Source organism: Pseudomonas sp. COW5 (genome assembly GCF_026240005.1).
Taxonomy (GTDB): domain Bacteria; phylum Pseudomonadota; class Gammaproteobacteria; order Pseudomonadales; family Pseudomonadaceae; genus Aquipseudomonas; species Aquipseudomonas kribbensis.
Map to the genome: position 1 here is coordinate 5632805 of NZ_JAPHVP010000001.1, position 226949 is coordinate 5859753.

210 protein-coding genes, 1 tRNA gene, 4 pseudogenes and 1 riboswitch (2 of these 216 running past the window's edge) are annotated in these 226949 nt (G+C 59.5%); of the genes and pseudogenes, 125 read left to right on the forward strand and 90 right to left on the reverse strand.

The window, feature by feature from the left end; all coding sequences use genetic code 11:
* Window positions 1-911 (reverse strand): annotated as a pseudogene (gene ilvA / locus OQ248_RS25645) (threonine ammonia-lyase, biosynthetic) (its annotated part extends 79 nt beyond the left edge of the window); the annotation flags it as partial.
* A gap of 251 nt (window positions 912-1162) precedes the next feature.
* Here ilvA and OQ248_RS25650 point away from each other — a divergent pair.
* Window positions 1163-1501, forward strand: a complete 339-nt coding sequence (locus tag OQ248_RS25650) for a DUF2834 domain-containing protein (RefSeq protein ID WP_265814510.1) — start codon at window positions 1163-1165, stop codon at window positions 1499-1501.
* Here the strand turns inward: OQ248_RS25650 and OQ248_RS25655 are convergent.
* Both OQ248_RS25655 and OQ248_RS25660 read right to left on the reverse strand, forming a co-directional pair.
* Window positions 1482-2405, reverse strand: a complete 924-nt coding sequence (locus OQ248_RS25655; protein ID WP_119426398.1) for a magnesium transporter CorA family protein — start codon at window positions 2403-2405, stop codon at window positions 1482-1484. The two genes, OQ248_RS25650 and OQ248_RS25655, sit on opposite strands and share 20 nt — an antisense overlap.
* Before the next feature lie 7 nt (window positions 2406-2412).
* Window positions 2413-3987, reverse strand: a complete 1575-nt coding sequence (locus OQ248_RS25660) for a RimK family protein (RefSeq protein ID WP_265814511.1) — start codon at window positions 3985-3987, stop codon at window positions 2413-2415.
* A gap of 92 nt (window positions 3988-4079) precedes the next feature.
* Between OQ248_RS25660 and rimI the strand changes: the two genes are divergently transcribed.
* The gene (rimI, locus tag OQ248_RS25665; RefSeq protein ID WP_265814512.1) at window positions 4080-5183 is read left to right on the forward strand and encodes a ribosomal protein S18-alanine N-acetyltransferase; all 1104 of its coding nucleotides are present in this window, start codon (window positions 4080-4082) and stop codon (window positions 5181-5183) included.
* Window positions 5184-5188: 5 nt separating this feature from the next.
* Here rimI and OQ248_RS25670 read toward each other — a convergent pair whose 3' ends face one another.
* On the reverse strand, window positions 5189-6334 hold the full coding sequence (locus OQ248_RS25670) for a PQQ-dependent sugar dehydrogenase (RefSeq protein WP_265814513.1): 1146 nt from the start codon (window positions 6332-6334) through the stop codon (window positions 5189-5191).
* 49 nt (window positions 6335-6383) lie between these two features.
* Entirely contained in the window at window positions 6384-6707 is a 324-nt protein-coding gene (locus OQ248_RS25675; protein WP_265814514.1) for a hypothetical protein, read from the reverse strand.
* 185 nt (window positions 6708-6892) lie between these two features.
* Here OQ248_RS25675 and OQ248_RS25680 point away from each other — a divergent pair, with 185 nt between their 5' ends.
* Complete coding sequence (locus OQ248_RS25680; protein WP_265814515.1) at window positions 6893-7753, forward strand: Ku protein; 861 nt, start codon at window positions 6893-6895, stop codon at window positions 7751-7753.
* Window positions 7754-7807: 54 nt separating this feature from the next.
* On the opposite strand, the gene lpxO is transcribed toward OQ248_RS25680, so the two are convergent.
* The 3 genes from lpxO to OQ248_RS25695 all read right to left on the reverse strand — a co-directional run bounded on the left by lpxO (window position 7808) and on the right by OQ248_RS25695 (window position 10396).
* Entirely contained in the window at window positions 7808-8707 is a 900-nt protein-coding gene (gene lpxO / locus OQ248_RS25685) for a lipid A hydroxylase LpxO (protein WP_085708729.1), read from the reverse strand.
* A gap of 572 nt (window positions 8708-9279) precedes the next feature.
* Window positions 9280-9756 carry a hypothetical protein gene (locus OQ248_RS25690; protein WP_265814516.1) on the reverse strand — a complete coding sequence of 159 codons (477 nt, stop codon included), beginning with the start codon at window positions 9754-9756 and terminating at the stop codon, window positions 9280-9282.
* Window positions 9757-9934: 178 nt separating this feature from the next.
* Window positions 9935-10396 (reverse strand): anti-virulence regulator CigR family protein, encoded by a 462-nt coding sequence (locus OQ248_RS25695; protein WP_265814517.1) that lies wholly within the window; start codon window positions 10394-10396, stop codon window positions 9935-9937.
* 103 nt (window positions 10397-10499) lie between these two features.
* Between OQ248_RS25695 and OQ248_RS25700 the strand changes: the two are divergent.
* The 3 genes and pseudogenes from OQ248_RS25700 to OQ248_RS25710 form a co-directional block, all read left to right on the forward strand.
* Window positions 10500-10763, forward strand: a pseudogene (locus OQ248_RS25700) (hypothetical protein); the annotation flags it as partial.
* Entirely contained in the window at window positions 10747-12333 is a 1587-nt protein-coding gene (locus tag OQ248_RS25705) for an ABC-F family ATPase (RefSeq protein WP_085731070.1), read from the forward strand. The pseudogene OQ248_RS25700 and the gene OQ248_RS25705, both read left to right, overlap by 17 nt.
* Before the next feature lie 139 nt (window positions 12334-12472).
* Window positions 12473-13660: an MFS transporter gene (locus tag OQ248_RS25710; protein WP_265814518.1), complete on the forward strand. Its 1188-nt coding sequence runs from the start codon at window positions 12473-12475 to the stop codon at window positions 13658-13660.
* 3 nt (window positions 13661-13663) lie between these two features.
* Here OQ248_RS25710 and OQ248_RS25715 read toward each other — a convergent pair whose 3' ends face one another.
* Complete coding sequence (locus OQ248_RS25715; protein ID WP_085708151.1) at window positions 13664-14701, reverse strand: dienelactone hydrolase; 1038 nt, start codon at window positions 14699-14701, stop codon at window positions 13664-13666.
* A 235-nt stretch (window positions 14702-14936) separates the two neighbouring features.
* The gene (locus OQ248_RS25720; protein WP_265814519.1) at window positions 14937-15548 is read right to left on the reverse strand and encodes an FMN-dependent NADH-azoreductase; all 612 of its coding nucleotides are present in this window, start codon (window positions 15546-15548) and stop codon (window positions 14937-14939) included.
* Between the two features lie 128 nt (window positions 15549-15676).
* On the opposite strand from OQ248_RS25720, the gene OQ248_RS25725 reads away from it, so the two are divergent.
* Entirely contained in the window at window positions 15677-16585 is a 909-nt protein-coding gene (locus OQ248_RS25725) for a LysR substrate-binding domain-containing protein (RefSeq protein ID WP_265814520.1), read from the forward strand.
* Window positions 16582-16941 carry an MmcQ/YjbR family DNA-binding protein gene (locus OQ248_RS25730; RefSeq protein WP_085708154.1) on the forward strand — a complete coding sequence of 120 codons (360 nt, stop codon included), beginning with the start codon at window positions 16582-16584 and terminating at the stop codon, window positions 16939-16941. Before OQ248_RS25725 ends, OQ248_RS25730 begins: the two co-directional genes overlap by 4 nt.
* A gap of 2 nt (window positions 16942-16943) precedes the next feature.
* Here OQ248_RS25730 and OQ248_RS25735 read toward each other — a convergent pair whose 3' ends face one another.
* Together OQ248_RS25735 and OQ248_RS25740 are read right to left on the reverse strand one after the other, a co-directional pair.
* Window positions 16944-17372 carry a DUF1294 domain-containing protein gene (locus tag OQ248_RS25735; protein WP_265814521.1) on the reverse strand — a complete coding sequence of 143 codons (429 nt, stop codon included), beginning with the start codon at window positions 17370-17372 and terminating at the stop codon, window positions 16944-16946.
* Window positions 17369-18199 (reverse strand): undecaprenyl-diphosphate phosphatase, encoded by an 831-nt coding sequence (locus OQ248_RS25740; RefSeq protein ID WP_114882802.1) that lies wholly within the window; start codon window positions 18197-18199, stop codon window positions 17369-17371. Before OQ248_RS25740 ends, OQ248_RS25735 begins: the two co-directional genes overlap by 4 nt.
* Before the next feature lie 304 nt (window positions 18200-18503).
* On the opposite strand from OQ248_RS25740, the gene OQ248_RS25745 reads away from it, so the two are divergent.
* The 9 genes from OQ248_RS25745 (at window position 18504) to OQ248_RS25785 (ending at window position 26632) form a co-directional block, all read left to right on the forward strand.
* Window positions 18504-20138: a methyl-accepting chemotaxis protein gene (locus OQ248_RS25745; RefSeq protein WP_265814522.1), complete on the forward strand. Its 1635-nt coding sequence runs from the start codon at window positions 18504-18506 to the stop codon at window positions 20136-20138.
* Between the two features lie 81 nt (window positions 20139-20219).
* Window positions 20220-20783, forward strand: a complete 564-nt coding sequence (pnuC, locus tag OQ248_RS25750) for a nicotinamide riboside transporter PnuC (RefSeq protein ID WP_265814523.1) — start codon at window positions 20220-20222, stop codon at window positions 20781-20783.
* On the forward strand, window positions 20780-21304 hold the full coding sequence (locus tag OQ248_RS25755; RefSeq protein ID WP_265814524.1) for an AAA family ATPase: 525 nt from the start codon (window positions 20780-20782) through the stop codon (window positions 21302-21304). Before pnuC ends, OQ248_RS25755 begins: the two co-directional genes overlap by 4 nt.
* A gap of 357 nt (window positions 21305-21661) precedes the next feature.
* Entirely contained in the window at window positions 21662-22111 is a 450-nt protein-coding gene (locus OQ248_RS25760) for a hypothetical protein (RefSeq protein WP_119426168.1), read from the forward strand.
* A gap of 1 nt (window position 22112) precedes the next feature.
* Window positions 22113-22682, forward strand: a complete 570-nt coding sequence (locus OQ248_RS25765; protein ID WP_119426169.1) for an adhesin — start codon at window positions 22113-22115, stop codon at window positions 22680-22682.
* Between the two features lie 68 nt (window positions 22683-22750).
* Window positions 22751-23743, forward strand: a complete 993-nt coding sequence (locus OQ248_RS25770) for a heme utilization protein (protein WP_265814525.1) — start codon at window positions 22751-22753, stop codon at window positions 23741-23743.
* A gap of 63 nt (window positions 23744-23806) precedes the next feature.
* The gene (locus OQ248_RS25775) at window positions 23807-24487 is read left to right on the forward strand and encodes a C39 family peptidase (RefSeq protein WP_119426171.1); all 681 of its coding nucleotides are present in this window, start codon (window positions 23807-23809) and stop codon (window positions 24485-24487) included.
* Window positions 24488-24531: 44 nt separating this feature from the next.
* Window positions 24532-25278 (forward strand): hypothetical protein, encoded by a 747-nt coding sequence (locus tag OQ248_RS25780; protein ID WP_265814526.1) that lies wholly within the window; start codon window positions 24532-24534, stop codon window positions 25276-25278.
* A gap of 46 nt (window positions 25279-25324) precedes the next feature.
* Entirely contained in the window at window positions 25325-26632 is a 1308-nt protein-coding gene (locus OQ248_RS25785) for a hypothetical protein (protein WP_265814527.1), read from the forward strand.
* A 96-nt stretch (window positions 26633-26728) separates the two neighbouring features.
* On the opposite strand, the gene OQ248_RS25790 is transcribed toward OQ248_RS25785, so the two are convergent.
* On the reverse strand, window positions 26729-28054 hold the full coding sequence (locus tag OQ248_RS25790) for a sigma-54 dependent transcriptional regulator (RefSeq protein ID WP_114882782.1): 1326 nt from the start codon (window positions 28052-28054) through the stop codon (window positions 26729-26731).
* Between the two features lie 344 nt (window positions 28055-28398).
* Between OQ248_RS25790 and OQ248_RS25795 the strand changes: the two genes are divergently transcribed.
* The 3 genes from OQ248_RS25795 to nhaB all read left to right on the forward strand — a co-directional run bounded on the left by OQ248_RS25795 (window position 28399) and on the right by nhaB (window position 31814).
* On the forward strand, window positions 28399-28665 hold the full coding sequence (locus OQ248_RS25795; protein ID WP_085708167.1) for a hypothetical protein: 267 nt from the start codon (window positions 28399-28401) through the stop codon (window positions 28663-28665).
* 282 nt (window positions 28666-28947) lie between these two features.
* The gene (locus tag OQ248_RS25800) at window positions 28948-30237 is read left to right on the forward strand and encodes a hypothetical protein (RefSeq protein ID WP_265814528.1); all 1290 of its coding nucleotides are present in this window, start codon (window positions 28948-28950) and stop codon (window positions 30235-30237) included.
* 74 nt (window positions 30238-30311) lie between these two features.
* Window positions 30312-31814 carry a sodium/proton antiporter NhaB gene (gene nhaB, locus OQ248_RS25805; protein WP_085708169.1) on the forward strand — a complete coding sequence of 501 codons (1503 nt, stop codon included), beginning with the start codon at window positions 30312-30314 and terminating at the stop codon, window positions 31812-31814.
* A gap of 45 nt (window positions 31815-31859) precedes the next feature.
* Here nhaB and OQ248_RS25810 read toward each other — a convergent pair whose 3' ends face one another.
* Genes OQ248_RS25810 through gnd form a run of 3 tightly spaced genes read right to left on the reverse strand, consistent with a single transcriptional unit; the run spans window position 31860 to window position 35166 of the window.
* Complete coding sequence (locus OQ248_RS25810) at window positions 31860-32669, reverse strand: HAD family hydrolase (RefSeq protein ID WP_265814529.1); 810 nt, start codon at window positions 32667-32669, stop codon at window positions 31860-31862.
* Window positions 32666-34189, reverse strand: coding sequence for a glucose-6-phosphate dehydrogenase (gene zwf, locus OQ248_RS25815; protein WP_085708171.1), 1524 nt, complete (start codon window positions 34187-34189; stop codon window positions 32666-32668). Before zwf ends, OQ248_RS25810 begins: the two co-directional genes overlap by 4 nt.
* Window positions 34186-35166: a phosphogluconate dehydrogenase (NAD(+)-dependent, decarboxylating) gene (gnd, locus tag OQ248_RS25820; RefSeq protein WP_085708172.1), complete on the reverse strand. Its 981-nt coding sequence runs from the start codon at window positions 35164-35166 to the stop codon at window positions 34186-34188. The genes zwf and gnd overlap by 4 nt, the downstream gene beginning before the upstream one ends.
* A gap of 272 nt (window positions 35167-35438) precedes the next feature.
* On the opposite strand from gnd, the gene OQ248_RS25825 reads away from it, so the two are divergent.
* From OQ248_RS25825 to OQ248_RS25840, 4 genes are all read left to right on the forward strand, one after another.
* Complete coding sequence (locus OQ248_RS25825; RefSeq protein WP_085708173.1) at window positions 35439-35621, forward strand: DUF6026 family protein; 183 nt, start codon at window positions 35439-35441, stop codon at window positions 35619-35621.
* 214 nt (window positions 35622-35835) lie between these two features.
* On the forward strand, window positions 35836-37584 hold the full coding sequence (locus OQ248_RS25830) for a phosphoethanolamine transferase CptA (RefSeq protein ID WP_265814530.1): 1749 nt from the start codon (window positions 35836-35838) through the stop codon (window positions 37582-37584).
* Between the two features lie 146 nt (window positions 37585-37730).
* A complete protein-coding gene (locus OQ248_RS25835) occupies window positions 37731-39977 on the forward strand; it encodes a TonB-dependent siderophore receptor (RefSeq protein WP_265814531.1) in 2247 nt (748 codons plus the stop codon).
* Between the two features lie 185 nt (window positions 39978-40162).
* Entirely contained in the window at window positions 40163-40369 is a 207-nt protein-coding gene (locus tag OQ248_RS25840) for a hypothetical protein (protein WP_265814532.1), read from the forward strand.
* 83 nt (window positions 40370-40452) lie between these two features.
* On the opposite strand, the gene OQ248_RS25845 is transcribed toward OQ248_RS25840, so the two are convergent.
* From OQ248_RS25845 to OQ248_RS25875, 7 genes are all read right to left on the reverse strand, one after another.
* A complete protein-coding gene (locus OQ248_RS25845) occupies window positions 40453-40950 on the reverse strand; it encodes a GNAT family N-acetyltransferase (protein ID WP_265814533.1) in 498 nt (165 codons plus the stop codon).
* A gap of 97 nt (window positions 40951-41047) precedes the next feature.
* The gene (locus OQ248_RS25850) at window positions 41048-41629 is read right to left on the reverse strand and encodes a DinB family protein (protein WP_265814534.1); all 582 of its coding nucleotides are present in this window, start codon (window positions 41627-41629) and stop codon (window positions 41048-41050) included.
* 17 nt (window positions 41630-41646) lie between these two features.
* On the reverse strand, window positions 41647-42765 hold the full coding sequence (zapE, locus tag OQ248_RS25855) for a cell division protein ZapE (RefSeq protein ID WP_265814535.1): 1119 nt from the start codon (window positions 42763-42765) through the stop codon (window positions 41647-41649).
* Between the two features lie 22 nt (window positions 42766-42787).
* Entirely contained in the window at window positions 42788-43129 is a 342-nt protein-coding gene (locus tag OQ248_RS25860; protein ID WP_085708179.1) for a nuclear transport factor 2 family protein, read from the reverse strand.
* 51 nt (window positions 43130-43180) lie between these two features.
* Window positions 43181-43897: a YafY family protein gene (locus tag OQ248_RS25865; protein ID WP_114882765.1), complete on the reverse strand. Its 717-nt coding sequence runs from the start codon at window positions 43895-43897 to the stop codon at window positions 43181-43183.
* Window positions 43898-43985: 88 nt separating this feature from the next.
* The gene (speB, locus tag OQ248_RS25870) at window positions 43986-44945 is read right to left on the reverse strand and encodes an agmatinase (protein WP_265814536.1); all 960 of its coding nucleotides are present in this window, start codon (window positions 44943-44945) and stop codon (window positions 43986-43988) included.
* 29 nt (window positions 44946-44974) lie between these two features.
* Window positions 44975-46066, reverse strand: a complete 1092-nt coding sequence (locus OQ248_RS25875) for a polyamine ABC transporter substrate-binding protein (protein WP_265814537.1) — start codon at window positions 46064-46066, stop codon at window positions 44975-44977.
* A 99-nt stretch (window positions 46067-46165) separates the two neighbouring features.
* Between OQ248_RS25875 and OQ248_RS25880 the strand changes: the two genes are divergently transcribed.
* From OQ248_RS25880 to OQ248_RS25895, 4 genes are all read left to right on the forward strand, one after another.
* Window positions 46166-47065: a LysR family transcriptional regulator gene (locus OQ248_RS25880; RefSeq protein WP_265814538.1), complete on the forward strand. Its 900-nt coding sequence runs from the start codon at window positions 46166-46168 to the stop codon at window positions 47063-47065.
* 99 nt (window positions 47066-47164) lie between these two features.
* Entirely contained in the window at window positions 47165-48631 is a 1467-nt protein-coding gene (locus tag OQ248_RS25885; RefSeq protein ID WP_265814539.1) for a nucleobase:cation symporter-2 family protein, read from the forward strand.
* 70 nt (window positions 48632-48701) lie between these two features.
* The gene (locus tag OQ248_RS25890; RefSeq protein ID WP_265814540.1) at window positions 48702-49175 is read left to right on the forward strand and encodes an LEA type 2 family protein; all 474 of its coding nucleotides are present in this window, start codon (window positions 48702-48704) and stop codon (window positions 49173-49175) included.
* Between the two features lie 53 nt (window positions 49176-49228).
* Entirely contained in the window at window positions 49229-49783 is a 555-nt protein-coding gene (locus OQ248_RS25895) for a GNAT family N-acetyltransferase (protein ID WP_265814541.1), read from the forward strand.
* Here OQ248_RS25895 and OQ248_RS25900 read toward each other — a convergent pair.
* Window positions 49773-50696, reverse strand: a complete 924-nt coding sequence (locus tag OQ248_RS25900) for a carbon-nitrogen hydrolase family protein (RefSeq protein ID WP_265814542.1) — start codon at window positions 50694-50696, stop codon at window positions 49773-49775. The two genes, OQ248_RS25895 and OQ248_RS25900, sit on opposite strands and share 11 nt — an antisense overlap.
* A gap of 84 nt (window positions 50697-50780) precedes the next feature.
* On the opposite strand from OQ248_RS25900, the gene OQ248_RS25905 reads away from it, so the two are divergent.
* Window positions 50781-51695 carry a LysR family transcriptional regulator gene (locus OQ248_RS25905; RefSeq protein WP_265814543.1) on the forward strand — a complete coding sequence of 305 codons (915 nt, stop codon included), beginning with the start codon at window positions 50781-50783 and terminating at the stop codon, window positions 51693-51695.
* Here the strand turns inward: OQ248_RS25905 and OQ248_RS25910 are convergent, their stop codons facing one another.
* Entirely contained in the window at window positions 51696-51950 is a 255-nt protein-coding gene (locus tag OQ248_RS25910; protein WP_007957535.1) for a hypothetical protein, read from the reverse strand.
* Between the two features lie 153 nt (window positions 51951-52103).
* Between OQ248_RS25910 and OQ248_RS25915 the strand changes: the two genes are divergently transcribed.
* Window positions 52104-52421, forward strand: a complete 318-nt coding sequence (locus OQ248_RS25915) for a DUF883 family protein (RefSeq protein WP_016982860.1) — start codon at window positions 52104-52106, stop codon at window positions 52419-52421.
* A 55-nt stretch (window positions 52422-52476) separates the two neighbouring features.
* Here OQ248_RS25915 and OQ248_RS25920 read toward each other — a convergent pair whose 3' ends face one another.
* On the reverse strand, window positions 52477-53508 hold the full coding sequence (locus OQ248_RS25920; RefSeq protein WP_265814544.1) for an Ldh family oxidoreductase: 1032 nt from the start codon (window positions 53506-53508) through the stop codon (window positions 52477-52479).
* A 209-nt stretch (window positions 53509-53717) separates the two neighbouring features.
* Between OQ248_RS25920 and OQ248_RS25925 the strand changes: the two genes are divergently transcribed.
* Window positions 53718-58496 (forward strand): DUF6543 domain-containing protein, encoded by a 4779-nt coding sequence (locus tag OQ248_RS25925; RefSeq protein ID WP_265814545.1) that lies wholly within the window; start codon window positions 53718-53720, stop codon window positions 58494-58496.
* A gap of 236 nt (window positions 58497-58732) precedes the next feature.
* On the forward strand, window positions 58733-59734 hold the full coding sequence (locus OQ248_RS25930; RefSeq protein WP_265814546.1) for a FecR family protein: 1002 nt from the start codon (window positions 58733-58735) through the stop codon (window positions 59732-59734).
* Between the two features lie 57 nt (window positions 59735-59791).
* Here OQ248_RS25930 and OQ248_RS25935 read toward each other — a convergent pair whose 3' ends face one another.
* Window positions 59792-62134: an acylase gene (locus tag OQ248_RS25935; protein ID WP_265814547.1), complete on the reverse strand. Its 2343-nt coding sequence runs from the start codon at window positions 62132-62134 to the stop codon at window positions 59792-59794.
* A 419-nt stretch (window positions 62135-62553) separates the two neighbouring features.
* On the opposite strand from OQ248_RS25935, the gene OQ248_RS25940 reads away from it, so the two are divergent.
* From OQ248_RS25940 to OQ248_RS25950, 3 genes are all read left to right on the forward strand, one after another.
* On the forward strand, window positions 62554-64704 hold the full coding sequence (locus OQ248_RS25940; protein ID WP_265814548.1) for an S-type pyocin domain-containing protein: 2151 nt from the start codon (window positions 62554-62556) through the stop codon (window positions 64702-64704).
* A complete protein-coding gene (locus OQ248_RS25945; RefSeq protein ID WP_265814549.1) occupies window positions 64701-64961 on the forward strand; it encodes a bacteriocin immunity protein in 261 nt (86 codons plus the stop codon). Before OQ248_RS25940 ends, OQ248_RS25945 begins: the two co-directional genes overlap by 4 nt.
* Before the next feature lie 302 nt (window positions 64962-65263).
* A complete protein-coding gene (locus tag OQ248_RS25950; protein ID WP_119426197.1) occupies window positions 65264-65641 on the forward strand; it encodes a fe2+ zn2+ uptake regulation protein in 378 nt (125 codons plus the stop codon).
* Window positions 65642-65659: 18 nt separating this feature from the next.
* Here OQ248_RS25950 and OQ248_RS25955 read toward each other — a convergent pair whose 3' ends face one another.
* Window positions 65660-65848, reverse strand: coding sequence for a hypothetical protein (locus tag OQ248_RS25955; RefSeq protein ID WP_119426198.1), 189 nt, complete (start codon window positions 65846-65848; stop codon window positions 65660-65662).
* 157 nt (window positions 65849-66005) lie between these two features.
* Here OQ248_RS25955 and OQ248_RS25960 point away from each other — a divergent pair, with 157 nt between their 5' ends.
* The 6 genes from OQ248_RS25960 (at window position 66006) to OQ248_RS25985 (ending at window position 73431) form a co-directional block, all read left to right on the forward strand.
* The gene (locus tag OQ248_RS25960; protein ID WP_167443772.1) at window positions 66006-66143 is read left to right on the forward strand and encodes a hypothetical protein; all 138 of its coding nucleotides are present in this window, start codon (window positions 66006-66008) and stop codon (window positions 66141-66143) included.
* Window positions 66144-66407: 264 nt separating this feature from the next.
* Complete coding sequence (locus tag OQ248_RS25965) at window positions 66408-67661, forward strand: MFS transporter (RefSeq protein ID WP_265814550.1); 1254 nt, start codon at window positions 66408-66410, stop codon at window positions 67659-67661.
* A gap of 12 nt (window positions 67662-67673) precedes the next feature.
* A complete protein-coding gene (locus OQ248_RS25970) occupies window positions 67674-68804 on the forward strand; it encodes an acyl-protein synthase (RefSeq protein WP_265814551.1) in 1131 nt (376 codons plus the stop codon).
* Between the two features lies 1 nt (window position 68805).
* A complete protein-coding gene (locus OQ248_RS25975) occupies window positions 68806-71256 on the forward strand; it encodes an acyl-CoA reductase (protein WP_265814552.1) in 2451 nt (816 codons plus the stop codon).
* Window positions 71240-72529 carry a phenylacetate--CoA ligase family protein gene (locus OQ248_RS25980; protein ID WP_265814553.1) on the forward strand — a complete coding sequence of 430 codons (1290 nt, stop codon included), beginning with the start codon at window positions 71240-71242 and terminating at the stop codon, window positions 72527-72529. The genes OQ248_RS25975 and OQ248_RS25980 overlap by 17 nt, the downstream gene beginning before the upstream one ends.
* Complete coding sequence (locus OQ248_RS25985) at window positions 72529-73431, forward strand: GNAT family N-acetyltransferase (RefSeq protein ID WP_265814554.1); 903 nt, start codon at window positions 72529-72531, stop codon at window positions 73429-73431. The genes OQ248_RS25980 and OQ248_RS25985 overlap by 1 nt, the downstream gene beginning before the upstream one ends.
* 54 nt (window positions 73432-73485) lie before the next feature.
* Here the strand turns inward: OQ248_RS25985 and OQ248_RS25990 are convergent, their stop codons facing one another.
* Window positions 73486-74019, reverse strand: coding sequence for a hypothetical protein (locus OQ248_RS25990; protein ID WP_265814555.1), 534 nt, complete (start codon window positions 74017-74019; stop codon window positions 73486-73488).
* Between the two features lie 380 nt (window positions 74020-74399).
* Here OQ248_RS25990 and OQ248_RS25995 point away from each other — a divergent pair, with 380 nt between their 5' ends.
* The 18 genes from OQ248_RS25995 to OQ248_RS26080 all read left to right on the forward strand — a co-directional run bounded on the left by OQ248_RS25995 (window position 74400) and on the right by OQ248_RS26080 (window position 97216).
* Window positions 74400-76391, forward strand: a complete 1992-nt coding sequence (locus tag OQ248_RS25995; RefSeq protein WP_265814556.1) for a methyl-accepting chemotaxis protein — start codon at window positions 74400-74402, stop codon at window positions 76389-76391.
* A 157-nt stretch (window positions 76392-76548) separates the two neighbouring features.
* Window positions 76549-76995: a DUF411 domain-containing protein gene (locus OQ248_RS26000; RefSeq protein WP_169430265.1), complete on the forward strand. Its 447-nt coding sequence runs from the start codon at window positions 76549-76551 to the stop codon at window positions 76993-76995.
* Window positions 76995-77429, forward strand: coding sequence for a YqaA family protein (locus tag OQ248_RS26005; protein WP_265814557.1), 435 nt, complete (start codon window positions 76995-76997; stop codon window positions 77427-77429). Before OQ248_RS26000 ends, OQ248_RS26005 begins: the two co-directional genes overlap by 1 nt.
* Before the next feature lie 85 nt (window positions 77430-77514).
* The gene (locus tag OQ248_RS26010) at window positions 77515-78540 is read left to right on the forward strand and encodes an alpha/beta hydrolase (RefSeq protein ID WP_265814558.1); all 1026 of its coding nucleotides are present in this window, start codon (window positions 77515-77517) and stop codon (window positions 78538-78540) included.
* Window positions 78541-78553: 13 nt separating this feature from the next.
* Window positions 78554-79507, forward strand: a complete 954-nt coding sequence (locus tag OQ248_RS26015; RefSeq protein WP_265814559.1) for a D-2-hydroxyacid dehydrogenase family protein — start codon at window positions 78554-78556, stop codon at window positions 79505-79507.
* Between the two features lie 528 nt (window positions 79508-80035).
* Window positions 80036-81622, forward strand: a complete 1587-nt coding sequence (glgA, locus tag OQ248_RS26020) for a glycogen synthase GlgA (RefSeq protein ID WP_085708204.1) — start codon at window positions 80036-80038, stop codon at window positions 81620-81622.
* Window positions 81623-81640: 18 nt separating this feature from the next.
* Complete coding sequence (gene treZ, locus OQ248_RS26025) at window positions 81641-83443, forward strand: malto-oligosyltrehalose trehalohydrolase (RefSeq protein WP_265814560.1); 1803 nt, start codon at window positions 81641-81643, stop codon at window positions 83441-83443.
* Window positions 83440-85518: a 4-alpha-glucanotransferase gene (malQ, locus tag OQ248_RS26030; RefSeq protein WP_265814561.1), complete on the forward strand. Its 2079-nt coding sequence runs from the start codon at window positions 83440-83442 to the stop codon at window positions 85516-85518. The genes treZ and malQ overlap by 4 nt, the downstream gene beginning before the upstream one ends.
* Window positions 85515-88289: a malto-oligosyltrehalose synthase gene (locus OQ248_RS26035; protein ID WP_265814562.1), complete on the forward strand. Its 2775-nt coding sequence runs from the start codon at window positions 85515-85517 to the stop codon at window positions 88287-88289. The genes malQ and OQ248_RS26035 overlap by 4 nt, the downstream gene beginning before the upstream one ends.
* Before the next feature lie 29 nt (window positions 88290-88318).
* On the forward strand, window positions 88319-88639 hold the full coding sequence (locus OQ248_RS26040) for a DUF2934 domain-containing protein (protein WP_265814563.1): 321 nt from the start codon (window positions 88319-88321) through the stop codon (window positions 88637-88639).
* A 103-nt stretch (window positions 88640-88742) separates the two neighbouring features.
* Window positions 88743-90902: a glycogen debranching protein GlgX gene (glgX, locus tag OQ248_RS26045; protein WP_265814564.1), complete on the forward strand. Its 2160-nt coding sequence runs from the start codon at window positions 88743-88745 to the stop codon at window positions 90900-90902.
* A gap of 1 nt (window position 90903) precedes the next feature.
* Entirely contained in the window at window positions 90904-91902 is a 999-nt protein-coding gene (locus OQ248_RS26050; protein ID WP_265814565.1) for an acyl-CoA dehydrogenase family protein, read from the forward strand.
* On the forward strand, window positions 91899-92657 hold the full coding sequence (locus tag OQ248_RS26055) for a PIG-L family deacetylase (RefSeq protein ID WP_265815147.1): 759 nt from the start codon (window positions 91899-91901) through the stop codon (window positions 92655-92657). The genes OQ248_RS26050 and OQ248_RS26055 overlap by 4 nt, the downstream gene beginning before the upstream one ends.
* Window positions 92654-93253, forward strand: coding sequence for an SAM-dependent methyltransferase (locus OQ248_RS26060; protein ID WP_265814566.1), 600 nt, complete (start codon window positions 92654-92656; stop codon window positions 93251-93253). Before OQ248_RS26055 ends, OQ248_RS26060 begins: the two co-directional genes overlap by 4 nt.
* Window positions 93250-93909 (forward strand): glycosyltransferase, encoded by a 660-nt coding sequence (locus OQ248_RS26065; protein ID WP_265814567.1) that lies wholly within the window; start codon window positions 93250-93252, stop codon window positions 93907-93909. Before OQ248_RS26060 ends, OQ248_RS26065 begins: the two co-directional genes overlap by 4 nt.
* 174 nt (window positions 93910-94083) lie before the next feature.
* Window positions 94084-94845, forward strand: a complete 762-nt coding sequence (locus tag OQ248_RS26070; protein WP_265814568.1) for a PIG-L family deacetylase — start codon at window positions 94084-94086, stop codon at window positions 94843-94845.
* An 87-nt stretch (window positions 94846-94932) separates the two neighbouring features.
* A complete protein-coding gene (locus OQ248_RS26075; protein ID WP_114882679.1) occupies window positions 94933-95715 on the forward strand; it encodes an endonuclease/exonuclease/phosphatase family protein in 783 nt (260 codons plus the stop codon).
* A gap of 430 nt (window positions 95716-96145) precedes the next feature.
* Window positions 96146-97216 carry an autotransporter outer membrane beta-barrel domain-containing protein gene (locus OQ248_RS26080; protein WP_265814569.1) on the forward strand — a complete coding sequence of 357 codons (1071 nt, stop codon included), beginning with the start codon at window positions 96146-96148 and terminating at the stop codon, window positions 97214-97216.
* Window positions 97217-97306: 90 nt separating this feature from the next.
* On the opposite strand, the gene glgB is transcribed toward OQ248_RS26080, so the two are convergent.
* Genes glgB through OQ248_RS26095 form a run of 3 tightly spaced genes read right to left on the reverse strand, consistent with a single transcriptional unit; the run spans window position 97307 to window position 104919 of the window.
* Window positions 97307-99538: a 1,4-alpha-glucan branching protein GlgB gene (glgB, locus tag OQ248_RS26085; RefSeq protein WP_265814570.1), complete on the reverse strand. Its 2232-nt coding sequence runs from the start codon at window positions 99536-99538 to the stop codon at window positions 97307-97309.
* Window positions 99539-99540: 2 nt separating this feature from the next.
* Entirely contained in the window at window positions 99541-102882 is a 3342-nt protein-coding gene (gene treS, locus OQ248_RS26090) for a maltose alpha-D-glucosyltransferase (RefSeq protein ID WP_265814571.1), read from the reverse strand.
* Between the two features lie 39 nt (window positions 102883-102921).
* The gene (locus tag OQ248_RS26095; RefSeq protein WP_265814572.1) at window positions 102922-104919 is read right to left on the reverse strand and encodes an alpha-1,4-glucan--maltose-1-phosphate maltosyltransferase; all 1998 of its coding nucleotides are present in this window, start codon (window positions 104917-104919) and stop codon (window positions 102922-102924) included.
* Window positions 104920-105137: 218 nt separating this feature from the next.
* Between OQ248_RS26095 and OQ248_RS26100 the strand changes: the two genes are divergently transcribed.
* From OQ248_RS26100 to mapR, 4 genes are all read left to right on the forward strand, one after another.
* The gene (locus OQ248_RS26100; protein WP_167443771.1) at window positions 105138-105296 is read left to right on the forward strand and encodes a hypothetical protein; all 159 of its coding nucleotides are present in this window, start codon (window positions 105138-105140) and stop codon (window positions 105294-105296) included.
* Window positions 105297-105386: 90 nt separating this feature from the next.
* Complete coding sequence (locus tag OQ248_RS26105) at window positions 105387-105620, forward strand: DUF3203 family protein (RefSeq protein WP_085708222.1); 234 nt, start codon at window positions 105387-105389, stop codon at window positions 105618-105620.
* Window positions 105621-105815: 195 nt separating this feature from the next.
* The gene (gene ccoG / locus OQ248_RS26110; protein ID WP_265814573.1) at window positions 105816-107246 is read left to right on the forward strand and encodes a cytochrome c oxidase accessory protein CcoG; all 1431 of its coding nucleotides are present in this window, start codon (window positions 105816-105818) and stop codon (window positions 107244-107246) included.
* A 271-nt stretch (window positions 107247-107517) separates the two neighbouring features.
* Complete coding sequence (mapR, locus tag OQ248_RS26115) at window positions 107518-108927, forward strand: GntR family transcriptional regulator MpaR (RefSeq protein ID WP_085708224.1); 1410 nt, start codon at window positions 107518-107520, stop codon at window positions 108925-108927.
* Between the two features lie 148 nt (window positions 108928-109075).
* On the opposite strand, the gene OQ248_RS26120 is transcribed toward mapR, so the two are convergent.
* From OQ248_RS26120 to OQ248_RS26155, 8 genes are all read right to left on the reverse strand, one after another.
* The gene (locus tag OQ248_RS26120; RefSeq protein ID WP_085708225.1) at window positions 109076-109822 is read right to left on the reverse strand and encodes an SDR family oxidoreductase; all 747 of its coding nucleotides are present in this window, start codon (window positions 109820-109822) and stop codon (window positions 109076-109078) included.
* Between the two features lie 83 nt (window positions 109823-109905).
* Window positions 109906-111987: an EAL domain-containing protein gene (locus tag OQ248_RS26125; RefSeq protein ID WP_085708226.1), complete on the reverse strand. Its 2082-nt coding sequence runs from the start codon at window positions 111985-111987 to the stop codon at window positions 109906-109908.
* A gap of 205 nt (window positions 111988-112192) precedes the next feature.
* On the reverse strand, window positions 112193-113662 hold the full coding sequence (locus OQ248_RS26130; RefSeq protein WP_265814574.1) for an efflux transporter outer membrane subunit: 1470 nt from the start codon (window positions 113660-113662) through the stop codon (window positions 112193-112195).
* On the reverse strand, window positions 113659-116766 hold the full coding sequence (locus OQ248_RS26135; protein ID WP_085708228.1) for an efflux RND transporter permease subunit: 3108 nt from the start codon (window positions 116764-116766) through the stop codon (window positions 113659-113661). Before OQ248_RS26135 ends, OQ248_RS26130 begins: the two co-directional genes overlap by 4 nt.
* Window positions 116763-119867 (reverse strand): MdtB/MuxB family multidrug efflux RND transporter permease subunit, encoded by a 3105-nt coding sequence (locus OQ248_RS26140; RefSeq protein WP_265814575.1) that lies wholly within the window; start codon window positions 119865-119867, stop codon window positions 116763-116765. The genes OQ248_RS26135 and OQ248_RS26140 overlap by 4 nt, the downstream gene beginning before the upstream one ends.
* Window positions 119864-121171 carry an MdtA/MuxA family multidrug efflux RND transporter periplasmic adaptor subunit gene (locus OQ248_RS26145; RefSeq protein ID WP_265814576.1) on the reverse strand — a complete coding sequence of 436 codons (1308 nt, stop codon included), beginning with the start codon at window positions 121169-121171 and terminating at the stop codon, window positions 119864-119866. The genes OQ248_RS26140 and OQ248_RS26145 overlap by 4 nt, the downstream gene beginning before the upstream one ends.
* A gap of 175 nt (window positions 121172-121346) precedes the next feature.
* The gene (gene tpx / locus OQ248_RS26150) at window positions 121347-121847 is read right to left on the reverse strand and encodes a thiol peroxidase (protein ID WP_085731150.1); all 501 of its coding nucleotides are present in this window, start codon (window positions 121845-121847) and stop codon (window positions 121347-121349) included.
* Window positions 121848-121979: 132 nt separating this feature from the next.
* Window positions 121980-122423: an SRPBCC family protein gene (locus OQ248_RS26155; protein ID WP_265814577.1), complete on the reverse strand. Its 444-nt coding sequence runs from the start codon at window positions 122421-122423 to the stop codon at window positions 121980-121982.
* 131 nt (window positions 122424-122554) lie between these two features.
* Here OQ248_RS26155 and OQ248_RS26160 point away from each other — a divergent pair, with 131 nt between their 5' ends.
* Window positions 122555-122980, forward strand: coding sequence for a YciI family protein (locus OQ248_RS26160; RefSeq protein ID WP_085708233.1), 426 nt, complete (start codon window positions 122555-122557; stop codon window positions 122978-122980).
* Window positions 122981-123040: 60 nt separating this feature from the next.
* Here OQ248_RS26160 and OQ248_RS26165 read toward each other — a convergent pair whose 3' ends face one another.
* The 4 genes from OQ248_RS26165 to OQ248_RS26180 all read right to left on the reverse strand — a co-directional run bounded on the left by OQ248_RS26165 (window position 123041) and on the right by OQ248_RS26180 (window position 127107).
* Window positions 123041-123712 carry a DUF3313 domain-containing protein gene (locus OQ248_RS26165; RefSeq protein WP_248739542.1) on the reverse strand — a complete coding sequence of 224 codons (672 nt, stop codon included), beginning with the start codon at window positions 123710-123712 and terminating at the stop codon, window positions 123041-123043.
* 141 nt (window positions 123713-123853) lie between these two features.
* Entirely contained in the window at window positions 123854-124828 is a 975-nt protein-coding gene (locus OQ248_RS26170; protein WP_085708235.1) for a hypothetical protein, read from the reverse strand.
* A gap of 129 nt (window positions 124829-124957) precedes the next feature.
* Window positions 124958-125437 (reverse strand): DUF934 domain-containing protein, encoded by a 480-nt coding sequence (locus OQ248_RS26175; protein WP_265814578.1) that lies wholly within the window; start codon window positions 125435-125437, stop codon window positions 124958-124960.
* Window positions 125434-127107: a nitrite/sulfite reductase gene (locus OQ248_RS26180; protein ID WP_265814579.1), complete on the reverse strand. Its 1674-nt coding sequence runs from the start codon at window positions 127105-127107 to the stop codon at window positions 125434-125436. The genes OQ248_RS26175 and OQ248_RS26180 overlap by 4 nt, the downstream gene beginning before the upstream one ends.
* Before the next feature lie 330 nt (window positions 127108-127437).
* Here OQ248_RS26180 and ccoN point away from each other — a divergent pair, with 330 nt between their 5' ends.
* The 5 genes from ccoN (at window position 127438) to OQ248_RS26205 (ending at window position 132129) form a co-directional block, all read left to right on the forward strand.
* Entirely contained in the window at window positions 127438-128865 is a 1428-nt protein-coding gene (gene ccoN, locus OQ248_RS26185) for a cytochrome-c oxidase, cbb3-type subunit I (RefSeq protein ID WP_134826679.1), read from the forward strand.
* 15 nt (window positions 128866-128880) lie between these two features.
* Window positions 128881-129102 carry a CcoQ/FixQ family Cbb3-type cytochrome c oxidase assembly chaperone gene (locus OQ248_RS26190; protein WP_085708239.1) on the forward strand — a complete coding sequence of 74 codons (222 nt, stop codon included), beginning with the start codon at window positions 128881-128883 and terminating at the stop codon, window positions 129100-129102.
* A 214-nt stretch (window positions 129103-129316) separates the two neighbouring features.
* Complete coding sequence (locus OQ248_RS26195) at window positions 129317-130690, forward strand: hypothetical protein (protein ID WP_265814580.1); 1374 nt, start codon at window positions 129317-129319, stop codon at window positions 130688-130690.
* 12 nt (window positions 130691-130702) lie between these two features.
* Window positions 130703-131149 (forward strand): DUF2599 domain-containing protein, encoded by a 447-nt coding sequence (locus OQ248_RS26200; protein ID WP_265814581.1) that lies wholly within the window; start codon window positions 130703-130705, stop codon window positions 131147-131149.
* A 20-nt stretch (window positions 131150-131169) separates the two neighbouring features.
* On the forward strand, window positions 131170-132129 hold the full coding sequence (locus OQ248_RS26205; protein ID WP_265814582.1) for a halovibrin HvnC: 960 nt from the start codon (window positions 131170-131172) through the stop codon (window positions 132127-132129).
* Here the strand turns inward: OQ248_RS26205 and OQ248_RS26210 are convergent.
* Entirely contained in the window at window positions 132119-132634 is a 516-nt protein-coding gene (locus tag OQ248_RS26210) for a GNAT family N-acetyltransferase (protein ID WP_265814583.1), read from the reverse strand. The two genes, OQ248_RS26205 and OQ248_RS26210, sit on opposite strands and share 11 nt — an antisense overlap.
* A gap of 388 nt (window positions 132635-133022) precedes the next feature.
* Here OQ248_RS26210 and OQ248_RS26215 point away from each other — a divergent pair, with 388 nt between their 5' ends.
* Entirely contained in the window at window positions 133023-133394 is a 372-nt protein-coding gene (locus tag OQ248_RS26215; RefSeq protein ID WP_265814584.1) for a hypothetical protein, read from the forward strand.
* A gap of 53 nt (window positions 133395-133447) precedes the next feature.
* Here OQ248_RS26215 and OQ248_RS26220 read toward each other — a convergent pair whose 3' ends face one another.
* The 14 genes from OQ248_RS26220 to OQ248_RS26285 all read right to left on the reverse strand — a co-directional run bounded on the left by OQ248_RS26220 (window position 133448) and on the right by OQ248_RS26285 (window position 147479).
* Window positions 133448-134425 (reverse strand): LysR family transcriptional regulator, encoded by a 978-nt coding sequence (locus OQ248_RS26220; RefSeq protein ID WP_265814585.1) that lies wholly within the window; start codon window positions 134423-134425, stop codon window positions 133448-133450.
* Window positions 134426-134586: 161 nt separating this feature from the next.
* Window positions 134587-135534 (reverse strand): peptidylprolyl isomerase, encoded by a 948-nt coding sequence (locus tag OQ248_RS26225; protein WP_265814586.1) that lies wholly within the window; start codon window positions 135532-135534, stop codon window positions 134587-134589.
* Window positions 135531-135998 carry a YbjN domain-containing protein gene (locus tag OQ248_RS26230; RefSeq protein ID WP_265814587.1) on the reverse strand — a complete coding sequence of 156 codons (468 nt, stop codon included), beginning with the start codon at window positions 135996-135998 and terminating at the stop codon, window positions 135531-135533. Before OQ248_RS26230 ends, OQ248_RS26225 begins: the two co-directional genes overlap by 4 nt.
* A 29-nt stretch (window positions 135999-136027) precedes the next feature.
* Window positions 136028-136657 (reverse strand): DNA repair protein, encoded by a 630-nt coding sequence (locus OQ248_RS26235; protein WP_114882639.1) that lies wholly within the window; start codon window positions 136655-136657, stop codon window positions 136028-136030.
* 17 nt (window positions 136658-136674) lie between these two features.
* Complete coding sequence (locus tag OQ248_RS26240; protein WP_265814588.1) at window positions 136675-138372, reverse strand: putative porin; 1698 nt, start codon at window positions 138370-138372, stop codon at window positions 136675-136677.
* A gap of 39 nt (window positions 138373-138411) precedes the next feature.
* On the reverse strand, window positions 138412-139116 hold the full coding sequence (locus OQ248_RS26245; protein WP_119426244.1) for an energy transducer TonB: 705 nt from the start codon (window positions 139114-139116) through the stop codon (window positions 138412-138414).
* A 3-nt stretch (window positions 139117-139119) separates the two neighbouring features.
* On the reverse strand, window positions 139120-139545 hold the full coding sequence (locus tag OQ248_RS26250; protein WP_007955109.1) for a biopolymer transporter ExbD: 426 nt from the start codon (window positions 139543-139545) through the stop codon (window positions 139120-139122).
* A gap of 11 nt (window positions 139546-139556) precedes the next feature.
* A complete protein-coding gene (locus tag OQ248_RS26255; protein WP_265814589.1) occupies window positions 139557-141356 on the reverse strand; it encodes a MotA/TolQ/ExbB proton channel family protein in 1800 nt (599 codons plus the stop codon).
* Between the two features lie 14 nt (window positions 141357-141370).
* Window positions 141371-142966 (reverse strand): ShlB/FhaC/HecB family hemolysin secretion/activation protein, encoded by a 1596-nt coding sequence (locus OQ248_RS26260; protein WP_265814590.1) that lies wholly within the window; start codon window positions 142964-142966, stop codon window positions 141371-141373.
* A gap of 73 nt (window positions 142967-143039) precedes the next feature.
* Window positions 143040-143651, reverse strand: coding sequence for a transposase (locus OQ248_RS26265; protein WP_265814591.1), 612 nt, complete (start codon window positions 143649-143651; stop codon window positions 143040-143042).
* 212 nt (window positions 143652-143863) lie between these two features.
* Window positions 143864-144265, reverse strand: a complete 402-nt coding sequence (locus tag OQ248_RS26270) for a hypothetical protein (protein WP_265814592.1) — start codon at window positions 144263-144265, stop codon at window positions 143864-143866.
* A 172-nt stretch (window positions 144266-144437) separates the two neighbouring features.
* A complete protein-coding gene (locus OQ248_RS26275) occupies window positions 144438-145646 on the reverse strand; it encodes a DSD1 family PLP-dependent enzyme (RefSeq protein WP_265815148.1) in 1209 nt (402 codons plus the stop codon).
* 74 nt (window positions 145647-145720) lie between these two features.
* Window positions 145721-147049, reverse strand: a complete 1329-nt coding sequence (locus tag OQ248_RS26280) for a D-arabinono-1,4-lactone oxidase (RefSeq protein ID WP_265815150.1) — start codon at window positions 147047-147049, stop codon at window positions 145721-145723.
* A 76-nt stretch (window positions 147050-147125) separates the two neighbouring features.
* Window positions 147126-147479: a c-type cytochrome gene (locus tag OQ248_RS26285; protein WP_265814593.1), complete on the reverse strand. Its 354-nt coding sequence runs from the start codon at window positions 147477-147479 to the stop codon at window positions 147126-147128.
* A 266-nt stretch (window positions 147480-147745) separates the two neighbouring features.
* On the opposite strand from OQ248_RS26285, the gene OQ248_RS26290 reads away from it, so the two are divergent.
* Window positions 147746-149371, forward strand: a complete 1626-nt coding sequence (locus tag OQ248_RS26290; RefSeq protein ID WP_134826661.1) for an NADP-dependent glyceraldehyde-3-phosphate dehydrogenase — start codon at window positions 147746-147748, stop codon at window positions 149369-149371.
* Between the two features lie 46 nt (window positions 149372-149417).
* The gene (locus tag OQ248_RS26295) at window positions 149418-150458 is read left to right on the forward strand and encodes an FUSC family protein (protein ID WP_178083429.1); all 1041 of its coding nucleotides are present in this window, start codon (window positions 149418-149420) and stop codon (window positions 150456-150458) included.
* 3 nt (window positions 150459-150461) lie between these two features.
* Here the strand turns inward: OQ248_RS26295 and OQ248_RS26300 are convergent, their stop codons facing one another.
* The gene (locus OQ248_RS26300; RefSeq protein ID WP_265814594.1) at window positions 150462-151355 is read right to left on the reverse strand and encodes a DMT family transporter; all 894 of its coding nucleotides are present in this window, start codon (window positions 151353-151355) and stop codon (window positions 150462-150464) included.
* Between the two features lie 139 nt (window positions 151356-151494).
* Here OQ248_RS26300 and OQ248_RS26305 point away from each other — a divergent pair, with 139 nt between their 5' ends.
* Together OQ248_RS26305 and OQ248_RS26310 are read left to right on the forward strand one after the other, a co-directional pair.
* Entirely contained in the window at window positions 151495-151932 is a 438-nt protein-coding gene (locus OQ248_RS26305; protein ID WP_064381847.1) for an Lrp/AsnC family transcriptional regulator, read from the forward strand.
* A gap of 40 nt (window positions 151933-151972) precedes the next feature.
* Complete coding sequence (locus tag OQ248_RS26310; RefSeq protein WP_265814595.1) at window positions 151973-152299, forward strand: YceK/YidQ family lipoprotein; 327 nt, start codon at window positions 151973-151975, stop codon at window positions 152297-152299.
* A 64-nt stretch (window positions 152300-152363) separates the two neighbouring features.
* On the opposite strand, the gene OQ248_RS26315 is transcribed toward OQ248_RS26310, so the two are convergent.
* On the reverse strand, window positions 152364-153035 hold the full coding sequence (locus OQ248_RS26315) for a Bax inhibitor-1/YccA family protein (protein ID WP_027613775.1): 672 nt from the start codon (window positions 153033-153035) through the stop codon (window positions 152364-152366).
* Window positions 153036-153157: 122 nt separating this feature from the next.
* Here OQ248_RS26315 and OQ248_RS26320 point away from each other — a divergent pair.
* Together OQ248_RS26320 and OQ248_RS26325 are read left to right on the forward strand one after the other, a co-directional pair.
* A tRNA-Ser gene (locus tag OQ248_RS26320) sits at window positions 153158-153245 on the forward strand.
* Window positions 153246-153978: 733 nt separating this feature from the next.
* The gene (locus tag OQ248_RS26325; protein WP_265814596.1) at window positions 153979-154437 is read left to right on the forward strand and encodes a hypothetical protein; all 459 of its coding nucleotides are present in this window, start codon (window positions 153979-153981) and stop codon (window positions 154435-154437) included.
* 496 nt (window positions 154438-154933) lie between these two features.
* On the opposite strand, the gene OQ248_RS26330 is transcribed toward OQ248_RS26325, so the two are convergent.
* Window positions 154934-155329 carry a hypothetical protein gene (locus tag OQ248_RS26330; RefSeq protein WP_265814597.1) on the reverse strand — a complete coding sequence of 132 codons (396 nt, stop codon included), beginning with the start codon at window positions 155327-155329 and terminating at the stop codon, window positions 154934-154936.
* Window positions 155330-155504: 175 nt separating this feature from the next.
* Between OQ248_RS26330 and OQ248_RS26335 the strand changes: the two genes are divergently transcribed.
* The 3 genes and pseudogenes from OQ248_RS26335 (at window position 155505) to OQ248_RS26345 (ending at window position 156832) form a co-directional block, all read left to right on the forward strand.
* Window positions 155505-155786, forward strand: a complete 282-nt coding sequence (locus OQ248_RS26335; protein ID WP_265814598.1) for a hypothetical protein — start codon at window positions 155505-155507, stop codon at window positions 155784-155786.
* A gap of 169 nt (window positions 155787-155955) precedes the next feature.
* Window positions 155956-156170 (forward strand): annotated as a pseudogene (locus OQ248_RS26340) (hypothetical protein); the annotation flags it as partial.
* A gap of 116 nt (window positions 156171-156286) precedes the next feature.
* Complete coding sequence (locus OQ248_RS26345; protein WP_265814599.1) at window positions 156287-156832, forward strand: NADAR family protein; 546 nt, start codon at window positions 156287-156289, stop codon at window positions 156830-156832.
* 60 nt (window positions 156833-156892) lie between these two features.
* Here OQ248_RS26345 and OQ248_RS26350 read toward each other — a convergent pair whose 3' ends face one another.
* The gene (locus tag OQ248_RS26350) at window positions 156893-157333 is read right to left on the reverse strand and encodes a hypothetical protein (RefSeq protein WP_265814600.1); all 441 of its coding nucleotides are present in this window, start codon (window positions 157331-157333) and stop codon (window positions 156893-156895) included.
* Window positions 157334-157630: 297 nt separating this feature from the next.
* Between OQ248_RS26350 and OQ248_RS26355 the strand changes: the two genes are divergently transcribed.
* Window positions 157631-159490, forward strand: a complete 1860-nt coding sequence (locus OQ248_RS26355) for an ABC transporter ATP-binding protein (protein WP_265814601.1) — start codon at window positions 157631-157633, stop codon at window positions 159488-159490.
* Window positions 159491-159627: 137 nt separating this feature from the next.
* Here the strand turns inward: OQ248_RS26355 and OQ248_RS26360 are convergent, their stop codons facing one another.
* The 3 genes from OQ248_RS26360 to OQ248_RS26370 all read right to left on the reverse strand — a co-directional run bounded on the left by OQ248_RS26360 (window position 159628) and on the right by OQ248_RS26370 (window position 163204).
* Window positions 159628-161025, reverse strand: coding sequence for a hypothetical protein (locus tag OQ248_RS26360; protein ID WP_265814602.1), 1398 nt, complete (start codon window positions 161023-161025; stop codon window positions 159628-159630).
* A 278-nt stretch (window positions 161026-161303) separates the two neighbouring features.
* Complete coding sequence (locus tag OQ248_RS26365; protein WP_085731757.1) at window positions 161304-162053, reverse strand: class I SAM-dependent methyltransferase; 750 nt, start codon at window positions 162051-162053, stop codon at window positions 161304-161306.
* Entirely contained in the window at window positions 162050-163204 is a 1155-nt protein-coding gene (locus tag OQ248_RS26370) for an MBL fold metallo-hydrolase (protein ID WP_265814603.1), read from the reverse strand. The genes OQ248_RS26365 and OQ248_RS26370 overlap by 4 nt, the downstream gene beginning before the upstream one ends.
* A gap of 293 nt (window positions 163205-163497) precedes the next feature.
* Between OQ248_RS26370 and OQ248_RS26375 the strand changes: the two genes are divergently transcribed.
* Window positions 163498-164559, forward strand: coding sequence for a WD40 repeat domain-containing protein (locus OQ248_RS26375; protein ID WP_265814604.1), 1062 nt, complete (start codon window positions 163498-163500; stop codon window positions 164557-164559).
* Window positions 164560-164562: 3 nt separating this feature from the next.
* Here OQ248_RS26375 and OQ248_RS26380 read toward each other — a convergent pair whose 3' ends face one another.
* The 4 genes from OQ248_RS26380 to OQ248_RS26395 all read right to left on the reverse strand — a co-directional run bounded on the left by OQ248_RS26380 (window position 164563) and on the right by OQ248_RS26395 (window position 171012).
* Entirely contained in the window at window positions 164563-167640 is a 3078-nt protein-coding gene (locus OQ248_RS26380) for an efflux RND transporter permease subunit (RefSeq protein WP_265814605.1), read from the reverse strand.
* Window positions 167637-168803 carry an efflux RND transporter periplasmic adaptor subunit gene (locus OQ248_RS26385; RefSeq protein WP_265814606.1) on the reverse strand — a complete coding sequence of 389 codons (1167 nt, stop codon included), beginning with the start codon at window positions 168801-168803 and terminating at the stop codon, window positions 167637-167639. The genes OQ248_RS26380 and OQ248_RS26385 overlap by 4 nt, the downstream gene beginning before the upstream one ends.
* Window positions 168800-170218 carry an efflux transporter outer membrane subunit gene (locus OQ248_RS26390; RefSeq protein WP_265814607.1) on the reverse strand — a complete coding sequence of 473 codons (1419 nt, stop codon included), beginning with the start codon at window positions 170216-170218 and terminating at the stop codon, window positions 168800-168802. The genes OQ248_RS26385 and OQ248_RS26390 overlap by 4 nt, the downstream gene beginning before the upstream one ends.
* A gap of 104 nt (window positions 170219-170322) precedes the next feature.
* Window positions 170323-171012, reverse strand: coding sequence for a response regulator transcription factor (locus tag OQ248_RS26395; protein WP_265814608.1), 690 nt, complete (start codon window positions 171010-171012; stop codon window positions 170323-170325).
* Window positions 171013-171129: 117 nt separating this feature from the next.
* Here OQ248_RS26395 and OQ248_RS26400 point away from each other — a divergent pair, with 117 nt between their 5' ends.
* Together OQ248_RS26400 and OQ248_RS26405 are read left to right on the forward strand one after the other, a co-directional pair.
* Complete coding sequence (locus OQ248_RS26400; RefSeq protein ID WP_134826845.1) at window positions 171130-171822, forward strand: response regulator transcription factor; 693 nt, start codon at window positions 171130-171132, stop codon at window positions 171820-171822.
* Window positions 171800-173173 carry a HAMP domain-containing sensor histidine kinase gene (locus OQ248_RS26405; protein ID WP_265814609.1) on the forward strand — a complete coding sequence of 458 codons (1374 nt, stop codon included), beginning with the start codon at window positions 171800-171802 and terminating at the stop codon, window positions 173171-173173. The genes OQ248_RS26400 and OQ248_RS26405 overlap by 23 nt, the downstream gene beginning before the upstream one ends.
* Before the next feature lie 13 nt (window positions 173174-173186).
* On the opposite strand, the gene OQ248_RS26410 is transcribed toward OQ248_RS26405, so the two are convergent.
* Entirely contained in the window at window positions 173187-174104 is a 918-nt protein-coding gene (locus OQ248_RS26410; protein ID WP_265814610.1) for a LysR family transcriptional regulator, read from the reverse strand.
* A 66-nt stretch (window positions 174105-174170) separates the two neighbouring features.
* Here OQ248_RS26410 and OQ248_RS26415 point away from each other — a divergent pair, with 66 nt between their 5' ends.
* Both OQ248_RS26415 and OQ248_RS26420 read left to right on the forward strand, forming a co-directional pair.
* Window positions 174171-174788 (forward strand): LysE family transporter, encoded by a 618-nt coding sequence (locus OQ248_RS26415; RefSeq protein ID WP_265814611.1) that lies wholly within the window; start codon window positions 174171-174173, stop codon window positions 174786-174788.
* 125 nt (window positions 174789-174913) lie between these two features.
* The gene (locus tag OQ248_RS26420; RefSeq protein WP_085709867.1) at window positions 174914-175333 is read left to right on the forward strand and encodes an organic hydroperoxide resistance protein; all 420 of its coding nucleotides are present in this window, start codon (window positions 174914-174916) and stop codon (window positions 175331-175333) included.
* 13 nt (window positions 175334-175346) lie between these two features.
* On the opposite strand, the gene OQ248_RS26425 is transcribed toward OQ248_RS26420, so the two are convergent.
* Together OQ248_RS26425 and OQ248_RS26430 are read right to left on the reverse strand one after the other, a co-directional pair.
* Window positions 175347-176777, reverse strand: coding sequence for an amino acid permease (locus OQ248_RS26425; RefSeq protein ID WP_265814612.1), 1431 nt, complete (start codon window positions 176775-176777; stop codon window positions 175347-175349).
* Between the two features lie 108 nt (window positions 176778-176885).
* The gene (locus OQ248_RS26430) at window positions 176886-177344 is read right to left on the reverse strand and encodes a GNAT family N-acetyltransferase (protein WP_265814613.1); all 459 of its coding nucleotides are present in this window, start codon (window positions 177342-177344) and stop codon (window positions 176886-176888) included.
* Between the two features lie 185 nt (window positions 177345-177529).
* On the opposite strand from OQ248_RS26430, the gene OQ248_RS26435 reads away from it, so the two are divergent.
* Window positions 177530-177691 (forward strand): hypothetical protein, encoded by a 162-nt coding sequence (locus OQ248_RS26435; protein ID WP_265814614.1) that lies wholly within the window; start codon window positions 177530-177532, stop codon window positions 177689-177691.
* Window positions 177692-177787: 96 nt separating this feature from the next.
* On the opposite strand, the gene OQ248_RS26440 is transcribed toward OQ248_RS26435, so the two are convergent.
* Together OQ248_RS26440 and OQ248_RS26445 are read right to left on the reverse strand one after the other, a co-directional pair.
* Window positions 177788-178213 (reverse strand): cupin domain-containing protein, encoded by a 426-nt coding sequence (locus OQ248_RS26440; RefSeq protein WP_134826836.1) that lies wholly within the window; start codon window positions 178211-178213, stop codon window positions 177788-177790.
* Window positions 178214-178335: 122 nt separating this feature from the next.
* On the reverse strand, window positions 178336-179232 hold the full coding sequence (locus OQ248_RS26445; RefSeq protein ID WP_265814615.1) for a transcriptional regulator GcvA: 897 nt from the start codon (window positions 179230-179232) through the stop codon (window positions 178336-178338).
* Between the two features lie 107 nt (window positions 179233-179339).
* Here OQ248_RS26445 and gstA point away from each other — a divergent pair, with 107 nt between their 5' ends.
* Window positions 179340-179951: a glutathione transferase GstA gene (gstA, locus tag OQ248_RS26450; RefSeq protein ID WP_265814616.1), complete on the forward strand. Its 612-nt coding sequence runs from the start codon at window positions 179340-179342 to the stop codon at window positions 179949-179951.
* 23 nt (window positions 179952-179974) lie between these two features.
* Here gstA and OQ248_RS26455 read toward each other — a convergent pair whose 3' ends face one another.
* Window positions 179975-180661 carry an alpha/beta hydrolase gene (locus tag OQ248_RS26455; RefSeq protein WP_265814617.1) on the reverse strand — a complete coding sequence of 229 codons (687 nt, stop codon included), beginning with the start codon at window positions 180659-180661 and terminating at the stop codon, window positions 179975-179977.
* A gap of 166 nt (window positions 180662-180827) precedes the next feature.
* Here OQ248_RS26455 and OQ248_RS26460 point away from each other — a divergent pair, with 166 nt between their 5' ends.
* Both OQ248_RS26460 and OQ248_RS26465 read left to right on the forward strand, forming a co-directional pair.
* Window positions 180828-181424, forward strand: coding sequence for a paraquat-inducible protein A (locus OQ248_RS26460; RefSeq protein WP_114882977.1), 597 nt, complete (start codon window positions 180828-180830; stop codon window positions 181422-181424).
* Window positions 181421-182092, forward strand: coding sequence for a paraquat-inducible protein A (locus tag OQ248_RS26465; RefSeq protein WP_265814618.1), 672 nt, complete (start codon window positions 181421-181423; stop codon window positions 182090-182092). The genes OQ248_RS26460 and OQ248_RS26465 overlap by 4 nt, the downstream gene beginning before the upstream one ends.
* A gap of 10 nt (window positions 182093-182102) precedes the next feature.
* On the opposite strand, the gene OQ248_RS26470 is transcribed toward OQ248_RS26465, so the two are convergent.
* A complete protein-coding gene (locus tag OQ248_RS26470) occupies window positions 182103-182852 on the reverse strand; it encodes a glucose 1-dehydrogenase (protein ID WP_265814619.1) in 750 nt (249 codons plus the stop codon).
* A gap of 165 nt (window positions 182853-183017) precedes the next feature.
* On the opposite strand from OQ248_RS26470, the gene OQ248_RS26475 reads away from it, so the two are divergent.
* The 9 genes from OQ248_RS26475 to OQ248_RS26515 all read left to right on the forward strand — a co-directional run bounded on the left by OQ248_RS26475 (window position 183018) and on the right by OQ248_RS26515 (window position 191890).
* On the forward strand, window positions 183018-183914 hold the full coding sequence (locus OQ248_RS26475; protein WP_265814620.1) for a LysR family transcriptional regulator: 897 nt from the start codon (window positions 183018-183020) through the stop codon (window positions 183912-183914).
* A 100-nt stretch (window positions 183915-184014) separates the two neighbouring features.
* On the forward strand, window positions 184015-184875 hold the full coding sequence (locus OQ248_RS26480; RefSeq protein WP_085709856.1) for a putative selenate ABC transporter substrate-binding protein: 861 nt from the start codon (window positions 184015-184017) through the stop codon (window positions 184873-184875).
* Entirely contained in the window at window positions 184872-185669 is a 798-nt protein-coding gene (locus OQ248_RS26485; RefSeq protein ID WP_265814621.1) for an ATP-binding cassette domain-containing protein, read from the forward strand. Before OQ248_RS26480 ends, OQ248_RS26485 begins: the two co-directional genes overlap by 4 nt.
* Window positions 185663-186490, forward strand: a complete 828-nt coding sequence (locus tag OQ248_RS26490; RefSeq protein ID WP_265814622.1) for an ABC transporter permease — start codon at window positions 185663-185665, stop codon at window positions 186488-186490. Before OQ248_RS26485 ends, OQ248_RS26490 begins: the two co-directional genes overlap by 7 nt.
* Window positions 186487-187254, forward strand: a complete 768-nt coding sequence (gene phnE / locus OQ248_RS26495; RefSeq protein ID WP_265814623.1) for a phosphonate ABC transporter, permease protein PhnE — start codon at window positions 186487-186489, stop codon at window positions 187252-187254. The genes OQ248_RS26490 and phnE overlap by 4 nt, the downstream gene beginning before the upstream one ends.
* A 387-nt stretch (window positions 187255-187641) precedes the next feature.
* Window positions 187642-188349 (forward strand): hypothetical protein, encoded by a 708-nt coding sequence (locus OQ248_RS26500; protein WP_265814624.1) that lies wholly within the window; start codon window positions 187642-187644, stop codon window positions 188347-188349.
* Window positions 188339-190648, forward strand: a complete 2310-nt coding sequence (locus tag OQ248_RS26505; protein ID WP_265814625.1) for a DEAD/DEAH box helicase — start codon at window positions 188339-188341, stop codon at window positions 190646-190648. Before OQ248_RS26500 ends, OQ248_RS26505 begins: the two co-directional genes overlap by 11 nt.
* Before the next feature lie 169 nt (window positions 190649-190817).
* A complete protein-coding gene (locus OQ248_RS26510; protein WP_265814626.1) occupies window positions 190818-191174 on the forward strand; it encodes a hypothetical protein in 357 nt (118 codons plus the stop codon).
* Window positions 191175-191530: 356 nt separating this feature from the next.
* The gene (locus tag OQ248_RS26515) at window positions 191531-191890 is read left to right on the forward strand and encodes a hypothetical protein (protein WP_114882967.1); all 360 of its coding nucleotides are present in this window, start codon (window positions 191531-191533) and stop codon (window positions 191888-191890) included.
* Window positions 191891-191937: 47 nt separating this feature from the next.
* Here the strand turns inward: OQ248_RS26515 and OQ248_RS26520 are convergent, their stop codons facing one another.
* Window positions 191938-193248 (reverse strand): glycosyltransferase family 39 protein, encoded by a 1311-nt coding sequence (locus OQ248_RS26520; protein WP_347710553.1) that lies wholly within the window; start codon window positions 193246-193248, stop codon window positions 191938-191940.
* Window positions 193249-193582: 334 nt separating this feature from the next.
* On the reverse strand, window positions 193583-194104 hold the full coding sequence (locus tag OQ248_RS26525) for an AidA/PixA family protein (RefSeq protein WP_265814628.1): 522 nt from the start codon (window positions 194102-194104) through the stop codon (window positions 193583-193585).
* Between the two features lie 384 nt (window positions 194105-194488).
* Here OQ248_RS26525 and OQ248_RS26530 point away from each other — a divergent pair, with 384 nt between their 5' ends.
* Together OQ248_RS26530 and OQ248_RS26535 are read left to right on the forward strand one after the other, a co-directional pair.
* Window positions 194489-194848: a hypothetical protein gene (locus OQ248_RS26530; RefSeq protein WP_265814629.1), complete on the forward strand. Its 360-nt coding sequence runs from the start codon at window positions 194489-194491 to the stop codon at window positions 194846-194848.
* Window positions 194845-195225, forward strand: a complete 381-nt coding sequence (locus tag OQ248_RS26535) for a cytochrome c (RefSeq protein ID WP_265814630.1) — start codon at window positions 194845-194847, stop codon at window positions 195223-195225. The genes OQ248_RS26530 and OQ248_RS26535 overlap by 4 nt, the downstream gene beginning before the upstream one ends.
* Window positions 195226-195243: 18 nt before the next feature.
* On the opposite strand, the gene OQ248_RS26540 is transcribed toward OQ248_RS26535, so the two are convergent.
* The gene (locus OQ248_RS26540; protein ID WP_265814631.1) at window positions 195244-195747 is read right to left on the reverse strand and encodes a hypothetical protein; all 504 of its coding nucleotides are present in this window, start codon (window positions 195745-195747) and stop codon (window positions 195244-195246) included.
* 136 nt (window positions 195748-195883) lie between these two features.
* The gene (locus tag OQ248_RS26545) at window positions 195884-196540 is read right to left on the reverse strand and encodes a class I SAM-dependent methyltransferase (RefSeq protein WP_085731814.1); all 657 of its coding nucleotides are present in this window, start codon (window positions 196538-196540) and stop codon (window positions 195884-195886) included.
* A 111-nt stretch (window positions 196541-196651) separates the two neighbouring features.
* On the opposite strand from OQ248_RS26545, the gene OQ248_RS26550 reads away from it, so the two are divergent.
* Complete coding sequence (locus OQ248_RS26550) at window positions 196652-197284, forward strand: TetR family transcriptional regulator (RefSeq protein ID WP_265814632.1); 633 nt, start codon at window positions 196652-196654, stop codon at window positions 197282-197284.
* Here the strand turns inward: OQ248_RS26550 and mug are convergent.
* Entirely contained in the window at window positions 197257-197763 is a 507-nt protein-coding gene (mug, locus tag OQ248_RS26555) for a G/U mismatch-specific DNA glycosylase (protein WP_265814633.1), read from the reverse strand. The two genes, OQ248_RS26550 and mug, sit on opposite strands and share 28 nt — an antisense overlap.
* A 363-nt stretch (window positions 197764-198126) precedes the next feature.
* Between mug and OQ248_RS26560 the strand changes: the two genes are divergently transcribed.
* Window positions 198127-198822 (forward strand): NYN domain-containing protein, encoded by a 696-nt coding sequence (locus OQ248_RS26560; RefSeq protein ID WP_085731817.1) that lies wholly within the window; start codon window positions 198127-198129, stop codon window positions 198820-198822.
* Window positions 198823-198903: 81 nt separating this feature from the next.
* On the opposite strand, the gene OQ248_RS26565 is transcribed toward OQ248_RS26560, so the two are convergent.
* From OQ248_RS26565 to OQ248_RS26575, 3 genes are all read right to left on the reverse strand, one after another.
* Window positions 198904-199803 carry a pirin family protein gene (locus OQ248_RS26565; RefSeq protein WP_265814634.1) on the reverse strand — a complete coding sequence of 300 codons (900 nt, stop codon included), beginning with the start codon at window positions 199801-199803 and terminating at the stop codon, window positions 198904-198906.
* A gap of 83 nt (window positions 199804-199886) precedes the next feature.
* Window positions 199887-200324 (reverse strand): DoxX family protein, encoded by a 438-nt coding sequence (locus OQ248_RS26570; RefSeq protein WP_265814635.1) that lies wholly within the window; start codon window positions 200322-200324, stop codon window positions 199887-199889.
* A gap of 132 nt (window positions 200325-200456) precedes the next feature.
* Window positions 200457-201980: a hypothetical protein gene (locus OQ248_RS26575; RefSeq protein WP_265814636.1), complete on the reverse strand. Its 1524-nt coding sequence runs from the start codon at window positions 201978-201980 to the stop codon at window positions 200457-200459.
* A 244-nt stretch (window positions 201981-202224) separates the two neighbouring features.
* Here OQ248_RS26575 and OQ248_RS26580 point away from each other — a divergent pair, with 244 nt between their 5' ends.
* The 9 genes from OQ248_RS26580 to OQ248_RS26620 all read left to right on the forward strand — a co-directional run bounded on the left by OQ248_RS26580 (window position 202225) and on the right by OQ248_RS26620 (window position 210540).
* Window positions 202225-203142 (forward strand): LysR family transcriptional regulator, encoded by a 918-nt coding sequence (locus OQ248_RS26580; RefSeq protein WP_265814637.1) that lies wholly within the window; start codon window positions 202225-202227, stop codon window positions 203140-203142.
* 48 nt (window positions 203143-203190) lie between these two features.
* The gene (locus tag OQ248_RS26585; RefSeq protein WP_265814638.1) at window positions 203191-204102 is read left to right on the forward strand and encodes a hypothetical protein; all 912 of its coding nucleotides are present in this window, start codon (window positions 203191-203193) and stop codon (window positions 204100-204102) included.
* Between the two features lie 109 nt (window positions 204103-204211).
* Window positions 204212-204418, forward strand: a riboswitch (cobalamin riboswitch).
* A gap of 91 nt (window positions 204419-204509) precedes the next feature.
* A complete protein-coding gene (locus tag OQ248_RS26590; protein ID WP_265814639.1) occupies window positions 204510-206447 on the forward strand; it encodes a TonB-dependent receptor in 1938 nt (645 codons plus the stop codon).
* Window positions 206447-206806: a (2Fe-2S) ferredoxin domain-containing protein gene (locus OQ248_RS26595; protein ID WP_265814640.1), complete on the forward strand. Its 360-nt coding sequence runs from the start codon at window positions 206447-206449 to the stop codon at window positions 206804-206806. Before OQ248_RS26590 ends, OQ248_RS26595 begins: the two co-directional genes overlap by 1 nt.
* A complete protein-coding gene (locus OQ248_RS26600; protein ID WP_265814641.1) occupies window positions 206803-207714 on the forward strand; it encodes an ABC transporter substrate-binding protein in 912 nt (303 codons plus the stop codon). The genes OQ248_RS26595 and OQ248_RS26600 overlap by 4 nt, the downstream gene beginning before the upstream one ends.
* A gap of 113 nt (window positions 207715-207827) precedes the next feature.
* Window positions 207828-208301: a hypothetical protein gene (locus tag OQ248_RS26605; protein WP_265814642.1), complete on the forward strand. Its 474-nt coding sequence runs from the start codon at window positions 207828-207830 to the stop codon at window positions 208299-208301.
* A 148-nt stretch (window positions 208302-208449) separates the two neighbouring features.
* A complete protein-coding gene (locus OQ248_RS26610; protein ID WP_265814643.1) occupies window positions 208450-209487 on the forward strand; it encodes an alpha/beta fold hydrolase in 1038 nt (345 codons plus the stop codon).
* Window positions 209488-209552: 65 nt separating this feature from the next.
* Window positions 209553-209876: a gamma-glutamylcyclotransferase gene (locus OQ248_RS26615; protein WP_265814644.1), complete on the forward strand. Its 324-nt coding sequence runs from the start codon at window positions 209553-209555 to the stop codon at window positions 209874-209876.
* On the forward strand, window positions 209851-210540 hold the full coding sequence (locus OQ248_RS26620) for a phytanoyl-CoA dioxygenase family protein (protein ID WP_265814645.1): 690 nt from the start codon (window positions 209851-209853) through the stop codon (window positions 210538-210540). The genes OQ248_RS26615 and OQ248_RS26620 overlap by 26 nt, the downstream gene beginning before the upstream one ends.
* A gap of 1 nt (window position 210541) precedes the next feature.
* On the opposite strand, the gene OQ248_RS26625 is transcribed toward OQ248_RS26620, so the two are convergent.
* A complete protein-coding gene (locus OQ248_RS26625; protein WP_265814646.1) occupies window positions 210542-211051 on the reverse strand; it encodes a hypothetical protein in 510 nt (169 codons plus the stop codon).
* Window positions 211052-211116: 65 nt separating this feature from the next.
* On the opposite strand from OQ248_RS26625, the gene OQ248_RS26630 reads away from it, so the two are divergent.
* The gene (locus tag OQ248_RS26630; RefSeq protein WP_265814647.1) at window positions 211117-212040 is read left to right on the forward strand and encodes a helix-turn-helix domain-containing GNAT family N-acetyltransferase; all 924 of its coding nucleotides are present in this window, start codon (window positions 211117-211119) and stop codon (window positions 212038-212040) included.
* Window positions 212041-212206: 166 nt separating this feature from the next.
* On the forward strand, window positions 212207-212671 hold the full coding sequence (locus OQ248_RS26635) for a hypothetical protein (RefSeq protein WP_265814648.1): 465 nt from the start codon (window positions 212207-212209) through the stop codon (window positions 212669-212671).
* Window positions 212672-213837: 1166 nt separating this feature from the next.
* Here OQ248_RS26635 and OQ248_RS26640 read toward each other — a convergent pair.
* Window positions 213838-214569: an NAD(P)-dependent oxidoreductase gene (locus OQ248_RS26640; protein WP_265814649.1), complete on the reverse strand. Its 732-nt coding sequence runs from the start codon at window positions 214567-214569 to the stop codon at window positions 213838-213840.
* A gap of 15 nt (window positions 214570-214584) precedes the next feature.
* Between OQ248_RS26640 and OQ248_RS26645 the strand changes: the two genes are divergently transcribed.
* The 6 genes from OQ248_RS26645 to OQ248_RS26670 all read left to right on the forward strand — a co-directional run bounded on the left by OQ248_RS26645 (window position 214585) and on the right by OQ248_RS26670 (window position 219663).
* Window positions 214585-216078 carry a DUF935 family protein gene (locus OQ248_RS26645; RefSeq protein ID WP_265814650.1) on the forward strand — a complete coding sequence of 498 codons (1494 nt, stop codon included), beginning with the start codon at window positions 214585-214587 and terminating at the stop codon, window positions 216076-216078.
* Window position 216079: 1 nt separating this feature from the next.
* A complete protein-coding gene (locus tag OQ248_RS26650) occupies window positions 216080-216826 on the forward strand; it encodes a phage minor head protein (RefSeq protein WP_265814651.1) in 747 nt (248 codons plus the stop codon).
* Window positions 216827-216914: 88 nt separating this feature from the next.
* The gene (locus tag OQ248_RS26655; protein WP_265814652.1) at window positions 216915-217391 is read left to right on the forward strand and encodes a phage virion morphogenesis protein; all 477 of its coding nucleotides are present in this window, start codon (window positions 216915-216917) and stop codon (window positions 217389-217391) included.
* Window positions 217392-217739: 348 nt separating this feature from the next.
* On the forward strand, window positions 217740-218036 hold the full coding sequence (locus OQ248_RS26660) for a DUF1778 domain-containing protein (RefSeq protein WP_221399029.1): 297 nt from the start codon (window positions 217740-217742) through the stop codon (window positions 218034-218036).
* Entirely contained in the window at window positions 217994-218506 is a 513-nt protein-coding gene (locus OQ248_RS26665) for a GNAT family N-acetyltransferase (protein ID WP_260329044.1), read from the forward strand. The genes OQ248_RS26660 and OQ248_RS26665 overlap by 43 nt, the downstream gene beginning before the upstream one ends.
* A 140-nt stretch (window positions 218507-218646) precedes the next feature.
* Complete coding sequence (locus OQ248_RS26670) at window positions 218647-219663, forward strand: hypothetical protein (protein ID WP_265814653.1); 1017 nt, start codon at window positions 218647-218649, stop codon at window positions 219661-219663.
* 46 nt (window positions 219664-219709) lie between these two features.
* Here the strand turns inward: OQ248_RS26670 and OQ248_RS26675 are convergent, their stop codons facing one another.
* Window positions 219710-220723, reverse strand: coding sequence for a hypothetical protein (locus tag OQ248_RS26675; RefSeq protein WP_265814654.1), 1014 nt, complete (start codon window positions 220721-220723; stop codon window positions 219710-219712).
* Between the two features lie 203 nt (window positions 220724-220926).
* On the opposite strand from OQ248_RS26675, the gene OQ248_RS26680 reads away from it, so the two are divergent.
* The 3 genes and pseudogenes from OQ248_RS26680 (at window position 220927) to OQ248_RS26690 (ending at window position 223056) form a co-directional block, all read left to right on the forward strand.
* Window positions 220927-222126 carry an S-type pyocin domain-containing protein gene (locus OQ248_RS26680; RefSeq protein ID WP_265814655.1) on the forward strand — a complete coding sequence of 400 codons (1200 nt, stop codon included), beginning with the start codon at window positions 220927-220929 and terminating at the stop codon, window positions 222124-222126.
* Between the two features lie 10 nt (window positions 222127-222136).
* The gene (locus OQ248_RS26685; protein WP_265814656.1) at window positions 222137-222490 is read left to right on the forward strand and encodes a DUF6572 domain-containing protein; all 354 of its coding nucleotides are present in this window, start codon (window positions 222137-222139) and stop codon (window positions 222488-222490) included.
* Between the two features lie 228 nt (window positions 222491-222718).
* Window positions 222719-223056 (forward strand): annotated as a pseudogene (locus tag OQ248_RS26690) (DUF6572 domain-containing protein).
* Window positions 223057-223164: 108 nt separating this feature from the next.
* Here OQ248_RS26690 and OQ248_RS26695 read toward each other — a convergent pair.
* On the reverse strand, window positions 223165-223986 hold the full coding sequence (locus OQ248_RS26695; protein WP_265814657.1) for a hypothetical protein: 822 nt from the start codon (window positions 223984-223986) through the stop codon (window positions 223165-223167).
* Window positions 223986-224660, reverse strand: a complete 675-nt coding sequence (locus tag OQ248_RS26700; protein ID WP_265814658.1) for a hypothetical protein — start codon at window positions 224658-224660, stop codon at window positions 223986-223988. The genes OQ248_RS26695 and OQ248_RS26700 overlap by 1 nt, the downstream gene beginning before the upstream one ends.
* Before the next feature lie 281 nt (window positions 224661-224941).
* Between OQ248_RS26700 and OQ248_RS26705 the strand changes: the two genes are divergently transcribed.
* The 3 genes in view from OQ248_RS26705 to OQ248_RS26715 are tightly spaced (at most 11 nt apart) and all read left to right on the forward strand, a layout consistent with a single transcriptional unit that may run on beyond the window.
* Entirely contained in the window at window positions 224942-225817 is an 876-nt protein-coding gene (locus OQ248_RS26705; RefSeq protein WP_265814659.1) for a peptidase, read from the forward strand.
* Window positions 225818-225819: 2 nt separating this feature from the next.
* Window positions 225820-226188, forward strand: coding sequence for a head decoration protein (locus OQ248_RS26710; protein WP_265814660.1), 369 nt, complete (start codon window positions 225820-225822; stop codon window positions 226186-226188).
* Between the two features lie 11 nt (window positions 226189-226199).
* Window positions 226200-226949, forward strand: the 5' portion of a protein-coding gene (locus tag OQ248_RS26715; RefSeq protein WP_265814661.1) for a major capsid protein. 231 nt of this gene lie beyond the right edge of the window; the window shows 750 of its 981 coding nt (coding positions 1-750); it begins with the start codon at window positions 226200-226202; its stop codon lies beyond the right edge, outside the window.

Sequence of the window (226949 nt, forward strand, 5' to 3'; positions counted from 1 at the left end):
GCGCCGGTCTGCGCCACGTACTTTTTGATGCCCGCGACCGCCAATGCGCCGGAAGGCTCGGTGATCGAGCGGGTATCGTCGTAGATGTTCTTGATCGCCGCGCAGAGCTCGTCGTTGCTGACGGTGATCACTTCATCCACGCAGAAGCGGCAGACCTCAAAGCCATAGGCGCCGATCTGCGCCACTGCCACGCCATCGGCGAAGGTGCCGACGCTGGGCAACACCACTCGCGCATCCGCTTGCAAAGCAGCCTTCAGACAGGCCGAGTGCTCCGACTCCACGCCGATGATCCGCACCTCCGGCCGCAGGTATTTCACATACGCTGCGATACCGGCGATCAACCCGCCGCCGCCCACCGGGACGAAAATGGCGTCCAGAGCGCCCTGATGCTCGCGCAGAATCTCCATTGCAACCGTGCCCTGGCCGGCGATCACATCGGGATCGTCGAACGGCGAGACGAACGTTCGCCCGGTCTGCTGCGCCAGTTGCAGCGCATGGGCCAGGGCAAACGGAAAGCTTTCGCCATGCAACAACGCCTCGGCCCCACGACTGCTGACACCCAGCACTTTCAGCTCAGGTGTTGTTGCCGGCATGACGATGGTCGCAGCAATGCCCAATTCACGCGCCGCCAGCGCTACGCCTTGAGCGTGATTGCCCGCCGATGCCGTGATGACCCCGCGCGCCTTCTGCTCGTCGCTCAGTTGCACCAGTTTGTTGTAGGCACCGCGAATCTTGAAGGAGAACGTCGGTTGCAGATCTTCGCGCTTGAGCAGAATCCGGTTGCCCAGCGCCTCGGACAAGGCCGGCGCGGATTGCAGCGGCGTGCGCACCGCCAGTTCATACACCGGCGCGGCGAGGATCTTTTTCACGTTTTGCTCAAGCAAGGCTTGCTGGTCGGGGCTGTGGCGCATGGTCGTCTCCTGACTTTTTATTCAGAACCCCGGAGACAGAAAGTAAAAACCCGCCTCTAGGGCGGGTTGGGTGCTGCAGTCGTGAGCTAGCCCGCCAAATGAGGAATGGCGGTAATAATGCTTGGCTGGCAGCGCAGTACGGTGGAAGTCATGGCCCCGAAATTAGCTCGGGCGCTGCTGGCAAGTCAATGGCGATTTTTGCGTTGGGTCTGTAGGCTGGTCTTTCGCTCATCTGACCAAGGAAGGAATACATGATGTCCATCGCCCTGCCCCTCACTGCTTTGATCGCCTTCAGTGGCTACACCGTTTCCGTGATGCTGCAAGCCGAACAGTCGCTGATCGACTTCGGTATCAGTCTGATGTCGCGGCCAGACACTGCGCAGGTGGTGATCGATCTTTATCTGTTGGCGACGCTGGCCGGCATCTGGATGTACAAGGATGCGCGCAAGCGCGGGCAGTCGAGTTGGTCGGTGGTGCCGTATCTGTTGCTGACGGCGGTGTTTGTTTCGGTCGGGCCGCTGTTGTACCTGGTGGTCCGGGGCCTGCAGGATCGCAAACGCCCGGCCGCCGTCATTTCGCCAGACGCCTGAGCCCGAACAACATCCCGCCCGCCCCCAACAGCATCGCCGCCAGGAACAATGGGTACGACACCCACCACGGTGTCCCGGCGGTCATCATGCTGAACTCCGACATGCCGCCAATGCTCGCAATCAGGTTGAGCGGCAGAAACACCACGTTGATCAGCGTCAGCTTGCGCAGCAGATTGTTCATGCTGTTGTTCATCAGGTTGCCCCGGGCGTCGATCAGCCCGGAAAACACCGTGGAGTAGATTTCCGCCTGCTTGTAGCACTGGTTGTTTTCGATGATCAGGTCGTCGATCAGGCCAATCGCTTCGCTGCCAAAATGCTGCTTCTCGGCGTGGTTGCGCAGGCGTGTCAGTACCGCGCCGTTGCTGTGCAGGGCGTTGATGTAATAGATCAGGCTTTCGCTGAGGTTGAACATCTGCACCAGATGCTGGTTCTGCATCGAGGCGTTGAATTTTTGCTGTAACTCCCGGGCAACCAGTTTGATCACCTTCAGGTGCCCGAGGTAGTGATGGATGTTGTTGAACAGCAGGTCCAACAACACATCCAGCGGCGTATTGAGCGGCCGGCCCGTGCCGAGACCGTGCAGCGGCGTGTCGTCGGTGGCGATCACCAGCAACTGGCCCGGCGAAAACAGCAAACCGCAGGACGACACCTCGAACGCCAGGCTGCCGCCGCCGGAGTAGTTCTCGGGACGCTTCCAGATCAGAAACAGGTGATCCGGATGAAACTCGATCCGTGACACCTCGTCCGGGTCCAGCGCTGAGGCCAGAGCATGCTCATCCAGTTTGAAGTGACTGTGGAGCAGGTCGCGTTCTGCCGCGTCGGGATCGCTGAACAACATCACCTCGGCATCCAGCCGTTCGACCCGCTGCAGTGCGCCGTGGCTCAGTGCAAAGCTGTTGATCATCGGCCGGTCACCAGGCCTGGCCACGACGTTTGAGTTCCAGGCGCCTCACGAACTCCTCCAGCACCAGCGAATACAGATCGTCTTGCAGGTAAGCGTCTTCGATGCCGGCGTCAAGGTTCGGGTTGTCGTTGACTTCGATGACCACCACCTTGTCGCCGGCCTGTTTCAGGTCGACGCCGTACAAGCCGTCGCCGATCAGGTTGGCGGTCTTTACTGCCAGCTCCACCACCGCACGCGGCGCTTCGTGGATCGCCAGCGTGCGGCATTCGCCGTTGACGTCCTGGCCCTTGGCCTTGTGGTTGTAGATCTGCCAATGGCCCTTGGACATGAAGTACTGGCAGGCAAAGATCGGTTTGCGGTTGAGCACGCCGATGCGCCAGTCGTACTCGGTGTAGAAAAACTCCTGGGCCAGCAACAGCACCGAATGCTCGAACAGTTCGGCGGTGGCTTCGAGCAAGGCCTGTTGGCTCTCGACCTTGATCACGCCACGGGAGAAGCAGCCGTCAGGGATTTTCAGCACTAGCGGGAACCCCAGGCGTTCGCCGACCCGCTCGAAGTCTTCCGGTCGTTCCTTGTAGAGAATTTCCGTGGCGGGCATGCCCAGTTGATGGCTGTTGAGCAAATCAGTGAGATAGACCTTGTTGGTGCAACGCAGGATCGACGTCGGGTCGTCCATCACCACCAGCCCTTCGCTTTCGGCTTTCTTGGCGAAACGGTAAGTGTGATTGTCGACGCTGGTGGTCTCGCGGATCAGCAAGCCGTCGTACTCGGCCAGCCTTGCGTAGTCCTTGCGCTCGATAAGCTCGACATCGATGCCCATGCCCTTGCCGACCCTCACGAAATTCTCCAGCGCCCGGGGGTTGGACGGCGGCAGCGCTTCCTGCGGATCGTGCAGGATGGCCAGGTCATAACGTGCCACTTGCGGCGAACGCGGTACACGCCAGATCTTGCGGCTGAAGCCGTCCAGGGCATTGGCAAACTGGTCTTCCTGATCGTCGCGCAACTTGTGCAGGGCACCGGACTTGATGCCTTCGATGTGCCAACCGTTAGTTCGACGGAATTCAACTAACAGGATCGGGCACGGAAACACTTCAAACAATTGCCGGGCCAGATCCTGCAACGGCTCGATGTGCGTTCTGCCGAAATAAAGTGTCAGCGTAAAACCTTCGGTATCACTGTAGAGGTGATGACTGAGGGCTTTTTCCAGGGTTTTATCCAGGTCATCCAGCGCCAGACCGTAAAGGGATTTGCGGGTCAGTTCACTGATGGTGCGCACCGACGGAATCACCTTGTGCCCCCGGGCTTCGGCCAGCAGCGAGCAGTAATAGCCGTGGCCCAGATACTTGTAGCTGCGGCACAGGTTGATCACCTGAACGCGTTTTCCCGGCTCGCTGTCGGGCGGTTGTTCGAGGTATTCCTGAGCCGTCAGGATGTCTTCGCTGGGAAAGTACGAGGCCCAGTCTTCCTTGCGTTCGACGATGATCAACACTTGACTGGAAGTTCTGATTTGCGGTTTTAAATAAGTTGCCGGTGGCAAACTTTGACTGGATACTTCGCGCCAATGACCCTGTACCGCTGACATAGAAATTGATCCGTTGGAGAACAAGACCTTTTCTATTAAGCACGAACTTTTTCGAAAGTCCCGTTTCGTTACGCAACTTTTACGGCGGTCATATGAACACTGTTTTTCGCTTGGCGACAGTTGATGATTTACCGGCGCTGCTGGCACTGGAAATGCACTGTTTCACCACGGACCGGCTCACTCGCCGCAGCTTCCAATGGATGATTACCCGGGCCCACGGCCAGTTGCTGGTGGCCGAGCGCGAGGGTCATCTGCTGGGTTATGCGCTGGTGCTGTTCCATCGCGGCACGTCGCTTGCGCGGTTGTATTCCATCGCCATTTCCCCCGAAGCCCGGGGCGGTGGCCTGGGCAAGCAGTTGCTGCAGCGCATCGAAGCCTGCGCCCTTGAGCATGACTGCGCTTACCTGCGGCTGGAGGTGCGTACTGACAACCCTGCCGCCATCGCGTTGTACGAACGCAGTGGCTATCGGCGCTTTGCGCTGATTCACGACTACTACGAAGACCACGCGGACGCGTTGCGTCTGGAAAAACGCATCCTGCAACACCACGATTCGCGCAGCATCAAGGTGCCCTATTACCGGCAGACCACCGATTTCACCTGCGGGCCGGCGTGCCTGCTGATGGCCATGGGTGCCTTGCAGGCTGAACGACCGCTGGAACGTCGCGAAGAACTTCAGCTCTGGCGCGAAGCGACCACCGTGTTCATGACCGCCGGCCATGGCGGTTGCAGCCCTCAAGGCCTGGCGTTGGCCGCATGGCGCCGGGGGTTTCGCGTGCGTTTGCAACTGAGCATGACCGGGCCGCTGTTTCTCGACGGCGTGCGCGACGCGCATAAAAAAGACGTCATGCGTCTGGTGCACGACGAGTTCATGGCACAGCTGAACGACACCGACGTTGATCAGATCATCGGCACGACACTGGATTTGCCCCGCCTGCTAAACGCTGGCGGGCAGCCTTTGGTGCTGATCAGCAGTTATCGACTGACCCGCTCCAAATCCCCGCACTGGGTGATCGTCACCGATTGCGACGAGGATTTCGTCTACCTGCACGACCCGGACGTGGATCACAGCCAGCATCGCCAGCCCATGGACTGCCAGCATGTGCCGGTCAGCCATGGGGAGTTCGAGAAGATGTGCCGGTTTGGGCGCGGCAAGTTGCGGGCTGCGGTGGTGCTTTACGCCCGCTCACCCGCATGAAGCATTTATTTGAGTCCGACCTTGTACAGCGAGCCGTCGGACTCGTCCGTCAACAGATACAGATAGCCGTCCGGCCCTTGGCGCACATCACGGATCCGTTGCTTCAGATCTCCCAACAAGCGTTCTTCATGCACCACCTTGTCACCGTCGAACTGCAGACGAATCAGTTCCTGAGTGACCAGCGCCCCGATGAACACGTTGTGCTGCCAGGGCTTGAAACGGTCGCCATCGTAGAACGCCATGCCGGTGACACCCGGTGATTTTTCCCAGACATGGTGCGGGGCGACGGTGCCTTCGACGGTTTTACCCTGGGCTTCAGGAATGGGCTGCATCGAGTAGTTGATGCCGTGGGTTGCCAGCGGCCAGCCGTAGTTCTTGCCGCGCTCGATGATGTTCACCTCGTCGCCGCCACGCGGGCCGTGCTCGTTTTCCCACAATGTGCCGGTCCATGGATTGAGTGCTGCGCCCTGCGGGTTGCGATGACCGTAGGACCAGATTTCCGGACGGACACCGGACTGACCGACAAACGGGTTGTCATCCGGCACCTTGCCGTCGGGGTAGATTCGCACGACCTTGCCTTGCAGCTTGTCCAGATCCTGCGCGGTCGGGCGGTCGTTGTTTTCGCCGAGGGTGATGAACAGGTAGCCGTCACGGTCGAATACCAGCCGCGAGCCGAAGTGATTGCCGACCGACAGCTTCGGTTCCTGACGGAAGATCACGTTGAAGTCCTTCAGGGTTTTCAGGTCGTCCGACAGCCTCCCGCGCCCTACCGCCGTCCCGGCCTTGTCACCGGCACCACCACCCTCGGCGTAGGACAGGTACACCAGCCGATCCTGTTTGAAGTCCGGCGACAGGACCACATCCAGCAACCCACCCTGCCCCTTGGCCCAGACCTTGGGAACGCCATCGATCGGCGCCGACAACGTGCCGTCAGCCCCCACCACCCGCAGATTGCCCGGACGCTCGGTCACCAGCATGCCCTGACGATCCGGCAGGAACGCCAGCGCCCACGGGTGCGCAAGCCCCTGGGTAATCGTCGTGACTTCAAGGGTGCCCTGCTCGCTTTGCAATTCCTTGGGGGCAGCGGCGAATGCCGGGCTGCAGATAACAGCGCCGGCACACAGGCCGGCTAAAAGGGTTTTACGCAACATGCACGATTCCTTTTGTTCGTTTGAAGGGCTGACAGAGCGGTTCTGCCATTCAACGGTTGCTGTCGCCGTCACGGGCGGGTGGGGTGGGAATGAATTTCGGCGGCGTGCTCGGTACCGAACGCAGGGGCTGGCCATTGCCGATGCCGCCGTTCTCGACGGTGGGCTGGCGAGGCGCTGGCACCGTACTCGGCCCGCGGATCACCGGATTGGCGGGCTGCGTGCCCTGCATGCTGTTGGGATTGGCCCGGTGAATCGGGCTGTTGTAGGGGTTGCTGCTGTTGCCGGTCGGACTTTGCGCCAGCAACAGGACATCGGCGTGAACCAGCCCGCAACTGAGGGCCAGCAATGCGATGCCAAGCAGAAAACGGTTCATGGACGGCCTCTCTCGATGCACGTGGAATAGAGCCTTCGAGTCCACGCTACGCCGAGGGTTCGGATTTGTTAACCCGTCATCGCTAAACAAGGTGTAACACCGTTTGACCAGTTACCCATCGGCTGGCAACGGAAACTTTTGCGGCGGGCCACGGGTCACCCGAACATCACTCGGAGAACGGCACCATGGCTCGGGCAATCTGGAAAGGCGCAATCAGTTTCGGTCTGGTGCACATCCCCGTGGCGCTGGTCTCGGCCACCTCGTCCCAGGGCGTGGACTTCGACTGGCTGGACAGCCGCAGCATGGACCCGGTCGGCTATAAACGGGTCAACAAGGTCACCGGAAAGGAAGTCACCAAGGAGCACATCGTCAAAGGTGTGCAGTTCGAAAAAGGCCGGTATGTGGTGCTCAGCGAGGAGGAAATCCGTTCGGCCCACCCGGTCTCGACCCAGACCATCGACATCTTTGCCTTCGTCGACAGCGAGCAGATTCCACTGCAGAACATCGACACGCCCTACTACCTGGCCCCGGACAAACGCGGTGGCAAGGTCTATGCCTTGTTGCGTGAGACCCTGAGCAAAACCAAAAAAGTCGCCCTCGCCCGCGTGGTGTTACACACGCGCCAGTACCTGGCGGCGCTGATGCCGCTGGAGTCGGCGCTGGTGCTGGTCAAACTGCGCTGGCCGCAGGAAGTACGCCGCCTCGATGAACTGGCGCTGGGCAGCGAAGTGACCCAGCCGCAACTGGCGAAAGCCGAACTGGACATGGCCAAACGGCTTGTTGAAGACATGAGTGCTGACTGGAAGCCGGAAGATTACACCGACGAATTTGAAGACAAGATCATGGCCCTGGTGGACAAGAAGGCCCATGAAGGCAAAATCGAGGACGTTGAGACCGTTGATGGCGAAGAAGAACGCAAGTCGGCGGATGTGATCGATCTGACGGAACTGCTCAAGCGCAGTCTTGGCGGGAAATCACCGGCCAAACCGGCGAAGAAGGCCGCGAGCAAGGCCACCCCGGCGAAAAAGACCAAAAAAGCGTCGTGAAAATGAAATCGGGCGACTGTCTTTCAACAGTCGCCCGATTTATCACATCAGTTATCAGATCAGAATGAAGATCGCCAGCAGGCCGCCAAAGATCGCCCACTTTTCCAGGTAGTAGCGCGCACGATTGCGCTTTTTCAGCTCTTTTCCACGCAGGCGGATCTTGTAGATTTTGGTAAACAAACGGTTGATACCGCCGGTGCGGTCGCCCGCATCGTTCGGCGCACCGGCCGCCGACATCACGGTACGGCTGAACCAGCCGTTGAACGCGGCTGCCCAGCGATACTTCATCGGGCGTTCGACGTCGCAGAACAGAATGATGCGGTTCTTGTCGGTGGTGTTTTCGGCGTAGTGAATGTAGGTCTCGTCGAACATCACCGCTTCACCGTCGCGCCAGTGATAGTTCTCGCCATCGACGTTGATGTAGCAACCGGCATCATTCGGCGTTTCCAGGCCCAGGTGATAACGGTAGGAACCGGCATACGGGTCACGGTGACGCACCAGTTTCGAGCCTGGTGGCAGTTCGGCGAACATCGCCGCCTTGATCGAGCCGATGCTCTGCACCAGTTCAGTGGTGCGCGGGCACAGTTGCAGCGCCGACGGGTGGCTGTCGCCGTACCATTTCAGATAAAAGCGTTTCCAGCCGGTCTTGAAGAACGAGTTGAAACCGACGTCGTCGTACTGGTCCGAGCGCTTGATCGCACCGGCACGCAGTAGATTCTGACCCTCCTCGCGGATTTCTTCCCAATGGGCCTGCAACGGGCTCAGATCGGGAAAGTCCTTCGGATCGAGGTAGGGTTTGTTCGGTTTCTTCGAAAACAGGTAAAGGAAGCAGTTGATCGGCGCAAGAAACGTCGAGTGATCGCTCAACTGACGGCCCAGTTTGTGACGCACACGACCACGCAGGTGAACGTATGCAATGGAAATGACATAAATAGCAGCAATGATGAGTTTCACGGAAATCGTCACACGTCAAAAGTGAACAAACTGCGCGCCTGCCAGCCGTTGGCCCAGGGTCTGATGCAGTGGCATGAATACAAATACTGTCCCGGTGGCACTTCCTTGAGCCCTTGCCGTTAGCGGCTATTGGGTGATCGGATGGCATTTTAGCCATACTTTGTAACCAATGGTGAACCTCATCTGTGAAAAACTGTCCGCTGAATCGGCCAAACGGCAGCCGTTGCGATCTCGCGCGCGCCAGCCATACCAGTGACATCAGCGTTACGGCAGATTGAGTTCGACGAAAAGAGTTGGCGGCATTGGGTCAGACGTGGTGCTGACGGCAGCATGAGGCGTTGATTTCCTGGAACCAAACCGAAGCATTCACAAGAGGACTGCAGAGTTTGCCTCTGAATGTTCGTGTGCCTGGCAGGACGATTCAGGATCGGAGCAGATAGGAACCCGGCCACAACAAATGACTGGCCCGGGGGACTGAAGCAGAGTGCGGCAAATGCTGAAGCAAGATACGGATGATCCGCCAGGCCAGAGGTTCAATGAACCCAATCGACCTGACGAATCGTGAACCGCGTTTATTTGGAGGTGGAAAGGCTGGCCTTGCTCAATCCCTTGGTATTGTGATCGCCTGGCGTTGTAGCCGAGATCGCCGTCGCCTTCGACAAGCCCCGTGTCGCTTTAGAATGTGCAACACCTGAAGTCGCTGTACCGTGTCCACGGTCAGCGTTGTGGTCACGTCCCGTGTGCTGACCACTCACACCGTGATCCCGAACGGCCCTGCCTTCATGATCCGCCTCCTGGCCTTCGGCACGACCATTACTGGAAGCGCTGGCCGAATGCCCGGCGCTATCGCCGCTATGCCCGGCACCGCCGACACCACCACCGTGACTGCCGCCACCGCCACCCGCGCCACCGTTACCACCACCATGACCACCGCCATCCTTGGCATAGGCGGAGCCCATGACGGACAGTCCGGCAGGCAGTAACGGCGCCGCAGCAAACATCATTACGCACGACATGACGGCAACGAGGTTTTTACTTTTGAAACGCATGATGGCATCCACAAGGGTTGATTTTACTGCCATCTAGGACGCACTCGGGGACATCGAGTTCAACCCCGAGCGATAAGACAAGGCAGCAATACCTCACATATAAAGTGGGTGAGAACATGTCGCTATTGCTACCCGCGAATCGGTCAGGAAACATCCGAACCCGGCGCTACAAAACGGGCTAATCGAATGCTCCATTCAAGACTTCGTAGATAATCCCACTGGCGATAGCCACCAGAATCAGGTCCGTTCCAGCCTGCTGCCACTCATATCCGTCGTACTGAGGCAACCGGCCGACCAGCCGGCCATCCAGTTTTTTGGCAATACCCGGTGGCAAGGGTTTGCCGCGCGCCAGTTTTTTCTGAATGCCCGGTGGTAGCGCAGGGCCCGGGCTCCAGTAATCCCTGTAACCGTTGAGCACACCCAGGACGCCGCCTCGATCGACAACCGGTGCATTGTCCCAGTCTCCTGAGTTCGCGCCTTTGTTTTTCCCGTCCTGGTTGCCGTGGACCTGGCTGTTCTGCTGTCCGTCCTTTCCATTCCCTTTGCCATGGTCATTTCCCGGGTCAGCCAACGCCGTCACCGAACTTGCCGCCAGGGCCAGGCTGGTAAGAGATGCGACAAGTAAGCGTGCTTTAAACATGGCTGTTCCTCAGTGAAAAAAAATCCCTTGTTGAAACCTAGACGAAATTGCAGGTTTTAGCGCCTGTGCGGAGTGACCGAAGGACGCGCCGTCACCGGCCGGGCTGCAGGTTCGTTATCGTCCGCCATACAACTGCCGCATTACTTATGCGACAATGCGCGCAATGTCTGGCATGAATCCCGCCTTTATTGCCCAACAGCTTGGACGCTGCGTCCAGAGGCTGCTCTCGCCCCACGCCCGCTGGCTCGACGCTGACGGTGACCGTGCCCGGGAAGAAAAAGCTCCAAAATGCCCCAGAAGTGGCCCAAGCGCCAAGTGTGCGGCTCGCAACCCATTGATAGGTAAAGCAATTGATCTCCACAGCTAATATCACGATGCAGTTCGGCGCAAAGCCGTTGTTCGAAAACGTTTCGGTGAAATTCAACAACGGCAACCGTTATGGCTTGATCGGCGCCAATGGTTGCGGCAAGTCGACGTTCATGAAAATCCTCGGTGGCGACCTGGAGCCGTCCGCCGGCCAGGTGATGCTCGAGCCGAACGTGCGCCTCGGTAAACTGCGTCAGGATCAGTTCGCCTACGAAGAATTCACCGTGATCGACACCGTGATCATGGGTCACGAGGAGCTGTGGAAGGTCAAGGCCGAGCGCGATCGCATCTATTCGCTGCCGGAAATGAGCGAAGAAGACGGCATGGCCGTGGCCGAGCTGGAAACCGAGTTCGCCGAGATGGACGGCTACACCGCCGAATCCCGCGCCGGTGAACTGCTGCTGGGCCTGGGCATTCCGCTGGAACAGCATTTCGGCCCGATGACCGAAGTCGCGCCAGGCTGGAAACTGCGTGTCCTGCTGGCTCAGGCCCTGTTCTCCGATCCGGAAGTGCTGTTGCTCGACGAACCGACCAACCACCTGGACATCAACACCATTCGCTGGCTGGAAACGATTTTGACGGCGCGTAACAGCACCATGATCATCATTTCCCACGACCGTCACTTCCTGAACAGCGTCTGCACCCACATGGCCGACCTGGACTACGGCGAGCTGCGTCTGTTCCCGGGCAACTACGACGAGTACATGACCGCGGCGACCCAGTCCCGCGAGCAACTGCTGTCGGACAACGCCAAGAAGAAAGCCCAGATTGCCGAGCTGCAGACGTTCGTCAGCCGCTTCTCGGCCAACGCCTCGAAAGCCAAGCAGGCCACTTCCCGCGCCAAGCAGATCGACAAGATCCAGCTGGCCGAGGTCAAGCCATCGAGCCGCGTGAGCCCGTTCATCCGTTTCGAACAGACCAAGAAGCTGCACCGCCAGGCCGTGACCATCGAGCAGATGTCCAAGGGCTTCGACGGCAAGACCCTGTTCAAGAACTTCAGCTTCACCGTTGAAGCCGGCGAGCGCGTGGCGATTATCGGCCCGAACGGTATCGGCAAGACCACCCTGCTGCGCACCCTGATGGGCGAACTGACCCCGGACGCCGGCACCGTGAAGTGGACCGAAAGCGCGGAGCTGGGCTACTACGCTCAGGACCACGCCCACGACTTCGAAGACGACGTGAGCCTGTTCGACTGGATGGGTCAGTGGACTCAGGGCGAGCAAGTGATTCGTGGCACCCTGGGCCGCATGCTGTTCTCCAACGACGAGATCCTGAAATCGGTGAAGGTCATCTCCGGTGGTGAGCAAGGTCGCATGCTGTTCGGCAAGCTGATCCTGCAAAAGCCGAACGTACTGGTGATGGACGAACCGACCAACCACCTGGACATGGAATCGATCGAGGCGCTGAACCTGGCGCTGGAAAACTACCCGGGCACGCTGATTTTCGTCAGCCACGACCGTGAGTTCGTATCGTCCCTGGCCACGCGCATCATCGAACTAAGCCCGAACGGCGTGACCGACTTCAGCGGCACTTATGACGATTACCTGCGCAGCCAGGGCGTCGTGTTCTGATAGCGGCCTTGAGTCGAAAGCCCCGCCCCATGGCGGGGCTTTTTTATTGCGCCCAGGAAAGATAGTTAGCCTGCTTTCTTTTATTCCAGCGCCAAGCCATGATGCGGACTCTCCCACCGCCGCCCGCGAACGAGCCCTCATGTCTGCGCAGCAACAGCCACCGCAAAGCTCCATGGCGATCACCCTGCAGATCGTCTCCATCGTTTTCTACACCTTTATCGCCTTCCTCTGCATCGGCCTGCCGATTGCAGTGCTGCCCGGTTACGTGCACGAACAGCTGGGCTTCAGCGCCGTCGTTGCGGGTCTGGTGATCGGTTCGCAATACCTGGCCACCCTGCTCAGCCGTCCCATGGCCGGGCGCATGTCGGATACCGTCGGCACCAAACGCGCCATCGTTTACGGCTTGCTGGGGATCGTGCTCAGCGGTGTGCTGACATTCCTGTCGACTGTGCTCCAGGACTTCCCGCTACCAAGCCTGATCATTCTGATTGCCGGGCGTTTGCTGCTCGGGATCGCGCAAGGCCTGATCGGTGTCGGCACCATCAGTTGGTGCATGGGCCAGGTCGGCGCCGAGCACACTGCCCGATCCATCGGCTGGAACGGCATCGCCTCATACGGCGCCATCGCTATCGGTGCACCACTGGGCGTGCTGATGGTGGCCGATTATGGCTTTACCAGCCTCGGCATTGCGCTGTCGGTATTGGCCGCCGGCGCTCTGCTGCTGATTCGCACCAAGCCTTCCGTGCCGGTAGTGCGCGGCGAGCGTTTGCCGTTCTGGGCGGTATTCGGGCGGATCGCGCCGTTCGGTGCCAGTTTGAGCCTGGCCTCGATCGGTTACGGCACCCTGACCACGTTCATCACCCTTTATTACCTCAATCGCGGCTGGACCGGTGCGGCCTACTGCCTGACGGTGTTCGGTGTGTGCTTCATCCTGTCGCGGCTGTTGTTCATTTCCGCCATCGCCCGATTCGGTGGCTTCGCTTCGGCCATCGCCTGCATGAGCATCGAAACCGTCGGGCTGTTGTTGCTGTGGCTCGCACCGTCCACCGGTTACGCACTGATCGGTGCCGGGCTGGCGGGGTTCGGGCTGTCGCTGGTGTACCCGGCGCTGGGGGTTGAAGCCATCAAGCAGGTGCCCAACTCCAGTCGCGGTGCCGGGCTGAGTGCTTACGCGGTGTTTTTCGATCTGGCACTCGCGGTTGCCGGGCCGTTGATGGGCGCGGTGGCATTGAATCTGGGGTATTCGTGGATCTTCCTGTGCGCAGCGCTGTTGTCCGTGACCGGACTGGCGCTGACCTTGTGGCTCAAGCGTCGGGCGATGGCCTGACGCTTACTGATCCGCCGTCTGCATCCCCGCCCGGGAAGGCTTGCCCAGCGCATGGGAGAAGAACCGCCCGGCTTCGGAAATCAGGTTGCGATGGATGTCTTCGCGATCCACCCCGTCAGCATCGGTGCATAACGCCGGCATCGCACGGATCTGCTCTTCATTGCACGGTGCCATGAACACAAAGTGCCCGGCCCCGGCCAGCAACTTGAAGTCCGGTGCGGTCGGCAGTTTGCGCGCCAGGGCGGCGGCGTTCTTGTCGAAGGCCACCAGTTTGTCGCCATCGCCGCTGTACAGCAGCACCGGCACATGCACGTCGGCCAGGGTGTGCCGGCCGAATTTCAGGCTCAGCGGCGCCATCAACAGCAAGGCGTGGACTCTCGGGTCGGCCACCGGTTGCAGGTCATCGCGATCGACGATCAGTTCGCCCTGGGTGTTGCAGGCGTCGCGGTCGTCCGGACGCTCCTGGCAGTAACGGCGCAAGCGATCCAGGTCAGGTTGCGCGCCTGAAAGAATCAACGCGGTCTCACCACCCGCCGAATAACCGATCACGCCGACCTGATCGGCGTTCACGAACGGCGCAAGCATGCGGTCGCCAAGCGTGGCGGTAATGGCTTCGGAAATCTGGATCGGGCGCCCATAGAGGTTGCTCAAGGTGCCGAGGCGGCTGTGGTCCTTGGAGTTGTCGCCGGGATGAATCACTGCCACCACCACAAAGCCCTTGCGGGCCAGCGATGTGGCGAGGTCGTGCAGGGCCAGCGGCGTGCCGGTGTTGCCGTGGGACAGCATCAGCATCGGAAAGCGGCCGAGGGCGATTTTGGTGTCTTCACCGGCTTCGACCGAATAACCCTCGAGGAGGCTCATGTGCTCGCGGTCGCTGGAGGGATAGAACGCGATGGCACGCATCGGTTGCAGGTCGAGCGGATCGAGGAACGTCATCTCGTGATAACCGACGCTCCAGCGTGGGTGCTGGCCGGGGGCTGCGTGCACTGAATTCAGGCTGCCGAGCAGGCAAATCAGTAACGTTGCACAAAGACGCATCATGGGATGCCCCACCCTGTTGTTACTCAATCGAAAGATCCGTTGTGTTCGACGCCCGAAACTCCGTGGTTCGGTGATCCGGCGCGGCGTTGCACTCAGACGTTGATCGTAAGACTGCATAACCCGGGCCAGATTATGTAACAGTCGGACACAAAAAACTCCGTATCTGGCCCTTGCAGAACCAGAATACAGAGTTTTTTGAGTGTTGCCTGAACGAGAGCTGTTCTTTACGAAAGCCTTACGCTGCGGCGAACAGTTGCTCGCTGATGCGGGCGTGGGCCGCGCTCATGGCGTTGTTGCGAACTTCCTCACCGTAAGCCAGTCCTTCGGCACGGACGATTTCGATGTCGGTGATGCCGAGGAAGCCGAAGACCAGTTTCAGGTAGTCTTCGTGAGCGACGCCCGAAGCCTGGCCGGCGTGGATGCCGCCCGAAGTCGATACGATGATCACTTTCTTGCCACCGCACAGGCCTTCAGGGCCGGCTTCGGTGTAGCGGAAAGTCTGGCCGGCGACGGCGATGCGGTCGATCCAGGCTTTGAGCTGGGTTGGCACGGTGAAGTTGTACATCGGCGCGGCAACAACAATGGCGTCAGCAGCGATGAACTCGGCCAAGGTGGTGGCGCTCAGCTCGGCTTCGTGCTGTTGTGCGGCGTTGCGCAGTTCAGCGGTGGTGCCGGCGGCGACCAGAGTGGTGGACGAGAAGTGGCTGATGGCGTCGGCAGCCAGGTCGCGATAGGTCACGACAGCGCTTGGCTCGGCGGCTTGCCAGGCTTTGACGACTTCGGTGCTCAGCTGACGGGAAGCGGAGTTGTCGCCCAGAATGCTCGAATCGATGTGCAGCAGTTTCATAGTGGAATCTCCTGGAAAGAATCGCCGGTGGCGACGGAATGGAGACAATCCTACCTACGAAACCAATAGCTGATTAGACGGCAACAATGCGATAGTTTGTCCCACTGATAGAACAGTCGGAATTCCCCATGCAAGACCTCAACGATCTCTACTATTTCGCCAAAGTGGTCGAGGCCGGCGGATTCGCCGCTGCCGGCCGCTTGCTGGGCATTCCCAAGTCGCGCCTGTCGCGACGGATTGCCGAACTGGAAGAACGCCTGGGCGCGCGCCTGCTGCAACGCACTACCCGTCAGTTGAAGCTGACCGCAGTCGGCGAACGCTATCTGCGCCACTGCCAGGCGATGCTGCTGGAAGCGGAAATGGCCGACGAGACGGTGGCCAGCATGTCCAGCGAACCCCGTGGCCGCCTGCGGGTTTCGAGCCCGACCGGGCTGGCCCACGAAATGCTGCCGGTGGTGATCAGTAACTTCCTCGGCAAATACCCGCAGGTGCAACTGGAAGTCACCCTGATCAATCGCCGGGTCGACCTCCTCACCGAAGGCATCGACGTCGCCCTGCGTGTTCGCGAACACGGCGACGAAGAACCGATGCTGGTGACCCGCCGTTTGCGTCAGGCGCAAATGGTGGTGGTCGCGAGCCCTTCCTTTATACAGGGCGTGGAAATCAATCATCCGCAGGACTTGAAAAACCTGCCGGTGCTCGGCGCGCTGGAAGCCGATCGCATGGTGCATGTGCGCCTGCTCGATCAGCACGGCAAGAGTTGCGATCTGGCGCTGGAAGCACGGCTGGGCATCGACGACTTCATTGTGCGCAAGGCGTGTGTGCTGGCCGGCCAGGGTTTCACCCTGTTGCCGATGATGTATTGCGAAGCGGAGCTCAACAACGGCACGCTGGTGCAGTTACTGCCGGAGTGGTCGTTGCCCGGCGGCTGGCTGCAAGCGGTGTATCCGCATCGGCGTGGAGTGATGCCGGCGGTGCGCGCGTGGATCGATCATCTGGTCGAATCGTTCAATGCCTGTGGAGAGCGGCTGTTATGAAACAAGGAAAGATGAGCGAGAAGGATGTCGCGGACTTCTGCCTGGCATTGCCCGGTGCCCGGGAAGACTACAAATGGGGCGGTGTGCGGGTTTTTTCGATTGCCGGCAACAAGATGTTCGCCTTGCAGGGGCTGCGCGGCGAGTCGCTGGCGTTCAAGGTCGACAAGGATCTGTTTCTCGGCCATTGCGACCGGCCGGGCATTCACCCGGCGCCGTACCTGGCACGGGCGCAGTGGATCATCATGCACCCGCCCTACCCTTTGGGCGCCGAGGAACTGCGAGGACTGCTGCAACGCTCTCATCAACTGGTGGTGAGCAAATTGCCGAAGAAAACCCAGGTGGGTTTGCTGCTGTAGCCCTACCCCAACGCCAACAGGTTCGAACCGAGGAACAGTTGATCGATCCAGAAAACCTGATGCAGCGCCACGATCACCCAGAACAGAATCTGAAACGACACCTTGCGCGTCTTGTGCCGGAAGACTTGCTGGGCGATCAATGCGCCCGGCCAGCCGCCCGCCAGTTCCACGGCGTGCAGGACGTTTTCCGGAGTGCGCCAGGCGTCGGCGCGAGCCTTGCGCTTGTCCGCCCAGTACAGGAAGAACGCCAGCACGCTGACAATCCCGTAGGCCATCAACGGTACCAATGAGATTCCGCGCAGCCACATCGACAGCGAACCGAACAGCGGCAACGCGCAGACGATCAGCAACACCACCAGCTTCAACTTCAAATGCTGGATGCTGCCACCGGACGGGCCGCGATCCGGGCGGTGTGCGCGGGAGTCACTCATGCCTTGGCCGCCGCCCAGTCCACCCAGCCGAATTGCCAGGTCGCCAGAATCAACAGACCGAACACGATCCGGTACCAGGCGAATGCCGCATAGCTGTGGCTGGCGATGAACTTCAGCAAACCGCGCACGGCGATCATGGCGAAGACGAATGCGGTGACAAAACCGATGGCAAACACCGGGAAGTCCGCGGGCACGAACAGCGCGCGGTACTTGTAGCCCGAATACACCGCCGCACCGACCATGGTCGGCATCGCCAGGAAAAACGAGAATTCGGTGGCAGTCTTGCGCGACAGACCGAACAACAGGCCGCCAATGATCGTCGAGCCGGAGCGCGAGGTGCCCGGGATCATCGCCAGACACTGGGCGAAGCCAACCTTCAGCGCATCCTTCCAGGTGATCTCGTCCACGGTCTCGGCGTGCACTTCATGCTGCCGGCGCTCGGCCCACAGCATGATGAAACCGCCCACCACCAGCGCCGTCGCCACGGTGATCGGGTTGAACAGGTATTTGTGAATCAGATCGGCAAAGATCACGCCCAGCACCACGGCGGGCAGGAAGGCGATCAGCAGGTTGGCGGTAAAGCGTCGGGCACTCGGCTGGGTCGGCAAGCCGATGACCACGTCGAGAATCTTGCGACGAAACTCCCAGACCACCGCGAGAATCGCGCCGAGTTGAATGATGATGTTGAACGCCATGGCGCGTTCGCCGCCGAAATTCAGCAGGTCGGCGACGATGATCTGGTGTCCGGTACTGGAAATGGGCAAAAACTCCGTCAGCCCTTCTACAACTCCAAGAATCAGTGCCTGCAAGGCGGTCCAAAGGTCCATCAATCCCCCAAAGAGCGATGCGCTCAGGCATGCCCCGATAGTATTTTTTTACGTTCACTGCGATCAGCGTAGCGGTTTGTTGCTGTACCGATTCCGCGCGCCAAGGATCCACACGAAACGGTCAAAATTCCGTGAAATGGCAACTTGGGTTCAGGTTTTCAGCCACGGGGCCGAAATCCTAACAGACAAGCCGTAATCGCGCTGCCGCGCACTACGACTTGGGTCGCGTATGCCCGGCCACTGAAACGTGGTTGGATGCTGGCGGTGATTTATTACAAGAAAAAGAAATCGGAGTGACAGCGTTATGAACAGCTTGCGCAGTGTGTCGATCAGCCGACGCTTGTGGCTCATCTTGATTGTGGCGGTGGTCATGCTGCTGACCCTGGGCCTGTTGATGCTCAAGCAGATCCACGATGACCTGTATCACGCCAAGGCCCAGAAAACCCAGCATGTGGTGCAGACCGCCAGCGGTTTGCTGACCTACTACCAGGGCCTGGAAGCGGCCGGAACCCTGACCCGCGACGCCGCCCAGAAACAGGCGCTGACCGCGATTCGCGGCCTGCGCTACGACCAGAACGACTACTTCTGGATCAACGACCTCACGCCCGTGATGGTCATGCACCCGACCAATCCCAAGCTCGAAGGCCAGAACCTCTCGGCGATCCGCGACCCGGACGGTTTTGCGGTGTTCAACGAAATGGTCGCCATCGCCAAGGCCAAGGGCGCCGGCATGGTCGATTACCGTTGGCCGAAGCCCGGAGCCAGCGAGCCGGTGGCCAAGACCTCCTACGTGAAACTGTTCGAGCCGTGGGGCTGGGTGCTGGGTTCCGGCGTGTACGTCGACGATGTGCAGGCCGAGTTTCAGGGCCAGGTGATCAAGGCGTCCGTCGTAGGCCTGGTCATCGCACTGATCATGGGCGTGCTGGTGATACTGATTGCCCGCAGCATCGTCCGCCCCTTGCAGGAAACCGTGAACGCCATGGCCAACATCGCCAGCGGCGAAAGCGACCTGACGCGCAGCCTCGATACCCACGGTCAGGACGAAGTCACGCAACTGGCCCATCACTTCAATGCCTTCACCGCCAAGCTGCGCCGGGTGATCGGTGATTTGCAGGTGTCGGCCAGCGCGCTGGGCCAGTCCTCCACTGAACTGGGCAATGACGCGAGTCAGGCCCAACAGCGCAGCCAGCAACAATCGCAGCAGATGGAGCTGGTGGCGACGGCCATCAACGAAGTCACCTACGGCGTGCAGGATGTGGCGAAGAACGCCGAGCATGCTGCTAACGAGATGCGCGATGCCGAAGCCCAGGCGCAGCAAGGCCAGATCAACATCGACGGCAGCCTGCAACAGATCGACAAGTTGTCCGGCACCATCGATCAGGCCGTCGAAGTGATTCGTACGCTGGCAACCGAAAGCACGCAGATCGGCAGCGTTCTGGAAGTGATCCGTTCGATTGCCGAGCAGACCAACCTGCTGGCACTCAACGCCGCCATCGAAGCCGCCCGGGCCGGCGAACAGGGCCGTGGTTTTGCCGTGGTGGCCGATGAAGTTCGTTTGCTGGCGCAACGCACGCAGAAATCCACGGCGGAAATCCAGTCGATGATCGAGCGCCTGCAAAATCATTCCGAAGCCGCCGTGAGGGTGATCGGCGACAGCAGCAAGGCGTCGCAACTGACCATCGAGCAGGCCGGATTGGCCGGTGCGAGCCTCAATGCCATCGGCCAGGCGCTGCGCAACCTCAACGGCCTGAACGCCTCGATCGCCAGTGCGACCCTGCAACAGGCGCACGTGGTCGAGGACATCAACCAGAACGTCACCCAGGCTGCCGGCCTGTCCCACAGCACCGCAATGGCCGCTGAACAGTCGAGTGCTGCCAGCGTGCGACTCGGTCAGTTGAGCGAGCAGTTGAACGGATTGCTGCGCCAGTTCCGCGTCTGATCCCGGTCACCGGTGGGAGCTCACTCCCACCGGTTTTTGGGTACAATCCGCTCCCTCTTTTACTCCCTCCAAGGATCTTGCATGTCCGGGCTCGAACTGTTTGCCGCCGCCCTCGGTGTGATCGCCGTCTGGCTGACGGTCAAACAGAACCCCTGGTGCTGGCCGATCGGGCTGGTCATGGTGCTGCTCTACAGCTGGATCTTCTTCGAGGTGAAGCTGTATTCGGACATGCTGCTGCAAGTGGTTTATGCCGCGCTGCAAGTCTACGGCTGGTGGCAATGGACCCGGGCCGGGACGATGCATGACGGGCGTGAGGTCAGCCGGCTCGACTCCCGTTCGATTCTGCAAGGGTTGGCCATCGGCGCCGTCGGCAGCCTGCTGCTGGGCGCCGCCATGGCGCACTGGACCGATGCCGCGCAGCCCTGGCTCGACGCGGCGTTGACCGCTTTCAGCCTGGTCGCGCAATTCTGGATGGCGCACAAGCGCCTGCAATGCTGGGCGCTGTGGTTCGTGCTGGATGTGATCTTCGTTGGTCTGTTCCTTTACAAGGGCCTTTACCTCACCGCTGCGCTGTACGCCCTGTTCACCCTGATCGCAGTGCAAGGCTGGCGGGAATGGCGCGTCGATCCGGCGTTGCGCGCATGAAAGTCGTTGTTCTGACCGGTCCGGAATCCACCGGCAAGAGCTGGCTGGCGGCCGGACTGCAGCAACAGTTCGGCGGTTTGCGGGTGGACGAGTACGTGCGCTGGTTCATCGAGCAGAATCCTCGGGACACCTGCCTTGCAGACATTCCCGAAATTGCTCGCGGCCAACTGCAGTGGGAAGACGAGGCGCGAGCGCAGCAGCCGTCGTTGCTGATTCTCGACACTCATCTGTTGAGCAATATTCTCTGGAGCCAGACACTGTTCGGCGACTGTCCCGACTGGCTGGAACCGGAACTGCTGGCGCGTCATTACGACCTGCACCTGTTGCTGTCTCCGGAACAGATCGACTGGACGGACGATGGCCAGCGCTGCCAGCCGAAGTTGAGTGAACGACTGGCGTTCTTCAACACCACCAAGACCTGGCTGGAACAGCATCGGCAAGCTTTGCAGATTATTCACGGCGACTGGGCCGAGCGGCAGGCTCAAGCCTTCGACGCCGTACGAAACCTGCTGGCAGATTGACCTGGTTTTCGCGTTGACTGACCCGTGCATTTCCCCCGATTCGGGGTAAAAGTGTCCGATCCTGAAACACTCCCTCTCCTGCAAAGTCCCCGTCTCAACGGCCTTCATCGCTTTGTCACCCGACTTGTTACATCGCTGAAACACCCTTCTGCAAACCCTTGTCCCAGAGCATTGCAACGGCTTTGCCCTGCAGAATCGGCGGAGGTCTGTTTCAACGTTGAAACAGCTTTTGTATCAGCCCTGCACACCTTCGATCCAAACCATTGAAAACCAAGAACATTTAAAAACCGGCACAGCTTTCGCTCTCTCCTTCACAACGCTGACTTGGGCCAGCCCACTGAAGAAGGAATTGCCGCCGTGGGAAATATCAACAAAGCCTTCACTTGCCTTCTGCTGATCGGATCAGCAGCCAGCACATTCCTCAGTTTCAACGTTCAGGCCGAAGGCAATGGCGTGATCGTACTCAATCGCGACGTCCAGCCCATTCCGATCGGGCGCAGCGCTTTCGGCAAAGATCCTTACCCGACCACCGTGAATGCCAACCCGTCCGCTCGCATCGACCAGGCAATGACCAATACCGAACTCAGTGACGGTGACTTTGCCAGCATCGCCAGCGGCTCGTCGATCCGCGGCAACATCTCTGTCGACAACAGCATGCCCGGAATGAACGTCCTGACCAACCCCAATGGTCTGCCCGGCATGAGTGCCGGGCACGGCGGCGGCGGTGGCGGCACGATTTCCAACACCATCAACCGCTCCCTCAGCACGGGACTGGCTCCGCTGACCCGCATGGCCGGAGGCCAATAAGATGAATCGTTCCCTGCTCCTTTTGGCACTCCTCGGCTGCACCAGCGTGATGGCCGACCCAAGCGCCGTGGACAGCGCCAACATTCAGAATTCCGGGGCGCAGTACAACGGCAACTTCAACGTCAACCAGGCCGCCGGCGACCAACAGCAACAGACCAACGTCAAGTCGATTGCCATCGGCACGTCGGCCAGCGCCACCACCACCATTCACCAGAAACTCGACACCCCCGCCGACCGCTCGATCAACGCGAGCTCGACCATCGGCGGCACCTCATTCAGTAACGGCAACGGCGCACTGGGCGTGAACCAGGGTTCCGGGGCCAACAACCAGATGGCCAACGCCATGCGCATCAGCATCAGTGCTGCTCCGCAGAGCGTTGACGATAGCGCCCTTTCCCAACAGAACGTGGCGTTGTTACCGAGCTCAGGAGCAACTGGCACCCCCGGCAGTCGCCAGGTCACGACAAGTGATCAGGCCTTCACCGGCAGTCGAGGGGTCATCCAGGTGAACCAGAGTGCCGGGGTGGGGAACCGAATGGCTAACACCCTGAGCATCCGGGTCGCTGACTGACCCAAACAAGCAGTGCAATTAGAAAGTACCAACACTTAACCAACTAATAAGCACGACGGAGAAACACCATGAAACCTACAATGGCCCTCAAACCACTGGTTTTCGCACTCGCAGCAGTGATGGCAATCGCAGCACAGGCAGGCGGTCGTGATGACAATCACGGTCATGGTCACGATCACGGCCCAAAAGGCCCAACCCTTGAAGAACTGCTGCAAATCGGCGCTGGTGCCGGTGCTGCAGTGCTTGATGTACAAAACAACGCTGGCAACACCGTCCTGAACCAGGGCACCCAAAACAGCGCTGGCATCAGCGGCTCGCTGAACAACTCCAACGGCAACATCGGCGCCAACAACGTTGCCGGCGACGGCAACCAGCAAGACAACGCCGCTGCTCTGGCAACCGCCGACGAAAGTTTCATCTTCGGTTCTGCGGTGTCTGCTTCCAGTGCAACCCAGGTCAACTCCAACAACACCGTTGCCAACTACTCCAGCACTGCCAACGCCGGCATGAACAACGTCGGCAACGGTGGCTCGGGTAACATCGGGGTGAACAACGCCGCCGGCAACTTCAACCAACAGAAAAACAACCTGGCAATCGCTGTATCCGGTGGTCGTGTAGCGCAAGCCGCTGCCGCCGCCAACCAAAGCACCACCGGTCTGCAAGTCGGCAACAACGGCACCCAGACCTACAAAAAAGATACCCTTACTGGCACATTCACCGCAGGCGGCGCATTCGTGGCCGCAGGCACCGCAACCACCAAAGACGATGACCACGGTCATGGCCATGATGGTTATGGCAGCAACGACAGAGGCCATGGCGGCAACGGCGGCAAAGATCAGAAATCTGATTTCGTTGCCGTGGGTGTCTTCGGTCTGGCTGGCGTGACCACTCAACAAGTGATGACCCCAGACGGCTGGAAAAACCCTGTCACCAACAACGCCAGCATGGTCAACGTAGGCAACAGCTGGTCCGGCAACGGTGGCTTCAACAACGCTGCCGGCGTTGGCAACCAACAAAGCAACTCGCTGTCCATCGCTGCAGGTTGCAAAGCCTGCATGTAATCGCGATCGAAACGAAAGCCCCGGAAACGGGGCTTTTCCTCAGTCCGCATAGGCGTATCGATCATGCGTAAGACGACCCTCCTCGCTCTGCTTTGCCTCTCCGGCCTCGCCCAGGCCGCCCAGATGCCCGTGGCTGCCCTGCCGGGTGGCACACTCGTCTACAAGAACGTGCAAAGCATTCGTGAGCGCAAGTTTTCCGACATCGTCGAACAAAAAACCGATTTCAGCTGCGGCGCCGCCGCACTGGCTACGGTACTGCGCCAGGCCTATTGGCTCGACGTCGATGAGGAGCACATCATCAAAGGCATGCTGGTCAACTCCGACCAGGACCTTGTCCGTACTCAAGGTTTTTCGATGCTGGACATGAAGCGCTACATAGAAAGCATCGGCATGCGCGCCAGGGGCTACAAGATCCCTCCGGAAAAACTCGACGCGGTCACTATCCCGGTGGTGGTACTGATGGAAATTCGCGGCTACAAGCATTTCGTGGTGCTGCAGCGGGCAGACAAGGATTGGGTCTACATCGGAGACCCGGTTTTAGGACACAAACGCTACGCCCATGATGACTTTGTCAAAGGTTGGAACGGCATTGTCTTTGCCATCGTCGGCCCCGGATACGACAAGACCAATGCATTACGCAGTCCTCCGGCACCGCTGACCGCCAAGAACAAGCTGGATACCTTCAACCCCGTCAAAGATGCTGAATTGATGGACTTCGGGTTCATACAGAGCGACTTCTTTTAATCGCCGATTATAAAGAGTGGGGCTGGATGTCCCGGGAGCAGCAGATGAAAACCTCATACTGGCTGGCCGCCGCCTGCCTGGCAGCGAGTGCGTCAGGCTATGCCAATGCAGGATTCAAACCCATAGAAATCCAGGATTCGGAGCTGTCACAGCTTCGCGGTCGTTATGTCATGCCGGGGCGGATCATCAGCTTCGGCATCGTCATGAGCAGTACCTGGCGCAACGCCAGCGGTGATCTGATCGGGGCTGCGACCTCGATGCAATTGCAGGCAGCAACCGTAAAACCCGAATTCTATGTCTCGACCATCAAGGAAACCGGCAACGGCAGCACCCCGCAAACGGGTACCGGCTCGGTCATTGGTGGCGCAGGACTCAACAGTTCCCAGGGCGTGACGCAAAGCGTACGCGCCGCCGGCGACGGCAACACGGCCTACAACAACGTGGCAATCAATGTTTCCGAAGCCAACCAGCCCCCCGCACTGGTACCGGCCCAAGGGCAAGCCTTGATGGCCGGACAAACGATTTCCGGCAGTAATGCCGCTGGCAGTGTCGCGGTTTCGGCCACCGGCGGTGGTGTGCAGATGGCCATCCAGGCCGCAGGCAATCAGGGCACTGCCCTGCAACAAGTGGCTCAAGGAGGTCTGCTGCAGAACACCCGCCTGCTCGGAAATGCAAACGTCGTCAACAACCTGACGCAACTCAATGTTGTCCTTAGCAATAACGGCATGAGCGCCGGCGCACTGGACTGCAATTTGAGTCAACTCAGAGCACTACGCAATATCGGATATTGAACTACGCTGAGTCTCGATCCATTGGGCTTAAAGGGACGGCTTATTCATGTATCGATCAGTATCACTGCGTGCCGCTGTATGTTTGAGTACTCTTCTACCCGCGGCGATGCTGCAAGCAGCACCCGATGCGGATGTGGAGACCTTGAAACAGGAACTTCTGGAGCTAAAGCAACGATACGAAGTGCAACAGAAAGCCCTGGCGGTGCTCGAGCAACGAGTCCGCCAGGTCGAAGACCAACCGGCTTCTCCACCACCAAAACGTCTGGCCAAGTCGCCAGCCGACATGAAAGGCAATCCCAAAGTGGCCACCGGTACCGGGGCTGCAGCAGGGTCGGGGGGCGCCGCCGGGGGCAGTGGCGCATCCTATGGCCAGTCGCTGGCCGACGATTCACAACCAGCACAGAGTGTGTCCAACCTGTACGACGAGGCCAGCGGCTTCTTCGGTGGCGGCAAGTTCAGCCTGGAAACCGGCATAACCTATTCGCGTTATGACACTCGCCAGCTGATTCTCAACGGCTTCCTGGCACTGGACTCGATCTTTCTGGGCAACATCAACCTCGACCGGATCAAGGCCGACACCTGGACCCTCGACCTGACGGGCCGCTACAACTTCGATAACCGCTGGCAGTTCGATGTGAACGTGCCTGTGGTGTATCGCGATTCGACTTATCAGTCGGGCGGCGGCAATCAGGGCGCAGCCAACGTCACCACGGAACAGGATGTCTCGCGGGATCCGACCCTTGGCGACGTCAACTTCGGTATCGCCTACAAGTTCATGGACGAGTCGGTGAACACCCCGGACGCGGTGGTCACGCTGCGAGTCAAGGCCCCAACCGGCAAGGATCCGTTCGGCATCAAACTGCGCCAGACCGACGCCAACACCAACCTGTTCGTGCCTGACACGCTGCCGACCGGTAACGGCGTCTGGTCGATCACCCCCGGTATCTCGCTGGTCAAGACGTTTGACCCGGCCGTGCTGTTCGGCAGTTTGTCCTACACCCACAACCTGGAGGAGTCGTTTGACGACATCAGTTCCACGGTCAACCAGAAAACCCCGGGCAAGGTCCGCATCGGCGACAGCTTCCAGATCGGCGCAGGCATAGCCTTCGCACTCAATGAAAAAATGAGTATGTCGTTCTCGGTCTCTGACCTTGTACAACGCAAGAGCAAGCTGAAACAGGATGGCGGGGACTGGGAATCGGTGGTGTCCAGTGACGCCAACGCCGGTTACTTCAACGTCGGCATGACCATTGCGGCCACCGACAACCTGACCATCGTGCCCAACCTGTCCATCGGCATGACCGACGATGCCCCGGACTTTTCCTTCAGCCTGAAATTCCCGTACTACTTCTAACCCGCCCCACCCTGAACGCAACATCATGAAAAGGCCCGCTGCGACTTGCATCGCAGCGGGCCTTTTCAACTTCTTCCTCCGAAGAAGCACCGCGCCCTAGCGGATCTGGTGTTTGTGCAACAAGCGGTAGAACGTCGGCCGGGAAACCCCCAGCACTTTGGCGGCCACACTGAGGTTGTCGCTGTGCCGGTTCAGCACATCGCACAATGCCTGGCGTTCGGCACGGGTCTTGTAGTCTTCGAGGGTGCCCATCGGGGTGGCCAGCGACTGCTGACTGATCAACCCCAGATCACGGGCCTCGATCTGCCGCCCTTCGGCCAGCACCAAGCCGCGTCGCACGCGATTGGCCAGTTCACGGACATTACCCGGCCAGTCGTGCTTGCCCATGGCGATCAGCGCGTCTTCACTGAAGCTGCGCGGCCGGCGGCCGGTTTCGTGGCTGTAGAAATGGGAAAAATGGTTGGCCAGCATCGACAGATCGCCATGCCGCTCTCGCAACGGCGCGGTCACGACTTGCAGCACATTGAGCCGGTAGTACAAATCCTCGCGAAAGCGCTTTTTCTCGATCGCCGCTTCAAGGTCGACGTGGGTGGCTGCCAGCACCCGGACATCCACCGGAATCGGCTGGCTGCCGCCGACTCGCTCGATGTGTTTTTCCTGGAGGAAGCGCAGCAGATTGGCTTGCAGTTCCAGTGGCAGATCACCGATTTCGTCCAGAAACAGGGTGCCGCCGTTGGCCGCCTCGATGCGTCCGACCTTGCGCTGATGGGCGCCGGTGAACGCGCCTTTTTCGTGACCGAACAGCTCGGACTGGATCAAGTGTTCGGGAATCGCCCCGCAGTTGATGGCCACGAATGGTTTGCTGTGCCGTTGCGATTGCCGATGCAAAGTGCGGGCGACCAGTTCCTTACCGGTCCCGCTTTCGCCGCGAATCAGTACCGGGGACTCGGTGGGAGCCAGTTTGCTAAGCAGCTTTCGCAATTCGCGGATCGGTTTGCTGTCGCCGAGCAGCTCGTGTTCCGGCTGGTCCACATGGACATTGCCCTGGCCGCGCAGGCGCGCCATGCCGAACGCCCGGCCGAGGGTGACCTGGACCCGCGACACGTCGAACGGCAAGGTATGAAAGTCGAAAAACCATTCACAAACGAAGTCCCCGACGTTCTGCAGGCGCAACACCTCCTGATTCAGCACGGCAATCCACTCGGTGCCGCTGCGGCTGATCAACTCTTTAACGGCTTCGGGACGTTCCAGGTGAAAGGGCTGCAAACGCAGCAAGCCGACATCGCAACTGCGGTCGGCGGCATTTTCCAGGCTACAGCTGTCAACATCCCAGCCGACCGCACGCAAACCGGGCAACAAACGGTGACAGTCGTCACAAGGGTCGACGACCAATAAACGTCTTAACGCAGGCGCTTCGCTCATGACTGTTCCTTGGCGCCAAATTATAGGAAATGATTGTAAAAACAGTCATTTGGCAGACCTGGCTGTAACATTAGCAAGAATTTGACGGCGCCTTGTATCGATTGCTTATAGGCGTACAAGTGAAGCAGTTATAAGAACCTGTTTTGTTAGTTGGCTATCGACTCGAATCTTTCACCCAGCTTTCAAAAAACGCCGTAACAGAGATTGTATGAAAGAAAGTCGAAATTTCTTCAAATCCTGTGTGACCTGTCAGCGGGTTGCGTGCATCAGTACAAGTAACTCGCCGCACGGTAAGCCCAACCGACGGCACATCACTTGATTGGGCACTACAGAGAGAAGAACCCATGACCGCCCCGCTCCGTATCAACGAAGCTCTTTTGATTGCCAACCACGCATTTAAACCTTTTCAATGCGTGGCCTGGGCCCCACAAGACGGCAATGGCGAACTGAGCCTGACCGTTATTGACCGCACCAACTCGCAGATCGGTCGCACCCGCATTCCAAGCAGCGCCTATTCCGATCCGGCCCAGCTCGAATGCCTGCTGCAACAGGCTCGCGCTGAACTGAGCGACGAAGGTTATGCACTGCAGTCCTGGTCGATGCCACACTGATGCGAGGGCAATGCGGATGACTTTCAAGTCATCCGCCCTCTTCTTTCAAGTTGCTGAATCCTTTTTAACTTCAGCCACTTTGTACAACTTTCCTCCACACTTTCGCGCCTGAATGCTTGGCAGGCTTGCGACTGGTTCAAAAAGTCACTGTTCTGGCACACAACGACGCTCCACCTGTTAGTTCTGTCAGTTGTACTTGTGCGACTACAGGGATTGAATGTTTCGCCATGCAGTTACCGACCCGGCTCCCGGCTGTTGGTCAACTTGCAAGGAGGAGCAGACATGTCAATCCAGTCCGCTATTGCGCTTCCGGCGCTAGCGAATAACGCCGGACAACTCGACAAGAGATTTGCCAGTAACGGCGTGGCTCAGGTTTATTTTTCCGGCAGCACGTCCAGCCTGACCCAGCATGTCGCACTTGATCCGCAAGGTCGTATCCTGATCGCCGCCAAGGTCGGCACGCCTCAAGGCAGCCGTTTCGGCCTGGCCCGCCTGCTGGATGATGGTTCTGCGGATCTTGGCTTCGGCTTTCAGGGCAGCGTGATCGGCCAGTTCGCCTCTGGTTTCGAAGCCACGGGCAGCAAAGTCCAGGTCTTGCCTGACGGGCGGATCCTGCTGGCAGGCCTGCATTACGAGTCCGAACATCGCACCTTGCCCGCCCTCGCCCTGTTCGATGCGCAGGGCCGACCGGTCCCGGAGTTCGGCGACAACGGCCGGAAAATAGTGCGTTTGCCCGGCGATCTGTCCATGGGCACCCGGGACACCTGGCTGCCACCCGGTGTCCCGGGGGCAGAAGCCTGCGATTTTGCAGTCCAGGATGACGGGCATATTCTGTTGATTGCCAACCACCACTGCTCTTTGGCCGACCATGTCGGCATGCTGATCCGCGTCAAACCGGACGGTAATCTTGACGCAACCTTCAACGGCCGAGGGTTTGTCATGGTCCGGCACTTGCTGCTCAATACCTGGCTGGGGGGCTTGTTGCTGCAAGAGGACGGACGAATCGTGGTGGCCGGCGCAATCGATTTTCCTCAGGAAGGCCTGCTCGCGCGCTACCTGCCGGACGGGCAGCTCGACGAACGCTTTGCGCTGGACGGCTTCCTGGCCTTCAAGGCTCAGGGACACAGCGCGCTGGTCAACCAGATCATCGAATCCGCGAATCACCTGCATTGCTTTGGCAGCAGCCGCGACCCGATCCGCTGCATGGCGCTGTCTGTCCACAGCAACGGTCGCGCCGACCTGCACTGCAACAACGGTCAACCCACCCTGCTGGACATCGGCCCCAGCGGCTGCCAGTGGAGCGCCGCACAACGCATGCCGGACGGCCGGCTTATCGCGGCAGGCGCGACGATTGGCGGGGTCGAGGCCGATTTCATCGTTGCGCGTTACCTGGCCGACGGTCGCCTCGACCATAGCTTCGGCGCCGGCCACGGCTGGTTGCGTACGCGACTGGGCCGCAGTCTCGATACCGCTACATCGCTGGCAGTGCAACCGGAAGGCGGGATTCTGGTCGGCGGCTATTCGCTGGATGGCAACTACCGCGCCGTGGTGGCGCGCTATCTGAACCCATGAACAGAAACTTCCCGCACTTGATCTTGCTCAACGCTTGCGGCACCTTGCGCGCTTCTTAAAGCAAGGAGCAACCGATGTCCGGTTCGATGGCCCAGGCGTTCGCGCACAATTTTCTCGGGCATTCGCCCCGCTGGTACAAGGCGTGCATCGTCGGGTTCCTGATTCTCAACGCCGTGGTGCTGTGGTCGGCAGGTCCTGTCGCCGCAGGCTGGCTGTTGGTGATCGAATTCATTTTCACCCTGGCCATGGCGCTCAAATGCTACCCGCTGATGCCCGGCGGCTTGCTGCTGATCGAAGCACTGCTGTTGAAGATGACCACGCCCCAGGCGTTGTATGAAGAGTTACAGCACAACTTCCCGGTGATCCTGCTGTTGATGTTCATGGTCGCCGGCATCTACTTCATGAAGGATCTGCTGCTGTTCCTGTTCTCGCGCCTGCTGTTGGGCGTGCGCTCGAAGATGCTGCTGGCGTTGATGTTCTGCTTTTTGTCGGCGTTTCTTTCAGCCTTTCTTGACGCATTGACCGTGACCGCCGTGATCATCAGTGCCGCCGTCGGCTTCTATTCGGTCTATCACCGTGTCGCCTCCGGCAACGATCCGCGTCAGGACAGCGAATTCAGCGACGATCAGCATTTGCCGAAGCTGCATCACGAGGATCTGGAGCAGTTCCGTGCCTTCCTGCGCAGCCTGCTGATGCATGGCGCGGTCGGGACTGCGCTGGGCGGGGTCTGCACACTGGTTGGCGAGCCGCAGAACCTGCTGATCGGCCACGAGATGGGCTGGCACTTCGCCGAATTCTTCCTCAAGGTCGCGCCGGTGTCCCTGCCGGTGCTGGTGGCCGGTCTGTTGACCTGCATGCTGCTGGAGAAACTGCGCTGGTTCGGTTACGGCACCTTGCTGCCGGACAATGTCCGCGCGGTACTGGCCGATTACGCCCGTGAAGACGATGCCGAACGCACGCCTCGCCAGCGTGCCGCGCTGTTGGTGCAAGGTGCCGCCGCATTGATTCTGATTGCCGGGCTGGCGTTCCATGTCGCCGAAGTAGGCCTGATCGGCCTGATGGTGATTGTCCTGATCACCGCATTTACCGGCATTACCGACGAGCATCGTCTGGGCAGCGCCTTCAAGGACGCCATGCCGTTCACTGCGCTGCTGGTGGTGTTTTTTGCCGTGGTGGCGGTGATCCATGATCAGCAACTGTTCGCGCCGTTGATCCAGTGGGTACTGGCACTGCCTGCCGAGCAGCAACCGGGAATGCTGTTCATCGCCAACGGTCTGTTGTCGGCGATCAGTGACAACGTGTTCGTGGCGACGATCTACATCACCGAAGTAAAACAGGCATTCCTCTCCGGGCACATGAGCCGCGAACATTTCGAAACCCTGGCGATTGCGATCAACACCGGCACCAACCTGCCGAGCGTTGCGACACCCAATGGTCAGGCCGCGTTCCTGTTTCTGCTGACGTCGGCGATTGCGCCGCTGGTGCGTTTGTCCTACGGACGGATGGTGTGGATGGCGTTGCCCTACACCGTGGTGATGGGGCTGCTCGGCTGGTATGCCGTGAGTTACTGGCTGTAGAGACAACAACGGGAGCCCTGGGGCTCCCGTTTTTTTATGCGTCGATCAACGCGGCAAAATGTATTTCTCGATGGCCTGCGCCACACCGTCCTCGGTGTTCGGCCCGGTCACCACGTCTGCCTGACGCTTCACGGCGTCTTCTGCCTGGCCCATGGCGATCGACAGGCCGGCGACATGAAACATCGCCGGATCGTTGCCACCATCGCCAATCGCTGCGGTCTGCGCCAGCGGCACGCCGAGATGCTCGGCCAGAGTCGTCAGTGCGGCGCCCTTGTTGGCCTCCAGCGCCGTCACGTCCAGATACACCGGCTGCGAACGCGACACCTGCGCCATGCCCTCGACCTTCGGCAGCAAACGCGCCTCCAGCTCGATCAACAGGTCGGTGTTGTTGCTGGTCGCGACGATCTTGTCGATGCGCTCCAGATACGGCTCGAAGCTGTCGACCACCACCGGCGGATAACCCAGACCATGTTGTTCGCGAGGAACCATCGGCCCGTGCGGATCCTTAAGCAGCCAGTCGCCGCCACTGAACACCCAGATCTCGACCTCCGGCTGATCGGCAAACAACGCCAGTGCCGTCAACGCCGCAGTGGCTGGCAGGTAGTGAGCGACCAGAATGCTGCCGTCCGGATTGACGATCGTGCCGCCGTTGAATGCGGCAGTCGGCAGATCAACGCCCAGGGCCTCGATCTGTTGCAGCATGGCTTTGGGCGGACGCCCGGTGGCAAGGCTGAACAACACACCCGCCTTACGCAGCGCTCGGACGGAATCGATGGTGCGCTGACTCAGGCTGTGATCGGGCAGCAACAGCGTGCCATCCATGTCGCTCAGCAGAAAACGGATCGGCTCACTCATCCGAGACCATGCCAGACGCGACCATCGCGAGTCAGCAGATCATCGGCAGCCTGAGGCCCGTCTTCGCCGGCAGCGTAACTTTGCACGCTGGCGTCCTGTTGCCAGGCATCGAGGAACGGCTGCACTGCGCGCCAGCCGTTCTCGATGTTGTCGGCGCGCTGGAACAGCGTCTGGTCACCGGTCAGGCAGTCGTAGATCAGGGTTTCGTAGCCGGTGGACGGCTGCATTTCGAAGAAATCCTTGTAGGCAAACCCCAGCTCGATGTTGGCCATGTTCAGCGCCGGCCCCGGCCGTTTGGCCAGCAGGTCGAACCACATGCCTTCGTTGGGCTGGATCTGGATGCGCAGATAGGTCGGCTGCAATTCGTCGACCTCAGTGTCGCGGAACTGCGCATACGGCGCCGGTTTGAAGCAGATGACGATCTCGGTGTCGCGCACACTCATGCGCTTGCCGGTACGCAGGTAGAACGGCACGCCGACCCAACGCCAGTTGTCGATCATCACCTTGAGCGCCACGTAGGTTTCGGTGGTGCTGTCGGGCGACACGTTGGCTTCTTCGCGATAACCGGCCAACGGCTTGCCGTCGATTTCGCCGGCACTGTATTGGCCGCGCACCGAGTTGGCCCGCGCTTCTTCGGTGGTCCATGGACGGATCGCGCCGACCACCTTGGCCTTCTCGCCCCGCACCGCATCGGCACCGAACGCGGCCGGCGGCTCCATCGCCACCATGGCCAGCAACTGGAACAGGTGATTGGGCACCATGTCCCGCAGGGCGCCGGTGTGTTCGTAGAAACTGCCACGGGTTTCGACGCCGACGGTTTCGGCGGCGGTGATCTGCACGTGATCGATGTAGTGGTTGTTCCAGAAGGCCTCGAACAGGCTGTTGGAGAACCGGCTGACCAGAATGTTCTGTACGGTTTCCTTGCCCAGATAGTGATCGATCCGGTAGATCTGCTTTTCCGACATCACCTTGAGCAGGCAGGCGTTCAACGCCTCCGCGGTTTGCAGGTCGGAGCCGAACGGTTTTTCGATCACTACCCTTCTGAAAGCTTCCGGGGTTTCTTCCAGCAGTTTCGCGGCGCCGAGGCGACGCACCACTTCGCTGAAGAAACGTGGCGCGGTGGCCAGGTAGAACACCGCATTGCCGGTGCCGCTGTCGGCGATTTTCGCCGCCAGCGCGGAATAAGTGCTGTCGTCCAGGAAATCGCCCTGGACGTAGCTGATACCTTTGGCGAGCTTGGCCCACAAAGCCGGATCAAGCATCTGATCGCCCTTGCCGACCTTCGCCGCCACTTCGGTGCGGATGAAGTCTTCGAGCTTTTGGGCGAAGGCTTCATCCGTGATGGCGTTGTGGTCAACGCCAACGATCCGCAGATTTTCGTCAAGCAAGCCGTCGCGACTGAGGTTGTACAGCGCCGGCATCAGCAAGCGCTTGACCAGGTCGCCGTGGGCACCGAACAAAAACAGCGTGGTCGGTGGTGCGGGTTCTGCCTTGGATTTTCTGCGGATCGTATGGGTCATTTCTTCGCAGTCTCTACGTGGCCGCCGAAGCCGAAGCGCTGGGCCGAGAGGATCTTGTCACCGAACGTGCCCTGACCGCGGGAGCGGTAGCGCGAGAACAGCGAGTTGGACAGCACCGGGACCGGCACCTTTTGTTCCATTGCCGCTTCGATGGTCCATTGACCTTCGCCGCTGTCGGCCACGGAGCCGGAAAAACCGTCGAGTTTCGGGTCGACCGCCAGGGCATCGGCGGTCAGGTCGAGCAGCCACGACGACACCACGCTGCCACGACGCCAGACTTCGGCGATGTCGGCCACGTTCAGGTCGAAACGCTGATCCTCCGGCAGAAGCTCGCTGGACTTGGTCTTGAGGATGTCGAAGCCTTCGGCGAAGGCCGCCATCATGCCGTACTCGATACCGTTGTGAATCATCTTCACGAAGTGACCGGCACCGGCAGGACCTGCGTGGATGTAGCCGTGTTCGGCACGGTGATCGTCGGACTTGCGGTCCTTGGTGCGCGGGATGTCGCCCATGCCCGGGGCCAGTGCGGCGAACAGCGGGTCCAGACGCTTAACGGTCTCGGCATCACCGCCGATCATCATGCAGTAGCCGCGCTCCAGCCCCCAGACGCCACCGGAGGTGCCGACGTCGATGTAGTGCAGGCCCTTCTCGGCCAGGGTCTTGGCCCGGCGGATATCGTCCTTATAGTTGGTGTTGCCGCCATCGATGATGGTGTCGCCCGCCTCGAGCAGCGTGCTCAGGGTTTCGATGGTGTCTTCGGTCGGCGCGCCGGCCGGCAGCATGACCCACACGGCACGCGGCTTGGCCAGGCCTGCGACCAGCGCAGGCAGATCGGCAACGCCGGTAGAGCCCTCGGCGGCCAGGGTGTCGACAAAGGCGGTATTGCGGTCGTAAACAACGGTGGTGTGACCGTTGAGCATCAGACGCCGTGCAATATTGCCGCCCATGCGGCCCAGTCCAATAATCCCGAGTTGCATGTGCTGATGCTCCTTACTACAAATAAAAGTGTGTCAAAGGTTATAGCCCAACGCTCTCATGGAGGTTAGTCCAGAGCGTCGGTGTGAAGTTTCCGGGCATTGTGCCCGATCCAGACTGATAACGTCGGGAAACGTGGTGAAGACACAACGACCATGAAAAATAAAAAAGTTCCATTCACGAGCAAAAGAAACCAGAATCGGCGCCGATAGCAGATCAGCGCCCGTTATCGGGAGCGATCTGCAGTTGAGACACGCCATTTGCGAGGTGAGCAATGGGCACAGTACACACAGCAATGCCGCCACAAACCCTGTACGTCACGATCCGCCGCGATGAACTTCGTCAGTTGAAGGACGAACGCGACCAGCTTAAACAAGAGCTGGCGCAACTGCGCCTGATGACCCAAGGCGTCGAGCCAAAGCCTCTGCCACGCGTCCAGCGCTCACCCCACGCCTGATCGCCCGCCGGATCCGGGAACCGCAGCCCTGCCGTTCCCGACATGATCCGCCCTCTGCCATTTGCGGCAACTAACGAAGTTTTCACATTCGCTTGTTGATACTCCGGCCCATTCTGCCGTGCGTGTCCGCGCGCGGCTTCCGTTCGTCGGTTTCATGCTCCCGATTTCATGAAACGTCCCGGCGGTGGCAATGGTGACTGAGTTGGAGTGCTGAATGGCATGGTTTAAACGCAGCAAGACTGCTGCGGCAGGTTTTGACTGGGCCGGTTTCATCTGGCTGTTTGTGTTCTTCTGGTACTTCTCCGGTATCACTCAACTGCTGATCCAGCTGACCGGCACCTCTGGCTTCACCGGATTCCGTCAGGCATTCGTGATGAGCGCAGTCTGGCTCGCGCCGATGCTGCTGTTCCCCAAACGCACCCGCCTGCTCGCCGCCGTGATCGGCGTGATGCTTTGGGCGTGTTCGATGGCCAGCCTGGGCTACTTCTTCATCTATCAGCAGGAATTCTCCCAGAGCGTCATTTTCATCATGTTCGAGTCGAACGTGTCGGAGGCCGGCGAGTACATCACCCAGTACTTCGCCTGGTGGATGATTCCTGCGTTCCTCGCTCACACCGCGTTCGCCTACTTCCTGTGGACCCGCCTGCGTCCGGTCTACATGCCGCGTGGCCGCGCCTTCGTGGCCGCCATGGCGATCCTGATCGCGGTGGTTGGTTATCCGCTGATCAAGCAGACCCAGCGCACCGGCAGCTTCGCCGGCGGCTTCGAGAAATTCGAAACCCGCATCGAACCCGCCGTGCCATGGCAGATGGCCGTGGCCTATCACCGCTACCTGGAAACCCTGGGCGAGATGCAGGGCATGCTCCACAGCGCGAGCAAGATTCCGCCGCTGCACAATCTCAAGGATGCCGGCGCCAATCAGCCTGCGACCCTGGTGCTGGTGATCGGCGAGTCCACCAACCGCCAGCGCATGAGCCTCTATGGCTATCAGCGCAAGACCACGCCGGAACTGGACAAGCTCAAGGACCAACTGTCGGTCTTCGATAACGTCGTCACCCCGCGCCCGTACACCATCGAAGCGCTGCAGCAGGTGCTGACTTTCGCCGACGAAGAAAACCCGGATCTGTACCTGTCCACGCCGTCGCTGGTCAGCATGATGAAACAGGCGGGCTACAAAACGTTCTGGATCACCAACCAGCAGACCATGACCAAGCGCAACACCATGCTCACGACCTTCTCCGAACAGGCCGACGAGCAGGTGTACCTGAACAACAACCGCAACCAGAACGCCGCGCAGTACGACGGTGACGTGATCGAACCGTTCAACAAGGCCCTGACCGACCCGGCACCGCGCAAGCTGATCGTCGTGCATCTGCTGGGCACGCACATGAGCTACCAGTACCGTTATCCGCCGAGCTACGACAAGTTCCAGGACCGCAATGGCGTTCCGGCTGGCGTGCGTGACGATCAGGTGCCGACCTACAACAGCTACGACAACGCGGTGCTGTACAACGACTTCGTGGTCTCGAGCCTGATCAAGGACTACGCCAAGTCCGATCCGAACGGCTTCCTGCTGTACCTCTCCGACCACGGTGAAGACGTGTTCGACTCGGCGGGCCATAACACCCTGGGTCGTAACGAAAACAAACCGACCGCGCCGATGTACACCATTCCGTTCATGGCCTGGGCGTCGCCGAAGTGGCGTGAAAACCACGACTGGAGTTTCGCCGCGGATCTGAGCCGGCCGTATAGCAGCGCCCACCTGATTCACACCTGGGCGGACCTGGCCGGTCTGAGCTTCGATGAACTGGACCGCAGCAAAAGCATCGTCAGCGACAGCTTCAAACAGCGTCCGCTGTTGATCGGCAACCCTTACGAGCGTGAACAGCGAGCACTGATCGACTTCAGTCTGATGAAGCCGAAAAAGCCCGACGAAGCGCCGAAAGAAGTGGTCAAGCAGTAACCTGAAAAGGGCCGGAAACGGCCCTTTTTTCATTCTGTCGCAACACCTCGAAATGACAATATTTCTCGTTTGTTACTAAATCGCCCTCTCCCGCTTCGTCTTTGAACCAAAGGAAATTTTCCCTCGAAGACAAGGAGTCGGCTGCGATGTTCGCGCCCATCACCCGTTCCATGACCCTCACCCTCGGCCTGTGCAGCGTGGCCCTGAGCCCTGACCTGCTGGCCGAAACCGACGCCGACAAGCAACCGGAGCCCGCTGCCACGGCCCTCGAACTCGCCTCGACCAGCGTCACCGCCCAAGGCTTGGGCAGCAACACCGAGAACACGGAGTCCTACACCACCGGCGCGATGAACACCGCGACCAGGCTGAACCTGTCGATCAAGGAAACCCCGCAATCGGTGTCCGTGGTCACCCGTCAGCAAATGGATGATTTCAAGCTCGGTACATTGTCGGAGGCCATGAGCCAGACCACCGGCATCGTGGTGCAGCACAACGATTCGGATCGGGTCAGTTATTCGTCTCGCGGGTACTCGATCAACAACTTCCAGATCGACGGGATGCTCAATACCTTCAGCTACATGAAGTCTGACGCCGACACCATCATCTACGACCGCATCGAAGTGGTACGCGGAGCCACCGGCCTGACCACCGGCGCCGGCGATCCCTCGGCCACGATCAACATGGTACGCAAGCGCCCGACCTCGCAACTGCAGGCATTGGCTGGCGTCAGCGGCGGCAGCTACGACGATTACTACAGTTACGTCGACGTCGGAGGACCGCTGGCATTCGACGGGCGCCTGCGTGGCCGCAGTGTGCTGGCCTATCGCGACAGCGGTTCGTTCCGCGACAAGTATGCCCTGCAACGGGAAGTCGGCTACGGCATCCTCGAAGCCGACCTCACCGATTCGACCGTGCTTGCAGTCGGTTATGACTACCAGGACAAACAGGTGCAAGGCACCTCGTGGGGCACCACACCGTACTGGAATGCCGACGGCAGCAAGGCCGGCCTCGGTCGCTCGACCAACATGGCGACTTCGTGGAGCTCATGGCCGTTGCGCGACAAGACCGCGTTCACCACCCTCGATCAGCAACTGGCGGCTGGCTGGCATTTGAAGGCGGCCTACACCCACCGCAAGAGCGACGGTGACGGTAAGGTCTACTACGCAGGCTCCGGTTACCCGGAACCCGACCGCAGCGGCATGACCGCGACCATCGGCCACATGATCGGCGACCAGAGCATGCGCGCCTACGACCTCAATCTGGCCGGCCCTTACTCGCTGTTTGGCCGTGAACACGAATTGATGTTCGGCTACGGCGAGGCCGAGCGCCGCTCGAGAGATCCGTTCAACGTTGATGGCCCGCGCGCATCCGATTACGAAAGCGTGCGCGACTGGAAATACATGGGCGGCATCAACAAGTACCCCGACACCACCACCCGCCTGCCGAGCTTCAAGGACAGCACCCGGCAAAAGGCAGGCTACCTTGCCACGCGCCTGAGCCTGACCGACGAATTGCACGCGGTGCTGGGCAGTCGCTACGGCAGCTGGGAGGCCTCCAGCAAGACGTATGCCTACGATCAGAACCTGCAACTGACTGGTGTCGATGCCAGCAGCCAGCAACACAACGACATGTGGACGCCGTATGCCGGCCTGCTCTACGACCTGACGCCGGAATACACCGCGTATGTCAGCTACACCGACATTTTCAAACCACAGGGCGTGCGCGACGCCAGCCGCAATTACATCGATCCGGTGGTTGGCAGCAACTATGAGGTGGGGCTCAAAGGCAGTTTGCTGGAGGAGCGCCTGAACGTTTCCACCGCAGTGTTCTGGAGCAAGCAGGACAACGTCGCCGAGCTCGATGAATCGACGCTGCCCGATCCGGACACAGGCGAGCAGTTCTACAAGTCCGGCGGCAAGGGCAACAAGGTCAATGGCTTCGAAGCCGAAGTCTCCGGCGAGATTCATGATGGCTGGAACATGACCGCCGGTTACACCTACACCCACTCGGCCAACGGTGAGAAGCAACGCAGCAACACCAATCAGCCGCTGAACCTGTTCCGCCTTTCCACCGCCTATCGCCTGCCGGGCAACTGGCATGCGCTGACCGTCGGCGGCGCGCTCAACTGGCAGAGCGATGTCTACGGCAACGCCAAACGGCCGATCGGGCGCGGCGCCAACGGCCGGATCATCACTGAACCTGCGCGCATTCGTCAGGAGGCGTACACCGTGGTCAAGCTGATGTCGCGTTATGAATTCGACAAACATCTGTCGGCTTCCCTGAACGTCGACAATCTGTTCGACAAGAAGTATTACGACAACGTCGGCTTCTACAACGGCGTGTTCTGGGGCGATCCGCGCACCGTAACACTGAGCCTCGACTGGAAACTCTAAGCCCTCCCCTGCGATCTGCACGCGTCAGCGGCGCGTGCAGCCTGCGTCCGGCATTCCTTGGAAACAATCGGTAAAACCTGCACGGAACGCGCGTTAACCCCAGGTTAATACCCCTGGCTGACACTGCGCCCCGAGGCACTGATTCATGGACGAACGGCTCCGACATTTTTTCGTAGGAGACAACCATGAAAACCACGACTGCACTCCTTGCCGGTCTGATCACACTTGCATCCGCCAGCGCTTTCGCCGAGGGCGGTGCCGAGCGGATGCGCTATCACTGGGAAAACTTCCCGGTCCACACCGCCCAAAGCCAACAGGCTGACACCAAAACCAACGAACTCCGCGTTCCGGACGACCAGACCGCACAGGTCACCGAGCATTACCGTCCGTGATGTAACAAGGTTTACCGATGGACCTGCGATGGCTCCGCTCTGGCTTCGCAGATGACAGTTGGGCGCCCTTCGGGGCGCCTTTTTTATGCCTGCAGTTCCTTGATCCAGAACAGCATGCGCCCGTGATTGGGGTCGAACATGCCCGGCGCAAAGCCGAATTTGGCGTAGGAACCCTGAGCGACGGCATTACCTTCGAGCACTTCCAGGGTGATCTTGCAGCAGCCGCGCTGACGGGCGATTTCCTCGACCTTGCGCAGCATTTTCTGACTCAGTCCCAATCCTCGAAACTTTGTCACCACCGACACGTCGTGCACGTTGACCAGTGGTTTGCAGGCGAAGGTCGAAAAACCCTCGAAGCAGTTCACCAGCCCCGCCGGCTCCCCGCCGACAAAGGCCAGGACGCTGAAGGCGTGAGGCCGCTTGGCCAGCTCTGCGGGCAGTTGCTGCAACAGTTCGGGGGCAATGGGATGACCGCCACCCATAGGATCTTCAGCGTAATGATTGAGCACCACACCGATGGCCTCGGCATGCAGCGGGTTGGTATAGCTGGCTTGAAGCACAAGAATCTCTGCGGAATCCATTTCCATCCTCGATCGCACGGGCCCCGGTGCGTTTCATACGCACTGAAAGGCTCACCGACCTTAGCGCGAGGCAACCTGCGACCACAACCCGACCGTCTCAGTGGCCCCAGATCAGTTCTTCGGTCCAGCCCAGCTCGGCGAAATCCTCGGCCCGCAACCCGGATTCACCGGCGCAGAAAAATTCATCCAGTTGCGGCGGTTTCACCGGCGTGCCGCTGAGCATGGCGTGGACCTGGCCACGATGGTGGATCTGATGTTCGAACAGGTGCGAAATCATCCGCAGACGGCTGTCGTGCTGCGGCGTGTCCCGGGCGATGGTGACGATGCGCCCCAGATCGGCATCGCGCAGTTGTTCGCAATAGGCGATCAAGCGACGGTCGACATGGGCCTGTTCGCGGCGCAAGGACTGTGCCTCGGTGAAGGGTTCGTCTGCATTGAAGAACACGTAGCAGTCGGGATGCGGTTCGTCACCGCGCAACTCGCGTTCCAACGCATCGACGTAGAACCAGTCGCAGGTGAGGATGTGATTGAGGGTCAGGCGAATGCTCGGGAAGAAACTGACCCTGGGTGCCGCCAGCTCCGTGTCGTCGAGCTGCAGCCAGGCCTTGGCCAGTCGATGGTTGGCCCAAGCGTTCTGATAAGCCATGGTCAGCAAGTGATGGGACAGTGGCTGAGGCATGTCGCGCCCTCCGTGCATCAAGTGTCGGCAAAGCGTTGCAGCTGCATCTCCTGCAAACGGCTGAGGGTCCGGCGGAACGGGAACTCCAGATAGCCCTCGGTGTACAGCGCGTCCATCGGTACATCGGCCTCGATGTACAGCGGCACCTTGCGGTCGTAACACTCGTCGACCAGCGCAATGAAGCGTCGCACGCCGTCATCGTGCACCGACAGTTGCGGCAATTCACGGTCGCCGGCCACCACCCGCTCCGCGCCGTCCTCGGTGCCACGGGCGATCCGCCCTTCACGCTTTTGCGCGCTCAGGTTCGGCACCTCGCTCAACAGGATAGCCCGGTAGGTGTCGCACAGCGCGATGAAGTCCATGGCGGCGAACGGTTGCTCGCACAGGTCGGCGTAACGGCACCACAGCACCGAATCACTGGCCTGCACCACGTTCAAGGCGCGGTAACCGACCCGCACCGGTTCGTCGCTGACGGTTTGCCCGGCGGCCAATGCGTCGAACACCTGATTCAGCGCGCTACCCTGCCCCGGTGATGCAACCCAATAGCGCTGTTCGATGGCCCCCGGATGCAATCGATGATCTTCGGCGCCGTTTACCGCGACCACCTGCATGTGTTGCTTGATTGCGGTGATCGCCGGCAGGAAGCGGTCGCGGTTGAATCCGTCCGCATACAGTTGATCCGGCGGCAGGTTGGAGGTGCAGACCACCACCACGCCTTCGTCGAACATCACCTGAAACAACCGCCCGAGGATGATCGCGTCGCCGATGTCATTGACGAACAGTTCATCGAAGCACAGCACCCGCACTTCGGCCGCCAGTTCCCGGGCCAAGGCCCGCAATGGATCGGCGATCCCGGTCAACTGAAAGGAACGCTGGTGCACCCAGCCCATGAAGTGATGAAAGTGCTGCCGCCGCGCCGGCACCCGCAGGCTTTGATGGAACTGGTCCATCAGCCAGGTCTTGCCGCGCCCGACCGGGCCCCACAGGTAGACGCCGGTGACCGAACGGGCACCGGCGTGCAGGGCTTCGTGGCATTTTTGCAACGCCCAGACCGCGTGCTCCTGGGCTTCATCCTGGATGAAGCCCTTGTGCTCGACGGCATGTTGCCAGGCGTTTAGGGGAGAGTCGAAAGTCATGCGCGGCAGTATGCCACGACGGCTACACGGAAATATCCAGCCGTGCGATTTTGCCCTGCTCGTTGAGGCGGAAGGTGTAGCGCAGCTCCAGCGGGCTGCCGGGAAACGTCCCGGAAATCAGCCCTTGCACCAGCACTTTGCCGGTGCGCTGCTGGACGCCCAGCACCTCGACCCGCGGCTGATAGCGTTGGGCGGTGTCTTGCATCCAGTCGGCGATGGCCTGCGGGCCGACCTGATGGCGGCCTTCATCAAACACATGGGCATCCTCGGCGAAAAAACTGCCAACCCGGGACGTATCGCGAGCATTGGCGGCGTTGATGTACTCAACGATGGCCGGGGCGAGTATCGAGGTGGGATGGAACATGAGTGCAACTCCTTGTTTTCGGTTCTGACGCCATCCTAGAACAGCCCTGCGTCAGTTTTTGTCAGGAGTGAAACGCCCGTTGTCGTCCAGTTGCATCTGGCGCTGCCAGGTGCGCAGCAGGTCGCTGCGGCGTCCCGGATAACGCTCGCCCTGCAGGCTGGCGGCGGCAATGCGGTCGGTACGAAACGTGCGATACGCACTGCGCAACTCGCACCACGCCACGATGATCCGCACCTCGTTGAGAAACCCCAGCGCCAAAGGCCAGATCAGCCGCTGGCTCGGCACCTGCTGTGCGTCGGCGTAATCGATGTGCAGCTTGGCCTGGTCGCGGATCGCCTGACGAAACACATTCAACGGCACCACGTTCTGCGGAAACCCGTAACCGGGCGGCCCGGGCATCACCGTCGGGTTGCGCATCGCCTCCTGAGCCTGGGGATCCAGCACCGCCGCAATTTTTGCAAGCGCATCCGCTGCGGCTTTGCTCAGGACCTCGTCGCCGCGCTGATCGACGTAACGCAAGCCCAGAACGATGGCTTCGGTCTCATCGGCGTTGAGCATCAGCGGCGGCAGAAACAAACCGCTGCGCAGCACATAACCGATGCCCGCCTCGCCGTGGATCGGCGCGCCGAGCGCCGTCAGTTCGGCGATGTCGCGATAGAGGGTGCGTTCGGAGATTTCCAGCTCGGAGGCCAGCGTCGCCGCGGTGACCGGGCGTTTCTTGCCGCGCAGCACTTGCAGCAAAGTCAGTAAACGAGTGGTTCGCGACACGATGCGAGGCTCTGGACAGAAATTTGCCGGAGCTTAGCAGAGCCTGGTGTCAGAAATTGTCAGGAGCTTTCACCAGGCCCAGAGCCGATTACGCGTCGACTTTATGCCTCGCCGCGTAAAGACACAGCATCTCCATCGCCAGCGTCGCCGCCGCCAGCGACGTCACGTCCGCATGGTCGTATGCAGGGGCCACTTCCACCACGTCCATGCCCACCAGATTGATCCCGCGCAGGCCTCCGAGGATTTCCAGCGCCTGCACGGTGCTCAACCCGCCGCAGACCGGTGTACCGGTGCCCGGAGCAAACGCTGGATCGAGACAGTCGATATCGAACGTCAGGTACACCGGGTTATCGCCGACCCGCGCGCGAATGGCCTCGACAATCGCTTCACAGCCCCGCCGATGCACCTGCCGTGCGTCCAGCACCTGAAAGCCCTGATGATCGTCATTGGTGGTGCGCAAACCGATCTGCACCGAGCGCGCCGGATCCACCAGCCCTTCCCGCGCCGCGTGCCAGAACATGGTGCCGTGGTCGACCCGTTTGCCGCCCTCGTCTGGCCAGGTGTCGCTGTGGGCGTCGAAGTGGATCAACGACAGCCTGCCGTGCTTGCGCGCATGGGCCTTGAGCAGCGGGTAGCTGATGAAGTGGTCGCCGCCGAATGTGAGCATCGCACTGCCGGAGCTGAGGATGTGTTCGGCGTGAGCCTCGATACTTTCCGGAATGGTGTGCGGCGAGCCGTAATCGAAGTCGCAATCGCCGTAATCGATCACTGCCAGATGATCGAACGGGTCGAATGCCCATGGCCAGTGTCGTTCCCAGGCGATCCCGGTGGACGCCGCACGAATCCCGCGCGGCCCGAAACGGGCGCCCGGACGGTTGCTGGTGGCGGTGTCGAACGGCACGCCGCTGACAACCACGTCCACTCCGCGCAGGTCACGGCTGTAGCGCCGGCGCATGAAACTGGTGATCCCGGCGTAGGTGCTTTCGGCAGCGGTGCCGTAAAGGCTGTGACGGGTCAGGGCCTGATCGTTTTGCATTGGCACGTCCATCGATGTGCTCCTTTGGTGTTTATCCAGCGTTATTGATGGCTACGGAAAGTGGTCCACAGGCGCGTGCGCTGCCGCATGTCCTTGAGGCTCATGCTGCGGTCGGCGTACAGCCGCTCGCGCACTTCGGGTTTCGGGTAAATGTCCGGATCGTTACGCACCGCTTCGTCCACCAGCGGCGTGGCGGCCTGGTTGGCGGTAGCGAAGAACAGTGAGTTGGTCAGCGCCGCCACGGATTCAGGGCGCAACATGAATTCGATGAAGGCCCGCGCAGCTTCCGGGTGCGGCGCGTCCTTGGGGATGGCGAGGTTGTCCTGCCACACCAGCGTGCCCTCTTTCGGGATGCGGTAAGCGACCTCGAACGGCTTGTTGGCCTTGCGTGCCTGATCGGCGGCCATGCTCGCATCGCCGTTATAGGTCAGCGCCAGGCACACGCTGCCGTTGGCCAGATCGCTGATCTGCCGGCCCGTGGCGACGTAGAGCACCGAGGGCTGCAACTTCTGCAACAAGGCTTCGGCGGCGGCCAGATCGTTCTTGTCGGTGCTGTAGGGATCCTTGCCGAGGTAGTGCAGCGCCAGACCGATCACTTCCTGCGGCGAGTCGAGAATGGCGATCCCGCAGTCCTTGAGCTTGCTGGCGTATTCGGGCTTGAACAGCAGATCGAGGCTGTTGAGCGGCACGTCCGGCAGCCGTTGCTTGACTGCCTCGACATTCATGCCCAGACCGAGCGTGCCCCAGGTGTAGGGCACGCCGTAGCGATTGCCGGGATCGACCGCCGCCAGCTTTTCCAACAGATCGGGATCGAGATTGGCGTAACCCTTGAGCCCTTCGTGAGGGATTTCCTTCAATGCGCCGGCGGCCAATCCACGGGCCAGCACGCTGGACGACGGCACCACCACGTCGTAGCCGCTGCCGCCGGTCAGCAGTTTGGTTTCCAGCACCTCGGAGGTGTCGAACGTGTCGTAGCGCACATGAATGCCAGTTTCCTTTTCAAAGCGCTGCAAGGTTTCCGGCGCAACGTAATCGGCCCAGCTATAGAGGTTGAGCGTCTTGTCCTCGGCCTGGGCGGCGATGGAGACGGAGAGCAACAGCGCGGGCAAACACAACTTGAACAAGGGAGCCATGACGTACACCTGACCGGAGGAAGTGGTGGCAGGATGCGCCGTCGGATACATTGCAAAAATATCAAGTTTGTTAACCTGACTTTATGCCGGAGTAATGTAATGCTCAGTCAGCTCCACGATGTCGATTTGCAGCTGCTGCGCCTGTTTCTCGGCGTGGTCGAGTCCAACGGTTTCAGCGCCGCCCAAGGTGAGCTGGGGCTGAGCCAGTCGAGCATCAGCCAGCAAATGGCCAAGCTGGAAACCCGTCTCGGCTATCGAGTGTGCAACCGTGGCAAGGGTGGTTTCAGCCTCACTCCCAAAGGCGAGCAACTGCTGATTGCTGCGCGCAGTCTGTTCGATTCGATCGAAACCTTCCGTCATCAATCCAACGGCGTGGCCGGACGCCTGATCGGCGAAGTGCGGCTGGGCCTGTCGGAAGCGGTCGATCAATCGGTGCTGCAACGGGTGGCCGAGGCGATCCGGCGCTTTCGCGAACGAGACGAATCGGTGCGCATCGAGCTGATCAGCGCCATGCCCGGCGAAATGGAGCGCCTGCTGCTGCAACAGCGGCTGGACCTGGCCATCGGTTACTTCTCCCAGGTGCAGAGTGCCTTTGATTACCGCGAATTGTTCAGCGAAACCCAGCATCTGTATTGCGCGCCCGGCCATCCGCTGTTCACCAACGATGCCCCCGATGAAGCGGCGTTGCAGGCGTGTGACCGGGTCGATCATCCGTACCGTTTTCTGCGCAGCGACGAACCGTTTCAGGGCAAGGTCTGCTCGGCGCGCTCGGAACAGGTCGAAGGCACCCTCGCCTTCGTTCTGTCCGGCAAACACCTCGGCTATCTGCCCAGCCATTACGCCCGTCAATGGCAGGATAAAGGACTGCTGCGTCCGGTGCTGGAAGGCGAGTTAAGCTTCGAAGTGGCGTTTCATCTGGCCCGGCATCGGGCACAGGTGCCGGGGGATGCGCAAAAGGCGTTTGAGGAAGATCTGCTGTCAGCCTTTGGTCGAACCTGACCTTTTGGGCAGTTTTAATGCGTTGCCCTCGCCCCTCGCTTGCGGCATCCTGCGCACCCATTTTCCGACCCGGCCCCGCATTGCGGCACGCAAACCACCATGACCGTCTCTGAAAAAGCCCCGCGCAACAACGATCTCATCTACGGTCTCAACGACCGTCCGCACTTCACCGCGACGGTGTTTGCCGCGCTGCAACACGTGCTGGCCAGCTTCGTCGGCATCATCACCCCGACCCTGATCATGGGCGGCGCCCTCGGTCTGCAAAGTGAAATCCCGTACCTGATCAGCATGGCGCTGTTCGTCTCCGGCCTCGGTACGTTCGTCCAGGCCAAGCGTTTCGGCCCGGTCGGTTCGGGACTGCTGTGCCTGCAGGGCACCAGTTTTTCCTTTATCAGCGTGATCCTCAGCGCCGGTTTCATGGTCAAGGCCCGGGGCGGCAGCACCGATGAGATCCTGTCGACGATCTTCGGCGTGTGTTTCTTCGCCGCGTTCATCGAAGTGGTCCTGAGCCAGTTCATCGGCAAGCTGCGCATGCTGATCACCCCGGTGGTGACCGGCACCATCATCACGCTGATGGGCCTGTCGCTGATCAAAGTGGCGATGACCGACATTGCCGGCGGCTTCGGCGCGGCGGATCTGGGCGCGGGCAGCCATGTGTTCCTGGCGGCGCTGGTGCTGGGCACCATCGTGGTGTTGAACCGGGTCGACGTGCCGTTCCTGCGTCTGGGCGCGATCGTCATCGGCCTGACCCTCGGCTACGTGGTGGCGTGGCTGATGGGCACCGTGGATTTCGCCAACCTGCCCGAAGTGCCGGTGGTCAGCGTGCCGGTGCCGTTCAAGTACGGCTTCAACTTCGACTGGGTGGCGTTTGTGCCGGTGGCGGTGATTTTCCTGGTGTCGCCGCTGGAGGCTGCCGGTGACCTGACCGCCAACTCGATGATTTCCCGGCAACCGGTCAAGGGCCCGTTGTACATCCGCCGGATCAAGTCCGGGCTGCTGGCCGACGGCCTCAACTCCGCGATGGCAGCGGTGTTCAACAGCATGCCGATGGTGACCTTCGCCCAGAACAACGGGGTGATTCAGCTCACCGGCGTGGCCAGCCGCTACGTGGCGTTCTTCATTGCCGGCCTGCTGGTGCTGCTGGGTCTGTTCCCGATGATCGGCGCGGTGCTGCAACTGATGCCGAAACCGGTGCTCGGCGGCGCAGAGCTGGTGATGTTCGGCACCGTGGCGGTGGCCGGGATCAAGATCCTCGCCGAGGCCGGCCTGCATCGACGCAACATGCTGATCGTGGCGATTTCCGTCGGCATGGGCCTGGGCATCGCCGCCGTGCCGGAAGTGCTGCGCGAACTGCCGCAGGCGCTGCGCAATATTTTCGAATCGCCGATCACCGTCGGTGCGCTGTGTGCGATCGTGTTGAACATCTTCCTGCCGGAAGAGTTCATCGAACTGGAAGAGGATGACTTCGACCCGGAAGCCTCTATCCTTCAGGTCATGGAAAACCCCGACGTGCCGGCCAAAGGTGAACCTGCCTCCCCGGCCGCTGTCGCACAGTTGAACCGTTGATCCTGTCCGCTCGATGAAAAAAGGGCTGATACCGGCAACGGTTCAGCCCTTTTTCAATGAGAGAGCATCAATGCGCCGTCTCCAAGCCGTCATCCTGTCCCTGCTTCTGCTCTCCCTCAGCGCCTGTGCGCTGTTCCCCAACCGCGACCCGGTGAACATCAACGTGGTCGGCGTCGAACCGCTGCCGAGCCAGGACCTGGAAGTGCGCTTCGCTATCAAGCTGCGGGTGCAGAACCCCAATGAAACCGCCATCAATTACAACGGCATCGCGCTGGATCTTGACGTGAACGGGCATTCGTTTGCGTCCGGTGTCAGCGATCAGAGCGGTTCCATTCCCCGGTTTTCCGAAGCCATCGTCAGCGTCCCGGTGAGCATTTCGGCGTTCTCGGTGTTGCGCCAGACCCTGGGTCTGAGCCAGACGCAATCCCTCGACAACCTGCCTTATGTGCTGCGCGGCAAACTGGCGGGCGGTGTGTTTGGCACCATGCGTTTTGTCGACAGCGGCAAACTCAGCCTGCCGCGAGCCAGTGCCGCAACCTGGTAAAGATGCGGTAGCCTGCAGCGCACAACGTCAGAAAACATGGAAGTCGCAGGCTTATGGAAGACACGCCCACGCTGTACACCGAACGGCTGATTCTGCGCCCGCTGGAACTGGCGGACGCCGAGGCCATCCAGCAGCAGTTTGCGCACTGGGAAGTGGTGCGTTACCTGAACGCTTTGGTGCCCTGGCCCTATCCGGACGATGGCGCCCTCACCTACCTGCGCGACATTGCGCTGCCGGCGATTGCGGCGGGCAAAGAGTGGCACTGGACGATTCGTCTCAAGTCGGCACCTGAGCAATTGATCGGCAACATCAGCCTGATGGACGAGACGGACAACCATCGCGGGTTCTGGCTTGCCCCGGCCTGGCAGGGCCAGGGCCTGATGACCGAAGCCAGCGAAGCCGTGACCCGCTACTGGTTCGAAACCCTCGATCAACCGCTGATGCGCGTACCGAAGGCCGCACCGAACATTGGCTCCCGAAAGCTCTCGGAACGCACCGGCATGCGCTTGATCCGCACTGATGAGGACGACTTCGTCAGCGGCCGCTTCCCACGGGAAATCTGGGAAATCACCCGTGAGGAGTGGCAACAGCAGCGCCTCAAGCGGTGAAGCGCACACCGGGTTTGGCGCGCTCGTCCACGCTCAACTCGAACACATCCGGCCGTGCATAGTGGCCGACCACGTCGTAGTCATAGCGGGCCCGCACCAGTTCATCGGTGTCGATTTCGGCGGTGAGCAATCCGGCCTCGCCCCGAAGCGGCCCGGCCAGCACATCGCCCATCGGCCCGACGATCACGCTGCCACCGGCGATCAGTGGTCGATCCCCCGGCCAGTTGGCGATCTCCACGCCCAACTCATTCGGCGAGGCCTGCACCTGACAGGCGCTGACCACAAAGCAGCGCCCTTCATGGGCGATGTGGCGCATGCTGACCTGCCACATCTCGCGCTCGTCCACGGTCGGCGCGCACCAGACCTCAATGCCCTTGGCGTACATCGCGGTGCGCAGCAGCGGCATCATGTTTTCCCAGCAGATCACCGCGCCGAGCTTGCCGACCTGAGTGTCGAGCACCGGCAATGTTGAACCGTCGCCCTTGCCCCAGATCAGCCGCTCGGTGCCGGTGGGCATGAGTTTGCGGTGTCTGGCCACCAGGCCCGCCTGCGGGTCGAAATACAGGGCGGTGCAATGCAGTGTGCTGCCGACCCGTTCGATCACGCCGATCACCAGATTGGCCCCGGTACGCGCCGACAGTCCGGCCAACGCTTCGGTTTCCACGCCCGGCACATCGATGGCATTGGCGAAGTAACGGGCGTAGGCCTCACGCCCTTCGGGCAAGCGATAACCCAGTTGCGTGCCGAAGCCCTCGCCTTTCGGGTAACCGCCGAGCAGCGCTTCGGGCATCACGACCAACGCGGCACCGGACTCGATGATGGCGCCTTCCCAGCTCAGAATCTGTTCCAGGGTTTCACCCTTGCCACCGGGCAAGGCACCGATCTGCAGGGCGGCAACGATTGATTTTGGCATGGCGGTCACTCCGTGAAGTTCAGGTGTTGCTCATTCTCCGGCGCCACGGGATCATGAATAAAGCCCTACTCACTGCTGAATGATATGAACCAAATGAATATCGCCACCGTCGATCTCAACCTGCTGAAAGTCTTTGAAGCGCTGCATGAAGAGTCCAGTGCCAGCCGCGCAGCGTTGCGTCTGGGCGTGACGCAATCAGCGGTTAGCGCGGCATTGCGCCGGTTGCGTGAGGTGTACGGCGATCAATTGTTTGTGCGCACTGGTAGGGGGTTGGCGCCCACGCTCAAGGCCAATCAGCTGAAGCCTGTGGTTAGTGATGCCCTGAACAAGTGCCGTCAGAGCCTGGCGATGGTCGATCCGGCGGCCAATCAGTACGACGGGCGCTCGGTCAGTGTCGGGCTGTCGGATGATTTCGAAATCGCCTACGGGCGGCGCCTGATCGAAGAAATCGGTCGAAGGGCGCCGAAGCTGCGGCTGATCTTCCGCCAGACCCACAGCCAGATCGTCGCCCGGGCCCTGATGGAGCGCAGCATCGACCTGGCAATCACCGCCGGCGGGTTCGCCGAGCGGCTGCTCAGCCGTCAGGTATTGGGTGAAGGGGGTTACGCGTGCCTGGTGGATCCGGCGAGCCTTGCGCCCGGCCAGCAGCAGATCGGTCTGGAGGAGTTCGTCACCCGGGAACACATACTGGTGTCCTCGGGCGGTTTTATCGGGATCACCGATGAAGGGCTGGCAGCGCTCGGCTTGAGTCGCCGGGTGTGCGCCTCGACCACGCATTTCGCGGCGTTGCCGCACCTGCTCAAGGGTAGTACGGCCGTGGCGACCATCCCGACCCACGCGGCGCAGGCCATTGCGTCACTGAGCGGGCTGGCCCTGCTGCCCTGCCCGCTGGACTTGCCGCGCTACCCGGTCGAACTGGGCTGGCGCACCAATACCCAGATCGATCCGGTGGTGCTGAAAGTGCGCGAAGCGATTTCCGCCAGTTTCAGGACCGAATGATTACTTGTTGGCCGCCATCAGCCGGTTGACTTCACTGCGCACCATGTTGGCGAACTCCGGCGGCGACATGCCGTCCAGTTCAGCGCGAACGAATTCTGCCCATTTGCCTTTGCGCTTGGAGCGCTCGCCGAACAATCGCGCGGCTTCGCCCTTGGCTTTGCCCAGATTGTTCTGCCAGAGTTCGAACAGTCGGGATTTCTCGTCTTCCAGCGCAGCGCGCTCTGCGAGGGATTTGTCGGCCAGATTGAAACTCATGGGGAATTACCTGCTGCATGAAATGGCGACATCTTACACGCTGGAGGGAAATCTCCGGCGCTGGTTTTTCTTCCTGACAGAAATTCACTGCAACTTTTCAAGCAGCGCCACACTCCATTGTTCACTGTCCATTCACCTGCAAGGAGTCACCCAATGGCCCGCAAAAGCGCCGTTCAAGCCGCTGAAGATCAAATCAAGGATCAAGCGTTCAGCGAACTTCAGGCTCTGATCGAAGAGTCTGACAAACTGCTCAAAAGCAGTGCTTCACTGGTCGGCGAGGAAGCGGAAACCCTGCGCGGACAAATCGCCCTGAAACTGCAGCAGGCACTGGATTCGGTGTCCAGCGTGCGTGACCGCACCAAACCGGCGGTGGATGCCACCGAAAGCTACATCGGTGGCCACCCATGGCAGACGGTGGCGATCTCGGCCGGTTTCGGTCTGGTGGTCGGTCTGTTGCTTGGCCGCCGCTGAGCAAGAACAAAAAAGGCGAGCCATCGGGCTCGCCTTTTTCATGTCCGCTCAATTGTCATTCGCCCGCCAGTTCACGCAACTGCGCCAGGGTTTGCTCGTCCAGCACAATCCCCTCGGCCAATGATCTGGCCCGCTGCAAATGCCGCCGATCACCCGGCAAACGCTTGAGCCCTGCCCCATGCATCTGCCTGACCAGTTCCTGGCTGCGCTCGGCAAAACTCTGCCCGGAAGTTTTGCTCGGGTCGATCACGATCAGCAACTGACCGGTCCACGGGGTCTTGGCCCCGGGATGGTTCTTCCAGTCGAATTCGAACGAGAAGTTGCCACCAGTCAGCGCTGCCGCCAATAACTCCACCATCATCGACAGCGCCGAACCCTTGTGTCCGCCAAACGGCAGCAACGCGCCGCCTTCGAGAATCGCCTTCGGATCGCAGGTCGGCTGGCCTAGGCTGTCCACGCCCATGCCCGACGGCAACTTCTCGCCTTTGCGTGCGGCGATCTGCACGTCGCCGTGGGCGATGGCGCTGGTGGCCAGGTCGAACACGATCGGCGCCCCGTCGGCCCGAGGCGCAGCGAAAGCAATCGGATTGGTTCCGAACAGGGGTCGGTCGGCGCCGTGGGGCACCACGCAGGTCATGCTGTTGACCACGCTCAGCGCCACCAGGCCTTCATCGGCGAACGGCTCCACGTCCGGCCACAGCGCGGCAAAGTGATGGGAATTGCGGATCGCCAATATCGCGATCCCGGCACTGCGAGCCTTTTCCACCAGCAGTGGACGCGCCGCCGCCAGCGCAGGCTGGGCGAAACCGTTACCGGCATCAACACTGACAAACCCTGATGCGACGTCCTCGACCTTTGGCACGGCCTTGCCGTTGACCCAGCCGCTGTTGAGGGTCGATACATATCCCGGGATCCGGAATACACCATGACTGTGGGCACCGTCCCGCTCGGCGTTGGCGCAATTGGCGGCCAGCGTTGCGGCCACCTCGGCCGAGGTGCTGTGACGGATGAAGATCGTTTCCAGCAGTTGAGTCAGCTCGTCCAGGGACACCGTGGACGAGACCGCATGATCGTGTGGCGCAGACATCTGAAGCTCCAGAATAATTATTGGAGGGAACAACAGCGTACGAACTGACGCATCCGGATTAACCACGGGCAGCCAGTGGCCTGTCAACCCTGCAATGCACGCAGCGAGGGTTCCCCGCGCAATACCCTGGTACCACCTTCGCCCGTCTGCGCGCCTTTACCTTCCTGTCTCGAACCTCACCGCACTTTCTATTTTTTCGAGACTTGACGATGTCTGTACCCACCTCTCCATTGCTCTTCCCCGAAGCCCTCGACTCACCGGGCCTATGGCCCGGCTTGGGTAAAACCCATGGCCTGGCAGAAAAGGATTTCTATTGGCTGGCCGACGTCAGGCTGGCGTCCGACGCCCTGCGACGCGAGCAAAAACCGCCCATGTTGGCCGAACGTGTCTTGCTCAATGCCGACAGTCAGAACCCCATTCCATTGCCGGGTGCATTTGTTCTGAGTGACACGCCGTACGACAAGGGCCAGATCCTCTACACCCCGTACGAAGGCATCCGCAGACACCACAGTCGCGCGAACCTGACGGCTCAGTTGGAGGAGCGCCTCAGAACATCCGCCGGTCAGGACACATTGCTGGCATTTCTACCTTTGTCGCACCAGAGACGCCTACAGGATGCCGAGCGTATTTCGGTGACGTTTTCGATCATCGAGGGGGATGTGTTCGAGGATCGCGACGAAACGCTCAGACAAGGGCCGTTGCTCAACGCCCAGGCCATGCTGGACGAACTCAAGAAGCTGCCGACGCTCACGCAAATGCTGGACAGCGCATTGAACGAGTTGCTCAGGCCTCACTTCGGGACGCTGCAACAAAACCGTACAAGCGTCCGCGTTTACACAGCTAGCGACGGAGAAAGCAATCAGGCCCCCACCGGGGATGCCCCCAGGGTCGACACCCTTAGTCTGAGTGAAGCAGTGCTGGTGCATTACCGCCACCAGCGCTGGCCGGGTGCTCGCCTGCCGGAGTTTTCCCATCCAGGCAGGACTCCGGACATACACGATCAGGACCAATGGAGAAATGCCGTCACCCAGGCATCGAGCATGTTGCCGGCCCTGCTATACCGCCAGATGGAACAGTACTGGAACGGCGTGGCAGTCCTGGGATCGACACGCCGCACATTTCTCGCCCGGGTGCTGGAAGACCAGGCCCGCGTCGACTGGATGCTCAAGCGCGAAGCCGGGATCCTCGATGCAGACCAGTTCGACATGCTGCATAAGCTGATCCTTCCCGATGCCGATGGTCGCTCTGCCCCTATAGCCGAGACAGTGCGCCTCTGGGAAAACCCGGCCAATTATGTGGAGCTTGCCGGCTCGCTGATGATCAGTGGCGCCGATGCTTTTCTCTACACGCCTTCTCAGGGTTTGCAGCAGCTCAAGGACTATCAGGACCTGAAAGCGACCCTGCAGGACAAATTCATCGCAGAGGGCCACGAAGACGAACTCTACGCTTTGCTCAGCCTGGACGAGCGCAGCCGCTTCCTGGGCTTCGATCAGCCTCAGGTGTCGGGAGACCGGGTGGCCGGCGAAGTGTTCCGCTTCCTGTGCGAATCGATCATCACCAAGCAACGACAGAACATCGAGTATGCCCTGCAAGTGTTTCGTCTCAGCGACGGCGCGGTGAACCTCCACGCGCTGTTCGACAAGAGCCTGGATATCCGCTCGATGATTCACGAGCGCTTGCAACAACTCGACGCGCAGGGACGCTGGAGCACACAGCCGGTCTGGTCCGGCAGTCAGCAGCCTTCGATCGTCCTGGCCGACAAGGCTCATGGGGCCATCAAGACCTTTCATTCCGTGGAGTCTCCTCTTCTGGAGAGCTTCGACAAGCAGCCCATGACAACCCGGGATGCTCAGCGAGCCTGGCTTGAAAACATGAAGGCGGATCTGGGCCATGCCTGGTTCGTCGGCGTGAACGGTGAAGCCCGACTCAGGGTATCGAGCGGCAGCCTGCCTGACTGGGCACGGGCGGTCGTCGAAACCGTCATCAATGCCGAGCGCCCCAGTCGCCTGGAACGTCGGGCGCTCAACGGTTTCCGACCCGATGGTTATGTCCTTGCCCTTGAGTCTCCCGACGGCAGGACCGTCTGGCCCCTGGCCCATTGCGTTTTGATGACCGAGCGCGGAGGCCTCGACGCCCAGCATTCCGGGCGCACCGTGCTGTGGACGCCAGCGCTGGGACTGGAGGTTTTCGATAACATTGCCATTGCCCGACAGGCACTGAGCCGGCGTTTGCTCGACAATGTTCAGTGCCTTTCACTGCTGGAAAATATTGTTCCCGATCAATACCGCCCCCATCAGCGCTATACCCTTGGACGGTTTCGCATCATCCATCGCAACGTATTGCATGAGCGCATGCAATCGGGCATCGAGCACTATCTCGCACGTTGCGAGCAAGTGCGTCAGCGAGTGGATGACGGGGCCAGGCGAGAAAAGGCATTGTCAGCGCTGCGCAAGATGCCACCTCAAACCAACCTGCGCCTTGCCGGCGAGCATGCCAGGGCCATCGAGAACCAGCAGACGTTTCCTGCCTGGCTGAGCATGGCTCCGGTCAGGGACCAGAAGCGACATGTCGAACTGCTTGAGCGATGGAACCAGAGTGTCATCGAAGACAAGGATTACCTGACGGGCGTTACGCCACTGGCCGAGCATGTCGAACAAGCATTGAAAACTGCGCTCGGCCTTCGTTTTCCGAACGAACATCTCGATCCCCGGCAGATCGAGATCATTCCCGATCTGGCACTCGCTGGTCCGCCCCGAGACCTGGTCGAGTTTGCCCTGAATCACGTCAACGTACTCCAGGGCACGGGGTACAGGGTGGTATCGAAAACCGCCGAGACCCTGCCTCCCGGACTGGATCGCAAAACCGTCGATCAATTGCTGCTGTCGCTGGAGATCCCGGATACCTATGGTCCAAAGGTGGCCGCGGCACTATCGACGCACACGGTTGAAGGTCGTGAACGCAAAAAGCGTTTTTTCCAGCAGATTCCCTGGCAACTGATGCAGCACGCCCATGCTTTGAAGATGCAGCAGCATCTGTCCACAAAAGCCTACGAGCAGATCAGTCAGGGACTGGACATGCCCGATGGCTATGCCCGAACCACTGTGCCCGGTGTCCATGTGGTTGTCAGTCCGTTGGCACTGATCAAGACGGCCGGCGCCAACGCAGAGACCGTACTGGGGATTTACGTCTTTGCTCCGGGTCAGAGGCACAAGGGCCCGCTGGTGCTTTACGCGCCCTATTCCCAACAGCCGTTTCACGAATTCAAGGACGAAAAGGCATTGATCGCGGCGCTGAATACGCCGGGGCCTCTACAGAATCTGTTGCTACGTCGCTTGCCGGCCGGGCGCCAGGCCGTCTTCCGCAGCCTGTTGGCAGATACCGTGGACGAGACCAGCGAAATGACTCTTGCCAGCCTTCCAGTTGAAGGCAACCTGCTGGAACGGTTTTACGACGATAACCTCAAGCTATTGCAGCAGCAGCTTGAATCACAGACCGAGCGTGAAGCGCAGTCTGACTGGGAAACCGCCAAGACCCTGTTCAGCCAGGGTATCAGGCAAGTGTCGGCAACCCTGCAGGGCAAGCTGGCCTTCGTGCCGTTTCTCTGGCGTGCCTATGACGGCTTCAAAGACTCGGCCGAAGCCTTGCAGAACCACCACTGGAAACGGGCTTTGCAGTCCTTTATTGACGGTGGTGTGCAAATGATCCAGATGGCGCTGCTACCGGAAATATCGGGCGCAGGCGCCACAGTCGAACAGGAAGCCGCCATCTCCGACACCAGTGAAGTCGAGCCCTCCTCGTCGATGCGCACCCAGATGCAATCATCGGAAGCCACCGACGTTGCGCTGAAGGATCTTGTATACGGCTCGATCACAGGTACTTACCGACAACCAGACTCCAATCGTGATTATGCCGCCATCGATGGCAAGGTCTACCAAGTCAAAAAACGTGAGCAGGCATGGCAACTGGCAGATGCGGGGAAATACGGCCCGCTGTTTCAAAAAAGTGGTCTGGCAATGGTTCAGATCCCGACTCAGCAAACTGTTCACTACGGCCAGGCTTTCAGAAAACTGGCCGAGCGCAACACCATCTCTCGCCTGCGACGAACGATGTTGAACATCGAGGCTCGCGGCATGGATCAAATTCGCCTGAAGTACCCGGACAAAGCCCGGACCCTGGTGAACGCCATCGACCTCGCCCGACGATATGCGTTCTATTGCCTGCATAACCTGACACCGCTCGGTCGCGGAATAGACAATCTCCGGGTAACTCGCTTCCTTGAGAGTTTTTTTGATGCACCTAGCATCACCGGCGCCATGCTGGCCAAGATCAGCGCGACGATCCAGCCGATCTGCCAGGCACTGGTGGACCCCGCCGATGAACTGCTCGACACCGATCGCTTCGTTGTCGGATCAAACAAGTTCCTGCCTGATGTCATTGCGTTCGTACTGGATGGTGACGCAAAAAAGCTGGTGCATTTCACCGAGCATTTTTTTGACCAGCAACTGGACCAGTTCAAAACCTATTTGCTGGAGCCGTTCGATGTCGATGGTCATGCTCAGGCCTCGACACTGATTCATGAGTTTGCCCACCAGTTCAGCAAGGCGCTGGATATCGCCTCGTTGAGAGCGCGTGAGCCATTCAGCGACCTGATTTCGACCATCACAGCCACCGGCGCGTTACTGTTTCAGGAGCTCGAGTTCGATCAGACGTCTGCATTGTCATTGAACACTCCAAGGGCACAACTGTTTGCGGAATGGAATACGGCACTCAAGACCTGGGTCAGTTTCGACAACATCCCGGACATGCAGCTCATTTCCGAGGAAGTTCTCAAACTGACGGGCAGCAAGACCATTCAGGAAGCGCGTAATGCCTTTCTCGATCAGCAATCGCCAGACGTACGAGTCGACGTCATCCTGCGCAACGCCGACTCAATCGCTCGCCTGATCTGCGAAATCGGCCGACAGCTGGATCCGGTTCAGTCCCCATGAGGCGGGAAGTGCGCGGGCCTGGTGCCTGCGCATTTTTTACGACAGTTCCTTACGACCGTTAATGAGAACAGTGCGCTTTTGATCATTTTTTCACTCGGTTTATGAATACTGTTCTCAATACACCCTGTTTTAAGGGGATGGACAGGGAAAATGGCCCCATTGATGGGAAATCGCCATGACCACGGTTCTCGCCGCCTTCCCGTCAAGGTTAGAATGCAGCAAATCAGGACGAGTCAATGACCCAGAACACCCTCTCCGAAGCCGAATACGATGCGATCACCGATGCCGCCGCGCATTGGTGTATGCGCATGCACGCCGTCGACTGCACCGCCGAGGAGCGGCTGGCATTCGAGCAATGGCGCGACGCGCACCCGCTGCACGCATTCGAATACGAGGCCATGCTGGAAATCTGGGATGTCGCCGAACACTTGCCGCGCCCGGAACCTGCGGTGATCGTACCGATCCGTCCACCGGCCCGGACCTGGCGTCAATATGCGGTTGCGGCCTCCGTTTGCGCGCTGGCAGTGCCACTGGCGGCCTGGACCGGATGGAACCTTGGCTGGCTGCCCAACAGCTATCAGCATTTCGCGGCCACCGACAACGTCCGCCACGTCACCTTGAGCGATGGCAGTCAGGTCGAGCTGAACCTCAATACCGATCTGACCTTCAGCAATTACAAGGACGAGCGTCGTGTCACCCTGAAAAAGGGCGAGGCTTTCTTTGAAGTCAGCCACGATCTGAACCACCCGTTCATAGTGAAGGCGGCCGAAGGCAAAATTCGCGTCACCGGCACCCGTTTCAACGTCTGGATGTATGAAGATCAGGTGAAGGTCAATCTGGTCGAGGGTTCCGTGCTGGTCACCAGCAACACTCAGTTGTCCGGTGATGGCCTGCGTCTGGGGCCTTCGATGCAGGCTCGCTACAAGCATGGCGACTACATGCCGCAAATCAGCCAGACCTACGCCAGCGACACCTCGCTGGCCTGGCGTAGCGGCAAGCTGATCCTCGACAACCTGGCGTTGAACGAAGCTTTGCCGCTGATCAACCGTTATCTGGACAAACCGCTGATGCTGGCCGATAGCGCCACCGGGGCGATCCGGGTCGGCGGCATCTACAACATCAAGGAGCTGAACAGCTTCGCCGGCTCGATGCCCAAAGTCCTGCCGGTGTTCATCACCCGCAACCAGGACGGCAACCCGGTGATCAATCCGATGCCGCAGCAACCGCCAAAAAGCTGAAGGCCGCCCCTTTACGGGAGCGGCCTTCAGTGTTTGCTGTGACATCGTGACGATTGATTACTGCGCCGCCACCTTCCCTGTCTTATCCAGTTCTTCACGCACGCTTTGCACCTGATACTGCGGATCGGCCTTGATCTGCTGTTCGGTGAACGGCAACACGCTCCACTGCTTCTTCGAGAAGGCCTCGGTCTGATCCCGCGAGTACTTCGACGCCGGATCGCTGGACAGCGAGAACGCAAGCAGGCCCTGAGCGTGCGGTCCCTTCTCATCGAACGTCACCACCTGCAGATAACTCGTTCCGCTGACCACTTCGAGTTTGCCGTCCTCACGCGGCACGCTCTGGATCGCGTTGTAGATACCCAGCGTACCCGGGCCGCCATGGATCGGCGTCTGCTGACCACCACTGCTGACCACCTGAACATCGCCCCAACGGGTTTGTGCGGTCAGACCCATTTTGCCCGCCGACTCGGCTGACGCCAGCATCGCTTCGCGCAAAGCCTTGGCCACGTCGGGCTTCTCAGTCGCGAGCCCTCGCGGGGTGTGCTGCGCGTCTTTCGGATCGAATGCGACCCGCCAGACATCCGGAGATTCCTGCAAGGCCTGCATGATGTTCTGGAAATGCACCAGGCCCATTCCCGAATCCAGGTTCGCCCGACCGTCCCAGGCCTTGAGGCTGGAGCACACCGATTTCAAAGCGACCTCGGCGCCGGTTGACGATGCACAGAACTTCAGCAGATCCGGCAGCACCTGAGCGGCCAGAAACACCTGATCATCCATCACCATGTGTTGCAGGTCCTGCACCGACACCGAACCTTTTTTGCTCAGGGTCGCCAGACGATCCAGCGCAAAACGCGAGCGCAGCCCCAGTGGCTGGCCTTCCTGACTGATCAGCGGCGAGAAACCGGTCAGCGGTTGCGCCGGGTTGGCCAGCCAGGCCGAATCATTGGAGTGCTGGACGAAATCCTTGCGCAGCAATTGCGGCAACTGGCTGGACGCATAAATGCCCTGCTGCGCGGCTTGCGGATCGATGTCCCAGGCGCAGGCGCTGTTGGAACCGTCGAGGACAATCATTTGCAGGCCGATGCGCGGGTCGCTGCACTTGGCCAGTTTGTCGGCACTGACGTTCGGCACCACCGACAGGTTCATGTACAGCGTCTGCCCCTTGTCATCCACCGCCAGGGTGTTGACCCACGGGATGCCCTGGATCTTGTGCACCGAATCCTGCAGATCCTTGAGGTTGGCGGCGCGGTTCATCGAGTACCACTGCGTCAGCACGCGATCATTGTCGAGGTTGGCATCGCGCAGGCTGTAGGCGTACTGGTTGTCCCAGTCGAGCTTGCCCGGCCACTGCACGATAGGGCCGAACTGCGAGCTGTAGATATCCCGCGATACCGGTGTCACCTGTCCGTCCGCCTGTTTGACCTGCACCGTCACCGTCTGCTTGTTCAACGGCAACGATTGGCCATCGAGCACATAGCGGGTCGGATCTTTCGGATCGAGTTGCAGGCGATACAGGGTGAAGTGTTTGGACGAGTCAACGGTGTGGGTCCAGGCGAGGTGCTGGTTGAAACCGATGTTGATCATCGGCAGCCCCGGCAGCGCCGCGCCCATCACATCCAGTTTGCCGGGAATGGTCAGGTGCATCTGATAAAAACGCATGCCGCCGACCCACGGAAAATGCGGGTTCGCCAGCAACATTCCGCGACCGTTGAAGGAGCGTTCGCTGCCCACGGCCACCGCGTTGCTGCCGCGGTCCAGGGCGAAACGTTGCAGGCGCGTGGCGGCCAGGTCATAGGCGCGGGCATGGCTCGGGTTTTGCGCAGTGGCTTGCGGCGGTGCGGCCCCGGCCAGTGCCTCGGCGAACTGACCGACGCCGCCCTCGACCAGCAATCGACGCGTCAGCTTCACCAGGTCCTCGGCCGCAATATCACGCACCCATTCGCCCTGGCACTGTTGCGGCAGCCCTTGCTGACGACGCTCGGCCAGATACCGGTTGTAGCCGGCGGCATAACCCTCCACCAGATCACGCACTTCGACCGGCTGCGCCTGCCAGAAGGCACCGACCGCTTGAGGGGTATTGAGCCATTGGAAGAACACGTCACTGACGCGGTTCTCACGTTCTTCGACGGTGAGCTGATCCGGCCCGAAGTAGCGCGACCGCTCGCCATTGACCGTGACGATCTCGTTGGCCAGCAGGCACAGGTTGTCCTGCGCATAGGCGTAACCGATGCCGAACCCGAGGCCGCGTTCGTTTTCCGCGCTGATATGCGGCACGCCAAATCCCGTGCGACGGATGTCGGCCCCGGCCTGGGTGGCAGGACTGAACGCCTGCGCCGACAGACTCAACCCGAGAAACATGCCGGCAAGGGTCAGCCCGGTTAACTGCCTGGAAATAATCACGCTCGCTCCTGATCGAAATACCTGAGAGCGGAGCGCGCCTTGTTCGAAAAGCCATGCGCGGCAGCTCCGCCCTGAAATCACCCACGCGTCCACGCGCAATGAGCCTTTTCTAGAAACGAAACCGGAAAAAAAAAATTTAGGTGGTCACGCCAGCAATCACTGACGGGTAATGGACAGCACCGACAAGAGCACGTACGCAAAGGATATCGTCCGGCCTTATAGGAGCTTTCCTGTTACCCAGAAGAGTTTTCCACGTTATTTCCTCCGTCGCCGAAAACTCCCAATTTATCCAGCGTAAACACCCACAAGTATCTCGGAAACGGCTTCGGTGGCTTCGCTGTACCTTTAACTCGCAACAAGGGAAAAGAAAAAACACTCGGTACTCATCAAGAACGACGCACATTCAAAAGGATATGAATATGCTGCAGAAACCTCCGCCCTGGGAGTGGGACGTCGCCGTCCATACGACGGCTCCTGCGCCACCGGGCTTACCCGTCACGCCCCCGACCGGCACCACATTGCCAAATAGCGGCCCATTTGGACCGCCACGAAATACCCATGCATACCAGCAGGCGCTGCAAGTCTTTACTACACGACTGGACACTGAATATCAGTTAAAAGCCGGGAATATCCCGCAAGCCATAGAAGTGGATCTGGCTGCGGCCCGGCTTGAAGAGTCGATGCATCCATTGCCACCGGCAGCAGCGATTCTGCGGGAACTGGGCGTACGTAGCAGAGTGATCCAGAGGAAAACCGCGGAGCTTCAACACCAGACGGTCTTGTCCCACGGCTTTTACGGCAGTGACCCCACCCACATAACGGTTTACCAGTTTCTTGAACGCGCTCAGGCGCTAGACAGACGCTTGGCGCCTGACGGCCCGGCAATTGCCTTGTGGCGGCAATCGTATCGGGCCGCGTTCGAAGCGAAACTGCTGGCTCAGACGATTGCCGTTTTGCATCAACAACAAGCCAACGTACACAACTGGCTGATTTCCGTTCAGGCCAGTGATCAAGCGCAAGCTGCAGCAGCTGAAGCGGCACGCCAGGCCGCCGAACATGCCCGGCTTTTGGCGCAGCAGCAACATCAGCAAGCACTGGCGGAAGCCGCGCGGCAGCAGCGAGAACAAGAGGAGCAACGAGCCCTAGTACAGCAACGGTTGGCGGCACAAGCTGAAGTACAACGCCTGGCCGTCGAGCAGGCGCGTCTGGCAGCCGAAGCGGCGGCCCGACACCTGGCTGCCGAGCGGATTCGTCTTGAACAACAGGCACAGGCAGCACTGGAAGCCGAGCAGGAACAGAACCGACAAAAGGCTGAAAGAGCCCTTCTTGAGGAGCAGCGCAGGGCACGGCAAAGAGCCCGGAGAAAGAAGAAACGGGAACATCGACGAGCCGCTCGGGCCGAGGCCAGATTTCTCGCGGATCAGGCGCGTGTGCAGGCGCAATGGCAAGCCGAAGCCGTCGCACCGGGGCAAATACCGACATTTGCGAATGTCGGTTCAAGGGCCGCGTTCGGCCCGGTGTTTGCCGGCACGCGAGGCACTGTTGTGACCAGCCGGGCGACTGCGCTGGCGCTCAAGAGTGCATTGCGCACGGCTGTCTCCGTTGCTACGGCAGCAGTCACCGTATCCGCCTCCCCTGTACTGGTCGGGTTCGCTGCACTTTTGCTTCCCTCCCCAACGGGTAATGGCGATCTTTACTCCGCAAGCGTTCCGCTTTCGGAACTTGCCCCGGATGTAACGGCCGATCTTTATGAACGGGCAGCCAGTGGTGGAGAGGTCAACCTGCCATTAAGGCTGGCCGCCAGAACGCAGGGCAAAAAGACAGAAATCGTTGTTGTCAGCACCGACGGCGCCACCGTTCCTGCGAATGTGCCAGTCACATTGGCGCAGTTTGATGCGACAAGAAACGTCTACGTTTCCAGCATTGCCGACGCCAAGGGCCCCGTCCTCACGTGGACGCCATTAATAGATCCACTGAACTCATCAACGGACTTGCCGTTCTCCGATACGGATGTGCCCGTTTACGAAGGCGCGACGATTACCCCGTCAATCGGTCGGCTGGACTCGTTTCCACAGCTTGATCTGTACGGTCTCGGTGGATTCATCACCGTGTTCCCGATCGATTCCGGGATCCCTGCGACATTCACGATGTTCAGGGACCGGCGACAGGATCCCGGTGTGGTCAGCGGGAACGGACGAGCTATAGCCGGGCGCTGGCTGGGCGGTGCGTCGACACCTGAGGGCGCGCCGATTCCCGCACAGATTGCGGATAAACTGAGAGGACGGGAGTTTTCGAGTTTCAGGGCGTTTCGCAGGGCATTCTGGAAGGTTGTGGCAAGCGACGAACGACTGAGTATCGAGTTCAAACGGCTGAACAGAGTCGACATGAGAGATGGGCTGTCTCCAAGTGCCGATCCGGCAGAGCAGGTAGGCAGGCGAGCAAAAATGGAAATCCATCATGTCACGCCGGTCAATGAAGGAGGTGCTGTCTACGACGTGGATAACCTTCGATTAATGACTCCAAGACAGCACATCAATGCTCATTCAAAAAAAGGAGAACGGCAGGAATGATCCTCAAGGACAGGTTCGAACAGTACACAGAAACTGAATATCTGGCGGTCATAGAGCGCCTGTTCCAAGGTAAATTTCGATCAGAAAGAGAACATGATTCTTTCGTCGACAACATCGTCAGTACCTCGGAACACCCAAACGGCACGGGCGTGTTGTACTACCCGGAGGAAGGTGTCGAAGACAGCCCCGCCGGAGTGCTCAAAACCATTAAAGAATGGCGTGAAGCCAACGGAAAACCAGGCTTCAAACCCGAATAACCAGCAGGTCGACTTAACACAAACTTGAAGTGCCATATTTTTTGCCGCTGCCAATGCAGCGGTTTTTTTGGCTCTTTCAGCGAGCCTCGAACGGCCGGGGCTGACCCCATCGCAGCGGACTCACCAGCGAACTCCAATAAATTCTCCGACGGGCACCCGTTTTGAGCCCGGATCACGGAGAAAAGACGAATCAACGACAAATTTTCTACATTTTTCGCTTCATGATTTGTCGGGCTGATACGTCTTGTTTAGAGAGAGCACCCGTAACCCTTCCTGATCAGGCTCTGAAAAGGAGTAATCGCATGTACAACCCGCAACTACCATCGGACGGTAGCCAGGCACCACAAGGAGCTTCCATGGGTTCGCACGCCGGCGTATTCGGACCACGAGTCGAGCGCCACGGCAATGAACGTATTCGCCTGCTGCTCAAGAGCTTCGGCCTGCGCACCAGCCTGATTCGCCTGAAAGTCATCGATGCCCTGCTGGTCGCCGCCGAGAGCGAGCGCAGCCTGGGTGTGCGCGGTGTCCACAGCCAATTGCTGGAACTGGGCATTCCGCTGTCCTTTCTCAGCGTGCGCGAAGTGTTGAAGCGCCTGTGCGCCGAAGGTGTGATCACCTTCAACGCCGACAAGAGCTACAGCCTGCATCCACAGGCTGCCGCCGTCCTCAACAGCGATTGATTCCCTTCTCGAGCGCCGTCAGGGTTTGACCTTGCGGCGCATCACACCGTTGATCACCACCACGACCACCGCCACGCCAATGGCGATGTACTGGAACACTTTTTGGCTGATAATCCCGGCGTTCTGCAGCCAGGACAGGCCGAACATGATCGCCAGCACGGTAAGGGCGATCAGAATCGAGTATTTCAAACGTTGCGACTGAGTCATTGCGAGTTCCTGAAACTTTGAAATGTATCGGGTTTGTATCGGTTTTCATGCCATCGGCATACCGTGTCACGGGGATGCGCCGCTACAAACGGGGTCTCATGTTACAGCCGATGAAGAGTTTTGACTCCATACGGCGTTAACCATGAGGACTTTTGAAATGCTGCGTCGAATCACCTGGCTGATTCCAGTTCTGGCACTGCTCACACTGAGCGGCTGCATCATTTTCCCCCACGGCGGCTGGCATGGCGATCATCGCTACTACGGCGGAGGCCCTGGTTACTACCAACATCGGTAAATCCGACATCGGAAGAGCACTGACAATCGTCTCTTCAAATGCAACATTTGATTGAATGCCTGTGAAAAATGCCCACGAGGATGTGGGCATTTTCCGTATATATCCCGGATCAAAATATCGGAAATTTCGCCCACAGAAGTAAGCAATCTGCCTGTGGCAATGTCCTGCAAACCTGCGACATACATCGTTGCAGCAACGACGTAGATACATACCACCTCTCGCCCCTAGCCTTTGCGCTCTCCCCTTTGAAGGCCACGGAAGCGCATGCAAAGAACACTCATCGATATCTCCCCGCTCAAAACACTTGGCTTCTGTCTGGCCATCACGCTGTTCGAGTGGCTGACCTACATGGCCAGCGACATGATCATGCCGGCCATGCTCACCGTCACCGAAGACCTCGGCGCCGATCCACTGCATATTCCCAACGCGTTCAATCTGTATCTGATCGGAGGCGTCTGCCTGCAATGGCTGATCGGGCCACTGTCCGACCGGTTTGGCCGGCGCCCCGTGTTGCTCGTCGGCTGTGCGCTCTTCGCAGTGACCTGCGCTGCGGCGATCGTCACCCCCGGCATTGAAGTGTTCAACGCATTACGGCTGTTGCAAGGCATGGGACTGGGGTTCGTGGTTGCTGTCAGTTATCCCGTGCTCCAGGAAGTCTTCTCTGAAGCCGATGCCGTGCGGCTGATGGCGCTGCTGGGCAATATCGCACTGCTTTCACCGTTGCTGGGGCCGCTGCTCGGCAGCCTGTTGCTGGAGTGGATGAGCTGGCGCGACCTGTTTCTGGCCCTGGGGCTGGCTGCCGCTATCGCGTGGATCGGGCTCTACACCTGTCTGCCGGAAACCATCGGAGTGGTTCGCCGCGATGGCAGCCAGCAGGCCCCCGCCCCGCTGTCCTGGCGAAAGACCCGTCGTCGCTACCTGGCACTGCTGCGCAACCCCGAGTTCCTTGGAGCAAGCCTTGCGCTCGGGCTGATGAGCCTGCCGTTGATCGCCTGGATCGGGCTCGCGCCACTGTTGCTGATCCAGTGGCTTGGCTTGTCGACGCGAGAGTACGCGCTGTGGCAGATCCCGATTTTTTCGGCAGTCATCGTCGGCAATCTGCTCCTTGACCGGTTGCTGGCCTCGCGCGAGCTGCTGCAATTGATTCGCCTCGCACTCTGGCCGTTTTGCCTTGGGCTGCTGACCTTGCTGGGTGGTGCCCTGATCGGCGTATCCCTCGGTGTGCTGATTGCCGGCCTCGTGCTCTATGCCGTCGGCCTGGGCATGAGCAATGCCGTGCTGTATCGGCTGGCGCTGTTTTCCAGCGATGACAGCAAGGGGCTGGTCTCGGCAGCCGTGGGCATGATCTCGATTGCGGTGATGGGAGTCGGCGGTTCACTCATCGCAGCCATCGGCGGCGGTGCCCACCTCGAATCCTTCGCCCTCTGGGTGGCCGTGGGCGGGCTGTCGAGCCTGCCCTTTTTGTACCGGTTTCTACGAAACGCCTCGGCAGAAACCACTTCCTCGCCACATCTATAACAAGGACGCCTGATGTTCCATTTCCCCCACAGCGACGCACTCTGTGCGTTGACGCTACCCTATTGTCCGGAATCCGTGCCGGCAGGGCTTTTCGATCGGGCCATGGCCGAAATCAGTCGGTTTCACAGCGAGCACACACCCGGTTATGAACACTGGCTGAAGGCCAACGGGTTGACCGTGGCAGACCTGGACAGCCTCGACGACTGGTCGCGACTGCCGCCGATCTTCGCCAGTTTTTTCAAGCAGCAACAACTGCTCAGCCCGACCGGCGCAGACGCACTGGAACTGACATCGTCCGGCACCAGCGGCCAGAAAAGCCGCATGCGTTATGACGAACGCAGTCTGGCCGCCGCTCAATACATGGTCGAACGGATCTTCCACCACTATGGCTGGGACAGTCCGCAAACGCCGTGCAACTACTTGCTGCTGAGCTACGAACCCGAAGCCAGCATCACCCTGGGCACGTCGTTCACCGACCAGTTCCTGTGCCGGTTCGCGCCGGTCAACCGCGTGGCGTATGCCTTGCGCCGGACCGGTGGTGGCCATGAGTTCGACGGCTTCGGCGTCATCTCGGCCTTGCAGTCATTTGCCGAAGAAGGCCTGCCGGTGCGGATCATCGGTTTCCCGGCATTTCTCTGGCAGACCTTGCAACGCATGCAGGCCACTGGCGTGGCGAACCTGCAATTGGCAACAGATTCACTGGTGCTGTTTGGCGGCGGCTGGAAAACCCGTGCGGCGCATGAAATCCCTCGCCAGCATTTGTACGCGCGTATCCATCGGCAACTCGGGGTCGATCTGTCCTGTTGTCGCGACGGCTACGGCGCGGTAGAGCACCCGGTGCCTTACTTCGAGTGCGCTCACCATCATTTCCATGTTCCCGTCTATTCAAAGGTGCTTGTGCGCAACCCATCCGATTTCTCCGTTCTGCCTTACGGCCGGCCGGGGCTGCTGAGTGCGGTCTCACCCTACATTTCCTCGAGCCCGGCCCATGCCGTCGTCATGAGCGACCTCGTCACCCTGCACCCCGGCGCGAGCTGCGGCTGCGGTCTGGACAGCGACTGGTTCGAACTGCATGGCCGTGCCGCCACCACCGCTGGCAGAAGCTGCGCCATGGCGGCTTCCGAACTGCTGGGGAAGCACTGATATGTACTTGATCAATGGACACCTTCACGATGAATTCAGCCTTGATGCCGCGCTGGATCAATTGCGTCAGACGCTGCCATTACACCTGAACCGGCCCTTGCACAGCGAGACGGTCATTCATGCGGCGGCCGCGTTTGCCGTCCGGCTGGGCGACAGCACTCTGGCCCTGCCACTCGACGCCGGACAACACCAGTCGCTGATCGAGTTCTGCAGACCGCAAGGGCTGTTGCGCAAGCTCGAACGTGAGCTGGGTGATCAACCCGCTGCCCTGCGCCGCCACGATTATCGCCAACCACGCTTCGAGCGCTGGAGCCCGTTGGGCCTGGTGGTTCACATCACCCCGGGCAACGCGACACTCCTGGCGTTCTGCGCGGTGATCGAGAGCCTGCTGGCCGGCAACGTCAACTGGCTGCGCCCCAGCAGCAGCGACGACGGCCTGACCGCGCAATTGCTCCATGCGTTAACACAATGCGACCCCAGCGGCCAACTGGCCGGGCACATCGCTGTCGTTCCGGCGACCACCGCACAAATCAGCCAGTTGTGCCAATGGGCCAACGGCGTCTCGGCCTGGGGTGGCGAGTCGGCGCTGCGAGCGATCCGTGAGCAGATCCCCGCCGGGTGCCGCTGGATCGATTGGGGACATCGCATCAGCTTCGTTTATCTCGCCCCGGACGCCGTCTCGCCACAGACACTGGATGGCGTGGTGGATGAAGTCTGCCGACTCGATCAGCAAGCCTGCTCCAGTCCGCAATGGTTGTTGGTGGACAGCGACGACCCGGCCGTACTGCGCGAAATCGGTTTACGGCTGTCCGAAGCATTCGAACGTCGTGCGGGGCACTGGCCGCCACTGCCGCCAACCCTTCAGGAAGCCTCGCAAATCACCACCGATACGGCCATGGCCCGGCTCGCACACAGCTTCACCGAGGTGGCTGGCAAGGTCTGGGCAACACCGGGCTGGCGGGTGATCTGGACCCACGACCAGTCATTGCAGCCTTCACCGTTGTTTCGCAGCCTGCTGCTCAAGCCACTGCCGCACGCGCGGTTGGTCGAGACGTTACTGCCATGGCGAAACGTGCTGCAAAGCTGCGCCCTGATCTGCCCGGAACAGCGGATTGCAGCGCTTTCACGGAGCCTGATCGCCGCGGGTGTCACCCGGATTGCCCCCATTGCGGCAATTCACGATGGCTACGAAGGCGAACCGCATGACGGTGTCTATGCCTTGCAACGCCTGAGCCGGCGAGTCTCGGTAAGCCTGTCGTCGACACAGTTGCCCTCTCACGCCTCGCTCAACGGCTTAGCCATTGCGCCCTGTGTGACGAACCTGCCGATCATGAGCAAGGAAGATTTCATTGCACGGCCGATCAACCCTGCGGCCCAGCTGTATTTCCGCTCCGGCGGCAGCAGCGGTGTGCCGGCGCTCTCGGGTTTCAGTTATCGCGACTTCCACCGGCAGATGCGCGCTACGGCCGACGGTCTGTTCGCAGCCGGACTCGATCCGGGCCGGGACCGGGTGATGAACCTGTTTTTCAGCGGCGGTCTGTATGGCGGCTTTTTCAGCTTCTCCAAAGTGCTGGAGCAACTGGACGTCACTCACCTGCCGATGGGCGCCCCGGCCGATGATGATTACCGGGAGATTGCGCAATTGATCGTCGATCAGCGGGTAAACACGCTCATCGGCATGCCGAGCACTTTGCATCGATTGTTTCTCAACGAACAAACACGTTTACGTGCCTATGGCGGGATCGAAAAGGTATTCCTCGGCGGCGAGCACCTCGGCGAACAGAGCCGCCAGTTGATGCAGGATTGCGGCGTCACCCTGATCCGCTCGGCGATCTACGGCAGTGTCGATGCCGGCCCGCTCGGTCATGCGTGCTCAGCCAGCGATGACGGTGTGTTTCATCTTTTGAGCGATATCCAGCACCTGGAAATTGTCGCGTTCGAAGCCGATCGTCCCGTCCATGACACCGAAACCGGACGCCTGGTGTTCACGTCCATTGAACGACAAGGTCAGAACGTCCAGCGTTATGACGTCGGCGACAGCGGTCGCTGGGTGCCCGGACAGTGTGGGTGCGGCCTGACGACACCTCGTTTCGAATTGCTTCAGCGCCACGGCAGGCTGGTGCGCATCGGCACCGATTTCATCTGTCTGTCGCAGCTGGCGCAACACCTGCGGACCGAGTTCCAGGTGATCCTCGAACATGCCCCCGACGGACTCGAATGCATGAAATTCCGAAGTGCGCTCGAACCCCGCGAGGTACATGAACGATTGCTGGGCTACCCGACGCTGGCCACCCTCTTGCAGACCGGGCTGCTGACAGTAGAGGCACAAACGTGCGCCATCGACCGGTTCACCCGAAACAGCCACAGCGGCAAGACGCCGCTGCTGATCGATAACCGGGGAGCCCGCGCCTCCTCCATTCTGCAGGGAGCACACCATGAAGCCGGTAACTGATTGGCAGGAGCTGGTAGCTTTCGCGCGCCAGCATTCAAGCTTTTACGCCAGCCACTTCAGCGAGGTGCCCGAGCAGGTAATGTCGCTGTCCGAACTGCCGGTCATTGACCCTGCGCAGTACTGGAAAGACAGCCACGACCTCGACCGCTGGCCGGTGCTGACAGCAGGCCTGGATAACGCAATGGTATTCAAAACCGGCGGGACGACCGGCGATGGCAAATTGTCGGTTTTCGAGCGCCGTGAATGGCAAACGCTGGTGGAAGATTTCGCAGGCAGCCTCAAGAGTCGGTTGAACAAGGGTGACCGGGTCGCCAACCTGTTTTTCGTCGGCGATCTGTATGCCAGTTTCATCTTCACCCACGACGCCCTGGCCCATGTACAGCCGGGCATCGTGGAGTTCCCTTTCACCGGCCACGTTGATTCGTCTGTCCTGGCCGATGCGATTTTCCGCCACCGGATCAACGTGCTGGCAGGTTTACCGGCGCATTTGCTGTCCTTTGCCGCATGGCTGGAGCGCCAGGAACGCCGGCTGGAGTGCGTCGAATCCCTGCTCTACGCAGGTGAAAGCCTGTTCCCGGCGCAGTTGCAACTGCTCGGCCGGGTGTTTCCCAATGTGCGCGTTGCCTCCTTGGGTTACGCCAGTGTCGACGCCGGCTTCATCGGCGCCAGCCATCCCGACTGCGCATTGGGTGAACATCGAATGACGCAGGGCCACAGCGTGCTGGAAATCCTCGACGAACAGACCGGCGAAGTGATCGAGGAGTGCGATCGCACCGGACGTCTGGTGATGACCAATCTCACCCGGCGGTTGATGCCGTTGATTCGCTACCCGGTCGGCGACCGCGCCTGTTGGCGTGAAGTTGAGCAAACCCCCGCACGCAAATTCGCATTGATGGGCCGTTGCGCCGACAGCCAGCGAGTCCGGGTGGGCATTCTGACGTTACTGCCTGATGAAATCGGCAATGCCGTGCAATGCATCACCCACAGTGACGACTGGCAACTGGTGATCGAACAGACCGGAACAAAGGACATCCTGACCCTTAAATGGGCTCCGGATGCCGAACGACCCACATCGGCGGAATCAGAGCGGATGCTGCGCAGCGCGTTGATCGAGCACTATCCGTTGATTTCGCAATTGAACGCCGATCACCTGCTGGATTTGCAGATCGACTGTTGCACGGTTCAAGACCTGTCACGCCACCCACGCTCCGGAAAGCGCCAGCGCGTCCTGGACCTGCGTGTCTACAACGACCCTCGTGCGGAGCTTCGCTGATGGAGCGCGTAACGCTGCGGAACTACCGCAACAGCGACGCAAAAGCCGTGAGCATGCTGTTTCGCAAGATCTATGGCGACCTCTACGCCCAGGCCCACGTTTATCTGCCCTGCATGATTGACCGCAATCATTCGCAAGGCCGCTGGCATTCACGGGTGGCGGTGACCGGAGATCAAGTGTTGGGGAACGCGACATTGCTTCGCGCCGAAGATTCGCATGTCGCCGAACTGGCGCTCAGCGTGGTTGCCTCCGAAACCCGCGGTCAGAATGTTGCCACCCGGCTGGGGCGGCAGCTGTTGATCGATGCCCGGACGCTGGGATTGCAGGGCGTGACGATCAGACAGGTGACCTGTCACCCCTACACCCAGCGCATGGCAGCCGGCCTCGGCTTTCACAATACGGGATGGCTGCCCGACGGTGTCCCGTCTCCGCACGATGCCTCGGCACGGGAGTCACTCGTCATCGGATACCTGCCCATTGATGGACACCGGCGTCCGCTTCCGGCACTGGCATGGCCCGATAGCTGTCGGGACTTCATGCAGCAAATGTGCAGTGTGTTCGGAACGCAGGAAAAGGCTGCGCCATGGGTGGGCGAACCGGTGCATCTTGAACAGCGGTGGGGTCGATATGAAGGGACTTTAAGGGCACTGGATGGCTGTTTGCTCAAGCAGTTGCAGGAACTGCCGGCGCATTGGCTCATTTCAATCAGGCTGAGGCTGGCGAAGGGGTTTGATAGCGCGTTATACGCGCTGACGAGGGCAGGTTTCGTGTTCACCGGACTGGCGCCGGATGAACGAGGCGCAGGATGGCTGGCGTTGTTTCATCGCGGCGCAAAACCTCCCTCGCTGACATTGATTTGCCCGCGGATGCAGCGTCTGCACGATGACCTGCAAGGGAAATAGCAAGCGTGGCGCAATAACGACAAGCCCCCTTATCGGGGGCTTGTCGTTGCAGGATCATGCCTTGGCGCTGACGCCTTTGTCGGTCGGAGGCGCACGTTCACCGCCCTGCCCGTAGGTTTTCAGGCTCTGCAGCACATAAATGGCTTTCTTGTACTCCGGGATCAATGTATTGGCGTACTTGTTACCCTTGAGGCTGTTGTTGTTGATGGTGTCCAGTTGCGTGGCGAAATATTCCAGCGCATTGAACTTGGCATCCGGGTCTTTCTGAATGCCGAAGCGATCGAACTTGTCACCGGCATTGAGCAGCGTCATCGAGGTCACTTCGGAAATCAGGCCCCGACTGCGCAGGAAGTCCGTCAGTTTGCCCAATTGCTTGGGAGTGACGTTTTCCGGATCGAACCCCTTGATGTTCTTGTGCAAACGCTGCTTGTCCATTTCCGCCGTATTGAGAACGGTGGGGTCGTTACCGACCAGGGCCAGCATCTGCTTGACCTTCACGCTTTGAGAAACCGGTTTGCCCGAGCTGCCTGCATCTCGAACCAGCAAACCTGCCTTGGGCTGCCACGCGCCGGTATAACCAACGGTCATGAGCGTGCTCCTTGCGAAAAGAACATGAAAATATCCTTGTGGAACGTCTTGAGTTGTCCGGAGTATCGGCCGGCAAACTGAAGGCACCAATCTGTTTTTCATTTTTTTACAAATTTCGTACATTCTCGATACAAAGCACTGCAAGCCCCGCAGACGTTGGTGCATAGCCATCTGGCCAGTCCGGCGAAAATCGGTTTTTTACTCTAACGAACGGGCTGGTTAGTTTGCGTGTGTCGGAATTGTTACTTGCCGGCCAGCGTTTCAAGACTTTTTAGCACGTGAGTACCTAAAGCTTCCTCGCGCCGCGACGATACGTAAGGGATACCCCTACTGCTTTGCTCCTCTCCCCTAATAAAAACGTTGCTCAAGGACCGGTCTTCATGCCCGCATTCCGTACCATTCAGGCTCGCTATACGCTGTTTCTGGTTCTGTTCATCCTGTTGCTGTCGGTCCTGACCGTGGTGGGCATCAGCCAGTTGGTCGCGCCGAAACTGCGCCATACCGAAGAGCAAGTGGTGCTCAACCGCATCGCCGAGGTCGCCGAGCAGATCCAGGGCGAACTGAACAAGGTTCAGTCGCAACAGCGCAGCATCACCCAGACCATCCCGCTGCTCGACAGCGCCGCCATCGATACGGTGCTGCCGGGGCTGGTGGATCAGTACGGTGAATTGAAGGTATTCGGCGGCGGTATCTGGCCACTGCCCGGCCAGCGCGAGGCAGGACGCAACAAGTTCAGCACCTTCTGGCACCGTGACAGTTCCGGCAAACTCGCCGTGAACACGTTCTGGAACAGCGACGCCGCACCCAACTATTACGACCAGAGCTGGTACAAGGGCGGCCTGCAGACCCCGCGCGGCCAATGCGCCTGGGCCGCCGCCTATAAAGATGATGCCAGCGCCGAGCCGCGCACCAACTGCGCCATGGCCATTCAGAAGAACGGCACGACCTGGGGCGTATCGACCATCGACGTGACCCTGGGCTTTTTCAACGACCTGGTGGCGCGCAAGGAAAAAGACCTCAACGCCGAAATGCTGATCGTCGAGGCCGACGGCAAGATCATCAGCAACAGCTCGCGCATCAACGGCCCGATCGTGCTGAAGAACATCAACGAGCTGGCCGCCGGCTCGACCTTCGCCAGCCAGGTCAAGGCCGGACTGCAAAACCGCGAACAGGCGCAGCGCGTCGAATTCGACAACAACGGTGAAGCCAGCACGTTCTTCATGCGTCCGATCGAAGGCACCCCGTGGTTCCTCGCCACCGCGCTGCCGACCAAAATGCTCACCGCGCAACGTGACGACGTACTCAGCAGCCTGAGCCTGTTGCAGATTCCGCTGGTGATCCTGCTGGTGCTGTTGCAGGTCTACGCGATTCGCCAACTGGTTGCGCGCATGAAAGCGCTCAAAGCCAACATCGATTCGCTGTCCAGCGGCGATGCCGACCTGACCCGCCGCATCACCATCCGCGCCGAAGACGAGCTCGGCGCGATCGGTCACTCCGTCAATACTTTCATCGCCTACCTGCAGAACATGATCGGCGAAGTCACCCAGGCCACCGGCGCCATGGCTTCGAGCCTCGACAACCTGCAACGCACCTCGGCACATACCAGCCAGATCCTGTTGCGCCATGCCTCGGAAACCGACCAGACCGTCACCGCCATCAACGAGATGAGTTCGACCGCCGAAAGCGTTGCACAGAACGCTGCCGAAACCGCTGCGTTTACCCAGCGTGCCAACGAAAATGCCGATCGCTCTCGGGTCGTGGTGGGCGAAGCCACCAGCAGCGTCGTCGCGCTGATCGATGAAGTGGCCAGCGCCACCCACAAAGTCGAAAACATGCAGCAGGACGCTCAGCGCATTACCGAAATCCTCGGTGTGATCGGTGCCATCGCCGGCCAGACCAACCTGCTGGCACTGAACGCCGCCATCGAAGCCGCCCGCGCCGGTGAACAGGGCCGCGGTTTCGCCGTGGTCGCCGATGAGGTACGTGCCCTCGCCGCCCGCACCCAGGCCAGCACCTCGGAAATCAACGAAATGCTGGCCCGTCTGACCCAAGGCGTGAGCTCGTCGGTCAGCGCCATGGAAAACACCCAGGCCAGTTGCCAGTCGGCCGCCGACGCCACGGCACGCGTCACCACCGGACTCGATGACATGGCCGGTTCCGTCAGCCACATCAACAGCCTCAGTGCCCAGATTGCCACGGCCGCCGAGCAGCAGAGCGCCGTCACCGAGGAGATCAACCGCAGCATGGTGCAGATCCGCCACATGGTGGATGAGCTGGTACAAAGTGGCCAGGCCAGTGAAACCAATACCCGCCAGCTCCTGGAGGCCAACGGTCGGGTGAGCGCAATCATGGGCCGGTTCAAGGTCAGCTGACGGATTTGTCATCTCGCACTCAGGAGGCTGTCAGCTTTGATCTACGATCATGCTGACGGCCTGCCTTGTATCAACTGGAAACACTCCGTTGATGCCCGGTCGGAAAAACCGGTCAAAATGCGTTCTTTTTGACCGTCACCCGAGTCGAGAACCCTGCATGAAAAACCCTCTGCGTCTGGCCGCCCTGAGCGCCCTGCTCCTTTCCTCCCTGGCGCAAGCCGCCGACCTCATTCCGATCGAAGTCCACCGCGACGCCAACTGCGGCTGCTGCAAAAAGTGGATCAGTCACCTGGAGGCCAACGGCTTCAAGGTCGAGGATCATGTCGAGGCCGACATGAGCAGCTTCAAGCAACAACACGGTGTTCCCCCTCGCCTGGCGTCCTGCCACACGGCAATCATCAACGGCAAATTCGTCGAAGGCCATGTCCCGGCGGAACAGGTGCTGGCCCTGAGCAAGCGTGACGACCTGCTCGGAGTCGCAGCGCCGGGCATGCCGATGGGCTCACCGGGGATGGAAATGGACGGTATGAGCGATGCCTATCAGGTGATCGGCCTGAAGAAGGACGGTGCCGATGTGGTGGTGGCGGATTACCCGGCCCATTGATGACGGCGGGTTATCTCGGGCTGTTCCTGGCCGCGTTTGGCGCGGCGACGCTGTTGCCGTTGCAATCGGAAGCGGTGCTGGTCGGGCTGCTGGTCAGCGATCGCTATTGGCTTTGGGGACTGCTGGCCGTGGCGACCCTGGGCAATGTCCTTGGCTCGCTGGTGAACTGGTGGCTGGGACGCGGACTGGAGCGGTTTCAGGATCGACGCTGGTTTCCGGTCAGCCCGAAGCATATGGAGCGCGCCCGCGTTCACTATCAACGCTATGGTCACTGGTCGCTGCTGCTCAGCTGGCTGCCGGTCATCGGCGATCCCCTGACGCTGATCGCCGGTGTCATGCGTGAACCGCTCGGGCGTTTTCTGCTGATCGTCACTTTCGCCAAAGGCGCCCGATATGCAGTGCTGGCCATGCTCACCCTGGGCTGGCTCGGTTGAACGATCGGGCGCGGGCATTGCCTGTGTTTAACGTCGCCCTAATCCGGCCGTTCCAGCATCGGCCGATTTCCTGTGGAGTTGTCCCATGTCTGTGTCGCTGACCCGCTGGCTGCCCGGCCTGCTGTTGACCGCTGCCCTGCCCCTGCTGGCTCACGCCGAAGGCCCGCAATACGGCCCGGAACTGCAGGGTTTCGAATATCCCTACACCCTCAAGCACTTTGCCTTTCAGTCCCAGGGCCAGTCTCTGCAAATGGGTTACATGGACGTCGCTGCCCACGGCAAGGCCAATGGGCGCACCGTGGTGCTGATGCACGGCAAGAATTTTTGCGGCGCGACCTGGGACAGTTCGATCCAGGCCCTGAGCGAGGCCGGTTACCGGGTGGTCGCCCCGGATCAGATCGGTTTCTGTACTTCCAGCAAACCCGATCATTACCAGTACACATTCCAGCAACTGGCAGCCAACACCCAGCAATTGCTCAAGGCGCTGGGCATCCAGAAAGCCACCCTGCTCGGCCACTCCACCGGCGGCATGCTGGCCACCCGCTACGCCCTGCAATACCCGGATCAGGTCGAGCAACTGGCACTGGTCAATCCGATCGGCCTGGAAGACTGGAAAGCCCTTGGCGTGCCGTATCGCAGCGTTGACCAGTGGTATCAGCGCGAACTGAAAGTCACCGCCCAGGGTATCCGCGACTACGAGCGCAGCACCTATTACGACGGCCGCTGGAAACCTGAATTCGACCGCTGGGTGGACATGCTCGCCGGCCTGAGCAATGGCCCGGGCAAGACTCAGGTCGCATGGAACTCGGCGCTGATCTACGACATGATCTTCACCCAGCCGGTCTACTACGAGTTCAAGAACCTGAAAATGCCGACCCTGTTGCTGATCGGTACGTCCGACACCACGGCCATCGGCAAGGACATCGCGCCACCCGAGGTGAAAGCGAAAATCGGCCACTACGACGTGCTGGGCAAGCAGGTCGCCAAGCTGATTCCACAGTCCACGCTGGTGGAATTCCCCGGCCTCGGCCACGCCCCGCAGATGGAAGAACCGGCGCAGTTCCACCAGGCGCTGCTTGGCTGGCTGAACAAAACCAATCCCGTTCGTTGAGGAGTCAAGGCTGATGGCGGTGCAGATTGCAGTGATCGATGACTGGCAGGACGTAGCGCGGGACGTGGTCGACTGGTCGGTGCTGGACAGTCTCGGCGAGGTGACCTTCGTCCATGAGTACCCGGCGGACAACACCACGCTGGCCGAACGACTGGGCCGGTTCGAGGTGATTTGCGTGATGCGCGAACGCACGCGTTTCGATGAAGACCTGCTCAAGCGTTTGCCGAACCTCAAATTGCTGGTCACCGGCGGCATGCGCAATGCGGCGCTGGACATGCCCGCCGCCGCCCGGCTCGGGATCAAGGTCTGCGGCACCGACAGCTACAAACATGCTGCACCGGAACTGACCTGGGCGCTGATCATGGCCGCCACCCGCAATCTGGTAAACGAAGCCAACGCCCTGCGTGCCGGCCAATGGCAGCAGGGTCTGGGCGGCGACCTGCATGGCAAGACCCTTGGCATTCTCGGGCTCGGCAGCATCGGTCAGCGGGTGGCGCAGTTCGGACAGGTGTTCGGCATGCGCGTCATTGCCTGGAGTGAAAACCTCACCGCCGAGCGCGCCGAACAGGCCGGCGTCACCTATGTCAGCAAGCAGCAATTGTTCGAACAGGCCGACGTGCTGTCGGTGCACCTGGTGCTCAGCGACCGCAGCCGGGGATTGGTCGATGCCCAGGCACTGGACTGGATGAAGCCGACCGCCCTGCTGGTCAACACGGCACGCGGGCCGATTGTCGACGAAGCGGCGCTGATCAAAGCCTTGCAGAAACAGCGCATCGGTGGTGCAGCGCTGGATGTATTTGATGAAGAACCGCTACCGGCGCTGCACCCGTTTCGCACGCTTGAGAATGTACTGGCCACACCTCATGTCGGGTATGTCAGCCGACAGAACTATGAACAATTCTTTTCGCAGATGATCGAGGACATTCAGGCCTGGTTGGCGGGAGAACCGATCCGTCTGCTGAATTGATCCACGCCTGCTTCGCGGGCAGCCCATGCCCGTGAAGCAGCACCCGCTGACCGCACACCAACACAACTGTCCGCACCGCAACAGTGCATCCGCACGTTCCTTGCGCCCGAAAACGTGACCGGCCGGTCACCGTTTTGCACCGTCCGCCCCTTCAAACATGCACTTCGTCGGTGCGATACCCCGCTCAAAGCCTCGGTTTCCGTGGCCCTGCAACACATTGTCGAACAATTCGTCCGATTGCCCTGGCCCGCTCTAGGATCTGGCCTAGACTGGTTTTCGCGAGGCGAAACCGACCGGTCACAACACGGAAATTTTGTCGAAACTTTTGCTGATCGCGACGGGTCATCTGAAAGACAGGGCCAAAGCGACTGGTTCATTCCTTGCAACGGCCTCTTCACCCATTCTGCTTGCGCGTGTTGGGTAGCGTTTGCTCACCGATGCGTGGCGCGTTTGCGCCCGGCCACAGGATTTGGCCATGGACATCGCTTGTTCAAGACAAGAATCAGATCAACAAAACGGGAGATTCATATGATCAGTGCGGCATTGGATATTCAGGGAGAGCGCGCTCACCAGCCGGTCGGCGAGTCGAGCACCGCGAGCGTTCCCGGCAGCCGGTCGATCAACGTCCCGGGCACCAGGACGCTGGCACCGGTAGCCAGTCAGAATCCCAACAAGAAGAAAGTGTTGTTCGTGACCTCGGAAATCGCCGATCTGGTGAAGACCGGCGGTCTTGGTGACGTTTCTGCCGCCCTGCCCCGCGCGATGGCGCATCTGCATGATGTCCGGGTGCTGATCCCCGGTTACCCGCAAGTGATGAACAGCGAAAACCCGATCCATATCATCGGTGAACTGGGTGGCCATGCCGCGCTGCCACCCTGCAAGATCGGGCGCATGGACATGCCTGACGGTCTGGTCATTTATGTGTTGATCTGCCCTGAGCTCTACGCCCGTGACGGCGGCCCTTACGGCGCCAACAACGGTCGCGACTGGCCGGACAACCACATTCGCTTCGCCCGACTGGGCCTGGCCGCCGCCGATATCGCCGCCAACCTCGCACAAATCCACTGGTGCCCGGATCTGGTGCACGCCCATGACTGGCCAGCCGGGCTGGCGCCTGCCTACATGCACTGGCGCGGGCAACGCACGCCGACCCTGTTCACCATTCACAACCTCGCCTATCAAGGCGTGACCAGCCTCGGTTCGTGCCCGGAACTCGGGATTCCCGCCCATGCCCTGCAACAGGAAGGCATGGAGTTCTACGGCAAGATGTCGTTCCTCAAGGCCGGCATGGCCTATTCGAGCCACATCACCACGGTCAGCGCCACCTACGCGCAGGAAATCACCACCCCTGATTTCGGCTGCGGTCTCGACGGTTTTCTCGCCGCCAAGACCCAGCAAGGCTTGCTCAGCGGCATCCCCAACGGCATCGACGAGAGCTGGGACGCCGCCACCGATCCACACCTGTTCGCGCCGTTTGCCATCGGTGACTGGGAAGGCAAAGCGATCAACGCCGCCCATGTGCGCGAGCTGTTTGGCCTGAAAGACTCCGAAGGTCCGCTGTTTGCCGTGGTGTCACGGTTGGTCTATCAAAAAGGCCTGGACCTGACCGAAGCGGTGTCGGAATACATCGTGCAGAACGGCGGCCAGATCGCCATCATCGGTCGCGGCGAACCCGAAGAAGAACAGGCCATGCGCGAACTGGCCCTGCGCTTCCCCGGCCAGATCGGCGTGCGCATCGGCTTCAATGAAACCGATGCCCGGCGGATGTTCGCCGGCAGCGATTTCCTGCTGATGCCGTCGCGTTACGAACCTTGCGGTTTGAGCCAGATGTACGCCCAGCGTTTCGGCTCGCTGCCGGTGGCGCGCAACACCGGCGGGCTGGCCGACACCATCGAAAACGGCGTTACCGGGTTCCTGTTCAACGAGTCCACGGCCGACAGCTACCGCGAAGCCCTGAGCCGCGCGTTCAAGGTGTTTGCCTTTCCGGATCTGCTGCACGCCATGCGTTGCCGGGCGATGGCGGCACCGTTCAACTGGTGCCAGGCCGTCGAACCCTACGCCGAACTCTACGAACAACTGGTGGCCAAGGCGCTGGGTAAAACGCACCACAAATAACCAGGGAGGTTGTCAACGATGCCGTCACGGTCCCCTGAAACCTGGCCCCACGGCGCGATCATGCTGGATGCCGACCACACGCAATTCGCGTTGTGGGCGCCGGATGCGTTTTACGTCAGCGTCGAGCTGGACAATGGCCAGTCCCTGCCGATGCTGCCGCAGGGCGATGGCTGGTTCGTGATCAAGAGCCACTGCCCCGCCGGCCGTCGCTACCGCTATAACATCGACGGCGAACTGGAGGTGCCCGACCCGGCCTCCAGGGCGCAGGACGGCGACCTCGACCGTCACAGCGTGGTGGTCGATCCGCACGCTTATCACTGGCGGCACAGCACATGGCAAGGCCGGCCCTGGAACGAAGCGGTGATCTACGAACTGCACGTCGGCGCCCTCGGCGGTTTTGCCGAAGTCGAACAACATCTGGCACGACTGGCCGGGCTGGGCATCACCGCCATCGAGCTGATGCCGATCGCGCAGTTTCCCGGCGCTCGCAACTGGGGCTACGACGGCGTGCTGCCCTTTGCGCCGCAGGCTTCCTATGGCACGCCGGAACAGCTCAAACACCTGATCGACAGCGCCCACGGCTATGGGCTGGCGGTGATTCTCGACGTGGTCTACAACCACTTCGGCCCTGATGGCAACTATCTGCACCGCTATGCCAAGGGCTTTTTTCGCGAAGACAAACACACGCCCTGGGGCGCGGCCATTGATTTCCGTCGCCGCGAAGTGCGGGACTTCTTCGTCGAAAATGCGCTGATGTGGCTGCTGGAATACCGTTTCGACGGCCTGCGCCTGGACGCGGTGCACGCCATCGAAGACCCGGATTTCCTTCAAGAACTGGCACAGCGCATCCGGCAACAGATCGACCCTGCGCGGCACGTCTGGCTGACCGTGGAGAACGAACACAATCAGGCCAGCCTGCTGGAAGACGCCTACGATGCCCAGTGGAACGACGACGGCCACAATGCCCTGCACGTACTGCTGACCGGTGAAACCGATGCCTATTACGCCGACTACGCCGAGCACCCCACCGAACAACTGGCCCGCTGCCTGAGCCAGGGTTTTGTGTTTCAGGGGCACCTGACCCGCCACGGCACGCCCCGTGGCGAGCCGAGCGAACATCTGCCGTCCACCGCGTTCGTGCTGTTCCTGCAGAACCACGACCAGATCGGCAACCGCGCCTTCGGCGAACGCCTGCATCAACTGGCCGATCCTCGCGCCCTGCAAGCCGCCACCGTGTTGTTGCTGTTGTCACCGATGATTCCGTTGATGTTCATGGGCGACGAGTTTGCCGCCGAGCAACCCTTTCTGTTTTTCACCAGCCACCACGGCGAACTCGCCAGATTGGTGCGCGAAGGCCGGCGCAACGAGTTCGCCGCGTTCAGTGCGTTTGCCGATCCACAGCGCCGCGAGCAGATTCCCGATCCCAACGCCGAGCAGACGTTCCACGCCTCGCAACCGCGGCTGATCGGCAGCGGCACACCGAAACAGCAGGCCACCCTGGCGCTGTATCGACAGCTGTTGCAACTGCGCCATCAACACATCATTCCGCATTTGCCCGGTACCCAGGCGCTCGGCGCTCAAGTGCTGGGGCCTGGCGCCGTCAGCGCGCGCTGGCGTCTGGGGAATGGCAGCGAGCTGCGAATCGACCTGAACCTCGGCGACAGCCCGGTGGTCAACCCACCACAGGCCGAACCGGTGTGGCTGCTGCGCCAGCCGCCCGCTGCCGACCTGACGGATGAAGGGCAACTGCCCCCGTATTGCGCGCTCGTCAGCCTCACGGCCGCAACCCCTTTGCCACCCCTGGATGGAGAGCGCCTATGAGCGATGCGCAACTGGAAATTCTCGCCAGCCGAGCCGGCCTTGCGGTCGACTGGATCGACGCCAATGGCCGTCAGCAAAAAGTCGCCCCGGCGGTGCTGCGCAATGTCCTCACCGGGCTCGGTCACCCGGCCGGCTCGGCCCAGGAAATCGACGCCAGCCTGCTGGAACTGCAACAAGTGCAACAGGACCGCCAATTGCCGCCGCTGCTGACCGCCGATGTCGGCGTGGGCCTGGACCTGGCGCGTTACTTCGAACCCGAAAGCCCCTGTGAGATTCATCTGGAAGACGGCACGCGGCTGTCGCTCAGACTCGATGCCGATGCGGTGTTGCCCGGTGAAATTCCGGTTGGTTACCAGCAAGTCCATATCGCCGATCAACATTTTACCCTGGCCGTGGCCCCCGAGCGTTGCTACAGCGTGGGCGATGCCGTGGACAACCCGATCCCCCGTGCCTGGGGCCTGAGCGTGCAGCTTTACAGCCTGCGCCGCCCCGGCGACGGCGGTTTCGGCGACACCCAAGCGTTAGAGGAGCTGGCCCGCAGCGCCGGCGAACGCGGGGCCGACGCTTTGGCGATCAGCCCGTTGCACGCAATGTTCAGCGCCGACACCGGGCGCTATAGCCCGTACTCGCCGTCCAGCCGCCTGTTCCTCAATTCCTTGTATGCCGCGCCGGGGACCATCCTCGGCGAGCGCGCCCTGCGTGATGCCATCGACGCCGCCGGCCTCGCCGAGCAGTTCCAGCAACTGGAAAACCTGAAACTGATCGACTGGCCCAGCGCCGCCGACGCCAAGCAAAAACTCCTGCAAGCGCTGTACGAAGGTTTCATCCGTGGCGAACATCCGTTGCAGACGGATTTCTCCAGCTACCGCGATGCGGGCGGCGAAGCGCTGGAAAATCACTGCCGCTTCGAAGCCATCCAGGAAATGCGCGCCGCCCGTGGCGAGAACCTCGACTGGCGCGAATGGCCCGAACACTGGCACGACCCGCGCGGCGCGGCCCTCAGTGCGTTTGCCGAGGAATACGCCGAACGCATCGGCTACTTTGCGTTTTGCCAGTGGTTGATTCACCGCTGCCTTGAGCGTGCGCAAAACGCCGCCCGCAGTGCCGGCATGGGCATCGGTCTGATCGCCGACCTCGCGGTAGGTGCCGACGGTGCCGGTAGCCAGGCCTGGAGTTTCCAGGACGAATTGCTGGCGTCACTGACGGTCGGTGCGCCACCGGACATTCTCAATCGTTCCGGCCAGGGCTGGGGCATCTCGGCGTTCTCCCCGGAAGGTCTGGTGCGCAATGGCTTTCGGGCGTTCATCGACATGCTGCGCGCCAACTTCGCCCACGCGGGCGGCCTGCGCATCGACCATGTCATGGGCCTGCAACGGCTGTGGGTGATTCCCAACGGCGCAGCGCCGGCGGACGGCGCGTACTTGTATTACCCGGTGGACGACCTGCTGCGTCTGCTGACCCTGGAGTCCCACCGCCATCAAGCGATCGTGCTGGGCGAAGACCTCGGCACCGTGCCCGATGGCCTGCGGGAAAAACTGGTCGCCCGGGCCATGCTCGGCATGCGCGTACTGTTGTTCGAACAGGACAACACCTGGTTCAAACCGATCCTCGACTGGCCGGACAACGCTTTGGCCACCACCAGCACCCACGATCTGCCGACGCTCAACGGCTGGTGGCATGGCCGGGACATCGACTGGAATGCGCGACTCGGGCTGATCGACGCCAACGGCGAAATCGACTGGCGCCGCTATCGCGAGCGCGAACGCGACGGTTTGCGCAACGCTTTGAGCCAGGATCCGCAGAACTTTCGCGAGGAGTCCCACGAAGCCGATCAGGTGGTCGACGCCAGTGTCCGCTTCCTTGGCCACACCCGCGCGCCGCTGGTGTTGCTGCCGCTGGAGGACGCGCTGGGCCTGGACGAACAGGCCAACTTGCCCGGCACCATCGACACCCATCCGAACTGGTCGCGACGCCTGCCGGGCACCAGTGACACCTTGCTCGATGGCGTCGATGCAGCGCGGCGCCTGGAACTGCTCGCCTGCGCACGCCTTCAGGCCGCCGAGCGTGACCAATGAGTGCAGTGCAAAACCTGACCTTGCGCGCCACGCTGCGTCTGCAGTTTCACAAGGGTTTCACCCTGGATGAGGCGGTGCCGCTGGTGGCGTACTTTGCCCGGCTCGGCATCAGCCATGTTTACGCCTCACCGCTGCTCGCCGCCCGCGCCGGCTCCATGCACGGCTACGACGTGGTCGACCCGACCCGGGTCAACCCGGAACTTGGCGGCGAACCGGCGCTGCGCCGGTTGGTCGCGGCCCTGCGTGAGCACGGCATGGGGCTGATCCTCGACATCGTCTCCAATCACATGGCGGTCGGCGGTGGTGACAACCCGTGGTGGCTCGATTTGCTGGAATGGGGCCGGCTCAGCCCCTATGGCGAGTTCTTCGACATTCAATGGCACTCGCCGGACCCGTTGATGGAAGGCCAGTTGTTGCTGCCCTTTCTTGGCAGCGATTACGGCATTGCATTGCAGGACGGCACGCTGCCGCTGGTGTTCAACGCCGGGGCGGGCACCTTCCACGTCGAGCATTACGAGCATCACTTCCCGATCTGCCCCGGAGATTACGGCGAACTGCTGAAAGCCGACGAGCCGGCGAACGAAGCGCTCAAGTCACTGGCCGATCGCTTCAGCAGCCTCAGCTACCAGACCGACGCCCGCTCGCTGGCGATCCCGCTCAAGGAAGAACTGCAGCAACTGGCAAGCGACCCGCACATCCTGCAAGCCATTCAGCACAACCTGACGCACTACGACTCGAAGACCGAAGACGGTTTCCAGCGCCTGCATCAACTCCTGGAACGGCAAAGCTATCGCCTGGCCAGTTGGCGCACCGCGGCGGACGACATTAACTGGCGACGCTTCTTCGACATCAACGAACTCGGCGGTCTGCGGGTCGAGCGGCCTGCGGTGTTCGAAGCGACCCACGGCAAGATCTTCCAGTTGATCGAAGAAGGCCTGATCGACGGCTTGCGCATCGACCACATCGACGGCCTCGCAGACCCACGGGGTTACTGCCGCAAGCTGCGGCGACGCCTCGACTTTCTGGCGCCGGGGCGACACTTGCCGATCTACGTCGAGAAGATTCTCGGCGACGGCGAAACCCTGCGCACCGACTGGGCGGTGGATGGCAGCACCGGTTACGAGTTCATGAATCAGCTGTCGCTGCTGCAACACGACCCGGCCGGCGAGCATGTGCTCGGCGACTTGTGGCAGCGGCGCACCGAGCGCCCCGCCGCGTTTATCGAAGAGGCACGACTGGCGCGTCAGCAGATTCTCAACGGTTCGCTGGCCAGCGATTGCGAAAGCGTTGCCCAGGCGCTGCTGCAAGTGGCGCGGGACGACCTGATGACCCGCGACCTCACGCTCGGCTCGATCCGCCGGGTGCTGCAGGCGCTGATCGTGCATTTCCCGGTGTATCGCACCTATATCGGTGCGATGGGCCGTTCCTCGCAGGACGAAGTGTTTTTCCAGCAGGCCATGGAAGGTGCGCGGCAGACACTGAGCGAAAGCGACTGGCCGGTGCTCGAGTCCGTGGCCGGCTGGCTCGGCGGCCAGCCGTGGCGGCGCAAACCCCGTGGGCGCTCGCGCAAGATTCTGCGTCATGCCTGCGTGCGCTTTCAGCAACTCACCTCGCCTGCTGCCGCCAAAGCCGTGGAAGACACCGCGCTGTATCGCTCGGCGGTGCTGCTGTCGCGCAATGACGTGGGCTACAACACCGAACAGTTCAGCGCCCCGGTCAGCGACTTTCATGCGGCAAACCAGCAACGTCTGGCGACATTCCCCGACAACCTGCTGGCCACCGCTACCCACGACCACAAACGCGGCGAAGACACCCGCGCAAGGCTGGCCGTGCTCAGCGAGCGCAGCCACTGGTACGCCGAGCAGGTCGAGTTGTGGCGTGCCCTCGCCCGGCCGCTGCGTAATGACGATCAGATGCCGTCGTCGGCCGACGAGTTGATCCTCTATCAAGCATTGCTCGGCAGTTGGCCGCTGGAATTGCGTGACGATGATCAGGCCGGATTCACCGACTACGCCAGACGCATCTGGCAATGGCAGCAGAAAGCCCTGCGCGAAGCCAAGCTGCAAAGCAGTTGGAGTGCGCCGAACGAAGCCTACGAAAACGCCGCCCAGTCATTCACCGAGCAACTGTTGCTGGCGCCCGAAGGTGAACTGCTGCGCGGGGCGCTGGCCAAGAGCGTCAACAGCATCGCTGCTGCCGGCGCCCTCAACAGCCTGGCGCAAACCTTGCTGCACATGACCGTACCGGGGGTGCCGGATCTGTATCAGGGCAACGAGTACTGGGATTTCAGTCTGGTGGACCCGGACAACCGCCGGCCGGTTGACTACGACTTGCGAGAACAATCCGTGAAACCCGCATCGGCATCGGAACTGCTGTCGAACTGGCGTAACGGGCGCATCAAGCAAGCGTTGATCGCTCAGGTACTGAACTTGCGCGCCGAATACACCGAGTTGTTTCGCCGAGGCTCGTACCAGGCCCTGGAGGTGCTGGGCAGCCAGGCGCACAACGTACTCGCGTTTGCCCGCGAGCACGGGGATCAACGGGCAATCGTCATCGTGCCGATCCGTTGCGCGACACTGCTGGAAAACGGTGCTGTACCTCAGGTCGATGCGCTGCGCTGGGGCGATACGCGGGTGGAATTACCGTTCGCCGCCTCCGACGAAAATCTGAAGGGACTTTTTTCGAGCACCGCAGTCACAAAAAACAGGGAGCTGGAAGTCAGCTCTGCGCTGGGGGATTTCCCGGTCAATCTGTTTATCCAACACTTCTAGAAGCATGAGTTCAGTTCAGGAGCATTGCGATGAGTACCGACGATAAACGCATCCGCGAATTCGCCTATCAGATCTGGGAATCGGAAGGTAAGCCCGAAGGTCATGAAGCCCGCCACTGGGAGATGGCGCGCAAACTGGCCGAAGCCGAGGCACTGGCTCCGAAGAAATCGCCGAAGGCTGCCGCCGCCAAAACGGCGAGCACCAAGGCCTCTGCCCCCAAGGCTACAGCGGCCAAGCCTAAAGCCACAACGGCAAAAGCCAAGCCAGCCAGCGCCGCCAAAGTGATTCCCCCGGGCGAAAAAGCCGCCGAGAAAAAGCCCCGCGCGCCGCGCAAGCCCCCGGCCATCTGAGGCTTTTTCAACCGTTGAACTGAATGACCGTGTGGCGGGTTCGCTCGCCACAGCGGGTTCACTCGCCCTTTAAAAATGCCCACCCCGACTTGCAGGAGCAATCATGACCCGTCCAAAGAAAGCCGAGCCCGCCGCACATGCCGAACCCACGCGAATCCGCGAGGGTCTGCCCTTCCCGCTCGGTGCGACCTGGGATGGGTTGGGGGTGAACTTCGCGCTGTTTTCCGCCAACGCCACCCGGGTCGAGCTGTGCATTTTCGATGATGCCGGCGAAGTCGAACTCGAACGCATCGAACTGCCGGAATACACCGACGAGATTTTCCACGGCTATTTGCCCGACGCCCATCCAGGACTGATCTATGGCTACCGGGTCTACGGTCCCTACGACCCGGCCAACGGTCACCGCTTCAACCACAACAAGTTGCTGATCGACCCCTACGCAAAGCAACTGGTCGGCCAGTTGAAATGGTCCGAAGCGCTGTTCGGCTACACCATCGGCCACCCGGACGCCGACCTCAGTTTCGATGAGCGCGACAGCGCGCCCTTCGTGCCCAAATGCAAGGTCATCGACCCGGCGCACACCTGGGGCAACGACCACCGCGTCAGCGTGCCGTGGGACAAGACCATCATTTACGAGACCCACGTGCGCGGCATCAGCATGCGTCACCCCGCCGTGCCGGATAACGTGCGCGGCACGTTTGCCGGGCTGATGGTCGATGATGTGCTGGAGCACATCCGCAAACTCGGCGTATCCACCGTCGAGCTGTTGCCGATCCACGCCTTCGTCAACGACCAGCACTTGCTGCACAAGGGCATGACCAATTACTGGGGCTACAACAGCATCGCCTTCTTCGCCCCGGACCCGCGTTACCTGGCCAGCGGCAAGATCGCCGAGTTCAAGGAGATGGTCGCGCACCTGCACGAAGCCAATCTCGAAGTGATCCTCGACGTGGTCTACAACCACACCGCCGAGGGCAACGAACAAGGCCCGACCCTGTCGATGCGCGGAATCGACAACGCCTCGTACTACCGGCTGATGCCGGACGACAAGCGCTTCTATATCAACGATTCCGGCACCGGCAACACCCTCGATCTGAGCCACCCGTGCGTGCTGCAAATGGTCACCGACTCGTTGCGCTACTGGGCCAGCGAAATGCACGTCGACGGTTTCCGCTTCGATCTGGCGACCATCCTCGGGCGCTATCACGACGGTTTCGACGAACGCCACAGCTTCCTCGTCGCCTGCCGTCAGGACCCGGTGCTGCGTCAGGTGAAACTGATCGCCGAACCCTGGGACTGTGGCCCCGGCGGTTATCAGGTCGGCAACTTCCCGCCGGGCTGGGTCGAATGGAACGACAAGTTCCGCGACACCGTGCGCGCGTTCTGGAAAGGCGACGACGGTCAGCTCGCCGACTTCGCCAGCCGCATGACCGCTTCCGGCGAGATGTTCAATCAGCGTGGCCGCCGGCCTTATTCGTCGGTGAATTTCGTCACCGCCCACGACGGTTTCACCCTCAACGATCTGGTGTCCTACAACGACAAGCACAACGAGGCCAACGACGAAAACAATCAGGATGGCAGCAACAACAACCTGTCCTGGAACCACGGCGTCGAAGGGCCAACCGACGATCCGGAAATCAATGCGCTGCGTCATCGGCAGATGCGCAATTTCTTCGCCACCCTGTTGCTGGCCCAAGGCACGCCGATGATCGTTGCCGGCGACGAATTCGCCCGCACCCAGGACGGCAACAACAACGCCTACTGCCAGGACAGCGAGATCGGCTGGGTCAACTGGGACCTGAGCGAGGACGGCAAGGCGCTGCTGAAATTCGTCAAACGCCTGATCAAGTTGCGGCTGACCTATCCGATCCTGCGCCGCGGGCGTTTTCTGGTGGGCGAATACAACGAAGACATCGGGGTCAAGGACGTGACCTGGCTGGCACCGGACGCCACCGAGATGACCACCGAACACTGGCACGATGCGCACAACCGTTGCCTGGGCATGCTGCTCGACGGCCGTGCCCAGGAAACCGGCATCCGCCGCAAGGGCGCCGACGCGACGTTGCTGCTGGTGGTCAACGCCCACCACGACATCGTCAACTTCACTCTGCCGGAAGTACCTGAAGGCAGTTTCTGGACCTGCATGGTCGACACCAATCAACCGTCGATCCGGGGTCAGGAACGCTTCGATTTCGGCCATCAATACTCGGTCACCGGACGCTCGCTGCTGTTGTTCGAACTGCAGCGGGATGAGGAAGACTGACATGGAGCTGTCTGACTACCTGGCGCTGCACGCACCGGACTATGGCGATACCGCCGACCTTGGACGCTGCCTGCGGGAAATGGTCGAGGCCGGACTGGACCGACTGCCGTTGCCCGGCAGCGGTCGCACGCTGGAGCGCTGGCAACGACTGTCCGAAGTCGGCGGGCATGATCTGGGATTGTGCAAACTCTACGAAGGTCATACCGATGCCTTGGCGATCATCGAGCAGCTCGGCGGCACACCGACACCCGACAGTACGTGGGGCATGTGGGCGGCAGAACCACCGCAGGCGCGGGTTCGGGTCAGCCGTTCGGGGCAACTGGTGCGACTGAACGGGCGCAAGGCCTGGTGCTCCGGGGCGGCGGTGCTCAGTCATGCCCTGCTCACGGCGTGGGATGAAGAGGATCGACAGCAACTGGTGGCCGTGGCGCTCGATCAACCGGGGGTGAGCGTGACCGATCAGGGCTGGCAAGCCGTCGGCATGGCGGCCACCGGCAGCGTCGAGGTGCTGTTCGACGATGTGGAGGCCCAGGCGATCGGCGACCCCGGCGACTACCTGCAGCGTCCGGGTTTCTGGCACGGCGGGATCGGGATTGCCGCGTGCTGGTACGGCGCCGCGAAAGAGATCGCCGATCGCTTGCGCCAGCAATGTGCGCGACGTGAAGATCCGCACGCGCTGGCCAGTCTCGGCGTCGTCGACAGCGCCTTGCACTCTGCATCTCAAGTGCTGCGTGTCAGCGCTCTGGACATCGACAGCAACCCCGGGGCCGACGCCGAACTGCTGGCCCGCCGCGTTCGCGCCGTGGTCGAGGATGCAGCCGAACAGGTCATCCGCGAGACCGGGCGGGCACTCGGGGCCGGGCCGTTCTGCAAGGATCCGCACTTTGCCCGGCTGGCGGCCGACCTGCCGGTATACCTGCGCCAGAGCCACGCCGAACGGGATCTGGCGGCTCTTGGCCAACTGATTGCGCAACAACCACGCGGATGCTGGGCGCTATGAAACGCAACCCGATCGTCGGCGAGGGAACCTCCCTGCATGAATGGCAGGGCTCACGTCATCTGACGGCGTTGGACAGCATCGACATCCTCGACCTGGTGCCGCCGGGATCGAGGGCCGTTGTGATTGCTCCACACCCGGACGACGAGGTCCTGGGAAGCGGCGGATTGCTGCAGCTGCTCGCCGCGGCGGGACGCACACTTCAACTGATTTCGGTCACGGATGGCAGCGCCAGTCATCCCGGCTCGGATCGCTGGCCGGTGGAACGCCTGAGCGTGGTGCGCCCGCAGGAATCCGCCGAAGCCCTGCGCCGCCTCGGCCTGCCCATGCATAAGTTGCAATGGTTGCGCGGCGGCTTCCCCGACACGCAAGTCGCCGCGCGTGAGTCGATGCTGTGCGAATACCTGACCCACTACCTGCACCCCGGCGACGTGATCTTCACCACCTGGCGCGAGGACGGCCACAGCGACCATGAAGCCGTCGGCCGCGCCAGCATCGAAGCGGCCCGGCGCGTCGGTGCAATTTGCCACGAACTGCCGGTCTGGACCTGGCACTGGGCAACCCCGGAAGACGCCATCGTGCCCTGGGAACGGGCGCGCAAAATCCTGCTCAACCCGGCGCAGGTCGCGCGCAAGCGTCATGCGGTGCATGCGTTTGCCAGTCAACTGGAGGGCGATTCCGAAGCAGGCCTGCCACCGGTGCTCGCGCCCTATGTCATCGATCGACTGCTGCAACCGTTCGAGGTGGTCTTCCTGTGAGTGTCGAGAATCGCTACTTCGAAGGCCTGTTCGCGGGCAATAACGACCCTTGGGGATTCCGCCAGCGCTGGTACGAGCAGCGCAAACGCCTCGTGACCCTGGCGGCCCTGCCCCGCCCGCACTACCGGGCAATCTTTGAACCGGGATGCGCCAACGGTGAACTGAGTGCGGCACTGGCCGAGCGCTGCGATAGATTGGTGTGCTGCGACACGTCTACCACTGCGGTCAATCTGGCGCGTACCCGACTGAGCCTGTTCGACCACGCGCAAGTGCGTCACGGTCGTCTGCCTGGCGACTGGCCTGAGGAAAAATTCGACCTGATCGTTTTCAGCGAAATCGGCTACTACCTCGATCGACAGGATCTGACAGAGGTCATCCGCCGCATCAGCGACTCACTGACGGCAGACGGGCAATTGCTCGCCTGTCACTGGCGGCCGCCTATCGAAGGTTGCCCGCTCAATGCCCGTCAGGTTCACGACCTGATCCATGAGCACTTGCATCTGCCGCGACTCGTCCTGCATCAGGAATCGGATTTCCTGCTTGAAGTCTGGAGTCGCGAGCCCCGCTCGGTCGCCGCGCTGGAGGGTTTGCGATGATTGGCATCCTGATTCCTGCCCACAACGAAGAAGACTGGCTCGATGACTGCCTCTGCGCCGCCCTGCGTGCGGGTGACCATCCTTTGCTGGCGGGTGAACCGGTGGAAATCCTGGTGGTGCTCGACAGTTGCACCGATCGTTCGGCGCATATCGTCAGCCAGTACCCGGTGCTGGCGCTGAGCATCGACGCGCGCAATGTCGGGCAGGCTCGCGCCATTGGCGCACAACAACTGCTTGAACGCGGTGCGCGCTGGATTTCCTGCTCGGACGCCGACAGCCGGGTCGCCGAAGACTGGCTGGTGGCACAACTGGGGCTGGGCATGGATGCCGTGTGCGGCACGGTGACGGTCGAACGCTGGCATGAATCGTTCGATGAAGCGGCGCAGATTCGCTATCACCGTGATTACCAGGCCTGCGAAGGTCACCGGCACATCCATGGCGCCAATCTGGGTGTCAGTGCGCAAGCCTACGTCCGCGCCGGCGGGTTCGAGCCGTTGCCCTGTGACGAGGATGTGCAACTGGTCCGGCAACTGGAGCGTTGCGGGGCCAGCATCGCCTGGAGCCATCGCCCGCAGGTCATTACCAGCGCACGCCTGGACAGTCGCGCGCGCGGTGGTTTTGGCGACTATCTGCGACACTTGGCACAGACTGAATAAAAAAAAGCGGAGCAGATTGATCTGCGACGCGACGAACCGTCCTTCTTGAGCAATACTCTGCATCGCGGCAATCCAGGGTTCGGAGCGCTGCCGGGTAATCAACCAGTCTTCAGGGGTCAATCACGCGTGGTCGTGTGCGACTGAAGGCCAGACACAACAAGGACGTCCTGCCCCATGAAACCGTTATCTCTCAACGAAAGCGGCCTGCCGGCGCAAATATGGAACAGCGCTGCGCAACTCGACAATATTCCGGTCATCAACACCCACAGCCTCGTGCCGCCCGGTGCCCGTGCGGTGGTCATTGCGCCCCATCCCGGCGATGAAGTGGTGACCTGCGGCGGCCTGCTGCAACTGTTGTCGGCCCTCGGCCATCCCCTGCAATTGCTCTCGATCACCGATGGCAGCGCCAGTCACCCCGGATCGCGCCAGTGGTCAGAAAAACGCCTGAGCGTGTTCCGCCCCCAGGAAAGCGTCGAGGCCCTGCGCCGCCTGGGCCTGCCGATGCACAGCCTGAAATGGGTGCGCGGCGGTTTCACCGACAATGCCCTGCTCGATCAGGAAGCCCAGCTGACAGAATTCATTTCCCGCTACCTGCGCCCCGGTGACGTGGTGTTCAGCACCTGGTGCGAGGACGGCAGCGCCGATCATGAAGTGGTCGGCCGGGCCAGCGCCAAAGCCGCCCGACAGGCCGGCGCCACGTACCACGATGTTCCGGTCTGGGCCTGGCACTGGCCGGAACGTGATCAGGCACAGATCCCGTGGCACCGCGCCCGCAAGCTGCGCCTCGATACCTGGACCGTCGCACGCAAGAGCCACGCTACCCACGCCTATGCCAGTCAGTTGAACGGCGAGCCGGCCATCGGCATTGCGCCGCTGCTGCCCAAGGCTATTCTGGAGCGCATGCGCCTGCCTTATGAAATTGTCTTCGTTGACTGACAGGCGGGCGCGGGCAGTCACTCAAGGTGAACTGCCCGCGCCCGGATCAGTCGCAAGAAGAGGCAGTCATGATTCATAGGAGCGACCGTGTCCAGCGATCCCAAGCGTCATGCCATCGACGTGTCCGCCATTCATCGCCTGCGGGTGTTGACGGTCAATACACACAAGGGTTTCACCGCACTCAATCGGCGTTTCATCCTCCCGGAGCTGCGTGAAGCGGTACGCAGCACCAGCGCCGATCTGGTGTTTCTTCAGGAAGTGGTGGGCGAACACGAACGGCACTCGAACCGCTACAACGAGTGGCCGCAAACCTCGCAATACGAATTTCTCGCCGACAGCATGTGGAGCGATTTCGCCTACGGGCGCAATGCCGTCTACCCCGACGGCCACCACGGCAATGCACTGTTGTCGAAATACCCGATCCGCGAATACCGCAACCTCGATGTCTCGATCACCGGCCCCGAACGACGGGGTCTGCTGCATTGTGTACTGGATGTGCCGGGGCATGCCGAGGTGCACGCCATCTGCGTGCACCTGAGCCTGCTGGAAAGCCACCGGCAGTTGCAGCTGCAGCTGCTCTGCCAGTTGCTCGAATCCCTGCCGGACGATGCACCGGTGATCATCGCCGGGGACTTCAATGACTGGCAGATGCAGGGCAATGTCGCCCTCGCCCGTCGCGACTACCTGCACGAAGCGTTCGAGCGCCATCACGGGCGGCCGGCCAAGACCTACCCGGCGCGCTTTCCGCTGCTGCGGCTGGACCGGGTCTACCTGCGCAATGCCAGCAGTCATGACCCGCAGATTCTTGGCAGCAAACCCTGGACGCATCTGTCGGATCACTTGCCGTTGGCGGTCGAGGTGCATTTGTAGTTCGACCGCGCAGCGAGTATTTACGCCAGTGCCGATTACAGTAGCAATATTGACAGTAATCAGCTGCGTGGCCTGGCAGGAAACAGGGGCATTCGCATCAGTTGGCAAGCCGATAGCAGGCTAAGCAAACGCTCTGCCTCGCGGTTCAAGGCGTATTTTTCCCTGCAAACAACAACTTAGATATGTTCAGAAAAACAAACGCTTGTGATCTCTGATTTAGCCATACCGCTCATCGTCCATTTTCTTGACGCAATGTCAGCAGTCTTCTTAGCTCTACCTTACTACCCCCGGAATCACTACTCGGGGCGAGCCTTCGGACACTCGTGAAACGGGCTGCCCCAGGTTCGCCTCGCTCCATTCGGTCGCCCCTCATTCGGGGTAGGAGAGACGCCAAGGCGAGATACAGCATGCGCTAGCAAGGTAGACCTTCATGAAAACTTCACTCACCCCACACGAGATCAAAATCACCTTTTGCACCGTTTCAAGTTCTATCTTGCTCTGCTCATCCATGGAGGCGCAGGCGAGTCCTGTGGCGGATGAGACCACCCCCTGGTATCGCCAGGACGTGCCGATCATGACGCTGCCCGCGACCGTCATCACACCCGATTCACAACGCCTGAGCCCGCGCCCTGACCTGCGCGGCACGCATTTGCTCACCGAGGATCTCGCCCCCTCGGACTGGGATCAGCTTTACGGGCAGCCCTCTCGCCTGGCACAGAGCGACATCCTTGGCACCGGGTTTGCGGTGCCCGGCTCGGGGGAAGTCAAAGGGCCAGCCGTGCTGACCTTGCATGGCAGTGGCGGCCAGACTCAGCGCATCGGCCTGATCGGCGGCCTGAATCAGATCCAGGCCAACGGCAGCGGCCTGATCGTCAACCGCGCCCTCGCCGACCCGACCACCGACACCCTCAATCTGCAGGGCCAGAGCCTCGGCGCCTATTACAGCCTCACGGGTTCCGCAGGCTGGCACGTGGATCTGTCGGCCAGCGGCGGCCGGGTCAGTGGTTTCAGCCGCAATGAACAGGGCGCGCGCCTGGCCACGGAAGGCAGCGCGATGACCCTCTCGGTGGAAGGCGGTTTCCCGATCGGACTGAGCGAAAACTGGGTAGTCGAGCCCCAGGCGCAGTTGATCAATCAGCGAATCACCCTCGACACGCCTTACGCGGGCTCGGGCAACGCGTCATCGACTGATATTTCGTCCTGGAGCGGCCGGGTCGGCGCCCGCCTGAAAGGCAGTTACGATCTAAGCGGCCTGCCGGTCGAACCCTACGTGCGCACCAACCTGTGGCACACGGTGTACACCGGCAACGCAGTGACGCTCGATCAGGTGGACAAGATCAGCAGCAGCCGCAAGTCCTCGACGGTGGAACTCGGTCTGGGTCTGGTGGCGAAGGTCACGCCGACCGTGAGCCTGTACGTCAGCGCCGACTACAGCAGTGATGTGGATGACAACGATCTGAACGGGTTGATCGGAAGTCTGGGGGTGCGGATGCGCTGGTAAACACGCGACCACTCGCAAGCCAGCTCCCACAGTGAGTATCTACTACTGTGGGAGCCAGCCTGCTGGCGAAGACGGCGCCTCGGTTGCGGATCAACCCTCGGGCTTGAGGATCAACACCGCCAGCGGCGGCAGATTCAGCTCCAGCGACAAGGCCTGACCATGGCTGGCCACGTCTTCGGTGAACGCACCGCCGCCATTGCCATAGTTGGAGCCGGCATAGGTGTCGGCATCACTGTTGAGCAGTTCCTTCCAGCGCCCGGCAAACGGCACGCCCACCCGGTACGACTGACGCGGCACTGGCGTGAAGTTGGCCACCACCAGCACCGGCGTCCCCTCCTTGCTCCAGCGCAGCCACGCATAGACGCTGTTGATCGCATCGTCACCGATCAACCACTGGAACCCTTGCGGTGCATCGTCCTGCTCGTGCAGCGCCGGCTCTTCGCGGTACAACCGATTCAGATCGCCAACCAGTTTCTGCACGCCTTTGTGCTCGGAATATTGCAGCAGATACCAGTCCAGCTGCTGATCGTGATTCCACTCGCGCCACTGGCCGAACTCGCAACCCATGAACAGCAGCTTCTTGCCCGGATGGGTCCACATGAAGCTCAGATAGGCCCGCAGGTTGGCGAATTTCTGCCAGCGGTCGCCGGGCATCTTGTCGATCAGCGAATGCTTGCCGTGTACCACTTCGTCGTGGGAGATCGGCAGAATGAAACGCTCGGACCAGGCGTACACCAGACCAAAGCTCAACTCGTTGTGATGATGGGCGCGGTACACCGGATCCTGCTGGATGTAATGCAGCGAATCGTGCATCCAGCCCATGTTCCATTTGTAGGCAAAGCCGAGGCCGCCTTGCTGGGTGCTCTGACTGACGCCCGGCCACGCCGTGGATTCCTCGGCGATCACCAGCGCGCCCGGAGCCTCCAGCGCCACCACATCGTTGAGGTGGCGAAGGAAGTCGATGGCCTCCAGATTCTCCCGTCCGCCATGGCGATTGGGCACCCACTCCCCGGCCTTGCGTGAATAGTCGCGATACAGCATCGACGCCACCGCATCGACCCGCAGCCCGTCGACGTGGAAATGCTTCAGCCAGTGCAGTGCCGAGGCGAGCATGTAGCCGTGCACTTCGGTGCGACCGAGGTTGTAGATCAGTGTGTCCCAATCCTGATGGAAGCCTTCCAGCGGATTGCCGTATTCGTACAGCGCGGTGCCGTCGAACTGCGCCAGGCCGTGGGTATCGGTCGGAAAATGCGCCGGCACCCAGTCGAGAATCACCCCGATATCGGCCTGATGGCAGGCGTTGACGAACGCCGCGAACTCGTCCGGCGTGCCGTAACGCGCACTCGGCGCGAATTGCGACAGCAACTGATAACCCCAGGAGCCGCCGAACGGGTGCTCCATGATCGGCATCAGTTCGATGTGGGTGAAGCCCAGCTCCTTGACGTAGGGAATCAAACGCTCGGCCAGCTCCGGCCAGGTGTACTGACGGGCCACTTCGCCCAGATCGTCCAGTTCGCATTGCCAGGAACCGGCATGCAGCTCATAGATCGACAGCGGCGCATTGTGTTGCTGGCGCTCGCGGCGGCCGGTCATCCAGTCCTGATCCTGCCAGTCGATCTGCAACGGTGAAGCGACTTTGGACGCGGTGTCCGGCGGCAGGCTGGTGGCCAGCGCCATCGGGTCGGCCTTGAGCGGCAGGATGCCGTGGGCACCGAGGATTTCGTATTTGTACAGATCGCCCGCCTGCAGGCGCGGAATGAACAGCTCCCAGACCCCGGACGGATGGCGCAGCCGCATCGGATGCCGGCGCCCGTCCCAGACGTTGAAATCGCCCACCACCGACACCCGCCGGGCATTCGGTGCCCACACGGCGAAACGCACACCGTCGACGCCATCCACGGTTTTCAGCTGCGCACCGAGGCAACTGCTGAGGTCGCGGTGATTGCCTTCGGCGAACAGATACAGATCCATTTCACCGAGCAACTGGCCAAAGCTGTAGGGATCTTCCGCGACTTGTTCGCCACCGGCCCAACGCGTACGCAGCAGATAAGGCCGCGCCGATTCGAAATGCCCGACAAACAGCCCCGGCGTCTCGGTCGCCTCCAGCGGGCCGCGCTCTTCGCCGCTGTCCTTGTCCAGCACCGTGACACTCAATGCGCCGGGGAGATACGCCCGGATGAACTGCCCGCCGGCACCATCGCCGTGGGGCCCGAGAATGGAAAACGGGTCCTGATGTTCTGCGCGCACCAGGGCATCGATATCCCTGGCCCCGGGCAGCAAACGCTCTTTAACGTGACCCTGTTCCTTGTTCGAGAAACTCATGACTACTCTCCACCAAGATCGGAAAAGGGTTCCAGCCCCGTCAATAACCCATACAGACCGTGCAACGGCACGGGCAGCCAGGTGGGGCGATTTTCGGCTTCATAGGCCACTTCGTAGGCCGCTTTCTCCAGACCGAACAACGCCAGTGCGGCGTCGGCACCTTCAGGATCCTGCCAGGCATGATCAAGACTAGCTGCCGCTCGCTGATATGCCTCGACAAATGCCTCGCGGGCCTCACGCAGATAACGCTCGGCTACCCGCCGACGCGCCGCTTCGGCCTCGGGACTGTTGTCGACGTTGTGCACGTTGATGGTCATCGCCGCGGCGTAATCGAAGGAACGCAGCACGCCGCTGACGTCCTTGTACGGGCTGTGCTTGCCACGACGCTCGGCCAGTGGCCGCGCCGGTTCGCCTTCGAAGTCGATCAGATACGCATCGCCCTTGATCACCAGCACCTGCCCCAGATGCAGATCGCCATGGACGCGGATGCGCAAACCGCCGGCGGATTTCTTCGCCAGTTCCTGCACATGGGCGAGGATGGTTTTCTTGTGGTCGAGCAGACGAGCGACAAGCTTCTGATCCGCCGCATCGAGATCGCTTTGATGCTGCTTGAGCAGCTTCAGCGCATGTTCGACCTGAGCGCCGACATCCTTGCCGGTGGCCTGCGCATCCTTGGCCGAGCTGACCTGTGGCGCGAAGTCCGGGTTGTCGGTGGGCGCCGCCAGCACCTGATGCATTTCCCCCAGTCGCTGCCCCAGCATTCCGGCAAAATCCTTCAGCTCGCCTAGGGCATTGTAGTGCTGCGACTGTTCGGACACGGCGTCCGCCAGCTCGTCACGCAAGGCCCGTTCGAGGTTGTTCTGCGTCCATTCCCAGGCGTCGCCCTGATTGCTCAAATAGCCCTGAGCAATCATCAGCAGGTTGTCATCACCCTGCCCGTCGCGGCGAATCACCGAGCCCAGCAGCGGGGAGATATTGGCAAATCCGGCGGCGGTCAGGTAAGCGCTCATCTCCAGTTCCGGGTGTACGCCAGAAGCGACTTTTCGGATCAGCTTGAGCACCAGACTGTTGCCGATCACCACCGAACTGTTGGATTGCTCGGCTGACAGATAACGCACTTCCGACTCGCTACCGAGTCCCAGGCTTTCCAGTTGCGGCGTGGCCTCGAAACGGATTTCGCCATCGCTGGAGTCCAGCACCGTGCCACTTTGCATGCCTTGTAAAACCGCACGAATAAACGCTTCAAGGCTGAACGCATCGGTAATCAGCCCGACCTGACGGACCCGACGCACACGGGACAATGCCAGTTGCTGCGGCAACGCCGGCCCGACCTGATCTTCCGAGATAAAGCCGAACGGCAATTGATAACGGCTGGTCTGCCCGCCGCTGCTGACTTCGATCTCGCTGAGCAGCACCGGATGCTGCGCGTCACCGAAACGTACGCCGTAGGCCAGCCGGACGTGCTCGATGGCCGCATCCTTGCCGGCGAACCAGCGGCGGTTCTGCAACCAGTTCGGCAGGATGGCCTGTTCGAGGGTGGCCCGGGACGGCGCCTCCAACAGTTCTTCCATGCGTTTTTTCAGCACCAGCGTGGTGAAGTCCGGCAGGCTCTGCGCCGGTTCGACGTGCCAGCTCGGCATCTGGTTTTCCGCCGCGAGGCCGAACCAGTAGAAACCGTAAGGCGCGAGGGTCAGCAGAAAATTGAGCTGGCCGATGGGCGGAAACGCATTACCGCCAAGCATCTCCACCGGCACCATGCCGACGTAGGCCGACAGGTCCAGCTCCACGGCCTGGGCGCTTCGCGAAACGTTGGCCACACAGAGGATGATTTCATGCTTGCCGTCCGGCCCGGTGTATTCGCGGGTGTAGGCCAGCACGCGGCGATTGGCCGGCGAAAGCATTTTCAGGGTGCCGCGACCGAACGCCTTGGATTGCTTGCGCACCGTCAGCAGGCGACGAGTCCAGTTCAGCAGCGAATGCGGGTCGCCGGCCTGGGTTTCGACGTTGACCGACTGAAAGCCGTACTGCGGGTCCATGATCGGCGGCAGCACCAGACTGGCCGGATCGGCCCGGGAGAAGCCGCCGTTGCGGTCGATAGACCATTGCATCGGCGTGCGCACACCGTCGCGGTCACCCAGATAGATGTTGTCGCCCATGCCGATCTCATCGCCGTAATACAGGGTCGGCGTGCCGGGCATCGACAGCAACAGGCTGTTGAGCAGCTCGATGCGCCGGCGGTCGCGCTCCATCAGCGGCGCCAGACGCCGGCGGATGCCGAGGTTGATCCGCGCACGACGGTCGGCGGCGTAGTAGTTCCAGAGGTAGTCGCGTTCCTTGTCGGTGACCATCTCCAGCGTGAGCTCATCGTGGTTGCGCAGGAAGATCGCCCATTGGCAATTGGCCGGGATTTCCGGGGTCTGGCGCAGGATGTCGGTGATCGGGAAGCGATCTTCCTGGGCCAGCGCCATGTACATGCGCGGCATCAGCGGGAAGTGGAACGCCATGTGGCATTCGTCGCCATTGACGCCCTCGGCGTCGGTGTCGCCGAAGTACAACTGGGTGTCTTCCGGCCACTGATTGGCCTCGGCGAGCAGCATGCGGTCCGGATAATTGGCGTCGATTTCGGCACGGATCTGCTTGAGGACGTCGTGGGTCTCCGGCAGGTTTTCGTTGTTGGTGCCATCGCGCTCGATCAGGTACGGAATCGCGTCCAGGCGCAGGCCGTCGATGCCCATGTCCAGCCAATAACGCATCACCGACAGCACGGCTTTCATGACTTGCGGGTTGTCGAAATTCAGGTCCGGCTGGTGCGAATAGAAACGGTGCCAGAAGTACTGGCCGGCCACCGGGTCCCAGGTCCAGTTGGACTTTTCGGTGTCGAGGAAAATGATCCGCGTGCCGTCGTATTTCTGGTCGTCATCCGACCACACATAGAAGTCGCGAGCGGCCGAACCGGGCTTGGCCTTGCGCGCCCTTTGGAACCACGGGTGCTGATCCGAAGTGTGGTTGATGACCAGCTCGGTAATGACTCGCAAACCGCGCTTGTGTGCTTCGGCGATGAAGCGTTTGGCGTCGGCCATCGTCCCGTAATCGCTGTGTACGCCACGGTACTCGGCAATGTCGTAACCGTCATCGCGCCGTGGCGACGGGTAGAACGGCAGCAGCCAGATAGTGTTGACGCCGAGTTCGGCGATGTAATCGAGCTTGGCGATCAGGCCGGGAAAGTCGCCGATTCCGTCGTTGTTGGAGTCGAAAAAGGATTTGACGTGAACCTGATAGATCACCGCGTCCTTGTACCAGAGCGGGTCCTTGATGAAGGTGGCTGCCTTGGGTTTCTTCGCCATGTGAAACTCCTGTTCAATGCATGAATGCGTCGGCCCGTGTCAGGCAGCGGTGATCCGCCAGATACCGAACGGCTGATAAGCCGGGTCGATCCGCATGAACTGGTACTTGCCGTGCCAGTCCCAGCGATGGCCGTTCATCAGGTCCTCGCCGTGGGTGGTGGCGTCGTCCGGCAGGCCCATTTCCCACAGCGGCAATTCGAAATTCGCCTCCTGCGGGTGATGCGGATCGAGGCTGACGGCCACCAGAATGAAATTGCTGCCATCGGCGCTGCGCTTGCCGAAATACAGAATGTTGTCGTTCCAGGCGTTGTAGATTTTCAGGCCCAAATGGCTGTGCAGCGCCGGGTTCTGCCGGCGGATGCGATTGAGCTGGGCGATCTCGGCGATGATGTTGCCGGGCTGGTTGAAGTCGCGGACGCGGATCTCGTACTTCTCGGAATCGAGGTATTCCTCCTTGCCCGGCACCGGCGCCGATTCGCACAGCTCGAACCCCGAATACATGCCCCAGAGTCCAGAGCCCATGGTCGCCAGCGCCGCACGGATAAGAAATCCCGGGCGCCCCGATTGATGCAGGAACGCCGGGTTGATGTCTGGCGTGTTGACGAAGAAATTCGGCCGGTAGCATTCGCGCCAGGGCGATTCGTTGAGTTCGCTGAAATAGCTCACCAGTTCAGCCTTGGTGTTGCGCCAGGTGAAATAGGTGTAGCTCTGGGTGTAACCGACCTTGCCCAGCCGCGCCATCATCGCCGGGGTGGTGAAAGCCTCGGCGAGGAAGATCACTTCGGGGTGCAAAGTGCGTACGTCGGCAATCAGCCATTGCCAGAACGGCAGCGGTTTGGTGTGCGGGTTGTCGACGCGGAAGATCTTCACGCCCTCCTCGACCCAGCCGACGACGATGTCACGCAGTTCGACCCACAGGCTCGGAATCGCTTCCGGCGCATAGAAGTCGACGTTGACGATGTCCTGGTATTTCTTCGGCGGGTTTTCCGCGTATTTGATCGTGCCGTCCGGCCGCCAGTTGAACCAGCCTGGGTGCTGCTTGAGCCACGGATGATCCTGAGAACACTGAATCGCAAAATCGAGGGCGATCTCCAGCCCATGGTCAGCGGCCGCCGCCACCAGTCGACGAAAATCCTCGCGGGTGCCGAGCTGCGAGTGAATCGCTTCGTGGCCGCCCTCCTCGCTGCCAATTGCGTAAGGGCTGCCAGGATCGTCCGGCCCGGCGGTCAGGGAATTATTGCGGCCCTTGCGATGGCTGCGGCCTATGGGATGGATCGGCGTGAAATACAACACGTCGAAGCCCATGTCCTGAATCATCGGCAACCGCGAGTGCACATCGTTGAAGGTGCCGTGACGGGCAGGATCGTCGGTGATCGAGCGGGGAAACAGCTCGTACCAACTGGCGAACTCCGCCAGCTCACGCTCGACATCCAGCGGAAATTCGGCGCTGATGCTCAGATACGGGCGGTGATCGGCCTCGGCCATCAGTTGCGCACTCTGCGGGTGCAGAAACAGCGCGACCTGCTCGGTTTCGAGCAGGCCGGACAATTCATGGTGCAACGCCGCCAGCCGCTCACTGAGTTGGCCTTCGCTGCGTTCGGCCGCTTGTTGCACCATCGTGCGGCCTTCTTGCAGCTCAAGGCTGACGGGGACGGCGGCCAGGTGTTTTTTCTCCAGTTCGTACTGAAAACTGGCGAACTGATCGATCCAGGCTTCGATCAGGTACAGATAGCGGCCCATGCGCCGGGGCCGGAACCGGCCTTCCCAGCCGTTGTTGCCCTGATCGCTCATGACTTCGCTTTGCCAGACTGCCTCGCCTTCCTCGCGCCAGCGGATGCGCACCGCCAGTTTGTCGTGGCCGTCGGCGAAGATCTTGCTGGTGACCACGATCTCGCGCCCGACCACCGCCTTGACGGCAAACTGCCCGCCATCGAGGGTCGGCCGGGTGTTTTCAATGACAATGCGCGGCAGCAGCAACGCCTGCGACAGCGGGATATGCGGGTTGTAGCTCTGTTCGGAGGGTTTTTCAGCAGTCATTGAGCATCTCTCCTTAACGCCCCAAGGACGCTCGTTTGCCTGTTCGATACTCACGGCCGGACCTGTGCCCGACCATGAACGCTCTCAGGTTCCGAGCGAACCTCGGCGACAAAAGTTCACAGGGATTTGCCCCGCCACAAAATCGGATCGATTTCGCGCAGAAGTGGTCAACCCACTTAAGCACTTCTCACGCCATGTGCCACACGGAGGTTCATCTGATGACGATTCCGATCCCCGCTGAAACGCCCGATCCGAACATCGACAAACCGGTGCTGCCCGAAACCGAGCCGCAGCCGATCCCGGAACAGGAGCCGCCAGGCACCACACCGCCGCCCAAGGAAGAGCCACCGTCGACCATGCCGCCGGTGATTGTCTGATCGCCCGGTGACCATTAATCGGTTGCACAGAACGATCCCCCGGGGCTGCGCCCTAACCTTTCAACACCCCTTGGAAAAAAGGACAGCCCCATGACCGTGCGCATCGAAAACCAGACCTGTTTTTTTGCCACCGAAAACGGCGAACAGATTCGCCTGTGCGGCGACCTGACGGTCATCACCGACAGCGAGAAATCGATGTCCGCCGTGGAAATCGAAGGCCGGCGCATTTACATCACCGAGGCCGAAGCCGATGCCCTGACCGTCGCAGGTGCCAGGGACGGGCGCAAACACCTGAAAGCCACCGACAGTGATTCGGTGATTTGACTGACCCCGGTCAATATCCCGCGCAGCCGTCCGGGATAGGCGTCTGCGCCCCGCTCCGCCAACTGCTTCAAGTTGTCGCAGGGCCGGGCGCAAAACCCATCTGATACGCTTTTTATTGAAATACCTGAGTCTGTTATGCAAACAGATCGGCGCTCATAGTTCACTGGCCTGATGGAGGCTGATGAGCGAACGACCATGAGCGAACGAATCCCCGTCCGAACCGTAGAAGCATCTCCCCAGATAAAAAAAGTACCGGCGCGCCCAATGAAGGCGAAACACGCCACCAGCGACAACCAGATTTTCACCCGCAGCTTCACCGGCCTGTTCCGCACCTTGCGCATGAGCGGTGCGGGGTTTCTGTTCCTGCTGTTTTTCGGCACCGTGTGGCTGAACTGGGGCGGGCGCCAGGCGGTGCTCTGGGACCTTTCCGAAAGCAAGTTCCACATCTTTGGTGCGACCTTCTGGCCGCAGGATTTCATTTTGCTGTCGGCGCTGTTGATCATCGCCGCGTTCGGCCTGTTCGCCATCACCGTGTTCGCCGGCCGGGTCTGGTGTGGTTACACCTGCCCGCAGAGTTCGTGGACGTGGATCTTCATGTGGTGCGAGAAGATCACCGAGGGCGAACGCAACCAGCGCATCAAGCTGCAAGCGGCGCCGTGGAGCCTGAACAAACTGGCGCGGCGTGCGGCCAAGCACACCCTGTGGCTGGCGATCAGCGTGCTGACCGGCCTGACCTTCGTCGGCTACTTCACCCCGATCCGCCCGCTGGCCGAAGAGCTGCTGACCTTGCAGATCGGCGGTGTCAGCCTGTTCTGGGTGCTGTTCTTCACCGCCGCCACCTACATCAACGCCGGCTGGCTGCGCGAGGCGGTGTGCATGCACATGTGCCCGTATGCGCGGTTCCAGAGCGTGATGTTCGACAAGGACACCCTGGCGATTTCCTACGACGCAGCCCGAGGCGAAAACCGTGGCCCGCGCAAACGCGAGGTGAAACCGGCCGAAGCCGGCCTCGGCGATTGCATCGACTGCCAGTTGTGCGTGCAGGTCTGCCCGACCGGCATCGACATCCGCGACGGCCTGCAAATGGAATGCATCGGCTGCGCAGCGTGCATCGACGCCTGCGACTCGATCATGGACAAGATGAACTATGCGCGAGGCCTGATCCGTTACACCTCCGAGCGTGAACTTCAGGGTGGCAAGACGCATCTGCTGCGACCAAGGCTGATCGGTTACGTCGCGGTGCTGGTGGTGATGATCGGCGCTCTCGCCCTGGCCTTGGTCGAGCGGCCAATGGTGTCGCTGGACGTGACCAAGGACCGTGGCCTGTTCCGCGAGAACGGACAGGGCCAGATCGAAAACATCTACACCCTCAAAGTCATCAACAAGACCCAGCAGCGCCAGGACTATAACCTGAGCCTGGTGGACGGCGACGGCTTCCAGCTCCAAGGCAAGACCGAACTGAGCCTGGCCCCGGGCGAGATCGTCGATGTGCCGGTGTCGGTGGCCATGACCACGGAACGCCCGGCCAGCAGCTCGCAGACCTTGAGCTTCAAGATTGCCGACAGTGATGAGCCCGAGGTTTATAGCGTGGCGAAAAGCCGGTTTGTTGCGCCGATGAATCGGTGAGGCTTTAAGATGGCGGCGGTTTCGGGGGCGTGGAGTGTCATTGCGATCCCCCTCACCCTAGCCCTCTCCCAGAGGGAGAGGGAACCGACCGAAGTGTATTTCGATAATCAGTGACCTGAAAAAACCAGTCGATTATGGATTCACTGCAACACGTTCAGGTCGATGTAACTCTGAAGCATCCCACGATCAGTCCCCTCTCCCTCCGGGAGAGGGCTAGGGTGAGGGGCTTTTCCCTGACACTCTACAAATCCAACAAGCACCAAGGCCCCCGATGAAACGCTACGAAAAATTCGCCGACGACATCGCTGAACTGATCCGCTCCGGCGTCCTCGGCCCCGGCCAACGGGTGCCGTCGGTGCGCTACGCGAGCCAGACCTACGGCGTCAGCCCGTCCACGGTGTTCCAGGCCTATTACCTGCTGGAACGTCGCGGCCTGATCCGCGCCCGGCCGCGTTCCGGTTACTTCGTCAACACCCACGCCCCGAGCCCGTTCTCGGAGCCGGTGATCAGCAGCCAGGTCAACGAATCCACCAAGGTCGACGTCAGTGAACTGGTGTTCTCGGTGCTGGAATCGATCAAGGACCCGAGCACCGTGCCGTTCGGCTCCGCATTCCCCAGCCCCGAACTGTTCCCGTTGCAACGCCTGTCACGTTCGCTGGCCAGTGCCGCCCGGGAGATGGACCCGCGCATGGTGGTCACCGACATGTCGCCGGGCAACCCGCAACTGCGCCGGCAGATCGCCCTGCGCTATATGGTCGGCGGGCTGATGCTGCCGATGGAAGAACTGCTGATCACCAACGGCGCCCTCGAAGCGCTGAACCTGTGCCTGCAAGCGGTGACCGAACCCGGCGATCTGGTGGCCATCGAGGCCCCGGCGTTCTACGCCAGCCTCCAAGTACTGGAACGGCTGAAACTCAAAGCCGTGGAAATCCCCGTACACCCGCGCGACGGCATCGACCTCGGCGTGCTCGCCCAGACCCTGGAGCGCCATCCGATCAAGGCCTGCTGGTGCATGACCAGCTTCCAGAACCCGATGGGCGCGACCATGCCAGAAACCAAGAAACAGGAACTGGTGGAACTGCTGAAACGGCATCAGGTGCCGCTGATCGAAGACGATGTCTATGCAGAACTCTATTACGGCCAGCAGGCACCTAAACCGGCCAAGGCCTTCGACACCGAAGGTCTGGTGATGCACTGCGGCTCGTTCGCCAAAAGCCTGGCCCCCGGCTACCGCATCGGCTGGGTGGCTGCCGGACGCTACGCGCAGAAGATCGAACGCCTCAAACTGATGACCTCGCTGTGCGCCTCGATGCCGGCCCAGGCGGCCATTGCCGACTACCTGCAACACGGTGGCTACGACCGTCACCTGCGCAAACTGCGCTACGCCCTCGAAGAACAGCAAAGCGCGATGCTCGCGGCCATCGCCCGCTACTTCCCGGCCCAGACCCGCGTGAGCCAACCGGCGGGCGGCTACTTCCTGTGGCTGGAACTGCCACCGCAGATGGATTCGTTGAAGTTGTTTCAGATGGCACTGGCGCAGGGGATCAGCATTGCGCCGGGGCCGATCTTCTCGCCGACCCAACGCTTCAGGAATTGTATTCGCTTGAATTACGGCAGCCCGTGGACCGAGGCTTCGGAAAAGGCGATGGAGACGTTGGGGCGGATTGTGCGGTCGTTTTGACAGACTGATGGCTCAGCATTGATCCCATCGCGAGCAAGCTCGCTCCCACAAAATCCGGTGTCGTTAACAGAGACAGTGGCCAACACAAATCACTGTGGGAGCGAGCTTGCTCGCGATTGGGCCAGCTCAGGCAATGCAACTCCGGGGTTTAGCGCCCGCCACCGAGATCAACGAAAGTCCCGGTGGCATACGAAGCCTTGTCCGACAGCAACCAGACAATCGCCTCCGCCACTTCATCCGGTCGCCCGCCCCGGGCCATCGGAATCGCCGACTCCAGCTTGCTGACCCGATCCGGATCGCCGCTCAACGCGTGGAAATCGGTGTAGATATAGCCCGGACGCACCGCGTTGACCCGGATCCCCTCGCCCGCCACTTCCTTGGACAGACCGATGGTGAACGTGTCGAGGGCGCCCTTGGATGCCGCGTAGTCGACGTACTCGTTCGGCGAGCCCAGACGCGCAGCCACCGAAGACACGTTGACGATGCTGCCGCCCTGCCCGCCGTGTTTGGGCGACATGCGCAGGATCGCATGCTTGGCGCAGAGGATCGGCGCCAGGACGTTGGTTTTCATGATTTTGAGGATGCGGAATTCGGACATTTCGTCGACCCGCGATTTGTGCCCGACGGTGCCGGCGTTGTTCACCAGTGCGGTGACCCGGCCCAGCTCGGTGTCGACCCGATGAAACAGGCCGATCACTTCGTCTTCGATGCTGACGTCGGCACGTACGGCGATGGCGGTTGCGCCGCGTTCACGCACCTGGTCGAGTACGTGGTGGGCTGCCTGTTCGTCAGACTGATAATTGATGCAGATCCGATAGCCTTGCTCGGCAGCCAACAACGCAGTCGCGGCCCCGATTCCGCGCCCGCCGCCGGTGATCACAATGACTTTGTCCATGCTGGCCTTCCCCCAATGCACACGTAACAGTCGGGGCAAGAATAACCGTCATTGCGGGGTTTTGCATGGCCTGCGTCAGCCGTTCAGCTCGCCGCCAATTGTTTGCCGCGCTCGATATCCTGCAGGAAGCGATCGGCCGGCATCGGATGGCCCAGCAGATAGCCTTGCAGCGAATCGCAGCCCAGTTGCGTCAGGAAGTCCTGCTGCACGCCGGTCTCCACGCCTTCGGCGACAATGCGCAGGCCCAGTGCCTGCCCCAGCGCGACAATCGCCGAGACAATGGCCGCATCGTCGCTGTCATGCTCCAGATCACGGACGAAACCGCGATCGATCTTCAGTTCGTTGGCCGGCAGGCGCTTGAGGTACATCAGGCTCGAATAACCGGTGCCGAAGTCGTCGATGGACAGGTCGACGCCCATGTCGGACAGTTCCTGCAGCACCGTCATGCTCGCATCGGCATCGCTCATGGCGGTGGTTTCGGTGATTTCCAGGGTCAGGCTGTTGGCCGGCAAGTGGTGCGTGGCCAAGGCCTTGGCCACGCTGCGCACCAGTCCGGTGTGACAGAACTGCAAGGCCGATAGGTTCACCGCGATGCGCCAGTCGGTGTAGCCCAGCACGTACCATTCGCGCATCTGCCGGCAGGCTTCGTTGAGCACCCACTCGCCGATCGGAATGATCAGCCCGGTTTTCTCGGCCAGATCGATGAACTTGTCCGGCATCAGCATGCCGTGGAGCGGGTGCTCCCAGCGCAGCAACGCTTCGGCACCGACCGGGTGACCATCGGCGGCATGGAACTTGGGCTGGTAATGCAGGCTGAACTGATTGTGCTCAAGCGCCGCGCGCAGGTCCTGCAACAGTTGCAGTTGCTTGCGGGCGTTGCTGTTCATCGAGGCGTCGAAGAAGCTGTAGCCGTTCTTGCCGCCACCCTTGGCGTGGTACATCGCGGCGTCGGCATTCATCAGCAGTTCCTGGGCGTTCTGGCCGTTGCCCGGATACACCGCGATACCGACGCTGGCGGAAATCTGCAGCTCATGTTCGGCGACCCGGAATGACTGCGCGATCAAACCGACCTGACGCGCCGCCAGACCCAGCGCATCGTCGGGCTCGCTCAAACGCACCAGCAACACGAATTCATCGCCACCAATCCGCGCCAGGGTGTCGAGGCTGCGCAGATCTTCGCGCAGACGCACCGCCACTTCACGCAGCAACTGATCACCCATGTGGTGACCGAACGCGTCGTTGACCGGTTTGAAGCCGTCCAGATCGATGAACATCAGCGCAAAACAACCGCCCTGCTCGTTGACCTTTTTCATCGCCTGATTGATCCGGTCGTCCAGCAGCATGCGGTTCGGCAGGCCGGTCAGGGTGTCGTGCAGCGCCAGTTGGGTGAGCTCGCGGTTGGCCACGGTCAGTGAATGGGCCAGATCGGCGGTTCGCGCTTCGAGGCGGGCATCGAGAATCGAGGTCAGCAGCGCAATGGTCAGCACCGCCAGCGTGGTGATCAACACCAGGTTGTCCAGGCCATTGCCGTTCAGACCGCTGAGCGCCGCACCGCAGAAACTGCCGTCGGGAAACCGCGCTGCCGCCATGCCGGTGTAGTGCATGCCGACAATCGCGATGCCCATGACAATGGCTGCGCCGGCACGGAACAGGCGCACATAAGGCGATTGCTGACGCAGGCGGAAGGCAATCCACAACGCCGCCGCCGAAGCGCCAACCGCGATCAACAGCGAAGCGCCAAACAGGGTCGGGTCGTAATCGATGCCCGGCTGCATGCGCATGGCGGCCATGCCGGTGTAATGCATGGCGCTGATGCCGGCGCCCATGATCAAGGCACCGAAGGCCAGTTGCCAGGCCGGCAGTTTCGGCTGGCTGACCAGCCACAAGGCAAAGCCGCAGGACAGCACCGCGATCAACAGCGACAGCGCTGTGATCGGAATGTCATAGCCCAGGCTGATCGGCAGTTTGAAGGCCAGCATGCCGATGAAGTGCATCGACCAGACGCCAACCCCCATGGCAAAGGCGCCACCGGCCGTCCATAAATGCACGGCGCGCCCCTTGGCGGTGGCGATGCGCCCGGTGAGGTCGAGCGCGGTGTAAGACGCGAGGATCGCCACACACAGCGAAATGAAAACCAGCGTGAAGGAATAGCTACCGATGAGCATGGGAATTCTCGTGACCACCCCGCCGTACTGCTTCCGTTCTCGGCGGGGCCAAATGCGCCGATTGTACTGATTGCACAGAAGAACGCACTGACAAAGTAATCAAATGGCCATCAAGCCGATGAAACGCTTGTTTGATCGTTCGACAAGGCTCTAAACCGGCAGTCACGGCACTGATCATTCCCACGCTTTGCGTGGGAATTCAGCGTCAGGGATTCTGGCTGGTTTCCAGTTGCCCGTCCCAGCCACCGCCCAGAGCCGCGATCAATTGCACGCTGGCAATCAATCGACTTTGCAGGATGTTGAGCACGGTGCGCTCGTTGCTCAGCGCGGTGGCTTGCACCACCACTACGTCGATGTAGGCAATCAGTCCGGCCTTGTACTGATTCTGGGTCAGACGCAGAGAATCCCGCGCCGCATCCAGCGCCTCCTGGCGTACCGCCGCCTCGTCCTCGTACACCTTCAACTGCACCAGGTAGTTTTCCACCTCGCGGAAGCCGTCGAGCACGGTCTGCCGGTATTTGGCCACGGTCTCGTCGTACTTCGCTTCGGTGCGATCGACTTCCGCCGAGCGGCGACCACCGTCAAACAGCGGCAGGCTCATTTTCGGCCCGACCGACCAGAAACGGTTTGGCAGGCTGATCAGATCCCGCGAAGTACTGCTGCTGTAGCCGCCGCTCATGCTCAGGCTGAAATCCGGGTAATACGCCGCTTTCGCGACACCGATATTGGCGTTCGCTGCGATGACCGAGCGTTCTGCCGAGGCAATGTCCGGGCGACGCTCCAGCAGTTGCGACGGCAAGCTCAACGGAATCTGCGGCAGCTTCGGGATGTCCTGGGTTTCGGCAAGCTTGAACTGTGCCGGTGGCTGGCCGGTCAGGACTGCGATGGCGTTTTCGAACTGTGCCCGCTGCCAGATCAGGTCCACCAGATCGCCCTGGGTGGATTTGAGCTGGGTCTGTGCCTGCGCCACGGCATCACGACCGGAAATTCCGGCGTTGTACTGGTTCTGGGTCATTTTCAGCGAACGCTCGTAAGCCTCCACCGTTGACTCCAGCAAACGCTTCTGTTGATCGATCACACGCAACTGCAAGTAGTTCTGCACCAGCTCCGACTGCTGGCTCAGGCGCATCGCCGCCAGATCGGCGAAGCTGGCCTGGGCGGAGGCCTCATTGGCTTCCAGGCCACGGCGCAACTTGCCCCAGACATCGGCCTCCCAGCTCACGCCCAACTGGGCGTTGTAGGTGTCACGAATACCGCTGGAAGAACTGCTCAGGCTCGAACTGCTGCTGCCGGTGCCCTGGCTGGAGCGGGTCTTGCCCAGACTCAGGTCGAGCGTCGGGTAAAACGCTCCACGGGCATCGCGCACCAGGGCCTGGGCCTGACGGTACTGCGCCTCGGACTGGGCGACGGTCTGGTTGGAACTGTTGAGTTTCTCGATCAACTCGTTGAGCTGACGGTCGCCGTACAGTTCCCACCAGGCGCCACGGGCCAGAGAGTCCGCAGGACTGGCCTGACGCCAGCCCTCGGCCTCTTTGTATTGGGCGACTTCGGCGGTCTGCGGGCGCTGGTAGTCCGGGCCGACGGCGCACGCACTGAGCATCGCCACACACAGCGACAGGCTCAGCAGACGCGAGCCGCGAACACTGGCCAGTTGGATAAGCGAACGGTCATTCATAGCGGAGTTTCCAGTGCGGCATCGGTACGTACGCCACGCCATTTGTTGAAGCGATGGCGGGCCTTGTCGAGATAGAGGTAAACCACAGGTGTGGTGTAAAGGGTCAGGATCTGGCTGAAGATCAGCCCGCCGATGATGGTCAGGCCCAGCGGCTGGCGCATTTCCGCGCCTTCGGCCCGGCTGAGCAGCAACGGCAAGGCACCGAGAATCGCCGCCAGCGTGGTCATCAGGATCGGTCGCAGACGTTGCAGACAGGCACTGCGGATCGACTCCAGCGGCGCCATGCCCTGATGACGCTCCAGTTGCAGCGCGAGGTCGATCATCAGGATCGCGTTCTTCTTCACCACACCGATCAGCAGGAACAGCCCGAGCAGCGAAATCAGGCTGAATTCGCCGCCCAGCACATAGATCGACAGCAGCGCGCCGACCCCGGCCGACGGCAGTGTCGACAGAATCGTCAGCGGGTGAATGTAGCTTTCATACAGCACGCCCAGCACCAGATACACCGCCAGCAGCGCGCCGAGGATCATGAACGGCTGGCTCTTCTGGGTGGCCGCGAAGGCGTCGGCGGTGCCGGCCATTTTTGCAATCACGTCTTCCGGCAGGCCGACCTTGGCAATCGCCCGCTCGATAGCCGCGCTGCCCTTCTCCACCGTCACGCCCTCGGCCATGTCGAAGGAAATGCTTTCGGAGGCGAACTGGCCTTCGTGGCTGACCCGGTCGTCTTCCAGGCTGCTTTCGTAGTGGGCGATGGTCGACAGCGGAATCCGCGCACCATCGGCCGTGATTACTTGCACCTGATTGAGGGTGACCGGGTCCTGGGCGTATTTCGGATTGACCTCCATCACCACCTGATACTGGTTGAGGCTGTCGTAGATCGTCGAAATCTGCCGCTGGCTGTAAGCGTTGTTCAGCACGGCAGTGACCATGTTCATGTCCACGCCCAGGCGCTTGGCCTGATCGCGGTCGACGATCAGCGTCACCTGTTGCGCACCGCGCCCCTCACGGGCGTCGATGGCAGTCAGTTCCGGCAAGGCCCGCAACGCGGTGACCACTTTCGGGTACCACTCGCGCAAGGCGCCCAGATCACCGCTCTGCAGAATGTAGCTGTACTGCGAAGTGGTCTGCTCGCGACCGCCGCCAAATTGCAGGTCCTGGTCGGCCATCAGCATCAATTGCGCGCCAGGCACCTTGGGCATTTCCTTGCGCAGGCGCTCGATGACTTTCTGCGCCGAAATATTGCGGTCCTTGATCGGCTTCAGGCGCACCAGCATGAAGGCGTTGTTGGTGCCGTTGTTGCCACCGATGAACCCGGCAACGCTCTCGACCGCTTCGTCCTTGAGCACGGCGCGGCGGAAGGTCTCCATTTTCGGCTGCATCACGCTGAACGACAGACCGTCGTCACCGCGCACGAAACCGATCAACTGGCCGGTATCCTGTTGCGGCAGGAACGTTTTCGGCACCACCACGTACAGCGCGACGTTCACGCCGACGGTGATGATCAGGCTCAACAGCGTCAGGCGTCGGTGACGCAACACCCAGTCGAGGCTGGTGGCGTACTTGCCGACCATCCAGTCGTTGGTACGACGGCTCCAGCGTTGCAGGCGGTTTTCCTGGCCCGGCGTGTGCGGCTTGAGCCAGCGGGCGCAGAGCATCGGCGTCAGGGTCAGGGAAACCACCAGCGACACCACGATGGCAGCGGCCAGGGTGATGGAGAATTCACGGAACAGGCTCTCGATGATCCCGCCCATGAACAGGATCGACAGGAACACCGCCACCAGCGACACGTTCATCGACAGCAAGGTGAATCCGACCTCCTTGGCCCCGAGGTACGCGGCCTTCATCGGTTTGACGCCTTCGTCGATGTGCCGGGAAATGTTCTCCAGCACCACGATGGCGTCGTCCACCACCAGCCCGGTGGCGAGAATCAACGCCATCAGCGACAGGTTGTTCAGCGAGAACCCATACAGGTACATCACCGCAAAGGTGCCAACCAGTGACACCGGCACCGCCAGGGTCGGGATCAGCGAAGCACGGAAGTTACCGAGGAACAAAAACACCACCAGGATCACCAGCGCCACGGCGATCAGCAGGGTCATCTCCGCTTCGTGCAGCGTGGCCTTGATCACCGGTGAGCGATCCATCGCCAGGTTCAGCTTCACACTGGCCGGGAGCACCGCCTGCAATGCCGGCAACTGCGCCTTGATCTCGTTGACCGTCTCGATGATGTTGGCGCCGGCCTGCCGGTTGATCACCAGCAAAACCGCCGCGTCGTCATTGAAGAAACCGCTGTTGTAGCGGTCTTCCACGCCGTCGGTGACCTTGGCCACGTCCTTCAGACGCAGGGCTGCACCGCCGTTGTAATGGATGATCAGCGATTCGTAGTCCTTGGCTTTCTCCAGCTGGTCGTTGGCCTGGATCTGCCACAGGCGCTGGTCATCCTCGACCGAGCCCTTCGGCCGGCGCACGTTGGCGCCGGCGATGGTCTTGCGCACATCGTCCAGCGCCACGCCGTACTGGTTCAGCGCCTGGGGTTCGAGTTCGATGCGCACTGCCGGCAGGGAGCTGCCGCCAATCTGCACTTCGCCGACGCCCTGCACTTGGGACAGGCTCTGGGACAGGATGGTCGAGGCCAGATCGTAGAGCTGGCCTTTTTCCAGCACATCCGAAGTCAGCGACAACACCATGATCGGCGCCTGCGACGGATTGACCTTCTTGTAGGTCGGCATGCTGCGCATCCCGCTCGGCAGCAGGTTGCGCGAAGCATTGATCGCCGCCTGCACCTCCCGCGCCGCGCCGTTGATGTCGCGGTCGAGGTCGAATTGCAGAATGACCCGGGTCGAGCCCTGGCTGGAGCGGCTGCTCATGGTGTTGACGCCGGCGATGGCGCCGAACGAGCGCTCCAGCGGCGTCGCGACGGTGGAGGCCATGACTTCCGGACTGGCACCGGGCAGGCTCGCCTGGACCACGATCACCGGGAAGTCCATTTGCGGCAGTGGCGACACCGGCAGCAGGCCGAAACTCACGCCGCCCAGCAGCATGATCGCCAGGCTCAGGAGCATGGTCGCGACCGGGCGCTTGATGAAAGGACCGGACAGGTTCATAGCTGCTCTACCGGCTCCACGGCCGAAGGCGCACGGCCCCAGCGCCGACCGAGACGGTCGAAGTACAGGTAGATCACCGGCGTGGTGAACAGCGTCAGGATCTGGCTCAGCAGCAATCCACCGACCATCACCAGACCCAGCGGCTGACGCAATTCAGCGCCGGAACCGGTGGCCAGCATCAGCGGCACCGCACCGAACAGCGCGGCCAGCGTAGTCATCAGGATCGGCCGGAAGCGCAGCAGCGCCGCCTGATAGATCGCCTGCTCCGGCGCCATGCCCTGGTTGCGCTCGGCGTCGAGGGCGAAGTCGATCATCATGATCGCGTTCTTCTTGACGATACCGATCAGCAGGATGATGCCGATGATCGCGATCATGCCCAGGTCATTGCCGCTGAGCAGCAGCGCCAGCAAGGCACCGACCGCCGCTGACGGCAGGGTCGAGAGTATGGTGATCGGATGGATGTAGCTCTCATAGAGCACGCCCAGCACGATGTACATGGTCACCACCGCCGCCAGGATCAGCAGCAAGGTGCTCGACAGCGAAGCCTGGAACGCTTCGGCCGCACCCTGGAACTGGGTCTGCACGCCGATCGGCATGCCGATGTCCTTCTGCACCTGCTCGATGATGTCCACCGCATGCCCCAGCGCCACGCCTTGGGCCAGGTTGAAGGACATCATCACCGCCGGGAACTGGCCGATGTGGGTGATCGCCAGTTGCGCCTGACGCTCCTCGACATGGGCCAGGCTCGACAACCGCACCTGTCCTCCATCGGTGGTCTTGACGTGAATCTGATCCAGCGCCTGCGGCCCGATCTTCTCCCCGGCCTGTGCCTGCAGCACCACGCGGTACTGGCTGGCCTGGGTGTAAATGGTCGAGATCTGCCGCTGGCCGAAGGCGTCGTAAAGTGCGTCGGTGATATTCGCCACCGACACGCCGAGGCGTGAAGCCGCGTCACGGTCGATCACCAGGAACACCTGCAGGCCCTTGTCCTGCAAATCACTGGCAACGTCGGTCAGTTCGGGGCGCTGGGCCAGGGCCTCGACCAGACGTCCGCTCCACAGGCTGAGCAGTTCGGCGTCCGGCGATGACATGCTGAACTGGTACTGGGTACGGCTGACACGGTCTTCGATGGTCAGGTCCTGCACCGGCTGCATGAACAGGCGGATGCCCACCAGTTTGTCCAGTTGCGGTTGCAGGCGGGTGATCACCTCGGCGGCGGTCAGATCACGCTGACCGTGAGGCTTGAGGTTGATCAGCAGACGACCGCTGTTGAGCGTGGCGTTGTCACCGTCGACGCCGATGTAGGACGACAGGCTTTCCACTGCCGGGTCTTCCAGGATCACCTTGGCCAGCGCTTGCTGGCGCTCGCCCATGGCGGCAAAGGAAATCGATTGCGGCGCTTCGGAAATACCCTGGATCACCCCGGTGTCCTGCACCGGGAAGAAGCCTTTGGGTACCACCATATATAGGAACACGGTCAGCGCCAGGGTGCCGATGGCCACCAGCAGGGTCAGCGGCTGGTGCTTGAGCACCCACTGCAACTTGCGCCCGTAGGCGGCGATCATCCAGTCGATGAACGCGCCACTGGCCCGGTAGAAACGGCCCTGCTCATGTTCCTCAGGCTCACGTTTGAGCAGACGCGCGCACATCATCGGCGTCAGGGTCAGCGAGACCACCAGGGAAATCAGGATCGCCACTGCCAGGGTGATGGCGAACTCGCGGAACAGCCGCCCTACCACGTCGGCCATGAACAGCAGCGGAATCAGTACCGCAATCAGCGACAACGTCAGGGAAATCAGGGTGAAGCCGATCTGCTTCGCGCCCTTGAGCGCGGCCTGCATCGGGCTGTCGCCTTCTTCGATAAAGCGGGCGATGTTCTCCAGCATCACGATCGCATCGTCGACCACAAAACCGGTGGCGATGGTCAGGGCCATCAGTGTCAGGTTGTTGACCGAGAACCCGGCCAGGTACATCACGCCGAACGTACCGATCAACGACAGCGGCACGGCCACGGACGGAATGATGGTGGCACTGGCGCGACGCAGGAACAGGAACGTCACCATCACCACCAGCGCGATGGCGATCAGCAGTTCGTGCTGCACGTCGGTGACCGAGGCACGGATGGTCTGGGTGCGGTCGGTCAGCACGGTCACTTCGAGGCCCGCCGGCAGGTTGTCGGTGATGCTCGGCAACAGCGCCTTGATCCGGTCGACCACCTCGATCACGTTGGCGCCCGGCTGACGCTGGATGTTCAGCAACACGGCCTGATTCTGGTTGGCCCACGCCGCCAGACGCTCGTTCTCGGCGCCGTCGACGATCTGCGCGACATCCTTGAGCCGCAGCGGCGCGCCGTTCTTGTAGGCCAGGATCAGGTTGGCGTAGTCCTTGGGCGAAGTCAGCTGGTCGTTGGCGTCGAGCATCGACACCCGCGTCGGGCCGTCGAAGTTACCCTTGGGCTGGTTGACGTTGGACGCGCCGATCAGCGTGCGCACGTCCGACAGGTTCAGGCCGTTGGCCGCCAGTGCCTCCGGGTTGACCTTGATCCGCACCGCCTGACGCTGGCCACCGGCGATGCTGACCATGCCGACGCCGCTGATCTGGGCGATCTTCTGCGCCATGCGCGTATCGACCAGATCGTTGAGCTTGGGCAGCAGCATGGTTTTCGAAGTGATGGCCAGGGTCAGCACCGGGGTGTCCGCCGGGTTGACCTTGTTGTACACCGGCGGCGCCGGCAAATCGGTCGGCAGCAGGTTGGTCGCGGCGTTGATCGCGGCCTGCACCTGCTGTTCGGCGACGTCCATGTTGATGTCGAGGCTGAAACGCAGGGTCAGCACCGAGGCGCCGCCGGAACTGGTCGAAGCCATTTGCGTCAGGCCCGGCATCTGCCCGAACTGGCGTTCCAGCGGCGCGGTGACGGCGCTGGTCATCACGTCCGGACTGGCGCCCGGATACAGGGTCATGACCCGGATGGTCGGGTAATCGACCTGCGGCAAGGCCGAAACCGGCAACAGGCGATAGGCGATCAGACCGGCCAGCACGATGGCCAGCATGCTCAGCGTGGTGGCGACCGGGCGGAGGATGAACAGACGCGAAATGTTCATGCGCCCTTCTTGGCCTTGTCAGTGACGGCGGCGTCAGGCGCGGTGGCGGCGGACTTGCCTTGCAGGTGTTCGGTCGGGGTAGTCGGCACGTCCTTGCTGTCGTTGACCACTTCCACTTCGCTGCCTTCCTTCAGGCGGTCGGTGCCTTCCAGCACCACGCGGTCGCCGGCGGCCAGGCCTTCGGTGATCACGGTGTTCTGCCCGTCGCTGGCGCCGATCTTCAACTGGCGGATGGTGACTTTCTTGTCGCCGTCCAGCGCGTAGACGAAGGTGCCGTTGGTGCCGAACTGGATCGCGGCCGACGGTGCCAGCACCACGCCCTTGAGGGTGTCGGCCAGCAAGTGGACGTTGACGAACTGGTTGGGGAACAGCGACTGATCGCGGTTTTCGTAGCGTGCCTTGAACTTCAGGGTGCCGGTGGTCACGTCGATCTGGTTGTCGAGGCTTTGCAGCACGCCCGTGGCTTGAATTTTCGTGTCGCCACGGTCCCAGGCTTCGGCTGGCAGCTTCGCGCCGCTGTGGTAGCGGGCCAGTACGGTTTCCAGGGTATTTTCCGGCAGCGTGAAGACCACGCTGATAGGCTGGGTCTGGGTGATGACGGCGAGGAAGGTAGTGTCGTTCGCGGCCACCAGGTTGCCAACGTCGAGCTGACGCAGACCGACGCGACCGGCAATCGGTGCGCGGATCTTGGTGAATTCGAGATTGAGCTTGGCGTCGTTGACCGCCGCCTGATTGGTCTTCACGGTGCCGAGAAACTGGCCGACCTGTGCTTCGGCGGTGTCCAGGGTCTGCTTGGCGATGCTGTCCTCTTTATACAGGCCACGATAGCGCTCGACATCGACCTGAGCGTTTTTCAGCTGTGCCTGGTTCTGCAGCAAGGTGCCTTCAGCCTGAAGCAAGGCGTTCTGGTACGGGCGTGGGTCGATCTCCGCCAGCAGGTCGCCGGCCTTGACCATCTGCCCTTCTTCGAAATAGATCTTCACCAGTTCGCCGCCGACCCGGCTGCGCACGTTGATGGTGTTGAGCGCGGTCACGGTGCCCAGGGCCTTGTAGTACAGCGGGAAGTCACCGGTCACTGCCGGTGCCACGCGCACCGGGATCGGACCTGCCGCCCCGCCGAAGCCCGGACGCATCATCCCCGAACGACCGGTATGACCGGCCGCGGCTTTCTCGCCGCCCTCCTTGTGGGTCGATCCGGCGGGCCAGAATTTCCAGCACAGACCGGCGATGACCAGCAGGACAAGCAGGCTCAGCAGCCAGCGACGGGAGTTTCGGGAAGACGATTGCATGGAGTGATTAACCATTGGGCGCGTGGGCTTCTTTTACGGGAGGCTGAACGATAAGCACTGGTGGGGGTAAAGCAAAGCAGCTTTACCGGCAATTTACCTTCAACTTACGTTTCAAGGTGTGAGCCAAAACACTGATACACAAATGAAAACGGCCTGGACAGGGCCAGGCCGTTAACAATTGTAAAAGCGCTTATTTCAATACGGCGAGTGCTGCATCGTAGTTCGGCTCTTCAGCGATTTCCTTGACCAGCTCGCTGTGCAGGACGTTGTCGTTTTCGTCCAGAACAACCACCGCACGGGCAGTCAGGCCTTTCAGCGGGCCGTCAGCGATGGCCACGCCGTAGTTCTGAATGAATTCGGCGCCACGCAGGGTCGACAGGTTCTGTACGTTTTCCAGGCCTTCGGCGCCGCAGAAGCGAGCCTGGGCGAATGGCAGGTCAGCCGAGATGCACAGCACCACGGTGTTGGCCAGTTCGTTGGCCTGAGCGTTGAACTTGCGCACGGAAGTGGCGCAGGTCGGGGTGTCGACGCTTGGGAAGATGTTCAGCACTTTGCGCTTGCCGGCGAAGTCTTTCAGGGTGACGTCGGACAGATTGCCGGCTACCAGGGAAAAGGCTGGCGCCTTGGAACCGGCTTGTGGCAGTTGGCCGTTGACTTGAACCGGGTTGCCTTTGAGAGTGACTTGAGCCATGAACGGAGTCCTTCTTAACGTTGTTGGGAAAGCATGCAAGAGGCGGAAGTTAACCACGAAATTGTCCGACGACCTATGCCTGAACTGAAATTGTCATGTGCCATCGCTCAAGATTGGATACAACCTTGAGCGCTAACCGAGCAATTGCAGCATGTTGCGATGCCGGGCCTCGAAGATGCGGCGCATGTAACCGTTCACCAGCAGTCCTTCGCTGAACGCCCCGCCAATCGCCGAATACGTCACGCGGTCGGTGTACAGCGTACCGCCCTCGCCCGCTGCCACCCGATGTTCATGACGAAAGGCACGCAAAGGCCCCTTGAGCATTTCATCGACAAAATGCGTGTCGCCGACTTCGCGGATCGTCACCGTCCAGTTCGACGGGATCAGGTTGAACATCCAGTGCCGGAAACGAAATTGCCGGCCCTCCTCGATGCGCAGGTTGTTCAGGTCGATGTCCCCCAGCGGCGTAACGCGCTCCGGGAAAATCTTCGGGAAATTGACGCCCTCCAGACAGAAATCGAGCACTTCTTCCGGGGTGCGATCGGGGATCAGCGTGGTGAGTTCCAGGGTGGGCATGGCGGACACATTCCGTATGAAGGCGATGCTTGTTAAAACGCGGTTCTGCATCTTTTCTTTAACGAGCTGTCGATTCAAGCCCTGGCCGTTCGACAAAGCAATGAATCCCCCCTTTCTCACGGAGAAACACCATGCGCTTCATGATCATTGTCAAAGCCAGCCAGGATTCCGAAGCCGGCGTGATGCCCAGCGAACAGTTGCTGACCGACATGGGCAACTACAACGAAGAACTGTCCAAGGCCGGCATCCTGGTTTCCGCCGATGGCCTGCACCCGAGCAGCAAGGGCGCCCGGGTACGGTTCAGCGGCGAAAAACGCAGCGTGATCGACGGCCCGTTCGCCGAAACCAAGGAGCTGATCGCCGGTTACTGGATCTGGGACGTGAAATCGAAGGAAGAAGCCATCGAGTGGGTCAAGCGTTGCCCCAATCCAATGCCGGGCACCGAGGCCGAGATCGAGATTCGCCAGATATTCTGCCCCGAAGACTTTGGCGCCGAGTTCACCCCGGAACTGCGCGAGCAGGAAGAGCGGATTCGCGAGCAGGCGAAAAAACACTGACAGCCCCGTTCTCGCAAACCGGCCTCCACGACTCACGCCGTGGAGGCCATCAGGCTCACCTTATTTTGACTTCATTTTCAGATAGGACTGGTGCATGTCCGACGCCCAGCCATCGATCACGGCTTTCACGTCATCGGCCTTCATGACCTGAGAATCGTTTTCCAGAGGTTTGCCGGTGCCCTTGCGCACGACCTGCGCCACCACCTTGTTGTTGCCGCCATCGAGGAACACCGCTTCGGTGGCCAGGGTGGTTTCCTGATCGCGGCTGCCGCTGGCGGTCGTGACCGCTGCCGCCACCAAGGCAATCGGGATCACTTCATAGGCATGCAGGCCCTCGGTCTTGCTGCTGACGGCGGTGATGGCCGCGCGGACCACGATCACACCCGGACCGGGCCCGCTGGCCAACGGCAGGGATTTGCCCACTTCACGCTTGAGCGCCTGATCATAGTAAGCCGTGATGCCGTTGAGGGTCTGTTGCGGGATTTTTACCGTTGGCTGAGGCTTGGGATAAAGCTGGGTCGGTTCGATATAGACGCTGGTGAACTTGTTGATATCGAGTTTGGGATCGACCCAGCGCATCACCTCGGCACCGGACGGTGACTTGGCCTCCTTGAGTTGGCTGTAGTCCTTGAGGAAGCCTGAATACTCGTCCGGAGCGACGGTCTTGCTGGAGCAACCCACCACGCCAAGCGTGGCAATGCACAGGGTGCTCATCATTAGGGCTAGCTTCATGCTGTAACTCCTGTCAGAAGGCCTGATTTATTGCATCGGGGAGTTACAGGTATAGCTAAAACCACAGGCTTTGCGCTTGCCGGACGGGAAATGAATCCCGCCCCCGGACTGAAGCACGATAGAACCCGATTCAGATCAGATTCACCAGGTCGACGTCTCCCCGCTGCGCAACGCCATCTCCCGCCGACTGTGAAGCCGCATCGCCTTGATCAGCGACACCGTGCCCACCAGCAGCAGCGCCGCGCCGAACAGGAAGTCGATGTTGTACAGCTGGAAATCCTGCACCGGCCCCACCAGCACCGTACGCACTACGCCGATGCCCACCAGGGTGGCGAGGAAGTCGATACCCGGCTCGTCGCGGTAGAACACCAGCAGCAACGGCAGGCACAGCACCAGCAACATCAACAGCACCACAACCTTGAACGCGCCTTTGCGCTCGACGCTGAACGCGCATTCGTGGTGGCCGTAGGCTTTGTAGTCCTCGTCGCGAACCATCACGTTTTTCTCGTTGATGTAGTCGGCGCGGTTGTACTTCTGGATCGGCGTGAAGGTGTTGGACATCTCCATCAGCGTGGTGATGTTCTTGAAGCGCAGGTCGACGCGCTCGTTGCCCTTGACGTAATACAGCACCGGTTTGTAGCCGTAACGATAGGTGTCGAAAGGAAACTCGGTGACCCGGCCCTGAACGCCGATCGGACGCGATTCGAGCTGGGCGAAGGCGCTCTTGTCGGTCGAGGCGAGGTTGCGGCTAAGCGGCAGAACCTTCACTTGCTCAAGGAAGATTGGCGTAACGCCGTAGGACCACTGCAACGGTTCCAGGCGCAGACGCAGTTCGTTGCGGCCCAGGTCATAGCGGTTGAAGGTGCGCTCGGAGACCACCACCGCACCGCTGAGCATGAACTCGCCGCGCAGGTTGTTGGTGATGCGCAGGGTCAGTTGATCCTTGCCCAGCAACGCTGCATCCGAGGACGGCGGCGTGCCGCACCACGCGGTGCTTTCGCCGACGCCGCCGAGCTGACCGCCACGGTTTTCGTTGAATACGTAGATGTAACCGGCCCACAGCGTCAGCATCAAAAGCAACGCGGTGAGGCCCAGAATCTTTTTGCCCGGACCCACTGATCAGACTCCCTTCTTCGCTCCGTCGCCCAGCCGAAAACCCGCTGGCGACGGGGACTCTACCAAAAGGCCAGCATCGACCCAAGGAAAAATCCCCGATTCATCAGGGTTCTAAGGGTTTCCCCTGTATCACCTGCGCCGAAACAACGGCCGCGGCTCTATCACCGAGCGCCCGTACAACACGCTCATCCCCGCCAGCCCCTTGAGCGCATCCTCGGCGGATTTGTCCTCGCGCACCGCGAAGCTGTCGAAACCGCACTGGCGCATGTGGCTGAGCTGGTCGCGCAGCACATCGCCAATCGCCCGCAACTCGCCCTTCCAACCAAAACGACTGCGCAGCAGGTAGGCCTGGCTATAGGCGCGACCGTCACGGAAACTCGGGAAATCGAGGGCGATCAGTGGCAGCGAGGTCAACCATGGCAGCAGACTTTCGACGCTATCGTCCGGGCCCAGCCAGACTGCATGGGTCGAGGGTGATTCGAGCCAGTGGGCCAGCGGCAGAATCAGCATCCCGGAACCGTGCGCTGTTTCAGGTGAACGGATCAGCGTCCACGGATCGTCGAGCACGATCCGCGCCCCGCCCTCCTCCATCCGCAGTAGATTGTTCATGCCGGCACCTCCAGCGCTTTCGGGTAGACCCGTTCCTTGAACGGCTCCAGGCCGATGCGTGCCACGGTATCGACAAACAGTTCTTCGGCCTCGCGGTAACGGACGAAGGTGCCGATGATCCGCTCGATCACCTGCGGCACCTCGGCGGCGCTGAACGACGGGCCGATGACTTTGCCCAGCGCGCTATTTTTGCCTTGGGCGCCGCCGAGGGTGATCTGATACCACTCGCTGCCGTTTTTATCGACGCCCAAGATCCCGATGTTGCCGATGTGGTGATGGCCGCAAGCGTTCATGCAACCGGAGATGTTCAGGCTGATGTCGCCCAGATCATGCAGGTAATCGAGATTGTCGAAGCGCGCCTGGATCGCCTGGGCAATCGGGATCGACTTGGCGTTGGCCAGCGCACAGAAATCACCGCCGGGGCAGGCAATGATGTCGGTCAGCAGGCCGACGTTGGCGGCGCCCAGCCCCTGCTCTTTCGCCAGTTGCCACAGCGCATACAGCTCTGATTTGGGCACGTCAGGCAGGACGATGTTCTGCTCGTGGGCGATGCGGATTTCGCCAAAACCGAAACGCTCGGACCAGTCGGCCACGGCCAGCATCTGCAAACCGGTGACATCCCCCGGTGCGGCCGCAACGCCCGGTTTGGTCGACAGCACCACGCTGGTGTAGCCCGGAACCTTGTGCGGTTGAACGTTGCGTGCAACCCAGCGGGCGAACGCAGGGTTGTCGGCCAGGTGCGTGCCGAAATCCAGATCGGTGCCGGCCAGCGTGCGATAGCTTGGCGGCACAAAGGCGTTGGCAACCCGCAGGTATTCATCCTCGGTCAGTTGCGCCGGGCCGTCCTTGAGGTGCTGCCATTCTTCTTCGACTTCCTTGGCGAACGCCTCGATGCCCAGCGCCTTGACCAGAATCTTGATCCGCGCCTTGTACTTGTTGTCGCGCCGACCGTGGCGGTTGTAGACCCGCAGCACCGCCTCGACATAGGACAGCAAATGCTGCCAAGGCAGGCCGTCGCGGATCTGCAAGCCGAGGATCGGCGTACGCCCCAGACCACCGCCGACGATCACCCGCAGCAGCATCTGCCCGTCCCGACCGGGGTAAAGGTAGAGGCCAATGTCGTGCATCATGATCGCCGCGCGGTCCTGCTTCGCCGAGCAGATGGCGATCTTGAACTTGCGCGGCAGGAACAGGAATTCCGGGTTGATCGTCGACCACTGCCGCAGGATCTCCGCCAGCGGACGCGGGTCGATCAACTCGTCCGCCGCGACCCCGGCGAAGGCTTCGGTGGTGATGTTGCGCACGCAGTTGCCCGAGGTCTGGATCGCATGCATGTTGACCTGCGCCAGGCGTTCGAGGATGTCCGGGACTTCGTGCAGTTCGATCCAGTTGAACTGCATGTTCTGCCGCGTGGTGAAGTGGCCGTAACCACGGTCGTAGTCACTGGCGATGCTCGCCAAAGTGCGCATCTGTTCAGCGCTCAGCGTGCCGTAAGGAATGGCCACCCGCAGCATGTAGGCGTGCTTTTGCATGTACAGGCCGTTCTGCAGACGCAGCGGCAGAAACTCTTCTTCGCTCAACTCCCCGCCCATGAAGCGCTCGACCTGATCGCGAAACTGCGCAACGCGCTCGAACACCAGCGCCCGGTCGTAATCATCGTACTGGTACATGCAGCGGCTACCTCATCAGTTTTGATCACGGTTAAAACTGCGGGAGCGGGCTTGCTCGCGAATGCGGTGTGCCTGACACACCGCATTCGCGAGCAAGCCCGCTCCCGCAGGATTTTTTACGACTATGGACGAACGGCGCAGTGCACAACAGATTCACCTGAACGCATAAAAACCGTATCAGGGCGCGGCAGATGGCCGCAGGCAGCGCTTCGATCTGATCTGCATAAATGAACAATTCCTGAGCCTGTTTTGTTTCTGGCGGGGTTTCTACAGTGCAGCTCGTGCCAGACCGGGTGGCCTGGCAAGACTTTGACCGTGGAAGAATTGACCATGAGCACAGCAACAATCGGACAGGCTTATAACTACAAGGTCGTCCGCCAATTCGTCATCGCGACGGTTTTCTGGGGTGTCGTGGGCATGGCGATGGGGGTATGGATCGCCTCGCAACTGGTATGGCCGGACATGAATCTGGACTTGCCGTGGACCACCTTCGGCCGCTTGCGACCGTTGCACACCAGCCTTGTGATTTTCGGTTTCGCCGGCAGCGCACAATTCGCCGCCAGCTATTACGCGGTGCAGCGAACCTGCCAGGTGCGGCTGTACTCGGACAAGCTCGCAGCCTTCACCTTCTGGGGCTGGCAATCGGTGATCGTGATCATGCTGGTCACCCTGCCGATGGGCTACACCACCACCAAGGAATACGCCGAGATCGAATTCTCCGGCGCGGTGTGGATGGCGGTGGTCTGGGTCGCGTATGCCATCGTGTTCTTCACCACGGTGGTGCAACGCAAGACCAAGCACATCTACGTCGGCAACTGGTTCTTCGGTGCATTCATCCTGGTGATCGCCATGCTGCACGTGGTCAATCACCTGTCGATTCCCGTGGACTGGTTCAAGTCCTATCCGGTGTATTCCGGCGCCACCGATGCCATGGTGCAGTGGTGGTACGGGCACAACGCGGTGGGGTTCTTCCTGACTACCGGGTTCCTCGGGATGATGTATTACTTCGTGCCCAAGCAGGTCAATCGGCCGGTGTATTCGTACCGGTTGTCGATCGTGCATTTCTGGGCGCTGATCACCCTGTACATCTGGGCCGGTCCGCACCACTTGCACTACACCGCGCTGCCGGACTGGGCCCAATCGTTGGGCATGGCGATGTCGCTGATCCTGCTGGCGCCGAGCTGGGGCGGGATGATCAACGGGATGATGACGCTGTCGGGTGCCTGGCATCAGTTGCGCACCGACCCGATTCTGCGCTTCCTCGTTCTGTCGCTGGCGTTCTACGGCATGTCGACCTTCGAAGGCCCGATGATGGCGATCAAGACCGTCAACGCCCTCTCCCACTACACCGACTGGACCATCGGCCACGTACACGCCGGCGCCCTCGGCTGGGTGGCGATGATCACCTTCGGCGCGACCTACCACATGGTGCCCAAGGTCTTCGGCCGCGAGCGGATGCACAGCACACCGCTGATCAACCTGCACTTCTGGCTGGCGACCATCGGCACTGTGTTGTACATCGCGTCGATGTGGGTCAACGGGATTACACAGGGCCTGATGTGGCGGGCGATCAACGAAGACGGCACGCTGACCTACTCGTTCGTCGAGGCGCTGCAGGCCAGCCATCCGGGGTTTGTCGTACGGTTTGCCGGCGGGGTGTTCTTCCTGACGGGCATGTTGCTGATGGCCTACAACGTGTGGCGCACGGTGCGGGTGGCGGATGTTGCGATTGCCCACCGTGAAGCGCAGATCGCCTGATCAAGGGAGCCGGTCATGTTCGATATTGTCTTGAATGTGTTGGGCGTACTGTTCTTGTGGCTGTCGGTGGAGTATTGCTTGCGCCACGAAACGGCTGAAAGCCTGGATGATGCGAGCCTGACGCCGTTTGCCGATGATCCGGAAGTGGCGCGGCGGGTTGAGTTGGCCACCGGCAAGACCGTGAAAGCGGTGGCGCCGGAGGTGGCGAAGCCGGGGTGGGTCAATCTCGAGATGTGAGGTGCTTCAGCGTTAATCGTTCCCACGCTATGCGTGGGAACGCCTCGGGACACCGACGTGTTGAACCGCGTCTCACCAGAAAAAAGACGAACGGCAGGTCTTTTCACGCTTCACCTGTCAGATCTGACAGTAGGCACACATGATCCGGTGATGTTTGATGACGGAACCCGTTGCAACGCATGCAACTACCGTCACGGAAACCGGAGTGCAGAAGATGAACAGTCCGTTTGTGGTGTATCCCGCCAAAGTTGTCGGGGGGATTCTGAATCCCGTTTACCCCCCCAACCCCGCTCAGACGATTCACTTCGGTGTACCACTTACACTCTTCACCTCACCTGGCGATTTGCTCCGCCTTGAGATTGTTGCCTGGGACCAACAGGCAGCGAACGATAGTGGATGGCTGATCATCAACAAAGGCAATCCCATCTTCATGAAAACGATCCAACCGGGAGAGGAAGGCAAGCCCTTTTTCTATGACGTGCCTAAAGCTTATTTCAATAACGGCATCAACATAGTGGTAGTGCAGGCCAGGAACTCAGTCCAGCCCGGAGGAACAGATTCAATTGATCTGCTTACGCTCGTCTACATTCCGCGCCCGGGAGGAGAAGTGGCGGGCCCCGGAGCAAATCCGAATCTGACCTTTACCGTGTCCCACACGAACGTAGGTCCCACGGAGGCTGCAAACGGGGTCGATGTCAGAATGCGCTATATCCACATGCGAATAGGTGATGTCGCCACCCTCTATCTCGACGGTGGGCTTAAAACACAGACAGTCACTGCAACAGACCTTCAACTTGGCTATGTACAGATAAAGCTCTTCGCCCCGGACTTCGCACAGGACAATAACAAATTCGAACTTCGATACCGTGTGGAAACCAGCCTCGGCGACTCCTCAGGCCCGCAGGCCATCTGGTCAGCACCCACCTACATCAACGTCCATGTGAAACAGCCTCCCCTCGACCTGCTCATGCCCAAAGTACTGGAAGCCAGGGATTCAAACGGCACAGTGATCAACTTCGTGCGGGACTTCTACAGCGTCCAGAACGCAACGGTGCAGGTGGCGTACACAGGCTCCGATCGGGGCCAGACCGTCAAAGTCTATTGGCAGGGACGCAACTGGACATATGGCAGCGAAATTCAAACCGTAGCCTCTGCCGGTGAAACACTGACGTTCCTGGTACCTCGACATGCCGTGGTTGACTGTATCTCTACCAACGCAAGGGTCTGGTACACCGTTGCAACGCCCAGTGATCCTGCCGAGAAACCTTCCAGAGATCTGGGCCTTAGCGTTACCGGCCAGAAATACCAGCTTCCAGAACCGACACTCAACGGCAGCAAAACCAATCTCAGGACTTACTTCCCCGCACTTGATGGCCGGTATTCGGTACGCATCTCACTGACGGTGGACAATGTTCGTCAAGACAGCGCCGAATTTCCGATCACCACGACTTCCTATCAAGACATCGTCGTTCCACCGCAGTGGATCAGTAGTAACAGAGGAAAACTGGGCTTGTTCAATTACACACTTCATAAAACCGGTACAAGCGAGCCTCATATTTTCTCCTGGTATCTGAGGGTCATTCTGTAAGGGGGCAACATCATGCACAAAATAATCAGCACACTGCCCCTGGCGCTGCTCGTCGGTTGCGCACAAGTGGCAACTCAGCCAGTCGAGGTTCACACATCCCCCCGCTCTGCAGCGGACAGCTACATCCAGACAGTGGAGCGTTGCTCGAGTTACGTCGCCAGCGCGCGATGGATATACCGGAACTACGAGTGGACGATTTCCATCAAGCCAACCGACTGCGCCCGACGAACACCTCCGGAAGGCACGGCCTATTTGTGGGATGAACTCACCCGTGATTATTCCAACAGCCGTTACTGGACGAACACCCACGGCCTGCGCCACCAATTGATTTGCCATCTGATGGTTGCGCGGGACAAACCGGAGTGGAACCTGGAGCCCTGGCGCCCGGATGTAGGGCTTACCAAAACCGTGGCAGCGGGCTGCAACCATGAGGAGCCATTGCCTGAAGTAGCCCCTTGAACAGCATAAGGAGATTCAAGATGAGCAGCCTGAAAGCAATCAGCGTGAAGCACATCGTTCAAGCGCTACTGATTGCAATAGTTCTCGGTTGTACCCAGGTCGACACCCAGTCAACGCTCCCACGGATTACCAGCAACAATCCGCACGCTGCGATGACCGGCCCCCAAGTGGTCGAATTGTTGAACACGCTCTACAACCGCCAGTTTCCGAACTGCGACAAGAACGACAATCGACCTGCGTTTCTCTGCTCCGGCATCATCTTTCGAGTCACGGACAAGAATCCCGGCGACACCCATCATGTCTGGAACCCCAGTCCGACGTCAGTCAAAAACGGAGGGGTTTCGTTTTCCTACCTCAGGGCCGACTCGAAATTCGGGCGACTGGCCTGGGGCAAAGGTAACGGTTTCATGCTGTACCCGATCTTCGGCGCCCCCTGGGACAAAGTCGATCTCGATGTGCTTTGCTCGTTTCCGATAGATGGCTGGACCTGGAACCGGACAACGCCCTGCGGCCCCTATGTCTCGTTTCCCGCTACGAGCCAGCGCTGCCAGAGTGCCGGGGTTGCCACCGCCGAACAATGGAAGAACGTATGGGACACCTCACCTGACAGTCACCATCTGCGGCAATGCGGGTTTGACGTTTCCGAAGCCACCGGCAAACCGGCGGGAGTGCCCTTCTATCAATCGGTACGCGCAAGGGGAATGTTGAGCCAGATGCCTGCGCATTTCTCCGAACAGAATGAAATCGTGATCAAGACCTGGCCACAGAACCTGCAAGACACATTCCCGCTCATGGCGTTCTTCTTCATAGCCGGCGGCACCAATGCCGGGCTTGCAGAGGCACAAGGCAATCAGAAGGATTTTTACGATTCCACGACCGCCAGAATCTGGGTGCCGGTGATTCGCTTGTTTCCGCCGTCGACGCCTTCCGCTGAGGCAACGTTCCAATACGTAGAGTCGGATCAACTGGTCAAGCCGTGACCCGACGCAGACGCGCCATGCTCAGGGTATCGACCCATTGTCCGTCGCGTACGGCGTAATCACGGAACAGGCCTTCGGTTTCGAAGCCGAACTTGCGGTAGAGGCCGATGGCCGCCTCGTTGTCGGCGTACACCGAGAGCTCGACGCGGTGCAGGTTCATCCAGTTGTCCGCCACGTCCAGCGCCGCTGCCAACAGCTTCGAGCCGACGCCCTTGCCCTGCCACCCCACCGCAACGGCCATGCCGACACTGCCGGCATGGCTGCGACGAATCCGCGAAAAAGCCTCCAGCCCGAGATGCCCGATCACCGCACCTTGATGCAGCGCCACCAGTTTCACCATCCGTTCGTTTTCCGGCATCAGTCGTTGACGCCAGATCTCGGCAGACTGAAACGGCATCTGCAACACCTGCCGGGTCACGGCCGGGTCGTTGTAGAGGGCGGTGACGCCTTCGACGTGGGATTCGCTGAAGCGTTCGAGGTGAATGGCGGGGTTGTGCTCAGGCATGAATGATCCCTCCTGGATCAGTGCGTGGCCGGTCACTGTAAACCGCTTCTTCACGGATTCGCCATGACTGTTTAAAGCCGTTGACCGAAACTTCCGGCAAGCCACAACGCCTTGCGCCATTGCCTACGCATCCGCCAGAATCCGCCGGCTTGTGTGCCTTGGGGCCGGGTCTTATCGTTTCCGGGTCGCTGATGAATCAGTGATCGGGTTTAGCAGCTCGGTTAATTTTCAAGGCACGTTGGCTTCGCCATTTCTGTTTTATGGCGGCTTGCGTGGGGCACTTCGGTGCGCCGGGATCCTTGAGCCTGGTCTGCTAACCCGCGTACAGCCGCCACCTCATTCGTTTAGCAGCGAAGGATGACGGCTCCATTTCTCAAGGAGCTTCACCATGATCAAACCAACGCCAAACCCACCCGAAACCGACCCGACCTCGCCCTACGAAACCCTCGATTCCAAGAAATTCCACGAAGCCGCCGAACGCGCCCTCGACCACTACCTCAATCCGTTCCACCCCAGAAAACCGCTGCTCAAACCCAACACCCGCTACCTGATCGCCCCCGGTATCCCGAGCGAAGAACTGTTGGCCGACGCCTGCGAAACCCTGACCTCGGCCAAAACCATGGCCAGCGATTTCGCCGGGATGATCGATGCGCCGCAGCGGCATGTGCTGCTGGGCATCGGGCAACTGATCATGCTGGCGGAATTGGCGGTGAATCGAGCGTTGGATAATCTGGACACGGCGGCTGAAGCCCGGCCCTGATCGACCAGATCGTTCCCACGTTCCGCGTGGGAACGATCTGAAAACCTGCGTGGTTATTCAAACCACTCCTGCCGCTCATTGAACGTTCGCTGAATCAACTCAACCAACGTCTGCACTTCAGCCACATCCCGCGATGCGGAATTAACCGCCAACCACACCTGCAATCGCATCGCCTCCTCAAACAACCCCGGCAACGCCACCAACCCGCGATCAAACCGGCTCATGTACATCGGTAACAACCCGATGCAGGCGCTGCACCGGATCATCTCCAGCATCAGCTCGTAGGACTGCATCTGCACCACGCCCGCCAACCGCTGCTCGACCAGTTCATTCCACGGGCGGAAGCTGTCGATCTGCCGGTCATGCTGCCATTGCACCAGCATGAAATCGGCGAGGTCATCGGGGCTTTCCGGGCGTGCAGTCACGCGGGAGTAACGTTTGGCAATGTGCGGCTGGTATTCCAGTTGCGCGAGACGTTGCGGTTCACTGGTGGCGAAGGTCGGGCAGGGATGCGGGGTTTCGCCGTGGGCGAGCCACAGCACGATGTCGGCACTGACCGCGCGCAGGGCCAGTTCGCTGTCGAGGGCGATGATCTCGAGGCGCACGCTGGCGTTGCGGCGCAGCAGCGCGATGAGATCGCGGCCAAGGATGTCGTGCAGGATCGATTCGGCGACGGCCAGCCTGATCAGGGGTTGCTCGATTACCGGCAGTTTGCGTTCGTGGGCCAGGGCAACCAGTTGCGCCTGCAATTGCTGGCCTTCGCGGGTCAGGGTCAAGGCACTGCCCTGGAAGCTGAACAGCGCGCATTGCAGTTGCTGTTCAAGCTGCGCCAGTTGTTTGCGCAGCAGGGTCGAGCGCACGTTGAGGCTGCGGGCGGCCTGCATGAAGCAGCCGCAACGGGCGCTGACCAGAAAGTATTGCGCGATTTCGCCCTCGATCTTCGCAACCTGCGCCAGCCAGGGTTCGGCCTTTTCCTGCGGCCAGCGAAAATCGGGGCTGCCCTGTCGTCCTGCGGGTTCGGTGAATGACATCGATGACTCCCTGTCGATCTTTGTATTTTTGGAAACGTCACGGCTCTAATGTGGGAGCGGGCTTGCTCGCGAAAGCAGTGTGTCATTCAACGAATAAGTTGTCTGGCATGGCCCCTTCGCGAGCAAGCCCGCTCCCACAAGGGTTCAGAGATGAATCTGAGTTACAGTTTTTCCTCCAGCACCTTGTTGAGCTCGGCCCCGTCGATGCTCAGCGTTGCGGTATTGAGCATGCCGTCCAGATACGCCTGGGCGATCTGTTCCTGACGTTGTGCCCGCAAGGCCTGGGTCAGTTGGTCACGCAGTTCGTCGAGGGTCGCGGTGCGGGCCGGTTGTTGTTCGGTGAGTTTGATCACGTGAAACCCGGCGCTGCTTTGCACGGGATCGGAGACCGAACCGACCTTGAGTCGAGCGACGGCACCACGCACTTCCGGCACCAGCTGCTGCAACGGTTGCAAGCCCGTATCGCCACCGCGCTCAGCAGTGAGCCGATCCTGAGAGAACTCCTTGGCCATCGCTGCAAACTCCGTCGGAGATGCCTGCGCCTTCTTGCTCAACTCCGCAGCCTGCTTGCGCACGGCCTCAAGATTCTGCGGCTCGTTCACCCCGAGGAAAATCTGGCTGACCCGATACAGCGTCGGCGTTTGCCAGTTGGCCTTGCCCGCGTCATACGCCTGCTGCAACTCGGCAGCGCTCGGGTAATCCTCCGGCACTTTGCTCACCGACTGCAAATAGTCCCGGAACACGATCTGCTCGGTGGCCGCGCGGGTCTGCCGCACCACATCCGGACGCTGCGCCCAGCCCTGGGCGTCGGCCTGTTCCAGCACGGCTTTTTCGGCCAGGCGTGAACGTATCCAGCGTTCCAGCGCTTCACGATTGCCCCGTAGTTGCGCGCGAGTTTGCGGCGGTACGGCCGCCAGCAGCGCCTGCAATTCTTCCGGCGTGACCTGCTGATTGCCCAACCGCGCCACCGCCGGCCCGGCACTGGCGCCCACGACCGGCGCCGGTTGCTGGGCGGCGACCGGGTCATTGCCCGGCCGCACCACCAGCGCCACGGCCACCACCAATAGCGCCACCGCAGCGGCGCTGATCACCATGGCAGGTTTCGTCACAGCGCGACTTCCTCTTGCTCAACCTTTGGAGCCTGGGCTGCAGCGGCGTTTTGGGTGAAGTCACGCAGGTAAACGATGAACTCCTGCAACAGGCGATCCCACAGTTCCAGGTTGCCGCGCAGGTAATCGCTGCTGACGCCAGCGGCCACCACCACATCCATTTCCATCACCAGAAACTCGCCCTGCAACGACAACCGGGCAAAGCGGCGGGTCGCGTTCCACTGCTCGGCCACACCCGCCGGCAACTCGCCCTGTACGCGCAGTGCGCAACTGAAGGTGAAGTCGACGTAGCTGCCCTGCTCCACCACCGCCGGGTTGCCGAAACGCACGGCATAACCGATGCCCTGACTGGCGCTGAGCAGTTGAACGATGCCGTTCTGTTCGGTCTGGTTGACGCGATAACCGGCGGCTTGCAGCACTTCGGTCAGGGATTGTGGAGATACGTGGGAGATCAATTGAGTCATTACTTCTTCCTTGTCTATGAGTCTTTTAATCAGTGCGCGATCGCAGCTTGCGGCGCATCGAATTGTGTCTTGTACAGGTCATCGCCGAAGCCCTGAGCCAGTTCATCGAACTTGACCCGGGCGCTGCCGGCGAAGGGCTGGCGGATCTTCATCACCTCGGCCACATCGATGTTTTCGTAGGCGGTGAGGATCTGCTTGGCCACGCCGTACATTTGCTGATTCTTGACCGAACATTGCTGCACTTGTGTGTCACGTTCGGCCAATTGCGCTTGAAGCTTAGACCGTTCTGCCTCTTTGGCACGGGCCATGACCAACAGCTCGTCATAGGCCTTCTTGAACTTGCCGGTCTGTTCGTTGCTGGCCGCCACTTGGGCCTGGGCCTGGCTGTGCAGGCTCTGTTGCTGCCCGGCCAGTTGCTCGGCGAGGCCTTTGGCCTTGGCCAGTTCAGCGGTCAATTGCTTGATTTGCGCCTGCGCTGCCTTGGCTTCGTTCTGCGCCGCCAGTTGCGCAGCGCTGGCCTGTGCTTGCTGACTTTGCAGGGTTTGCAGCTGCTGGGTGGTGCTGCGCAACTGAGTGCGCAGTCGTTCTTCCATGCCTTCGGCGCTTGCCCCGCTGGCAACGATCAAACCCAGACCCAACAACAAGATTCGCGTGTGCATTTGCCTCTCCCGGCGCCTTAGAAGCGCGTGTTGATCTCGAGCTGCAAGACGTCGATGTCGAACGGCGCGCCATACACCGCCTCGGTACTCATCCAGCGGCCGGTGGCGTAAACGTTCTTCGCCAGACCGTAGTTGCCACCGAGGATGTAGCCCTTGGCGTTGGTGCCGCCGAGGTGGAACGACGAGTCGTTGAAGCCGTCCGGCAAGGCATCCGGCTGGATGTACTTGTAGCCGGCGAACAGGTTCCAGTCGCCCTGCTTCTTCAGGTCCAGCGCGTTGCCCAGGGTGAACTGCACCATCCACGCATTGGCACCGCTTTCGATGTTGCCGCTGCTGTCGAGGTTGTTGACCAATTGCCCGGCCGCACGCTTGCGCATGTCGCCTTCGTCGTAGCCGAGGTTGTGGATGTAGTTGCCCTGGCTGCGCAGTTTGAAGTCGGCAGGCAGGTCCGCGTCCCAGACCAGGTTCAGATCCAGCAGGTTGAACTCCGAAGCCAGGCCGACGAATTGCGGCTGCGGCGTGGTGCTCGGGTTGAGCGGGTTCGGCGTGATGTCGCGCAGCAGGAATACGCTGTTGCCCTTCTGCATGAACGCCGCGCGGGTGCCGTCGCTGTCGCAGCCCGGCGCACCGGCCCACGGCTCGCAAGGGCTGGAGCGCTGGCCCTGAATGTCTTCGAAGCGGTAGTAGGCCAGCGCGCCTTTCAAGCGGTTGTTGCTGTTGATCGCCCACTTGGCGCCGACCTGCGCGCCGTACAGCCACTTGTTGTCGCTTTCTTCCTTGTCGAAGCCGTTGCTGGTGGTGGTGTCGCTGGTGTAATCCACCGGGAACGCGCCGACGGTGCCGAACACACCCCAGTCGCGGCTGAGCTTGTGGTCGAAGATTGCGGCCACACCGTCGAAGTTCAGGTCGTTGGAATACAGCATGTCGGTGGACATGAACGGGTTGGCGAAGCGGCCACCGGTCAGGGTCAGTTCATCCGACGGCTTCCAGGTCAGGTAACCCTGATCGAGCCAGATGTCCTTTTTGGCAAAACCGCCGCCGAGGCTCTGGGTGGTCGACACCGGGTTGTTGTCCGAGCCGGTGCCGATGCGGATGCCGGCAGTCCATTCGGGCGAAATCTGCGCCTTCATGCCCAGCCGCGCACGCAGGCGGAACAGGTTGGTGCGGTCTTCACGGGTGTTGAGCAACGGCGGCAACGCGGTGCTGCTGTTGGGGTTCACGTCGTACGGGCCGTTGTTGTTGAGCCGGGCGAAGTCGACGATTTCGTTGCTGTTGCTGCCCGAGTAGTAGCGCGATTCGTCGCGCAGACGGATGTCGCCGTCGAAGCTGATGCGTGACGCCCAGTCCGGGAAGGTGTTGGGCGCGGCCCAGTTTTCCTGCTTGGCGGTGGCCATGACTTCAGCCTTGACCTGATCACGGATCTGGTCGCGCACCGCGGCCGGCACGTATTGCACCCGCACATCGCCCGGTGCGGCGACCGGCCCGGCCGCCACGGCAGTGGATGCCGCAGCCTGCTTGGCCTGGGCCGCTTCGTTCTGGGCCTGGGCGATCAAAGCGTCGGCCTTGTCCTGTTTCAGAATGCCCTGCTCGACCAGCAAGCGGATCAGATTGATCGTGGCGTTCTCCGAGGGCGCAGGCGCTGCCGCGGCCTGACCGACCAGGGTCGCGATGACCATGCCGACCGCCAGGGACAATCGATTCACGTTGGAAATCATCTGCACACAACTCCTTTTCATACAGCTTTATGAATTCGGTTAACCCGGACGCCGCCCTTGCAGGGACATGCGCACAGGCAAGGTGATGGAGGCCGGTGGCCGTTCGCTCAGATGGGGCGCGTTACGCAACGCGGCCAGCACCTGACTGTCGATCTCGGGGTTGCCGCTGGACTTGACCAGTTCGACCCGGGTGATCTCGCCGACACCGCTCAACCACACATCGGCCTGCAGCGAGAACGCGAGGTTGCGCAGGTCCGGGTTCTCCCGAAGCAGCTTCTGGAAGGTGAACGCGAGGAACTGGCTATAGGTGCCGTTGCCCACACGCCCACCACCGGCGCCTGCCATGCCGCCGCCCTTGCCCGCGCCGATGTTGAAGGCGTCGTTGCCGCTCTGGGCGTCGCCGTCCATCTGCATCGGGTTGGCCAGGTCGTCCGCCGGCGATGGCGGCGCTTCTTCCTCGGGTTTCACTTCCTGTGGCTCGGGCGTCGGCTCCGGCTCGACGACTTTTTCTTCCACCGGGGTTTCCGGCTCCGGCGGTTTTTCCGGCGGCGGAGGTGGCGGTGGCGGCAACGGAATGATTGTCGGCACCTTCGGCGCCTCCCGGCGGATGCCGCTCATGTCGTTGGCCCACTGCCACAGGAACCACGCGGCAAGTGCACCGAGGATCAGCCCGACGCCCCACTTCACATAGCGCACTGGCGACTTCTTCACCGGCAGCGGTTCGATTGGCATCTGTGCAGTCATGACTCAGCCCTGCGTCGGTTTGCCGGTGACGAGACCGACCTGGGACAGTTCGAGCCGGCGCAACAGATCCAGCACTTCGATGACCTTCTGGTACTGCACCGTGGCGTCGCCGCGCACGATCACCGGGAAGTCCGGGTTCTGCGCCTTCTCGATGCGCAGGCGTTCTTCCAGCTCCGGCAGGGTCACCGGGTAGGCGTCGAGGAACACCTGACCGCCGTCGTTGACCGAAATCGCCTTGGTCTTGGCCTCGGACAGCGACACCGCGGCGCTGGCCTTGGGCAGGTTGATCTGGATCCCGGAGACCTGTGCGGTGGCGGTGAGGATGAACATCACCAGCACCACCATCAGCACGTCCACCAGTGGCGTGATGTTGATGCTGTCTACCGCTGCATCTTCGTCATCGTCGTGGGAGGCATTTACGGACGCCATGTCAGTGCTCCTCAGGCCGGTACGGAGTGGTTGGCGTGATAACCGCGCTGATGCGCCGCTTCACTGGACTGGCCTTCGCCGTGCATCTCCGCCAGACGGGTGATGAACTCGTCGACGAACACGCGCATGTCGGCGCTGACTTCCTTGTTGCGGGTGATCAGGCGGTTGTAGCCAAACAGCGCCGGGATCGCGACGAACAGGCCCATGGCCGTGGCGAGCAAGGCTGCAGCCATACCTGGCGCGATAGCGTTGATGTTCACGTCACCGGCCATGGCCGTGCCGAGGAACACCACCATGATCCCCAGCACGGTGCCGAGCAGGCCGATGTACGGGCCGCCGGCGATGGCGTTGGACAGGGTCGAGAGTTTCGAGCTCAGTTGCTGGTTTTCCCGGGTGCGCACGCCGTCCATGGAGCAGCGGATCGCTTCGATGGTCGCGGCGGAGACGGACGAGGTATCGGCGCCCTGCTCGCGGCGGGTGCGGATTTCTTTAACCGCCACTTGATACAGGCGCCACAGCGGCGAGTGCTGCAGACGCTGGGCGAGTTGCGCGTCGTCGGCGAACATTTCCAGACGAGTGCCGACCTTGGCGAATTGCACGCGGAAGTCTTCGTTGGCAGCGGTGACGCGGCTCAGGGTGCGGTTCTTGCGCAGCATGATGATCCACGACTGGAACATCATCAGCACCAGCACCGCGATGATCACCCAGGCGTCTACAGGCACGGCGTTGAGCAGGAAGCCGAGGCTGCCGAAACCGAAGCCGGACTGTTCTTCATCGACGCCATAAGCCACCAGTTTCGACTCGGCGCCCTGGGAAGTGGCGTCGGCCAGCAGCAGCGGTGCCGGACGGGCGACTTTCGACAGGCGCAGTTCGTCGATGGCGCCCACGAACGGCTGGAAAGGACCTTCGTGCAGGTCGGCGCCAATGGCCATGACCGAGTTGAACGCCGGCATCGCTTGAGCCAGCGTCGCACCTTCGCGACCGTTGATGTACAGCGTCACTTTCGAACCTTCAGCGGTCAGTGCGACGTGTTGCCATTGACCCGGATTCAGCGGTTGCGTGGCCACGGTGCGCTGGCCGTCGATTTCCACGAACGGCACGCCCTGATTCACCCCGACCAGCAGGCTGTTGGTGCCTTCGCGGCGGGCCAGGATCAGTTGCTCGCCATTGGCCTGATCCAGACGCAGCCAGGCACTGAAGGTGAATGCGCTACCGGCGTTGTGCTGCAACGACGGACTGGCCGGCAGCAGCAATGGCTGACCGCTGAACTGCAAGGCCCGCCCTACTACGCCGTCAATCGCGGCGCCGGTCGCGCTCTGCGCGGTGTTGCCGTAGGCGGTGGTGTCTTTGGCCGGGGTGCCGGTGGCGCCATCGAAGTGATAAAGCGCGGTGTAATTCGGATCGAAAGTGAGCTGGCCGTTGCCGGTGGCCGGGGCTTTCTGGTTGCCGTAATACATCCAGATGTCCTGACGCTGACCGCCCTCGACATTCGGCACGTCGACCCAGATCAGCGCCATGCCCATCAGAGCATCGAAACTTTCGATCTGGTGGTTGAGCACGGTCTTGTCGTCGGCTGCGACGAAGCGCAGGTCCGAGCCGTCCTCTTTCACGCCGTCAAACGTGAAGTTGCCGGTGTGCAGGCGCACCAGCAGCGCGGTGCGGCCGAGGGCCTGATTGATCCCGGCACCTTGTGGCGTGGTGTCGACGGCAATCTGTTTGCGGTAATGCCAGTCGTCCTGCCACCAGGCCTGAGCCGTGGCCGGGAGCACGAAGCCCAGGCAGATCAACAACGAAAGGAAAAGGCGCTGCATGGAGGTGCTCCTTGTTAGAAAGTGGCCTGTAGGTTGAAGTGCAGGCGCGATTCCTGTTTCGAGGTGTTCGGCCCTTCGAGTAGCGGGTAGCCCCAGTCGACGCTGCCGGACAGCCATTTGCTCAGGCTGGCGCGGGTGCCGAGGCCGACACTGGCCAGGGCGTAACTGGCGTCCTGATCCGGCAGTTCGTCGCGCAGGTACAGTTGCGCGCCTTCGGCGAAGGCGTAGAAGCGCCAGTCCTGCATCCAGGTGCCGGCGTACCTGGCCAGGGACGGTGTGCGGACTTCCTGGCTGAGCAACACGCCGTCATCGCCGGTGCGTTCGGCGGCCAGATAACCGCGAACCGAGGTCGCGCCGCCGGCAGAGAATTGTTCGTTGGAAACCAGTGGCCCCGACGCCAGCTGGAACGCGGCTTTGCTCGCGCTCTGCCAGTCGTTGTCGAAGGTCCAGGTGAAACTGGTGTCGCCCTTGAGCACGGCAAAACTCGGCTTGGCGCGGTAGCGCTTGTAGTCGAATTCTTCGTCGGAGCTGCCGTAACCGAAGATGCTGCGGGTAGCCGCAACGAGGCTCAGGCCGAGGCCGAGCTGGCTTTTTTCGGTGTAGCGATAGCCGTTGTAGGCGAAGGTGAACGGCGCGTATTTCAGCGGCACCTTGTCGCTCTCGCCGGACAGGGTCAGGCGTTCGTCGAAGTCCTTGAAGTCGATGCCGGCCGACAGCGAGTTCGACCAACTGCCACTGGACGGGATGGTGTAAATCGCCGACACGCCGTAGGAGTGACCCTTGCCGAGCACGTTGCTGCCGCCGATGGTGGCGACGTTGCTGTCGGACTGGTAACCGGAGAGCTGCACACTCCAGCGGTCGGTCAGCGGCGCGGTGTAGGAGCCGGACCAGACCTTGGCGTTGTCGGTGTCCTGCGGCGCGGTGAAGTAGGTCAGGTTGATGCTGTGGCCGAGTTGCCAGAGGTTGTTGTAACCAAGGCTGGTGACGGCACGCAGCTTTTCGGTGTCGGCGCTGTAGTCGTTGTTCAGGCCGACGCTGGCGGTCCACGGGTTCTGGTCTTCGACCTGCAGATCCACATCCATGGTCCCGGGGCGCTGACCTTCGCGCACCAGCGGCATCACCTGCCGGCCCGGAGTCTTGTTGAGTTGCGCCAGTTCGCCCTGGACCTTGGCGAAGTCCGGCACCTCGCCTTCCTTCAGCGCCGGGACGTTGTCGCGGATGTCCAGCGGCGAATAGTGTTTGGCGCCGACCACCCGCACCCGGCCGACCTTGGTTTCGCTCACTTGCAGGTAGACGATGCCGTCGGCCACCGCCTGCTCCGGCAGTTCGACGAACACCGATTGATAGCCGCGTTCCTGATAGACCTTCTGCAAGGCATCCCGCGCGCCTTCGATGTCACTCAGGGCTTTTTGCGGGCCGAGGAACGGGTACACCGCTTCTTCGATGGCCCGGGCATCGAGCACAGTGTTGCCGCGCACGAAGTATTCGTTGACGTCCACCAGACGCTGCGCACCTGCGTTTGCGGCCTCCTCGGCGAACGCCGGCTGCACGCCGGCCGTCACCAGCAGCCAGCCCCACAGCGCCAGCCGTGACGTGAAAATCTGCTCCACACTACCCCCTGAAATTCGCGATGACCTGTTGGCGTCTCGGCGCCCTGTGTATTGCGTCGGTTGCTGGCCGCCGTCAGTTGCTGACGTGCGGGGCGCAGGCGTGTTTGCCGAGCCAGGTGTGCAGCAGCGCGAAGTTCAAGGAGAACTCGGGCATTTGCAGCAAGGCACCGCAGAACACTTCGCCAATGATTTTCTGAATGAGCAGCACCGCACGAGGCTCGTTGAGCAGCGTGGCGATGTCGCGACTGAGGACGTTGTAGCTCCAGACTTTCTGGTTCAGGCCCAGGCCGACGAACCAGCGGAACAGCAGGTTGTAATTGAGTTGCTCGAACAGCTGCTGCTCGCTCGGCACCGAATACAACAGTTGCAGGAGCAGGATGTGCATGACCGTTTGCGCCGGGATCAGCATGCCGGGCTGGGCGTTGAGGTCGTGCAGGAGATCGCTGTGAGCGTCGAACAGGTCATCGATCTGCGGGCGCAGCAGCACCAGCGAATGCCCCGGCGGAATGTAGCTGGAGACCTCTTTCAAGGCGCCCTGCCAGTCATCCTGCGACACGATCCAGACCCACGGCGCGCCGTAGCGATACACCGAAACCGGCTTCTTGCGCGCGGCTTCGACGATCTTCGACAGGCGTTGATCGAGTTCCTGCATGCCCACTTTCGAGTAGCGTTCCATAGTCCCCATTGCCTCACTCCCGGCGTCCCGCCTCGGCTTGTGAAAAGCGCCCAAAGGGCCCCTCAAGCGCGTTACATAGGCATGACCGGACTGGCGATGTGCTACCGAACTTTTGTCATGAAAGCTTCATTAATGAGTTGGAGCAGGCCCTGAAGACGTAAAAAGCGCGGGGCGAGCCTGTTCGCTCCCACGCCTTGGGTAGTGTTGAAAAACGCATAGAATCAGTTTTTCATATTAAATACACCGTTGGTGAGGTCTATTTGTTTAGGCCCCGCCGGATCGCTGTCGGGTGAAGCAGCCATTTCGAGATTGAACATTCCATGGATTTTCAACACCTCCTCCTCCTCGATGGTGACAGTCAGAGAGCCAGATTTCTCGGTATAGAAAAAGTTGTAACTGTCAGTCAGGACGTGAAATCTGATTGTGGGCAACAGCTCATCTTTAAAGGTCTTTGTACCCTTAAACCTTTCAAACTCCATCGTCAGCGTACTATAACCCTTGGGGCCAATAACGTCGGAAACATCGACTTTAATCACTTTTCCGACTTCGCTGAGCGCAAGTTTGTTCGCCCTGAAGTTACCATGTTTATTAGTTTCGAAGGTAAAACTACCGGTAGTCGCCATTTGCATCACCTATCTATAAAAGGAGTGAATAAAGAACGCCTTAAGGTAATACTCGCCCCTCAAATATGGTGTTCTGAAGCAAATTATGGCGCGCTCAATACACACCCCGTCTACTGTCAGACCTGACAGTAGACGGGGTCTGCTATTGGTAGCACGCTGCCTAATTTAGTCTTCAGGTGTAAACCGGCCACACATCAACAATCTTGCCCCCCCGCACCGCCAGCAGATCACCGAATTGCAGCAATACGGCCTCCGTCTGGGTTGGTCGTAGAAAGACCTGATCTTCTACGTTCAGCCCCACGGCATTCGAACCATTGACCATCTCCTGATTCGAACTGCGCCCGTAAACACCATTGCTCTGAAGCCCGGACGGCGATTCGAACTCGGCCATCCAGTTGCCGCCGTAGATGAAAAAGGTCTGGCGCTGGTTGGCGTCCCACCACGAAAACAGTTTCGACTTTTCGTCCAGCGCCGGAATATTCACTGCCCCAGTGCTTTTCAACACGGGGGTGGCGATGTACGCGGCCGGTTCATGTTCGACCAGCGACGGCAAGTCGTAATGAGTCGGCTTGAGCATCGCCGTCCCCACCGACACTTCACTGCTCAATTTTTCATTTTCATGCATGCGATAACTCGGGCTGCCGGCGGTGTTCAGGCACAAGCCGTCATGCCACAGCGCCGGATATTGCTGCCGGGTGAAGTCGACGCAGCGCTGATAAATCACCATCACCTTGGCGAACAGCTCCTCGGGAGAGCCGAGAATCCCCGGCACGCCCATGCCCACGAACGGGTCGTAACCCATGAACCCCGCGAACTCCAGGTGCTGCGGGTTGGCGGCGATCAGCGCGAGCATCTGCCCGAGCACGCTCACGTCACTGACGCCGCCCCGGTGCAGGCCGACGTCCAGCTCGATGTTGATCCGCATCCGCGCGCCCAATCCCTGGGCCAGTGCGAGGTATTGCTGCAGGCGCTCGGGGTTGTCGATCAACCATTGCAGTTGCTTCGCCGGGTCGAACGGGCCGTTGTGGGTCTGGTAGAACAGCTCGGCAGAACGCACCGGCAACGGCTTGCCGAGCAGGATGTCGGACTGCGGATAGACCTGTGCATCGTGATTGAGAAACGGCTGATGAAACGACATCAACCGTTGCGTCCCGGCCCTTTGGCCGATGTAGCTGAGCAGCCCCGGCGACGGCAGCGATTTCTCCACCAGCCGCAGCTGCTTGCCCGCGCGTTTAACCGAGCGCATCACCACGTCGATGTTGTGGTCGAGGCGATCCAGATCGATCAGCAACACCGGGCGCATCGGGCCTTTGGTCTTGAGCTCGTTGTTCAGCGCCCGGAAATATTCACTGTAGGGCCCGCCGCGATCCCCCGGCCGCAGCCATGCGCCAACGCCCACCAGTAAAGCGCCGACACCCAATGTACCGAGCACGAAATTACGTCGATTGACCGCCATCAGCTCACCCCCAGAATCGACGACAGATGCCCGTTGAGAAACTTGCCGCTCGGGTCCAGCGCCTGGCGTACCTGAATGAATTCCTGCCAGCGCGGGTACAACGTCTGCAACGTGCGCGCGTTGAGCGTGTGCAACTTGCCCCAGTGCGGGCGGCCGTTGTACTTCCAGAAAATCGGCTCAACGGCTGCGAAGAAGTTGTGATGGTCCATCTGATAATGCTGATGGACCGAGATCGAGCAGCTGTCACGGCCCTCGAACATGCTCAAAGGAATGTCGTCGGCCTTGACGTACCGGTACTCGATGGGAAACCAGGTGCGCAGGTCCTTGTCGCGGATCAGCTTGAGAATCTCGCGCAGGCACGCCGGGCCATGTTCGGCGGGCACCGAGTATTCCATTTCGTTGAAGCGCACGGTGCGCACGTTGGCGTAGATGTCGAACGAATCGCCCACCCGATCCTCGAAACTCGCCAGATGCCGCAGGCTGTTGAGCAGCGAACTGCGCAGGCCCGGGAAGTCGCTGCCGTACTTGTCGATCTTCTCGATCAGGGTCACGAACTCGTTGCCGCCCTCCTCTTCGGGCGGGATCGGCGGCGTGGCCGGGTCGGTGGTTTCGTTGAGGGCGATGGACAAGGCGTAGTCGGAATGGGTGACGACGAGCATTTCCCAGTGCTGGTTTTCGCTTGTGTTCTTGTCGATGTCTTCCAGCAGCTCTTCGGTCTTGGCGATCCATTGGCGTTCGCGCAGGCGGTAGGCCGGGCGGTTTTGCAGGCGGATTTTGGTCGCCACGCCCAATGCGCCGAGGGACACCCGGGCGGCGTTGAACACTTCGGGATGACGCTGGCTGTCACAATCCAGCACCTCGCCGCTGGCGGTCACCAGTTGCATGCCGCAGACGTGGGCGGAATAGGACTGAAAGGTTTTGCCGGTGCCGTGAGTCGAGGTGGAAATCGCTCCGGCGAGGGTCTGGTAGTCGATGTCGGCCATGTTCTGCAGGGCCTGGCCGACGTCCTTGAGCGGTACGCCCATACGCGACATCGGTGTGCCGGCGGCGAATTCGGCTTGCAGGGTTTTCGGGTCGTGATCGAGCAGACCGTTGAAGTAGCTCAGCGACAGCAGAGTGCCGTCGGTGGGCACTAGCGCACTGAAGGAATGCGCCGAGCCGACCGGGCGAATCTTGCCCGGTGCCTGCTGAATGATCGTCGTCAACTCATCGAGATTCTTCGGCGCCACCCGCGCCGCCGGCAGGCAACTCTGGCCGCCCGACCAGTTGCGCCACGGGATCAACCGGGGCGCGCGCATCAATTGGCCCAAGGCCGGATTCGTCGCCAGCGCACTGAAAGCGCCGACGATGCTTGCCCGTTGCAACAGCTGACGTCGAGTCAGATCCATCGTCATGCGCGCACCCTTATTGTGGCAGCGGTTGATCGGCCATGAAGCCGATCAACTGAAGGAATTGTTCTTCCGAGCATTCGACGCACTGGCCCATCGGCGGCATGCCGTTGTAGCCGTTGATGGCGTGGTCGAGCAGCGTGTCCGCGCCCTGCTGGATGCGTGGTTCCCAGGCCTTGCGGTCGCCGGTCAGCGGCGCATTCGCGGCGGGGTTGGCGTGACAGAGCTGGCAGCTGTTGGCGTAGATTTGCGCCAGCGCCGGGTCTTTGGGAATGGCGTTGTTGGTGCTGGCCGGGGGTTTGGGGTCTTCGCCACAGCCGGCCAGTGCAGCGGCCAGCATCAGCGGCCACATGATTCGGGATGCCCGCATAACGATCCTCGCGTGGGGTGCCACTTATTGTTGTGATCACACCTTAAGGCAGCGACGGCGTCGGGTTGAGGGCAATGCGGGCCAGTGAAGGGGGCAAACGGGGACAGTCGGGATGCCTCTCGGCATCGGCTAAGCGGTGACAATTTTACTGAGCCCTCTGCCCTGCGCCTTTGCGTGACATTCGCGTGACATTTGCGGGTTTAAATTGCAGCGCGTTCAGGCGTATAACCTGTACAGACTTTTCAATTGGCAAGCAGGGTAGCGACATGACCACAGCAAACATCCTTGGCAATCTGTTCCCTTCTGTCAGCGACATCCCGGAAAAATACCGCCTCGACGGTCAAGTCGAACAACGCGAATACCTGGTCGATGGCCAGTTGCGCCGCTGGGACGGCCCGCTCGCCACCGTGCGCAGCCCGGTCTATCTGCACGGCGAAAACGGCGATGAACAAGTGATTCTCGGCAGCACGCCGCTGCTGGACGCCGACACTGCCCTCACCGCCCTGGATGCCGCCGTGCGCGCCTATGACCGCGGCCAGGGCTTGTGGCCGACCATGCGCGTGGCCGAACGTATCCAGCACGTCGAAGCCTTCCTCGGGCGCATGCGCCAACAGCGCGACGCCGTGGTGAAACTGCTGATGTGGGAAATCGGCAAGAATCTCAAGGACTCGGAAAAAGAGTTCGACCGCACCTGCGACTACATCGTCGACACCATCAATGCGCTGAAAGAACTCGACCGCCGCTCCAGCCGTTTCGAGCTGGAACAGGACACCCTCGGCCAGATCCGTCGCGTACCGCTTGGCGTGGCGCTGTGCATGGGGCCTTACAACTATCCGTTGAACGAAACCTTCACCACGCTGATTCCGGCGCTGATCATGGGCAACACCGTGGTGTTCAAACCGGCCAAGCTCGGCGTGCTGCTGATCCGTCCGCTGCTCGAAGCCTTCCGCGACAGCTTCCCCACCGGCGTGATCAACGTGATCTACGGCAGCGGCCGCGAGACCGTCAGCGCGCTGATGGCCAGCGGCAAGATCGACATCTTCGCGTTCATCGGCACCAACAAGGCCGCCAGCGACCTGAAGAAACTGCACCCGAAACCGCACCGTTTGCGCGCCGCGCTGGGGCTGGATGCGAAGAACCCCGGCATCGTTCTGCCAGAGGTGGATCTGGACAATGCCGTCAGCGAAGCCGTCACCGGCTCCCTCTCGTTCAACGGTCAGCGCTGCACTGCGTTGAAAATCCTGTTCGTGCATGAAGACGTGGTCGAAAGCTTTATCGAGAAATTCAACGCCAAACTGGCCAGCCTCAAACCGGGCATGCCGTGGGACAGCGGCGTTTCGCTGACGCCGCTGCCGGAGTCGGGCAAGGTCGATTACTTGCATGGTCTGGTGGCCGATGCCCAGAGCAAAGGCGCCCAAGTGGTCAATCCGAATGGCGGCGAGTCACGTGAATCGTTCTTCTATCCGGCGGTGCTGTACCCGGTGACGCCGCAGATGCGCGTGTATCAGGAAGAACAGTTCGGCCCGGTGGTGCCGATCGTGCCGTACCGTCACCTCGATACCGTGATCGACTACGTACTGGAGTCGGACTTCGGCCAGCAACTGAGCATCTTCGGCACCAACCCGGTGGCGGTCGGCCGTCTGGTGGACACCTTCGCCAACCAGGTCGGGCGGATCAACCTCAACGCCCAGTGCCAGCGCGGCCCGGACACCTACCCGTTCAACGGCCGCAAGAACTCCGCCGAGGGCACGCTGTCGGTACACGATGCGCTGCGGGTGTTTTCGATCCGTACGCTGGTGGCGACCAAGTTCCAGGAACCCAACAAGGATCTGATCAGCGAGATCATTCGCGGACGCGATTCGAACTTCATCGCCACCGATTACATCTTCTGAGGAGGAATCACCGCTGAGCACTTTCAGCCCTCACCGCTGGCCGCCGCTGTTGCGGCGGATTCTGCGGCCATTGCTGGACCCGTACCGCCGCTACCGGCACGCGCGATTGATTCATGCGGTGCGGGTGGCACTGGGGTTGCTGGCGACAATCCTGCTGACCACCGGCATCAACCTGCCCCACGGCGAATGGGCGTCGGTGACCATGCTGGTGGTGATCGGCGGTTTGCAGCATCACGGCAACATCGGCAAGAAAGCCGCCGAGCGCGCCACCGGCACCTTGATCGGTGCCGGCGTCGGTCTGTTGCTGGTGGCGCAGCAGGCGTGGTTGGGAATGCCGTGGCTGACCTATTTTGCAATGGCGGTGGTGTGCGGATTTTTCTCGTATCACGCCATCGGCAAGGGCGGCTACACCGCCCTGCTCTCTGCCATTACCGTTTTTATCGTCGCCGGGCATGGCGACAACCCGATCACCGACGGGCTGTGGCGCGGGGTCGATATCCTGATCGGTATCGCCCTGGCCCTGGCCTTTTCCTTCGCCCTGCCGCTGTATGCGGTGTATTCGTGGCGCTACAACCTGGCCGATGCGTTACGCGATTGCGCCACGGTGTACGGACGGATCATCAGCGGTGAGCCGGTTTCCGCCGATGAACATCTGAAACTGATGGGCCGGTTGAACACGGTGATGGTGCAACTGCGTTCGCTGATGCCGTCCGTGTCCAAGGAAGTGAAGGTCTCGATGACCGAACTGGACGCGATCCAGCGCAACCTGCGCATGTGCATCAGCACCCTGGAAATCCTCGGCAATACCCGGCCGGACACCAACGACCCTGAAGCGATGGCGCATCTGCAATCGGCCTTGAAGGCCGAGCACCGGCAGATCCGTGTGCAACTGATCGGCATGGCCCGGGCCTTGAAAACCGGTGCGACTCAGCGCCTCGGGCGCCCGGTGGAATTGCCGGATGCCAGCCTCGACGCGCCGGTTTACAGTCCGTTGGACGGTTATCGGCTGCTGACCCGGCAACTGGCGTCCAACATCGGCGAGATGCGCCAGCGCCTGGCGAAAACCGCACCGCGCTGGAACATCTGAGGGTTACTGCGCCGCCAGACGCCGCGACTTGAAGCCCCAACCCTGTTGCATCCCGGCGGCGGCCAATAGGATCGCTGCCACGCCAACCCACTGCAGGGTCTGCAGTTGATGGCCGAAGGCAAACCAGTCGACGAAAATCGCTGCAATCGGATAGATGAACGACAGTGCGCCGGTCAGTGCCGTCGGCAGTTTCTGGATCGCGCCGTAGAGCAACACGTACATCAGACCGGTGTGAACGATACCCAGCGCCACCAGGCTGGCCCAGGCACTCGGCGCCTGTGGCAGCGCGTTCAAGTGGGCGAACGGTGCCAGCAGCAACACACCAGTGCAGACCTGTATCAGCGCGATCAGGTGTGGCGGCGTGCCAGTCAGGCGCTTGATGATCAACGCGGCGATGGCGTACAGAAACGCCGCCCCCAGCGCCAGCGCGATGCCCATCAGGTAATCATTGCCGCCCTCGCCTTGGCCGCCGTGGGCACTGACGATGGCCAGCATTCCCATAAACGAAATCGCCAGCCAGAACAGCTTTTGCAGGGTGATCTTCTCCCCCAGAAACAGCGCCGCCAATCCCACCAGCATGAACGGCTGCACGTTGTATACCGCCGTGCCGATGGCAATCGAGGCCCGTGAATAGGAGGCGAACAACAGCACCCAGTTGCCGACGATTGCCACACCGCTGAGTACTGCCAACAGGAATGTGGTGCGGGTCAGAATGCCTGGGCGCAAGAAGCCGAAAGCGGCGCAGATCAGCAGCAAGGTGCCGGCGCCGAATACGCAGCGCCAGAACACCACGTCCAGCACCGGTTGCCCGGACACCAGCACAAACCAGCCGATCGTCCCGGATATCAGCATGGCAGCGGTCATTTCAAATGAGCCGCGACGGATTGTTTTGTCCATCATCAATCTCCTTAATGTGTGGCAAAAGTATGCCAAGCGGGACCGGAGCTTCTCCAGCGCAAAAAGCAGGCTAAACTCGATTTCCGCCTTTTTTATCAAGGGTGGTTTGCGTTATTCGCCTAATGCGGGAGTTATTTGTATGACCGACGATATCGACCAGATCCTGATCGGAGCCTTGATGGAAGACTCCCGGCGTTCGCTCAAGGCCCTGGCGCAGATCAGCGGGTTGTCCTCACCGAGCGTGGCCGAGCGCTTGCGGCGGCTGGAAGAGCGCGGCGTGCTCAAGGGCTATACCGTGGAGATCGACCCGAAGTGCTTCGGTTACCAGTTGCAGGCGATTGTCCGCGTGCGGCCGTTGCCGGGACAGCTGCAGGAAGTGGAACGGCAGATCCTGTCGATTCCCGAGTTCACCGAGTGTGACAAGGTTACCGGCGAGGATTGTTTCATCGCCCGCCTGCATGTGCGTTCGATGGAGCAGCTGGACACCTTGCTCGATCGACTTAATACGCTGGCCGAAACCAACACCGCGATCGTCAAGAAGACTCCGGTCAAGCGACGATTGCCGCCGATGGCGTGAGCGGCGTAGATTGCTTTTTTTCCAGCGAAGGATTCGCGGCATGAAAATTCAGGTAGTGATACTGGCGGCATTGATGCTGACAGGTTGCGGAACCATACAGACCGTAGCGCTCAGCGATAAAACGAACGTCGATCAGTTGAAGGCGAAAAAAACCTACTGTGGTGCCGTACCGCGCATTTATAGCGGCGTGACGTACGACTTCTGCATGCTGCACGCCGAAAAACCGGATGACGTCGATGCGTTCAACTACAAGAACCCGTCCCTGGGGCTGGTGGTTGATGGCGCCGTTTCCGGGGTGCTGGATACATTTCTGTTGCCCTACACTATTTACAAGCAGCACGCCGATGGCAGCATGATCATCAACTGATCACGTTTTTGCAGACAACAAAAAACCCGCTTTCGCGGGTTTCTTGTTTATAGCGGTGTAGCGATCAGTCGTCGCGGCTCATGATGCCGAAGATCTGCAACAGGCTGATGAACAGGTTGTAGATCGATACATACAGGCTGATGGTCGCCATGATGTAGTTGCGCTCGCCGCCGTGGATGATGGCGCTGGTCTGGAACAGGATGCAGACCGACGAGAACAGCACGAAACCTGCGCTGATCGCCAGTTGCAGGCCGCTGATCTGGAAGAACATGCTCGCCAGCGTCGCACCCAGCAACACGAAGAAACCGGCGGTGATGAAGCCACCGAGGAAGCTCATGTCCTTGCGGGTGATCAGCACGTAGGCCGACAGGCCACCGAACACCAGTGCAGTCATCGCGAACGCGGAGCTGACCACTTCAGCGCCGCCCTGCATGCCCAGGTAACGGTTGAGGATCGGGCCGAGCAGGAAACCCATGAAACCGGTCAGGGCAAACGCCGACACCAGGCCCCAGGCCGAATCACGGAGTTTGTTGGTGAGGAAGAACAAGCCGTAGAAACCGATCAGCACCACGAAAATATTCGGGTAGCCGACGCGCATCTGCTGGGCCACGAAAGCCATCACACCGCTGAAAGCGAGGGTGAGCGCCAGCAAGCCGTATGTGTTGCGCAGGACGCGGCTAACCTCTAGCTGCTCAGCCTGCACGCTGTTGTGAACTGCGTAATCCTGTTCGCGCATGGCGACACTCCTGTTGGTTTGAAACGTTCAGTCGCAAAGATGATAACAGACGCTCTGTAACAAGCCATGCACAGAGTTTGACAGTGTGTTTCATTCAGGTATTATGGCGCCCGCAACGCAACGGAGGTGTGGCCGAGTGGTTTAAGGCAACGGTCTTGAAAACCGTCGACTGTAACAGGTCCATGAGTTCGAATCCCATCGCCTCCGCCATATTTGATACGACAAAGCCCTGATTATTCGGGGCTTTGTCGTTTCTGGGGTTCTGAAAATCATGCGCCCGTCAGGATGCGTTCCATAACTCACCCGGCTTTCACTTCTCCCGGCGTCCTGCCGAACAAAACTCTCGTCCCGCTAAAAAGCTACTTTCGTTGACATCGAAACCTTCCTACCCTTAACCAAGGAGATGGCGATGTCTAAATCGAATGGCGGTAAAAGTAGAACAACCCGACCGTTAAGTTCGGCGGTTCGAAAGCACCACCACCACCAGCAAAACCTGTCAATTACTACCGGTAAGCCTTCAGGCGGGGGATGAGGCAACGCACCAGCTAAAGGCAAGTAAACCTTTGCAGTGAGGCCAGCTGATTTCCCCCTCCTCCCGCCCCTTTGCTTTCCTTGGCACGAATTCACTTGTTTTGCCCAGGTGTGCCGCCTTCGACTCGGACTGCTCTGCCTCACCTAGAAGTCATTCAGTTGATCATGGCTCGCCCCCTGGAGACAACGTTGTACCCTGCCAAGTGCATCATTGATTGAAACCAAACTTCCGGATTTAATATTTATTAAATTTAAGTATAAGCACAACTCCCCCACCACCTATGCTATCCCCAAGAGACCAGACACATAACATTTACAGCCATTTTAAATATCACTTATCCCATTTAGTTGGAAAACCACGAATCGCAACATAAAAAACAAATTCAATACCACCAAGTAAGGGAAATGCACAATGAGCGACAACAAATCTATCGCCGAACCTAGCTCAAGCGGATCTATCGAAATTGGCGCCGTACCTGTAATCCTACGCAAGGCGCGAGACTTCAACGCCTCAAGGCATGTCCAGATTGGCGTATTGCCCTTCGGGAACGACGTAATCCACAACGCGCCTCCATATACCAACACTGACAACTCCGTTTCATACGATATTACGTTCGTCTCCAATGCTGACTATGAAGTGTATGTGGAATATGCTGCACTAACTAGTCGGCCATGCACCCTCTATTGGGACAGCAAAATTTTTGGCAACGACACCATGGCACTTGCAACAGGTGGATGGGAGGAAAATTTTCAGCAATGGGAGAAGCAAGGCGTGGTTTCCGGCGTGAAAGGGTTGCACACACTAAGCATTAGCCGAAATGGCGTTTTTCCTCATATAAGAACAATTAAGCTTGTGCTCATAAACGGCTAATTTTTTGGACAAAACCTTGAATAAAAGGTACTGATATATATTTCTTGGCTTGAGTTTGAAGCCCGGTCAAGTTTTGAGTATCAGTCGAAGTTCAAATCACGAACATAGGGGTGTATCTGAAAACGTGTTTTAGATTCGAGGAGTTGTAGGGAGGAGCGGACACTGAAACGAAGACCTCTACTGACTCTCCAAATCCAGCCAGTACTCTTCTTGCTTTGACGGAAATCGGCTGGCCCCACGGAAGGATAATATTTATTACTCTGTAGACAAGTGCGCTCGGCCATGGGGTTAAAACATTGGCTAATGCGACCCTCATATTTATCAGCGCGAAGGTATTATTTGATGGATTCTCCAGCGCTTGGTTGAGGGCGACTGTAAAAACATTTTGGTTCGTGGCCATATCCAGAACGCGCTTATTCGATAATTTGGCTAGTTATTGGTGATGGCGCGCGAAGAACCGGGCGTCCCTGGCCTTGCTGTGTCTCCTACACAGCACCTAAAGAGAGGCAGACTCAGGGAAGTGTTTTAGGTAAGACGCAAGCTCATCTTTTGAATGAGGTATGTAGAAAGTATTTGAACGAGAGTTTTTAACGATCTTAGTGAACGCCTCGCGGACGCTTGTCAGTGGAAGAAAGATGTTTCCTTCACTGAAGCCACTTTTGATTTTTGCCGCACCGCTATCGACGTAAAGCTGGACACCCTTGAACAGGATGCTGCGTGTTTTCAAAAGGGTTCTAACGTCAAGTTCCTCGATTTTTTCGAGATAAGGCTTAAGATCGTCAGTCGAATTGAACGACCAAAGCTGCAGGTGTTTGCTTTGGCGATGAGCGATCCAAAACACCCGACAAAACTCGTTATAACGCTCACTGTGCTCATTTGAGTGGTATTGCATGGGCGATCCTTTGCTCATCAATTATATAAAATTTGTCTATGCCAACCAAAGGACCGGGGGATCCGTTGTGCCAACAAGAGGCTACTATCGGAAGGGGTGGCGTGCTACTGGATATTCGTACAGTCTGGAGCCCAGGGTAAATTTTTTCCTTTCAGCGTGAGAACGGGTCATGAGGATGATTAAGCGTGCTGCCACCGCCGTATTGGCGCTTGCGCTTTCAGGGTGTGCCGGGACGGATTTTACGTACGACGAAGCTAGAAAAGTGAAGGCAGGAATGACCGAAGATGAGGTGACCCAGATCATGGGGCCTCCGTACTCTGTGGTGTCGCGATCTGAAGGGCAAATGTGGGTCTGGAGTCATGCGAACGGGATGACCGATGCGAGCCGTGTGATTTCATTCAAAATGGTAGACGGCAAGGTTGCCGAAGTGCCGACTATCCCCGCTAGCTTTAAATAGGAATGACCTGCATGAAATTGTTCGCAGGAACGTTGTTGGTAACGCTCTTGGTGGAGGTGCTCCCACAAAAGGCAGCCACTTAATAATCGTGATCCTTGCTTAGATTTTGGCGCCCCTGAAAGCTCAGCCTCTAATGGTTGTCTGGAGCGACGGGCCTGAGCGGTTCGTCATTTTCCCCGTAGCCGACCTGCCGAAAATGTTCTTTGATGGCGCACTGCTTGCTCTTCTCGGCTTTTATTTGAACCCGCTTACCCGAAGGCCACTGGTTACGCCGGCCTGAAGGACCTCGTGCTGACAATCATGGTGATGTACGGCTTACTGGTTTTATTGTTTGTCGTGAACGTCACCGTCTCGCTCGCTACTCAACCGCCAGTGGCGCCCTGACTCACCTTCTGCCCGCCAGTGTCTGTGCGAAAAAACGCTTAACGCAGATCAGGCAGTTTTGGTGTATGTCGTGATAAAACTGTCACCTCAAAGCCCAATTGCCAAGGAAGCATTCATTGCAAGACTCCAAATACCTGGAAAACCTCCGCTCACGCTTCAACGCTGGAGAGGATCTGAACTATGTCTTTTTCTGGGGACACCAGCGAAGCAAGCACGGCGTCACTGCTTCGTGCTTCAGTCAGTGGTTCGAAGCCGAATTCGTTGCAGACGGGCAACGCTACGCGACTGCCGAACATTTCATGATGGCCGAGAAGGCTGCCTTGTTCGGCGATCAGGACATTCGTGCTCAGGTGCTTTTGGCGCCCACACCCAACGCAGCCAAGGCACTTGGCCGCAAGGTGCGCGGCTTCAACGAACACGATTGGCTGGAACATCGATACGAGATTGTCGTCCGGGCCAACCGGGCCAAGTTCTCGCAAAACCCGGAACTGAATGCATTCCTCAAGGAAACCGGCTCCAGCATCATCGTTGAGGCAAGCCCGGTTGACAGCATCTGGGGCATCGGGCTTGCCCAGGATCACGAAAACGCGAGCAACCCCAACCTGTGGCAAGGCCTGAATCTGCTGGGGTTCGCGCTGATGCAGATCCGCGACGAAGAATGAGTCGCCCAGGTCGCGGCGATTTGACACCGCGACCGGCGCACAGAAGTGAAATCGGAAACCTTACGCGGCCGCCCTCTCGTGCTCGCTTTCATGGACGTAAATCCACGAGATACCCGATGGTGAGTTCTCATCAAGACGCATGAGCGCCGAGTCGACTTTCTTCTTGGTGATCCCGTCCTTGACCAGGTCGAACACTGTCAGGAAGAAGCCACCGGGTAGCGGCGTGATCGAGAGATTGGTGATATGCGATTCGGGGCTCCCGGCACGCTTGCCATGCAGGCCCCAAAGTCGCTCCCAGTAGTCGGCCCGTTCCATGATCTGGCCATCCGTGAGCACCACGCGAAAATCGTCTGCCAGCGCATCGTACAAAGGTTTTATGGCGCCTTCCGATTGCGAAGACATGCCGCGTGACCACGGAAAAAAGAGGTTGTACCAGCGATACACCTCGGCTTCGACGAGCGCTGTTTTGTCTGAGGTGTCGAGTACTCGATTGCTTGCCATCTGCGTTCTCCTTAACAAGTAAAAAAGGCGCGGGATCTCCGTTACGCATCGAACGAACGATGCCCCGCGCCTTTCAAGATCCATCCTGAAAGCTGCGTCACCGGGCTCGGCTAAAGTGATGGTTTTCCAAGTGCTGCTGTCACTTCGCTGACCCGGATAAAAAATAGTCTTTACCCTGTTGGATAGTATTGAGAACTGACCAATGGTCAAAGATGGCCGAGCGATCGCTGTCCTCCTATCCGGGGCCAGCGACGAAGATGGCATACTCCCCTGAACCTGATCATTTCGGAGACCCTTATGCTTCGCGTGTTTGAACGCAGGCTTGATCCTTTCCCGCCCGACGAGGCGCCGCCACCGCCCGTTGGCCTGATGCGTTTTCTGTGGGCCTGCACCCGGGGTGCCCGTGGCTACGTGCTTGCGCTGGCGCTGCTCAGTGCCAGTGTGTCGATCTACGAAGCCTGGCTGTTTTCGTTTCTCGGGCAAGTAGTGGACCTGCTCTCGACCTGGCAGGCCGGCGGCGCCGCGAGCGGTCAGGAAAGCCGTGTGCTGTGGGGCATCGCCATCGTCTTGCTTACGAGTATTGGCCTTGTGGCGTTGCGCACGATGGTCCAGCACCAGATTCTGGCGATCAACCTGCCGCTGCGCCTGCGCTGGGACTTCCATCGCCTGATGCTGCGGCAAAGCCTTTCGTTCTTTTCCGACGAGTTCTCCGGCCGGGTAACGACCAAAGTGATGCAGACCGCGCTGGCCGTACGCGAAGTCCTGTTCACGATCATCGAAATAGCCCCCGGCATCGGCGTTTATTTCATTGCGATCATCGCCCTGGCCGGTGGTTTTGCCCTGAAACTGATGCTGCCGTTCATTGCCTGGGTCGCCCTGTTCGGTCTGGCGATGCTGTATTTCGTGCCGCGCCTTGGACAGGTCGGGCAGGAACAGGCCCATGCGCGCTCGTCGATGACGGGGCGTATTTCCGACGCCTACACCAACATCACCACCGTCAAACTGTTCTCGCACTCCAACCGTGAAGCGCACTTCGCGCGTGCGGCGATGGAAGATTTCAAGCTCACCGGTTTTCGCCAGATGCGTCTGGTCAGCCAGTTCGAAATCGTCAATCAGGCCCTGGTCGTCGGGCTGATCCTGGGTGCCGGCGGTTATGCCCTGTGGCTCTGGCATCAGGGTCAGGTCGGTGCGGGTGCGGTGGCCGCGATCACCGCCATGGCACTGCGGATCAATGGCATGTCCCACTGGATCATGTGGCAGATGACCTCGCTGTTCGAAAACATCGGCACCGTGCAGGACGGCATGGCCACCCTCACCCGTGGCCCCAAGGTACAAGACGCGCCCGACGCCGGCGCGCTGGTGCCTTCCGGCGGCGCGGTGACCTTCGACAAGGTGCACTTCAACTACAACGGTGAGCGCCAGGTGCTCGACGGCTTGAGCCTGCACATCCGCGCCGGGGAAAAAATCGGTCTGGTGGGCCGCTCCGGGGCCGGCAAATCGACGCTGATCAATCTGCTGCTGCGCTTCTACGATGTCGACAGCGGTACGATTCGCATCGATGGCCAGAACATCGCGCAGGTGACACAGGACAGTCTGCGCAGCGCCATCGGCATGGTCACTCAGGATACGTCGCTGTTGCACCGCTCGATCCGCGACAATATTGCCTACGGGCGCCCGGACGCCACCGATGCGCAGGTTCACCGCGCCGCGATCAACGCCCAGGCCGACGGCTTCATCAGCCAACTGAGCGACCGTCAGGGTCACACCGGTTACGACACCCTGGTGGGCGAGCGCGGCATCAAGCTGTCCGGCGGCCAGCGCCAACGTATCGCCATCGCCCGGGTGATGCTCAAGAACGCACCGATCCTGCTGCTCGACGAGGCCACCAGTGCACTGGATTCCGAAGTCGAAGTCGCCATCCAGGAAAGCCTCGATGAAATGATGCAAGGCAAGACCGTCATCGCCATCGCCCATCGGTTGTCGACGATTGCCGCCATGGACCGGCTGATTGTCATGGACGAGGGCCGCATCATCGAACAAGGCACCCACGCCGAGCTGCTGGAACGAAACGGCACCTACGCGCGGCTCTGGCAGCATCAGAGCGGCGGCTTTCTCGGTGAAGATCAAGGGCTGGATGAAGCAATGGACCGGGCATGAACCGTACCGGGCCCCTTTCCCTGCCGAGCGCTGAAATTTTGTGAAATAGGGACAGATATTTTGCCCCCATCGAAACGACAAAGCCCTGAATAATCAGGGCTTTGTCGTTTCCGGGCTTTCTGGATATTACAACCAGGTCAACGCCCCGGGCACTTCAGGACTTCGCCATTGGCAGCGCCGCAACGGATGAGATCCCTGACGTCCGGGTTTTTAAAGTAGTCAACGTGCGCGTTCAGGGGGCTCTCCATGATCAGGAGCTTGGGTGCATTCTGCACAAATACGTCTGTCACATCGATCCGCGGCCGCCCTCCCGGCGTAGCCTCAGCGTTAGCGTACCAACTCGGGATATGCCAGGTGAGCAGGTCATTTGTGTCATTGAAAGAGACTATCTGAAGGCCATCGGTTTGTTTTCCGGTCTTCGTTTCTACGGTTGATTTTAAATCTGCGAGTTCCGAAAGAACATTTCCGTACACAACCGGTCCTGCGTTTTCTTGCGACTGAAACGAGAGAGCATCAAATTCACTTACAGGAAATAACTGCCGATAAAAAGGATGTGCAACGCTATCACTGGAGCGGGCCAGTGGCGGAACTTTGGCCAAACCCAGCAACGAAAGCTGATTCGCCATCATGTAGAAGGCAGGCGTATTCGTGATCATGTTTTCGATGAATCCCTGAGCGCTGCTGCGTTCGCTGTAGGGAAAAGGGTTGGTCTCACTGTCTTTTGTCCGGTCCATCAGGTCGAGGAACATGTCGTAAGTCATGCGACTGCCCAGACTGTGGGTCACGAATAAATTCTTGTGCGGTGTTTTTTCACTTTCCTGCGCAGAGGGCCATACACATTTTTTATCCTTGTCCGTAGGCGTGATGGCATGGCAAATCCCCTCTGCAAGCCCCCGCACCATGGTCTGCCCATAGGTTCCGGTATAGAGAATGGCATCGGACAAGTTCCGGTCAAAAACCTGCTCCTTGATTGTTTTGTCGAGCAAAAGCCTTGGTGGCGCCTGTACCGTTGCAGGAATTTTCGGGTTGGGGAACTCAATGCATGGCTCGCGTTTTTTATTTGCGAAAACAGACGGCGAGTCATATCCAAGCTGATTGCTTTTCAGCCATCGGGTCAGGGGTGACCAGGTAATTTCAATCGCCTCTACGCTCACTACGCGGTCCTTGTCAGGCAGAGTCAGAGAGTAATTTCTTTTGAGGACGTTCACCCCTGAGTGTGGGTCTTCTTCTCCCCCCATAAAGACGTTCACATAGATGAATTCATCAGATTTGATTCCGTCGGGTACGGGTTTCAATCCCATCGCAGCAGCGTTTTTTTCATTCAACCAGCCGTCAGGACCCAGGGCGTAACCCGGACAGTGATCTCCTACACCATGAACAAAAAACAGCCTCACAGGGGTGTTGTCAGGGAGCAGTTTATGTAACGGTTTTATAGAGCCTGGAGAGTTATCGCTGGCATTGTAGATAAGAGGGGTGGACGAGCAAGCGGTCAAACTCAAAACGATAGTTGCGCAGAGCGCGCGCGAGATGTTCATTTTCAGACTCCTTGCCTATGGATGCAGCTATCCACTCATGGGCATTGAAGTCATGCAGATTTGAGGCTGGCGGAGTGCACACAGATGCCCATGTTCAGGTTAGGTGTGAAAACCATGGCTGCAACCTGCGTTTTGAGAATCGTATTAAAGCTCGCACAAGCGTCTTGATGTCCGCGTGCTGATGGGCAACCCTTGCCTCAAAGACCGATTGACCGGCCTCTGAGGCAAAGCAGATACGCTGAATGACTCAGACCATTCAGACAGCGCATCACTGCAAATCACAAGCGAAAGTACGATACGTAAGGCAGGAACGGCGAACGCAGGACCTGAATAGTGTTCATGTCAAACACTTCAAGCAGCGCTTGTGTTTCGCCCGGGAAGTGAGGGCAGTTCAGCTCGTCAAATACCAGAATCGAACCTTTTGACAGTCGTGGCTTGATCGCTTCCAGCACATCCTTCGTCGGCTTATAGACGTCCATATCGAAAATGGCCATCGAGATGAGCGAGTGAGGATTGTCTTCAAGCCATCGTTTCGAAGTCTCTGAAGCATCGCCCTTGATCAGGGTGAACTTCTTCAGGTGATTATTCGGGCTTAACGACTCTTGAGCCTGGAGAAGCCGCTCCAGCAAATTCTCATAGCCATCGTCTACATGAAAATCGCCCGCTTTTACTTGCGCGCCATCTTTCTCGTCAACTTCGGCAAAACCGCTGAAGGTGTCGAAGCCAAAGATATGCCGCGAGTAATTGTAGGGTTCCTTGATAGCCCGAAGATTCAGCAACGTTGCCAGACTGCTGCCGTAATGAACGCCAAACTCGCAGATAGATCCCGCGACAGGGAGCATCTCGTCGTACAGGAAGTTAAGGTTCAAGATTCGCGCCAGGGAAGGCCTAGACAGAGTAGCAACCGAAGGCCAGTTCCAGTATTCCCCTGCGATTGTATGAATCTCGCCATGAATATCCCGCAGCTCCTTGTAGGCATCCGCTTGGCTGGGAGGGGTGAAAAACAGCTGACCGTCTTGAGTTTTCATTTACTTTCCATCAAAAAGTTAAGACCGTTCGAAATGAGTTTGCTTTGAATCAGGTAGGCCAGTTTGGAAACCCTGGCGTGGATGCTGGATATATTTTGATCCGGCCTGTGCACGAGCCCCATGCCTCCGATGATAATCGCCTCCAGCGTCAGCTCGGCGTTCAATATCCTTGACCAGACATGCCGCGAAGCCTCGTAGCCGACAGTACCGCTCTCGTATTCATCCGACGCCGTGAGCAATCTCACGGGAACAGGATCGCCCACTGCCTTGTTAAGAAAACGCTCGAGCTGCCCAAGCAGCAAATCAAAGAGCTCTTCACCTGGGGACTCGTGGAGCTGACCCGTTTTTATGTCGATTCCGGACACACACTGGGTGAACGGCCCTGGATTTCGGCGCAAAAAGTCTTGCGCAAGATCGTAGAGAGAACCTCTATCCCAAGAGGCCGGGTATTGATACAGCGATTGATTCGCGTAATAGAAACCCTTATCGAGCCCCAGATGTTTGAGGTTAGCCGTGGTGGCGGCCTGATAGGACTTGAATCGGGACTCGATCATCTCGTCCGCACTTTGCTTGTCAAAGGACGGGTAGTTGACCGGAAAACTGTCAGCGATTCCGAACTGGATAAAAAAGTAACGACGTTCAACCGGGACCGTACTCAAACACTCATTGAGCGCATCGGTGAGCACAACCGGATACTCGTGCCAGTTATCGTTGGCATGAATGACCGCATCGGTTTCAGACACGATAGTCACAATCGAATCGTATTCCGTAAAATCCGGATTGATGAAGCATCTCAGCTCCACTCCGTCGACGTAATGCGCCTCTTCTGTCAGCTCAACCGGATAACGGCCGGTAAGGCGCTCAATACGTTTGGACAGCCCATTCGTCTTGAACTTCGGAACAAAGAACGTGGCGTCCGCCAGATGCTGCTGAATGAAAAACTCATCCAGATGATCGTCATGACCATGCGAAATAATGACATTAAGTTTATCGACCGAAAGAGAAAGCAACTTCTCAATCATTGCTGTTCTGGGTGACGGGTTTTGAATCCAGCCGCCAAATGCTGGAGAAACGTACCAGGGATCAGTAAGAAAATAACTGCCCTTCTCTTCCAGAAGCAATGAGGCGTGATTGACGAACTCTATATCCAACTGCCTAACCCTTCATATATTAATTAATCAAATCGTGAGTTAAGCAAAAGAACAACCACCTCAAAAAAATAACCCACTGCCAGTTTACTGACAAACCACCACTAAACGCAGCCGGTACACCACTTTGCATACATTTTCAATCACCTGCTCAAAAAAATAACACACCTGGGCTCAGTACGAAAAGTAGCAACGCGGCCGTCGCAGCGTGCAGATCAGCAAGGTACTCTGGTCCTGTATCGGCCGCCGAACGCGATTCCACACCTGTCCATTCAAGAAAAATTCTGAGGTCTTTGATGTTGTTTTCAAAAACGTGGCTCGCACTTGCAGGCCTGGCGCTTGGCCTGACCGGCCCCCATGTTCAAGCGAAGGAGCCGTTGCTATACACCCTCGACGCTTCAACGATATTGCCAGGCGACGGTTACAGTTGGGGCTTCGCGGCACTGGAACCCAAGGGTCCGCATCTGTTCGTGGCCCGCCGTGAAAACGGCCTGTCGGTGTTCGACGTCGAACAGCAAAAACTGTTGAAGACCCTCGACAATTCTGCCGGTGCCAACGCGGTTGCTTTCGTGCCGGAACGCAACCGCGCCTACGTCGCCAACATGGATGGAACGCTGGGGATCGTGGCGCTGGATCGGCTGCAAGTGCTGCAACGACTCAAGCTCGATTCGGGCAACCTCAACAACCTTGTCTACGACGCCAGCCGTGACCGGCTGATCGTCACCAGCGGCCGGCGCGGCGATCATTCGACGCTGTATCTGATCGATGCGAAAACCGATCGCCTGACCGATGCGGTGGACATTCCAGCGCAAAAACTCGACGGCCCGGTGATCCTTGAAAACGGCCACTTCATCGTCCCCATGCGCGACGAGGATAAAGTCGCCGTGCTTTCAGGGGCGAAGCTTGAACAGCAGCAATTCTGGACATTCAAGGGTTGCAGCAAACCCAGCGCACTGGCCGTCGACGAATCGCGTCAACGCCTGTTCGTGGCCTGCCGTGGCGCTGACCCGATTCTGGTGGTCGCCAACCTGAAAACCGGCAAGACCTTGAGCACCCTGCCCATCGGCCGCGCCGTGAATGCGCTGGCTTACGATCGGGAGAAAGACCAGTTACTGGTACCCAGCGGCGCCGACGCCAGCCTTGCGATTGTCCAACGCGACGATCAAGGGCAATACCAGTTGCGCGGCAGCGTCGGAACCCGGCCATGGGCGCACAACATGGTGCTGGACGCCAAACGCGGTCAGGCCTACCTGTTCACCGCCGATTTCACCCAGCCGGCGCCGAGCCGGGAGCAACCCAAACCCGACCCGGCATTTCACCCCGACACCTTCACCGTCCTGACCTACAAGGCGCAGTAATCGTCAGGAGGCCTCGATGACCTCGGCGGCGTGTGCCTTGCGCCGCCGACGCTCGAACCACAGGTAAACCACCGGCGTGGTGTAGAGCGTCAGGATCTGCGAAACCGCCAGGCCACCGACAATCGCAATGCCCAACGGCTGACGCAACTCCGAACCGGCGCCGTGCCCGAACGCCAGCGGCACAGCACCCAGCAATGCCGCCAGCGAAGTCATCAGGATCGGCCGCAAACGCAACAGGCACCCTTCCCTCACCGCTTCACGCGGCGACAAACCACGCTGCTGCGCCTGCAGGGTGAAGTCGACAATCATGATCGCGTTCTTCTTGACGATGCCGATCAGCAGAATGATCCCGATCATCCCCAGCACCGACAGATCCTGCCCGCACAGCATCAAGGCCAGCAGCGCGCCGAAACCGGCGGACGGCAAAGTCGAGATGATCGTCAGCGGGTGGATCGCGTTTTCATACAACACGCCGAGCACGATGTAGACCGTCAGGATCGCCGCCAGAATCAGCCACGGTTGCGATTTCAGCGAATCCTGAAACGCCTGGGCGGTGCCCTGAAAACTGCCCGCCACGGTGTCAGGCATGGCGACCGCCAGCGACGCCTGATTGATCGCGCTGACCGCCTCGCTCAAGGCATGTCCAGGCGCGAGATCGAACGACAGGGTAATGGCCGGGAACACGCCCTGATGGTTGATGATGATCGGCACCTGCTCGGTCTTGAGGCTGGCCAGCAGGTTCAGCGGCACCAGCGCCCCGGAGCTTGCGCGAACGAACAGATGCTCAAGGGTGGCGGTGGACGTTTGCCAGCTCGGGTCCAGTTCCAGAATCACATGGTTCTGATCCAGCTGCGTGAACATGGTCGCGATCTGCCGCTGGCCGAACGCGTCGTACAGCACGTCATCAATCGCTTGAACGGTCACGCCCAGACGCGCAGCGGTCGGACGGTCGATCACCAGCGTCGATTGCGGGATGGCCTGCTGCTGGTCGGAAGTCACGTGCTGCAATTGCGGCAAGGTCTTGAGTTTGGCCAGCAGCACCCCGCTCCAGTGATCCAGCTCGACGCTGTCCGGGTCCTGCAGGGTGTACTGATACTGGGTCTTGCTGGCCCGGCCGCCGATCTGGATGTCCTGGTTGGCCTGCATGAACACCTTGACCCCGGCCAACCCGTCCAGCGCCGGTTGCAGGCGCTGGATCACCTGCGCGGCGCTGGCCGTACGTTCACTGAACGGCTTGAGGTTGATCATCACCTTGCCCTGGCTGACCGTCGGGTTCGGACCGATCCAGAAATACACCCGCGCTACCGCCGGGTCCTGACCAATGATCTCCGCCGCACGGTTGACCTGCGCGCGCATGGCCGTCGGCGAAATGTCCGCCGCCGCTTCCGCCACGCCCTGGATCAGACCGTTGTCCTGCTGCGGGAAGAAGCCCTTGGGAATCCCGATATACAGTACCGCCGTGGCCGCCAGCGTGGCGATGGCCACCGCCATGGTGATGCGCTGGTGATCCAGCACCCAGTCCAGACTGCGACGATAGCCGTTGTGCAACCGGTCGAACACGCGCTCGCAGGCCTGGGCAAAGCGCCCCTCCTCCTGATCGGCATGGGGTTTGAGCAGCCACGCGCAGAGCATCGGGGTAATGGTCAGCGAGACGATGCCGGACATGATGATCGCCACGCTGACGGTCACCGCAAACTCACGCATCAAGCGCCCGACAATGCCGGACATCAACAGGATCGGCAGGAACACCGCAATCAACGACACCGTCATCGAGACGATGGTGAAACCCACTTCGCGCAAACCGTCGACCGCCGATTGCAGACGCGACTTGCCCATTTCCAGGTGCCGGACGATGTTCTCCATCACCACGATGGCGTCGTCCACCACGAAGCCGACGGCAATCGCCAGGCCCATGATCGACAGGTTGTCGAGGCTGTAGCCAAGCAAATACATGACGCCGAACGTTGCCACCAGCGACAGCGGAATGGTCAGGCTGGGAATCAGCGTGGCGGTGGCCTTGCGCAGGAACACGAAGATCACCACGACCACCAGCGCAATCGACAGCAGCAAGGTGAACTGCATGTCATTGACCGACGCTTCGATGGTCTGCGTGCGGTCGCCCACCACTTGCACCTGCACGTCGCGAGGCAATGAGGCGGTCAGTTCAGGTAACTTGGCCTTGATCGTGGCGATGGTCGACAACAGGTTGAAACCCGGTTGCTTGTGGATGTCGACGATGACCGTCGGTTCGCCCCCCAGTTGCGCGGCCTGCTGGGTGTCCTCGGCCCCGGCGATGACCCGGCCCAGATCGCCGAGTTTGATCGGCATGCCGTTTTTATAGGCGACGACCTGATCGCGATAATGCTGCGGATCGAGCAACTGGTCGGTTGCGCCAAGGGTGATCGAACGGCTCTGGCCATCGAGCGTGCCTTTGGGCTGATCGAGTGTGCTGACGCCGATCACGCTGCGCACATCTTCCAGCGTCAGACCGCGAGCGGCCAGCGCATCGGGATCGATCTGCACGCGCACCGCCGGTTTCTGCTCGCCATGGAAATCCACCAGACCGACGCCGGGCATTTGCGACAGGCGCTGGGCGATGTAGTTGTCGGCGTAGCGATCCAGCTCCGGCAGCGTGCGGGTCGGCGACGTCACCGCCAGCGACAGCACGGTGCCTTCCGCCGGGTTGACCTTGTTGAAGGTCGGCGCGCTGGACATGGTCTTGGGCAGATTCGGCGTGGCGGTGTTGATCGCCGTCTGTACGTCCTGGGCGGCACCGTCGATGTCCCGCGACAGGTCGAATTGCAGCACCACCTGGGTCTTGCCGGCGGCGCTCGACGAGGTCATCGAAGTGACTTGCGGCACGGCGGCAAAGGCTCGCTCCAGTGGGGTTGCCACCGACGAGGCCATGGTTTCCGCGCTTGCCCCGGAGAGTTTCGCGGTGACCTGAATGGTCGGAAAATCCACCGTCGGCAGCGGCGCCACCGGCAACTGGAAGTACGCGAAAGCCCCCAGCAACATGACACCGAGCGCCAGCAGGCTCAGCCCCACACGCCGTTGAATCAGTCCGGCCAGCGCATTCATCGGGCGGCCTCCGCCAGGTCGGCGGTGGTGTCAGTCTTTACCGGCACAACTTTTAGCCCCGGCGCGACCCGAGACTGGCCTTGCACCACAACGGTTTCGCCGGCATTCAGGCCCTGACGAATCCACTGCTTGCCGTCCACCACATTGGCGGCGTCCACCAGACGCGGCTGTACCCGCTGATCGGCATCGACCACATAGACGAAATTGCCCTGACGCCCCAATTGCACCGCATCGGCGGGGACAACGGCCACGTCGCGATGGGTCTGCACCAGCAGCCGCGCACTCACCAGTTCACCCGGCCACAGCTTGGCATCAGCGTTGTCGAACTGCGCCTTGAGCTGGATCTGCCCGCTGGCCGCCGTCACCTGGCTGTCGATGAAACTCAGATGACCTTTGGCGATTTCCTGCTGGCCATCGCGGGTCATGGCGACCACTTGCAAGGCACCTTTGGCGTTCTCTTCAAGGATCTCCGCCAGTTCGTCCTGGGACACGGCGAACGCGACGGAGATCGGATTCATCTGGGTGATCGTCACCAGCCCCGTCGCTTCGGCACCGTGGGCAATCGCGCCGACATCCAGCAGACGCTGGCCGGTGCGACCGGTCAGCGGCGCCTTGACCTGCGTGAACTCCAGTTGCAGCCGCGCCGCATCCAGCGCCGCCTGATCGGCCTGCACCGTCGCCTGTTGCGCGGCCAGTTGCGCGCGGTAAGTGTCGACGTCCTGGGTCGGCCCGGCTTTCGCGGCCGCGAGTTTGCTGGCCCGGTCGAGGTTGACCTTGAGGTTCGCCAGTTGCGCCTGATCCTTGGCCAGCAACGCCTGCGCCTGGGCGACCTGGGCCTGATAAACCCGTGGATCGATCACCGCCAACAGGCTGCCGGCGGTAACGGTCTGCCCTTCGTTGAACAGGACTTTCTGCAACTCGCCGTCCACCCTCACCCGCACATTGACGCTGTTGAGCGCCTGCACGTTGCCGATGGCGCTGATCCACACCGGCAGATCCTGACGGCTGACCTTGCTCATCTGTACCGGAATCGCACCGACATCAGTTTTCACCGGCGCAGCGTGAGCCTGTTTGATCCATTGAAAACCGCCGACGGCCACCGCCAGCGAAAGTGCCGCGACGCCCAGAAAAACGGTGCGACGACGTGGGTGCAGGACAGTCATGGATGAGTCACCTGAACAGAAGAATTGAGTGCGAGGGCGTCAGCGGAAAAGTCCCCGCCCAGGGCCCGGAACAGGCCGACCGCCGCTTGAAGGTGTTGCAGACGGACCTGCAACAGCGTGTCTTCGGCCTGATATTGCGTGCGTTCGACGATCAGCAACGTCTGGAAGTCGGTGGAGCCGAGGCGGTAGCGAACCTGCGCCAGACGCGCCGCTTCCCGCGCCGAATCCACTGCAGAGGCGTTCAATGCGTAACTCTTGTCGAGCTCGCGGGCGGCGCTGATCTGGGTTTCGACGTCTTGCAGGGCTTCGACGATGGACTCGCGATAACTGGCGGTCAGTTCCTGTACGTGAGCCTGATCGAAATGCAACTGGCCCTTGAGTTGGCCCCCGGCAAACACCGGTTGCCCGAGGGTGCCGATGACGCTCCAGATCTGCCCGCCGGCGAGGGTGTCGATCCCGCCCAGCAGGTCCAGCGACAGATTCGGCAGGAACGCTGCACGGGCTACGCCGACGTCGAAGTTGGCGGATTTCAGCCGCGCTTCGGCAGCCTGGATATCCGGCCGCTGACGCAGCAGGCCGATGGGTAGACCGGTCGCCGGTTGCGGCACTTGCAATGCACCGAGGCTGTCGCCCTGCAAATGGAAGCCCTCGGGCGGCGCGCCGACCAGAACCGCCAGTTGATACAGCGCCTGATCCCGCAGCTGACGCAGCGGCGGCATTGCCGCTTCGAAGGTCTGCATGGCGTTGCGCTGCTGGGCGACTTCAAGGTTGGAAACGGCGCCCTGACTGGCCTGGATTTCCACCAGATCCAGCACCTGACGGGCATCGTCGGCGATGGACTGGGCCAGACGCAGGCGCTCTTCCAGCGACAGCACCTGAAAGTAACTGTCGGCGATGCTCGCACTCAGGCTCATGCGCAGGGTCTGGGCATCGAACGCGGTGGCGTTGGCCAGCGCATCGGCGGAATCGGCGGCGGCGCGCTGCTTGCCCCAGAAATCCACTTCATAGGTGGCTTCGGCAAATACGCTGCGTTTCTGCGTGGTGCCGTAGTTGTTCTGGCGCTGATAGTTGCCGCCCAGATTCAGCGCCGGATATTGCCCGGCGCCTGTGACCTGCGCGGAGGCTCGCGCCTCGTCGATACGGCTGATCGCCGCTTTGAGGGTGAAGTTGGAGGCCAGCCCGCGCTCGATCAACTGATCCAGCTCGGCACTGTGAAACTCGCGCCACCATTGACCGCCCGCAGCGGATTGACCGCCAGAAGCCGCGTTCCACTGTTGGGCCAACGGCAACTCGGGCTGCCGATACTCGGGCACCATCGAGCAGCCGCCGAGGGTCAATATGCCCAACAGGATCAGCGTCGCCGATGATTGAAATGCAACGCGCCGTCTGCGCGTCTTGGTCTTTGGAACCGACATGAGCAAGCTGTCTCCCCGCTTGAGCCTTTGTGGAGCGATCCACGAATGCGGCGAAGATAGCGAGGGGTGCCTGCCAGAGCGTTCCCCGACAGATAAACTTTTGTTTAGCCTTGCTCGGGCGTCGTCTGGAAGCTGTAACCGGCGCCGGGGATGGTCTTGATCAACGAATAGTCGAAACCGTCATCGAGTTTGCGCCGCAAACGGTGGATGTGTTTGTCGATGACGTTGTTGTTGGGATCGAAGTCGTAGTCCCAGGCACTGTCGAGCAACATGTCGCGGGTGACGATCTGGCCGCTGTGGCGCATGAGTTTTTCCAGCAACAGGGCTTCGCGGTGCTGCAGGGCAATCACCTTGCCCCGCCGCACCGCCGTGCGCGTGGCGCAGTCCAACTGCAACTCGCCGACCACCAGTTGCCGCCCCGGCCCCGCGACCTGATCGCGCCCGCGCAGCAAGGCTTCGAGCCGCGCCAGCACTTCGGCGAAGGCATAAGGCTTGGCCAGATAATCATCACAACCGGCCTGCAAACCTTCGACCTTCTGCTCGGTCGAGGCCTGGGCGCTGAGCATCAGGATCGGCACTCGCACCTGCCGGGCGCGCAAGGCCTTGATCAGACCGATGCCGTCCAGGCCCGGCAAGCGCCGGTCGACGATCAGCACGTCGTGAATGCCTTCCAGCGCCATGTCCAGACCGCTGTTGCCATCGCCGGCAACATCGACCACATGCCCGCTTTCGCTCAAACCGCGCAGCAGGTAAGCGGCGGTCTGGGCATCGTCTTCAACCACGAGAATGCGCAAGGCACCTACTCCATCAAGCCAACCTGAACTTTTATTTATCCGGCGGGAACGTGGCGCAACCGCAGGCTTTGCCACACTATGCCATCTCTGCCTGATGATGTGAGTGGTTCAAAAGCCATGACCCATGTTCTGGTCGTCGAGGACGACTTGCCCACCCGCCGCGAAATCGAAGCGGCGCTGACTGACCACGGTTTCACCGTGAGCAGCGTCGACAATGGCCGTGAAGGCCTGTTGAAAGCCCTCGGCGAGCCGTTCGACCTGATCGTGCTCGACCGCATGCTGCCCGGCGGCCTCGACGGTCTGGGCGTGCTTACCGCGTTGCGCGCCGCCAGCGTGAACACCCCGGTGCTGATCCTCAGCGCCCTGAGTGCGCTGGATGAACGGGTACGCGGCTTGCGCGCCGGTGGCGACGACTACCTGACCAAGCCTTTCGAATTCATCGAGCTGACCGCCCGCCTGGACGCCCTGAACCGACGCCGGGCCGAACCGGTGGCCGTGACTCAGGAAACCCGCCTGAAGGTCGGTAACCTGGACGTCGATCTGCTCAGCCGCACCGTGCGCCGTGGCGAGCGCACCATCGATCTGGTGCCCCGTGAATACGCATTGCTCGAACATCTGGTGCGCCACGCCGATCAGGTGGTGACACGCACCATGCTCTTCGAAGCGGTGTGGAATTACAGCTATGACGAACGCACCAACGTGATCGAAGTGCACATGAGTCGCCTGCGCCGCAAGGTCGATGGCGAAGGCGAGCCGCCGATGATCCATACCATTCGTGGAGCCGGGTATGTCCTCCGTTCACCTGAGTGAAATCCCGCGCACCATCAGTTTTCGCACGGCGTTGCTGTTTCTCGGGCTGTTCGGCTGCTCGTTTCTGGCGTTGTTCGGTTACGTCTACTGGCAAACGGCGTTCTACCTGAAGACCGAAGCCGACACGGCCCTGTATCGACAAGTGGAAAACCGCAGCGCCCAGCCGCCGGAACTGCAATTGCAGGAGATCCGCAAACACGCTTTGCAGGACGTCGAAGCGCGCCTGCCCCACAGCCTGTTCGATGCCGACGGCAAATTCATTGCCGGTGTGATCAAAGAACTGCCGCCCTTCTCTGCTTATGACAAGCCGCAGGAGTTTCGCTGGCTCAAGTCCAACGGGCATCACCGGCCGGTGCGCTTCATCGTGCATAAACTGGCGGACGGCAAAACCCTGCTGGTCGCCCAGGATGTCCACGACATCCGCGAGTTCGACGAACTGCTGATCAACGCGCTGATTTCCGGTGGCCTGCTGCTGTTGCTGGTCGGGCTACTCGGCGCCGTGGTGCTGGGTTATTCGGCACATCGGCGGCTGGACAAGGTCAGTCGTTCGATCAAGGGCATCATCGAAGGCGATTTGAAAGGACGTTTGCCGGTCAAGGGCAACAACGATGACATCGACCGACTGGCTTCCGTGGTCAACGGCATGCTCGATGAACTGGAGCGTTTGATGAGCGAAGTCAAAGGCGTCTGCGACGACATCGCCCACGACCTGCGCACGCCCCTCACACGCCTGATCGCCGGCCTGGAGCGCACCCAGCGCAGAGGTCTAAATGAAGCGCAATACGCCGCCAGCATCGACGCGGCGCTGACCGAAGCCAAAGCCTTGCTGCTGACTTTCAAGGCCCTGCTGCGGATTTCCGAAATCGAAAACAGCGCCCGGCGCAGTCACTTCGCGCCGCTGGACCTGAACCTGATCAGCGCCGATGCCGCCGAACTCTACGAACCCCTGGCCGAAGAACGCGGCATCAGCCTGACCATCGAAAACAGTCAGGCCCCCGCGATCATGGCCGGTGACGCACAACTGCTGTTCGACGCGCTGTGCAACCTGCTCGACAACGCCATCAAGTTCTCGCCCGACCACAGCCAGGTGCGCCTGAGCGTGATTGCCGATCAGGACAACGTCGGAATCCGCGTCATCGACAACGGGCCGGGCATTCCCCCGGCCGAACGCGAAGCGGTGTTGCGCCGGTTGTACCGCGCGGAATCCAGCCGCCATACGCCGGGCAACGGGTTGGGCTTGAGCATGGTGTCGGCGGTTGCGCGCCTGCATGACATGCGAGTGACGGTGAACGATGCGGCGCCGGGGTGCCGGATTGATTTGTTGGGCAAGGCAACGCCGGCCAGCCATTGAAAACCGACAGGCCTCAACCCACCGACCTCAACCATTCCAACAAATCCATTTCCAGGCTGCCCGGTTTGGGGGGCGCAGGCGACAGCAGGCAATAATGCGAGCCGTCTTCAACGAAACCTGCCGGTGCGGCCAACACCCCGCTCTCGATATCGTCGCGGACCAGATGCCAAGGACCAATGGCCACCCCCAGGCCAGCGACAGCCGCCTGAATGCTGAAATAGAAGTGCTCGAAAGACTGCCTCTGCGTCGCAGGAACCGGCTGGCCCGCTGCGGCGGCCCATTCCTGCCAGGCCGTGGGTCGGCTGCTCGTTTGCAGCAGAGGGCCCGTGGCACGCAGGCATTTCCCGCTTTCATCGAACCACTGACCGACTTTATCCGGCCGACAGATCGGCCCGACCTTTTCGGCAAACAAGCGCTCGGCGTGATAACCGGAAGGCCGGGGGAAATCGTCGCGACGAATGGCCAGGTCGATTCCCTGTTCAAATGAAAACGGCCCGCCGCCGGCCACCAGATGAATGTCCGGACCGTGATGTTGTTTCTGGAAATCACTCCAGCGCGGAATCAACCAGCGCATCAACAGCGTCGGCTCGCAGGACAGGACCAGCCGCCGCGTCCGGCGCGCCTCAGTACGTATCTCGCGGACGGCCTGGTTCATCACCCCCAAACCTTCGCTCACCGCTTTCAGCAGTCGCCTCCCCGACTCCGTCAGGAAAACCCTTCGCTGACGCCGCTCGAACAGGTCAACGCCCAGATCCTCTTCAAGCAGGCGCACCGCCCGGCTGATGGCGCCGGGTGTCAGATGCAGTTCGTCAGCCGCACGGGCGAAGTTCTCGAACCGGCCTGCGGATTCGAAGCAACGCAGTGCCAACAGAGAAGGCATTCGCCCCTCGGAAAACGGTGAGTCAGATTCACCATTTACTTCAGAAATCATCGTTAGTTCCAGCGTTCACTATCTGTAAACATGGCTTTCTATCACCAACCCACCCAAGGTTCCACCATGAGCGAATGGATAGTCGTAATCACCATCACCCTGCTGGCATGCATCAGCCCCGGACCGGACTTCGCCCTGGTCTCGCGTAACGGTTTGCTGCTCTCTCGACGCGCAGGCGTACTTACGGCGATGGGCATTGGTCTCGGAGTGCTGGTGCATGTCGGCTACACCCTGCTCGGGCTCGGATTGGTGCTTCAACAATCGCCCTGGTTGTTCAATGCACTGAAACTGGCGGGGGCTGCGTATCTGGTTTATCTGGGCATCAAAATGCTTCGTTCCAGACCTGACGTTCAGCAGCCGGATGCTGCGTCACCCGCCCTGTCGGATCTGGCTGCGCTGCGTTCAGGTTTTCTCACCAATGTGTTGAACCCCAAAACCTCGATTTTCATCGTGAGCCTGTTCATGGGTGTCGTCCGGCCGGACACCGGCCTGCCGCTACAAATGGCCTACGGGCTGTTCATTGCCGGGGCGCATGTGCTGTGGTTCAGCCTGGTGGCGCTGTGTTTCTCGGCCGGGCGGGTGCGGGAGAAACTGCTGGCGGCACGGCAGTGGATTGACCGGGCGTTCGGCGGCCTGCTCGTGGGCTTCGGGATTCTGCTGACGCTGTCTCAGCGATCAGGCTGAACGCATTGCTACACAGCGATACATAACCACCGTTTCATGACACATCCCCGGTACATGCCGATGCAAAAGTGTGGGCCATCGGAGCCTTCCTTCCGACTCAACCACTCACACAGGCAGACCTTCTCATGATCAATCAAATCGACACCGTGCTGTACACCGGCAAGACCCGCACCACCGGCGGACGCGATGGCGCATCGCGCAGTTCCGACGGCAATCTGGACGTCAAGCTGTCGCCACCGGGTTCCAACGGCAGCGGCACCAACCCGGAACAATTGCTGGCGGCCGGCTGGTCGGCCTGTTTCATCGGCGCCATGGGCAAAGCGGCGGCTGCGCTGAAGATCAGGCTGCCAGCGGATGTGGCGGTGGAAACCGAAATCGATCTGGGCAAGACCGGCGACGCGTTTTTCCTCCAGGCACGCTTGAATGTCAGCCTGCCGGGGCTGGAGCCTTCGGTCGCCCAGTCGCTGGTGGAAGCCGCGCACCAGACCTGCCCTTACTCCAAGGCCACGCGCGGCAACATCGACGTGACCCTGCGCCTGATCTGAATCCCGATCCCCCCTATACGCCCGAGGCAGTGCCTCGGGCGTTTTGTTTTGTCGGAACAGACACGTTCGGCTGACCATGCTGACGTGTGGTCACCAGCCCGATAAAGGAAATGGCCAGCGCCAGGCCAATGGTCGATGTCACTTCCAGACGATGCTCCGGCGTCAGCATCATCACCGCGAGCGCGGCACAGATGAACGCCATCACCAGATACGTCAGCCACGGAAACAGCCACATGCGAAAGGTCAGCTCGACATTCTGCCGAAGCAACATCCGGCGCATACGCAGCTGGGAAACCGCGATCACCAGGTACACCAGCAACGCGATGGCGCCGGAACTGGCAAGCAGGAATTGAAACAGGCCGGCGGGCATGAAGTAGCTGAGCAGCGTCACCCCGGCGCCGATGACGCTGCTGGCAATCACCGCCGCCCTCGGCACGCCTGCGCCGGAAGTCACTTTCAACCCGTGCGGTGCATCGCCGCGAAGCCCCAGTGAAAACAGCATGCGCGAAGCGATATAGATCGACGAGTTCATGCAACTGGCCACCGCAATCAACACCACCACATCGACCATGAATTTGGCGTGGGGAACGTTCATCAACTCCAGTGCGCGCTGATAGGAACCGACGGACGCCAGCAGCGGATCGTTCCACGGCACCACGGAAATCACCACGAAAATCGACAGCAGATAGAACACACCGATGCGCCAGACCACCGAACGCGTGGCCTTGGCGATGTTCTGCGCCGGATTGTCTGACTCGGCAGCGGCGATGGTCACCGCCTCGGTGCCGATGAAACTGAACATGATGGTGATGAACGCGCCGACCACCGCCGACAAACCATTGGGGGCGAACCCGCCATGTTCTTCCATCAAGCGGCTGAGGCCGCTGGCTTCACGCTCGGGAATCCAGCCCATCAGTACGGCGAAGCCCACGCCGATGAAGCCGATGATCGCCACGACCTTGGCCATGGCGAACCAGAATTCGAACTCGCCGTATTTGGAGACACTGAACAGGTTGGTGATCACCAGCAGGATGATCGACACCAGCGCAAACAGCCACGCATCGACCTGGGGAAACCACTGATTCAAGACATGCCCGGCGGCCAGCGCCTCGATGGGGATGACCAGCACCCAGAACCACCAGTAGAGCCAGCCGATGGTGAAGCCTGCCCAGCGACCGATGGCCTGATCGGCGTAGGTGGAAAACGATCCGGTGTCCGGTCGGGCCACCGCCATCTCCCCCAGCATGCGCATGACCAGCACCACCAACAGGCCGGAAAACAGATACGCCAGCAACACCGCCGGCCCCGCCGCTGCAATGGCGTGCCCGGAACCGACAAACAACCCCGCGCCGATGATTCCTGCAATTGACAACATGGTCACGTGACGTGGTTTGAAACCCTGCGCCAACTGACCGCTCGATTCCTTCGAATTCAGGCTGTTCATTGTTTTTGTTGTTCTCTGATGGACGCCTCACCTTACGTGGCTGAAGTTCAACGCAAATAGCCCGGGTGCGGCATGCCGATGCCTGATGTCGACATGCACGGGTGACGGTCAGCGAGAACCGGCAAGCGTTTTGCGCATGAAAACCCGGGCAAATCCGTCCTCGGTGGCGCGATGGGTTTCCACAAAACCGAGCTTTTCATAGATGGCGACGTTCTCGGTCATCCGCTCGTGGGTGTACAGCCGCACCGCTTCGCAACCGAGACTCAGCGCATGCTTTTCACAGAAGGTCATCAGCACTTTGCCGAGCCCCTTGCCCTTGTGCCGGGGCGACACCGCGACGTTGATCAGCAGCAACTCCTTGCCCTCCTGGCTCATCACCAGCACACCGAGGATTTCCTCGTTGTCGGTCAGCACGAACGTATCGGTTTCGCGCAGCACTTGTTCGTAGTCATCGAGCATCGGCGCGGGTTGGCGGCCGATGCGCGGGATGTAAGGGCTGTAGGCCTCATCGACCAGTGTGGCGATGGGCGCGGCGTCTTCGGAGTGGGCGCGACGAAGGGTCTGCAAGGGGAGCCTCTTCAGTGATGGTGAATGAGGCGCTCAGCATGCGATGGATGGCGATCCCGGAGCAAATCCATCACCTGCCCGTAGCACAATCGAAGCGTCCGAGGATGAACATACGTTCACCAAAAACCTCACCGGATGCGTCTAGTCTGCGGGTTCCAACATAGTGACTACAGGAGTAACCCACCATGTTCTCGCACGAAAGCATCCCGCTGATCATCCTTTTCATCATCCTGCTGCTTGGCGTGCTGACGGCTGTTTTGCATCCGATGCATGCGTTTTTCAGCTGGCTCAAGCGGCGCAAACAAAGAGCATCTGCCGGGGTTGTGAAAGAGGTGGATGCGCGTTGAAGTTGCATGTTTGAGTCGGGTGGCATCAGCCTGCGTTGAATCCGCCGACAACAAAAAAGGCCTGCCACATTGGCAGGCCTTTCAGTATCCCGGGGGTTATTGCTTGAGGATCAACAACGGCTCGCCTTTCTTGACGATGTAAGTCGCCAGCTCCGAACCCTTGTCATTCCCGACGTTCTTCGCAATGTGCGCCACGCCTTCCGGTATGAACAGGGAATCGCCGGCCTTCAGCGTCACCGGCGCCCGGCCTTCGAGCTGGTATTCGAAGGTGCCGCTGATCACGTAAGCAACTTCAACGCCCGGGTGGGCATGTCGGGGCGAGGTGATGCCCGGTTCAAAATCGACCCGTGCCTGGATCACTTCGCGATCCGCAGCACCCAGGTCCTGATGGACCAGATCCGTGCGGCTCAGGCCTTGTTGCCAGCTCTTCGCCGGGGCGGCAGATTGAGTGTCGGCGGCGTGTGCAAGGCCGGTCATTGAAACCAGTACGGCGGCTGCGGTCATCAGGAGTGTGCGGCGCATGGTGTTGCCCTCTTGGAAGTAGTGAAGTGACGCCTCTACTTTGAGGATGGCATGTACCGGGAATGTGTCCCGATATCGGCGCTTGTTAGCTCACTGTGTATAAGGGCGGGATTGATACACGCTCATACAACTCGCACCACCTGCGACAGCCACTGCCTGAAGGCGACGATCTTTTTCGAGCCGGCGTTTTCATGGGGCGTGACGAAGTAGAAACCCGAGTCGGACTTGAGCCGCAAATCGAACGGCGCCACCAACCGCCCCGCAAGTAAATCGTCCTCGACGTAGGTCGAGCGCCCGATGCACACGCCCTGCCCGTCAATCGCCGACTGCACCGCCATCATGGCCAGGTCGAAGGTCAGGCGCGGGCCTTTGGCCGAGGGTGGCGGTTGACCTGCGGCGTTCAGCCAGGCGCTCCAGTCATCGGCGGTCTGCCCGCTGACGTGCAGCAAAGTGTGCCGGGCCAGATCGGCCGGCGCTTTGATCGGATCCGGCCCGGTGAGCAAACGCGGGCTGCACACCGGGAATATCTCGTCGGCCATCAGCCAGTCGGCGCGCAGTCCCGGCCAGTTTCCGTTGCCGTAGCGAATCGCCGCATCGATTCCGCCCTTGCGAAAGTCCACCAGCTCCGTGGACGCACTGATGCGCACGTCGATCTCGGGAAACGCCTCGCGAAACGACGGCAGACGCGGCAACAGCCATTTCGACGCCACCGACACCAAAGTACTGATCGTCAGGACGCTTTGATTGTTCGCCTCCAGCAAACGCTCCGTCGAATGGCGCAGTTCCATGAACGCCGAACGAATACCGGGAAAATAGGCGTTGCCCTCTTCCGTCAGCGCCAATCCGTCCTTCAAGCGCATGAACAGGCGCACGCCAAGTTCTTCTTCAAGGCGACGGATCTGATGGCTGATCGCGGTTTGCGTGACGTTCAGCTCTTCGGCGGCGCGGGTAAAACTCAGGTGTCGGGCCGCGCATTCGAAGGCTCGCAATCCGTTCAGCGACGGTAGTCGGGTGAGCATGGGGCTTCTTCAGTCCATGAGATTTTGTCATACGCTAGCACCGCAGATGTCCTTTGCGAAGCGCCGCCAAAATCCCGGATTCTGGGCGCTCATTTGAAGGAGAACCCATGAAACTGTACTTCGCCCCCATGACCTGTTCGCTGGCCCCGCACATTGTGCTGCGAGAACTGGCGCTGCCGTTCGAACTGATCCGGGTCAACAACCGGACCAAGCGCACCGCCGACGGCCGCGACTTTCGCGAGATCAATCCGAAGGGTTATGTGGCCGCACTGATCCTCGACAACGGCGAGGTGCTGACCGAAGGCCCGGCGATCCTGCAATACCTCGCCGACCTTGCTCCCGACCAGAGACTGGCCCCGGCCAATGGCACCTGGGAGCGCTCACGCCTTCAGGAGCACCTGAATTTCATCAGCTCGGAAATCCATGGCGGCAGCGCGCCGCTGTTCAGCAGCGAAATCCCGGAATCCACTAAAACGATCTTCAAACACAAACTCTTCAAACGTCTGGATTACCTCAACCGCCTCCTTGCGACGCAACCGTATCTGATGCTGGCGTTCGGCGTGGCGGATGCCTATCTGTTCACGGTGCTGAAGTGGTTGCCGACGTTCAGCATCGCCATCGAAGACTGGCCAGCGCTGGCGAACTACATGACGCGCATCGCCGAACGGCCCAGCGTGCGGACTGCAATCGCGGCAGAGGAAGCCACGCAACCGGTCTGAAACGCCCGGTTGCGTGGTCGTGGTCAGGCCTTGGCGGCCTCGTCGATCAGCGCCGCGACTTCGCCGGCGCGGGAAGCCAGCGAGGCGTGGCTGGCATCGAGGGTGATGACTTTCTTCGCATTGAGCCGGGCCGACATGCGTTTCTGGTTGTCCGGGTGAATCATGTGGTCCTGACTGGAAATCTGATACCACGACGGTTTGTGCTTCCACGCCGGATCACTGATGACATCGCCGAAGGTGCTGGCCAGCGGCGCTTTCTGGGTGACGGCCATCACCAGCGCCTCATCCGCCGGCAGGTCCTGGCAGAAGCTTTCATGGAACTTGTCGGCCTTGAGCCAGAGAAAACCGTCACTGTCCGGGGCGAGATTCGGCGCGGCGGCGGGCAGATGTTCCTGAGTGATGCCGCCGGGGCTTTCACCTTGGTCCGGGGCGAACGCAGCGATGTACACCAGCCCGGTCACATTCGGTTGATTGCCGGCCTGGGTGATCACCGCCCCGCCGTAGGAATGCCCGACCAGCAGCACCGGCCCGTTCACTTGCGCGACCATTTTGCGCGTGCGCTCGGCATCATCGGCCAGCGACGTCAGCGGCATCTCCACCGCCTGAATCTTGCTGTAGCCCTTGCGCGACAGTTCGACAATGACCTTGCCCCAATGCGCGGCCCCGCCCCAGAACCCGTGTACCAGCACAATCGTCGGTTTTTCACTCATGGCCCTGCTCCTGCTCGTAATGAATTCGGCGCCAAGGAGTATGGAACGCTTCCACAAACCCGGCGGGCCGGCAGACCAAAGGTGCATTTCGGGATGTGACAGTTGTCGGATGCCCCAACGCGCCTATATTGAAGAAGGTTCAAGCCCTCCCCCCCACGAGCGCCCCATGGCCACGACTGATCACCTGATCATCTGCGAGCATTGCGACTGCGTGTACGAAAAAGCCACGCTCGCCCGCTACCAGAAATCCCTCTGCGCCCGTTGTGGCGGCGTGCTCCAGCGCCACAACAACCTGAGCGTGGAGCAGCGTCTGGCCCTGAGTTTTACCGCTGCGATGCTGTGGCTGTTCGCCAATTTCTACCCGGTGATGAGCATCAGCATGAAGGGCCTGAAAAACAGCGCAACCCTGTGGGACTCGGTGCTGGCCCTGAGTCAGGGGCCGATCACCTTCATGGCCATGGTCGCGGCGATCTCGATCATCATCGCCCCGGCCTTTCAACTGGTTTTGCTCATCTGGGTATTGAGCTTCGCCCTCGCCTCGCGCCGTTCGCCGGCCTTCAAACTGTGCATGCGCTGGCTGGAAGCGCTGCGGCCGTGGAGCATGCTTGAAGTGTGTCTGCTCGGGGCGATGGTGGCGGTGTTCAAACTGGCGGGCATGCTCGATGTGATTCCCGGCATCGGCCTGTTTGCGCTGGCCGTGCTCAGCCTGTTGCTGATCCGCGTCGCCGGACGCGACATACGTGATTTGTGGGACATCCTGTGAAACGACCACCGACCGCCAGCGAACTCAACCTCTGCCTCTGTCACAGCTGCGGGCTGGCCTGCGACATGACCGACGAACCGCACCAGTGCCCGCGCTGCGACGCACCGCTGCACCGGCGCAAGACCAATTCGCTGGCCCGCACCTGGGCCTACATGTTCGCCGCCCTGGCGTTTTATGTGCCGGCGAATCTGCTGCCGGTGATGAACACCACCCTGCTCGGCAACGGCGCCGACAGCACCATCATGAGTGGTGTGCTGGAGTTCTGGGAACACGGCGCGTGGGATATTGCGCTGATCATCTTCATCGCCAGCATCGCGGTGCCGGGGATCAAGTTCATTGCGCTGACGCTGCTGCTGGTCACCGTGCAACGGGACAGCCACTGGGCACACCGGGAACGTTCGAAGCTGTACCGGTTCGTCGAGTTGATCGGCTACTGGTCGATGCTCGATGTGCTGGTGGTCGCACTGGTGGCGGCGCTGGTGAAGTTCCAGGCGCTGGGGGATATCGAGCCGCGACCGGGGATTCTGTTTTTCGGGCTGGTGGTGGTGTTCACCATGCTCTCGGCCATGAGCTTCGACCCGCGCCTGATCTGGGACAAGGCGCCGGCCGAGGAAACCGATGAAACAGACGAGCCCCGGCACTCGAACGAACAAGTGCCGGGGCATTGAGTGACGCCTGTCAGATCTGCGCGGTGCCGCCATCGACGAACAGTTCGATGCCGTTGACGAAGCTGCTGTCATCCGAAGCCAGGAACAGCGCAGCCTTGGCAATCTCGCTCGGCTCGCCCAGACGCCCGATCGGCACCACCGACGCCAATTGATCGAACAGCCCTTGAGCGTGTTCCGCCGGCACCAGCCCTGCCAGACCTGGCGTACGCACCGGGCCGGGGCTGATAGCGTTGACGCGGATGCGCCGAGGTTTCAGGTCCCGCAACCACGACCGGGCAAAGTTGCGCACCGCGGCTTTGCTCGCGCTGTAGACACTGAAGTTTTCCGTGCCTTGTACCGAGGTGGTCGATGAAGTCAGCAGGATCGAACTACCATCGCGCAGCAGCGGCAGTGCTTTCTGCACGGTGAACAGCGTGCCCTTCACGTTGGCGTCGAAAATCCGGTCGAAGTGTTCTTCGGTGATCGAACCCAGCGGCAGCATGTCACCGCCACCGGCGTTGGCGAACAGAATGTCGAGGTGCCCGGCCTTCTCGGCGATTTCGCGGTAGATGCGGTCCAGATCGTCCAGTTTCGCCACGTCGCCCTGAATGCCGATGGCACGAGGGCCGATGGCGGCGACCGCTTTGTCCAGTTCGGCCTGACGACGGCCAGTGATGAAAACGGTGGCGCCCTGGGCGACGAACTCCTGCGCCGAAGCCAGGCCAATGCCGGTGGTGCCGCCAGTGATCAGTGCGATTTTGCCTTCAAGTCTGTTGCTCATGATGAATCTCCAGTAACCGTTTCGGGGAAGGTGACGGGTCGTAGGTGAGCCGTTGGAAGCGACTTTAGGCCGATGGATTGAATTGAAAAATCCGCAAAATCGGTTTTGTTTGTGCACAGATATGCACAATACTCAGCCCTGTCTTCGATCCTTGAGTGCTGCCCGATGAATCAGTTACTGGCGATCCGCGTGTTCGCCCGCGTCGTGGAAAGCGGCTCGTTCACCAAAGCCGCCGACTCGTTGAACCAGCCGAAAACCACGGTCAGCAAACTGATCGGGCAACTGGAAAGCCACCTCGGCGTGCGCCTGCTGCAACGCACCACCCGGCGGCTGACAGTCACCGCCGACGGCGCCTCCTATTACCAACTGACCCAGCAACTGCTGCATCAACTGGACGACATCGATCAGGGTTTCAGCCAGGCCCAGGGCTTGCCGCGCGGCAGGATTCGCGTGGACATCGGCGGCTCCACCGCGACCATGCTGGTGATTCCCGAGCTGCCGAAGTTCTTCGAGCGCTACCCGGACATTCAGGTCGATCTGGGCGTCAGTGACCGCCCGGTGGACTTGATCAGCGAGCGCGTCGACTGCGTGATTCGCGGCGGCCCGCTGACCGAACAGGCCCTCGCCGTGCGCCGCTTGGGCGAAGTGTCCTGGACCACCTGCGCCACGCCCGACTATTTGCAGCGCCACGGCACGCCGCTGCACCCGCTGGAGCTGGCCCGGCATCAAATGATCGCCTATCGCTCGGCTTCCACCGGGCGCATCCTGCCGTCGAACTTCCAGCGCAACGGCGAACGCCATCAGATCGAAGGCAAAGGCCTGGTCAGCGTCAACGAAAGCAACGCGCATCTGGCGGCCGGATTGGCGGGGCTGGGGATCATTCACACATTCAGCTACACAGTCAGGGCCGCCATCGAACGCGGCGAACTGGTGCCGATCCTCAGCGACTGGCGCCCGCCGGCCTACCCGTTCCACCTGCTGTATCCGCCGAACCGGCACCTGAGTAACCGCGTGCGGGTGTTCATCGACTGGCTGGTGGAGCGCTTCGCGCAGGTCGACTGAGCCTCGCTGTCGCGCCGATTCGTCTAACCTGACGTTGCAGCCGCTGACGTTTTTCCGCAGGCTACGCACCGATCCTGACGCCCATGAAACGGAGATTCCCATGCTCAAACGCACCCTGGCACTGACTGCAGGCCTGGCCCTGTCCTTTTCCACCCTGCTGGCCCAGGCCGCAGACGTGTTGAAAGTCAGCGCGATTCCCGACGAGGCCCCGACCGAACTACTGCGCAAGTTCGAACCTCTGGGGGCTTATCTGGAACAGCAATTGGGCATGAAAGTGCAATTCGTTCCCGTGGCCGACTACCCGGCCGTGGTTGAAGCCCTGGCCACCGACCGCCTCGACATGGCGTGGCTGGGCGGTTTCACCTTCGTTCAGGCACGGCTGAAAACCGACGCCACCACCCCGGTGATCCCGCTGGTGCAGCGCGAGCAGGACGCGCAGTTCACTAGCAAATTCATCACCGCCGATCCGAACGTGAAAAGCCTCACCGACCTCAAGGGCAAGACCTTCGCCTTCGGTTCGGTATCGTCGACCTCCGGCAGCCTGATGCCGCGCTACTTCATGCTCAAGGACGGCATCAAACCGGAAACCTATTTCAGCCGCGTCGGCTACTCCGGTGCCCACGACGCCACCGTCGCCTGGGTGCAGGCCGGCAAGGTCGATGCCGGTGTGCTGAACGCCAGCGTCTGGCAGAAACTGGTGGACGCCGGCAAGGTCGACACCAACAAGGTCAAGGTCTTTGCCACCACCCCGGCCTACTTCGATTACAACTGGACCGTGCGCGGCACACTCGACCCGGCGCTGGCAGCGAAGATCAAAAAAGCCTTCCTTGCCCTTGACCCGGCCAACCCTGAGCAGAAGAAAATCCTCGACCTGCAAGCCGCCAGCCGCTTCATCGAAACAAGCCCGGACAACTACAAAGGCATCGAGGAAGCCGCCCGCGCCGCCGAACTGCTGAAATGACCCTGAGCCTCAAGCAAGTCTTTCTGCACCACGCCAACGGCGTCGAAGCCCTGCGTGGTGTGGATTTGCAGATCAACAGCGGCGAGCAGGTGGCGATCATCGGCCCGTCCGGCGCCGGTAAATCCAGCCTGCTCAACCTGCTGGCCACCGCGATTCGGCCGAGCAGCGGCGACATCGACGTGCTGGGCCAACGGGCCTGGCACTTGTCCGCCCGCCATCGCCAACACCTGCGCGCAAAAATCGGCCTGGTGCATCAGGCACCGCCCCTGCCGCCCCGGCAACGGGTGGTGACGGCGGTGCTGGCCGGCAAGCTCGGGCAATGGAGCCTGGGCAAAAGCCTCGTCAATCTGCTGCATCCACTGGACATACCCGGCGCTCGCGCGGCATTGGCGCGGCTGGATCTGGCGGACAAACTCTTCAGCCAATGCCAGCAACTGTCCGGCGGCCAGTTACAGCGGGTCGGCATCGCTCGCGTGCTGTATCAGGCGCCGGAGGTATTGCTGGCGGACGAACCGGTATCCGCCATGGACCCGGTCCTCGCCGGGCACACCCTGACGGTCCTGTCGCGCCACGCCCAAGAGCACAACGTCACGCTGGTGGCGAGCCTGCATGCGGTGGACCTGGCACTGGCGCACTTCCCGCGCATCATCGGTTTGCGCGAGGGGCAGATCCTGTTCGATTGCCCGTCCGATCAAGTCAGCCACGACATGCTCGACAGCCTGTACGCCAACGAACAATTGCAATCCCCGGCGCCGACCCTGACGCCGCTGATTGTGCAGATTCCACGATGCTGAGCGCCGACACCCGCGACCCCGCCGCACTGCCACGCCTGTTGCTGACACTGCTGGCGATTGCCCTGCTGTGGCCGGGCATTCAGCTCAGCGAACTCGACCTCGGCGTGTTGCTGCATGCCGACAGCCAGAGCGAAATGGGCCGCTTCGTCTCGACCTTCTGGCCGCCGGCCCACGACCGGGACTTTCTGCAACTGCTGCTCAAGGCCACCCTGCAGACCCTGGCCATCGCCACGGCCGGCATGGCGCTCGCACTGGTGTTGGCGGTGCCGGCCAGTTTGCTCGCCAGCCGCGCCTTGTCGCTGTCCGCCGCTTCCCACAGCGGCCATCCGAGCCTGTTGGGCCGGTTGCTGCGCTGGCCGGTGCGCGGCTTGCTGATCTTCCTGCGCAGCGTGCCGGAAATCGTCTGGGCGCTGCTGTTCGTGCGCGCCGTCGGCCTCGGCCCGGCGGCGGGCGTGCTGGCGATCGCCATCACCTACAGCGGCATGCTCGGCAAGGTCTACGCGGAAATCTTCGAATCCACCGACCAGCGCCCGGCCCACGCCTTGCTCCAGGCCGGCAGCGGACGCCTGGCCAGTTTCGCCTACGGCGTGCTGCCCAACGTGGCGGCGGAACTGCTCTCCTACACCGTGTACCGCTGGGAATGCGCGATCCGCGCCTCGGTGGTGATGGGCTTCGTCGGCGCCGGCGGCCTCGGCCAACAGATCGACCTGTCGATCCGCATGTTCGCCGGCGGCGAAGTCGCCAGCATGCTCCTGACCTTCCTCCTGCTGGTACTCGGCGCCGACCAACTCAGCCGCCTGCTGCGCTGGAGACTGACATGAAGCGCCTGATCAACACGGCGCTGATCCTCGCCATCGTCTTCGCCGTCATCGCCTCGTTCGCCTACCTGGGCCTCGACCTCGAAGAGCTCGGCAGCGCCACCAGCCTGAAACAGATGGGCTCGTACGTTGGCCGCTTCCTGAGCCCCGACCTCAGCGCCGGTTACCTCAACGCCATCCTCCACGGCGCCATGGAAACCCTCGCCATGTCCGCCCTCGGCACCCTCCTCGCTGCTGTCCTGGGACTGCTGTTGGCACTCCCCGCCGCTGGCCGCTTTGGCTGGTTTTTTCAGAGCGCCGCACGTCTGCTGCTCAACGGCCTGCGTGCAATCCCGGAACTGGTCTGGGCCGCGCTCATGGTGTTTGCAGCTGGCCTCGGGCCTAACGCCGGCACCTTGGCTCTGGCACTGCATACCACAGGGGTGCTTGGGCGGTTGTTCGCGGAAGCCTTGGAAAACACGCCGCCGGAGCCGGCGGAAGCGATTAGGCTGCAAGGGGGGAATCCGGTTGTGGCGTTCTGTTACGGGACGTTGCCGAACCTCGCGCCGCAGCTACTGGCGTACTGTTTGTATCGGTGGGAGAACAACATCCGGATGGCCAGCGTACTGGGGTTTGTCGGCGCTGGAGGGCTGGGGCAGATGTTGTATGTGAGCTTGAGTCTGTTTCAGGAGGCGCAGGCGGGGACGGTAATTTTGGCTATGTTGGTTTTGGTACTTGGGGTGGATTCGTTGAGTGCCTGGAGTCGGGGGCGGTGGGTTAAGGCTTAGGCTATATTTGCACTGACAAATACGTTACAAGCTCACAAGATCAACAACTGAAAAGACACGTGTGCAACTGGTCATCAACCTTAAAAACTCAAATATAAGTCAAAGACCAAAAATAAGCTCTGCATTCAGGCCTTTACCTTTGCCCAATAGGTAGATAACCTCAAGATAGCATCGTGCCACCACAAGGATCTTGTACATGGAGTACATGCACGCCACCATAGATAAAAAAACGAATGTAACGCGCAGACCTCATACCTTTAAGGTGGTCTTTGCCCAATCACACTCGCATCCTCCATATCACCTCTACAAAACAAACACAAAAACACAGATAAATTATCCAGCAAGCATAATTAATAATTTAGCCATAATTAATTACTGGAGAAAATAATGGAGGTTGTAACATGTGGCCCCATAGATATAGTTGCACTTGGGAAAGCGCACGACTGTGTGGTAGTAGGTATTCACGTCAAAATTAAAGATTTGGACTCACGAGCCTCCGAAATGCTTGAAACCATTTCCAATACCAGTTGGATCAATGGCTTTGGAGCCGTAAAGAAATTATCTTTTGAGGCGAGAGCTAAACGCACAATCCAAAAACTCGTAGAACTGATATTAAATCGATCAGAAACAGAACTAACTACAGATTTTGGCGAATACCTTGTATCCGACTCTGCGCAATGCGTTCTAAATTTGAACTGCAACCATGTAAAAGTCCCACTAGCAGAACTGCTGAAAGAGAAGGTTTCTGGCAACCCAGGTTTCGACTTTCATACAGAAAGCTGCGACAACTTCATTGCATTTGGGGAGGCAAAATATAGTGGATCAATCAACCCATACACGAAAGCCCTTCAGCAAATTGTGGACTTTATATCTCTAGAAAAAGATTCCGCAGAACTTGATCTACTCGAAAACTTCGTCTCAGAAATAGCCATAACAAACTACCTATCTGGGCACAAAGCCTATGTGGCCGCCTTCTCAATCAACTCAGAAGAACCTGAAAAAATCATATCCAATGCTGTAAGTCACGTCTTAACAGATAATCTTTTGGTTCATAAAGAGCTTTACATAATTGGAGTGGAAATAGATGCTAAATGAGTTGATTAATGGTGTGGATGTAGAAAAAACACTAAAAGACGCACTCTACGAAGTACACCGAGACGGACCGTGCAACCCAGTAATTTTTGAGATGATTTCTTACGCAAAAATTTTCCACCAAGAAATATTTGAAGCTTATGAAGGCCGCTTTTTATCTGCCATGGGATTGTTCTATAAAACAGACGATCCTCAAAGTGTTTTCGAAGAAGTGTATGAAATATTTGCAGAGGCAATAAGCGATGATTTGGGTAAGAGATTCACACCCATGCAAGCTAGCGCATACAACGGCATCATGAATAATAGATATTTCTCATTCTCCGCGCCAACGAGCGCAGGAAAATCCTTCTTATTTCGTGAACTGATAGAAAAAACCACCAATGACATAGTGATAGTTGTACCTTCTCGAGCTCTGATAGCGGAGTATTACGAAGAGGTAATGACTTTGGTGGATAAAGACGTACTGGTACTTCAATTCATCGAGGATGTGAACAAAGAAAAAACAAAACGACGAGTTTTCATTGTAACTCCCGAGCGTGGGGCGGAGCTTTTTAAATACAAGGATCGATTCAGTATCGAACTATTCCTGTTAGACGAAGCCCAAATTTCTGAAGAGCCCGTACGTGGCATGACGTTTGATTCATTTGTTAGACGCGCAGACCGATACTTCCCTACAGCAAGAAAAGTCTTTGCACATCCTTTTATCGAAAACCCCGAAGCTCAATTATCAAAGCATGACTTCCAAGAAAATTCGTCATCTCGAAACTACAATCTTTTTTCCGTTGGAAAAGTCTTCGTGGTGGCTGAAAACCGTGCATTCAGTTTTTTCTCTCCAAACATTAATTGCGAAGTCGTTGAAATAGCTAACGACCTACCTGGAATGATCTTAAGAAATGAAGGGACATTACTAATATACATATCAAAATCGAAAATTTATAGTGGCGAATACCTGAGCGAATTCAACCCCTACATAGAACTATGCAGCGAATTGAAAGCAGAAAACGCGCTTTCTATCGTTGAGGAACTCAGAGAGTTTATCGGAGCAGGAAGTGGTGAATCTGAAAAACACTCCACTCTAATAGATATGATGAAAAAAGGCATTGTCATTCATCATGGTTCAATACCATTGAGAGCGCGAATTCTAATAGAACGCTTTATCAAGCAAGGGTTTGCACGCATATGCTTTTCGACCTCAACATTAAGTCAAGGCATCAACATGCCTTTTGATGTTGTGTGGATAGATAACTTTAACAACATGAAACCTCTTGTCTTGAAAAACTTGATCGGTCGAGCGGGCCGCACGACAAGTGAAGTTGGAACCTTGGATTACGGCTACACAATCATTAACAAGGGAAACTTAAAGACATTCAAGTCACGCTTTTCTGAAATTGTAACAATTGAGCCAGACTCATTATTAGACATGCCATTTGAAGAAGTCGACGAAGACTTAAAGGATATGGTAGAGGCAGTAAAGGATGAAAGCTATGATGACGAACTTCATTTAACCGACTCGCAAGTCGATCGATTAAAGCAAGCAGACATCGACAGCGACATCCAATTAATCCTGAACAGCCTATATACAGGAAACGGATTAATTACTGCCGAGGAGTATTACGCTCTTGGATCCAAAAGAGCTGCCATTAAAAAATCACTAAAGAACATCTACATTCAGCACTTGCGCAGAAAAGACCTCACAAGGGCAGAGGTTTCAATCCTCAGCGCTGCGATCCCTATTCTACTTTGGCATGTTCAAGGAAAATCGTTTAGCGAGATAGTCTCGTTGCGATTTGCCTTTTTAAGTGAGCAAAAAAATCGGAGATTACTTACTCGACGATTAAAGGCAAAAGAGATAACTCCCGAAACATACGAATCAGAATTAGAAAAAATCAAAATTCGTTACTCACCAATCCCTTCTAGCTTGCCTAATAGATTTATTAGAATGGTCGGACTTTTCTCAAAAAACACACCAGTCAAATACGCAGATTATGATCTAATAGTTTATGACACATACGACTATCTAGACAAAGTCGTTGGTCTTTCTCTCTCTGACCCGCTATGCGCCGCGTTTATGCTTTACTACTCAAAAACCCAAGATGAACGCGCCGCCTCATTCAGCAATTACATTAGGTATGGAACCAACGATCAGATTGATATTTGGCTTTTAAAGTATGGATTCAGTTTCGAAAACATAGAATGGCTACGTGGATACGTAAAAAATATCGACGAAAACAAAATAATCTTTACCGACCAAATATCAAATATAAGCGAAAAGAACCATTCCATCATTGAGAGGTATCTATAATATCGCCTACCAACAACAAAACCATAAGGAGAAAACAAATGGATTATTTTTAAATCAGAGGGGGCAGCCCCCACCTTTCACCAAAAAACAATCCCGAAACTATCATTCAAGAAACAACTACATTACCTTGTCTCCATTAAATTTAATGCAACCTAAAGGAGTTTAGGTTTTGGGACATCTGCTGACTGAACCGCAGCTGACCAACATCAGAGCTGCACTCTCCTGGCCTTTCAACGATTTACCGGTCGAATACGATTACGTAGCCGCGGAGGTCAGAGGCATCGATCCTGAGGTGCTCTACGAAATCCTTTATTCAGAGGTCGCGCCGGTGTGTTTCACCAACCTTCTGGCCGCTGTGCCCTCGGTGTGGACTGGCTTCGATCCAGACTCACTCAGAATCATGATCGAGCAAAGGCTGGCAGCCAGGGAGAACAACTGGTTTCGCAGGCAATTCGATAAGGTGTTGGTTCGCTGGCTGCAATACAACTACGGCTACATCTGGAAGGAGATTTCTTCCAGGCTTTGAGCGGTTAAACGGGCCGCGTTTAAAGCAACCTGCCGTAACTTCCCCAAGGCTACAACGCCTTGCGTCATTGCCTACGACTACGCCAGAATCCGCCGTCTTGTGCGTCTACGCTGCGGGTCTTATCGTTCCTGGGTCACTAAAAAACAGTGATCGGGTTTGGTAGCCCGAGTAAACACAAGAAGCAAGGCTCACCATTGCGGCGTTCAATCGTCCCGGTTTTATGGTGGCCATGCACAGGGCACTTTCGAGTGCGCCGGTCTCCTTGTGTCCCGGTCTACCAACCTGCGTATGGCCACCACCCATCGTTTGGTAGCGAGTGGGTGATGGCTCCTGATGACGACACAAGGAGTTACACCATGATCAAACCAACACCCAACCCACCCGAAACCGACCCGACCTCCCCTTACGAATTTCCCGATTCGAAGAAATTCCACGACGCCGCCGAGCGTGCTCTGGATCACTACCTCTCCCCGTCTTCCCGGGTGATGTCGTGCTGCATCGATCCCGAGCCGATGTTCCGGGCCAATCCCAAGTACAACACTGAATCCCTGCTGGCCAATGCCAGCGAATCCCTGGGTTCGGCAACCGAAATGTTGAATAACTTTGCTTCCACGCTCGAACCCTCGCATCGCAAGACGGCGTTGGGGATTGCGCAGGTGGTGATGGTCGCCGGGTTGGCGGTGAATCAGGCGCTGGATCACGTCGAAGTGGCGTAAGCGGTGGGTGGCTGTAGAAGCAGTCGACGGCTGCTTCTACATCCGCTTCACCAAAACCAATACGGCAAAAACTTCGGCGTAGGCTCGATCATCAGTTCCAGGTGATAGGTGATCGGATTGAAGAAAAACATATCCAGAATCAAAAACGCCCCTACCCCAAACGACAGCGTCATGAACTCACGATAAGGATGCTCGGCGAAGTACTCGCGTTTGGCGTGATAGAAGCTCAATAGCGCAATCAATCCCAACCCTGCGCCCAGGTAGTTGGGCTGTAACGGGACTTCAGCAAAGTTGTTGTAGACCAGCACCGAAACCAGCATCCCCAACCCCAGCATGGGCAACTTCAGGCAGAACTTCAGCAGGCCGTTTTTGGCGCGTACGAAGGCGGCTTCCTGGCTGACGAAGAGGTACGCGGCCAGCAGTGAAATGGCCGGGGTGATTGCCAGGATGTAGCGCGCTTTTTTAGAGCTTGGGATCGTGAACAGCACCAGCAGCACCAACAGCCACCCGGTCAGATAGAGCAGCAGGTTGATGTCTTTGTCGCGGGTCGGGCGGAAGAACAGTTTGTACTTCTTCAGGATCACGTTGATGGCGTAAAACACCGTAAAGCCATAGGTAAACAGGCCTGCGGAGAAGTAGAAGTAATAGCGCGGCGCGTGGTCGGAGCCGAAGCGGCCGATGCCCTGCATGTTAAGCACGTCTTCGAGGAACGTTTGCCCCCCTTGCAGGTACGCCGCCCATGCCAGCAGCACAACCCCGGCGGCGAGGATCAGGCCCGACAGGAATGAAAACAGCAACAACATGCGCCATTGGCGGCTCAGGAAATAATAAGCCCCGATGACACAGGCGGGCCCGATCAAACCGATCGGCCCGCGAAACGCAAAGCCCAGTGCCAGCCCGACGTACAGAAACGCCAGGCGACGCGGGTCTTTTTTCATTTCGGCTGAATAGGCCACATAGAAGCACATCACCGTAAACAACGCCGGATAGATATCCAGCGCCAGCGAGTTCACGCCGTCGAGAAAGGCCCAGGTCAACAGGCTGAAAAGCACGCCGTACGCGCCCCACCTCTTGCTGCGCAGCGCCCCCAGCCGATAAATGAACACCAGCATCAGGGACGCCGCCACGCATGACGGAAAACCCATGGAAAGTATCGACACCCGGCCGAACGGCAAGGAAACCAGATAGACCAACAAGGTATTGAGGACCGTGTAGTCGGGATAAGGCTTGAGGTCATCGGCAATGGGAAACAGCGTGACGCCGTGCAGCAACATGTATTCGGCGAAGTCGACAAAGCGTGTGGTGTAGTTGAGGACAGCAGGTTTGTACTGCAACACCATGAACACGGCCAGTGTCATGAAGAAAATGCTCAGGCATGGATTTCTTGCAATCAATCCTTTCAACATGCCTGCCCGCCAAGTGCGATCTACAACAAGCGGGGCATCAAATCGATCCATCGGTAACCCTTTAGTGAAGTTGTTCTTTTTGGCTGAAATCCTTCAACTCCGGTAGCACTGGAACGTGTCGCCCGTTAACCGGAAAGTTGTAATTGAGCCTAGCCCACGAAGGGCACTATTCAAGCATGACGCGCCCCAACACTCCCTGAACAAGACGTATGAAAGACAACAAAAAGCCCGGCCAGAGACTCTCGTCATCGACTAAGAGCCTCTGGCCGGGCTGTGTACTTTTCAGTTACTGGTTATTTACGGTGATGTAGGGGTCCCAGGTGTGGTCGGTACCAATCTGGTTAAGGTCGCGGTCGTACAAGGCGAAGTTGATGGTGTACCACAGTTTGCCTGGATTCAGAGCGGTGGCTTGCCACAGTGAATACGTTACATCGGTTTTGGAAATACCGCCGGGAGCCCCCTTGTTCAGGTAGATCACCACACCCGGAACGTTGAAAGAGACCGGTGTCGAGATGGTGCCTTTGTAATCGCCGCCCTGATGAGGGTCGCCGGGCTGGACGTTTTTGATCTGTGCGATGCGGTCGAAGTTGCGCGACAGCGTGGTGGCACGCCAGCGGATGTTGTCGCCGGTTTTGACATCGATCCACAGCTCGTTGCCGCCTTCGCCGGTGTTGCCGCTGGCATGTGGATCGACGGCATCGCGCGTCACCAGCATGGAAATCGCACCGCCAACGTCGTTGGGATGGGCAATCAGGTAATCGGCATCAATATTGACGAGCACGTCATAAGTATTGGTCGCACTGGACATTTTGCTGCTCCTTGTTGGAATGGCATGAACGACCGCGCCCGCAAAGGCTGTCCGGCTCATCCGGTCCCTGGATGCGGTCTGCGGAGAACGATAGGAGATGGCTTTATGGTGTCAACGTGCGATCAGTTGACGCGGAAAAAACGGAGCGAAAAACGTCGTGGCCAAAGTGTTGATCCAGTGCAGGTCAAGCCGAAGACCTAAAGGATTACAAGCAATTTTCTGACAGTTCAATCAACCAATGACGGACGAATGCTGCCGGCATTTGCCGTATGGCATAAACCGGGTGCAACACCCACAGCGTCCAGTAACGACAGCGACAAATAATCTGGATAGTATTGCGCCGGATTTTTCCAGCATTCAGACCGGACGAAAGCTGATCTCGCAATGAAAACACCACCGCTGTTTCTCGCTCTCATCGTCATTTCATATGTCGTTTATTCTGTAGGACCGATCTTCTTCGGTTCTGAAGCCAAGGACTTTGGCTATACGCCGATCTCACTCGTCGTCGCACTGTTTGCTTTTAACGGAAGTGTGATTGCTTGCAGGGTTCTGGCGTTCTTGTGCGCCATCGCCGCTCAGTCTGTTTTGAGTGCAGCGATAGCATTCTGGAAAAGCGATATTTATTTGAGCGTTCTGGCAGTGGCGACTGCCGTGTTGCTCGCACAAGGCGCGCACTACTTGCTCTTCAGCAGTGCCGTTCGAAAGTTTCAGGGGAAAGACGTAATTATCGGCAGGCAGCCATGAGAACACCGCTCGTCGTCCTGCTGTCTGTCGGTTTATCAATTCAGACAACACAGTCCTTCGCAGACAGCACCAGCGGCAAGAATCTCTATATACAGCGATGCGCCGTATGCCACGGTGCCGATATCAAGGGAACCGGCCCGTTGGCCAAAAAAAGCAATCCCCCTACTCCCGACCTGACAACACCCGCCTTCAAGAAACGATTGAGTGACTACCCGGGCGTGATCGTGTCCTCGATCATCCTTCGCCCGAACGGCGACCTGATCCCGAAAACCTTGCGCGAGAATGGCGTGAAAATACCGCCGCACGCCTGGAGCGTCAGCGACTTTCGCGACTTGAATCAGTACATGAAGGATGTCATTTCAGAAAAGCAGCACTAAGTCGGGCAGCACTACCCTTCAGCGTTCGTCCGTGTTTTTGTCGCTGCCCTTTATGTTTTCAATCAGGTCAACCACATAGTCCTGATTGAAGCCCGCCACGAATGACCAGAACAGCAACTTGGCGTAGGCCGCATACCCTTCCGCATGCTGGCAAAAAATATCGTTGAAGATCTGCTTCAGACACTGCGGATCTCTGTCTGGAGTGATCACCGGAAACAAATCGCCTCGGATAACACCGGAAAGGAACAACAGATACAAAAGCCCTGCCAGTATCCCGCCGATGAACGAAGGCAGTATCAACGCAAACCATGAACGGGAGAGGTTTTCGATTTCCGGGTCGGTGAGTGCTGACAACCGTCTGTGAAACCCTACATAGCCGCCGATATTCCCGGCAATACAGACGATAAACGGCACTTTGTAGTCAGGTAGGCTGTAAGTGACGGCAATCGCCAGCGCCAGCAAGGCGATGAACAGCCAGAATATGCGCTTCCAGATGATGTTGAGGTCTTCCTGACGATTCATGATCAACTCCTTGATCGCGACCCTGTGAGGACTACTCAAACGATAGCCCAATCCGGTCGCGCGCACGGAAGATCGAACCGAAAAACGCCTTGAGGGTGCGCTGCTGAATCCGCGCGCACCCTCGCAGCGACTGGTGTCAGCCCAGGCGCATCGACACTTCGATGTCATCGGCAAACGGCACGCTGAGGTAGCCGTTCTTTGGCGAGCGCACGTGGGCCAGGTATTCCGGGCAGTAGTCGGTGTTGTCAGCGATCACCAGCGCACCCGGGCGCAGTTGTTTTTCCACCTGGCTCAACACATCGCCATACAACGCCTTGGCGCCATCGAGCAGAAGCAGATCGACGGTGTCCGGCAGGCCGCTCGCCAGGGTCACCAGCGCATCGCCTTCGCGAATTTCGATCAGGTCACTGACCCCGCCCTCTACGAAGTGGTGCCGCGCCAGCTCGACTTTCGATGGTTCGAATTCGCTGCCGATCAGCACTCCACCGCCGTTGTCCCGAAGGGCCGCCGCCAGGTGCAAGGTCGACAGGCCGAACGAGGTGCCGAACTCGACAATGGCTTTGGCCTTGATGCTGCGGGCGAGCATGTACAGGAGTTTGCCGGTATCCCGGGAGACAGGTAGCCACAGGTCTTTGAGCATTCCATAGAGTTCGCGGTATTCGGTTTTACTGTGCATCAGGCGGTCGCGCTCGGCGTCGGACACGGAGTTCAGTACCGGGCTGGTGGCAGCGCTGGCCTGGGTGTAGAGGCGTTCGATCAGGGTGGCCAGAGGCTCGGCGGTCAAAGTCGTCATGGTGGTTTTCCGTCGGTTGAGGGCTAAAATGCGAATGATTCGTCGCATTCAATGATGCGAGCGAATGGTCCCGTTCGCTATTCGCATTCCCCCTTCACGCCCGAGCCGCCCATGACCGACCGCCAGACTGCCCGTATTTCCTCACGCAAACAGCCGCAGCAGGCTCGCTCCGCCGAGCTGGTGGCGGCGATTCTTCAAGCGGCTATTCAGGTTTTGGCCAAGGAAGGTGCGGCCCGTTTCACCACGGCACGGGTTGCGGAGAAGGCCGGGGTGAGTGTCGGATCGCTGTATCAGTACTTCCCGAACAAGGCAGCGATTCTGTTTCGGTTGCAGAGTGATGAGTGGCTCCAGACTACGCAGATGCTGCAGCGGATCCTCGACAATCGAGAGGCGCCGCCACTGGAGCGCCTGCGCACGCTGGTGCATGCATTTATACGTTCGGAGTGCGAGGAAGCGCAGATGCGCGGTGCCTTGAGCGACGCGGCGCCGCTGTATCGCGATGCGCCGGAGGCCCATGAAGTGCGGGCGACGGGCAAACGCACCTTTGAGGCGTTCATGGTTGAATTGTTGCCCGAGGCCAGCGAGTCGACCCGCGTTCAGGCCTGTGATCTGATCCTGGCCACGCTCAGTTCGGTGGGAAAGGATTTTTCACTCAGCCCACGCACCGACGAAGCTATCACGGCCCGTGCCGAGGCGATGGCGGACATGTTCAGCGCTTATGTCGTTGCGCTCGAAGCCAGATAAAGCTGTCGGTACGCCGTCACCAGTTGATCCTGATTGAACGCGAGATTGCGGCCGCTGGGGTTGGGCAGGATCCACACCTTCGCCCCGCCGAATGTCTTGTCCTGCGCACCCCATTCAAGCGCCTTATTACCGGACAACCCGGCATAGGCCGCCTTGCCGAGAAACGCCACATAACGCGGGGCATGACGTTTGATCTTGCGCTCGAAATCCGCCGCTGCTGCGGTGAACTCCTGCGCCGACAGTTGATCCGCCCGCGCCGTCGGCCTTTCCACCACGGCAGTCAGCCCGCAGTGGTAATGCAGGATCGAGAGATCGTTTTCCGGGGCTACTTCAACTGGCGTGAACCCGGCCAGATGCAGCGTGCGCCAGAATCGATTGCTCCGCCCGGCGAAGTGATGCCCCTGCTCCGCCGCCAACAGGCCGGGGTTGATCCCGCAGAACACCACGGACAGGCCTTTGGTCAGGATGTCTTCAAGCATCAACTTCTCCCCTGTATTGCAGATACTCAAATCGGTACGACTACGCTTGGATATTGACCGTTCAAGGCAGTAATACCCACTCTTTCAAGCTACAGCCCCCAGCGCAAAAACCTACAAATACGTCAGAAAGCGCTGGCTTGTGGGCCAAATCCTTAGACTTTATCTTTCTACCTCACTGCTCATCGACAAAATCAAGAGCACATTCAGGATTGATGGCTCGTCCTTGACCAAAAACAAAGATGGCACGATTGACGACACTGTCATCTCTCCCTAATCTGCCCACATCCCGCCCAAGGCAGTAAGCCGTCCTAACCATCCAGGACGTGCCAAACCCTTGGGCGTTTTTGTTTTCAGGAAGAATGTATGCCCACAGCGGTTCTGGTTGACGGCGCCTACTTCATCAAGCGATTTCGAAGGATTGAGCCTCACAACGCATTCAATGCCGAACGCGCTGCCGATCTCGTGCACCGATGGGCAACGGCTCACCTGATGTCCAGAACCTTTTCTGGCCAAAGTGGCTTACCTTCAGGGCCACAGCAACGTCCCAGAAAGGAGCTTTACAGGATTTTCTTCTACGACTGCCCTCCCCTGGACACCAAGCAACACAACCCGATAACAAAAAAACTCGTGGACTTCTCTAAATCCAGAGAGGCAGTTTTTCGTAGAGAGCTGCACATTCGGTTGCGAAGCAAACGCAAGTTGGCATTGCGTCTGGGGCATCTGTCGAAAGATGTGAAATGGACAATCAAACCCGCAAGAATCGCCGATCTGCTCAAGGGCAAAATTCAGATATCAGACTTGACTGAGGCCGATGTCAGCATAGACACGCGGCAAAAAGGCGTAGATATGAGAATCGGCGTCGATGTCGCATCGCTTTCATTTAAGCAACAGGTCGATCAGATTGTCCTCATTGCGGGTGACGCTGACTTTGTACCTGCGGCGAAGATGGCTCGCCGCGAAGGCGTTGACTTCATACTTGATCCGATGTGGCAGAGCATCCCTGATGGATTGATGGAACACATCGATGGGTTGCGTTCCACCTGCCCCAAGCCATCGTAAACAGATGCGCCGCATTGGAGGCGGCCAGCTGAAAATCAACACGTCTTCGGTATCGTGTCGAAGGCTGGCCAGCCCCGGGGCTTACTTGAACACCGGCACTGCATCAACCCCATCCGCCTGCTTGAGATATTCACGCAACCGCCCACCGATTTCCGCGATCTTCGCTTCGCCCTCTTGCAAGGCCTGCGGGTTGGTGTGCACGGAGTAGTTGCCCAATGCCAGATCGTAGGGATGAGGCTGCGCCGAGCCGATCACGAACACCGTGCCATCGCGCAGGGCCTTCAGGGTAACGGCACCGTTGCCCGGTTCGAAAACGGCCATTTCGCCGGCGCTGACCAGATCCGGTGTAGCCAGCAACCCACGGCTGACGCTCAGCCACAATGACTCATGCCCTTTTGGTGGAGTGTAAGTCCAGGTTTCGCCGGCACTCAGCGTGACCAACAGATAATTGATGCCGGCAGGCGCCCGAACCGGGCTTTGCACGCCTTGATGAGCGCCGAGAATCACCCGCGCCGGCCCCACCTCGGGCATCGCGGCAGACTCAAGATACTGGCTGTCGACGCTGGCGTTCTCCAGCTCCGGCGGCAAAGCCACCCACAATTGAAAGCCCTGAATCCGCTGCGACGTGCCCACCGACATTTCCTTGCCGTGCCACACTCCGCCGCCCGCGCGCATCCACTCGACGCCACCGTAATCGATCATGCCCTTGCCCGATCCGGCGTCCTCGAAACGCAGGTTGCCTTCGGTAATCACCGTCACGGTGGCGATCCCCGAGTGCGGGTGCATCGGCATGTTGTGAATGAACGAGGCCTCGCCTTCGAACAGGTCGAGGAACACGAAGGGTTTGATCAATTGGCCCAGATCCGAAGGGCTCATCAGTCGCACGATCGAGCCGTGTCCGCTGCCGCTGGTGCGGTAGCGCAGAGTGCGGTGAGTGACAGGTTCGCGGGTGTAGCCGGAGAGGTGTTGCTGAACGGTCATGATGATTACTCGATTCTGATGCGGGGAACGACCAACAAACGGCAAAGCGCCCCGAGGGAACTGTCCCTCGCGGCGCCCGGCTTTCAGCGGCGACGGGCGTCGAGGCTGAAGCGACCGGCACCGAAGGCCACGACTTGCAGCAGGCCGCCGGCCATGGCGATGTTCTTGAAGAAGTGGATGAACTGGTTCTGGTCAGCCAGCGCATTGTGGAAGGCCAGTGCGGTGACCACGCTGAACGCGGCCAGCACAGCGGCGACAGTGCGAGTACGGTAGCCGGCGATCAGCGCCAGGCCACCACCGATTTCGACGATGATTGCCAGTGCCAGCGCCACTTGTGGCAGCGGCAGCCCTACCGAGCCGATGTAGCCGATCATCATGGCCGGCGCGGCCAGTTTGGAGAAACCGGAGAGGATGAAAATCCCGCTGAGCAAGACGCGGCCGATCAAGGCAGCCGAGGCTTGTTTGGTGTCGGAAGCGTTCTGTACAGCAGTTGCTTGGGCGATGTTTGCAGAAGTAGCCATGGGAGAATTTCCTTCAATGGGGTCCGGTTCGACTTGAACCGTCCGGATGAAGAAATGTTGCGCCTCGGCAGCTCATCTGAATAGCCGACTAATTTAGATCGTTACGTTCGAAAAAATTGGCAAGCATGGAAATCAAGGTGTTCTTACCACTGCCACAGAACATAGCCTCCACGCCGCCGGACGCTGATAGGGATACCCTAACGTCACGGCTCCCGTGTAGTAATTGCCCTGTGCAGCAGCCTGCGCGGTCCAGTACTCGGGAATGCTTCGGTCATAGTTGTTTGTGCCATCGTACGCACCAATCGGCCAAGCGTATCCACGGACCATATCCCCCCATTCCGGATACAACGCCCCCGGATATCTCAAGAGATAGCCGCCATTCAGTTCTTGAGGCTGCGCAAGGGCAACACCATGACTGCCCGAATAGCTGTTGGCTGCAGCCCAGTTCATGTGACAGGCCAATGCCGTAAACCAGAGTTTCGCTTTGGGCATCGTGTAGTACGCGATCTGATTATTGGCGTCTCTGATGCTGAACACGACTTGAGTGTGGCCAATCATGGTGACCTCACCGGTACCTGGATTGATTGTCGCTTGAGCCGGATCGGAACTGCTGAAGACGTAAGGCGCGGTTCCGCCGATCACATTGATACGAAAGCGGGCGCCACTGAATCCGGTGCGGGGAAAACCACTGTCGACGGTAAAGGAGAACGCATCGGCGTGGGGTGATGCGGTAAGAGAGCTGACCCGCAAAATCTTGCTTTGCTCATCGAATACCTGATCTCTGGGATCGAACAGAAACCTTGCCAGATGTGCAGGTGTCGCTGGGAGCTCGATTCGTATGACCGGCAGAATCAGCCCGGTCTGCTCAAAGAAGTCCTTCTGGTCATATTGAGCGGACTTGAGCCCATTACCGGTGTAATACAGCGCCTGAATCGGCAGTTCCCCAGGGATGTTCTGCGGCCACGTCGCCAGCATGAGTTCATTGCGGCTATGGAAAGCGACATCCTGGTGCAAAGTCATCGCGCGAATCGCTTGATAAAACGAATCGGCTGCCGCGTCGTTCATCTGGTCACGAACATCAAAACTGCATTGAAAGTAACTCTGAGCGACACCGGGCTGCGCGGTATGGGCCAGCCATTGCTCAGCGGTGGTAATACCCTGGGATTGGCAGCGCTTGCTTTGCTGCGGATAGGCAATATGAGCGCCGCAGCCTGGTTTGTCCCGGTCGAAGGTAGCTCCATCAATGGGAAATACACATAGAATCTCGATGTGCCGCTTACCCACCGGCATATCCAGAACGGGATGAAAGATAAAGCCGTGATCGTAGGTCGAATCGATCTGCCGATACTGCGAATCCTTGCGCAGAAATGAAAACGATACGCCCCCCTTTTCGACGGCAATCGGACTGGGGTTGTAAAAGTGATACTGCGTTGAGTGAATTGTGCCGCGAAACAAAACCCCGGAGCACAGAAACGCGGGTTTGGAAGAACTCCCGCAATCCCGACGAGTATCGACATAACGATTGGCCAGAGCAGTTGCTACAGCGGCACCTTGCGCCTCGAACGCGGATACATCAGAGCCCGAGAGTCCATTGATCGTTGGCCTGGTACAGGCGATAAGCAACAGGCATGCAAGACATATCAGACCATTTCTCATACTTCCTCCGGCGTTTCGCTCCTGAATGTCATCAGACACCGGTGGAAACTGCGATGGCTACTGTCAGAAATTACAGTGACGACCGACGGTAACGCAGATTGATCCGTACTTTTACCCATTGCGTCTTGCCACTCTCCAGAGCCTTGCTCATTCTGTCGCGACGCTGTTCTCGACAGTCAGGCAGATGTTTCCATTTACCTGAAATCGCCCAACGATATTGACCGCTTCGTCCCAGGACACCGACATGATCTCCGACCCAGGCACACCGACACTCGATCAACTGCGGGTCTTTCTTACCGTCGTCGAAGTCGGCAGTTTTGCCGCCGCGGCGCGCAAGCTCCACCGGGCGACGTCGGTGATCAGCTACTCGATTGCCAACCTCGAAATGCAACTGGGCGTCACCCTCTTCGATCGTGAAACCACCCGCAAACCGCAACTCACCGACGCCGGCCGCACCGTGCTGGCCGAAGCCCGGACCATCGCCAACGGCGTGCATGGCTTGCGCGCCAAGGTCAAAGGCCTGCTGCAGGGGCTCGAGGCCGAGGTGCACGTGGTACTTGATGTGATGCTGCCCGCCGAGCGCGTGGTGGATGCGCTGAAATCCTTTCGCGAGGAATTCCCCACTGTTGCCCTGCATCTGCACATTGAAGCGCTCGGTGCTGTGACCGAGTTGGTGATCAATCACGGCGCGGTGGTCGGTGTCAGCGGGCCGATGAATGACGGCATCAACGGCATCGAAAGAATCGGCATCGGCAGCGTCGAGCTGATTCCGGTGGCGGCGCCGAATCACCCGTTGGCGACCGCCGAAGCCAATGCTCCCGGTGCCGGACGTGAGCACACGCAACTGGTGCTGTCCGACCGCTCGCAACTGACCAAAGACAAGGAATTCGCTGTGCTGAGCAACCGCACCTGGCGCCTGGCGGACCTGGGCGCCAAGCACATGCTGCTGCGCGAAGGCATCGGCTGGGGCAACATGCCCCGGCCGATGATCCAGGAAGATCTGGATACCGGCCGACTGGTGCAACTGGATCTGCCGGAATACACCAGCGGGCAATACACCTTCGACGCGATCTATCGCACCGATGCGCCACCGGGGCCGGCGGCGCGGTGGTTGATCGAGCGTTTCGTACAACAAAGCCAGGCGCAGGTGACGGTTGTCTGAAGCGCCCGCGAAAACCAATTGATATTTCACTGAAAAAAAGAGCACGACATGGAGTTATCGTTGATCAAAGAAATGTTCGAGTATTCGGCTTACGCCATTCTCGGAATTCTGGGTCTGTTTATTTGCTTTTGCTGGTTATTCGTTTGGCAAAGTCGTTTATTGCCAAGTCGGTTTAATGATATTTATTGGAAAAGAGTTGATTACGTCTGGATCATCGCAGGCTCGTTGGGCCTTGTATTTCAATTTATCCAGGTTGGCCTGGACTCAAAGCTTTCAAACCTGAGGGTGGAAGAAACCTATAGTCAGCTTGCTGCCCAGTCCCTGAATATCGCAGCAGACGAGTTAAGCGATGCGACAATCTGCTTGCCCCTTTCATCGAAAAAAGACGACGTACTGGAGAGCGAATCAGCCCAGCAGCTCGCTAGTGCCTGCGATCTGTTTCAAAGAATTCGTCCTGTAAACCGCGTGAACACTAAAGTAGACAATAACATTTTCATGAATTACGACAGCGTTTTCCCAGAGGCTGAAAGTTTTTCCAATCCGCTGATCGTTGAACGAGTGAAGCGCTTCAAACAGGCCAACGCCGATTACGAGGAACAGGCACAGGCATTGCACAACACTCGACACGCTGCCAACGTCTATGAACGGTACCTGAAACTCCTGCAATTAGTGACAACTCCTCTTCTGGTTGTGGCCGTGGCCCTCAGACTGACCAAGGTCAAGGGTGAAATTCGATTAAAAACACACCCTATGGAAAATAAGACGGACAACTCCATCTCCCCGCAAGCTCTGGCCAACGCGGTAAAGGGACTGGCAACTTCGGCCCAAGTGGACGATCTGGTAGTCAGGCTCAATCAACTGGAAAGTTCAAACCGGCTCAAACTGAACATTATCTTCATCATGATGTTTGTACTCGGCGGGGGGATGATTTCGGTCTTTGTGTTCTCGAACGCTCACTAGAACCAGAACTTCAGTGGCTCAAGTATCGGGGCTCGCCACAATCCCCCACCTGCGTCGCAGGATGCTTTCCATCCTGCAACGAAGTTGACGAGCGCCCATCCGGATGTTCAGATGCCGCCCTGTTTCAGGTGTCCCATGCCGCCGTGCATGGGGTGAAACGGGAAACCGGTGCGTTCTTTTCGAACAAGTCCGGTGCTGCCCCCGCAACGGTAGGCGCGTGATGCTTTCGACACACCACTGTGGCCAGACGGCCATGGGAAGGTGAAAGCGTCCAGACGCGCGAGCCCGGAGACCGGCCTGAAATGCTGTTTGGCAAACTCCTGCGGTGGGCGGGCATGGGCCGGTGTCGGCGTGTGCGCGATGCCTTCTCCTGCATGCTCTTCTGCGAAGATCCTTTCGAGAAGACGATGATCAAACCTTTCAACACCAAGGCTCCATCCCTGTTGTTCGGCTGCCTGTTCAGCCCCCTGTTGCTGGCCGATGACGCACCGCTTGAACTCACTCAGCAAATCGTTTCCGCGCCGTCCGTGGAGTCCACCACCGTCGCCGACATGGCGCAGTTCGGCAGCAAGGTCGAGATCGTCACCCGCGAGCAGATCGAACGCGCCGGCCCCAGTGCCGATGTCAGCCGCGTGATGCAGATGTTCATTCCCGGCCTGTACGTCGCGCCGAAAAACGGCCCGTTCGACTACGGCACCTATTCCCTGCTGGGCGGGCGCAACGATGACACGCTGATCCTGCTCGACGGCGTGCGCCTGAACAATCGCCTGTACGGCGGCCTGTACCTGGACACCCTGCCGGCCAACGCCATCGAACGCATCGAAGTGCTCAAGGGCGGGCAGAGCCTGCTGTTCGGCACGCAAGCCGTGTCCGGCGTTATCAACATCGTCACCCGCAGCCCGCAGAGCCGCAAAACCTCCGGCGAAGTGAACATGGGCGTGGATACGTTCGGTGGCACCACCGAGGATGCGCGGGTCGAAAACATCTTCACCAACGGTTTCGGCGACCTGGGCCTGCTGGCTTACGTCAGCCATAACGTTTCGGACGGCTATCAGCCGTTTCGCAATCGCGACATCAGGAACAGCAGCGAAAAGGACCGCGCCTACGAAGTAACGACCTTCGGCGCCAAGGCGATTCAGTCCTTTGCCGATGACGCGCGCCTGGAACTGTTCTACCAATACGCCGACGCCAACCTCGACTTCGCCCGCCCGGTGGACAACCACAAGACCACCAACGACCGTATCCAGCAGATCGCCACGGCGACCTTCGAACAGAACGTCAACGAACGCCTGAGCTACTTCGTCAAAGGCCACATCAACGACTGGAACACCCGCTACACGCGCATCAACAACACGTCCGATGGCGGTGTAAAAACCATCAACCACAACGACTACTGGGGTTTCACCGACTGGGGCGTGCAGGCCGAAGGCAAGGCTGAATTGCCCGGCGGCCATGTGCTGGTGTTTGGCACGGACAACCAGTGGTTCAAGGGCCAGGATGATGTACTGATCATCGACAACGACAAGGCCGAAGCCCACGCGTTCTACACCCAGTTGCGTCCGAAGATCGACGCCCTGCCCGACTGGCATCCGAGCATCGGCATCCGCCACGAAGCCATGAGCGGCGGCGACAGCGCCACCGTCGGCATGCTCACTTCGCTGTACGACCTCAATGAAAACTGGTCTGTTCGTGGCCAGTACGGCACGGCCTACAAACTGCCGAACGCCGAGCAACTGTTCGTCAACGAACCGGGCGATGAACTGGGCAACCGTAACCTGAAACCGGAGAAAAGCCGCAACGCCGAACTCGGTCTGGATTACAAAGGCTTGCTCATCGACCGCGAGTTCAGCGCCAGCGTCACCCTGTTCAAGCGCAAGATCGATGACCTGATTACCCTCGATGACATCCAGTGGGTCAATGGCCAGGGGCGGATCCAGATGCGTGGTTTCGAGGCGGACACGAAACTGGCGCTCAACGATCAATGGAGCCTGCAGGCGGATATGACCCGCAACCTGACTGAGTCCCGAACGGGGGTGACGATCAACGATGTGCCAAGCTTCTTCGCCCGTTCGCGCATCGGTTACGAGTCGGTTGACCGGATGTGGGGCGCCGGCGGTGCGATCCGCTATATCCGCGATGTGATCAGCTCGAAACAGGTCGAGTACGGCCATTATTCGGTGGTGGACGCTGACGCTTATCGCTATCTCGATGGCGCCCGTCAGCATCGCCTGAGCCTGTTGGTGGAAAACCTGTTCGACCGCGATTACGTCACCAGCCGCTCGAACAACGTCGACAACCTCGGACGGCCGTTCACCTCCGAAGTCCGCTACACGTACCGTTTCTGATGGCTGACATCATCACCACCGACGGCGTCGATTCTCACCCGGACTGGTCGCACGTGCCCGAGCATGCGCGCCACGTGTTCCTCTGCACCGGCCCGCGCTGCACCCAGCGCGGGGCGTTGCAGATATGGAAAACCTTGCGCCGGCACTTGCTGGCCCATGACCGCATCGAGACGCCGGGCGGGGTTTTGCTGACGCGTACGCACTGTCAGTTTCCGTGCAATCTCGGGCCGGTCATGACGGTGTATCCGGAAACCTGCTGGTACGGCGTACGCAGTCACGCCGATGCGCAGCGACTGGTCGAAGTGCATCTGGTGGGTGGCGAAGTGGTCGAGGATCTGCTGATCAAGGAGCGCTCGTGAGAAGGCTGCTCTTTCTGGCCGGTGCCCTGCTTTGCGGTTCTCCGGCTCTGGCAGATGACTACCGCAATTGTGGCGAGATCTGGCACCTGCCGGCATCGCCACCGTCGCGGATTGTTGCGCTCAATCAGCATGCAGCCGATCTGGTCTTGGCGTTGGGCGCAGGCTCGACGCTGGCGGGTGTGGCCTATCTGGATGATACCGGCGCGCCTCAGACCGAGTACTTCGGCGTGCCAGTGATCTCGCACCGCTATCCGTCGAGCGAAGTGTTGTACGCGCTGAAACCGGATCTGGTGGTGGGTGGATTTGCGACGGCGTTCGGCAATGGCGTGACGTCACGCAGCGGACTGGGGCGCAACGGTGTTGCTACGTATCTGCTGGAGTCGGCCTGCAACGGGCACTCGCTGGATTACTTCGAACACATACGCCGCGACCTCTTGACCCTTGGCGGATTGCTGCACAAACAGCAACGCGCCAAAGAATTACGCGACGCAATGGACGCCGATCTGAACAAAGCCAAGGCTTTGACAGGCTCAGGAAAACCGCTGTCCGTGTTCTATCTCGACAGCGAAGTCAAAGGCCTGGACAGCGAAGGCGGACGCGGATTCGTCACCACCCTGCTGACCGCCGCCGGGGCGCGAAACCTCTTCGCCGGCATCAATCAATACCGGTTGACCGTCAGCCGTGAAACCCTGCTCGCCAGTGACCCCGACGTGATCCTGCTGGCCGATGCGCAATGGTCACCGGCCAGTCGCAAGCGTCAGTTGCTCATGCAGGATCCGGTGCTGTCGACCCTGCGAGCCGTGCGTGAGGACCGGATGATCGATATTCCGTTTACGCATCTGTTGCCCACCGTGGGCAGTGCTCGGGTGGCACTGGAGTTGGCAGAGCGGCTCAGGGCCTTGCCTTGAACATCACCGCGAGAAATCTCTGAAGACCCGATAGAATCCCGAGCCACTGGCCCCTGGCATCTGAATCATGCCACGCGATCCATACCTGCCGATTTGATCAAGGAAAGACGCTCATGGGTTTGAGAACAATAACGTTCGCTGTGTTGCTTGCCGTGGCTCTGACTGCCTGCGGTGGCAGCAAGGACAAAGCGCGGGAGCTGGTCGAATCCACTCGCTACGACGACTTCGAGTCCCGCCTGGAGGTGTTGTTGGAGTTCTTCAACTCACACTACTGGGCACTGCCGACCGACACCATTCGCGAAGTCGTGACAAAAAACCTGGATAGGGAAGCGACCAAAAACCAGATCATTGATGTCTACTCCGATCACTTCACCGAAGAAGAACTTGAAGTGATGATTCGAGCCAACAACAAGAGTCTCGAGGAAACCGAAAGCATTCTTTCCAGTACCAAGGAAGGTCGCGCACTGTTCGACAGAGTGGTGGAAGTTCAGGCCGTGGTTGATCAGGTCATGGAAGATGCGGCAAAGGCGCAAACGACCGCAATCGTCGAGGCGCTGGATAAGCTGAATGAGGATTACGTGAACTAGATTCCAGGGAGCGTCATCCCCCCTGCAAGAGCCCGGTAACTGATACTGTGGCTGGGCCAACCGATACGGAAATCACGTCAGGTTCTTACAAACAGACGGGGCAGGAATGTCGGGGGGCGATTCACTTTGATCAAGGAAGAGAAAAACAATGAAAAAAACTTTCGGCATCCTGCTACTGATCTGCCTTTCGGCCAGCGCAAACGCTGACGAAAACCCCATCGGCTTCCGGACTTCTACACTGCCGGACGCGCACAACGACCGTCCGCTGGAAATGGTCGTCTGGTATCCCGCGAAGACTACCGCCACCCCGCAGTTGATTGCCGACGATATTGTGTTCGTCGGGACGTCCGCCGTGCGCGATGCACCACCGGCTGCCGGTGAGCATCCGTTATTGGTACTCTCGCATGGTTACCGAGGGAACTGGAGCAACCAGGCGTGGCTGGCCACTGCCTTGGCCCGTCAGGGATACATCGTGGCGGCGGTCAACCATCCCGGCACCACGACGCATGACTGCAGCCCGCAAGCGGCTGCACAGTTGTGGCAACGACCTGCCGACATCAGCCGCGTCATCGATGCGGTCACCGCTCGGCCCGAGCAAACGGGTGCCGTTTCGATGCGTCGAATTGCGGTAGCCGGCCATTCACTCGGCGGCTGGACTGCCCTAGAACTCGCCGGCTCACGTTTCGACCCCGAGCGTTTTGCCAAGGACTGCGCAGCCCATCAAAAACTCGCCAGTTGCTCCGTCTACAAGACGATCAACGTCGCCGACACGCCAGAATCGAAGAACCGGATGAGCGCGGACTTGAGCGACAAACGCGTCAGCGCGATCGTGTCACTGGACCTCGGCCTGTCACGCGGGATGACCGATGCAAGCCTCGCCGCGTTACCGGTCCCGACACTGGTGATTGGCGCTGGTGTGCCGTCTGAAGACCTGCCCGCCCAACTGGAGTCGGCCAATCTTGCCAAGCGGCTGCCTTCGGCATCGTCGCAGTATGTCGAGATCAGCGACGCCAGCCATTTCAGCTTCATGGCAGCGTGCAAGCCAGGCGCAGTGGCGTTGCTGGAAGAAGACTCACCAGGTGACGGCATCATTTGCGGGGATGGTGGCGGCCGTTCGCGTGAGGTGATCCAGCAACAGGTTGTGGCATTGATCGACGGGTTTCTGAACCGGTCACTTCCCAACTGATGGCGCTGTTGCCTGCGCATTCGTGATACGTCAGGATCCCTCCTTTTTGATCGTCAGGAGCAATCGTGGAACGTCTCTTCGTTTATGGAACCCTGGGCCCCGGCCGACCGAATGAACATGTGATGCTGAACATCGGCGGCACCTGGCAGGCGGCCTCGCTGAAGGGGCGCTTGTCGCACGCCGGCTGGGGTGCGGCGATGGGCTTTCCCGGTCTGGTGATTGCCGACAATGGCGACGTCATTGAGGGCTTTGTGTTCTCTTCCGAAAATTTCCCTCAGCACTGGGCGGCGCTCGATGAGTTTGAAGGGGCCGAGTATCAGCGGGTTTTGACCAAGGTGACTCTGGATGACGGGACGGCAACGGATGCCTGGGTCTACGCCCTGCGCTAGACAACTTCACCAAGACGGCTATGCCCTGCTGCGCCAGGCAATCCCGGCTGCATGGCTGGCCGGACTTCGGAATACGTTCGACTCCGGCGTAAGGCCCTCAAGCGAATGGCCCGTACCTCGGGGAGTCGATTGGCGCCATTCGCTGCTGGACACCGACCCGACGGTTCAGGCCGTGTGCCGGTTGCCACCATTGCTGGCGGTGGCGGGCGAATTGATTGGCGAGCGCTTCTTTATTTCCCAAGTGGAAGGCCGCGAACCGCTCGCCAACGGCGGCCACCAGCAACTGCACCGCGACTTGTCGGCGCAACGTCCCGGCGACACCGCCATCGCGCTGGTCTACCTCGACGATTACGGCCCCGGGAACGGCGCAACCCGCATCGCTCCCGCCAGCCATCTTTCTGCGCCCGACGATCCTCCGGTCGACTTCGCCGACGAGTCCAGATCCGTGCAATTGACCGGCAGTGCGGGCGACATCCTGATTTTCGATGCCGATCTCATTCACGCCGGCAGCCTGAATGCCACCGGCGCCCGTCGTCGCACACTGTTGATCACTTATTTTTCGGAAATGCTCTACGCATCACACCTGGAAACTGTGGGTCTCAGAAATATTCGAATGGACACCAGCGAACGGTTTGATCCGGCGGATTTCCCCCTCCGGCCATAGCTTATTGCACGCTGATGAACTGAAATTTCGCCCGGGCTTTTTCGACGGCGCTGCGCACCGCCTCTTTCTGATTTTCTCCGCCCGCGTAGTAGATGCGCATGCCGTTCAGATCGAGCGACTCGAAGGCGTTCTTGATGACGGCCACATCGAGTGAGGTTCCGGCACCGATGATCAGGAATCCGGTATCGTCGACCGTTTTGGCCATCTGCAATTGTTGCTTGAGTTGCATGGCGTTGGCCCCGCCTCCCGCAGCTATCGCCAGATTGTCGCCGATCAGGCCGTGACTCAGGATTTTGGTAGCGACCAGGCTGACCTTGGTCTGCCCGGCGGGAAGCGTCATGACGTGGGCGTCGGCAGCTTCGCGGTAAATGGCTTCGTCGCTTTTACCGTGAGATGCACAACCGGCCAGGACGGCCAGGAAAGACGCGGCGATAAGTCGTTTCACTTTGATTTCCTTGTGAGAGTAACTCCATGAACCCGCAGCATAAGGGAGGTCGCCGTTGGTCAGCAATTCAATTGACTTGATTGCCCAAGGCAACTATATAGTTGCTTTAGGCAAACACTTGAGCAGCCATCATGTCCACGTACCCACTCATTGAAAGAGCCGACATCGTCCGGCAATTCAACCGCTTCTACACCCGTCAGATCGGCGTTCTGCAGGAACACCTGCTGCAAAGCGACTACTCCCTCACCGAACTGCGCATCCTCTACGAACTGGCCTCCGGCGGCGATCTGACCAGCGCCGACCTACGCCAGATGCTGGGCCTGGACGCAGGCTACATGAGCCGGATCATCAGCGGCTTCGACAAAAAAGGCCTGATCCAGAAAGTCCCCTCTGCCACCGACGCCCGCGCGAGCCAATTGCATATCACCGACCTCGGCCGCGAAATCCTCGCCCCGCTGGAACAGGCCTCGCGGCAGGAAGTCATCACCCTGCTCGAACGCATGGCCGAGCCGCAGCAATTGCAATTGATTGAGTCCATGAGGCAGATCCAGACCTTGCTGGAGGGAGGCAAACCGACGACCTATCTGCTGCGGGACCCGCAACCCGGCGACATGGGGCTGGTGGTGCAGCAACAAACCGTGATCTACACCCGCGAATATGGCTGGAACTGGGAGTTCGAGGCGCTGGTCGCCGAGATCGTCGCCAAGTACCTGCGCGAATTCGACCCTGCCAGCGAGCGCTGCTGGATCGCGGAAAAGGACGGCAAAGTGGTGGGTTCGGTGTTTGTCATCCGGCACGACGAAACCACGGCAAAACTGCGCATGCTGTTTGTGGACGCCAGCGCTCGGGGGTTGGGGATAGGCAATCGACTGGTTGACGAATGTCTGAGGTTTGCCCGGGATGTCGGGTACAAAAAGATGATTCTGTGGACGACCAGTAATCTGGTGGATGCGCGCAAGTTATATCAGCGGGCGGGGTTTGAATTGGTTGAGGAAGAGTCGATATTCAGCTTCGGGAAGGAGCTGGTGAGTCAGACGTGGGCGATTGGGTTGTGAGGCTCTGTTTCGTCTGAACTTGTTAAAGGGGACGGATTTATATTCTGAAAAATAGATCCCCCCTGTTTTCCTTTACGCTACGCTGAACAGCGTTACTGGTTAGACAGGATCATCTGGAATAACACATGGCTCGAATGATCGGCTGCACTTGAAAAGGGAACCGTCTATGAACCAGGACCAATTGAACGCAGCGCTTCAAGCTGAGTATCTACATCTTCAAAAGACCATTGAGGACTTCGATTCGCGCGCCTTGACCATCAAAGCCTGGAGCGTAACCTTCGGTCTGGCCTCGATAGCCGGAGCTTTCGCTAGTCATTCGAATATCCCTTTTCTTGTTTCCTCCATCAGTACTGCGTTTTTTTGGTTACTTGAGATTGAGTGGAAACTCTTTCAGATGTCTTATTCCGTCCGGAGCAATCTGATCGAAGCACACTTTCGTGGCGAACCAAAAGTCGAACACCCTTTCCAGATTGGCACGTCATGGTACATCGCGTGGAAAGCGATACGAATGGAAAGAGTTAAACACGTCGCACTGTGGCCCCATGTCGCACTGCCTCACGTCTTTGTCATGGTTCTGGGAATATTGTTGTTCTTCCTCTCAATTACCAATGTAATCAGCGTGAGGGGTTAGTTCAGGACTGGAGCCCTGCATAGGCTGGCCGGGGGGGCTCCAGGGATAGCAAAGTTTGACAGTACATCCGGATTACATAATGTCACGTGTGACACGAGGGCTTACACCGCGCCAGCGCTGTCCATTCATCCATCGAACCACTGTCCGAACAGCCCGAGATTCCCCATATGGACACAGAAGCTCCTTCAAACGCACTCCCTGGCAGATGCCCTATCGAAACAGTAAGTGACCCGACGGATGAGCCTGAAGACATAAATCAAGGCACCATGAAACTGATAGTGGGCCTGATTGCAGTGTCTCTGGGAGCAGTGTGCACCCTCTTGGCAGGCAAATGGCTTGACTCTATCAGTGAAGCATACGTCCAAGGTGGTTGGGCGCGGGACGTATTTGTGGGGTCCCTGTTCTCAATTGCCGCGTTCCTATTTGCCTATCTTGGCGGTTCAAAGTGCGAGGCCTGGCTGAGCAAGATTGCTGCTGTCGCGGCACTCGGGATTGCGTTGTTCCCATGTAAGTGCAAGCTAAGTCCACCTGTTGACGAAGCCGTGCGTACGGTAGGAGCCCCGTTGGCCCGTTGTGCTGAGCCCCCGACGATGGAATGGATCCCCGTCGTTCATCTGGCGTCCGCTACAGTTCTCTTTCTAGTCCTTACCGTATTTTGCCGCATTTTCTACCTCAGGGCTAAGCGGAAATTCGAGCAGTCGCCCAATCAAAAGTCGACTAAGGCCGGCCGACGAATGGTGATCTACTTAATATGCGCTATCGCAATACTTGGATCGGTTGCCGCGTTAGGAGTTGGGGAGATATTCGACTTGGGCGAAAAATACCGAGGCTTTGTATTTGCAGGCGAATCGGCCGGTCTGTTCGCATTTGGAATCTCATGGTTGACTGCCAGCAAGGTTGTACCTTGGCTTGCGGACGATAAAGAGAGGCTGCATCCCACACTCAGGAAGAAACGGAGGGCCACTATTGATTCTGGTGCAGGCATTAGTGGGCCTAATGCGAGGCCTTTGTAACCACAATGAAAAAAAAGAAAAAAAGAAAGGGGACTGATATATTTTTTAAATAGTAAATCAGTCCCCTTCCACTCTTTCATTCCATCCCTGTCACATCAGTCGAGTCGTTCGTGATGTACTCAGGTGACCTGAAAGCTACCGCACTCAATCAGATCAAGCGCGCCCTTCCAGAATCTCGAATGAGTTATCAAGGGGCGCGTACCCAACGGTTTTCTTGGTCTGATCAATTGAAAGACGTTTGTAGCGGTTATCCGAGACACCATGGACAACATGGAATCCGCTCAGCTCGGCCTCGACGCATCGCTCCAGTAACGCAACAACATCCCTGTAACTGATAAACGCGGCAACGTCACGAGGGCTGTGGGTTTCGCCAGCGTGAAATCTGGCGACGTTTGCAATACGGACCGCGATTGTCGTCATTTGACCGTCGTTCGCATACATCGAAGCCAGCGCTTCGCCAAATGCTTTGCTGACCCCGTAAAGATTTCCCGGTTTAGGTGCCATCCATTCATGGATCTGGACGTCTTTCGGATACCCCTCAATCGCCTGGGCACTGCTCGCAAATATGAAGCGCTTGCAGCCCTGAGCTTTTGCAGCGAACAGCATGTTGTAGGTGCCAACAATATTCACCGGCAGCAGGGAAGACGTGAAGTCGGCGTCCGCGTTCGGATCGGCAGCAAGGTGAATCACTGTGTGAATGCCTTCGCAGGCTTCGAGACAACTGGCCTGATCCCTGATGTCGAGAGAGAAGCGCTCGGCAGAGTCAGGAAGTTTGGCTACGTCTATATCGGCCAGACGCAAATCGGATTTATCGTCTCGCGCAGCCCAGAAAGCTCTGCCGATCTGGCCCGCCGAATCCCGCCGCCCACGCCAGGGCCAGCGCATCACCCAAGGGTACGCATGAACCACCAAGGCCTGTGGGTCAGCCCCACCGAATTCAAAAACTTCACCGAAGCCAAGCGCCGTCCCGCGCTCAACCACCACATCGCCACCCGTGGTCGAACCCAGGCCGGCGGCTTCAGCGCCCACCTGCCAAACCCCGACCCCATCCTCAAAGCCCAAGGCAAAGACATCCAGATCTACCGCGACCTGCGCAGCAGCGCCCTGGTCGGCGGCAACATCCGCCGTCGCAAAGCCGCCGTCCTCTCACTCGAACGCGGCCTCAAACGCGGCCAAGCCACACCCAACATCGAACGTTTCATCACCGACTGGCTAGCAGACCTCGACCTCGACCGCATCCTGCGTGAACTGCTCGACGCACCGTTGTTCGGCTACCAACCCATCGAACTCATGTGGCAACCGATCGGCAAACACCTCGTCCCGCAAGACCTGCTCGGCAAACCCGCCGAATGGTTCTTCTACGACCCCACCAACACACTGCGCTTTCGCGCCAAAGACGCAGGCCCCGACGGCGAGCCCTGCGACCCGCAACGCTTCATCGTCGCCCGCCAAGACGCCACCTACGCCAACCCCTACGGCTTCCCGGACCTCAGCATGTGCTTCTGGCCGGCCACCTTCATGAAAGGCGGCCTCAAATTCTGGGTCCAATTCACCGAAAAGTACGGCAGCCCCTGGGTCATCGGCAAACACCCACGCGGCGCCACCGACGACGAAACCAACCTGCTACTCGACAGCCTCGAAGCCATGGTCCAGGACGCCGTCGCCGCCATCCCCGACGATGCCAGCGTCCAAATCATCGAAGCCGCCGGCAAAGCCGGCAGCGCCGACGTCTACCGCCAACTGCTCGACTACTGCCGCAGCGAAATCAACGTCGCCATGCTCGGGCAAAACCAGACCACCGAAAAAGACAGCAACCGCGCCAGCGCCACTGCCGGCGCCGAAGTCACCCAAGACATCCGCGACGGCGACGCCAGCATCGTCGCCACCGCACTCAACGCCTGCATCCGCCACGTCGTCGACCTCAACTTCGGCCCCCACATCGCCGCCCCCGACTACCAACTGTGGCAACAAGAAGAAATCGACAAAAGCCTCGCCCAACGCGACAAAGCCCTCACCGAATCCGGCGTCAAATTCAGCAACGCCTACTGGCAACGCACCTACAACCTGCAAGACGGCGACCTGCAACCACCACCAGCCACCATCGGCTCACCCGCATTCGCCGAGCCCACCACCAGCCTCGCACTCGACCAACTGGCCCTAGACCAAGCCATCAACAGCCTGCCGGCCGCCACCCTGCAACAACACGCCGAACACGCCATCACGCCCCTGATCCAAGCCCTGCAGCACAGCCAAAACGACACCGACGCCCTAGGCCTGCTGGCCGAAGCCTACCCACACATGGACAGCCAAGCCCTGCAGCAACAACTGGCCCACCTCATCTTCATCGCCAACACCTGGGGCCGCCTCAGCGCCGCCGCCGACAAAGAAGACTGACATGGCCACCCAGACCCACCCCCTAAACCCCATCGACCTCAAAGCCATCTTCGGCCTCGAACCCGCCAACGCCATCGCCTACCTCAAAGCCAAGGGCTACGCCATCACCTGGCACTGGCAAGACATCCTCGACCAGGCCCACCACCAAGCCTTCACCGTCGCCAAAGCCATGCACCTGGATCTGCTGTCCGACATCCGCGCCGCCCTCGAAACAGCCCTGCAACAAGGCCACACCCTCAAACAATTCACCGACAACCTCCAACCGACCCTGCAAGCCCAAGGCTGGTGGGGCAAACCCATCATCGTCGACAGCCAAGGCACCGCCCAACCCGTCCAACTCGGCAGCCCACGCCGACTCAAAACCATCTACCAAACCAACCTGCAAAGCGCCTACATGGCCGGCCGCAAAACCGCCATGCAACAAACCACCCACACCCACCCGTACTGGATGCTCATCGCCATCCTCGACAACAAAACCCGCCCCAGCCACCGCGCACTCCACGGCCAGGTCTACCGCCACGACGACCCCATCTGGCAAACCATCTACCCACCCAACGGATACAACTGCCGCTGCCGCGTCATCGCCCTGACAGAAGCCGCCGTCAAACGCCGAGGCCTGACCGTCCAAACCAGCCAAAGCCAACCCATCACATTCCGACCCGACCCCGGCTTCAACCACGCCCCAGGCACTGGCCTGACCCAAGCCCTACAACAAAAACAAACCGTCCCCAAAAACCACCCCCATTGACCCACCCCAAATCCCTGTGGGAGCTGGCTTGCCAGCGATGGCGGACCAATAGCCCCCAAGAACTCTTGACCGGAACAAAGCCCCCCAAATGCTCACCATCGAAATAAACCACCAACACCTACAACAAACCTTCAGCCAAATAGAATTGGCCGTCGGCGACCTCAAACCCCTGATGCAAACCATCGCCACCGAACTCGCCAGCCAGACCGAAGAAAACTTCGAACACGAAGGTCGCCCCCAATGGCCAGAACTCTCCGACGTCACCACCGAAAACCGAGCCAAACACGGCCACTGGCCGGGCCAGATCCTGCAGGTCAGCGCCGCCGGTCTCGCGGCCTCGATCACTACCCACGCAACCGACAGCACCGCCATGGTCGGCAGCAACAAACCGTATGCGGCGATGATGCAATTTGGTGGGGAACAGGCGGATTTTCCGCAGCTGTGGGGAGACATACCGGCCAGGCCATATTTACCGATGGACAGCGAAGGCCACCTGCAACCACAGGCCGCCGACGCTATTCTTTCGCTGACGCTCGATTATTTTCAAAGCACGGTATCTGAGTGAGGGGCTGCCGCCATAAGGGAGGAGATAGGGAGATTTAGACCCAGCTGCATCATTATTTCACTCCCAAGACGGCAGCTCTCATGATGCAGATCGTGTAGCAAATGTGTAGTCGGGTATTGACAAAAGCTACACAAGAGGTTAATCTTGTTCTCAGTGGCACCACATCTGCCCTTACCCTTGAAGCCGACAGGCACTTAGGCTTACTGAAGCCAAACCGTGTGTACACACAAACTACCCTAAATGGAGTGGAACAATGAAAGTGAAAATTAACGTTTTGGGAATGATAAAGTCCTAAGGAGGAAGTAAGGAGCGAAACTTAACGCTAGTTTGAAGTTGGAATATTAAATTATGAAATCAGAATTAGAAATTATAAGCATGAAGGAAAAGCCAGCCGCGATAAATATGCGGGTGGACATAAAAAAACGAAACCTGATCGATATGGCAGCTGCAATATTGGGGAGTGACAGAACAAGCTTTATTGTGGATGCAGCCTGCCAAAAAGCGGAGGATGTAATTCTGGATAGACGATTGTTTGTGCTCGACGATGTAGCATTTGACCAATTCGAGAGGGCTTTAGAAGACAACCCAATCGGAGAAAACAAATGTCTCAAGGAACTACTGCAAAGACCAAAAATCTGGAGTTGAGTGCTCCCGAAAAACTGAACGAAATGCATGACTTTAGCGCTTTCGAATGCGGTGAAGCCTCAATCGACGCATACGTCAAACGGGCTCTCAAAGCGCAAGCAGCTAAAGACGCAGTCATCTACGTGACGTGCCGTAAAGGTTCTACCCAGGTGCTGGGTTTTTACACGCTCACCAATGGTGCGGTCGTGCGTGACGAAGCTCCAAAAAAGCTGCAACGTAACGCCCCGAATCCATGCCCCGTCACGATTCTTGGTCGCTTGGGTGTCGATAAAACGATTCAAGGGCAAGGTGTGGCAAAAGCTCTGTTGCAAGACGCCGTCGAGCGCTCAATCGCAGCATCAGAGACTGTAGGATCACGCGCGCTTTTGGTTCATGCGCTTGATCAAAATTTGGCGGACTTTTATAAAAAGCACGCCGGGTTTATTGAAAGCCCTATCTCGCCACTGACACTGATGTTGTCACTGCGATAGAAGCTCCGCTCAATCGAATCCAAAAGCCCCAACTGAAAAAATTCAGCTGGGGCTTATTATGTATTAAATGCAAGCTAAATCACCACTATTTATTTGAAATTAGTGCTGATTGAGTGGGCGCAAATAAGTAAAGATCAAACATGTTCGCAATTGAGTCGCTAGACATAGTAGTAAGTTATAGATTTGTGGGGGCTTTGATACTCGCCATTATGGGATGTTCGGTCGTCTACTACATTGGCACTACCGTAGTCGCAAAGAGAAAAAACAAAGATCTTTCACACCGGCTCAAGTATTGGCATCACATAATGTTTATGCGCGCTTTTAACTTCCGGATTGTTAGAATTCTAATGATATCCGTTGCGCTTTGCGGATCAACGATAGGCATTTTGATTTTGATTGATCTAATCAGTGCAGCAGCGGGAACGGGGCTCGATTTTCGATTCATACCCTATCATAACTACCTTCCAAATCTGGCAGGATTAGGCTTTTTGGTAATCGGCTTCGCAATTCAGTTAGTGCTAGGCAACAAGGGGATGCCAATTCCTATAGGAAATGGACTGTCGCTAAGTTATGACAAAGGCGCTGTTTTAGCTGTTCATTTAGATGAAGACAATCCTGACATCCGCTCTCAAGAGCCGAAAATAAAATCGGCAATCGCGCAGCTCAGAGTAAACGGCCATAACAATGAAATCAAAATCAAAAGCTGGTTATGCGTAACAAGATTACCTAGAGACAACGCAGACGTAAAAAACATCAGACATCTTTTCAGTGAATCTTCAAGTTTCCACTATCTTCTTGCCAGAAGGGCGCCGTGTATTCTGTCATTCATTTCAGAAAGAGAATGGTATAAAAATAGCCTAGGCAAGCGACCGGCAAAAATATTAAGCAAAGTAATTACCGTATTAACAGCAATTGCATACACCTTGATAAATGCAAGGAAAATCCGCACCTCAATTAATCTCCTACCGGAGACCGGAATCAATCAGTCTACTAACAAAATGATGGAAACTATTCGCTCAGAAACGGGTGAAATAGTCACACCTATTCATGTAGCGCCAGTTTCGGTATCAATGTTCATGAGCTTGGGCTTGAAAATCCCCCATATTAACCAAAAATTTATGGGATTGGACGGTGGTTTTACGGTCCGACCTAAGTAGGATATGAGCCCATAGTGCCTATGGGCTTAAATGAACACAGCTAACTTTATACCTCCGTCCTCAGCCGCTTTAGGTAGCTCAGCCGTGTTTCAAGGAGCATTTTCTGAATTTTGGCTTCAAGATGGCGGTATCCATGCCCAGAAATACATCCGACACGAGCATAGTGCAGACCGAGCTCTTTATCGAGATAGTCGCTAAAGGAACTGTCTGCCTCAAGAATACTTGTTCGAAGCTTTAGCAATGCCGCATCATCCAGATCCCATTCTATCTCCCATTTTTTGATTAGTTCCTCCCATTCCTCGTCGATTTTTTCATAAAGTGCACCTGAATTTTGCATTGCCTGAAGAGAACTTCCGAAAGCTTCGCGAGATGCACCAGGATGAATTTTCTGCTCGACTATCTCGTACATAGAGTTGGCGAACATCATTGCGCTTTCAAACCATTGCAGTAATTGAGCAGAGCTCACTAAGCGAAAGTTTGCCTCGTGAGCAGCTATGTGTCGAGCTGCAAAAATATCTCTGATATCACGAATCAATCCGTCAGCGTCAGCAACGATTATATCGCCATATTCTGGGGCATACTGATCTGCCCCCCCCATAAGTGCCTCTTCTGGAGGCTCAATAAACTCGCGCACTGTCGCCAGACAGTTTTTCAGATCCTTGTACCCAGCGTCACCCTCAAACAACACGCCGAAATGTTTTATTATTTGATCAACACCGCTTATACCAACGTTGTGACTAACCAGATCCCCAAATGTTATCTCTTTGCGGCTGAGCGCCTTGGTCAACTCAAAATCAAAGGTCAAATCCCTAAAGCCTCTTGCTCTTTCAAGATAAGGGCTGTTTTCCTCATCAATCAGAATTTTTATACAAGCCCTGAAGAGCGCCTCAATACATGAAGCAATGGCAACAACATGGAGTGATATTTGATAGGGATCTGGCGAATTGAGAGAAGTGAAGCCGATATGCAATGTAGACAGTTCTCCAAGACCTGCATACACCCAAGTAGAAGCTCGAGCTTTTTTCTCAACAATAAAATCTAGTTGATTCTTTTTGGACATGATTCCTTCCAGTTTAGTAGATCGAACTCAGGGGGAGCGTCGCAGCAAGATTTTGGCATATCAAATTCTGAGCCGAGCGCCGTGTCAGGACTTATCTGGCTGGGATAATCACTCAAGTGAAATCAAAGTGCCACTCATTGCCACTCAAAACGCCACCTGTCACCCTGCACCCCGTTCAAAGGACCAGGACAAGGAATCAAGGATTGAGTGGCTACGTCCCCAACCCACCCAAGGGTTACCGCAACACCGGTGTCGAACCCGTCGACATCAACGCTCAACACTGGGCGCAGTACAAAGACCTCCCACCAGCACCAGACGCAAAGCCCGAAATCATGGGCTGCGTCTTTGCCAAAAGCTGCAACTTGCCCGACGGCGAAATCAACCACACCAACCCGGCAGGGTTCGTGCCCGTCGAAAAACTGGCTGACTACGGCCTATGGGCCGTGCTCGGCACAGCGGCGGCAGTCACCGCCGAAGGTACGCCACTGCAACTGGTCGGCGGTTCCGCAACCGGCAGCACCATCACCCAGAGGTTGGGCGGCTCACTTGCACTCAACCTGCTAGAGGGCGCTGGTACGTTAGCCGCCGGCGCAGCAGTAGGCACAATCGCACTACTAATACCCAACACCACCATCGCCCCCGACAGCGCCTTCTACAAAAAAGATCAATACGCCACGCTCGACAGCGGCCGCACCCGCGTACGCGTCAACGTAAAAACACTGCCCGATGGCTCCGTCAACGCATACGGCTTCTACACCGGCGGCAAAAAGGACTGGGAAAATGTCCCTGTCATCAAAGCAGAAAAGGACGGAGAGAAATTCGTTGCCGACATAGGCAACGGCATAGGCCTCACCTGGACGCCAGCGACAAGCCCAGACGGCGTGCTGGGTATTCCAGCACTAGAAGGTGCGCCCCAACTACCACCCGTATGGGTATACCCACCGACCGAACAGTCGGACACACTCCTTGCCAACCCAGCGCATCCCCCAGAGTTCCAGGACGCAATCATCTGGTTCCCCGATGACGCAGGCCTAGAGCCCATCTACATCGTGCTCAGCACGCAGCTAGAGAAGAACAAACAAAAGGGCAAGGCGTTTGAAGAAGCGTCCTTCGAAGAGTTCAGCAAGACCAAACCTGAAGCCGCCCGTGAGGTCACAGTCAAAACCGACAGCGGAGTCCGTACCCGCATTGATATGATGGGCCGCGATGCCGAAGGTAATATTTCATGCGTTGAGTGCAAATCTTCAGAAACAGCGCCGCTCACCCGCAACCAGAAACTCGGCTTTCCAGAAATTGAAAAGTCCGGCGCGACCGTCGTCGGCAAAGGCAAACCCGGCTTCACCGGAGGCACCAGAATTCCACCCACCAGAGTCGACATCATTCGACCCGACCCGACCCTCTGAGGGAGCAGACATGTCCATCACCGAAACAAAAGTCGTCGACATCATCGCAGTACCCGAATGGGAGCCCGACAACGTCGTACTCGTCATCACCGATCACTTGGAATGGGGCGACAAAGCCCAACAGGGAGAGCACCTGTTGTTGCTTCAAGAGAAGATCAACACCTACATCGCCTTCATTGAGAGCGGCGAATTGCTGGAAAGCTACCCGCCGGCCAAAGGCAAAAGTCCGAAAATTCGCGTCAATGGCCTGTACCAACTTCCCGAGCAGGGCGAGATTTTCATTGATCGCGTTACCGAGGTGCTCAAAGGCGTGGGCATTGGAATGGAGTTTGTGCTCAAAGACGAGTCAGCAATTCGGCACTAATTGGGGGGATAGGTTGAATTACGCTAGGACACTAACGGCTCAGCGCATCCCTCCGAAATCCAAAATTCGATCCATGTGATTTCTTGACGACGTGGGCCTTGATCCGGTTTAGATCGTGCTCAGCAGGCAATCAGAGAACTAAGGCAATAGGGGCTGCGTATAGGGTGGTCCGAAGGCATGGAAGAAAATCTTGCGACCACCCCAAAGACAATGGACCAAGGAAGTGAAATGTCCGTAACAGACGCCAAAACGATCGATATGTGGGGCATTCCAAAAAGGGACAACAACAAAATCATCCTGGGCATCGCCGACCATCTCCGGTGGGTCGATAAGGCTGAACAAGGCGAACACCAGCTGGTGTTACAAGAGAAAATCAACAACTACATCGCCTTCATCGAGAGCGGTGAAATCTACACCGAGATACCCCGCGCACTCGGCAAATCACCCGTCATACGCCTCCAAGTCAAATACGAATTATCAGAACAAGGCGAGATGTTCATCGATCGCGTTGCTGAAACATTGGCGGAGGTGGTATCGGACTCGAGTTCGCGCTCAAAGTGGGGTAAGAAAATGCATCATGGAATGACCGTGCGCTCTGCCGCCTTACGGCACCTGCCAAACGGCAGGTCAGTCCATTAGTTACCTTTGAGTATGTATCTGCAAAGACCCATGCATTAACTAATCTTGAACCACAGCAAGCTGGCGCAAATGGCTAACGCACACCCGGTGATTACGGCCCCGGAGTGCAGTACATACAACCTTCGAACGTCCCAGCGCAAAGGCCGGGCCTCCGCTTCTTTCTGCTCAGCCAATAAAAAGCCAAAAGCGCGTTTAAGCGTATCCAATTCCGCTTCCGCCGACTCCGCTTCGCTCAATTGCTCCGCTAAATAATCAAATATCCTGTGCTCGGAGATGTTTTTTTTCCAAGTTTCCACGACTGACAAGCCTTGAACCTGCATCGGATTCGATACGCCTTCACGCTTCCCCGAATCGTGGTAATCAAAGCTCAAACCGAACTGCTCATAAAACCTGTTGCGCCGCGCTTTGTTATCACCTCGGGCCTGACCACTCAAAAGCTGGATAGCGTTAACCGTCGCATCAGGCCATTGCTGCGCCCATTCAACGATTTCATTCATCAAGTAGGTGCCGATCCGTTGCCCATTCAGCTCCGGCAAATTGAGACACACCGAGCCCTTGGACATCGAAGATGAGGTGAGGGAAACCGCGTTGAAATGACTCGAATAGCTACCATTGAATTGGCCATTACCATTTTCGTAAGACGAGGCTCTGGTGGTGATTCTTTGATAAGAAAGCCGAATCGATGCCTCGTAAATTTTTCCGTTCTGATCTCGCTGGTAAACTTCCTCACGCTCGACGATGATCCAACCAATCGCTGGATCTTCAGCGCGCTCTCTGTCTCTGATTTCAAGCACCAAAATGCGAGGTTTGAAAGCTCGTTGCTGTCGAAAAGCCTGATCAAAAGAAGGCAGTGCCATTAGCCCGTCCGCTTCTGCATGACCGAGGCCGGGGGAAACAACTCATCTACTTTCGTCGTGATGCGTTGCACCAGTGGCTCCAACTCTTGCCCAATGGATCGGATCCCGTCAGCGGTACCCGGCATCCCTAGTAAGGACGCCATAAACTCCACATCCTCTAGAAATTGCTGTGCCTGTTCATCATCTATCGAGTTCTTGCGTTGCTCGCGGTCTTGCTCCGTACGCTTAGTAAGAAGTGCACGACCATGCTGAAGTGCTTCCTCGTAATCACGGTTGTTGACCTCAATCATCGCAATTACCCCCTTTGCACGCATGTAGAAATGCACGACATCCTTCGCAAGATCTTGCGGTAACAGGGTCAGTGCCTGTTGCCCTGAATCGAAAATGGGGAACGGTGATGCGCCGATGGGCACTATTTCCAGGAAGGGTGTTTCCAGTTGTTGTTCCAACAATGTGTCAAAGCACTCCTCTCTAAACGACTGCCAGGCTGCAGAAATCTCGATTCGTAAAAGCATCAAAGTTTTGACCGTTCGGTCTTTGTCCGCCGCTTTCTCTTTTTCCATAGCCAGTTCGTGAGCTTTGGTCGCGCCCTTAAGTGTAAAGGCTCCACCAATCAGTGCCCCTACAAGGCCCGAGGCCAAGCTGACGTAACTATCAGCGCTTCCCCAATCCATACGCTTCTTACTCCAGTATTTTCATGCATAAAGTGCCAATGGCAGCGGCTCAACCTAGGGACGTTCACAGGCCGGCCCGACGTCGAGTCGCGCCCCAACATTCCGCGAGTCATAAACGCTTTATAAAACCTGTCAGTAGCATTGCGCACCAATAGATCACCTCGCAATGCAAAGCTGACTTCTCCCAACTCAGAATTCGACCATCCCTCTAAATCCGATTAAAAGCCCAAACCCAACCATTCCCCAAAACTGCGCCCACCATCCCCACAAAGCGCAGCCCCATGAAACCCCTCCACATCTTCAAACCCGGCCTCCACACCGCATCCTGCGGCACCACCCTCAACTTCACCCAAACCGACCTGACCGCCACCGTAGCCGCCTACAACCCAACCCTCCACGAAGCCCCGCTGGTCATCGGCCACCCCCAACACGACGCCCCCGCAGCCGGTTGGGTCAAAACCCTCACCGCCACCCCCGAAGGCCTCATCGCCGAACCCCAACAAATCGACCCGACCTTCGCCGAACAACTCGCCGCGGGCAGCTACAAAAAAGTTTCCGCCTCCTTCTACCACCCAACTGCGCCCAACAACCCCGTGCCTGGCGTCTACTACCTGCGCCACGTCGGCTTCCTCGGCGCCCAGCCACCAGCCGTCAAAGGCCTGCGCGCCATCGAACTGGCCGAAGCCGAACCCGGCGTCATCCACTTCAGCGAAGGCCTGCCACAAACACCGGCCCCCACCACCCAAACGCCACCCGTCACAGCACTAGACACCGCAGCCATCCAAGCCGAAAACCAACGCCTCAAAACCGAACTCGCCCAACGCGATCAGGCCGCCCGCATCGCCGCCCAACAAACCATCCACACCACCAGCGTCGCCTATGCCGAACAACTGGTCGCCGCCGGCATGAAGCCACTGCACGTCCCCGTCGTCATTGCCGCCCTCGTTGCCGCCCAGTCCGGTGCAACACCGTTGCACTTCGGCGAAGGCGACCAGCGCCAGCCCCTGAGCGAAGGCCTCAAATCCCTTTTCAGCGACCTGGTCGGCGCCGTCAGCTTCACCGAAGTCGCCACCAAACAGCGCGCAGGCCAAGCCCTCAACGCAGCCACCAACCCATTGCTGGCCGACGCCGAAGCCCGCACCCAAAGGCAGGGCTGACCATGGCCACCTACCAGCAACCCAAAGACCTCGGCGACCTGCTACTGGTGCAAGTCAGCCCCGGCTGGACCAAAGACAACATCACGCTGCTAGGCGGCCACGCCTACGCCCTGGGCCAGGTCCTCGCCAAAGTCGACCACAAACACCAACCCCTCGACCCGGCCGGCAAAGCCCCCGCCAACAAAGCCGTCGCCGTCCTCGCCGAACCCATCGACGCCACCACCGGCGACAAACCCGCCGTCGTCATCGCCCGCGGCGCCGTCCTGGCCCTGGCCGAACTCACCTGGCCGGCCGGCATCACCGCAGAGCAAAAAGCCCAGGCCCTCGACCAACTCAACGCCCACGGCATCGTCGCCCGCGCCACCCTCTAACGGAGCCCCCCATGAACCTGCAAGACCTCTTCACCGTCGCCAACCTCACGGCCGCCGTCAACAAACTCCCGGCCATCCCCGGCAAAGTCGGCGCCATGGGCCTGTTCGACGAAAAAGGCGTCACCAGCACCAGCGTCATCATCGACGAGCGCGAAGGCCGTCTGGTCCTCGTGCCCAACACCTCCCGCAACGACGACCCGGCGCCCCTCAAAGGCAACAAGCGCAAACGCCGCACCTTCGAAACCCTGCACCTGCCCATCAGCCGGCCCATCCTGCCCAGCCAGCTACAAGGCATCGCCGCCTTCGGCCAAGAAAGCGCCACCACGCCCATGGCCACCGTCATCAACGACCACCTGCAAGACCTAAAGAACAGCATCGAAACCACCCGCGAATTTCAACGCGTCGGCGCGCTGCGCGGCCAACTGCTCGATGCCGACGGCACCGTGCTCTTCGACCTGTTCGACGAATTCGACGTCCAGCAAAAGAAAGTCACCGTAGAGCTCAGCAACCCCAACACCGACGTGCGCAAAGCCTGCCTCGACGCCAAACGTCACGCCGAATCCAAACTAGGCGGCGTCATGGTCACCGGCTTCCGCTCGTTCTGCGGGCCTGATTGGTTCGACGCCTTCACCGCCCACGCCAACGTCAAAGAGGCCTTCGCCCACTACCAGGAAGCCAAAGACCGGATCGGCGGCGACATGCGCTCTGGCTTCACCTTCGGCGGCATCGAATTCATCGAATACGACGTCACCGTCAGCGGC

What these genes read in the sequence shown, in the direction of transcription:
- OQ248_RS26550 (WP_265814632.1), top strand. Translation starts at nt 196,652, where the DNA reads ATGACCGACCGCCAGACTGCCCGTATTTCCTCACGCAAACAGCCGCAG.
- OQ248_RS26605 (WP_265814642.1), top strand. Translation starts at nt 207,828, where the DNA reads ATGGGTTTGAGAACAATAACGTTCGCTGTGTTGCTTGCCGTGGCTCTG.
- OQ248_RS26210 (WP_265814583.1), bottom strand. Translation starts at nt 132,634, where the DNA reads ATGCCTGAGCACAACCCCGCCATTCACCTCGAACGCTTCAGCGAATCC.
- OQ248_RS26080 (WP_265814569.1), top strand. Translation starts at nt 96,146, where the DNA reads ATGAAAACTTCACTCACCCCACACGAGATCAAAATCACCTTTTGCACC.
- OQ248_RS26515 (WP_114882967.1), top strand. Translation starts at nt 191,531, where the DNA reads ATGATCAAACCAACACCCAACCCACCCGAAACCGACCCGACCTCCCCT.
- OQ248_RS25980 (WP_265814553.1), top strand. Translation starts at nt 71,240, where the DNA reads ATGAAGCCGGTAACTGATTGGCAGGAGCTGGTAGCTTTCGCGCGCCAG.
- OQ248_RS26655 (WP_265814652.1), top strand. Translation starts at nt 216,915, where the DNA reads ATGCTCACCATCGAAATAAACCACCAACACCTACAACAAACCTTCAGC.
- OQ248_RS26205 (WP_265814582.1), top strand. Translation starts at nt 131,170, where the DNA reads ATGAGCAGCCTGAAAGCAATCAGCGTGAAGCACATCGTTCAAGCGCTA.
- OQ248_RS26265 (WP_265814591.1), bottom strand. Translation starts at nt 143,651, where the DNA reads ATGGGGACTATGGAACGCTACTCGAAAGTGGGCATGCAGGAACTCGAT.
- OQ248_RS26140 (WP_265814575.1), bottom strand. Translation starts at nt 119,867, where the DNA reads ATGAACATTTCGCGTCTGTTCATCCTCCGCCCGGTCGCCACCACGCTG.
- OQ248_RS25775 (WP_119426171.1), top strand. Translation starts at nt 23,807, where the DNA reads ATGCGTAAGACGACCCTCCTCGCTCTGCTTTGCCTCTCCGGCCTCGCC.
- OQ248_RS26100 (WP_167443771.1), top strand. Translation starts at nt 105,138, where the DNA reads ATGACGATTCCGATCCCCGCTGAAACGCCCGATCCGAACATCGACAAA.
- OQ248_RS26480 (WP_085709856.1), top strand. Translation starts at nt 184,015, where the DNA reads ATGCTCAAACGCACCCTGGCACTGACTGCAGGCCTGGCCCTGTCCTTT.
- OQ248_RS26425 (WP_265814612.1), bottom strand. Translation starts at nt 176,777, where the DNA reads ATGAACAGCCTGAATTCGAAGGAATCGAGCGGTCAGTTGGCGCAGGGT.
- OQ248_RS26580 (WP_265814637.1), top strand. Translation starts at nt 202,225, where the DNA reads ATGATCTCCGACCCAGGCACACCGACACTCGATCAACTGCGGGTCTTT.
- OQ248_RS26440 (WP_134826836.1), bottom strand. Translation starts at nt 178,213, where the DNA reads ATGCGCCGCACACTCCTGATGACCGCAGCCGCCGTACTGGTTTCAATG.
- OQ248_RS25945 (WP_265814549.1), top strand. Translation starts at nt 64,701, where the DNA reads ATGATCCTCAAGGACAGGTTCGAACAGTACACAGAAACTGAATATCTG.
- OQ248_RS26335 (WP_265814598.1), top strand. Translation starts at nt 155,505, where the DNA reads ATGATTAAGCGTGCTGCCACCGCCGTATTGGCGCTTGCGCTTTCAGGG.
- OQ248_RS25650 (WP_265814510.1), top strand. Translation starts at nt 1,163, where the DNA reads ATGATGTCCATCGCCCTGCCCCTCACTGCTTTGATCGCCTTCAGTGGC.
- OQ248_RS26135 (WP_085708228.1), bottom strand. Translation starts at nt 116,766, where the DNA reads ATGAACCTGTCCGGTCCTTTCATCAAGCGCCCGGTCGCGACCATGCTC.
- OQ248_RS25690 (WP_265814516.1), bottom strand. Translation starts at nt 9,756, where the DNA reads ATGCGTTTCAAAAGTAAAAACCTCGTTGCCGTCATGTCGTGCGTAATG.
- OQ248_RS26165 (WP_248739542.1), bottom strand. Translation starts at nt 123,712, where the DNA reads ATGAAGCTAGCCCTAATGATGAGCACCCTGTGCATTGCCACGCTTGGC.
- OQ248_RS26525 (WP_265814628.1), bottom strand. Translation starts at nt 194,104, where the DNA reads ATGTCCAGTGCGACCAATACTTATGACGTGCTCGTCAATATTGATGCC.
- OQ248_RS26475 (WP_265814620.1), top strand. Translation starts at nt 183,018, where the DNA reads ATGAATCAGTTACTGGCGATCCGCGTGTTCGCCCGCGTCGTGGAAAGC.
- OQ248_RS25995 (WP_265814556.1), top strand. Translation starts at nt 74,400, where the DNA reads ATGCCCGCATTCCGTACCATTCAGGCTCGCTATACGCTGTTTCTGGTT.
- OQ248_RS26560 (WP_085731817.1), top strand. Translation starts at nt 198,127, where the DNA reads ATGCCCACAGCGGTTCTGGTTGACGGCGCCTACTTCATCAAGCGATTT.
- OQ248_RS26300 (WP_265814594.1), bottom strand. Translation starts at nt 151,355, where the DNA reads ATGGACAAAACAATCCGTCGCGGCTCATTTGAAATGACCGCTGCCATG.
- OQ248_RS26445 (WP_265814615.1), bottom strand. Translation starts at nt 179,232, where the DNA reads ATGCTCACCCGACTACCGTCGCTGAACGGATTGCGAGCCTTCGAATGC.
- OQ248_RS26000 (WP_169430265.1), top strand. Translation starts at nt 76,549, where the DNA reads ATGAAAAACCCTCTGCGTCTGGCCGCCCTGAGCGCCCTGCTCCTTTCC.
- OQ248_RS25795 (WP_085708167.1), top strand. Translation starts at nt 28,399, where the DNA reads ATGACCGCCCCGCTCCGTATCAACGAAGCTCTTTTGATTGCCAACCAC.
- OQ248_RS25930 (WP_265814546.1), top strand. Translation starts at nt 58,733, where the DNA reads ATGACCCAGAACACCCTCTCCGAAGCCGAATACGATGCGATCACCGAT.
- OQ248_RS26545 (WP_085731814.1), bottom strand. Translation starts at nt 196,540, where the DNA reads ATGACGACTTTGACCGCCGAGCCTCTGGCCACCCTGATCGAACGCCTC.
- OQ248_RS26220 (WP_265814585.1), bottom strand. Translation starts at nt 134,425, where the DNA reads ATGTCATTCACCGAACCCGCAGGACGACAGGGCAGCCCCGATTTTCGC.
- OQ248_RS25655 (WP_119426398.1), bottom strand. Translation starts at nt 2,405, where the DNA reads ATGATCAACAGCTTTGCACTGAGCCACGGCGCACTGCAGCGGGTCGAA.
- OQ248_RS26405 (WP_265814609.1), top strand. Translation starts at nt 171,800, where the DNA reads ATGTCCTCCGTTCACCTGAGTGAAATCCCGCGCACCATCAGTTTTCGC.
- OQ248_RS26390 (WP_265814607.1), bottom strand. Translation starts at nt 170,218, where the DNA reads ATGTCGGTTCCAAAGACCAAGACGCGCAGACGGCGCGTTGCATTTCAA.
- OQ248_RS26050 (WP_265814565.1), top strand. Translation starts at nt 90,904, where the DNA reads ATGGAGCTGTCTGACTACCTGGCGCTGCACGCACCGGACTATGGCGAT.
- OQ248_RS25785 (WP_265814527.1), top strand. Translation starts at nt 25,325, where the DNA reads ATGTATCGATCAGTATCACTGCGTGCCGCTGTATGTTTGAGTACTCTT.
- OQ248_RS26675 (WP_265814654.1), bottom strand. Translation starts at nt 220,723, where the DNA reads ATGTCCAAAAAGAATCAACTAGATTTTATTGTTGAGAAAAAAGCTCGA.
- glgA (WP_085708204.1), top strand. Translation starts at nt 80,036, where the DNA reads ATGATCAGTGCGGCATTGGATATTCAGGGAGAGCGCGCTCACCAGCCG.
- OQ248_RS26650 (WP_265814651.1), top strand. Translation starts at nt 216,080, where the DNA reads ATGGCCACCCAGACCCACCCCCTAAACCCCATCGACCTCAAAGCCATC.
- OQ248_RS26270 (WP_265814592.1), bottom strand. Translation starts at nt 144,265, where the DNA reads ATGGCGACTACCGGTAGTTTTACCTTCGAAACTAATAAACATGGTAAC.
- OQ248_RS25720 (WP_265814519.1), bottom strand. Translation starts at nt 15,548, where the DNA reads ATGAAACTGCTGCACATCGATTCGAGCATTCTGGGCGACAACTCCGCT.
- OQ248_RS25710 (WP_265814518.1), top strand. Translation starts at nt 12,473, where the DNA reads ATGTCTGCGCAGCAACAGCCACCGCAAAGCTCCATGGCGATCACCCTG.
- OQ248_RS25950 (WP_119426197.1), top strand. Translation starts at nt 65,264, where the DNA reads ATGTACAACCCGCAACTACCATCGGACGGTAGCCAGGCACCACAAGGA.
- OQ248_RS25875 (WP_265814537.1), bottom strand. Translation starts at nt 46,066, where the DNA reads ATGGCTCCCTTGTTCAAGTTGTGTTTGCCCGCGCTGTTGCTCTCCGTC.
- OQ248_RS25905 (WP_265814543.1), top strand. Translation starts at nt 50,781, where the DNA reads ATGAACCAAATGAATATCGCCACCGTCGATCTCAACCTGCTGAAAGTC.
- OQ248_RS26175 (WP_265814578.1), bottom strand. Translation starts at nt 125,437, where the DNA reads ATGAACAATCTACTGCGGATGGAGGAGGGCGGGGCGCGGATCGTGCTC.
- OQ248_RS26490 (WP_265814622.1), top strand. Translation starts at nt 185,663, where the DNA reads ATGCTGAGCGCCGACACCCGCGACCCCGCCGCACTGCCACGCCTGTTG.
- OQ248_RS26105 (WP_085708222.1), top strand. Translation starts at nt 105,387, where the DNA reads ATGACCGTGCGCATCGAAAACCAGACCTGTTTTTTTGCCACCGAAAAC.
- glgB (WP_265814570.1), bottom strand. Translation starts at nt 99,538, where the DNA reads ATGAGTTTCTCGAACAAGGAACAGGGTCACGTTAAAGAGCGTTTGCTG.
- OQ248_RS26420 (WP_085709867.1), top strand. Translation starts at nt 174,914, where the DNA reads ATGATCAATCAAATCGACACCGTGCTGTACACCGGCAAGACCCGCACC.
- OQ248_RS25985 (WP_265814554.1), top strand. Translation starts at nt 72,529, where the DNA reads ATGGAGCGCGTAACGCTGCGGAACTACCGCAACAGCGACGCAAAAGCC.
- OQ248_RS26155 (WP_265814577.1), bottom strand. Translation starts at nt 122,423, where the DNA reads ATGCCCACCCTGGAACTCACCACGCTGATCCCCGATCGCACCCCGGAA.
- OQ248_RS26315 (WP_027613775.1), bottom strand. Translation starts at nt 153,035, where the DNA reads ATGCGCGAACAGGATTACGCAGTTCACAACAGCGTGCAGGCTGAGCAG.
- phnE (WP_265814623.1), top strand. Translation starts at nt 186,487, where the DNA reads ATGAAGCGCCTGATCAACACGGCGCTGATCCTCGCCATCGTCTTCGCC.
- OQ248_RS26310 (WP_265814595.1), top strand. Translation starts at nt 151,973, where the DNA reads ATGAAAATTCAGGTAGTGATACTGGCGGCATTGATGCTGACAGGTTGC.
- OQ248_RS25955 (WP_119426198.1), bottom strand. Translation starts at nt 65,848, where the DNA reads ATGACTCAGTCGCAACGTTTGAAATACTCGATTCTGATCGCCCTTACC.
- OQ248_RS25735 (WP_265814521.1), bottom strand. Translation starts at nt 17,372, where the DNA reads ATGAGTGACTCCCGCGCACACCGCCCGGATCGCGGCCCGTCCGGTGGC.
- OQ248_RS26180 (WP_265814579.1), bottom strand. Translation starts at nt 127,107, where the DNA reads ATGTACCAGTACGATGATTACGACCGGGCGCTGGTGTTCGAGCGCGTT.
- OQ248_RS26520 (WP_347710553.1), bottom strand. Translation starts at nt 193,248, where the DNA reads ATGACACTGGCCGTGTTCATGGTGTTGCAGTACAAACCTGCTGTCCTC.
- OQ248_RS25880 (WP_265814538.1), top strand. Translation starts at nt 46,166, where the DNA reads ATGCTCAGTCAGCTCCACGATGTCGATTTGCAGCTGCTGCGCCTGTTT.
- OQ248_RS25860 (WP_085708179.1), bottom strand. Translation starts at nt 43,129, where the DNA reads ATGTTCCATCCCACCTCGATACTCGCCCCGGCCATCGTTGAGTACATC.
- zwf (WP_085708171.1), bottom strand. Translation starts at nt 34,189, where the DNA reads ATGACCCATACGATCCGCAGAAAATCCAAGGCAGAACCCGCACCACCG.
- glgX (WP_265814564.1), top strand. Translation starts at nt 88,743, where the DNA reads ATGACCCGTCCAAAGAAAGCCGAGCCCGCCGCACATGCCGAACCCACG.
- pnuC (WP_265814523.1), top strand. Translation starts at nt 20,220, where the DNA reads ATGTCCGGGCTCGAACTGTTTGCCGCCGCCCTCGGTGTGATCGCCGTC.
- OQ248_RS25975 (WP_265814552.1), top strand. Translation starts at nt 68,806, where the DNA reads ATGTACTTGATCAATGGACACCTTCACGATGAATTCAGCCTTGATGCC.
- OQ248_RS25885 (WP_265814539.1), top strand. Translation starts at nt 47,165, where the DNA reads ATGACCGTCTCTGAAAAAGCCCCGCGCAACAACGATCTCATCTACGGT.
- OQ248_RS25890 (WP_265814540.1), top strand. Translation starts at nt 48,702, where the DNA reads ATGCGCCGTCTCCAAGCCGTCATCCTGTCCCTGCTTCTGCTCTCCCTC.
- OQ248_RS26010 (WP_265814558.1), top strand. Translation starts at nt 77,515, where the DNA reads ATGTCTGTGTCGCTGACCCGCTGGCTGCCCGGCCTGCTGTTGACCGCT.
- OQ248_RS26695 (WP_265814657.1), bottom strand. Translation starts at nt 223,986, where the DNA reads ATGGCACTGCCTTCTTTTGATCAGGCTTTTCGACAGCAACGAGCTTTC.
- speB (WP_265814536.1), bottom strand. Translation starts at nt 44,945, where the DNA reads ATGGACGTGCCAATGCAAAACGATCAGGCCCTGACCCGTCACAGCCTT.
- OQ248_RS25740 (WP_114882802.1), bottom strand. Translation starts at nt 18,199, where the DNA reads ATGGACCTTTGGACCGCCTTGCAGGCACTGATTCTTGGAGTTGTAGAA.
- OQ248_RS25810 (WP_265814529.1), bottom strand. Translation starts at nt 32,669, where the DNA reads ATGAGTGAGCCGATCCGTTTTCTGCTGAGCGACATGGATGGCACGCTG.
- OQ248_RS26375 (WP_265814604.1), top strand. Translation starts at nt 163,498, where the DNA reads ATGTTGTTTTCAAAAACGTGGCTCGCACTTGCAGGCCTGGCGCTTGGC.
- OQ248_RS25965 (WP_265814550.1), top strand. Translation starts at nt 66,408, where the DNA reads ATGCAAAGAACACTCATCGATATCTCCCCGCTCAAAACACTTGGCTTC.
- OQ248_RS25970 (WP_265814551.1), top strand. Translation starts at nt 67,674, where the DNA reads ATGTTCCATTTCCCCCACAGCGACGCACTCTGTGCGTTGACGCTACCC.
- OQ248_RS25780 (WP_265814526.1), top strand. Translation starts at nt 24,532, where the DNA reads ATGAAAACCTCATACTGGCTGGCCGCCGCCTGCCTGGCAGCGAGTGCG.
- OQ248_RS25745 (WP_265814522.1), top strand. Translation starts at nt 18,504, where the DNA reads ATGAACAGCTTGCGCAGTGTGTCGATCAGCCGACGCTTGTGGCTCATC.
- OQ248_RS26325 (WP_265814596.1), top strand. Translation starts at nt 153,979, where the DNA reads ATGAGCGACAACAAATCTATCGCCGAACCTAGCTCAAGCGGATCTATC.
- OQ248_RS26385 (WP_265814606.1), bottom strand. Translation starts at nt 168,803, where the DNA reads ATGACTGTCCTGCACCCACGTCGTCGCACCGTTTTTCTGGGCGTCGCG.
- OQ248_RS26485 (WP_265814621.1), top strand. Translation starts at nt 184,872, where the DNA reads ATGACCCTGAGCCTCAAGCAAGTCTTTCTGCACCACGCCAACGGCGTC.
- OQ248_RS26410 (WP_265814610.1), bottom strand. Translation starts at nt 174,104, where the DNA reads ATGATTTCTGAAGTAAATGGTGAATCTGACTCACCGTTTTCCGAGGGG.
- OQ248_RS26645 (WP_265814650.1), top strand. Translation starts at nt 214,585, where the DNA reads ATGAACCACCAAGGCCTGTGGGTCAGCCCCACCGAATTCAAAAACTTC.
- OQ248_RS26305 (WP_064381847.1), top strand. Translation starts at nt 151,495, where the DNA reads ATGACCGACGATATCGACCAGATCCTGATCGGAGCCTTGATGGAAGAC.
- OQ248_RS26700 (WP_265814658.1), bottom strand. Translation starts at nt 224,660, where the DNA reads ATGGATTGGGGAAGCGCTGATAGTTACGTCAGCTTGGCCTCGGGCCTT.
- OQ248_RS26350 (WP_265814600.1), bottom strand. Translation starts at nt 157,333, where the DNA reads ATGGCAAGCAATCGAGTACTCGACACCTCAGACAAAACAGCGCTCGTC.
- OQ248_RS26095 (WP_265814572.1), bottom strand. Translation starts at nt 104,919, where the DNA reads ATGACTGCTGAAAAACCCTCCGAACAGAGCTACAACCCGCATATCCCG.
- OQ248_RS26670 (WP_265814653.1), top strand. Translation starts at nt 218,647, where the DNA reads ATGTTCGCAATTGAGTCGCTAGACATAGTAGTAAGTTATAGATTTGTG.
- OQ248_RS26415 (WP_265814611.1), top strand. Translation starts at nt 174,171, where the DNA reads ATGAGCGAATGGATAGTCGTAATCACCATCACCCTGCTGGCATGCATC.
- OQ248_RS25920 (WP_265814544.1), bottom strand. Translation starts at nt 53,508, where the DNA reads ATGTCTGCGCCACACGATCATGCGGTCTCGTCCACGGTGTCCCTGGAC.
- OQ248_RS25825 (WP_085708173.1), top strand. Translation starts at nt 35,439, where the DNA reads ATGGGCACAGTACACACAGCAATGCCGCCACAAACCCTGTACGTCACG.
- OQ248_RS26360 (WP_265814602.1), bottom strand. Translation starts at nt 161,025, where the DNA reads ATGAACATCTCGCGCGCGCTCTGCGCAACTATCGTTTTGAGTTTGACC.
- OQ248_RS26125 (WP_085708226.1), bottom strand. Translation starts at nt 111,987, where the DNA reads ATGCTCATCGGTAGCTATTCCTTCACGCTGGTTTTCATTTCGCTGTGT.
- OQ248_RS26160 (WP_085708233.1), top strand. Translation starts at nt 122,555, where the DNA reads ATGCGCTTCATGATCATTGTCAAAGCCAGCCAGGATTCCGAAGCCGGC.
- OQ248_RS26455 (WP_265814617.1), bottom strand. Translation starts at nt 180,661, where the DNA reads ATGAGTGAAAAACCGACGATTGTGCTGGTACACGGGTTCTGGGGCGGG.
- OQ248_RS25835 (WP_265814531.1), top strand. Translation starts at nt 37,731, where the DNA reads ATGTTCGCGCCCATCACCCGTTCCATGACCCTCACCCTCGGCCTGTGC.
- OQ248_RS26250 (WP_007955109.1), bottom strand. Translation starts at nt 139,545, where the DNA reads ATGGCGTCCGTAAATGCCTCCCACGACGATGACGAAGATGCAGCGGTA.
- OQ248_RS25845 (WP_265814533.1), bottom strand. Translation starts at nt 40,950, where the DNA reads ATGGATTCCGCAGAGATTCTTGTGCTTCAAGCCAGCTATACCAACCCG.
- OQ248_RS25670 (WP_265814513.1), bottom strand. Translation starts at nt 6,334, where the DNA reads ATGTTGCGTAAAACCCTTTTAGCCGGCCTGTGTGCCGGCGCTGTTATC.
- OQ248_RS26710 (WP_265814660.1), top strand. Translation starts at nt 225,820, where the DNA reads ATGGCCACCTACCAGCAACCCAAAGACCTCGGCGACCTGCTACTGGTG.
- OQ248_RS26535 (WP_265814630.1), top strand. Translation starts at nt 194,845, where the DNA reads ATGAGAACACCGCTCGTCGTCCTGCTGTCTGTCGGTTTATCAATTCAG.
- OQ248_RS26665 (WP_260329044.1), top strand. Translation starts at nt 217,994, where the DNA reads ATGTCTCAAGGAACTACTGCAAAGACCAAAAATCTGGAGTTGAGTGCT.
- OQ248_RS25990 (WP_265814555.1), bottom strand. Translation starts at nt 74,019, where the DNA reads ATGACCGTTGGTTATACCGGCGCGTGGCAGCCCAAGGCAGGTTTGCTG.
- OQ248_RS26145 (WP_265814576.1), bottom strand. Translation starts at nt 121,171, where the DNA reads ATGGTTAATCACTCCATGCAATCGTCTTCCCGAAACTCCCGTCGCTGG.
- rimI (WP_265814512.1), top strand. Translation starts at nt 4,080, where the DNA reads ATGAACACTGTTTTTCGCTTGGCGACAGTTGATGATTTACCGGCGCTG.
- OQ248_RS26245 (WP_119426244.1), bottom strand. Translation starts at nt 139,116, where the DNA reads ATGACTGCACAGATGCCAATCGAACCGCTGCCGGTGAAGAAGTCGCCA.
- ccoG (WP_265814573.1), top strand. Translation starts at nt 105,816, where the DNA reads ATGAGCGAACGAATCCCCGTCCGAACCGTAGAAGCATCTCCCCAGATA.
- OQ248_RS26240 (WP_265814588.1), bottom strand. Translation starts at nt 138,372, where the DNA reads ATGATTTCCAACGTGAATCGATTGTCCCTGGCGGTCGGCATGGTCATC.
- nhaB (WP_085708169.1), top strand. Translation starts at nt 30,312, where the DNA reads ATGTCCGGTTCGATGGCCCAGGCGTTCGCGCACAATTTTCTCGGGCAT.
- OQ248_RS26290 (WP_134826661.1), top strand. Translation starts at nt 147,746, where the DNA reads ATGACCACAGCAAACATCCTTGGCAATCTGTTCCCTTCTGTCAGCGAC.
- OQ248_RS26620 (WP_265814645.1), top strand. Translation starts at nt 209,851, where the DNA reads ATGCCTGGGTCTACGCCCTGCGCTAGACAACTTCACCAAGACGGCTAT.
- OQ248_RS26610 (WP_265814643.1), top strand. Translation starts at nt 208,450, where the DNA reads ATGAAAAAAACTTTCGGCATCCTGCTACTGATCTGCCTTTCGGCCAGC.
- OQ248_RS26035 (WP_265814562.1), top strand. Translation starts at nt 85,515, where the DNA reads ATGAGTGCAGTGCAAAACCTGACCTTGCGCGCCACGCTGCGTCTGCAG.
- OQ248_RS26630 (WP_265814647.1), top strand. Translation starts at nt 211,117, where the DNA reads ATGTCCACGTACCCACTCATTGAAAGAGCCGACATCGTCCGGCAATTC.
- OQ248_RS26505 (WP_265814625.1), top strand. Translation starts at nt 188,339, where the DNA reads ATGCTAAATGAGTTGATTAATGGTGTGGATGTAGAAAAAACACTAAAA.
- OQ248_RS25770 (WP_265814525.1), top strand. Translation starts at nt 22,751, where the DNA reads ATGAAACCTACAATGGCCCTCAAACCACTGGTTTTCGCACTCGCAGCA.
- tpx (WP_085731150.1), bottom strand. Translation starts at nt 121,847, where the DNA reads ATGGCTCAAGTCACTCTCAAAGGCAACCCGGTTCAAGTCAACGGCCAA.
- mug (WP_265814633.1), bottom strand. Translation starts at nt 197,763, where the DNA reads ATGCTTGAAGACATCCTGACCAAAGGCCTGTCCGTGGTGTTCTGCGGG.
- OQ248_RS26040 (WP_265814563.1), top strand. Translation starts at nt 88,319, where the DNA reads ATGAGTACCGACGATAAACGCATCCGCGAATTCGCCTATCAGATCTGG.
- OQ248_RS26570 (WP_265814635.1), bottom strand. Translation starts at nt 200,324, where the DNA reads ATGGCTACTTCTGCAAACATCGCCCAAGCAACTGCTGTACAGAACGCT.
- OQ248_RS26640 (WP_265814649.1), bottom strand. Translation starts at nt 214,569, where the DNA reads ATGCGCTGGCCCTGGCGTGGGCGGCGGGATTCGGCGGGCCAGATCGGC.
- OQ248_RS26055 (WP_265815147.1), top strand. Translation starts at nt 91,899, where the DNA reads ATGAAACGCAACCCGATCGTCGGCGAGGGAACCTCCCTGCATGAATGG.
- mapR (WP_085708224.1), top strand. Translation starts at nt 107,518, where the DNA reads ATGAAACGCTACGAAAAATTCGCCGACGACATCGCTGAACTGATCCGC.
- OQ248_RS26685 (WP_265814656.1), top strand. Translation starts at nt 222,137, where the DNA reads ATGTCCATCACCGAAACAAAAGTCGTCGACATCATCGCAGTACCCGAA.
- OQ248_RS26540 (WP_265814631.1), bottom strand. Translation starts at nt 195,747, where the DNA reads ATGAATCGTCAGGAAGACCTCAACATCATCTGGAAGCGCATATTCTGG.
- OQ248_RS25660 (WP_265814511.1), bottom strand. Translation starts at nt 3,987, where the DNA reads ATGTCAGCGGTACAGGGTCATTGGCGCGAAGTATCCAGTCAAAGTTTG.
- OQ248_RS26190 (WP_085708239.1), top strand. Translation starts at nt 128,881, where the DNA reads ATGTTCGATATTGTCTTGAATGTGTTGGGCGTACTGTTCTTGTGGCTG.
- OQ248_RS25850 (WP_265814534.1), bottom strand. Translation starts at nt 41,629, where the DNA reads ATGCCTCAGCCACTGTCCCATCACTTGCTGACCATGGCTTATCAGAAC.
- OQ248_RS25765 (WP_119426169.1), top strand. Translation starts at nt 22,113, where the DNA reads ATGAATCGTTCCCTGCTCCTTTTGGCACTCCTCGGCTGCACCAGCGTG.
- OQ248_RS25915 (WP_016982860.1), top strand. Translation starts at nt 52,104, where the DNA reads ATGGCCCGCAAAAGCGCCGTTCAAGCCGCTGAAGATCAAATCAAGGAT.
- OQ248_RS26255 (WP_265814589.1), bottom strand. Translation starts at nt 141,356, where the DNA reads ATGCAGCGCCTTTTCCTTTCGTTGTTGATCTGCCTGGGCTTCGTGCTC.
- OQ248_RS25830 (WP_265814530.1), top strand. Translation starts at nt 35,836, where the DNA reads ATGGCATGGTTTAAACGCAGCAAGACTGCTGCGGCAGGTTTTGACTGG.
- OQ248_RS25715 (WP_085708151.1), bottom strand. Translation starts at nt 14,701, where the DNA reads ATGATGCGTCTTTGTGCAACGTTACTGATTTGCCTGCTCGGCAGCCTG.
- OQ248_RS26530 (WP_265814629.1), top strand. Translation starts at nt 194,489, where the DNA reads ATGAAAACACCACCGCTGTTTCTCGCTCTCATCGTCATTTCATATGTC.
- OQ248_RS26215 (WP_265814584.1), top strand. Translation starts at nt 133,023, where the DNA reads ATGATCAAACCAACGCCAAACCCACCCGAAACCGACCCGACCTCGCCC.
- OQ248_RS26070 (WP_265814568.1), top strand. Translation starts at nt 94,084, where the DNA reads ATGAAACCGTTATCTCTCAACGAAAGCGGCCTGCCGGCGCAAATATGG.
- OQ248_RS26120 (WP_085708225.1), bottom strand. Translation starts at nt 109,822, where the DNA reads ATGGACAAAGTCATTGTGATCACCGGCGGCGGGCGCGGAATCGGGGCC.
- treZ (WP_265814560.1), top strand. Translation starts at nt 81,641, where the DNA reads ATGCCGTCACGGTCCCCTGAAACCTGGCCCCACGGCGCGATCATGCTG.
- OQ248_RS26005 (WP_265814557.1), top strand. Translation starts at nt 76,995, where the DNA reads ATGACGGCGGGTTATCTCGGGCTGTTCCTGGCCGCGTTTGGCGCGGCG.
- OQ248_RS26065 (WP_265814567.1), top strand. Translation starts at nt 93,250, where the DNA reads ATGATTGGCATCCTGATTCCTGCCCACAACGAAGAAGACTGGCTCGAT.
- OQ248_RS25840 (WP_265814532.1), top strand. Translation starts at nt 40,163, where the DNA reads ATGAAAACCACGACTGCACTCCTTGCCGGTCTGATCACACTTGCATCC.
- OQ248_RS26230 (WP_265814587.1), bottom strand. Translation starts at nt 135,998, where the DNA reads ATGACTCAATTGATCTCCCACGTATCTCCACAATCCCTGACCGAAGTG.
- OQ248_RS26365 (WP_085731757.1), bottom strand. Translation starts at nt 162,053, where the DNA reads ATGAAAACTCAAGACGGTCAGCTGTTTTTCACCCCTCCCAGCCAAGCG.
- OQ248_RS26355 (WP_265814601.1), top strand. Translation starts at nt 157,631, where the DNA reads ATGCTTCGCGTGTTTGAACGCAGGCTTGATCCTTTCCCGCCCGACGAG.
- zapE (WP_265814535.1), bottom strand. Translation starts at nt 42,765, where the DNA reads ATGACTTTCGACTCTCCCCTAAACGCCTGGCAACATGCCGTCGAGCAC.
- gstA (WP_265814616.1), top strand. Translation starts at nt 179,340, where the DNA reads ATGAAACTGTACTTCGCCCCCATGACCTGTTCGCTGGCCCCGCACATT.
- OQ248_RS25675 (WP_265814514.1), bottom strand. Translation starts at nt 6,707, where the DNA reads ATGAACCGTTTTCTGCTTGGCATCGCATTGCTGGCCCTCAGTTGCGGG.
- OQ248_RS25960 (WP_167443772.1), top strand. Translation starts at nt 66,006, where the DNA reads ATGCTGCGTCGAATCACCTGGCTGATTCCAGTTCTGGCACTGCTCACA.
- treS (WP_265814571.1), bottom strand. Translation starts at nt 102,882, where the DNA reads ATGGCGAAGAAACCCAAGGCAGCCACCTTCATCAAGGACCCGCTCTGG.
- OQ248_RS25790 (WP_114882782.1), bottom strand. Translation starts at nt 28,054, where the DNA reads ATGAGCGAAGCGCCTGCGTTAAGACGTTTATTGGTCGTCGACCCTTGT.
- ccoN (WP_134826679.1), top strand. Translation starts at nt 127,438, where the DNA reads ATGAGCACAGCAACAATCGGACAGGCTTATAACTACAAGGTCGTCCGC.
- OQ248_RS26200 (WP_265814581.1), top strand. Translation starts at nt 130,703, where the DNA reads ATGCACAAAATAATCAGCACACTGCCCCTGGCGCTGCTCGTCGGTTGC.
- OQ248_RS25755 (WP_265814524.1), top strand. Translation starts at nt 20,780, where the DNA reads ATGAAAGTCGTTGTTCTGACCGGTCCGGAATCCACCGGCAAGAGCTGG.
- malQ (WP_265814561.1), top strand. Translation starts at nt 83,440, where the DNA reads ATGAGCGATGCGCAACTGGAAATTCTCGCCAGCCGAGCCGGCCTTGCG.
- OQ248_RS26380 (WP_265814605.1), bottom strand. Translation starts at nt 167,640, where the DNA reads ATGAATGCGCTGGCCGGACTGATTCAACGGCGTGTGGGGCTGAGCCTG.
- OQ248_RS26500 (WP_265814624.1), top strand. Translation starts at nt 187,642, where the DNA reads ATGGAGGTTGTAACATGTGGCCCCATAGATATAGTTGCACTTGGGAAA.
- OQ248_RS25925 (WP_265814545.1), top strand. Translation starts at nt 53,718, where the DNA reads ATGTCTGTACCCACCTCTCCATTGCTCTTCCCCGAAGCCCTCGACTCA.
- OQ248_RS26585 (WP_265814638.1), top strand. Translation starts at nt 203,191, where the DNA reads ATGGAGTTATCGTTGATCAAAGAAATGTTCGAGTATTCGGCTTACGCC.
- OQ248_RS26635 (WP_265814648.1), top strand. Translation starts at nt 212,207, where the DNA reads ATGAACCAGGACCAATTGAACGCAGCGCTTCAAGCTGAGTATCTACAT.
- OQ248_RS25800 (WP_265814528.1), top strand. Translation starts at nt 28,948, where the DNA reads ATGTCAATCCAGTCCGCTATTGCGCTTCCGGCGCTAGCGAATAACGCC.
- OQ248_RS26435 (WP_265814614.1), top strand. Translation starts at nt 177,530, where the DNA reads ATGTTCTCGCACGAAAGCATCCCGCTGATCATCCTTTTCATCATCCTG.
- OQ248_RS26705 (WP_265814659.1), top strand. Translation starts at nt 224,942, where the DNA reads ATGAAACCCCTCCACATCTTCAAACCCGGCCTCCACACCGCATCCTGC.
- OQ248_RS26470 (WP_265814619.1), bottom strand. Translation starts at nt 182,852, where the DNA reads ATGAGCAACAGACTTGAAGGCAAAATCGCACTGATCACTGGCGGCACC.
- OQ248_RS26660 (WP_221399029.1), top strand. Translation starts at nt 217,740, where the DNA reads ATGAAATCAGAATTAGAAATTATAAGCATGAAGGAAAAGCCAGCCGCG.
- OQ248_RS25895 (WP_265814541.1), top strand. Translation starts at nt 49,229, where the DNA reads ATGGAAGACACGCCCACGCTGTACACCGAACGGCTGATTCTGCGCCCG.
- OQ248_RS26400 (WP_134826845.1), top strand. Translation starts at nt 171,130, where the DNA reads ATGACCCATGTTCTGGTCGTCGAGGACGACTTGCCCACCCGCCGCGAA.
- OQ248_RS25910 (WP_007957535.1), bottom strand. Translation starts at nt 51,950, where the DNA reads ATGAGTTTCAATCTGGCCGACAAATCCCTCGCAGAGCGCGCTGCGCTG.
- OQ248_RS26565 (WP_265814634.1), bottom strand. Translation starts at nt 199,803, where the DNA reads ATGACCGTTCAGCAACACCTCTCCGGCTACACCCGCGAACCTGTCACT.
- OQ248_RS25680 (WP_265814515.1), top strand. Translation starts at nt 6,893, where the DNA reads ATGGCTCGGGCAATCTGGAAAGGCGCAATCAGTTTCGGTCTGGTGCAC.
- OQ248_RS26330 (WP_265814597.1), bottom strand. Translation starts at nt 155,329, where the DNA reads ATGCAATACCACTCAAATGAGCACAGTGAGCGTTATAACGAGTTTTGT.
- OQ248_RS25940 (WP_265814548.1), top strand. Translation starts at nt 62,554, where the DNA reads ATGCTGCAGAAACCTCCGCCCTGGGAGTGGGACGTCGCCGTCCATACG.
- OQ248_RS26590 (WP_265814639.1), top strand. Translation starts at nt 204,510, where the DNA reads ATGATCAAACCTTTCAACACCAAGGCTCCATCCCTGTTGTTCGGCTGC.
- OQ248_RS26575 (WP_265814636.1), bottom strand. Translation starts at nt 201,980, where the DNA reads ATGAGAAATGGTCTGATATGTCTTGCATGCCTGTTGCTTATCGCCTGT.
- OQ248_RS26235 (WP_114882639.1), bottom strand. Translation starts at nt 136,657, where the DNA reads ATGCACACGCGAATCTTGTTGTTGGGTCTGGGTTTGATCGTTGCCAGC.
- OQ248_RS26595 (WP_265814640.1), top strand. Translation starts at nt 206,447, where the DNA reads ATGGCTGACATCATCACCACCGACGGCGTCGATTCTCACCCGGACTGG.
- OQ248_RS26130 (WP_265814574.1), bottom strand. Translation starts at nt 113,662, where the DNA reads ATGAATGACCGTTCGCTTATCCAACTGGCCAGTGTTCGCGGCTCGCGT.
- OQ248_RS26460 (WP_114882977.1), top strand. Translation starts at nt 180,828, where the DNA reads ATGGCCACGACTGATCACCTGATCATCTGCGAGCATTGCGACTGCGTG.
- OQ248_RS26285 (WP_265814593.1), bottom strand. Translation starts at nt 147,479, where the DNA reads ATGCGGGCATCCCGAATCATGTGGCCGCTGATGCTGGCCGCTGCACTG.
- OQ248_RS25900 (WP_265814542.1), bottom strand. Translation starts at nt 50,696, where the DNA reads ATGCCAAAATCAATCGTTGCCGCCCTGCAGATCGGTGCCTTGCCCGGT.
- OQ248_RS26015 (WP_265814559.1), top strand. Translation starts at nt 78,554, where the DNA reads ATGGCGGTGCAGATTGCAGTGATCGATGACTGGCAGGACGTAGCGCGG.
- OQ248_RS25725 (WP_265814520.1), top strand. Translation starts at nt 15,677, where the DNA reads ATGCAAGACCTCAACGATCTCTACTATTTCGCCAAAGTGGTCGAGGCC.
- gnd (WP_085708172.1), bottom strand. Translation starts at nt 35,166, where the DNA reads ATGCAACTCGGGATTATTGGACTGGGCCGCATGGGCGGCAATATTGCA.
- OQ248_RS25730 (WP_085708154.1), top strand. Translation starts at nt 16,582, where the DNA reads ATGAAACAAGGAAAGATGAGCGAGAAGGATGTCGCGGACTTCTGCCTG.
- OQ248_RS26195 (WP_265814580.1), top strand. Translation starts at nt 129,317, where the DNA reads ATGAACAGTCCGTTTGTGGTGTATCCCGCCAAAGTTGTCGGGGGGATT.
- OQ248_RS25695 (WP_265814517.1), bottom strand. Translation starts at nt 10,396, where the DNA reads ATGTTTAAAGCACGCTTACTTGTCGCATCTCTTACCAGCCTGGCCCTG.